We start from the raw sequence: 221385 nt of genomic DNA, 5'->3' as shown, positions 1-221385 counted from the left end.
CAAAGGCAACGCTCGTTATCTGAGTACGTCGAGCAAGGAAAGCATGCATCTGCGCGAAGGTAAGTCCAATCGAATGACCGGCTGCTACTTCAGCTGCAACGTGCACTGTGAGGCCAAAACCTGCGCCCACATTAACCGCCGTTTTGAATTCCGCAAAGTATTCTTCAAGGTCCATTATGTGTCCGGTTCTGGCCGCATCCTGCCAGACAGGCGGTGCCGGCGGCACCCTTTAAGCCATGTCAGCAGCCATCCGCATGGCGCTGAATGCAATGTACTCGTTCGTGTACGTTGGCCCGTCTGCCTCAGGGCCAGCGAGCCACTCGTCTAATGCGTCGTCGTGCTCGACAATCGCACGGCGGAGCCGAGATACCTCGTCCGGCGAAGCAAGCTTCAAAGCCCGAAGACGCTCCCCGTCGTCGGTCACCCCAAACTGCATCACCAAGTCTGACAAGGGGAGCAGGCGATGGTGCAAGTGGCTAGGAATGTTTTGGGGATTCAGCATCGCAAGTCTGGTTTGCTTCGATTGTTACCGGTGCCAAGGCGGTGTTCACGCGCTTTCCTGAGCTGAGGCCAGGGGACCGCTTTTAGCCGTATCCAGCAGTGATGTCACCTACTTCAGCCCAGAGCGATCAGCTTTGACTTCATCGCTAAGAGATTTCAGGTCCCTAGGCAAATGATCACACTGATCGCCTTCGCCAACACCAATGAGACGAATCTGCACGACACGATTCTTACCCTTGTAACGAATGCAATCCACATCTTGAACGGTGAGTGCGCCAATCATCTGCCACATCTCTTTGGCCGACGAAGGCTGCCGTTTCACGTAGCAATGCCCGTCGGGGGCATACGCAAAAAGTTCAGGCGCCTCCGTCATTGGCATTCCACATGACAAACAGCAGCCGTCCTCCACGTAAAAATCGCCCGGCACGTTCTCCGGGAAGGGAGTTTTTTCGGACATCCGGTATTCCTCGAATTAAGTTTGAACGCAGAAAAGCCGACGCTAGCGTTTGACTGCTTCTGGCCGAATTTTTCCCCACGGCGCGACTGACCGGTCGTGGCCGAAGTGAGCCTTACACGATCCGAGGAGCGCCGGACGTGCAATCGTCGTGGCATTGCCCCCAAAGGATAAAACCAAGCGTTGTTCGCACTGCATTTGCCATAGCTACGGTAGCAACTTCGTCTTTCGCATAGGGCGTCTCGTTTTCGAAGATGCCGGCCGCCATGTGGAGCTGCTTAAGGACGCTTCGGGGCAGTTGTTCTCGCCCTTTCAAGAGCCTCGCCATTTCACGCATGTGTACTTCTGCCTTCGCAAAGGCATCGGTTCGGAGTTCCTTCAGCTCTTGAATCTGGTTAACTGCGTCGAATAGATGCCGACTCATCTCGTTTGCGGTGTGCTCGAACTCAGGGCTTTCGCCGTCCATATTCAGGTCCTTGTTGTCTGCGCCATGGCCCCTTGGCAGCACTCGGTGCTAGCCGAATTCTGACGTTGGTGCCAACGTCCGGTTGTGGCCGTTACCAGGCGACCGGGGTTTTGCCAACTCGTCCTCGATGCTTGGATTAGCGCCAGCGCCGACTAGGACAGGCGCGACTTCTCTAGAAGCCGCATAGTGAAGCGGGGTGTAGCCCATGTCACCGATGGCGTTGACGTTCGCGCCCGCCTTGAGAAGCAACTGCACCGCACGAGCGTCGCCTCGATGTGCCGCCATATGCAAGCATGTATCGTTGTCGGGTGAACGGTATGCAAGCGGGTTGATGGGAGCATTCACATCGCCCGCCTCGTAGTTCAGCACATCCGCGAATGCCCGCGCCAAATAGGCTGTCTCATCAGCACAAAGGCATTCACCATTCAAAGTCGTTCTCCAATGACCGCATCTGGCCGACTGCAGCCAGTCACGATACCGTAACGAACGGTCCCTGCCTCCCCCCGAGCAGCCACTGCGTCACTTCAGGCTTCGGGTGGCAGATCCAACAGCCAGGCTCATCGGCTGCACCATGAGGCCGGAGCTTTCCCGCAGCGGCTCCATTTCCCCTGCGGGGCGAAACCCACATGCCAGATACAGGCGCATCGCGGGCGTTTCTGCTGCGGTGACACCCAGATTAATTTGACGCGCGCCGACGCGCTCGGCCCAATCGATGGCCCCTTCTAGCAGGGCACGTCCCGCTCCCATTCCGCGAGATGCTGCATCGACCCACGTCTGAAAAACATTCGTAGCCCTCGGCTCGGCGGTCGACAACTTGCACCACACGAGACCACAAACGCTCTCGCCAGCGCGTGCGAAAAGGATGCGGTCCCGACCGGAGGAGGTCGCAGCAGCGATCCTGGCCGCCCAATTGGCGTCCGTTCTATCGGCCTCTTCTTCATAGGTGCTGCCAAAGGCATTCGGCGAATCAAGCAGCGCCTGAAGGCGTACATCCCGATAAGCTCGCCATTCGTTCGGTTCTGCGGGTCGAATAGAAATCACAACATCAATTTCTCTGTTGAAAGCACCCCAAGCCTACTTTGAGGCCTGCTTGAGTGACCACTAGACAAGTCTGCTTGTGGCCGAGGGCTGTCGACCTATCGATGCTCGGTAAAGCAAAGACTCAGCCTCGTCATAGCGCAAAGGCTGACCCTTCGATTCGGCAAATTGCTGTACTCGCCAAGGATCAATTACCTCCGGATCGCTGACTACCGTGTGCATGTCGACGACGAGGTGGGGCACTGGTGCTTGTCGGGTGAAGACCACGCCAGACCCGTGTTTCTGGGCCGCCCAATGCTCGCCGTGAACTTCGAGATCTTCAGCTATCTGAACGCCAAGAAGCCATTTGCTCCCTTGCACCTCGGGATAACGCTGCAGCAGCGCCGCACTGAGCCTTCGCTGACACTCGAGCAGTTCTTGTATCAGGTCATCATTCATAGGTTGGTGGGGCGATGGGTTGAGCGTCTGGTTCTGGCCGATGGCCATCGTCCTAACGAAGACGCCAACTGCCCGAGGGAGAGGATATTTCAATCCTCGTCCTGGGGCGGTGCTGGTTCGACAACCCATTGCTCTTGAGGCCCCGCGCGAGTGGCCTGAAATCCGGGCACAAGGTCTGCGAGCTCAACTATTCCAGGGTCGATTTCCAGAACATGGCCTAGACCAGCAAGCGCAAGGTCTTCCAGGTCCTCGCTGACCCCGTCCAGGAACTGCCATCCGTGATCATCCTCGTCATGTGAAACAAGCAGGATCGGTCTGCTGCGATTCAAGACGCTTTTCGAGAAGACGGTTGCGCAGTTTCGGGGCTGGTCGAATGGCCATTTCATGGTGTCGCTGGTATGTCCTGGTAGGGCTGACGTAGCTCCAAATGACCGCTTCTGGCCGGATGCGATCTTTTTCTACTGCCGGTTTTTCTCGAGGCTGTCGGCTTGGACGCGCGCGATATCCCCAAAGGCTTTCCAAGGGCATGAGCTGGCAAAAGATCGCAATGCCGAGATCGCGGCCTGCAAGTTTCCTTCGGACCGTTGGTCGTCCGCATGTATTAGCGCTTCACCGAGGGCTCGATTCCACCCACGTTGGTTGGCCCTGAGCTCGAGGACCGTCGTCGCAAACTCGGCGGGTGGTTGGTTATCCGGTGGCACGTGGCCCGGCAGGCTCGCAGTCACAAACTTCTTGAACCTCGTGCGGTTGACGTCAGTCGCTTGCTGGACAAGCTCCTCGACAGGCAGCTTTGCCAAATCATGGAACCATTCCACCTCGTTGTGTGGCGCTGCTTCTTGGCTCATCGTGCGGCTTCTCTAATCGGAGTGACTGGTTCTGGCCGTTATGAACCGGCGGCCACAAGGCCTGCGAAGTCGTCGGCGACGCGGATCAACTCGCACGTCTCATGACGCCAGATAAAGACCTCCGGACCAAGCCCTTGTCCATCCGCGAGAAAGACTAGCTGGTCACCTTCGCCGTTGCCGCCCAGTGGTACGGCGGCGGAGGGAAATCCACGCCAAGCTCTTGCACGCTTTGTCTCGGGCACGACGCCATTGAGGGTGCGGGCGAGCCGCTTACTCTCGGAATCGTCCGTGATGGGATACAGGTCCCAGTCGTCGCTCTCGGTTGCGACCGCGCCTCCGTTGCTTCTCATCATGGCTAGGCGGTACGACGTCGGCAAGCTGACGCCCAACGCCTGCTCCGCGGCCTGCACGTAGCGCTCATCCAAATCGAACGGCATCAAATCCCTTTCATTGAGAACTTGGGCTGAAGGTCGGCTTTTGGCCGACTGTAGCCGCACGAGCTGTTGAGGCAAAGGGTCCGAACCGGCCCTTCAATGCGCCCGAAAGCGGGCGCTCGACCGGTCGATTCGAGAACAAGCTATTGCCTGTATGACGGTGGTGCGCGGAAAACCCCATCAATCACAGTCTTGAATCGCTCACTCGTCGGTGGCTGATAGAGGATAGGACTCTCGAAATCCGCGAGCGCGCCAACAAGCCCAGCTGCGATGCCCGCTCCCACGCCAACTTGCAGAGGAGGCATCGCCGGTGGGGTACTTTGGAGGGCGATTGCTGTCGCTGTATCGGTACCGTCTTCGCGAACCGAACTACCCTTTGTCGCCAGCTCTCTCCTCTGCGAAAGAGCATCAGCCAGAGTTTTTGCTCTGATCTCTTGATAGCCGTAGTAGAAATAGATCCGAGGCGATTTCGATGAATCCCTGGGCATCCACACACCGCCTCTCAAGAGTGCCAGGTCCGAGCCGAGCATCCACCATACCGAGTGCGAATCTCCGAGATAGAACTGACCGGCCGCGTTTTCCTTCTCGAGGCGATATGTTCCCGACAAGAGATGGACTTCGGCCTCCTTTCCAAAGGCCCCAGGGAACTTGTACGAGGCATCGGTTTCAAGGCTGACGATGCGTGGCGACGTCGTCTTCTGAAGGCTGGAAATTTCAGGTGGAGATGCGCAACCGAGAACCAAGGAACAGACGCTGCTGGCCAGCAAGATTCTCAGAATTCCTATCATCAAAAATCCTTCTTTGTCTTCGTGTATGTCGCGAAGCGAGGCAAGTGAACCCGGCTCATCGCCGGCTTCAATCGCAGGGCTGAAAGCGCTTGCACTCCGCGACGGTGTGGATCGACATGACAGTGTTCTCACCGTCGATGTGCCTGGAGGTGAACCTGACCAACGAGCCCTCGGGAATGTCGGCGACCAGCGCGCGGTCGGGCAGCCTGAATGTCTGCGTTGCGAAGGGAAGCTTGGACCTGGGCAGCAGCTTCAGGCGCACGTAGAGCTTTCCGCCGGGCTCTTCGAACGAGGACGTGAGACGCGCGCGGGTGAATACGGGCGGCGGCTCGTTGGTTTGCGCAGCGGCTGCGCTCATGACGACGATGCTCGTCGTCGCCACCACCCTCACGGTTCTGCACCAAGCGTTCGACATCGTTTCTCCTCCGGGTATTCGCGGCCCGATCGGTCGCATTCTGCATGGCCTCTCAACGTCAGGACTGGCCGGCAAGCGACTTTCGTGGACTGTCTGCAGCCGGCCGACTTCAACGCGACGAAGAACGTGCGGATGATGGCCACGGCGCGCTGCTTCTTCGACCCCTGAGCGCATGGCCGGTGCGTGATGGGGAACCGTGGTGACGCGGCCAGCGCGGCGGGCCTGCGAGCCGGTGAACATAGGCCGTTCGGTCGACTTCGTCCGCCAAAAGAACACGATAAGAATCCACACTTTCGGTTTAACCGGAGTGCCGTGATGTCCGTGACCTTCCACGCCTTGTGGGTCGTTGACCTGCAAGGCTCGGCGCTGGTGTTTTCGTGGCGGCGTCCAGACGCGTTCAGTCTCGCCCGGTCGCGCCCAGCCGCAGCGAAGGTCTTCTAGTAGAGGTACGCCGCCCCCCGGTTAACGCTGCTGTTGTCGGCTTGGTCGCCACCGATGCCACTCGCAGCGCTGGCTTCTCCCATCGCCCCCACCGCGATCGTCCGGCCGTCCGCCGTGATGTCGACCACGTCGCCGAACGAATCGCCGCTTCCGGTGTTGGGGGCCTTCAGGTATCTCGTGTGGGCGAACTGCGCACCTGCCAATCGGTACAGGTGAACGGCGCCGGCCGCCAGGGCCGCGCCCTGCGTCGCGTCGGCGTCGACCCCTGTTCCACTGCTCGAGTCGCCGCGCGCGGCGATCGCCATGACGGTGCCGTCCGGCGTGAGCGCCAGGCCGAAGCCGCCGAAAGTGCCATTCAGCGTGGGCTGGGGCGCCGAAATCGTCTGGGCGAGCGCGTAGGTGCCCGCATTGCGCCGGAACACATAGGCGACGCCGGCGCGGCTCACGCCGGCGACCGACGCGTTGCGCGCGCCGATGACCACCGTGTCGCCATCGCCCGAGATGGCGGTGGAGGCCCCGAACAGATCGCCGACCCCGGGCACCGGTGCCTTGAGGTAGGCACGCTTGGTCCACGTGCCCGCGCCCGTGTCGTAGCCATAGACGAATGCGGCGCCGGCATTGGCCATGCTCGTGTCGGTTTCGTCGGTGAGCGAGCCGCTGCCTTCGTACTGCGCGCCCACCACGATCGTGCTGGCATCGGCCGAGATCTTGGCCTGCACGCCGAACAGCCCATTCGGCTGCGAGTGCTCGGGTTCGATGGTGGCCTCTCTCGCCCAGGTGGCGCCTGTCTTGCGGTACACGTGAAAGCTCCCGCCGTTGGGGCTCGTGTACTCGCCGACCACGGCCACCGTGCCGTCCCGCGAGATACCCAGGAACGCGCCGAAGTTGCCGAGGTAGCGAGGCACGGGCGGGTTCCACTCGTCGGCCAGTGTCCAGCCCGATGGGGTCCTGGAGAACACCTGCACCAGGCCCTGGTCGGAAAACGCGGCATCCTGGCCGAACATGCCCACCAGCAAGGTGCCGTCGTCCGAGACGACGGGCCTGGGATAGCTGGCGACCTGGAAGCTCAGCGTTTGCGCCCACTGCCATTGGCCCGCGCTGCGCGTGAACAGTTCCACGGTGGCCGAAGCGCCGACGGCCATGACGCTGCCGTCCGGGGACAGGGCAATGCCCTGACCGAAGTTGCGGATGCCGGTGGCGGCCTCCGGCTTGAAATAGCCGATGGCCCGGTTGCCGTCCGCCGTGACCGGCAGCGACCAGGGGCTGCAGCCATTCGCATTGCAGGCCTGCAGCGCATAGCGCCAGGCGGCCGGCGGCTGCGTCAGTGCCAGCTCCTGCAGCGCATAGGTGGTGCTGCCGAGGTTGTCGGCCAGCACGGTGAAGTTGCCCGTGGCGCCCGGGTCTTCGCCCAGTCGGTAGTAGCTGGCGTTGGCGATGGCCGGCCAGCTGAACAGGAACGACTTGGGCGCGTAGCCCACGGCGGGCGGCGCGGGAATCGGCGGCACTGCCGTCGACGGGTCGGCGGTGCAGAGGGCCACGACCGAGGTGACGGCCGCGTCGACCTGGCCGCTGCCACCGGAGAGCGTGCAAAGCTGCCCGGCCGGTTGCGTGTGCACGGTCACGTCGTACATCGCGCCTTCGGGCAGCGCCTGGGCGAACGCGAAGTTGCCATCGGCCGCGAGGCTCAATGCGTCCGTGCCGTTGTTGCGCAGCACGAGCGTTCCGCCGGCCAGGCCCGAGAGCGTGCCGCCCACCGTGTGGGTGACGGCCGCGCACGCCACGCGCACGTCCGTGACGTTGGCCGTGGCCGTGCCCTGGCCCGCGCTCACCGCACAGGTCTGGCCCTCGGGCTGCCGGGCGATGCTCACTGCGTAGGGGTTGCCGGCCGTCACCGGGTCGGCGAAGCCGAAGGCGCCATCGGCCTGGAGCGTGAGATCGCCCTTGCCGTTGTTGCGCAGCACCAGCGTGCCGCTCAGGCCCGAGACACTGCCGCCGATGGTGAAGCTCGTGGCCGGCGCGATGGGCAGCAAGCCGATGCCGCCGCTGCCGCCTCCTCCGCCTCCGCCTCCGCCTCCGCCGCCGCATGCTGCCAGCACCAGTGCGGACAGCCACACCGCATTCCATGCAGCAAGGCGCTGCAGACTTCTCAGTTGAATCACAAACCCACCCGTCTCGTTAGTTGCGAGATGCTATGCAGCCGGGCAGGCACTGCCAATCCCAAGAAACTGGTAGCCGCAGGAGTGCAGCACCCATTCGCGCGAGCCCCTTCGAGCTGGAAACCGTGGGCGGATGGGTGCGGCGCAAGGTCGTGCCACGGGGAGTCAATCCAGGGCTGGCTATGATGCAGCGCCCCCTGCAGGCCCTGCCAACTTGCCAATGGGAGGCATCTCGCTCCCTGTGCTTGCACCATTGCGACCCCCATCATCCAGGACCTGAACGCATGACCAAAGCGCACGCCGTTCCCATGCCCAGCAACAGCGTGCTTGCGCCGCTTTACGCAGGCGCGGACCTCCTGGACGCCTTTGCAATTCGATTGCCCGCACACGCCAGCGATGACCTGGAGGTGCTGGCACGCGCCGCGCTGGAGCGACAGGCCTGGTGGATTCGTGCGCTCACACGGGCCCGCGACGTGGTGATGGCGCCCGTCGGCGTCAAGTCGTCGCGCGCGGTCGGCCTTGCCGCCGCGGCGCGGGGGCCGGTCATCGGTTTCTTCCCGGTGCTGTCGAAGAGCGCGACGGAGCTGGTCGTGGGCGAGGATGACCGGCATCTGGACTTCCGCGTCACCCTGCAAGTTCGCACCGATGCAGCCAATGGGCGCGAGCTGGTCGCGGGGACGGTGGTGCATTGCCACAACCGCCTCGGGCGCATCTATCTTGCGACGATTTCGCCGTTTCATCGCCTGATCGTGCAGGCGAGCCTGGAACGGGCGGTGAGAACAATGAAGATTTAAGCAGGCAGACCTGGCACCACCAACCCCAGTTGCATGGCCAGGCCCAGGCGATCCACCATCGGCCAGTACGCGGCAATCTTTCCATCTTTCAGCTGGTAGATCACGATGGCGGTCTGCTGAACGGGCTTGTGGGTCGGGGCCGCCCCAGCCCAGAACCCGGAGTGCGTGCCGCGCATGGTCCAGCGGACGACCACTCGATCGCCTCGCGCGATGATGTCTTCGATCTCGAAGACCATGGGATCGAATGCCGCATGGAGCGGGCGAATGATGGCCAGGAACCCTTCCACTCCCCGTCCGCCGGGAGCTTCGAGCGAAGGGGCGATGAGGGCCTCGGCGACCGAAAAATTCTTCTGGTTCAGGCACTCCTCATAGAGTTTCATGACCACGGCTGCGTTGGCATCCGCCCTGTCGAACATCTCTTCGGATCCGTTCATCGTTGCGCTCCTTGCTGTCGATCGAGGCGACTATAGAGACCATGGCGCTACAGTGCGCGCATGACCGACACGAACAGGCTCCCTCCTGAACTTCAAGCCGCCATGCGTGCACGAGACGAAGCCTTCTATGCCGTCGATCCGGCGCAGTGGGGCAAGTACACCGCAAGCGACTTCACGACGGTCCAGCAGAACGGCCAGTTCATGTCCCGGGCCGAACGCATCGGCAACCTCCAAACTCAGAGGCAGCGGCCCTGTGTCCCGCGCGAACGTGAGCAGCACGAGCAGCAAGGCGACCTTGTGGTCACCCGCTTTTTCAGCGGCGGATTGTGGGTGGTGGAAGTCTGGAAGCGCATCGACGGTGCATGGGCCACCGTCATGACGCAAGCCACCACGGCGACGTCCACCGCGCCCTGAACCACCGTTTCATGGCACGTCCGCTCCTGGCTGACCGTACCCATCCGCACGCGCCCTCTTCGAACGCCGGCAATCACCGCGAAGCCGACCTTCGGCATCGAAGCTCGAACCCAGTCACGGTGCTCATGGCTGCTCGTTCAGTGGCCGGCAAACCTCCAGCACCACCCCGCGCAGCCACCGATGCGCAGGGTCCCGGTCCAGGCGCGGATGCCACATCTGCGAGACGGTGATCTGCGCCGTGGGCATCGGCAGCGGGAACGCGCACAGCGTGCCTCGCGCCCTCAGGTGTTCGAAGTACGAGGACGGTATCAATGCCACCAGATCGGTCGCGGCCGCAATCGACAAGGCGGTGCTGAAGCTGGGCACCACGACCGCGGTGTTGCGCACCAGGCCCATCGCGCCCAGCGCATCGTCCACCGGCCCCACGGTCCGGCCGTGGCGTGAAGTGACCACGTGGTCGCAGGCTGCGTAGCGCTCGGCCGTGATCCCGGGGCCGGCGAGCAGCGGATGGCCCTGTCGCACCACCGCGATGAAGTGGTCGCGATACAGCGCCTGCACGCGCACCTCGGGGCCCGCCTGGCCGAGAACGCCGACATCCAGATCGATCAGCCCCTCGCGCAGCGGTCGAACGTCCTTGTCGGGCTTGGGCGCGAAGCGCAGGCGAACGCCGGGCGCCTCGTGCGCGGCGCGCGCCACCAGGTGGTGCGCGAAGGCCTCGATGAAGCCGTCGTTGGCCCGTATGGTGAACGTGTGCTGGAGCGTGCGGGGGTCCATGCTCGCGCCGGCGGACTGAAGCACCGCGCGTGACTCCTGCACCAACTCCCTCACGCGGTCGCGCAGTGCCAGCGCATGCGGCGTGAGCACCATGGCGCGACCCGCGCGCACGAGCAGCTCGTCGCCGGTCGATTCCCGCAACCGCGCGAGCGCGCGGCTCATGGCCGACTCGCTCAGGCCCAGGCGCTCGGCGGCTTTCGCGACGCTGCCCTCGGAGAGAAGTGCGTTCAGCGCAAACAAGAGGTTCAGGTCGGCATCCGTTGGCATGCCCGAACCTAGCACGGCCGCGCCGATTTCGACAGGCGCCGCATGCAGGGACACGTTGCGCGCCACGCGCTGTGCAAGCCGTGTGCGCAGTCCTAAGCTGACCTGGCGCGATACAGCGTGCCTCCTCCAGTCGTCCAATCATGTTGTCATCCACGCTTCGAACGAACCCTTCTTCCCCCATTGCCCGCGCTGTCGAAACCCAAGAGGTGAACGACGCGAACGCGGTGCACGACACCGACGGCCTGCCCCTGCCGCAGCGCTACGCGGCCGTCGCCGCGATCCTGGGCGCGGGCGTGCTGGTGGTGCTCGATGGCGCCATCGCCAACATCGCGCTGCCGGGCATCGCGCAGCAATTGCAGGCGACACCCGCCGATGCCGTCTGGATCATCACCGCCTACCAGCTGGCCGTGGTCATGTTCCTGTTGCCGGCTTCTGCTGTCGGGGAGCGGTTCGGCTACCGGCGCGTGTTCGCCAGCGGCGTTGCCCTGTTCACCGCGGCATCGGTGTTGTGCGCGCTGGCCCCGTCGCTGCCATGGCTCGTGGCCGCGCGGTGCCTTCAGGGCCTGGGCAGCGCGGCCGTGATGCCCTTGGGGCTGGCGTTGTTGCGCTTCACCTATCCGCGTCGATTGCTGGCGCGCTCGATCGGCTGGAATGCGCTCGCCGTCGCGGCCGCTTCGGCGTCGGGCCCCACCCTTGGTGCCTTCATACTTTCTGCGGCGAGTTGGCCGTGGCTCTTTGCGGTGAACCTGCCGATCGGGCTGCTCGTGCTCGCCGCCTGCGCGGGGTTGCCTGGCCCGGCGCACTCGCCGCGTTCGGTGCGCCGCGTCGACGTGTGGAGCATCGCGCTGAACGCGGTCATGTTCGCCTCCTTCGTGCTGGGAGGCGACCGGCTGATGACGCATCCGTTGCACGGCGGCGCGTTGCTCGTGTTGTCGGCCGTCTGCATGGTGCTGCTGGTGCGGCGCGAGATGCCGAAGGCGGCACCGCTGATCCCGCTCGACCTGCTGCGCGTGCATTCCTTCCGGGTCTCGGTCATTGCCTCCGTGTGCTGCTTCACCGGCCAGATGGCGAGCCTTGTGGCGCTGCCGTTCTACATCCAGCACGAACTCGGCCAGAGCGCGGTGGCCGCCGGGCTCCTGATGACGCCCTGGCCGCTGGCGGTGATGCTGGCCGCACCGCTGTCGGCGCGGCTGGCCCAGCGCGTGCCGAGTGCATGGCTGTGCGCGGCCGGAAGCGCGTGCTTCGCGAGCGGGCTGGCCCTGTGTGCGCTGTGGCCGCTGCACGGCAACCCGGCCTTGCCGATCGCGGTGTTCACGAGCCTCGCGGGACTGGGCTTCGGTTTCTTTCAGACGCCGAACAACCAGAACATGCTGCTCTCGGCGCCGAAGGAACGCAGTGGCGCGGCGGGTGGTGCGCAGGGCACCGCCCGGCTCACGGGGTTGACGTTTGGAAGCCTGTTGATGAGCTTGATGTTCGGGCTGCTGCCGTCGCACAGTGCGGTGCACTGGGGGCTGGCGGTGGGGGCTTTGGCAGCGTTGGGCGGGGGTGTGGTGAGCTTGCTCAGAAGTCCGGCGAGGGCTCGCGTTGCGTGATTGGCATCGGGGCGAGAGCGTTCTCTTCGACCTCTGCATTGCTGATGCGACTGGCCGCTTTGGAGGGGGGCAGATGTCTTCAGTGGGCCCGTCGTGCCCTCGGGCTTTTGCGTGACGACGTGTGCTTCACGGTGATTGGGGACACCTTGATCGCTCTCATCGCGACACCCTGTATTTTTGGTCTGCTACGATGCCGCACATCGGGAAAACAGCCTCCCGGTCTGCAAAGCAAGACGGTGTCCCGTCCAAGCGCTGGTGACCTCACAACGGAGCCTTCCGTGGACACCGCTTTGCCCGACACCCCTTCCGCATCCCCCGCGCCTTCAGCGCCCCTCCAGCCCGTTTCCTTCACTGAAGCCCTGCGCTTCTGGCTCAAGCTCGGCTTCATCAGCTTTGGCGGGCCCGCCGGGCAGATCGCGATCATGCATACCGAGCTGGTCGAGCGGCGGCGCTGGATCAGCGAAAAGCGTTTTCTTCACGCGCTGAACTTCTGCATGCTGCTGCCCGGCCCCGAAGCCCAACAGCTTGCCACCTACATCGGCTGGCTGATGCACCGCACGCGCGGCGGCATCGTTGCCGGCGCGTTGTTTGTGCTGCCTTCGCTGTTCATCCTCGTCGCGCTGTCGTGGATCTACCTGCGCTTCGGAAATGTGCCGGCGGTTGCCGGCATCTTCTACGGCATCAAGCCTGCCGTCACCGTACTGGTGTTGCACGCGGCGCATCGCATCGGCAGCCGCGCACTGAAGAACCGGTGGATGTGGGGCATCGCCGCCGCCGCGTTCATTGCGATCTTCGCGTTCGACACGCCCTTTCCGGCGATCGTCCTGGCAGCCGGCCTGATCGGTCATTTCGGGGCACGCTGGGCACCCGGTGTCTTCGCACCCGGTGGCGGGCATGGCAATGCCGGGCAAAGCTACGGTCCGGCGCTGATCGACGACGACACGCCCACGCCGCCGCACGCGCGCTTCTCGCGCCGGCACCTCGTCAAGATCCTCGCGGCCGGCCTGGGCCTTTGGCTGCTGGCCATGGGCGTGCTGATCGCCACGCAGGGACTGCAGGGCACGCTCACGCAGATGGGCTGGTTCTTCACCAAGGCGGCATTGCTGACCTTCGGCGGCGCCTATGCCGTGCTGCCCTACGTCTACCAAGGCGCCGTCGAACAGCACCAGTGGCTGTCGGGCGCACAGATGATCGATGGCCTTGCCTTGGGCGAGACGACACCGGGTCCGCTCATCATGGTCGTGGCTTTCGTCGGCTTCGTCGGCGGATGGCTCAAAGAGGTGCTGGGGCCGGATTCGTTGTTCCTGGCGGGCGCGCTGGCCGCAACCGCAGTGACCTTCTTCACCTTCTTGCCGTCGTTCATCTTCATCCTCGCCGGCGGACCCGCCATCGAGGCCACGCATGGCAAGCTGGGCTTCACGGCGCCGCTGTCGGCGATCACCGCTGCAGTGGTGGGCGTGATCCTCAACCTGGCGCTCTTCTTCGCGTACCACGTGCTCTGGCCTCGGGGCTTCGGTGGCCACTTCGACGCCATCTCGGCGCTGATCGCCGTCGCGGCGGCCGTTGCCTTGTTCCGTTTCAAGCTCGGCGTGATGCCGCTGCTCGGTGCCTGCGCGGCCATCGGGTTGACGGTGACCTTGTTGCTGCCCGTGCTGCGCTGAGGTGGCCGCCATGAGCACCACCACGGTCCCTCGCTCGCGCACGGGTCTCGCGCGCCTGCTGCCTTCCGGCGTCGACCCCGAGGCCTTGCCTTTGCTCGTCGCGCGCGGACTTCGCGCTTTCGCAGACGGGTACATGGCGGTGCTGCTGCCGGCCTACCTGCTGTCCATCGGCCTCGGAACACTGGAGGTCGGTGTCGTCAGCACAGCGACCATGCTGGGTTCGGCGCTCGCGACGCTCGCGGTCGGCGCATGGGGATACCGTTTCGCAGGGAGCCGGCTGCTGCGCGGCGCGGCGCTGCTGATGGCCGCCACGGGCCTTGGCTTTGCGGGCCTGTCCTCGTTCTGGCCATTGCTGATCGTCGCACTGGTCGGCACGCTCAATCCCAGTTCGGGCGATGTCAGCGTATTTCTTCCGCTGGAGCACGCCCGCCTGGCCACGGCTGCCCGAGGCCACGCCCGCACGGCACTGTTTGCGCGCTACAGCCTCCTCGGTGCCTTGTGTGCGGCGCTGGGCGCGCTGGCCGCTGCCGTGCCGGACTGGCTCGTTCGGCACAGTGGGTTCGCCCGGCTCGACGCGTTGCGCGGGATGTTCGTCGTCTACGCGGTGATCGGGCTGATCGTCTTCTGGATCTATCGAAACCTTCCGGCCCAGGCCGGTGCGGACAACGCGGAAAGCCTGCCTGTGGCGCCCGCCCCGCTGGGCCCCTCGCGCCCGGTCGTGATGCGATTGGCTGCACTCTTCAGCCTCGACGCGTTTGCCGGCGGGCTGATGGTCAACGCGCTGATGTCGTTGTGGCTGCTGGAGCGATTCGGCTTCTCTCTCACCCAGGCCGGCGTGTTCTTCTTCTGGACCGGGTTGCTGAGCGCGGCGTCGCAACTGGCGGCGCCTGTGGTCGCACAGCGCATCGGGTTGCTCAACACCATGGTCTTCACGCACCTGCCGGCCAACGTCTGCCTGGTGCTGGCGGCACTGTCGCCCAACTTGCCGATCGCATTGGGCTTGTTGACGATCCGCAGCGCGCTGTCGTCCATGGACGTTCCCACACGAACGGCTTACGTGATGGCCGTGGTGACACCGCCCGAGCGTGCGGCAGCGGCAAGCTTCACGGCAGTGCCCCGGAGCCTGGCGGCTGCCATCAGCCCGACCATCAGCGGCGCGCTCTTCGCAGCCGGATGGATTTCGCTACCGCTCATCGCATGCGGGCTGCTGAAGATCACCTACGACCTGGCGCTCTGGCGCGCCATGCGACGGGATCGACTCGATGGGGAGTGAGGCGCGGATCGCGGAATGGCTGCTATTGGGTCCGGGCAAAAGAGCCCTTGGCCGCAACCGGCCGGCTGTAGACGATGGCGATGAAATCCTCAGCGACTCAAGGCAGCGCACTCGCCCTCGGCCAAGGCGCGGACGACGCCTGGCAAGGGCAATTTGTACTCCGCTCCCAATCCCACATCCACTGTCCAGGGCTTGAACTCGCCATGCAGGCAGTCGCCCCTGCGCGCAGTGGCGATGCCTGTGCCCAGGCGGGTATCCGACGACGGTCCAGGCGTGTTGCCGAGTGCGCTGTTGGACTGTTCCGCGAAAGAGCGTGGGCGGTTCCGGTCCATGTCGCGCAAGGCGCGGCGCGTGGCTTCGGAGTGCAGATCGAGCGGTCGCGCCTGCGGCGTTGCTGGTGGAGCCGATGTCGCCGATGTAGCCGATGTAGCCGCGGCGGCAGTTTCGGTCGATGCGATGCCCGAGGCATCGCGCCGGGCGGCAGGCGCGATGTCGGCTCGCGTGCCAGAGCGTGCGGCCGGCACGCGGGCTCTCGACACCTCCTGTGATGGCTTCGGCGCCAATGCCGGCGTGGCGGGCGAAAGCGCGGGCTCGAGGGCGATCAAATGCACGGCGATGCGCTGTGCGTCGACGGCAGCCGGAATACGCGGTTTGCTCGCGATGCTGAGGAAGCCGATCAGCAGGCCGTGCATGGCAGCGACGACCAGGACCACGGCCACTTTGGCGGCATATCGCTTCATGGCATGCGGGGATGAAGATCCGCATTGCATCGGTTCATCATGCTGTTTGAAGCAATCCAGATCGCATGATCACCGGTTTCAAGTTGCTGGCCACGCTCCCTGACGTGCGTGCCAAGCTACTTCTTCGCGAGGAAGGCCGCAACCAAGGCGTTCGCATGCCCGTGTCCGACCTGGTGCTGGACTTTGAGGAGGTTGACGAGTTCCATGTGCTTCAGCGGGCCCGCACTCTGGAGAATTTCCATCCAATGCGCTATTGGTTTGGCGTAAGTCTTTTCGATGGAAGGGAAATATGAGGCAGGTCCTTTTGCCTTGGTCGTTTCGGCCATGGAGGCATCCTTCGAAGGTGAGAGTGGCATTCATGCAAAGCCGAAGGGCAATGCTTTGGCGCGGCTTCCAGACCGAGCTGGATGCCTTGGCCGAGGCGACTGGTTTTGGTCGACTGTAGCCGGTCGAGGAGACCGTCGATCCAAGGTGTTCGCAAACCAGGCGTTCATGACGAAGGTCTGCAGTTGGCCGAGAGGCGGCTTAGTCGTATGTGACCGTAGCTGCGGACGATGGATACATCGCTTGCGCTTGGGTGAGGCTCTGCCTAAGTATTTCGGCATCCCTCGGCAGTAATCGCACCAGTTCGGGCCAACCTTTAAGTCGCAAGTGAAGTGGCATTTCTATCAAGCCAGTGATGGCGTCCCAGAACGCGTCCCAGTTCTGCCCGTAGAAGTCGGGAAAGCGAAGAGCGGTCATCAGATGCTTGTGAAGCTCGCGAGAACTGCGAACGCCGGTCAGCTCGATGGTCAGTTCTGCTTCTCGCGTTTCCATTCCAGAGTCCTTGCAACGTTGGAGGTGAGCCTCGGATGTCCGCTTGTGGCCGGGCTTCTGTCTCTCCGGCGGCGTCATTGTTGAAGGGCGACTGGATGACGAGCCAAGAAATAATGCGTGTCGTTGGCATTCTCTTCGACGAATCCATGACGGCCGTAAAGCGCTCCGACCGGATTCCACTTCAGATGTTCCAACCGGACCACTTCGCTATCTTGATCTGCATGTCCCAGCACCTGACGAAGTACGGCTGAACCAATGCCGCACCGCTGAAAGGCTGGCAGAACGTAGAACTCGCCGATGCGAAGGTGACCGTCGACCTTCCACGTGGCAATCGTGCCTACTGGCATTGAACTCTTAAGGATGATCGACCACGGGCGCTCCCTCCACCGGCTTCGATGCAAATTCCGTTGGAAGTTGTCGTCCCAACCCCAACGCGCCGCAACGTAGGGGCCCAGCGCCTGGCGCTTCGCATCGAGGGCGAACTCGAAATCTGAATCGACGGCGGCGCGTATTTCTAGGTCCATGGCAGGTCGCTTGCGAAGGTCCGGTCTTGGCCGAGTTCGGTCAACTAGCAGAGGCGGCGGCTTCAACCCAAACAATCTCGTCGGGGTGATGCTGGCCGATGGTATCGAGCGCGTCCTCTAGGACCAGGTGTTCTCGTGCTCCAAGTGCATACGCGAAGCGCGTTAGGCCTTTCCCCTTCAGCACGGTGAAGTCCTGCTCGGAGACCGCATCGGCGCCACACCAAATCGCAGTGCCCGAACTTGCGGCCTCGCGCAGTGCATCTTTCAGGCCGCTGGGGGTAATTGCAAGGAAGACCACGTTCGCTCCTGTTGTGATGTTTGCGGGATGACTGAGTGACAGGTTCTGGCCGCATTCTGCCTTTGCCTACCGCGCAATCACGAGACACTGCGCGTGCTCGCAGTCCCACGCGCCTTCACGATCCAAGCTCCTGTCTATGAACCCGACCCCTCAGGCCAGCGGCAAACCTCGATGGGCACGGGTGCGTTCGTCGTGCAGTTCCTGCACCGCCAGCGCGTTCAGATGCACGTTCAGCGTGTTGCCCACGCTCGCCAGGTACTGGCACGCGGCATAACCCTCGGCGGCCTCTTCGTAGCGCGCCACCCAGGCGTCGCGCGCGGGTAGCTTGTCGGGCGGCACCGGCCAGACGTTCGGGCGCGGCAGGTGCTCGCGGATGTCCATGCGCCATGGCTTCGCGCTCAGGCGCGCGCGAAAGCAGTTCTGGTTGCGGCACATGCGCGCGTAGACCTGGTCGGCGCCCAGCGCCTGGAAAGCGTCGGCCACGGCGGCATCGGACGGCGCGAAGACGTCGTGCATGGCCAGTACGCGCACGCCTGCGGGTGTGCGGTACAGCCGCAGGTGCCAGTCAGGATGCTGGTAGATGAAGCGCTCCACGCGCGCATGCACGCCCGCAAGGGGATCGCTCTTGTCCTGGGTGAAGCGCAGCCCCTCGGCGCGTACGCGCCAGATGCCGACGGCCGCTATCAGCACAAACGCGGCAACGCACGCTATCGCCGAGCGCGTCGCGTAGCCCGCGACCAGCGCTGCGATGAACGCCACGCCGATCACCGTCAGCCCGCGCGCGCTACCGCGCGTGTCTTCGAAATCGACGTCGACGAACATCACATCGGGCGTGTTGAGGCAACGCGCGCCGTAGCCGTTGCGGGTGACGACGCTGTCACCTTGGCGTTCGACGATCTCCTCGCGGATCGGCATGCCCTCGGCGCCGTTGTAGGCCAGCTTGCGCTCGCGACGCTTCAGCATTTCGCCGCTGACGATGCGGTCGAAGGCTTCGCGAGTGCGCTGGTCGGCATGCGCCTGCGCAGCCAGGGGGCTGTCATCGGACCAGCCGTAGCGGCGCACGGTGAACTGCTTGCCGGCCACCTGCTCCTGGATGCGGCCCTCGGCCCAGAACTGGGGGACGATCATGGTTTCAGGCGCCCTTGTCGAGATACGCCCACGCCAGCGCAGCGAGCAGCAGCACGGGGTTGCGCCTGCTGATCGACAGCATCGGGGTGAAGCTGGTCGCAGCTGCTGTCCATCAGACTTCCGCTCGAAACGTCAGCCGGGCGATCAGGTGCGAGGCGCAGAAGATTGGTATTTGGGTTCTCCATGCGGCGAGGATCAAGGCGAATCAAGACTGGCGGCATATTCCAAGCTCAAATGTTTTTGGATGATCGGTTTGTGGCAACTCTGCCCCGCATGCGTACTTCCGCTATTGGCCGGATTCTGCCGGAGCGTCCGCCCCAGCGGGGCCAGTGCTAGCCCTCTGAGTGAAAGAGCTTCGGCAAGAGTCGGTGCACGTATTCATGCATGTATGAGTTGCCGCCGCAGAACTCCAAGGTTTGCTCGCTGGTAAGAAACGTCAGCAGCGGCGAGACGCTTTCACCATCCGTCTGGAAACCTGCCGCGTCGTCGATGAGGCTCGCCACCGCGAAACCAATGCTGCCCGTGAGCTGCTCGACCAAATCTTCGGGCGCCTCGACCTTCTCCAGCTCAGCCTTGATTGTTCGCAGAAGCTCGGCCGTGAGAGCTTGCTGAAGGCGGTCGAAGGCGCCAGTGGAGACCAAGTTCATGCTGTTCCCGTGATTTGCCGAGTCAAGGTTGGGCGTCTGCTTCTGGGCCCGTCACAGGCGCTCGCAAACGTCATGCGAGAACTGCCGCGAATGCCCCAACGCAGAAAGAACCCGCATAGAGGACCGTGGTCCAGAACAGAGCCAACGCACGCCTGTCAGCCACTTCTGCTGCAGGCCGTTCCGTGCCGAGCACCAGCCAAGAGAGCGCCCCGAGCCCCGGGCCCAGTTCGCCGCCTCTGGCGCTGTTTGCGGAGAGCACGCCCCAGACGAGTCCAAGAACGATGCAAGTCACAAGGATGTAGCTCAACCAGGCCTGGGGTACCAGCCACGGCGTCGCGAACCCGGTGATTGCGATAGCTAACAGAGTGAAGAGGAAGCGCTTGTTTCTCATGGACGCCCGTTGGTTTGGATCACTCGCCGCTGGCACCTGAATCATGAATTGATCCACAACGGACCAGAGCGACCAACCGCTCCCGGCCGGCTGCCGTAGTCGGCCAGACGGCTGACATTCTGCCTGGGCAGACCACCACCATGCGCTGCTTGTACAGCAGAATGCGGCATCAAATGGACCTCTCAGGGAGACCGGCGAATGGCTGACAAGAAGCGAGACTTGGTTGTTCACTATGACGAACTGCTTGGCAAGGTCATCTTCTATTCAACCGACGTGGAAAACACTGCGGCAATTCGAGCGAAGGAGTTCGACGGGGTGGCCCCTGAGGTTGCATTCTTTCGCGAGCAATCTGCCGATGACGCTGAGAAGTCGCTCGGCCACCTCGTCTTCTCTCTCATAGATCTGAACAGCCAGACGAAAATTTGTATCAGGGACTACGAATCTGAAGCCCACGCAGCGCATGCGGAGATGGTGACCGAATGGCAAGAGCAAATCGAATCCGGCGACCCCGAGGCACAGTTCCATTTTTCGGGGGAACTGTACGTCCAAGCAATGAAGAGCGGCTCACTGTCGGACCTCATGCGCGCTGACGTCTTGCTGCGTGCGTCAGCAGCACAAGGGCACGCCGCGGCCATTTCAAAGCTTGAGATCTGGTCAGACTTGAAGTCAATTGCCGAGCGACGCATAGCCAGAGATTCAAAACACCCCACGCCCTGATCGGCAGGGCTGTCGAATGTCCGGTGCTGGCCAAAGTTGCCCGACGGGACGACCGACCGCTTCTGGCCGACTTTCGCCGATCGTGCTGCCGGCGCGAAAGACGCTGAGCGAACTTTGACGATACGTCAGTGACGCTTGATGAACTCACCTTCGGCAGGTGAACTGGGGCATCCAGCTCTGCGTTCATTTGCGCCTGAATCTTCTGCAACGCATCCGCGGAATCTTGCCCGTACCCGCCATGCAGGGCGTTCGCGATGTGTCGCGCGGCATCGGCAGGATGGTGCCCCAAGCCTTCACCTCATCCATCGACGTTGATTCGGCGTACACGCCCACTTTGATTGAGCAATGAAGGCGCTTCTCAGTGCAGTCGACGGCAGCATCAGCCCTGAGGTTCAGAGGCCGAAGTCGCGTTCGGGTCCATCCAGAACGCCCCCCACAGGTGGTCATCGGGGTCGGCGAGATCTCGGCCGTACATGAACCCCAAGTCCTGTACCGGATTGACATCTGCCTTCCCGCCATTGGCTGCTGCGTTACGGTTCATCGCGTCCACGGCGTCCCGGCTCTCCAAGGCCAGGGACAGCATCACCCCGGCGGTTCCGGGCGCCGGCAGCGGTCGCTCCGTGAAGGTGCGCCACTTGTCATGCGTCAGCAACATCGTGTGGATTGCATCGCTCCACACCATGCATGCCGAAGAGTCGTCGCTGAACTTCGGGTTTTGCCGGAAGCCCAGCGCCTCGTAGAAGGCGATCGAGGTTCGGAGGTCAGCAACGGGAAGGCTGACGAAGATCATCTTTGCCATGGATTTCCTTGGTCGAAGAGGTACGCACTGGTGAACGTACACGAGCCTAGCTTAAAGCTGCATACCCTAGCCGCTTCGGGCCCGAAGCGGCTGTACGCGTTGACCCAAAGCCGACGTTCAACGCTTCGCTGCGACTGCGGCCCCGCTGTTCAAACTGTGCAGTCCTTCAGCACAGGCAAGGCACCAAGAAACTTCGCGCCTCGCAAATCGCATCGCTCGAACACACAGCCGTCAAACTTGCAGTTGTCAAACTCGCATGCTCGAAACTCGACTCGCTTGAATAAGGCGTCCGTCAAATCGCAGTTCGTGAATTTCGCCCGTCGTGCGCCCCACTCTTGGAGAGAGCCGGTGCCCAGGAATCTGGCGCTCGACATGTCACATGTATTGAACACGGCGTCATCTGCCTGAAAAGTGAGCTTGGAACCGGCGAAGCTGCACGCCTCGAAGACGGCCTTCTTGGCCAGAACACGGTCAAGCGTTGCGTTGTCAAAGCGAACCCGCAGAAATTTCGCACTCGACATGGACGTCGCCAGCAGTGCGCCCGAAAGGTCAACATCTGACATCTTGACCTCAAAGAGGTTGGCGGAAGTCAGTTCGTCAATTGCACCGTCCGCAGCCATGACCATTCCTCGCAGGTCGGCATGTCCATGTAGCTCGCGAGCCTCAAGGAGTTGTCGAACCAATGGAATCACGTACGAATGGAAAGTCGGCTCGCTCCATCGCTGCCGAAGGCCGCGCGGTCTCGCGTCGTTGGACTTTTCAAGTTTCATGGCAAAGGGGCATGAATTTCCGCTTGTGGCCGAATTCAGCCCTAGAGGCGAACGTCTGGTTTTGGCCGACTGTAGCCTGTCTCGGCCTGGGAGCAAGGGGGCCCCGAAACCTGCTTTCCGCCTGCTCCAATGTGGGACATTGGGCGTGATGCGAGTCGGTGCTACGACAACATCAACAGGAGGGCGGTAGCTGCGAGCAGGATGCACACAAGTCCCATCCCTGCCCACCAGATGCGAGCGTCGCGTCTCGCGCACCTCTTGCACGCCCGGGCGGATGTTGCCACCTCCGGGCCACCGGCTACGCGAATGTGAACGGACTGCATTGGCCCCAATTCCACTCCGCATCGAAAGCAATTCCAAGAGGAACCTATCCGTTGTGCCTTGTGGTGGTTGTATCGGTCCCAAACGAACACGCCAAAAAACACGGCAACAAGGAGGCCGAGAAGGAGTTGGCTTGCATTCATGGAGGCGGAAGTCAATGGCGAAGGGCTGGTTGTGGCCGACTGTAGCCGGTCGTGGTCTCGCGGCCTTTGCCTCATACCGAGAGCCTTTTGGAAGCCTGCAGACTCAACGGCAGACGCTCAAGATTTACCTACTTTGGCCGTCAATGCGCCCGGAATGGCGGTGCCTGAAGCCTCGAGGCTTCAGGCGAGCAAGGAAGAATCCCACGAGCGACAACAGCAGGAAGAATCCAGCTATGAGCGCGGGCTTTGCCTTGAAGTCGTCGAGGGCCGCCTGCTGCTGCCCCTCAGAAAGTAGGGTTTGACTTCCTGACTCGACCATCACCACCCAAGGTTCCTCGCCGAGTGTCGAAGGAACAAACCAAACTGTAAGGTGTTTGATTGACGCGCTCTTGAGGCGTGTACAAAGAGGGCCGACCCTCCCGCACGAGACCTGCTTGAAGGTACCGTCATGGCGCACAAATCTCGCTTGCGGCCAGCGAGACTTTATGTACTCTGCGTCCACAATTTCCATCTGTGACGCGGCCTTTGTCAGGCCGCTGGGGAGCCTGAGCCATTGCGCGCCGAAGAAGAGCGCGCCAAGCAAACCTGCTATGGCGATGACCTGCAAATATGCGCGTGTCTGAAACATCGAGACCTGTCGGATTTATCTGGTGCGCCTACGTCGCGCAACAAACGTCTGAAATTCGACTACTGGCGGATGCATACGACCCCTTGCTCCCCGCGGAATATAACTGGGCCGGTGCACCTGTTGGGGCAAACGCGCGAGTAGTCGATCTTCACGAAGGTCGGTTCCTAGCCGGATGTTGGCTCAGATCGACACCATCTTGGCGCGCACATTGCCGAGTTTTCAGCCTCCCGAATTCAGAACAACATATCCGCGTGTCCGGCGAAACCACAGGATCTTAGGGGCAATCAAACCAACCCCACGCGTACTCGTGGCCCAACTGTAGCTCTCGCAGGGTTCGGCCCGGTCACTCGACGCCACAGATCTAACGCCAGCCCTCTGTTGGCAGAAACCGAGGTTCCGTTGTCCTTGCCGCGCAAATCCACAACTCCTAGACTCGCCGCTCCATCTGCAATCTGAACAAGCCGGAACCCCTTCTTGTTTCATGACTGCCTTGCACCAAGGAGTGAACCGCATGTCAAAGCTTCGACTCAGGATCTCGATGTCGCTGGATGGTTTCGTCGCCGGTCCGAACCAGAGTCTGCAGGAACCGCTGGGCGCTGGCGGCGAGCAGTTGCACGAGTGGGTCTTCCCGCTGGAGGCCTGGCGGCGCCCGCATGGCCTGGAAGGCGGCGTGGCGAACGAGAGCACGCCGGTGATGGAGGAAGAACTCGCCAACATCGGCGCGACCATCATGGGCCGCAACATGTTCGGTGGCGGCCCGGGCCCGTGGAACACGACCGATCCCTGGAACGGCTGGTGGGGCGGCAATCCGCCGTTTCGCCACCCGGTGTTCGTGCTGACGCATCACGCGCGCGACCCGCTGGTCAGGGAGGGCGGCACGACCTTCACTTTCGTCACCGACGGCATCGAGAGCGCGCTGGACCAGGCGCGGCGCGCGGCCGCCGGAAAGGACGTGGCATTGGCGGGCGGCGCCCGCGCGGCGCAGCAGTACCTGAAGGCCGGCCTGGTCGACGAAATGCAGCTTCATCTGGTGCCGACGTTGCTCGGCGGTGGCGAGCGCTTGTTCGACGACGCCAACGCCCTGCGCACTCTTGCCATGGTGAAGACGGTCGCGACGCCGAACGTGGTCCACCTGAAGTTCGCGAAGAAGTAGAAGCACAAGCGGGTGGAGGCCGGGTCCGAGAAGAGCCGGGCCGCCCCCTCCGGACATCGACGACGCCGGACGCGCCTCTGGCCGAAGATGCCTCTTCTCAGTCCAGCCTGATGCCGGTGCGCTTGGCCAGCGCCGCGTACTTGTCGATCTGCTGGCGCAGGAATTCGGCGAAGACCTCCGGCGGCTCAACCGAGACGACGACGCCATCGCCCGCCAGCCGGTCGCGGATGTGCGGGGTCTGCAGCGTTCTTGCGATCTCGGTGCTCAGCGTGTCGACGAAGCGCGACGGCGTGCGGGCCGGCGCGACGAAGCCATAGAAGCCGACCAGTTCGAAGCCGGGCACCGACTCCGCAATGGCGGGCAGTTGCGGATACGCCGCAACCCGCCGCGCGCTCGTGATGCCCAGTGCCCGGATGCGCCGCGCCCGCAGGTGCGGCAGTGCGGACTCCAGCGTCACGAATGCGAGCGGCAAGTCGCCACCCATCAGCGCGCGGTAGACCTGCGAGCTGCCGTTGTAGGGCACATGCGCGAGCGGCACGTCGGCCTCGATGGCGAGCAGCTCGCCGGCCAGGTGCGACACCGAGCCGATGCCCAGCGAGGCGTACTGCAGCGGCGGATCGGCGCGTTGCGCCAGCTCGATCACCTCGGCCACGCTGCGGGCGGCGAAGTCCGCCTGCGCGACCAGCACGACGATCGAATGGCCGCCGAGCAGGACGGGCTTGAAATCGGTCAGCGCGTTGTACGGCATGTGCCGGCGCATCGCCTGGTTCACGGCGTGCGGCGAGAACACGATGCCGAAGGTGTTGCCATCGGGCGCGGCCGTTGCCACCGCCTGCGTGCCGATGATCATGCCGCCGCCCGGCCGGTTGTCGATGAACACCGGCCGCTCCAGCGTGCCCGCGAGGTCCTTGGCGACAAGGCGCGCCATGAAGTCGGCGGCACCGCCGGGCGCCTGCGGCACGATCATGCGCAATGCCCGGCTCGTGCCGTTGCTGGCCAACGCATCGCGACCGTACAGGCCGGCCGCCGCCATGGCGGCGAGCATCGCGCGCCGCGTGACCGACGTGCCGCGGTTCACCGCCGCAGCCTGCGCGACGCGCGCCGGAACTCGGCCGCGAGCGCCGCGGCGGGTGCGGTCAGCGGCCGCATCGTCGGGGTCATCAGGTACTGCACGGCCGGCGGCAGGTCCAGCGCGATGGGCAGCACCTTCAGCAGCCCCTCTGCCCGCAGCGGCTCCAGCGCGGCCAGGCTGTTGAGCGTGACGTAGTCGCTCTGCAGCAGCATGGAGATCAACGCGCTCGACGAATCGCAGTGCGCCACCAGCGTCGGATCGGGCAGGCCGTGTTTGCGCATGAGCGAGACGATCGCCGGCCCGCCGGTCTGCTGCACGCTGTAGAGCCAGCCGTAGGGCACCAGGCTCGCGAGGTCGCGCGCATCGGCCGCCGGGTGGCCCGCGCGCACGACGACGCCCAGGTCGGAACTGCACAGCTGCTCGGTGTGCAGGTCGGAGACGCTCTGGTCGGTGGGCAGGGGGCCGACCGCGAAATCGATCTTCGCTTCACGCAGCGCCGCGATCGTCGACGACGAGCGGCCGCCGAGCACGCTGACCAGCGCGTTGGGCGTGTGCTCGCGAAAACGTGCCACGGCCACCGGCAGCAGCATGGCCTCGGCGGTGGCCGAGAGGCCCACCGTGATCAGCTTGTGCGTGTCGCCGCTGAGGCTGTCGATCTCTTCCTGCATGTGGCGCAGCTCCGCATCGACGATGCGGGCGCGGCGCAGCACGATGCGGCCGAATTCGGTGGGCTCGACGCCCCGCGCGGAGCGCACCAGCAGCGGCACGCCCAACGATTTTTCGAGCGCGGTGAGGTTCTTGCTGACGGCGGCCTGCGCAAGGCCGAGCTTGCGCGCGGCGGATCGAACACTGCCTGTTTCGATGACTGCTATCAAATCTCTTAAATGGGCCTCGCGCACAGTGTCTCGTATGTAATTTTCGTTGTGATCTAAACGATTATCCGGCAAGGGCCCCTTCGGCGCAGTGCAATCGCAAGCGCGCGCAGGGGGTGCAGCGCAACACCGCCACGCTGTGCGAATTCTCGAAGTGCGTGACTGCGACAGCCCGTCTGCCCACCTGCGGTGAACGAGTTAACCGCTGGTGTTCGCATGGCGCGCGAAGGCCGCGGCCCGTCGTGGAACGAGCGGCGTCAGGGCGCCGCGACCCGCGGTGGCTGGGCCCAGGCCTTGTCGCTCGACCAGTGGAAGTGGACGATGCGAAAGCTCTCGCCGGCGCGGCGCACGATCGCCGTCTCCTGCATCACCTGGTCGATCGGCTTGCCATCGGGCAGCTTGCCGGTGACGCGGTAGGTGCTGAGCACCCAGCGCTCGTTGCCGCTGCCGCCCACGCGGCGGGCCTGCAAGGTCCAGTCGGAGACGGCGGCCATGTCGATGTCGCCCGGCAGATGGCTCAACGCATAGGCCTCGACCGTCGGGTCCGTGACGCCGAACTCGAACACCAGCAGCGAACGGTCCAGGTAGGAGAGCGCACCGCCCGTGTCCTTGCGCTTGAGCGCTGCGTGAAAGCCGTCTACCGCATCGGCCGGCAGCTTCACGGTCTGCGCCCACGCCGTGCCGGCCAGGGCCAGGCTTGCGGCGGCGAGCAGCAGGCGCGCACCGCGGTGCATCCTCATCTCCGCGCGCGGTGACTTACGCATTGGCATCGACCACCTTGGGGTCGATCAACTCGATGACGACGATGTCGCCCTCGGTCACGCCTTCCATCGAAGGATCGGTGTTGCGCACCGTCAGCTCGTCGGGCGTATTGCTCTTGAGCCACAAGGTCTTGCCGAACATCTTTCCCCGGATGAAGGTCAGCCGCCAGCCGCGCAATTCATTGCGCTTGGGCGCCACCATGCCCGGGCCTATCGGCTCGAAGCGCAGCGTGGAGATGCGGCCCGCCTTGCTGGCCTGGCCCACGCGGGTCACCTTGGCGGTGAAGCGCCGCACCGCGGGGTCGACCGCGTCGTGACCGGCGATCTGTATTCCATCGAGCCGCGCCGGATCGGCCGCGGCATGCAACGTGAGCAACGAGGCCGCGGCCATCACAGCGGTCATCACCGAGGCCCGCGCGCCGGCCAGCATCCATGTCGTCAGCAGCATCGCTGTCCCTTGCCTCATTGATTTGAAAGTCGGCGATGTTACCGACGCCGCGCGCGCGTGCAAGGGCACGGCAACGCATCGCGCGCAGCGTTCAAGCGCAAGGAAAGCGCCCCGCTTTCGCGCCGCAACGCCAGTGTCCGCGCGGCTTTGCGCGGAGCGCGTCACGTCGATTCATGCGCTCACCTGCGATGAACGAGTCAACCGTTGGTCATCTTCTGAAGCAGGGGATTCGCAACTAATCTCTCCGGCCACTCCACACCACATTCACCCGACATGCCGGCTTCCGTGACGCATCGCACCCGCTGGCTCTTGTGGCTCGGGACAGTGCTCGTCGTCGCGCTGGCAGCACCGTGGTGGTGGCCATCGTCCGATGACGCAGTGGTGCCCGTGCCGACTGCACCGACTCCACCGATCGCATCCGCGCCAGCTCCGGCGATCGCTCCGATGCCGATGCCGCAGGCCGCCAAGCCGCTCGACGCCGCACGCTCCACGTCGGCGCTCAAGCTCGTCGGCACGGTCGTGGCGGCCGATGGCGTCGACAGCTTTGCGCTCATGCGTCGCACGGCCGACGCGCAGTTGGTGCAGCTGCGCGTCGGCGCCCACGTCGAAGGCCTGACCGTCAGCGCGATCGGCGCCGACAGCGTCGTGCTGGCTGGCGCGGGGCAGGCCATCGTGATCGAAGCCGACCGGACCGTCGCAGTGCCGGCGCCCTCACCCGCTCCCCCTCATGCCCCGGACGTGGAACCGGCATGGGCGGGAGACCCCGCCCCTTTCGGACATTGAGGCGAAGACGCTCCCCCGCTCCCTGCTCCCCGTGTTTTTTTGACAGAGAAAGAAGAACCATGAAAAGAAGACAACCCTCCAAAGCCAACTTGTTGTTGGTGGCTGCGCTCTCCAGCGCGCTGCTGCTCGCCGCGTGCGGCGGCAGCAACGACGGCGGCGGCGCGCCGCCCATCATCATTCCGCCTGCGCAGCCACCGGCCGGCGTCGAGCAGCCACCGGCCGACACCACGCCCGTGGCCCAGGACTACGTGACACCGCCCAGGATCTGCGAGGCCGGGCTTGGCGACCAGGCAGAGCCGGGCGTCAATGGCCACATCCCCAAGTCGGCGATGTACGACGCAACCGCCAACCCCGATGGCTTCCAGGGCTACTGGTGCGGCGCAAGAAAGGTCGCCCAGCACACGCTGTTCGGCCGCGGCGCCTTCGGCGATTTGCAGATCAAGGCGAAGGGCACCACGCGCTGCGCCTATGCCTCCAATCGCGACGGCGCAGCGGGCGGCGATGCGGCGCTCACCACCGGCATCATCGTGTTCGACATGAAGACGCCCTCGAAAATGCAGGTCGTGTCCGCGAGCGGCGATACCACGGTCGTCGGCACCGCGCCGTCGGCCAGCGTCGCGGCAACGAGCACCAACAAGTTCGGCGAAGAGACCAGCGCCACCACCCCCGTCAACCCGAACGGGAAGATCTTGCGCACCCCCGCGGCGCTGGAGGCCTACTCGGGCCTGGAGCTCTCGGGCGACCTCCTGGTGGCCGGCTACAAGGACAACAAGATGGTGGACGTCTATGACGTCAGCGACTGCCTGCACCCCGTGCCGCTGAACGCGAGCTACCAGTCCTCCGGCGGCCACCACGACGGCTGGCTCTCGCCGGACGGCAAGACCTGGTATGGCGTGCCGTTCGGCACCACGGCCAAGGACGGCGGCACGACGCTCATCACGGGCGGCACCTCCCCCACGGACGAGAACTTCGCCAACTACACCATCGACAACAAGCGCGTCGACGTGCACATCACCAGCCTGGACGATCCGAAGAACCCGAAGCTGCTCCTGAGCTGGAACCGTTCGATGCTGCCCGACGAGGTGAAGAGCAACAAGAACTGGCGGATCATGGCGGCGACCAACGTGCATGACGTGAGCACCAACCCGGACGGCACGCGCATCTATCTGGCGGTGTACGGCGGTGGCGGCCAGGTGGCCGGCAACCTGCCGACCGCGAGCACGACGTTCTGGCGCGACCAGACCTGCGCCAACGGCCTGCTGGTCATGGACTCGAGCGACATCGTCAAGCGGGTGGCCGATCCGAAGCTGAAGTACGTGAGCTTCCTCTCGTGGTGCGACCAGCAGCCCAACCCCGAGTTCGAGCAAGGCGGCTATGCCCGGATGAGCTCGACCTCGGCGACGCACGCGACCGAGTGGGTGCGGCACGTCAACGGCAAGGAGTACATCGTCTCGACCGACGAGTCGTATGCCTTGACGACCAGCGACACCAACGGCCTGCCCAACCAGTGCAAGCAGCAGAGCTTCGGCCGCATGATCGACATCTCGGACGAGAAGAACCCCAAGATCGTCGGCACCTTCGAGCAGGATGCCAACAAGGCCAGCGTGTGCCCGACGCTGGTGGCGCAGGGCGGCAACGTGCCGATGGTTCACTACCTGAACTTCGACGACCGCAACAACATGCGCGTGGCGGTGTACGCGGCGGCCTCGGGCGGCATTCGCTTCGCCGACTGGACCGATCCGACGAGCCCGAAGGAAATCGGCTACTACGTCGCCCGGCGCAACACGCCCAGCAAGATGGACTTCTCGCGCCCCGACCCGCGCTACGACGCCGACAACTGCCTGTACTACACGGGCTGGAACCAGGGCGGACTGGTGTCGATCGAGCTGACCAACCCGCAGTACAACGCGTGCATGAGCCGCAGCGCGAGCGTCAAGGGGAAAGTGTCCACCGCGCAGGGTGACGTGACGGTCTCGCTGGAGGCCAGCCGCGGCAAGGACGGCCCCACCGCCAGCCTGAGCATCGATGGCGCAGGCAACAAGGTGCAGCTGACCTCGGTGACGCGCCTGGGCTCGGCCATCGATGCGGATGGCGCGCAGGTCACGGCGACGAAGAACTCGGTGCAGATCGACGGTGCCGGCACCTTCAACGACCAGCCGGCGAAGTTCCGCCTTCAGGTGACCGACAACGGCGCGAACAAGGGCTTCTTCTCGTTGACCTGCACCGAGGGCTGCTCCTTCACGACCAATGGCTATCTCCAGGCCGGCGGGAAGCTGGCGGTGGCGAATGTGAAGAGCTGATCCACACCTCGCTCGGGTCGTCTTGACGACCCGACCCCCAAGCCCCCGGCTCCTGGCGAGTCGGGGGCTTTTCTTTTGGCTCCAGCCGGTTCGCAGACCTTGTCGCGAGCCTTGTCGACAACCGAGGCTCGCTGCTCACGCTTCATGCCGCGGCCGCCCCTTCCCCGCTCGATGGCATGCGGCTCGCCGACCACGAACCGCTCGTGCAGTCGATGGCTTGCATGCGGCGCCCAAGGGCGAGGACATGGCCGGTGCGCTATCCCATCAAGACCATGCACTGGTGGTGTTCGAGTTCGGCAACGCGAGCCCGAAGCTCCAGGCCCGTGCGATGAGCCATTTGCCGGGCGATATCGACATGGCCGCCATCGACGATTGGAGTTCGAAGACCCGGCAACGCGCGCGGGTGCCGAGCAGCTGCCGCGTCAGCGGCAAGCCGCCCCAGCTGCAGCGCGATCGATCAGTTGATGCCGGAGACGGCGATCAGCCCACGATGGGCTGCGCCATGATCCAAAGGCTCAGGCTCGTATAAGCCACCATCAGCGCGAGCATCGGCACTTGGCTCAGCAACGCCGCACGGTGGCTCGCGAAGCGGCGCGTCGCCTCGATGTGCGCGACGATGACTGCCAGCACATGGCCGACGACGATCAGCGTGACGGCCGTGTACCAGTACCCGGCCGGGCTCACGATGCCCAGGTTGACGGCCTGCCCGCGCGTGCCGAACAGGTTCCAGCCCCAGCCGAACGGGTCCGACGCGAGCGGGACGATGAACTGCCCCGTGGTCAGTAGCAGCGATGCGTAGTGCGCGAGGTGGTAAGCCACGGCGATCGGCACCAGGCTCCAGACCATCGCGTTCAGGTCCGCATGCGCCGAGCTGCCGGCCAGGCGCAGCATGCACGCGCTCACGACGCGAAAGATCAGCATGAAGGCCAGCGGAAACAGCAGCAGCACCACGGTGTTGAGCCACTGCGTCTCGTCCATGCCGGTCGCGGATGAAAGCGCGAACAGCGCCTCGGCCACCGGGCGCGCGGTCTGCGCGGCGGTGCCGATGCTGTCCATCAGCGGCGTTTCGTGCAAGCCGTCGAAGGTGACCGTGGCGAGCATCAAGAGCACGAACGCGGCGACCGAATTGGGCACCGCTCCCTCTGTCAGCAAACCGGCCGCGTAAGGACGCAGGCGCAAGCGCGCGGGCTCGGTGGGCGTCGCGCTGCGCAGCTCGAGCGGCGCGAAGCGGCCGAGCACGCGGAACACCATCGCGAAAGCATCGGCCTTGCTGCGCCACACCTCCACGCCGAACAGCAGCATGCCGCACCAGCTCAACGCCGCGTAGGCCAGCAAGGCGGAGGCGAGCGCGCGGGGCACGTCCTTGTCCTGCCAGACCAGCTCGGCCCATGCGAAGGCGAAGAACAGAATGACCGCGGGCCATGCGCCCAGCCACGATGGCCACGGCAAGCCGAGCGATTCGCGCCGGCCGATCAGGCGGGCGGCCGCGCGGTACACCGTGGGCAGCGGATCGACGACTTCCCACAGGTCGCCGACGAGCGCGCAGAAGAACGCCATGCCGACCCACCACAGCACCCAGACCATCGTGACGATCAGGTTCGCATACGCATCGTCGTTGCCGAGGAAGCCGGTGGCCAGCGTCAGCGCGAACACCGCGCAGCTGAAGACGCGCAGCACGACCGCGAGCGGATGCGCGATGCGGCGCAGCGCCGCGAACTGCAGCAGGTCGACGCTGCGCAGGAATGCCGCGCCGAAGTCGCGCCGCCGCGCGAACAACGCGAGCGCCACGAAGGTCAGCACGAGCGTCGCGCCCGCCCCCGTGAGCCAGAGCCACAGCGGAAGCGGCAGGTCGAAGCGCTGGCCGAAGCCATGCGCGTTGGCGCGTCCGGTCACGCACGCCGCGGCAAAGCCGAAGGCGGATCGAAAGGAGTTCAGAGCGCGCCTATGGGTGGACTTCGATGAACATCACCGCGCGGTGATTGCCTGCCCCGCTGCGATGCTCGTGCACCGGAAAGCGCCCCGCCAGGTCGGCCTTGAAGGCCATCAGCGCGGGCGCGGGCGGCACCACCTTCGTCTCGATGTCGTAGCCGTGCAGGTGCAGCACCAGGGGCTGGTCGCTCACCACGCTCACCTGCACCTGGTCGCCCTGCTTCACTTTCAGCGTGTCGTCGCCCTTGATGCGGCCGCCCACGAGTTCGATCGAGAACTTCGGCGAGGCGGCCAAGGCGGCGCCCGCGAACGGCGCCAGCACAGCCAGCGCTAGAAGCTGCACCCGGAGGCGATTCGGATTCGTCATGACGTTTTTCATGCGCATCACTCCGCGGTCTGCCCGGCCGCCTTGATGACCGCGCCCCACTTCTGGATCTCGGCCTCGACGAACTTCTTGTGCTCCGGCCCGTTGACCCGCGCGTCGCTGATGATGACCGCGCCCAGGCCCTCCTGGCTCTTGACGAAGGCCGGGTCTTTCAGCGCCACCTTCAGCGCCGCGTTGAGCTTGTCGGTGATCGCCTTGGGCGTGCCCTTGGGTGCGAAGAGGCCGTGCCAGATGCTCACGTTGAAGCCCTTCAGCCCGCTCTCGTCCAGCGTCGGCAGCGCGGCCAGCGCGGGCGTCTTCAGGCGCTTTTGCGTCGTTACCGCATAGGCGCGCACCATGTCGCCTTCGATCTGCGCGGTGGTGTTGGTGGTCTGGTCGCACATCACGTCGACCTGGCCGCCGATGAGGTCGGTCATCGCCGGTGCGGTGCCCTTGTAGGGGATGGTCTGCACCTCGAGCTTCAAGGCGTTCTGCAGCATCAGCCCGCACAGGTGCGAGGCCGAGCCGATGCCGGCGTTGGCCAGGTTGGTCTTGCTGGCATTGGCTTCGAGCCACTTGCGCAGCTCGGCGAAGTTGGTGGCGGGCAGCGTCTTCTTGCTGATGACCGTCATCGGCACCTCGTTGATGAGGCCCAGGTACTCGAAGCCGTTGAGCGTGTCGTAGGGGAGCTTGCGGTACAGCGCGGGCGAGGTCGCCATGCTCACGTGGTGCAGCAGCAGCGTGTAGCCGTCATTGGCCGCGCGCGCCGCCTTGGCCGCGCCGAGCGTGCCGCCCGCGCCGCCGCTGTTGTCCACGGCGATGGCGACGTTGCCCAGCTGTTTGCGCATCGCCTCGGCGAAGTCGCGCGCCACCTTGTCGGTCGGCCCGCCGGCGGCGAACGGCACCACGAGCGTGATCGGCTTGTCGGGATACTCGGCGAAGGCAGGGAATGCGGCGATGGCCGAGATCGCGATCGCAAGGAGGCGCTTCTTCATTGAATTCTTTGTCTCGAAGGATAGGAAGCCGAAAATCCTATCGATCGCCTGCGCCAGGTAGAAGATGCCTGGTTGTTAAGGCAGTCACTTTAGGTGAACGCTGCGGGCCGATGCGAGTTGCTTGCGCAGTGACGGGGCGGCAGATGTGCTCTCATGTGGGTCGTGTCGAAGGTCTGCTGACGACCGACTGCATGTGCTCGCCAGCAAGCGTCGACAACGTCGATCTCGCGAAGCGCTCGACCTCCGAAGCGATCTGCATTGGTGAGCTGTCGCTTCGAAAACGGGTGCATTGGAGTGCCATGAAAAGCGGGAACCGCTCCCGTATGCGTTGCTCCTCTCGCGCGCTGTTGCCCGCCAGATAAGGCCGTGCGAGCTGCCTCTTGACGATCGTTTCAACGCAGGGCTCCAGCTCGAATGAAGGCAGGAGCAGCGCGGTGAGCGGGTTCGCTTCTATGTCGCGCCGCACTGTCGCGTACCCCGGATCGATGTCCGCCGCGTAGGCCATGAAGCCCGAAGACAGTGCCAGGACGGTCGGCACATTCGCTGCCTGCCTGAGTGCGAGGTAGACCGACAGATTGCGCCGCGCGTAGCCTTCATGGCCGTGGGTGCCAATGCACTGCGCAATGTCTCCCTCGCTGCGCATGAACTCCGCGTCGAGGTCGAGAAACCGCCAGTTCAGCAGAGCCCCCAGCAAGGGCCCCACCGAGGTCTTGCCCGAGCCACCCGGGCCAACGAGATGAAGGATGGTGGGCATGGCGTGCAAAGTAAAAGGCCAACGTGCAGCTGCAGAACGCGTGCTCAGGGCGAGATCGAAGTCGCCATGGTGGCTTGAGTCATGGCAGTGGCCCATGCACCGTCGATGCGCTTGCAGCCGCCACCGTGATGCAGCCCCGCCCGCAGCGCACGGCGCACACCAGCAAGGTGGCGCCGCGGTTGATCGGGCGCGCATTGCGCAGTGCTCAAGTCGTCGACTTCTTACCGATAGGCGTCGCACAACGCCAGATACTCGTCACCCGAAATCTCCAGCGCCGTGGCGCGGCGCAGCACGCGCGCCTGCGGCTTGGGCAGGTCGGTCTTGATCTGGATCTGCTTGCCGATGGGGATGCCCATGTAGTTCTGGTTGACCCAGATGTTCTCCACGATGTTGGGCCACGGCAGCAGCATGCCGTTCTCCAGGGTCAGGCCCTGGTGGCCGATCACGAACGCGGGCTTTTCGATGTTGCGCAGCGTGCTCAGGCACTTGAACGTGAGCCAGGCCGTGAGCAATGCAAAGCCCGCGGCGATGAGGATGCCGCTGTTCTTGTCCTGCGCGCGGATGCACAGCACCGCCAGCACCACGGTCACTGCCGCCCACAGCACCGTGCCCGCAATGAGCCGCGAACGGGAATAGAAAACGGGGCGGTCCTGGCGGGTCTTTTCTTGTTGGGCGGCGGAGCTGTAGATTTCCATTTGACTGATGCGCTGTGAGCGTGTGTTGGCGTGGTTGAAAAAAGCGGAAAGAAAAAGAGGAAGAAAAAGAGGAGGAAGAAGAAGAAAAAAATCAGTGCGTGGGCAGGCGCTGCATCAGGCAGGCCATCAGCACGGGCTCGTTGTCGATCTTGGAGCGGTCGATCTTTCGGGACTTGCCCTGGGCGACGATGACCAGGTGCTCGTCCACCTCCATGCCGTCCTCGTCGGACTGCGTGCGGATGGTGTCGATGCTCGACCACGCAATCAGCTGCCCCTTGTGCACCAGGCCTTCGGCTTGCAGGCCGAGCGCACCGAACTTCACGGTTTCGCCGGCGTGCAGGCGACGCTCGACGTCGCGCGCCATCGTGGCGCCGACGGCCTCTTCGATGGCGGCGAGCAGCGCATCCGGCGCGTCCCACAGGTTCAGGCGCAGGCGCAGCGTCTTGCCGTCGCGGGTATCGAGCAGCACGTGGTTGCGGTTGTGGCGGTGGCGAAAGCGCGTGACGTCTGCGAAGGCAAGCGTGCGATCGCCCAGCCGCAGGCCTTGCGCGCCCACCGTCATTTGCGCCGGCGTGCGCAGCCATGCGAAGAAGTCGCTGCCCTGCCAGAAGATCAGATAGATCGCCGAGGGAACGGCCAGAAAGAGAACGACGATCGCGCCCTTGTGGTGAATGAACGCTGGTGTGATGAGGTACGGAAGGATGTAGACCTTGATCGGCACCAGCATCATCGCCAGGAAGACATAGAGGGCGGCAAGACCGCCGAGCACGCAATAGAAGGAGTAGCGAGGAAAGATTCTGGCGTGGCTCATGGACATGGGTCGGGCCCGACGCAAAGACAACTGGCGATGCAAGCAGTGCGGGCAAGGAGAAAATGCAACCGCGCACCATACCAGCGCAATGTGGCTTCACGAGGCTTGGCGTCTCAATCTATGCCCCATTCTTCGAATGAAAAAAGAACCTCGCACAAAAGGTTGAGCCAAAAGATTTAAGTTTCTTGCTGGCCGGCCCGCGGCACCTCGCAGTGCTGCCGGTGCTGCTCGGAAAAGGCGAGGCGCTGTTGGCGGGGCTGGACCTGCCGGCGCTGGGCTACAGCTGCGAACGGCAGGTAGCGGGCGAGCGCGCTACGCACATGTTCCTGCGCCGCAACGCGGCTTGATGTGGGGAGAGGCGGCGCCAAAGTCGCTCGCCTGAAAACGCAAGCGCGGTGTTCGAGGACTGCGGCGCTGCGAACGCATCTGCACACTTGCGCCGAGCCACTCGCGCAGTCACCGATGCGCCGCCTCGCGATGCCGCAGCTCGTGCCCCAAAGTGATGAAGTGAAACCTGCGCGATTCGAGACTTACTAGCGCATTCAGTTTCCCTGCCCGCGCTGACTCTCTCTAAAGTGGATGGCCCCGTCACTCAACGACCCACTCTGTGGGCAAGGAAGGCATCACACGCAACAGCACCTGGTTGGATGAACCGCACCGCTTCGCGGCGGGCTTCTGTGCGATGCGCATGGAGGCGAACGCGAAGCAGAAAGGCGACGGTCGGGGGAGGTTCAGACCCCCGACCGTCTGACCACATGACGTGCCAATACTTTGGAAAGCGAGCACACCACATGGCTAGACGAACTATAGCCCGGCCTCCCACGCCGGTACTTCCCGACGCCCCGGCCCTCACGGACGGGCCCAGCGCATCGGATCTTCTCGAAAACAAACTGGCGCAGTTGAAGTCGCTGCTGTGGTGCTGCCACGGCGAAGGCATCGATTGGTCTGGAGGGCCCGCGCCGGGGCATCTGGAGAATGTGATCTGGATTGCGGCTGAGATGGTGGATGCGGCGGTGGAGCTGCATCAGCAGTGCGCCAGCGCGTATCTCTTGCGAACCTGATGCGGGTTGGCTGAACCTCGGAATGAGGTTCGGCGCGTGCGCGGCAATGGGGTGCCGTGCCAATCGATCACCGACGATTGAAGCAGCGATGCGAGCGCGTATCTCGGCATCGCTGCTTGTTCTGAATGTGAGTCAGAGGGCTTGGCTCCGTCGAAGGCGATAGGCGGCCGAGTGTTGACGTAAAGGCTCGATTCAAGAAGTCGGCTGTGCAGCGATCGCGGTCTGTCGTGCGTCTGCAATTGACGTCCGCTTCTTGCCAGTGAACTGCCCTTCAACGCGGCTGCTCCGACTACCAGCGGAAAGAAAAGCTGGCCACAAACGCCGAGGCGATTCAGTTCGCCCTGTGCTGTTAGCCTTACATGGTCGGCAGAACCTCTGCCACGCCAACTCCGGCCATCGCGCCCAATTTTAAAAGTGAACTCACTATGACCAGCCCGCTGTACAACGCCTCCGTTCCCGTCCTGCAGCAGATGCTGCACGCCCTGTCCGACGTGCTCAAGAAGGCCGAAGACCACGCGACGCAAAAAAATATCGATCCCAATGCGCTGCTGCAGGCGCGGCTGTTCCCTGACATGTTTCCGCTGGTACGTCAGGTACAGATCGCCGCAGACTTCTCCAAGGGCATTGCCTCCCGCCTGGCTGGTGCCGAGGTGCCGTCCTGGCCCGACACCGAGGTCAGCTTCGCCGACCTGCAAGCGTTGATCGCCAAGGCTCTGGCCCATATCGGCTCCTTCAAGTCTGAGCAATTTGATTCAAGCGAGAGCCGCGAGATCGTATTGCGCCCCGGCACCCCCAAGGAAAAGAAGCTGACCGCAGGCGCATACCTTCTGCACTATGGGCTGCCGCAGTTTTTCTTCCACGTGACCACCACCTATGCCATCTTGCGCCACAACGGTATCGAGATCGGCAAGCGCGACTACATGGGTGCCTACTGACCCAAGACAGACAGGAGTCCAGCCACTCTGGGCACCCCGCCGCTCGATAGCAATGCAGCGGTTGCTGCCGGTGATATCGGCCTCCTGAGTTCACGGTCTTGGCCACGCAGCGGTCATTCATGCGCCAGTGTTATCTCGACCAGTGGCCGGTTTAAGTACTGCTGACCTTGCTAGCCAGTCGGTACGTTCACGACGCCTGCACATCTGCTGACCTCGGCCAATTCGGCGTGAACTTGCTTGCGGCTCAAAGAACCCGCAGCACCTCAAACTGCTGTCGGGTTAGAGCCACCTGTAGTGACACCTCATCACCCTCGCATTTGCCCAGCATGGCCCTGCCCAAAGGTGCTTCGCTGCTGATGACCTGAACAAGCTGAGCGCCGCTGGCCAGCTTCATGCTGCCGCCATCCGGGCCGAGAAAGAGCTGTTGCTGCTTGTCGTCGGAATCGACCAGGCAGACCAGCGAGCCGAGCTGTATGCCTTTGATGGCGTCGTAGGGACGCGGGCGGAATCGGCGCCAGTTGGCCATCGCCTGGCGTATGGCTTCGGCGCGCCGAGCTTGGCCAGTGGCCAGGTAGGCGGCTTCGAGTCCCAATGTGTCGTATTTGTTTTCGGCGATGTTTTCTTCGTGAGTCGCCGTTTCATGGGCCGCCCGCACTGCCTGCTCGGCTTGCAGCAGGTCTTCGGCGAGCCGTTCCAGCACCTGCTGTTGCAGCAAGAATTTATCCATGACGAAAGGTCGGCATCTCGAACAAGCGGGGGGTAGGTTTTGATTATGAAGGGCTCCAGAAGCCTTCGACGCTTCTGTTGGCTGCAGGTTAACTTCAGCTATGGGGCCGTTGCAGCCGGTCGTCTTCTACAAAGCGGACCGTCGGCAGAGTGCGCTATTCCGTGGAGTAGCGAAACACGCCCAAGAATATTGGGTCAACGGCGATGGGCCTTATCACCCTTTTTGGTGCATAGGCAAAATCGAACTGAACAGTTATCCAGCGCGCCTCTGAAAGCTTCCGGTTCTCTGCCGCTCTCACGGCCGCGGCTGCGAAACTGGCAGCGCACGAAATCTCCTCAAGCAGGCGCTCCACCTTTGTCAGCTCGAACGAAAAGCAGTTCGCTTCTTGCTCGTCCAGGCTGTAGTAGCCGACTCCGCAAAGATCTTGCAGGACATCGATCGATTGATCGACATCTTGTGAGTATCCAAGCCAGATTGACACTTCGCCTGGACTTCTGAAGTCCTGCGTATAGAAGTCTTCGTCTTCGGAATAGTCGCGGCGTGGCATGAGGATGTGAGGAGCTGGAGAAATACGGGTGAATGTCCGAAATTGGCCGACTGTAGCCGAAGCACTAGCGATCAATTCCAGGCCTGCAACGGTCTTCACCGTCGCTGTCAAACTAGCGTCAAGCTGGGCTCAGACTCAACAAACCAGCGCTCGATGAATTTTGAGAACGTGCCATCGTCATCTGGCTCGAAGCGCCCGCTCAAGCTGTCGACGCTGCCGAAAATTGTGCCCTCGTTCCGGAACTGAAAAGCCTCTTGTCCGCCGGCAAAGTCATCGCCGATCAGAACGACATCTCGCAAACCGCCTGCGGTGACTTGATCAAAGACGAACGAGGGGTCCACTGGCCCTCCATAGACCGAATATCGAGCGTCTCCGATCGCGCCGAAACCAACCTCGCAGAGGAACTGAACGTAGTCACTGGGCAGCTTCGGATATTCAGCAAGGAGGGCCGCTTTTCGCTCGTCCGTGATCATCTGAAGCGTCGATTCAGGGTAGTGATCTACGAGGTACTTGCGCAATTCGTTGTGTGTCATGAATGACTCGATTGAGGGCGAGGACCGCTTTTGCCCAGACTCTGCTTGCCCCGCGGACGTCCGGTTGTGGCCGATAGTACCCGTTCGCGAGAGCTCACCGAACGTCAACACTCAGTCTAAAGCTGACGCCAAAACATCAGGCAGGCGTGTGCTCGTGGTTCACCGCGATCGGATGCATATCACTCGAGGATCTACGCCCGCGCCAAATCGCACTCACCTCGCCCCTGCACAACTCCCCGCAATCCACTCCCTAACCCACCGATGCCCCGCATCCCGATGCCGCCGCTCATGCCACAGCATCGCCATCTCATACCCCGGCACCTCCAGCGGCGCCTCCACCACCCGTAGTCCCGCCGCGCCACGCGCCAGCCGCTCAGGCAGCATCGCCACCATATCGGTCTGCGCCAGCACCGACATCATGAAAAGAAAGTGCGGCACCGACAGCGCCACGCGCCGCGTCAAGCCCATCTGCGCCAGCGCATCGTCCGTCGGCCCAGCGAACCCGCCACCGGCCAGCGACACCACCACATGCTCCAGCGCGCAGAACTGCGCGAGCGTCGGCCGGCGCTTCAACCGCGGATGCCCCGCCCTCCCCGCCAGCACATAGCGCTCGTTGAACAGCACCCGCCGATGCAGCCCCGGCGGTGCCCCCACGCTCGTGTGAAAGAACAGGTCGATCTCCCCATGCTCCAGCTGCCGCGCCATGCGCGAGGGCACCGCCTCCACCACGGCCAGCCGCGTGTTGGGCGCTGCCTTGCGCAGGCCCGCGAGCGCGGGCAGCAGGATCGCCGACTCCGCATAGTCGGCCGCGGCCACGCGCCAGGTGGTGGTCGCCTCGGCGGGGTCGAAGGGCTTGGTGGGCGCCACCGCGCGGCCCAGTGATTCCAGCGCTTCGCGCAGCGGCCCCCGCAATTCGTCGGCGCGCGCCGTGGGCCGCATGCCGCGCTGCGCGGGCACCAGCAGCGGATCGGCAAAAGCCTCGCGCAGCTTGGCGAGCTGCACGCTCACCGAGGGCTGCGAGAGGTTCAGGCGCTCGGCGGCGCGGGTGACGTTGCGCTCGGCGAGCAGCACGTCGAGCGTGATCAACAGGTTGAGGTCGAGGCGGCTGAAATTGTTCATGGCAATGGCTGGAATTCGAACTATTCATTTCCAATATATCGCCTCGGCTCCTAACCTGCGTGCATGTTCCTCATTCCACAGGTAATTGCATCGTGAAAGTTCTCCTCGTCCACGCCCACCCCGAAGCCCGTTCGCTCAACGGCTCGCTGAAAAACTTCATGGTCGAGCGCCTCACACAAGCCGGGCACGAGGTGCGCGTGTCCGATCTCTACGCGATGCAATGGAAAGCGCCGCTCGATGCGGCGGACTTCGCGCATGTCGAGCCCGGGGCGCACTTCGATCCGGTGCTCGATTCGCAGCGCGCGTTCGAGGGCGGCACGCAGCCGGGCGACATCGCCGGCGAGCAGGCCAGGCTGCTGTGGGCCGATGCGGTGATCTTCCAGTTTCCGCTCTGGTGGTACTCGATGCCCGCGATCCTCAAGGGCTGGGTCGAGCGGGTGTACGCCTATGGCTTTGCCTACGGCGTGGGCGAGCACTCCGACACGCACTGGGGCGACCGCTTCGGCCAGGGCGTGATGGCGGGCAAGCGCGCGATGCTGGTGGTCACCACCGGCGGCTGGGCGCCGCACTACGGCCCGCGCGGCATCAACGGGCCGATGGACGAGCTGCTGTTTCCCATCCACCACGGCATCCTCTACTACCCGGGCTTCGATGTGCTGCCGCCCTTCGTGGTGCACCGCACGGGCAAGGTCGATGACGCGGCCTATGCGCGGATCACCGAAGACCTCGGCGACCGGCTCGATGCGCTGTGGACGACGGCGCCCATCGCGTTCCGGCCGCAGAACGCGGGCGACTACGAGATCCCCGCCCTCACCCTGCGGCCCGACATTGCGCCGGGCCGCACGGGGTTCGCGGCGCACGTAGCGAACGCGGCGGAATGACTAGGGCAGCACGGGGTTGGCGGCCGCGTTCGCGATCGCCGCATCGGCATCCACGCGCAGCATGAAGCGCCTGGCCACGAGGTCGTTGGCCGCGCTGGTCACGGCTGCGACGTAGCCCGCCTGGTCGGTGTAGCGCTCTTGCAGCGAGAGCCGCGTGTCCGTCGTGCCCGCGCGCTGCGCGGCCGTCTTCACGAATGGAAAGTACGCGCCGAAGAGGCCCGCCTGGTCGATGGTGCCGGGCTTGTTGGTGTAGTTCCAGCCGGTGTTGGTGCCCACGGGCACGGCCACGTCGAGGCTGCGGATGCCGGCGATGTCGTTGCCGTCCGCATCCACCTGCGGCACGAGGATCGCGTAGTCGCGGCCCAGGTACGCGGGCGGCACCTGGGTGGCGATGCCGGTCTCGTCCTGCGGGCGGTAGGTGGGACCCCAGTCGAGCAGCGAGAAGGTGTTGACCAGGCCCGTGTAGTTGGCGCCCGGAATGGCCGGGAACTTGACCTGCGCGGGGCGCACGAGCGTGGCGTCCGCGAGCTTGGGCACCTGGTTGTCGGGCGGCGCGGTGCCGCTCACGACCCATTCCTCGAGGTTCTGGTAGAGGGCGCGCACGACGGGTATGACGGCCGCGTTCGCGTTGGTTGTATAGAGCGCGCCGGCGCTCGCGCCCGGCAGCGATGCAAGGCCCAGCAGGTGGTGCGTGCTCGCGTAGTAGTAGATGCGGGCGTTGGCCGGCTGCACGAGGTCGGTGGTGCCCCACGCATCGGTCAGCAGCGGCGAGCCCTGCAGCACGTAGAACTCGGTGCCGCTGAAACCGATGAAGAGCTTGGGGCAGGTGCCGCTCGCCTCGCAGCGCGAGAGGATGCCGCCGCGCCGCTGGGCCACGTCGTCCACGTAGTCCTTCGAGAGGCCGCGCGTGCCGGCCTGGCCGAAGGCCGTGTGGTCGCTGCGCACGCCGCCGCCGCCACCGGGGATCGAGAAGCGCATGTTGATGTTGGTCTGCCGCGCCGCGATCTGCGCGAACACGCCGTCGAACACCTTCTGCCCCGCGCGGTCCTCGTTGAAGCCCAGGTGCACGAAGGTCTTCATGAAGTTGCCGCACTGCGAGACGCCCGATGCGATGGTGTTCTTGATCGCCGCAGCCACGGGATTGGCGGTGCCCGCCGCATCGCTCGCATCGCGATGGAAGAAGGTGATCATGTCGCGCAGCGCCGCAAGGCCCAGGCCCATCACCTTCGGGTCCTTCGCGATGTAGACCAGCTCGTACATGTAGGCCGGGTCCCATTTGTCCTTCAGGCACACGTTGGTCTCGTCGGGCGTGCCGGGGAACGGTGCGCCCGCGCCGCACTTGGCGAACTTCCAGTCGCTCGCGGGAATGAGCTGGCGCGCATCGCCCTCGTTGATGCGGCGGGTGAGCACGTAGCCGGACCGGGTGTTGTCCAGGCTCGCGGTCGCGTAGGCCTGCATCGCCGCGTTGAACGGGCCACCGGGCAGCGGCAGCGAATCGTTCGTCGCCACCGTGGGCAGCAACTCGGCGCGGTAGGTGCCGGTGATGCTGCTGCCATCGGCGTTCTTCGCGACCGGCACGTTGAGCGTGAGCTTGCCGGCGGCTGCGGGCACGTCGCCTTGCCATGCAGCGGTGAGGAACACGTAGCCGCGCGAAGCGAAGTACGGATCGAGGGCCACGATGTTGCCGCGGTTGGGCGCGTCGTAGCGCAGCACGCCGCTGGCCTTGCCCATGTCCTTGGGCTTGAAGAGCACGAAGTCCGACGTGTACTCGACCTTGCCGTTGGCGTTGAGCGGCGCGAGCTGCAGGTCTTGGATGATCGCGTTGCGCGCGTCCTTCGGGTCGACCTCGCCGGTGAAGGTGCCGCTGATCTTCTCGTAGGCGCCCACCGCGCCGAAGGTGCCGGGCACGTCTTCGGTCTTGGCGATGGCGAGCTTGAATTTCGGCGCGGTGGCGGCCGGGGGTTGTGTGACGGGTGGCGGCGTGCCGGTGACGGGCGGCAGCACGAAGCCCCCGCCTCCACCGCCGCTTCCGCCGCAGGCACTCAGAAAAAGGGCGGCCGAAGCCACCGTGGCAGCCGCAAGGCTCCATCGTTTCATGGTTTGTCTCCTGTTGTGGTGTTCTGTATTCCGCGGCGCCGATCCCCGCTACGGCGCGCAGTTCACTCGGCTTCGATGCCGGCGGCCTTCACGATGCGGCCCCACTTCTGCGATTCGCCGGCCTGGAACCTGGCCAGTTCCTCGGGCGAGGTGGTGAACACCTCGGTGCCGGTCGGTTCGTAGAAGCCGGTCTTCGCCGACTCGCTCTTCGCGGCCTTCACGAGCAGTTCGTTCAGGCGCTTGACCACGGCGGGCGGTGTCTTGGCGGGCGCGTAGGCCGCGAACCAGTAGCCCATCTCGTAGCCCTTCACGCCGGCCTCGGAAATGGTGGGCACGTCGGGCGCGAGCGGCGAGCGGCTGGCGCTGGACATGCCCAGCGCGCGCAGCTTGCCGCCCTTGACTTGCGGCAGGCCCGTGGCGGTGTCGGTGATCATCATGTGGATCTGCCCGCCGAGCAGGTCGGTCACGGCCAGCGTGTTGCTCTTGTAGGGCACGTGCAGGAGCTTGATGTCGGCCATCTGCTGCAGCAACTCGCCCGCCATGCGGCTGGATGAACTGCCGCTGCCGAAGCTGTACTTGCCCGGCTCCTTCTTCGCGAGCGCGACGAACTCGGCCACGGTCTTGGCGGGGAACGAGGGGTTCACCACCATGATCTGCCCGCCCTTGCCGAGCGCGGCGATGGGGGCGAAGTCTTTCACCGGGTCGTAGGGGAGCTTCTTGAACAGGTGCTCGTTGGCCGCGTGCGTGGTGTTGGTGGTGATGAGCACGGTGTAGCCATCGGCCGGCGCCTTGGCCACGTTCTGTGAGGCGATGAAGCCGCTCGCGCCCGCCTTGTTGTCGATGATGACGGGCTGCTTGGTCTCGGCCGTGATGGCGTTGCCGAGCGCACGCGCGATCTGGTCGGTGGCGGTGCCGGCCGCGAAGGGCACGACGAAGGTGATGGACTTCTCGGGGAAGGCCTGCGCGTGGCCCAACAACGGGGCCAGCGCGAGTGCCGTGGTCAGTACGGCGAGGGGGAATCGTTTCATTGTTTTGTCTCCGGATGGATGAGTAGGAAAAATGGAGCGGCGCCGCTACGGCCCTGCAAGCAACGGTTCAAGCGCGCGCGGTATCTGGATCGGCATGTCGAGCAGCAGGAACGAGAGTGCCTTGCCATGCGCATCGAGGTTCAGCGCATCGTTCACGCCGCCGTCGAGCACCGCATCGAGCACGAAGTTCATCGCGTGCAGCCTGGGCAGCACGAAGCGCTGCACGTGCGATGGCGCGCGGTGGCGGAACTGCGCGGCCACGCGCTCGGGCGTGAGCTGGTCGAGCAGCAGCGGGTAGAACTCGGCGCGCCATGCGATCACGCTGATGTTGGAGCGGTCGCCCTTGTCGCCGGTGCGGCCGTGCGCGGCGCGGTAGAGCGGGACTTCGATCATGTCGTTTGTCGTGTTCATGCCAGCGCCTTCGCATCGAGCAGTTCGAATCGCACCGGCACCGAGTCGCGCGGCAAGAGGCACGAGAGCGTGTTGAGCCGCGGCGTGAGCGCGGTGCGCACGCCGCCGCCGCCCGCGGGGCCGCAGGTGTAGAGCGCCATCACCTCGCGCGCCAGGCGCTCGGCCTGTGCACGGTCGGCGTGCGTGGCGGCGACGCGCAGGCGCACGTCGCGCAGGCCCGTGTCAGGTGTGTCTGCGAGCGCGCGACCGGCGTCGTCGCCGAGGATGCTCAGCGCGCCGATCAGGTCCACGCGCAGCGCGAGGCCGTCGAGCCGCTTGCGCAGCACGTCCGCCGCGAGCCGGGCGCGGGCTTCGGCGCGCGGGCCGGCATAGGAGATTTCGCCCTCGGCGAGCCAGCCACCTTCGTGGCAGACGTTGACCTTGTAGTGGCTCGGCCGCGCATGGCCGCGCGCGCCCGAAAGTTCGACGCGGTCCTTGCCGGGCAGCGCACGCACTTCGGCATCGGCGATGTCGGCGACCACGTCGGGCGTGAGGTAGGCGCTCGGGTCGTGCACCTCGTAGAGCAGTTGTTCCTTCACCGTGGCCTCGCTCACGAGGCCGCCGGTGTGGTCGGCCTTGCCGATGGTGCAGTGGCCGTCGGCGTCGATCTCGGCGATCGGAAAGCCCACGGTTTCCAGGCCCGGCACGTCCTTGTAGCCGGGGTCGGCGAAGTAGCCGCCGCAGACCTGCGCGCCGCATTCGAGCAAGTGGCCCGCCATGGTCGCGCGGCCTAGGCGGTGCCAGTCGTCGGCGCGCCAGCCGAAGTGCGACAGGGCCGGGCCGACGGTGAGCGAGGGGTCGGCCACGCGGCCGCACACGACGATCTGCGCGCCCGCATCGAGCGCGGCGGCAATCGGCTCGGCGCCGATGTACGCATTGGCGCTGACGATGCGCAAGCCCTCGACCTGCGCGCCCAGCACCTCTTTGAGCAACGCACGGTGTTCTTCGCCAGACAGGTCATCGCCCTCCACCACCGCGATGCGCGGCGAAGCGGCACCCAGCTCGCGCGCCATGCGGGCGATGTGCCGCGCCGCAGCACGCGGATTGGCCGCGCCGAAGTTGCTCACGATGCGAATGCCGTGCGCAAGGCAACGTGCCAGCACCGGCCGCAGCATCGCATCGAGCAGCGGTTCGTAGCCGGCCTCGGGGTTGTCGCGGCGGCGCAGTTGCGCGAGGGCCAGCGTGCGTTCGGCCAGCGTCTCGAAGATCAGGAAGGCGCGCTGCCCGGCGGGGCCATTGGCGAGCCGGGCGATCAGCGTCTCGACCACCGGCCCGGCCGCATCGGTGCGGTCGCCGGAGAAGCCAGCCGCGCAGCCGATCAGCAAAGGGGGCAGTGATTGGGTATTCATCGAGGTGCAATGTAGGCAAATGGATGTGATCCGTAAAATCGAAAATCCGGATCGATTGATCTGTATTTCAAATAACAAGGCCCAGAGACATGAGAAAGACGCCCGACCTCTCCACGCGGCAGCTGCGCGCCTTTCTCGCGCTGGCCGAGCACCGCAGCTTCACGCGCGCGGCGCAGGCCAGCCACCTGTCGCAGCCGGCGTTCAGCGCGCTGATCCGCACGCTCGAAGACGCCATCGGCACGCGCCTCTTCGACCGCGACACGCGCAGCGTGCAGCTCACGCCCGAAGGCCGGCTGTTCGAGAGTTCGGCGCGCCGCCTGCTCGACGACATGGGCAGTGCCATGGGCGACCTGGCCGACCATGTGGAGCGCCGCAAGGGGCGCGTGCGCATCGCTGCCCTGCCCTCGCTGGCCGCGGGCTGGCTGCCGGCGGTGTTCGCGGAATTCATGCAGACGTGGCCCGGCATCCGCATCGACCTGGACGATGCGCTGTCGGACGCCTGCGTGGCGCTGGTGCGCAGCGGCCAGGCCGACTTCGCGCTCGCGGCCTCGGGCGCGGCGGCCGACAGCGACCTGCGCGCGCGCAAGCTCTGCACCGATCGCTTTCACCTCGTGTGCCGCGCCGACCATCCGCTCGCGCACGAGGCGCGCCTCACGGTCAAGAAGATCGCGCCGTACCCCTTCATCCAGATGGCGCGCAACAGCAGCGTGCGGCAGGCGCTCGATGCGGCGCTGCACCCGCTGCGGCTGAACGCGGTGTTCGAGGTGGAGCACCTGGCCACGGTGATGGGCCTCGTGGAGGCCGGGCTCGGCATCAGCGTGGTGCCGGCGCTCACGCTCTTTCACTTTCGGCGCGAGACGCTGGTGACGCGGCCACTGCCCTTGCCGGCGCTCACGCGCACGCTGTATCTCGTGCAGCGGCGCGAGGGCAGCCTGTCGGTGGCGGCGCAGACGCTGCATGACCTTGTCGTTGCGCGGCTCGGGTCGCTGCGGCTGGACTGAGTCTGCAAACCGGCGCCATGCCGGATCGCTATATCTCCCAGTGCGCACACGATATTGCCCCGCGGCCGGCGAGCGGGAATAGTGCGGCATCGCGGCGCGAGACCGCACGGACTGCCCTACACACCTTCCCAGGAGACCCATGAGACATTCCCGCCGCAGCTTCGTCAGCCTGATGCTGACCCTGGCTGCCAGCCCCGCCGCCTTCGCAGCGCCCCGGCCGCTTTCCTCCCGCCCCATCCGCCTGGTCGTGCCCTTCGGCGCGGGCGGCGTGGCCGACCTGGTTGCGCGCAGCGTCGCGCAGAAGATGTCCGAATCGATGGGCCAGAGCATCGTCGTGGACAACAAGCCCGGCGCCGGCGGCGTGGTGGCATCGGACACCGTGGCCAAGGCGCCGGCCGATGGGCACACGCTGCTCCTCATGTCCAACGCCAACGCGGTGAGCGTGGGCCTTTTCAAGTCGCTGCCCTACGACACGGTGAAGGACTTCGCGCCGGTCTCGATGCTCGGCTACTTCGACATGGCGATCCTCGCGCCGGGCAACGGCAAGTTCAAGACGCTGGCCGAGCTGGTGGCCTACGCCAAGGCCAACCCCGGCAAGCTCAACATCGGCACCATCAACGTCGGGAGCACGCAGCACCTGGCGGGCGAACTGCTCAAGACGTCGCTGGGCATCGATGCGCAGGTGGTGCCCTTCAACGGCACGCCGGCCGTGGTGACCGCGCTGCGCGGCAACCAGGTCGATGTGGCGGTGGAGATTCTTCCGCCGGTGCTCTCGCAGATCGAAGGCAAGGCGCTGCGTGCGCTGGCCGTGATGGGCGAGAAGCGCGCGAGCGGCCTGCCCGATGTGCCGACCGTCGCGGAAAGCGGCACGCCCGGTTTCCAGGTCGCCTCTTGGAACGCGCTGGCCGCGCCCGCCGGCACGCCGCCCGAAGTGATCGCGCGGCTGAACCAGGAAGCGCTCGCCGCACTCGCTTCACCCGAGGTGAAGAAGCGGCTGCAGAACCTGGGCGTGGAGCCGCGCGGCAGCACGCCGCAGGAACAGGCGCGGCTGCTGGAGAGCGAAATCAAGCGCTGGTCGGGCGTGATCCAGCGCGCCGGCATTCCCAAGCAATGAGCCCCGCCATGAAGACCATCGCCCCTCCCCACCCTCACCCGAGCGCGCCCGCGTTGCGCCTGCCCGCGGGCGCCTGCGACGCGCATTGCCACGTGTTCGGCCCCGGCGACGTGTTTCCGTATTCGGAGAACCGCCGCTACACGCCGCCCGATGCGCCCGCCGCCAGGCTGCGCGCGCTGCATGAACTGCTGGGCATCGAGCGCGTCGTGCTGGTGCAGGCCAGCGTGCACGGCCACGACAACCGCGCGATGCTCGACGCCATCGCACAATCGCCCGACAGCTACCGCGGCGTCGCGATGGTCGGCGCGGGCGTGAGCGATGCCGAGCTCGGCGCGCTGCACAAGGCCGGCGTGCGCTCGGTGCGCTTCAATTTCGTGCAGCACCTGGGCGGCGCGCCCGACCTGCCGACGGTGCTGCGCATGGCCGAGCGCATCAAGCCGCTGGGCTGGCACCTGGTGCTGCACCTGGATGCGGAAGACCTGGTCACCTACCGCGCGTTTCTGGACACGCTGCCCGTGCCCTTCGTGATCGACCACATGGGCCGCACGATGGTCGAGCACGGCCTCGGCCAGCAGGCCTGCGCGATGATGCTCGACCTCATGCGCGACGAGCGTGCGTGGGTCAAGGTGAGCGGTGCGGAGCGCATTTCGCAAGCGCTCTCCACGCAAGGCCAACCGTATGCGGACGCCGTGCCGTTCGCGCGGCAACTGATCGCCGCCGCGCCCGACCGCGTGCTCTGGGGCACCGACTGGCCGCACCCCAACGTGCGCGAGATGCCCGACGACGGCAAGCTGGTAGACCTGCTGCCGCGCTTCTGCGACGACGCGGCGCAATTGCACAAGCTCCTGGTCGACAACCCGACGCGCCTCTACTGGTACGACTGAGCGCCCCGCACCGCGGCGCGCACTCCCACCGACACCAACCTCACGCCGTGGCGCTGCCATGGCGTGCGGAGCGTTGCGCGCCTTTGGCCTTTGCTTTTCAAAAAAAACCAACGAGGAGACAAACCATGAAACGACTGCTACCGGCCATCGCGCTGTGCAGCGCGGCCCACGCCGCATGGGCGCAGGCCGATGCGTCCGCGGCCAGCGCGCAGATCTACGGGCTGCTCGACGCCTTCGCTGGCTCGATGCGGCGCAGCGACGAGCCCGGCCGCACCAAGGTGCTCAACAGCGGCGGCATGACGACATCGTTCTGGGGCATCCGCGGCGCCGAGAGCCTGGGCGACGGGCTACAGGCGCAGTTCGCGCTGGAGAGCTTCTTCCAGGTGGACAGCGGCACCCTGGGGCGCAACGCCACCGATCCGTACTTCTCGCGCAATGCCTGGGTGGGCCTGGCGGGCGGCTTCGGCCAGGTAGCGCTGGGCCGGCAGACCAACCCGATGTTCGTGGCGAGCGGTGCGTTCAACCCCTTCGGCACCTCGCTGCAGTTCTCGCCCGTCATGCTGCACACCTGGCAGCCGACGTACAACCGCGCGGTGCTCGGCGACAGCGTGTGGAGCAATGCGCTGCAGTACACATCGCCCACCCTCGCCGGGCTGCGCGCGAGCGTGCTCTACAGCCTGGGCGAAGTGACGAACCGCAGCGGCGTGCACAACCTGAACCTCACGCTCAACTATGCGGCCGGCCCCTTCGCCGCCGTGGTGTCGGCGCAGCAGGCGCAGGTGGGGCCGGGCTTTACCACGGCGATCCTGCGGCAGGACGCGGCGCTGGTCGGCGCCTCCTACGATTTCAAGGCGGTGCAGCTCTACGGCCAGTACCAGCGCACGCGCACGCCCGACATCCGCACCACGGCCACGACCGCACAACTGGGCGCGGCAGTTCCGGTGGGCGCGGGGCGCTTCCTGGCCTCGGTCGCGCGCACGCAGCGCAAGGTCGAGCCGGTCACCGAAACGCATCGCACGACGTGGGCGGTCGGCTACGACCATTTCCTGTCGAAGCGCACCGACCTCTACGCTGTCTTCATGCGCGACCGGCTCACGGGCTTCGACGGCCGCGGGAGCTTCGGCGTCGGCATGCGTCACCGCTTCTGAACTTCGGCGCGGCCGCCCAGGTGCTGCTGCACGAGCTCGCGCAGCAGCTCGCCCATGGCGCGCTGCGTGCGCGTGACCGGCCGCTGCGAACTCGCGGCCAACGCGAGCCGCGTGCGCAGGCTCGGCTCGACGATGGGCCGGATGGCATAGCGCTGCGGCTGCCCCGCATTGGCGACCGCGTTGCGCGAGAGCACGGCATGGCCCGCGCCATCGGCCACGAGTGCGAGGATGGCGGGCACGCCGTCGATCTCCAGCGCGATCTGCGGGCGCAATCCGATGGCGGCGAGCTCGGCCTCCACGCGCATGCGGATCGCGTTGGGCCGCGTCGGAATCACCAGCGGCTGGCCCGCCAGCTGGCGCAACGGCAACGGGGTGCCGCGCCGCATCGGGCCCGTGCCCTTGGTGGCGCTGACCAGGAACAGGTCTTCCTCCAGCACCGTTTCGCTGTCCACGTCGGTCGAAGGCTGCGGGTTGTAGAGCAGCGCGACATCGAGCCGGCCGGTGACCAGCGATTCCTGCATCGCCGTGGAGAGGTTCTCGGTGATGGAGAGCGCCGCCTCGGGCAGGCGCTCGCGCGCGGCGCGCACCAGCGGCACGGCGAGAACGCGGGCCACGCTGGGCGGCAGCCCGACGGCGACGCGGCCGGCCAGCGCCTCGCGCGAGCGGTTCATGTCTTCGCGCGCCCGCTCCACCTGGTGCAGGATGCCGCGGCCGTGCTCCAGCAGCCGCTTGCCCGCATCGGTGACCACCACGCCGCGGCCGTTGCGCACCAGCAGGTTCTGCCGCAGTTCGACCTCCAGGTTGCGCACCTGGCGGCTCAAGGCGGGTTGCGCGATGTCGATCGCGATCGACGCGCGGGTGAAGCTGCCGAGCTCGGCCACGCGTATGAAGTACTCCAGTTGCTTCAGGTCCATGGCTGGAGGTTATCGGCATGGAGGGCTCGCAGGTATGCGTGTTTGTTCTATCCGCCAGCGGCAGTTCGACCAGTTGATGCAAGCCGCAGCGCGATCCGTTCGACACAATGGGCTCGCCCACCCCTGCACGGAGACAACCGCACATGCAGCAAGAAGAACAGATCGCACTGATCCGCCGCGCCCTCGCGCTGATCGAAACCGGCGGCAGCGAGCGCGGCGAACCGGCCGTGAGCCCGGTGTCGCGCTATCTCGACCCGGCACGCCATGACCGCGAGGTGGAGCGCATCTTCCGCCGCTATCCGCTGGCGCTCTGCCCTTCGGCCTCGCTCGCCAACGTGGGCGATTCGTTCGCCCTCGACGTGGCCGGTCTGCCGCTCTTGCTCGTGCGCGCGCAGGACGGCCAGCTCAACGGGTTCATCAACGCCTGCCGGCACCGCGGCGCGCGGCTCAAGCCAGCAGGCCTTTCGAACCAGCGCGCGCTCATCTGCCCGTACCACAGCTGGACCTACGGGCTCGACGGCGCATTGCGCGGCCGCCCCTCGGGCGAAGACTTTCCGCACGCGCCCGCTTCGGATTGCAGCCTCGCGCGCGTGCCGGTGGCTGAGGCGCTGGGCTTCGTGTGGGTCATCCCTCGCGCGCTGGCCGAGGGCGAGAGCGCCGTGCTCGACATCGATGCATGGCTCGGCCGCTTCGGCAAAGACCTGCGCTCTTGGGGCTACGACAGTTGGGTGCCATTTCATCAGCACGCCTTCGACAACGCGGCCAACTGGAAGATCCCGTTCGAGGCGAACCTGGAGACCTATCACTTCCAGTACGCGCACCGCGACAGCATTGCGGCGCTGTTCTACGACAACCTGCTGATGGCCGACCACGACCGGCAGCACCAGCGCCTGTTCCTGCCCAAGCGCAGCATCGAAGCGCTGCGCGAGCAGCCCTCGCACACATGGCAGGTGGGGCCGCACTCGAACATCATCTACTTCTTTTTTCCGGCCACCTTCATCCTGCACGAGGGCGACCATGCCAACGCCTTCACCGTGCTGCCCGAGGCGCCCGGCCGCTCGCGCGTGATCGCGAGCACGCTGATTCCCGAGCTGCCGACCACCGAGAAGTCCGAGAACTACTGGCGCAGGAACGTCGCGTCGTTCTGGGGCGCCCTGGACGAAGACTTCGCGCTCGGCGTGTCGGCGCAGTCAACGCTGGCAAGCGGCGCGCAGTCATCGCTCTACTTCGGCGCCACCGAGTGGTGCTCGGCGAAGTTTCACGCGGACGTGGAGGCGGCGACCAGCTGAGCCAGCGCGGCGCGCGCGGTCGGGTTGGGCGTGGGCTCGCCGATCTTGTGCAGCGTGTTGCGGTCGGTGTGGCGAAAGGGCTCGGGCTTGCCCAGCACATCGAGCAGCGTGACCTGCTCGTACGACCAGCTGGCGTTGTCGTGGATCGTGACGGCGATGTCGTAGCGCAGCGTCTTGAACGCATGCTCCAGGAACGGGTTCGAGAGGATGCCGTTGGTCGCCGCGCCGCGCACCGCCTCGAGCTTGAACGACTTCGCATCGGGCGCGGCGTGCCCCATGGCCATGACGGCCTGCCCGCGCGGGATCGTCAGCGTCTGGATCACCGTGCCGGTGGCGGCCTCCCAGAGCCAGTAGCCGACCTGGTCGTGAAAGCTCTCCACCTCGTTCGGCTTGACGATGCGCACGTGGTAGCGCAGCCCGTAGAAGATCTGCGGCCCGTTGGTCTGCGCGTCGATGGGCTGGAACTCGGCATGCTCGATGAAGGCCTCGGCTTCGGGGCCGTCTTCTTTCGGTGCCACGTCGTGGCCCGTGGCGCTGGTCCAGATGCCGGCCAGGCCCGTGAGCGGGCCCAGGTTGGAGAGCGTGTGCGGATCGGGTTCGGGTTCCGTGTAGATGTCGCGGGGGTAGTCGGCCATGTTGTTCCTGATATCTGGGTGTGACGGGCCGAAGTATCGCCAAAAGCCAGCGCCGCCGGCCGGCTGAATCTTCTTGCTCCCTCCCCTTTGCGGGTGGGTCGGGGTGGGGCGCGCGGCCTGCCCATCGCGCGCTCTGCCCGCTCCCATCCCGGCCTCCCCAGAGGGAGAAGGGGCAAGACCCCCCCCCTCGAAATCCCTCCCGGGTTTCCCCCCACATCAAAATGAGGTACGCACCTCAGAATCCGCCCCATGCCCTCCACCCCGCAGCGAAACGCTGGACAGATCGGCCGCGCCACGCTCAGCGACGTGGCGCGCGAAGCCGACGTGAGCCTGGCCACCGTGGACCGGGTGCTGAACAAGCGCCCCGGCGTGCATGCGCGCTCGATCGCGCAGGTGCACGGGGCCGTCGAGCGGCTGAACTACCGGCCCGATCCGGCCGCCGCCCGCCTCGCACGGCCGCATCCGCACCGCGTGAGCTTTCTGCTGCCCTCGGGCACCAACACCTTCGTGGAGATGCTGCGCGAGCAGATCGCGGGCAGCGATGGCTGGATGGAAGACCACCGCGTGAGCGCGCAGACGCACGCGGTCGATGTGTTCGAGCCGCAGCGCCTTGCGCGACGCATCCTCTCGCTGCGCGGCCAGTGCGACACGGCCGTGGTGATGGCGCTGGACCACCCGCTGGTGCAGGCGGCGATCGACGAACTGGTGGCGCAGGGCATCGGCGTGATCACGCTGGTGTCGGACGTGCCGAGGTCGCGGCGCCAGCATTTCGTGGGCATCGACAACATGGCGGCCGGCCGCACCGCGGGCACGCTGGTCGGACGGTTCTCCGGAGGTGTGAAGGGCGAGGTCGGCGTGATCGTCGGGAGCCTCTCGCTGCGCGACCATGCGGAGCGCAGCCTGGGCTTCAGCCAGGTGATGGCCGCGGAGTACCAGGGCCTGAAGGTGCTGCCGCCGATGGAGGGCAAGGACGATCCGAAGCTCACGCAGCAGCTCTCGGCGCGCCTGCTGGCCGCGCACCCGAAGCTGGTGGCGCTGTACAGCGTGGGCGCGGGCAACCGCGGCATCTCGGCCACGCTCAAGGCGAGCGGGCGAGCGGGAAAGATCGTCTTCGTCGGCCACGAACTCACACCGGCCGCGCGCGCGGACCTGCTCGACGGCACGATGGCGGCGGTCATCAACCAGGACGCGGGGCACGAGATCCGCTCGGCCCTGCGGCTGGCCATCGCGCGCCTCACGCGCGAACCGGTGCATGCGGACCAGGAGCGCATCCGCATCGATATCTACCTGAAGGACAACCTGCCGTGAATGCGGCGGTGCAGTCCTTCTTTCACTGAACTTTCTTGCAGGAGCGTTTGCACATGGCAACCAACATCAAGGGCCCGGGCATCTACCTCGCGCAGTTCGCGAGCGACACGGCACCGTTCGATTCATGGAACTCGATCACGCGCTGGGCCGGCGGGCTCGGCTTCAAGGGCGTGCAGATTCCCTCGTGGGACGCGCGCATCTTCGACCTGAAGAAGGCCGCCGAATCCAGGACCTACTGCGACGAAGTGGCAGGCGTGGCGCGCGAGAACGGCGTGGAGATCACCGAGCTGGGCACGCACCTGCAGGGCCAGCTGGTGGCGGTGCACCCGGCCTATGACGAAGCCTTCGACGGCTTCGCGCCCGAGGCCTACAGGCGCAACCCGGTGGCGCGGCAGGCGTGGGCGGTGGAGCAGATGCTGTTCGCCGCGAAGGCCTCGCGCAACCTGGGCTTGAAGAGCACCGTGAGTTTTCCGGGAGCGCTCGCGTGGCCGTATCTCTATCCGTGGCCGCCGCGGCCGGCTGGGTTGATCGAGGCCGCGTTCGACGAACTCGCCAAGCGCTGGCACCCGATCTTCGATGCGTTCGAAGACGCCGACTGCAACGTCTGCTTCGAGCTGCATCCGGGCGAGGACCTGTTCGACGGCGTGACCTTCGAGATGCTTCTGGAACGCGTGAAGAACCATCCGCGCTGCTGCATCAACTACGACCCGTCGCACTTTTTGCTGCAGCAGCTGGACTACCTGGAGTTCATCGACATCTACCACTCGCGCATCAAGGCGCTGCACATCAAGGATGCGGAGTTCCGCCCCACGGGCCGCCAGGGCGTGTACTCGGGCTTCCAGCCGTGGGTGAACCGCGCGGGGCGCTTCCGTTCGCTCGGTGACGGGCAGATCGACTTCGGCGCCATCTTCTCCAAGATGGCGCAATACAACTACGACAGCTGGGCCGTGCTGGAGTGGGAGTGTTGCCTCAAGCACCCCGAGGACGGCGCGGCCGAGGGGGCGGAATTCATTCGCCGCCACATCATCCGAACGACCGAGAAGGCCTTCGACGACTTCGCGGGCGCCCAGACCGATACCCAGCAGCTTCGCCGGATGCTGGGCCTGGAGACGAGCACGGCGAAGAAGTAGTCAGTAACCCAACGAGCTAGCTTTATCTATCTACAACGAAGGAGACAGAAACCATGACAAGCAGAAGAATCTTTTCCGGCATCGCACTGGCCGTGTGTGCGCTTGCGAGCATGCCCGCGCTGGCACAGAACAAGGCCACGGTGATGGGCGTCTCGGTGCCCGCCGCCACGCACGGCTGGACCGGCGGCGTCGTGTACTGGGCCAACCGCACCAAGGCCGAACTGGAAAAGCAATACCCCGGCATGAAGGTCTTCGTGAAGACCGCCGGCTCGGCCACCGAGCAGGCCAACCAGGTGCAGGACCTGCAGACGGTCAACAAGATCGACACGCTGGTGATCCTGCCCTTCGAATCGGCGCCGCTCACCAAGCCGGTGGCGCAGGTCAAGTCCAAGGGCGTGTTCGTCACGGTGGTCGACCGGGGCCTGACCGACCCGAACGCGCAGAGCGCCTACGTGGCCGGCGACAACCCGGGCTTCGGCAAGGTGGCGGGCGAGTACATGGCCAAGACCATGGGCGGCAAGGGCAACGTGGTGATCCTGCGCGGCATTCCCACGGTGATCGACAACCAGCGCGTGGATGCCTTCAACGAAGTGATGAAGGCCAACCCCGGCATCAAGGTGCTCGATGCCAAGCACGGCAACTGGAACCGCGACGACGCGTTCAAGGTCATGCAGGACTACCTCACGCGCTTCAAGCAGATCGATGCGGTGTGGGCCTCGGACGACGACATGGCCGTGGGCGTGCAGAAGGCCATCGAGCAGGCCAAGCGCGACGACGTGAAGCTGGTGGTGGGCGGCGCCGGCGCCAAGGGCTACATCAAGAAGGTGATGGACGGCGACAAGATCGTCTCGGCCGACGTGACCTACGCGCCGAGCATGATCGCCGACGCGATGAACCTTACGGCGAAGGCGCGCGTGGAAGGCGGTGCGATGCCGGCCACGACGATCATTCCCTCGGTGCTGGTGACCAAGGAAAACGCGGCGAAGTACTACTTCCCCGACTCGCCGTTCTGAGCGTTCCGGGCGTTCCGGGCGACGGCGCCGGCGTTGCCGATGCCCGGCATCGGTGGCCCGGCGCAGGTCGCGCGTTCGGGCCGCGCATCACCGGTCACCGGTCGACTGCGAGCGGAAGCCTTTTCCCGCATGATCCGGCGATGAACCTCCCTGCCCTTCCTTCTTCGCTGCGGCGTTTTGCCGCCGCCCTCGCGCTGCTGCCGCTCGTGTTCGCGGCCGGCGTTGCGCAGGCGCAAACCGCAGATGCGCTGCCGCCCAAGGCCACCGCCGCCCTCGCCGCAGCCGTCGACGGCGCACAGCGCAGCCCCGCCTATCGCGCACGCGACGGGGCGCGGCATCCGCTCGAAACGCTCGCCTTCTTCGGCATCAGGCCGGACGCGACGGTCATCGAGATCGCACCCGGCGGCGGCTGGTACACCGAGATCCTCGCGCCCTACCTGCACGACCATGGCCGCCTCTACGCCGCGCACGAACCCGCCGACGGTTCGCCCGGCCAGCAGCGCGCCCGCAATGCGTTTCGCGACAAGCTCGCGCGCGATCCCAAGGTGTACGGCCGCGTGGTGCTCGGCACGATGCCCGCAGCGGCCTTCACCGACATCCGCCCGCCCGGCGGCGCCGATGCGGTGCTGACCTTCCGCAACATCCACAACTGGATCGAGGACGGCCACTTCGACGAGAGCCTGCGCGCCTTCTACGACGTGCTCAAGCCCGGTGGCGTGCTCGGCGTGGAGGAGCATCGCGCACCGGCCGGCACCGGCCTCGCGCGCGTCATCGAGAGCGGCTACGTGCCGCAAGACTTCGTGATCGAACGCGCCAAGGCGGCGGGCTTCGTGTTCGCGGGCAGCAGCGAGGTCAACGCCAACCCGCGCGACACCAAGGACCATGCGAACGGCGTGTGGTCGCTGCCGCCCACGCTGCGCGGCGGCGAGGTCGATCGCGCGAAGTACCAGGCGATCGGCGAGTCGGACCGGATGACGCTGAAGTTCGTCAAGCCGCGGCTGCTGTCGCGTTAGCGCGGCGTGGGCGCCGCACCTGGAACCGTGCGCGCCTCTTGCTGCGCCCCTGTCGATCTCCGCCGCTCGGCCCTGCGGCCTACGCGATCTGGACCGGCATCGGCTCGGTCGGCGTGGTGGATTTGGAACTTCGGTATTCGTTATCGCCAGCAGGGCAAAGGCCTTTAACCACTCCGGGACTGGGCCGATTTTCAGGGGGCTTCAAACCGTCACGACATGGGAGCAAGATGCCCGTCCGCCGATTTCTTGCCATCACCCCGATCCGATCGAAGGAGCTGCCATGTTCGCCACGCCAGAACGCACCATCAAGATCCCGGGCCCCGACCATGCGATCACCATCGCACGCAATCCGCTTCGCGTGGTGGTGTCGGTCGATGGCTGCGTCGTCGCCGACACGCGCGAAGCACTGACGCTGCGCGAATCGCACTTCGGAACGGTGCACTACATCCCTCGCAAGGACGTGAAGATGTCGCTGCTCGAACGCACGCGGCACGCCACCTACTGCCCGTACAAGGGAGAAGCCAACTACTACAGCATTCCGGCCGGCGGCGAGCGCTCGGTGAATGCCGTGTGGACCTACGAAGCGCCCTACGACTCGGTCTCGCAGATCAAGGATCACGTGGCCTTTTATCCGGACCGCGTGGGGCCGATCGAAGAGCGCGCCGCCTAGCCAGGTTTCCGGGTTTCGATCCCGCAAAAAAAGCCGGGCCCCGCTTTCGCAGGGCCCGGCTTTTCTACGTCCGCTCGCCGGTGAGGGCAAGCGCCAGGCGGTTTACAGCGGCAGTGCGTCGCCGCGAGCGGCAGCGCGGGCTGCGGCACGCACCGTGGCGCGGTCCACACCGCTGGCCAGGACCGGAGCGACACGCGAGGTGGCGCCTTCGGCATACGGGTTCTCACTGCGTGCAGCGACAGCGGCTTCGGCACGGACGGCAGCGCGGCTGGTCGAGGAGACGAACACTTGTGCAGGGCCTGCATTGGCGCCAGTGGCGTACGGGTTCGCGGTGCGTGCGGCAACCACGGCCTGGCCGGCGACATCGGCGCGGCTCACGGTGGAGTTCACTTGCTGCACGCCTTCGTAGGTTTCAGCGTGGGCGGCACCGGCAACAGCCATCAGAGCAACAGCAACGGCGGAGAGGATCTTCGAGGCGGTCATTTGGATTTCCTTCAGTTCAGTTCAAGTTCTTGCTTGGATGATTTCGAACCGGTCTTGGGTGGGTCACCGTCCCTCCGGGGGCGGCCACCTCGCTCGGGGCCCTGTTCACCTGGATCAACTGTTCGTGTTGTTCGGCTGGTCCATGGGATGAATTGTGCGCCGCAGACTAGGTAAAAACCCTCAGCAAAAGGAACCGCGGTGTTCACCGCCAGGAAACAATCGTGGCCTGCGCGGCCACCATCCCCGGTCATCCCCAGGTCAGCGGATCCAGGCGCAGATAGAAGCCGAGCCGCCCGTCGTCCGGGTCGGCGATGGACGGCCATGCCTTCAGCAAGTCGGACGCGGAGAGATCGCTGGCCGGCACACCGGCTACCGTGCGCGTGACCACGCGCCCTCGCTCCACACACGCCAATCCAGCACGGCGGCCGACCCGAGGCTCCATGTCTTTCCGATGAGCAGTGCAGGCAACAAGCCGGAGGCGCGCATCAATGCCCCACCGACTTCGAAAACACATTGACCACCACGACGCCCGCGATGATCAGCCCCAGCCCCGCGATCGCCGGCCCATCCAGCGACTGGCCGAACCACAGCCAGCTCACCACCGAGATGAGCACGATGCCCACGCCCGACCAGATCGCGTACGCGATGCCGGTGGGCAGCACGCGCAGTGCCAGCGAGAGGAAGTAGAACGACACCGCATAGCCCACCACCGTGGCCACGCTCGGCCACAGCCTGGTGAAACTGTCGGAGGCTTTCAGGAAGCTGGTCGCCAGCACTTCGACGACGATGGCGATCGCGAGATAGATGTAGGTAAGAGCCATCGAAGGACTCTAATCGCCGCGGCGCGAACTCAGCGCAGAAACCCCAGCACCACCTGCATGAACTCCACCGGGTACTCGATGTTCGACAGGTGCACCGCGGGCAGCACGACCAGCTTGGCGCCAGGCACGGTCGCTGCGATCTGTTCGCCGTGGCTCGCGGCCGTCACGGTGTCGTGCCGTCCGGCGATCACCAGCGTCGGCCGGTCGATCAGCGCGATGGTGCGGCGCAGGTCGGTGTCGCGAACCACGGCATAGGAGCCCGCGAGGCCCTGTCGGTCCGTGGCCAGCAGCATGGCGCGGAACGCTTCGACGACAGGCTCCTTCGCCGCCAGCATGTGCGCGGGAAACCAGTTGGCCAGGAAGATTTCGGCGGTGCCCGACATGTCCGGCGCCTGCAGCACGGCGGCGATGCGTTCGTCCCATTGCGCGGCCGGCCCGAGGTAGGGCGAGGTGTTGCTCAGGATCAGCCGGTCGATCCGCTCGGGCGCATGCACGCCGAGCCACTGCCCGACGAAGCCGCCCAGCGAGAGTCCGAGGAAGTGCGCACGCGCGATGCCCAGTGCGTCGAGCAGCTCGATCACGTCGCGGCCGAGCCGGTCGAGCGAATAGGCGCCGGCGGGCACGCCCGAATCCCCGTGCCCGCGCATGTCGTAGCGCAGCACGCGGAAATGCCTGGACAGTTCCTCGGTCTGCGTGTCCCACATCCGCAGCGTGGTGCCGATGGAGTTGGACAGCACCAGCACGGGCTTGCCGGCTTCGCCGTCGATGCGATAGGCGATGCGCGTGCCGTCGCCGGCGACGACGAAATTCAGGTCGGTCATGGTGGGGTTCGCTTTCTCTTCGATGAGTGGATGAGGCAAATCGTAGTTGCGGCCCGCACGCAAAGATATTACAAAGATCGGTCGATCTCTGTAGTCAAAGCTGACATGAATGAATTCACCTTGCACGACCTGCAATGCTTCGATGCGGTGGTCCGCGCAGGCGGCTTCCAGCCCGCCGCGACGGCGCTGCATCGCTCGCACCCCGCGGTGTTTGCCGCCGTTGCCAAGCTGGAACGGCAGCTCGACCTGGTCCTGCTGGACCGCAGCGGCTACCGCGTGCGCGCCACAGAGGCCGGGCTCTCGTTTCATCGCCGGGCGCAATCGCTGCTGCAAGAGCTGGAAGGCCTGCGCACGCACGCCGCGCAACTGGCGATGGGCGAGGAAAGCGAGTTGCACGTGGTGATCGGCGACCTGTGCCCGCGCCCGCAGGTGCTGGGCATGCTCGGCCGCTTCTTCGCGCAGTGCCCGGGCACGCGCCTGCACCTGCATTTCGAGGCGGTCGCCGGCCCGTGGGAGCGGCTCTTCGATGGCGAGGCCGATGTGATCCTGCACCGCGTCGACAAGAGCGATGCGCGCGTCGAATGGATCGACCTGTGCAAGGTGCCGTTCATTCCCGTGGTGGCGCCCGGCCTGCTGCCGGCGCCGGGCCCGCGCGCCATCACACCCGAGCGGATGCGCGGGTTCACGCAATGCGTCATGCGCGACACCGCGCGCCATTCACCGCCGCAGGACTACTTCGTGGTCGAGGGCGCGCCGCAATGCACGGTGGCCGACCAGTCGATGAAGAAGGAGATCATCCTGCAGGGCCTCGGATGGGGCCACATGCCGCGCTTCCTGATCGAAGACGAGTTGCGCAGTGGCCAGCTGCGGTCCATCGCCGGGCGCCATCTGCCCGGCCGCACCGAGGAGCTGGTGGCCGCGCGGCGGCGCGACCGGCCGCAGGGGCCTGTCGCGAACCGCCTGTGGGATCACATCCAGCAGGAGGCGCCGGCACTGCGCCGCGCGCTCGCACCTCGGAAGGCAGCCCCGCGCGCCAAGCCACGGGCGCGCGCGGGCACCCGGTAGCTCCGCTCAGTTCGCATCGGGCCGCTTCTCCAAGGTGCTGTATCCGGGCCTGGCGCTGGGCTATCTGGTGGTGCCCGAGTCGCTGCGCGACGCCTTCGGCGAGGCCGCGCGGACCCGGTCCAACGGGTGCCCGCAGATCACGCAGGCCACCGTGGCCGACTTCCTGCGCGAAGGCCACTTCCCGCGCCATCTGAAGAAAATGCGGCTGCTCTATGCGCGCCGCCGCGCCATGCTCGTGACGGCGCTGTCGAAGGCCTTTGACGACGATGTGCGCATCGACCTCACGAGCGGCGGCATGCACCTCATCGCGCGCTTCGACGGGCAGCCCGAGAGCGACACGGCACTGGCCCTTCGCGCGCAGCGCGCGGGCCTGAATTGCCAGCCGCTTTCGCAGCGCGGCACGGCCGGCTTTCGCGATGAAGGGCTGCTGATGGGCTTCACCAACATCGGCTCCGGCGCGCAGGCGCAGCGGCTTGCGGCGAAGCTGCGCGCGGCGCCGGGCCTTCGCTGAAAACGATGGTGAATTCGGCGCTCGATGATTGCCCCATTGGCCCTGAGCAAGCCGTCATCAACGCCCCCCGACGGCGACTCAACCATGCTTTTTCGAGACGCGAGCGATCAATTCATCGATCCTTGATAGAAAGAGCTTCAACGTCGCGGATGTGTTTGCCTTGTGGTGGGCGACCATCAGAGGGATCGTCGGAACATCGCCACTCTTGATCCGCCGAGCGACGACCGACCAAGGCAGAAAGTTCTCGGCATAGATGGGCAACAAGGCAAACCCACGCGTCGACGCGACCAACGAGATTGCCATCGCCAGATTGTCAGCTTCATGCGCCAGCCTGACGTCCAGCCCCGTGCGATCGACGTAGTCGTCAATGACGACTCGCAAGGCCGGCGCGGTACTGGAGACGTTGATGAACGGCTCGCCGGCGAGCGCGGCCGGGTTGATCGCCTTGTGCGAGGCCAGGCGGTGATCGCTCGGGAGCACGACGACCAGCGGCTCGTCGACCACGACGCGGAACACAAGATCGCTGGCGCCTTGCTCGGGCCGCATGAACGCGGCATCCAGCGTTCCATTCAACAGGCCTTTCGCCAGATCGGGCGAGAACTGGCTCGACACGGTGACGTCGAGCTTGGGCAACTCGTCGCGCAGCACATGCATCGCCTCGGGCAGCCAGTCCATCTCCTGGCCGGTGAGGAAGCCCAGCGCGAACGTGGCCTTCGCAGGCTGCGCTGCGCGGCGAGCTGCCAGGCCTGCTGCTTCGACCTGAGACAACGCCAGTCGCGCGTGATCGAGGAAGGCGCGGCCGGCCGCGGTGAGTTCGATGCCGCGGGCACTGCGCGTCATCAACGGCGTGCCGACCTCGTATTCCAGGTCGCGCAACTGCCGGCTCAAAGACGGCTGCGCCGTGTGCAGTTTCTGCGTTGCGGCGACGGTCATGCTGCCCGCTTCCGCCACGGCGACGAAGTAGCGGAGGTGACGAAGTTCCAATGGCTCTCCCATGCTTTTGAGGTATGGCACCCAGCTTACAAAGTCTTTGTGCAACCCGCAAGGCGGCCATAGATTCCTCTCACCCGCAGCGATGCTGCATCAACCAGGAATCGATCATGACCTACCTCACAGGCAAGACTGCTCTCGTCACGGGTGCGTCCCGCGGCATGGGCAGGGCCGCGGCGCTGGCGCTCGCCAAGGCCGGCGCCCAGGTGCTCGTCCATTACGGCCGCGGCGCGGAAGAAGCGAATGCAGTTGTCGCTGAAATCCGCCAGGCCGGCGGCAGGGCCGACGCGATCGCCGCCGACATGAGTGCGGCCGACGGTGCGCACCAGCTCGCGCGCCACGTGCGCGAAGTGGTCGGTGGCCGACTCGACATCTTGGTCGCGAACGCCGGCATCTCCGTCGGTGCGACGATCGAGGAAACGACCGTTGAAGACTTCGACCGCATGTTCGCCGTCAACGTGCGCGCGCCGTACTTCCTTGTCCAGCAACTGCTGCCCATTCTTGGCAAGGGCAGCAGCGTGGTGCTGCTGTCATCGTTGGCCGCTCACGCCTCGGTCGGCGCGTTGTCGGCCTATGCCGCGACCAAGGGCGCGATCGACACGCTGGTCAAGCACTTCGCGTCGGCACTCGGCGAGCGCGGCATCCGCGTCAATGCGGTTGCACCGGGCGTGGTCGACACCGACATGTCGAAGTTCGCGCGCACCGATGCCGGCCGCGATTTCACGTTGGGGATGCAGGCGCTCAAGCGCGTCGCGCAACCCGACGATGTCGGTGATGTCGTCGCCTTCCTGGCCTCCGACGGGGCACGCTGGATCACCGGCGACACCTTGCACGTCGATGGCGGCTCCAAACTCTGAACTCGGCCACTCACATCACAAGGATCCATCATGCAGACGCCGACGCTCTATCAATCAGCCTCCTCGCCCAACTCACGGCGCGTTCGCATCTTCCTGGCCGAGAAAGGCATCGACATCCCACTCGTCGCAGTCGACCTCGGCAAGGGCGAGCAACACACCGAGGCCTATCGGGCCATCAACTCGCGGCGCGTGGTACCGACGCTCGTGCTCGAAGACGGCACGTCGATCGGTGAGGTGCCGGCCATCTGGCGCTACCTCGAGGAGACCCACCCTGCGGTGCCGCTCCTCGGCACGACGCCCAAGGAGCAGGCGCTGATCGCGATGTGGGAGCGGCGCGTCGAACAGGAGGGCTTCGCCTCCGTGATGGAGGCCGTGCGCAACCAGGTGCCCGGTTTGAAGGAGCGCGCGATCGCCGGGGCGCACGACTATGCGCAGATCCCCGCGATGGTCGATCGCGGCAAGCTGCGGTTGCTGAACTTCTACGCCGACCTGGACGCGAGACTGCAGGAGTCGGCCTTCGTCGCCGGCCACGCGTTCTCCGTCGCGGACATCACCGCACTCGTGACGATCGACTTCGCCGCCAAGGCACTCGGCCTTCCGTTCTCGGATACGCAATTGGCGATCAAGCGCTGGTATGCCGAGGTTTCTCTCCGGCCTGGGACGGGCGCTTAGCGGCCCGCCCCGGAAGATGCAGACGCGACTGCCGTCGCCACGGCGGGCAGCCATGGAGCGACGCGTGCGCATCGCCTCGTCAGCGCCGGCGGCAGCGCCCCTTCAGCCCCCCGGCAAGGGCGCAGCGTTGATCGCCAGTTGCGCAGCGAACGCCCGCTGATAGGCCGGTCGCGCTTCGCCGCGAGCGACATAGGCGGCCAGGCTGGGAAACTCGTTCAGCAGGCCGGACGGCCTCAGCCGCAGCAGCACCGACACCATCAGCAAATCGCCCGCGCTGAAGCCGCCGTCCAGCCAGTCGGTATCGCCCAGGCGGGTGGCAAGCTGGGTCAGCCGGGCGCGTATCCGGTCCAGGACGAGGGGCAGGCGCTCGTCTTTCCAAGGCTTGTCGCCTTCCACGAACTTGACAATGACGAGTTCCAGAATGGGCGGCTCGACCGTATTGAGCGCCGCGAACATCCACGTGATGGCGCGCGCCCTCGCGTTGGCGTCGGCAGGGAACAGGCCCGGGCGGCACTCGGCGATGTGCATCACGATAGAGCCGGTCTCGAACAACGTGAGGCCGTCTTCCTCGTAGGTGGGAATCTGGCCGAAAGGATGCAGCGCCAGATGCGCGGCCTCCTTCATCGCGTGGAAAGACACCAGGCGCACCTCGTAGGGGAGGCCGGCTTCCTCCAGCGCCCAGCGCACGCGCGTGTCGCGCGCCAGCCCCTTGCCGCCATCGGGCGACCGTTCAAAGGCAGTGATGGTGATGGTGGTCATCGTGCGTGTCCTTTCGACGTGCGGTAGCGCCGGATAGCGTCGCTCATGCCATCGAGCATCTGCGAAATTCTTCCGCCGGATTCGGTTGCAGTCCACTGCCGGCAAAAGCCCGGGCCGAGTCCTGGAGCTGCGGCGGTCAACCGCCCCCTGAGCGTGGTGACTGTCGTGCGCGCGAGCAAGCCGTCCGCCCTCAGCCGAGTTGCTCGGCAAGCGCGACGATGATGCCCTCGGGCCCGCGAATATAGGCAAGCCGGTACGACTCCCCGTACTGCATCCGGCCCATGAGTTCTGCGCCATGGGCCTGCATCCGCGCGACGACGGCATCGATGCCATCGACGGCAAACATGACGCGACGAAGACCCAGGGTGTTCATCGGCGCATCCACGGGCCCGAACCTCACGGCATCCGGCGTGTGGAACTTGTCCAGCTCAATGCCCTGCCCATCGGGCGTGCGCAGCATCGCCAGGGTGGCTCGAACGTCTCCAAGCCCTATGAGGCTCCCGATGGCAGGCCCTTCAACGGTGGTCTGGCCCTCGAGCTCGAGGCCCAGTTCGACAAAGAAAGCCTTCACCGCTTCGAGATCGTCGACAACGATCAGGATGTTGTCCATTCGCTTGATTGCCATGTTCTTCGGTCCTCTTTCAACGGTGTCACGCATTGGGGGAGTCGGCGTCCAGGTCAGGACATGCGGATGTTTTATCCAAGGAAACAGCCTACTCGAGGACCGGCCGCGCGAGCGGCGCATTGCCGCCCGGTGGAACGGCTCAGGGGTTCAGGCGGCCTCGTCGTCCATCGCCGCGCTGCTGTCCTTGATGCGCGTGACCTGCGACAGCACCGCGTCTTCAGCCGTCATGTCCGGCCGCTGCCCCTTGTAGACCGGCTGCGCGAACTTGCCGCCCGCATGGCGGTAGAGATAGCGCACCTCGACCCGCGTGCCGGCGGCCGGCAGCGCTTCGTTGGGCGGCACCGTCACGTTGCCCATGTCGACCATCGCGCCCGTCTCGTCGCGCAGCCCCACGGCCACCGAGCGCTGCGCGTTGACGCGGATCACTTCGCAGGTCGCGCTCTGGTTGAACTTGAACTTCAGGCTCGCGGTGCTGCGCCCCGCCGCAAACGGCGCGGCGAGCGCCTTGAGCACATAGCCTTCGCCATGCGCGGCCAGCAGTTCCGCGGCGCGGCGGCGCTTGCCCTCGGCGGTGGTTTCCAGATCGAGCACCACCATCCACGGCACGAGCCCGGCGATTTTCTGCAGGTGCCCGAAGCGCTCGATGAAAGGCGCGCCGCGCAGGTCCTGCCCATCCAACTCCAGCAGATCGAAGGCCTTGAAGGCATCGCCGACATGCTCGCCCGCGATCACGGTACGACCCGCAGCCGCACCTGCCCCGCCGACCCAGGCCTGCGGAATGTCGACGAAGAGCCCGCGGCGATTGGTGCCGCGCACCGCCTCGCCTTCGATCAGCAGGATGCGGTTCTCGCCATCGGCCTTTTCCTGCAGGCCCCAGCCTGCGTCGTCGAAGTAGCGCGCCACCTGCTCCTCCAGGATCAGCGTGGGCAGTTGCGGCAGCTCGCCGCTGATGCGGCCGGCCAGGTCGCTCGAGGTGTAGAGCGCGCCGGACTGGTCGGGCGTGTAGCCCTTGAAGGTCTTCTCCTTCACGACCTTGTCGTAGATCTTCAGTGCCACTTCGAACGCGACGGGGCTGCTGGTCTTGGTGCCGGTGGCGAGCGTGCCGCCGCGGCGCCCATTGCCGTAGTCGACCACCCAGCCGTCGTCCTTGGGGCGCAGGTGGACCTGGTAGACCTTGTCGGAGCCCTGGCCCGTGAAATAGAGAAAGCTCGATTGCGATGCCTGTTCGCCAGTCGCCTGTTCGACGGGGGTCGCTGAAGACGTCGACTCGCTCGCTGGCGCCGCCTGCGGGCTCGCCTGCCGCAGATCGACCTCCGGCCGCATCGACGCGGCCCCGTTCCATCGCACCTCGAAGCCCGCCTTGCGGAAGTGTTCGACGACGAGTTCTCCGACGCGCAGCATGTCGGCATCGGCGCCCTGCGGCGCGCCCCAGTACGCGAGCGACAGCTGGCTCGCGCTCTTCGCGCGGTTCAGGTCCTGCCGGGTGTAGAAGCAGAAGCCATGCACGCCGGCCGCCTCGCCGCCGCGCTCGTGGAATTCTTCGACACAGTCGGAGAAACCATCGGACTGCGTAGACCCCGCGTCCTGCAGCGTGACGAGCCCGGCCTTCGTCAACGCCTCGAAAACGCCGTCGATCCTCGCCTTGGCGGCGCGCCATTGCGCGGTCGTCATCTTCACCGGGTCGGGCTCGGGCGGCGGTGGTTCGGGAATGGGCTTGCCGGTGACGCGCGCGAGAAGCGCGACCACCTCTTCCATCATCGCGTTCACCGTGATGTGGTTGCCATGCCCATCGCTGATGTCGGCCTTCGCGCCGGCATCCAGGAGCAGTTGCACGGCATCCGTCGCGGGCGCGAACTCGGCGGCGAGGTAGAGCGCGGTGCGGCCATCGGTGCCGATGTATTCGAGCGGGCTTCCCGCTTCGAGCAAGAGCCGCAACACGGCGAGATTTGGTTCGACCGCGGTCTGGTTCGAACCCATCGCGGCGCACTGCAGCGCGGTGAAGCCCTGCTTGTTCACTGCGGCCATGTCGGCCCCGGCCGCGATGCACGCGCGCACCGTTTCGACATCGGCTTGGCGCGCCGCCTCGAAAATCTTCTTCGGATCCATGGCACTCCCCGTCTGTTGGTTTTTGGATTCTGCCGCAGGCACATGGCACGTCATGAGACTTCACAGGCCGCGCAAAACTCGCTACATTCGGCCCCTCGATCCACAACACAGACCGGAGGTGCGCGATGGAAGACACTGCTATTCATTCCCCCTCCCCCGTACGGTTTGTTGTCGGGTCGTTCAAGAACTGCTGCTGACGCGTCCACTGCGCAGCGCCTGCCCCTGAGGGCATGGCCAGTTCGATCATCGCGGCCTCCTGCCGCGACACAACCGCCCGATTCAAACGCCGCCGCTGGCACGCATGTGCCGCGCGCGATCCGTTCCCTTTTCGAATCAAGGCCCACCATGCTTGAAACCCGTGCCGCCGATGCGCGGCCGTTTGCGATTTCTCATTTCGATCCCCAGCGGGCGTCCGCCGAAACCTGGGCGCATTGCCTTGCCTACTGGCGTCTTCGCAACGAAGAAGATTTTCCGGGCGAGCCCCTGCCCAGCGATGCCCACATCGAGCAGAACGTCCGGCAATACACGCCGCTGCACGTCACGCGCCGCATCCTTGCGCACGACGCACAGGGCCGGGTCGTGGGCAACATCCACATGGGCGTGCGCCGCGAAGGCACGCCCGACTACGAAGCCCATGCGCCCTTCGTCAATGTCTCGGGCGGCGTGCGGCAATCCCACAGAAGGAAAGGCGTCGGCAGCCTTCTGCTGCGAGAGTTGCTGGCGTCGATGGACACGCATGGCAAGACCACGGCCACCTTCAGCGTTCATCTCCCCGAGAGCCACGCGTTCCTTGCGGCCATCGGCGCCACCGAAAAGCACCGCAGCATGGAGAACCGCATGGCCTTCGCCAGTCTCGACGACGATGCGCTCGCCCGCTGGCGCGCCGAAGCCCTCGCGCCCGGCCACGGGCTGCGCCTGGAAATCCACGCAGGCCGCGTGCCCTTGGAGCGCCTCGCCACGCTGATGGCGCCGCTCTCGGCGCTGCTCGAAGACGCGCCCACCACGGGCCTCGCCCGCCCGCCCATGCGTTACGAGCTGGAGGACTTCCGCGCCTGGTACGCCGAGATCGACCGGCGCGGCGGCGAGCACTTCCTCGTGCTCCTGCTCGATGGCGCCGGGGTGGCAGCGGTGTGCGATGCCAGCTGGAACCAGCTCTACCCCGACCGCATGTTCCAGCGGCTCACCGGCGTGGCCCGCCACTGGCGCGGCAAGGGCCTGGCCAAGGGCGTGAAGGCGGTGATGCTGCAGCTGGTGCGGGAGCGCCACCCCGGGGTGGTGATGGCCGTCACGCAGAACGCGGAGGTCAACGCGCCCATGCTGGCCATCAACCGCCGGCTCGGCTTTGCCGTGCACAGGCATGATGGGGCCTACCAGATCGGCACGGAAAGCCTGAGGGCCTTCCTCTCGACCCGACCCCTGGCTTCGCCGGAGGCACGCGCATGAAGACACCCCAGAGACTGCAATCCCTCGTGGACGAAGGCCTGATCGACACCGTCGTGCGCCAGCTGATGAGCGGCAAGGAAGCCATGGTGTACGTCGTGCGCTGCGGCGAGGAAACGCGCTGCGCCAAGATCTACAAGGAGGCCGACAAGCGCAGCTTTCGCCAGGCGGTCGACTACACCGAGAACCGCCGCGTGAAGAACACCCGCGAGGCGCGCGCCATGGCCAAGGGCACGCGCTTCGGCCGCAAGGTGACCGAGGCCATCTGGCAGAGCGCCGAGGTCGATGCGCTCTACCGCCTGGCCGCGGCCGGCGTGCGGGTGCCGACGCCGCACAACTTCCTGGAAGGCGTGCTGCTGATGGACCTGGTGACCGACGCCAACGGCGACGCCGCCCCGCGCCTGAACGACGTGGCCTTTTCGCCCGAAGACGCGCTGCTGCACCACGCGAGCCTCCTGAAGGAAGTGATGCGCATGCTGTGCGCCGGCATCGTGCACGGCGACCTCTCCGAGTTCAACGTGCTGTTGGCCGAAGACGGCCCGGTGATCATCGACCTGCCCCAGGCGGTGGATGCCGCGGGCAACAACCACGCCAGGCGCATGCTGCTGCGCGACGTGGAGAACCTGCGCAACTTCTTCGGGCAGTTCGAACCCGCACTGCTCAAGACGCACTACGGCGACGAGATCTGGCAGCTCTACGAGCGCGGCCTGCTGCGGCCCGAGACGGAGCTTACGGGCACCTTCGTGCGCGAGACCGGCCCGGTCGACCTGGGCAATGTGCTGCGCGAGGTGGAAGACGCGCGCATGGAAGAAGCGGCGCGGCTGCTGCGCATGCAGACGCCACGACAATAGCGGGCCGACCACGCCCGCCCCGATGACTTCCAACGCCCTGCCCCAACGCCAACGCCAGCCCTTTTCAACCGCCGCCACCGCGGTCCGCCACGTCGCCAGGGCCGCGGCCTTCGTGGCGCTGGGCGTCGGCTCGGCGGCCCATGCCGCAGGCATCCGCCTGGAAGACGACCGCGGCACCACCCTTGAACTGCAGGCGCCCGCCAGGCGCATCGTCTCGCTGATGCCCTCGCTCACCGAGACCGTCTGCGCGCTGGACGCCTGCGACCGGCTGGTGGGCATCGACCGCCACGCCAACTGGCCGGCCTCGGTGAAGGGCCTGCCGCAGGTCGGCGGCATGGACGACGCGAACATCGAGCGCATCGTCGCGCTCAAGCCCGACCTGGTGCTGCTGCGCCCGCGCAGCCGCGTCGCCGAGCCGCTGGAGCGCCTGGGCATCAAGGTGCTGGCCCTGGACGCCAAGACCCATGCCGACATGCGGCGGGTGATGGAGACGGTGGCCCGCGCCACCGGCAAGCCCGGCGCGGGCGAGGCCTTCTGGCGCCGGCTCGATGCCGGGCTGGACGCGGCCCGCGCCCGCGTGCCGGCGGGCTGGCAGGGGCGGCGGGTCTATTTCGAGGTGCACGGCGGCGTCGCGGCGGCCAGCGAAAGCTCCTTCATCGGCGAGACGCTCGCGCGCCTGGGCCTGGCCAACGCGGTGCCGGGCACGCTCGGGCCCTTCCCCAAAATGAGCCCCGAATTCGTGGTGCGCGCCGATCCCGACGTGCTGATGGTCTCGGCGCTCGGCGAAATCTCGGCCATGGCCGCGCGGCCCGGCTGGTCGGCCATGTCCGCCATCCGGCGCGGCCGCGTCTGCAGCTTCGCCTCGGCGCGCTTCGACCTGATGATGCGTCCGGGCCCCCGGCTGGACGAAGCGGCCGATGCCATCGTGGGGTGCCTTGCCTCGCTGGGCGATCCGCGCTCCTGAGCTTGACCATGCCGCTGGGCGCCACGCAGGCGCTGACGTACCATCCCGGTACCTTGACCCCCGCCCTAAACCCCGCAGCGCCCGCAGCGCCCGCTGCCCTCGTCGACACCGAAGAAGCCATTGCGCGGGACGTGGCGGCCGTCGGCCGCATCAGCGCGGTGCCCTCGCTGCTCAAGATCATCTGCCAGAACACGGGCATGGGCTTCGCCGCCGTGGCCCGCGTGACCGATGGCACCTGGACCGCCTGCGCGGTCGAGGACACGATCCAGTTCGGCCTGCTGCCCGGCGGCCAGCTCAAGGTGGAAACCACGCTCTGCATGGAATCGCGCGCGGCCCGGTTGCCGGTGGTCATCGACCACGCCAGCACCGACCCCGCCTACCGCGACCACCACACGCCTCGGCTCTACAACATCCAGAGCTACATCTCGGTGCCGATCGTCTATACCAACGGCGAGTATTTCGGCAACCTGTGCGCCATCGACCCGCGGCCGGCGAACGTCTCCGACCCGCGCACCGTGGCGATGTTCACCGCCTTCGCCGACCTGATCGCGCGCCAGCTGGAAAACGAAGACCGCCAGGAGCGCGCGGAAGTCGCGCTGCAGTCCGAGCGCGCCACGGCCGAGCTGCGCGAGCAGTTCATCGCCGTGCTGGGCCATGACCTGCGCAACCCCCTGTCCGCCGTGGGTGCCGCGGCCGAACTGCTGATCCGCCGCCACGACGCGCCGGACCTGGTGAAGCTGGGCACGCGGCTGAAGTCGAGCACGCGCCGGATGTCCGGCCTGATCGACGACGTGCTCGATTTCGCGCGCGTGCGGCTGGGTTCGGGCATGGGTCTGGCGATCCGCGAAACCGACTTCCTGGCCTCGGGGCTGAAGGACGTGGTCGACGAAGCGCGGGCATCCAACCCCCACCTGGACATCCGCGAGGACCTGTCGATCAGCGGCGTGGTTCGCTGCGACCCGCCGCGCATCCAGCAGGTGCTCTCGAACCTGATCGGCAACGCGGTGACGCACGGCGGGCCGGACGACCCCATCGTCGTTCGCGCCGTGCTCGAAGACGACCGGCTGGTGCTGTCGGTGAGCAACGGCGGCCAGCCCATTCCGCCGGACGATCTCCCCAAGATCTTCCAGCCCTACTGGCGCCCCGCCAACAGCAAGCCGGGCGGCGGGCTGGGCCTGGGTCTCTACATCTGTGCGGAAATCGTCGGGGCCCATGGCGGCACGCTCGAAGTCACCTCGTCCGCGGCGGAGGGCACGCGTTTCGTGGCGATCCTTCCCAACGGCTGATCCCCGTCTTCTTCAATGCAGGCAATGCACAGGCTCGGCACGGCGGTCGTCCCCGCCACAGGCTTCACGCGCAGCGAACTCACGGCGCTCTGGAACCGGGCCTACGAGGGCTACTTCGTGCCGGTCCGGTTCGACGAACAGCTTTTCGGGCGGCATCTGCGGCGCGCGATGGTCGACCTGGCGTTGTCCAGGGTCATCACGGTCGATGGCGCCGCCTGCGGCATCTCGCTGGCCGGACGGCGCGGGCAGCGCGGCTACCTCGCCGGCTTCGGCATCGCGGACACGCACCGTCGCCAGGGGCTGGCGCGGCAGCTCATCGAGGGACAGGCCCAGGCGTGGTCGCAAGCGGGGCTGCATCGGGTCTTTCTCGAAGTCATCGCGCAGAACCCGGCCCGCTCGCTCTACAGCCAGGCCGGCTTCGCGGAGCTTCGGACGCTCGACGTGCTGGAAGGAAGTTTCCAGGCACGCGGCACCGTCGCCGCGACGAAGCTCGACCACACCGATCTCGCGGCAGTGCACACGGCTTGCGCGGCCATCTCCCGTCCCACGTGGCGCCGCGAACTGCCGACCGTGCTGGACGCCCTGGACAACGAAGACGCCATCGCGCTCGGCGTTGCAAGGGGCACGGCGGTTGTCGCCTATGCCATCGTCCCGCCTGTCGGCAACGTGCTGCCCGACGCAGCCGCCATCGACGAGTCCGCCGCCCACGACCTGCTCGACGCTCTCGCGGCCGCACGCCCCGGCATCCGCTGGCGCCTGGTCGACGAACCCACCGGCAGCCCGCTCTTCAACGCAGCCACCGCGCGCGGCGCGGCGACCGTCATCCGCCAGATCGACATGGCGTTGAACTTGCATCCACCGGTCGACGTCCGGCCCGCCCCATGAAATCCCGCCACAAGCAGCCCTCTTCTTCCACATCCTCGACCCCGTTCATCCGGGTCGGCCCGAGCGGCGTGCACGGCCTGGGGGCCTTCGCGACGCGCGACCTGCCCGCGGAGGCCTTCCTCGGCCTCTACGAAGGACGCCGCTACTCGAAGCACGAAATCGCCACCAAGGTCTGGGACGACCAACTCACCTACCTGTTCACGCTGTCGAACCACGAGACCATCGACGGTGCCAAGGGCGGCAACGGCACGCGGCACCTGAACCACGCCTGCGAGCCCAACTGCGAAGCCGTCGAGGAATACGACGAAGGCGGCGAGCTGGTGCTGAAATTCCAGACGCTGGTGGCCGTGGACGCGGGCGACGAACTGTTCATCGACTATTCGCTGACGGCCGACGACGGCTCGCCGCCCTCGAAGTACCCCTGCTACTGCGGCTCGCCGAACTGCCGCGGGACGATGCTGGCGCCGGTGGACAGCCTGGTGGAGAAAGTCGTTCAGCCCGCTCCGCCGTCGCCCTTCGGCGACCTGCCGTGGTGAGCTGAAGAGCCCTCAGGGCGATTCGCTCTTCAGGCTGCGCAACTGCTCCTCGGCCCGTTCGAGTTCCGAGCGAAGCGTACGGATTTCCTGCTCCAGCTTCTCGATGCGCGCCTCGCGGCCCTGCGCGGGAGCGATCGATTTGCAGCGGGCAAGCAGCGCATCCAGTTGCTCGCCGAGTTGCCCTCGGCGCAGCATCTGCCCTCGGGAACGGGCCAGCGCCATGTCGCGTTCGAGCACCGCTTCCTGGGCCTTGCAGTCGGCGGCGTTCACCGGCTGCGGCTCCGACGTCTGTGAGAAGACGGGCATGGCCAGGGCCCATGCGAGCGTGAGAAAAAAGCGATGGAAGCGCATGCCGCGAAGTTACCCGAACTTCCAGCCGGAAAGTTGCTTGGCCCCATGCCGCTGCGGCGATGCGCAAGGCCTGGACCACCGATTCACCCGATTCACCTGGTTTGCACGGATCGCTCGGCCGCGACGTAGCGCGCCTGCCAGCTTTCGGCCAGTTGCCGCGCCCGATGCAGCGGCACGCGCGCGGCTTCGAAATCGACCACGCAGGCGATGTCGGCGGCTCCGGGCCGCGCGGGGCTCTCGCTGCTGCGGCCATCGGTCAGCAGCCACAGCCAGCGCTGGCGTGGGGCGCTTCGGGCGAGCAACTGGTCGGCGCGCCGCACGCCGAGCGAAAGTGGCGTGCCGCCACCGGCGGCGATGGGCGCGACCCAGTCGTCGTTCCACGCGCTGGCGCGGCGCGGGGCGAGGCGCAGTTCGACCACATCACCGGCAAAGCACAGCAGCGCCACGTGGTCGCGCCGCTGGTAGGCCTCTTGCATCAGCGACAGCAGCATGCCTTTGGCGCGCGCGAGATTGCCGTCGTTGCGCATCGAGGCGGAGCAGTCCAGCAGGAAGCAATGCAGCGCGCCGCTGCGCGCCTCGAGCGGCCGGCGGCGCAGGTGCTCCGCGCGCAGCGTGTCGGCGCCACGGGCCGCGAAGGTGCGCGGCCAGTCGAGCGCGGCGCCCGGCGATGCCGAGCCGTGCCATGCGTCCCTTTGTCGGCCCTGCCTCCAGTCGCCCTGGCGTGCGCCAGCGGGTGCGGCGTCCCGGAGGCTCAGGCTTTTTTTGGGGCGGCCTGCCGGGCGGATTGCGAAGGGATCAGCGGGCGCAGCGGCTTCACGCGCTCGATGCCGACGGGCTCGGGCGGCAGCGCGCCCCAGTCCTGGTCGCCGGCATTGCCCTGGCTTGCGCCATTCGCATCCGTCGGGCGCTGAAGGGCCTGGGCTGCAGGCGCAGCGCCTTCGAGTTCCGGTTTGCGCCGATGCAGCAGCACGGCATCCGCCACGCGCTGCACGTGGCCGGGGGTGATGGCCGCCGCGCCGTCCCAGGCCGCGAGCGCGCGCGCGGAGCGCAGCATCACGAGATCGGCGCGCAGCCCGTCGACCTGCGCCGCGATGCACAGCGTGCCCGCCGCTTCATGCACTTCATCGCCATAGGGCAACGCAGTCGCGTCCGCCACGACGGCACGGGCCTTGACGAGCGCCGCCGCAAGCACGGCATCGGCCTGTGCGTGCTTCGCGCGAAAGCCCTGCGGATCGGCGTCGAAAGCCAGCCGCGCACGCACGATGGCCTGCCGCTCGGCCGCATCCTCGATGTTGCGCAGCTGCACGCACAGGCCGAAGCGGTCGAGCAGTTGCGGGCGCAGCGTGCCCTCCTCCGGGTTCATCGTGCCGACCAGCACGAAGCGCGCCGCATGCCGGTGCGAGATGCCATCGCGCTCCACCACGTTGACGCCGCTCGCCGCCGCATCGAGCAGCGAATCGATCAGCGCATCGGGCAGCAGGTTGATCTCGTCCACGTAGAGCACGCCGCCGTGCGCACGTGCCAGCAGGCCGGGCGCGAACTTCAGCGCATGGCCCGCGAGCGCCTGCCCGAGATCGAGCGTGCCCACGAGGCTCTCGAGGCTCGCGCCCAACGGCAGCGTGACGAAAGGCGCGCCCGGCAGCAGTTCGGCCAACGCACGCGCCGCCGTGGTCTTGGCCGTGCCGCGCGGGCCTTCGATCAGCACGCCGCCCAGGCCCGGATCGACCGCGGCCAGCAGCAGCGCCTGGCGCAGCTGCGGCTGGCCCGCGATCGCGGCAAAGGGAAAAGGCACCGGCATCGGGGCGGCAGTGGTCATCGGGGAGATCCTTCCATCTGCTGCTCGTGGTCGAGCAGCAGGTTTTCGAGTTGGGCCTGGTAGACGCCGGGCGATTGCCACAGCCCGCGCTGCATGGCTTCGAGCAGGCGGCTGAGCATGTCGTGCAGCGCGCGCGGATTGTGCGCGTTGACGAAGTCGCGGGTGCCGGCGTCCAGCACGTAGGCGTCGGCCACCATCGCGTACTGGTGGTCGCCGACCACGCGCGCGGTGGCGTCGAAGCCGAAGAGGTAGTCCACCGTCGCGGCCATCTCGAAGGCGCCCTTGTAGCCGTGGCGCTTCACGCCGTCGATCCACTTGGGGTTGACCACGCGCGCGCGGATCACGCGGCTGATCTCTTCCTTGAGCGTGCGCACGCGCGGCGCCTGCGGGTTGCCGTGGTCGCCGTGGTACATCGCGGGCTGCTGGCCGCTCAGGTGGCGCACGGCGGCGGCCATGCCGCCCTGGAACTGGTAGTAGTCGTTGGAGTCGAGCAGGTCGTGCTCGCGGCTGTCCTGGTTCTGCAGGACGACGTTCATTGCGGCGAGCCGCCGCACCAGCGCGCCGGCCGCCGGCACGCCGTCGCTGCCCTGGCCGTAGGCATGCGCGCTGCCGCCGACGTAGGCGCTGGAGAGGTCGTCGTCGGTCTGCCAATTGCCGTGGTCGAACAGTGACTGCAGGCCGGCGCCGTAGCTGCCCGGCGCGGAGCCGAACACGCGCCAGCCGGCTTGCGTGCGAGCGGCCCCGGGGCTCAGGCCTTCGCCCTCGAGCGCGGCCGCCTCGCGAAGAATTCGCGCACGGATCGGGTTGCGCTCGGCGTCTTCGTCCTCCTGCGACGCGACGGCCTGCACCGCGGCATCGAACATCTGCACGGCATTGGGGAAGGCATCGCGAAAGAAGCCCGAGATGCGCAGCGTCACGTCGATGCGCGGACGCCCGAGCCCCACCGTGGGCAGCACCTCGAAATCGACCACGCGCTGGCTGCCCGGCGCCCATTTGGGGCGCACGCCGATGAGCGCGAAGGCCTGCGCGAGATCGTCGCCGCCGGTGCGCATCGTGGCCGTGCCCCAGACCGACAGGCCCATCGCCACGGGGTAGTCGCCGTGTTCCTGCATGTGCCGCTCCACCAGCTGCGCGGCCGACTTGAGGCCCAGCATCCAGGCGGTGGGCGTGGGGATGGCGCGCGTATCGACCGCGTAGAAATTGCGGCCGGTCGGCAGCACGTCGGGCCGGCCGCGCGAGGGCGAACCGCTCGGGCCCGGAGGCACGAAGCGCCCCTGCAGCGCACGTGAAAGCTGATGCAGCTCCTGCGCGCCACACGCGTCCAGTGCGGGGGCGAGGTCTCGCTCGATGCGGCCCATCACGGCGGCGGTGTGCGGCATGTCGGGCGGGCAGGCGCTCGCTTCCAGCAACTGCTGCGCCAGCAACTCCAGCCGCTCGCGCGTGTCGCCATGATGCCGCCACGCATCGGCGCTCACCGATTGCAGCAGCGCGGGCCGCGCGCCCTGCCACGCCCTGGCCGCGTCGATGTCCAGCGGGTCGAAGGCTTCGCCGGGCAGCAGGTCCTGCGCCAGTGCGCCCAGCAGTCCGGCGTTCGCACCCGTGCCGTCCGCGGACGGGTACCGCGCGAGCGCGAGCAGCGTGTCGCGCCGCAGCCGCGCCTGCGGCGACGCGCCGAACACATGCAGCCCGTCGCGGATCTGCGTTTCCTTGAGCTCGCACAGGTACGCATCGACGCGCGCGAGCACCGCATCGTCTTGCGCGCCCGGCATGTCCAGTTCCTCGACCAGGTGCTGCGCGCGCACCGCCGCGAGGATCTGCGCGCGCAGCACCTTCGCGCGCCGCGCATCGACCAGCAGCGCGTCGTAGTACTCGTCGACCTGGCGCTCCAGGTCCTGCAGCGGCCCGTGGTTCTCGGCGCGCGTGAGCGGCGGCATCAGGTGATCGACGATCACCGCCTGCGTGCGCCGCTTGGCCTGCGCGCCCTCGCCCGGGTCGTTGACGATGAAGGGGTAGACGTTCGGCAGCGGCCCGAGGATCGCGTCGGGCCAGCAGGTCTGCGAGAGCGCGATGCTCTTGCCCGGCAACCATTCGAGGTTGCCGTGCTTGCCGACATGCACGACCGCATCGATCGCGAACACGTCGCGCAGCCAGAAATAGAACGCGAGGTAGCTGTGCGGCGGCACGAGCTCGGCGTCGTGGTAGCTCGCATAGTCGGCCGCGCCGAGCGTGCCGAGTGCGCGCGCGGGCTGGATGCCGACGAACAAGCGCCCCAATCGCAGGCCGGCGATCATGAAGCGGTCCTGTCGCAGCATCGGATCCTGCTCGGGCGTGCCCCAGCGCGCGTCGATGGCTTCGGCCATGCCTTCGGGCAGGGCCGCGAGCCGCGCGCGGTAGTCGGCGAGCGCGTAGCTCTGCCATGCGGGCCGCGCGGACCATTGCGCGGGATCGTTCGCGATGCCCTCCTGCAACGTCCGCATCAGCGCATCGCCATCGGCCGGGATCGCATCGCCGAGCACGTAGCCCTCGGCCTGCATCGCACGAAGGATCGCAATCACCGAAGCCGGCGTGTCGAGCCCCACCCCGCTGCCGATGCGCCCTTCGCTGCCAGGGTAGTTCGCCAGGATCAGCGCGATGCGCTTGTCCGCCGCCTCCAGGCTGCGGAGGCGGCACCAGCGCCGCGCCAGTTCGGCCACGAAGGCGATGCGGTCCGGCTCGGGCTGGTAGCTCACCACCTCGGTCTGCGTCAGTTCGCAGCGGTGCGACAGGCCCTTGAAGCTCACGGCGCGCGTGATGATGCGGCCGTCCATCTCGGGCAAGGCGATCTGCATCGCGATGTCGCGCGGACGCAGGCCCTGGCTGTCGGCCAGCCAGTCTTCGCGGTTGCCGCCGCTCACGATCACTTGCAGCACGGGTGCGTCGCCGGCCAGCGCGAGAGCCTCGCCCGCGTGATCCTGCGCGCCCTGCCCCAGCGCGGCGAAAGCGGTGGTGTTGAGCACCAACTGCACGTCATGTTCGCTGCACAGGCCGCGGAATGCGGACATGCAGAGCGGGTCTTTCAGCGAATCGAGCGCGACCGGCAGCGGGTTCAGTCCTTCGGCATGCAGCGCGGCCGCGAGCGCATCGAAAGCCGCCGTGTTGCCCGACAGCAGGTGCGAGCGGTAGAACAGCAGCGCCACCACCGGTGCATCCGCATGCCAACCGGCGCGCAGGTCGTCGATGCCGGCGACGGTATGTGCCGCATCGATGCCGCGCGGCACATGCAGCGCGACCTGCGGCAGGCTGCGCGGCGGCAGCGGCGCCTCGCCGTGCCCGAGGCCATGGAAAGCCACCGCGCGCAGGAACTGCATCGCATTGCCCGCGCCGCCCGCGCGCATGTACTGCCAGAGCTGGCGGCTCACGGCGCGCGGTGCGGTGCTGCGCGCGAGCAGGTCTTCGTCTTCCTGCAGGTCGCCTGAGAACATCGCGAGTTGCTGGCCCTTGCGCTTCGCCAGTTTCTCCAGCTGCTGCAGTCCATAGGCCCAGGCCGATTCGGCACCCAGGTGATCGACCACCACGACGCGCGCATGCTGCAGCACCTCGTCCACATACAGGTCGAGCGAGGCCGGCTGGCGCAGGTGCATGAGGTTGGCCAGCCGCAGCGACGGGTAGCCGGGGTCGGTGGCCGCGAGCGCCGTGCGCGCTGCGGCGAGCAGCGCGAGCGTGGTGTCGGACGAACTGAGCACCACGATGTCGCCCGGCGTCTGGTCGAGCCGGGTGACGACGCTGTCGTCTTCGACGAAGCGTCCGGGCTGGGTGCTCAGCAGGTGCATGCGTTGTTCAGGCGGGCACGGCGGCCACGCCTTCGAGCGCCTTGCGCAGCGCCGCTTCGTCCAGGTCTTCGCCGATGAACACGAGGCGCGTGCGCTGCGCTTCGTCGTCGCGCCAGCGGCGGTCGAAGTGATGGTCGAAGCGGCGGCCCACGCCCTGCACCAGCAAACGCATCGGCTTGCCCGGGATCGCGACGAAGCCCTTCACGCGGTAGATGGTGTGCTGCTCGACCAGCGCGGCGAGCGCGGCCAGGAGGCCCTCGCGGTCCACCGGCGGCAGATCGATCACGAGCGAGTCGAACTCGTCGTGGTCGTGGTCTTCCTCGTGGTCGTGGTGGCTCTCGCGCAGGTGGATCGTGGTCTCGGCCGCGCGACCCTGGCCCAGCAGCAGCGCGAGCGGCAGCCGGCCTTCGGTGGCGGCGACGATCTTCACTTCGGGCGGCAGCTCCTCGCGCACCAGCGCCTCGACCTGCACGCGCGTGCCCTCGTCCATCAGGTCGGTCTTGTTGAGCACCACGAGGTCGGCGGCCGAGAGCTGGTCTTCGAAGAGTTCGTGCAGCGGCGATTCGTGGTCCAGGTTGGGGTCGGCGCGGCGCGCCTGGTCGACGGCTTCGGGGTTCTCGGCGAACTGGCCCGAGGCGGCGGCCGGGCCATCGACCACGGTCACCACCGAATCGACGGTGAAGATGTTCGCGATGCCCGGCCACTGGAAGGCCTGCACCAGCGGCTTGGGGAGCGCGAGGCCCGAGGTCTCGATGATCACCGCGTCGATGTCGCCGCGGCGCTCGGCCAGCTGCAGCATCACGGGCAGGAACTCTTCCTGCACGGTGCAGCAGACGCAGCCATTGGCCAATTCGTAGAGCGCGCCTTCGCGCTCGTTGCCTTCTTCGTCGCAACCGATGCCGCAGCCGCGGAGGATTTCGCCGTCGATGCCGAGCTCGCCGAACTCGTTGACGATCACCGCGATGCGGCGGCCCTCGGCGTTGCCCAGGATGTGGCGCAGCAGCGTGGTCTTGCCGCTGCCCAGGAAGCCGGTGACGATGGTGACGGGGATCTTGGCGTTGCTGGGGGTCATGGAGAAATACTTTCAGGCGCGATGGCGCGGGAATGGGATGCTGAAAAGACAGGCACGCGGCAGCGCCCCGAGGCCCGCTCGAGGGCGCCGCGACAAGCCGGGATCAGACGCCGCCGTACAAGCGGCGCTCGACGAACACCGTGCCTTGCAGACGGCGCCAGCCCTTGGCGGCGGCCAGCACGCCCAGGTCAACCAGTGGCTCGACCAGCACGATGGTCATGTAGGCCGCGCCGAAGCTGGCGATCTGGCCCAGGTTCTCCAGGCCCGTGCCGCGCCCGTAGAGCGCCCAGAAACCGACCCAGACCACGATGCCGCCCTGGTAGGCCACCGACAGCTTGAAGGCCTGCTGGTAGCTCAGGTCCACGTAGGCCACGTTCTCGGGAATGATCCGCCGCGCGAGCGCCGCCGTCGCGAACAGGGGCACCAGCAAGGTGGTGACGTTCATGCCGAACTGCGGCAGGTCCTGCGGCTCGAAGAACAGGCTCTGGATGAGCAGCCCGCCCGCCAGGCCGAAGGCTGCGGGCGCGAGCCCGAACACCAGCAGGAGCGTCGTGCCCAGGATCAGGTGCACCTCCGAGACGCCCACGGGGTGGTGCGGCAGCACCTCGAAGAAGCAGAACACCAGCGCCACGGCAATGGCCGAGCGCAGGGCCAGGGCGGCAAGGCCGTCTTTCACGGCGGTATCGAAGGCCACCTTGCCTGTGTAGGCCAGCGCGGCGGTGGCCGTCGCGTAGCTGAGGAATATCTTGGATCCGTCGACTAGACCTGGTTCGATGTGCATCGAGCACCTCCTGTAGTGCACCGCAGTGCGAAAGTTGATTGTTGGTGGATGGGATGGATCACGCAAGCGCCGTCATGAACGCTGGAGCGCGCGCGGCGTTCCCGCCACGGCCGACGCCCTGGGTTTGCGCCGCAGCCGGCGCCAGCCGATCACCACGCCGCTGGCCGAGGCGACCGTGCCGACGATCGACAGCAGCCACACCACGATGTCCCAGGCGGGGCGGTACTGGATGAGCCACGGAAAGTCCAGGCTGTGCGCGGCGTTGAAGAGCCAGCGGCGCAGGCGCGAATTGCTGTCGTTGCTGCCGGCGACCTGCCCGCTGGACGGGTCGATGTAGATCCAGCTGCGAACAGCGTCGTCGAATTCGAGGCGCCAGATGGGCACGGTGCGTTCGCGATGGTGGCCGTACCAGTGGAAGTCTTCGCGCGCCTGCAGCGTGGCCTGCGTCACGCCGGCGCCGGGGCGCAGGCGCGCGGCGGCGCGCACGATGTCTTCGCGGCCGATCGAGGCGGGTGCGCCGGTGGCGGCATCGACCACGCGCACGCGCGCCTCTGCATCGCGCAATTGCAGCAGCGGCCTGCCGTCGAACCACATCGGCAGCGCCTCGCGCGGCGCGGCAGCGCCCTCGCCGGCCGGCAGGCGAGCCGGCGGCCACGGGAACGGCGTTGCACCGGCACCGGTGTAGCTCGCCATCGCGGCCGCGTCGCCCCGGTTGCGCTCGAACCACTTGTTCGGGTTCATCGAGAGCCAGCCGCTCACGATCCAGGTCAGCACGAAGAAGCCGCCGACGAGGCCGGCGATGTGGTGCCAGGCCATCCACCCGGTGTAGGGCGTGACCGCGCCGTTGCGAAAGCGCCGGCGCAGCCGGATGCGCAGGATGCCGATGACGATGCCCGTCACGGCCGAGACGATGCAGGCCGCCGAGAGCCACACCACCACGTCGTGCCACAGCGGCGGGTCGGCGCGCAGCGGCGTGAAGTAGATCCAGTGCGGTACGGAGCCCAGCCAGTTCCACAAGCGCTCGGCGCGGTGGGTGTCGCGCACCACCTCGCCGGTGCGGGACGACACGTAGAGCTCTGTGCCCGCCGCGTCGCCGATCTCGATGCGGTGCAGCGGGCGCAGCGGGTCCAGGCCTTGCGGCACGGTCCACTGGTCGCGCTCCAGCGTCTGGGCCCAGCGCGCGCCGGGCTGGCCCGAGAAGTCGCGCGCGATGGCTTCGGCCTGCGCCGCATCGACCGGCCCGAGCACATGGCCGTCGCGCGCGGACACGGCATGCCGGCCGCCGCGCGAATCGACGATGCGCCACACGGGCAGCGGGTCGGTGCCGCCCTGCGTCTCCAGCGCCATGCGCCGCGGCGGCTTCGCACGCAGCGCCTCGGGCAACGCATCGAACGCCGCCGATGGCGCGACCAGCGCCTGCTCGAAACGCACCGGGCGAAGGCCCGCCAGCCGCTCTTCGTCCGTGAGGTTGGGATACCCCACGTACATCATCACCACGCCCGAGGCGAACCACATGACGAACAGGAGGCAGCCGCCGATGCCCAGCCACCGGTGTGTCCAGTAGAGCCAGTGGCGGATGCGGGGCCAGGCGCGGCGCCATGCGGTGGTCATGCAACGGTGCCGGTCAGAAGTTCACCAGCGCCGACAGCTCGAAGGAGCGCGGCCGGCCCAGCAGCCACTGGTTGCCGCTGTTGGAGAACGACACCGGGTAGGTGCGGTTGGCCAGGTTGTAGGCCCTGAACGCGAGCTTGAGCGACGGGTTGGCCTGCCAGCTCACGCCCGCGTCGGCCACGGTGTAGGAGCCGATCTTGCGCGAGTTGGCCGCATCGACCTGGCGCGGGCCGACATGGCGCACGCCGAACTCGGCCTCCCACTGCGGCAGGAAGCGCCAGTTGAGCCAGAGGTTGGCCGCCTCTTCGGGCACGCCGAACGGCGTGTTGCCGGTGCGAGAGACCAGGCGGCCGCCGACGACCTCGTTGAAATCGTCGTAGCGCGCGCGCAGCTTGGCGACATTGGCTTCGAGCCTGAGCGTGGAGGTCAGCGCCAGGTCCAGCGTGGCCTCGATGCCTTCGGACGACTGCTTGCCGATCTGCTGCGTGACGGTCGGGTCGTTGGCGTCGCGCGAGAGCAGCTTGTTCTTCTCGATGCGGTAGGCCGCGACGGTCCATGCGCCGCGGCCGTCGGCCAGCTGGCGCTTGTAGCCGATCTCGACCTGCTTGCCGGTACTGAGGTCGAAGCTCGCCTGCGAGGCCGAGGTGGTGACCAGCGAGCCCAGCGGATCGGCCGCCCGCGCCACCTGCGCATAGAACGACTGCGCGGCATCGGGCGCGTACACCACGCCCAGGCGGCCCGTGCCGTAGACGAAGGTCTTCTGGAAGTTGTTGGCCGCGTTCTGCAGGTCGGTGCGCGCGATCTTCGCGTGGTCCCAGCGCAGGCTGCCGACCACGGACCACTGCTCGTTGAAGGCCAGCTTGTCTTCGGCGAAGAAGGCATAGGTGCTGGTCTTGGTCTTGTAGCGCGGCGTATAGGCCACGGGCGAGGTGTAGACGCCGGGGTTGAAGACGAAGGGGTCGACCACGGAACGGCCGCCGTAGGGCGAGTCGTTGGTGTGCAGGAAGTCGATGCGGTTCGCATCGAAGCCCACGAGCACCTGGTTTTTCATGCCGAACAGCGAGTGCCTGAAGGTGGCGTCGGTGCGGTTGCCGATCTGCTCCTGGTCGTGGCCGATTTCCAGGTAGTCGCCGCGCGTCACGCGGCGCGTGGTGGCGTTGTAGGTGTAGGTCTCGCTGTTGCGCCAGTGGCGCTTGCTGTCCAGGCGGTAGAGCTGGTTGCGCACGGTGACGGCATCGTTGGGCGTCCACTGCGCGTCGAAGCGGGTCCAGCGGTCGCGGTACTTGATCTCGGCGTCGTCGGGGTTGTAGTTCTGCTCGCGGGTGAGGCTGCTCACGCGGCCGTTGATGAGCGGCACGCCGTAGTAGCGCTGCGGCGACTGGCGGCCTTCGTCGTGCGAGAGCGTGAACTGCAGCTGCGGCGACACATCGAGCCGCACCGCGCCGCCGACCGCCAGGCTCTCGGCATCGCCGCGCACCATGAAGCCGTCGGTCTTGCGATGGCTGATGTCGAAGCGGTAGGAGAGCATGTCGTTGATCGCGCCGCCGCTGCCGAAGGCGACCTGGCGCGTGGCGTCGGAGCCGGCGGTGACGAGCGCCTCGTTCTGGATCGGGCCGCGCACGGGCTTCTTGGGCACCACGTTGACCGCGCCGCCGATGGCGCCTTCGCCGAACATCACCGATGCGGCGCCGCGCAGCACCTCGATGCGGTCGACCGACCAGGTGTCGAACGGAAAGGTGACGGTGCCCGCACCCGCATAGAGGCGCGTGCCGTCGAACAGCTGCATCACCGAGCCGTGGCCGGTGAAGCCGCGCGCCGCCAGCGCGGTGCCGCCATTGCCCGGGCCGGGCGAGCCGGTGATGCCGGTGGCGCGGGTCACGGCGTCGATCACCGAGACATCGCCGCGCGCGCGGATGGTGTCGCCCGTCAGCACCTCGATGCTCGCGGGGGTCTCCAGCGGCGTGAGGCCCAGGCGGCTGCCGGTGTGCGAGGGCTCGTCGATGGCCAGCGGCGTGCGGCGGCCGGCATCGACCTGCACCGGCGCGAGACCGCTGTTGCTGCGGCTGTCGCCCGCTGTTTCACCCGATTGCGCCAAGGCGCCGCCTGGCGCGAAAGCCAGGCTCAACCCCAATGAAAGACCCGAAAGGCGTGCCCATTGCAATTGCAGCAGCGACGCGCCCGTGCGATCGCGCGCCGGCGATGCTTGACCCATGTGACTTCCCCTCGCGACCTGCGTCCCCGCAGGCTCCTGACCGAATGAGGACATCGAGGGAGGCGGCAAGCGGGCGGGCCGGTCGCGCGGGGGCGAAGCGGCATGCCCGGACCCGCACTCCCGCAGCGTCCGAAGGCGGTTGCGAAGGCCGGTATCCGGGCTTGCGGAGCGCTTCGATGGGCACTGTGCGTGCGCATCGGAGCCGAAATCCTCGCCTTCCCACGCCGAAGCGCAGTGGCTGCCAATGCCCAGGAGAGGGCATTGGCGCGAGGTTTTCCAGATCCGCTGACCGTTGCGGGGGCAGCGCAGGAATGGATGCGTCCGTGAAGACGCAGCGCACCTGCTTCCCGTTTAACCCCCAGGCCACTGAATGGCATGCGGGGCACCTTCGAACCGTGTGGGTGGTGTTGCTAAGAAAAGCTTACAGAACCCGACGGCCGGAATTATAGGGAGCGGCCCGTGGACAGGGCGCTGCGGCGCGCATCGTGCACGGGCTTGCCGTCCGTGCCGAACAGCCGCCGCATCACCGCGACACCCGCCACCAGCGCGTTCGAATAGCTGGCATACGGCTCGTGGGCCGCTTCCAGCGGCTCGTAGACGTGACGCTCGTTGCCGGGTTGGTCACCGTCCGCCGCTTCTTCCATCAGCACCCAATAGAACTCCCCCACCTCCAGTTCGTGGACGGTGAGCGCGATGTTTCTGGACAAAGGCATGGGATGAGTGAAATGTGCGGGAGACAGGCGATTTCCTTTGAATGAATTGGCGGCTCGGGCGGTTGACAGCTTCCGGGCTTCTCCTACAGAGCGTTTGTGAAGCGAGAACTAATGTTGTTGTAAGAAACCTTCAAACCCCTCACTTCAACTAGAACCCCGGAGGCCCCATGAAGCACTTCACCCTGGAATCGAACATGCGCGCGAATATCGGTGGCGCGTTCTATCCGACCGGTTACTCGATGGTGATGTTCCCGAACGCCGAGGACGCCGACCGCATCGGGCACCGGCTGATCGAAAGCGGCATGAGCGGCGACGAGGTCTACCTGCTTCCCGCCGCGACGGTGCTGGCGGAGATCACGCCCACGGCGGGGAATGCCGACAATCCCCTGCCCTCCGCCGGCACCGAAGGCGCCACGGTACGCGCCTACACCAAGCTCGCGCGCGAAGGCCACACGGCCCTGCTGGTCAAGACGAAGAACGAAGAGGCCGCAAATCGCCTGATGGAAGTGGTGCGTACCGTGCCGTATTCCATTGCGCAGCGCTATCGCACGCTGGTGATCGAAGACCTTTGAAGCGACGCCGGCGCTCAAGCCGGCACGGCCATCGACACCGCGCGCTGCACCACGTCGCGCGCCATGGCCTGGGCCAGTTCGTGCTCGCCGAGGAACACGGTGACCGAGGCCTCCTGCGTGAGCAGCCTGGCTTCCTGCTCGTTGTGGCTGCGGATCACGGTCTGGATCGACGGATTGAGCGTGCGGGCGGTCTCGATCATCTGGCGCACGTTCAGGGTGTCGGGCGTGGCCACCACCAGCACGCGGGCGCGCGCCACGTGTGCCTGGATCAGCACCGCGGGGTCCGCCGCGTCGCCCCACACGGCCGCGACGCCGGCCTCGCGCAGCTTCTCGACCAGTTCGCGGTTCTGCTCGGCCACCACGTAGGGAATGTCGTTCGCCTCCAGCTCGGCGGCGATGCGGCGCCCCACGCGCCCGTAACCGACCAGCACCACCTGCCTGGAGAGGTACTTCGCCTCGGTGGTCATCGGCAATTCGGCCAGCGGGTCGTCGCGCGATTCCAGTCCGCGAGCGAAGGACGAATGGGCATGCAGCCACTTCTGCATCGGCGCGATGAGACTGAACCACAGCGGATTGGTGGCAATGGAAATCAGCGCGCCCGCGAGCACGAGGCTCTGCCCCTCGACCGGCAGCAGCCCGAGCGACACGCCCAGCCCCGCCAGGATGAACGAGAACTCGCCGATCTGCGCCAGGCTCGCGCTCACGGTGAGCGCCGTGCCCAGCGGGTAGCGGAACACCAGCACCAGCGCGCAGGCCGCGAGCGACTTGCCCAGCACGATCACCCCCACCACGGCGAGCACCTGCAGGGGGCGATCGATGAGCACCGAGGGATCGAACAGCATGCCCACCGACACGAAGAACAACACCGCGAACGCATCGCGCAGCGGCAGCGATTCCTGCGCCGCGCGGTGGCTGAACTGCGACTCGCGCATGACCATGCCCGCGAAGAAAGCACCGAGCGCGAACGACACACCGAAGAGCGCCGCCGAGGCGAAGGCGATGCTCACGGCGGCGGCCACCACGCACAGCGTGAAGAGTTCGCGGGAACCGGTGCGCGTGACCTGCCAGAGGATCCAGGGGAACACGCGCCGGCCCACCACCAGCATCAGCGCGACGAAGCCGCCGACCTGCAGCAGCGTGAGACCGAGGGTCTGCCAGAGCGGATCGGCGGGGCCGCCGCCGTTGTCGGGGGTGCCGCCGAGCGCGCCGGCCAGCGGCGGCATCAGCACCAGCACGAGCACCATGGCCAGGTCTTCGACGACGAGCCAGCCGATGGCGATGCGGCCGGTGAACGAGTCGAGGATGCCCAGGCTCTCGAGCGCGCGCAGCAGCACGACCGTGCTGGCCACCGAGAGCGCCAGCCCGAACACCAGCGCGGCGCCGGGGCTCCAGCCCCACCACATCGCCAGGCCGCCGCCGAGCAGCGTGGCCACGGCGATCTGCGCCAGTGCGCCGGGCAGTGCGATCTTGCGCACGGCCAGGAGGTCGTCGAGGGAAAAGTGAAGGCCGACGCCGAACATCAGCAACATGACGCCGATTTCGGCGAGCTGCGCGGCAATGCTTGCATCGGCCACGAAGCCGGGGGTGAAGGGGCCGATGATCACGCCCGCCAGGAGGTACCCCACGAGCGCCGGCAACCGCAGCTTGGCCGCCAGGAAACCGAACACCAGCGCCAGGCCCAGGCCGGCGGCAATGGTGTTGATGAGGGAAACGCTGTGCGGCATCGCTGCATTTTGCAGGAACGATGCGTGCCCTTTTATTTCACACGGCCTTCTGGAGGGGCGTTCGGAAGGGGGCCTTCAGGGCGGGTGCACAGGACATCGGGTGCTCCCCTCCGCGAATGTCCCCCGGGCTTCGCCCTCCTCCTTTATTTCGCTGCGGGGAGCACCCGATGCCCTGCGCACTCGGGCACGCCGTGGGGTGTGCCCGGGTGGTCAACCGACCATCTTGCTGTCGCGGGCGCCTTCCAGCGCTTCAGGCTCCTGCGCCTCCACCCAGGTCTCGTTGTTGAGGCCCGCCTGCAGCCGCTCGGTGTCGAGCTCGTTGGTCCACTTGGCCACCACGATGGTCGCCACGCCGTTGCCGATCAGGTTGGTCAGCGCGCGCGCCTCCGACATGAAGCGGTCGATGCCCAGGATGAGCGCGAGGCCCGCCACGGGCACATGGCCCACCGCCGAGAGCGTGGCCGCCAGCACGATGAAGCCGCTGCCCGTGACGCCCGCCGCGCCCTTGGAGGTGAGCAGCAGTACCGCGAGCAAGGTGATCTCCTGCACCAGCGTCATCGGCGTGTTGGTGGCCTGCGCGATGAACACCGCCGCCATCGTGAGGTAGATCGAGGTGCCGTCCAGGTTGAACGAGTAGCCGGTGGGAATCACCAGGCCCACGCAGGTCTTGTTCGCGCCCAGGTTCTCCATCTTTTCCATCATGCGCGGGAGCACCGATTCGCTGGAAGACGTGCCCAGCACGATCAAGAGCTCTTCCTTGATGTACTTGATGAACTTCCAGATGCTGAACCCGTGGAAGCGCGCAATGAGCCCGAGCACCACGAAGATGAACAGGAGGCAGGTCAGGTAGAACGTGCCCATCAGCTTGCCCAGCGAGAACAGGCTGCCCACGCCGTACTTGCCGATGGTGAAGGCCATCGCGCCGAAGGCGCCGATGGGCGCGAGCTTCATGATGTAGTTGACGATGCCGAAGAGCACGTGCGAGCCCTTCTCGATCACGTCGAACACCAGCGTGCCGCGGCCGCCGAACTTGTGCAGCGCAAAGCCGAACAGCACCGCGATCAGCAGCACCTGCAGGATCTCGCCCTTGGCGAAGGCGTCGACCAGGGTGTTGGGAATGATGTTGAGGATGAAGTCGACCGTGCCGGTCATCTTGCCCGGGCCGGTGTACGAGGCGATCGCCTTGGTGTCCAGCGTGGTCGGGTCGATGTTCATGCCCGCGCCGGGCTTGAGCACGTTGACCAGCACGAGGCCCACCACCAGCGCGATGGAGCTCACGACCTCGAAGTACAAAAGCGCCAAGCCGCCGGTCTTGCCGACCTTCTTCATGTCTTCCATGCCCGCGATGCCGACCACCACCGTGCAGAAGATGATCGGCGCGATGATCATCTTGATGAGCTTGATGAAGCCGTCGCCCAGCGGTTTCATCGCCTCCCCGGTCGAGGGATAGAAATAGCCCAGCAGCACGCCGATGATCACCGCGGTGATCACCTGCACGTAGAGGGAGCGGTACAGCGGTAGCTTCTTGGCGGGTGTGTTTGTTGTGTGTTCCATGACTTGCCTCCGGAAGGGTTGGGAACTGTAGGCCGGGATCAGGTGTTTTCCATTCGTAGAAGCCACATTTTTCCAATGAAAAAACCCGCCGAAGCGGGTTTTTCGATCAGGTCGCAGTCAGCATGCTCAGTGCATGTGCAGACCGCCGTTGACCGAGAAGTCGGCCCCCGTCGAGTAGCCGCCTTCGTCGGTAGCCAGCCACGAGATGATCGAGGCGATCTCGCTCGGCTCGCCCAGGCGCTTGACCGGGATGGTGGCCACGATCTTGTCGAGCACTTCCTGGCGGATGGCCTTGACCATGTCGGTGCCGATGTAGCCCGGGCTCACGGTGTTGACCGTCACGCCCTTGTTGGCCAGCTCCTGCGCCAGCGCCATCGTGAAGCCGTGCATGCCGGCCTTGGCCGCCGAGTAGTTGGTCTGCCCCGCCTGGCCCTTGGCGCCGTTGACCGAGCTGATGTTGATGATGCGGCCCCAGCCCTTTTCCACCATGTCGCCCACCACCTGCTTGGTGACGTTGAACATGCTGTTCAGGTTGGTCTCGATGACCGCGCTCCAGTCCTCGGGCGTCATCTTCAGGAACATGCGGTCGCGCGTGATGCCGGCGTTGTTGACCAGCACGTCGATGGCGCCATGCGCTGCCTTGGCGGCGGAGAAGGCCTCGACGGTGGATTGCCAGTCGCCGACGTTGCCGACGGAGGCGTGGAACTCGAAGCCTTCGGCTTTCTGTTCGGCCAGCCACTTGGCATGGTCGCGCGTAGGGCCGCAACCGGCGACCACGGTGAATCCGTCTCGGTGCAGACGTTGGCAGATGGCTGTTCCGATGCCACCCATGCCCCCGGTGACATATGCAACTTTCTTGCTCATGAAATTTCCTTGATGTGTGCTTAGCAAAAGCCTGAACGGCCGCCTTCACTCTAGCCATTTTCACGCCATCGACCTCTGAGGAAAACACTGAGCCAGGCTTGCAACCAGCTGTCACGGAGAGCGCGCGGGTGCAACCTATATGCTCAGGTCTGTACGCTCTTGCTCACGCATTGCCCTCAAGGAGTTCGAAAGTATGAATTTCGGAATCATCGTATTCCCCGACGTCGAGGAACTCGATTTCGTCGGGCCCTGGGAAATGCTCACCATGTGGAGCAAGCTCGCCGCGGGGCCGCAGCACTGCCTGATCGTCGCCGAGAAGCCCGAACCCGTGGTCTGCGCCAAGGGCCTTTCGGTCAATCCGCACGTGTCCTTTGCCGACTGCCCGCCGCTGGACTACCTGCTCGTGCCCGGCGGCATGGGCACGCGGCGCGAGGTCGACAACCCCGCGATGGTGCAGTTCCTGGCCGCGCAGGCGCCGGGGTGCAAGGCGCTGCTGTCGGTGTGCACGGGTGCCTTCGTGCTGCATGCGGCGGGGCTTCTCTCCGGCAAGACCGCGACCACGCACTGGGGTTCGCTCGATCGCCTGCGCGCGCTCGGCGACGTGAAGGTGGTCGAGCAGCGCTTCGTGCAGGACGGGGATGTGTGGACATCGGCGGGCGTCTCGGCCGGTACCGACCTGATGCTCGCCTTCATCGCCCACACGGCCGGCGAGGAAGCCGCCGCCAAGGTGCAGCTGCAGGCCGAGTACTACCCGGCGGACACGGTCTACGGCAGCACGGCGAGCCACGAGCGCGCGCCGGCGTATGTGCGGCAGCCGGGTGGCACGCTGCGAAAGACGCCATGAGCGCCGCACCTTCGCCCGAACTGGAGCCGCTCGCCGTGCTCGCCGCCCGCGTCGGCGCCACGCTGCGCGAACGGCGGCAGACGGTGGCGGTCGCCGAGTCTTCCGCGGGTGGCCTCGTATCGGCCGCCCTCCTCGCCATTCCCGGCGCATCGGCCTTCTTCCTCGGCGGCGCGGTCATCTATTCGCGTCGCGCCGGAAAGGCACTGCTCGGGCTCACGCGCGAAGACATCGGCGACATGCGCGGGGAAACCGAGCCCTACGCCCGGTTCATCGCAGCCCGCATCCGCGAGAGCCATCGCGCGACATGGGGCATCTGCGAGAGCGGCGCGGCCGGGCCTTCGGGCAGTCCGTACGGCGATGCGCCGGGGCATGTGTGCGTGGCCGTCATGGGCGCGGTCACGGTGAGCCGCACCATCGAGAACGGCAACACCGACCGCCCCCGGAACATGGTCACATTCGCGCGCCAACTGCTTTCGCTGTTCGACGAGACACTGGCGGCCGAGGCACCGCCCTTGTGATTCGGCGCGGACAGGGCCCGCCGCTCATCCGTTCAACCGCAGTCCTTCGCCGGCCCAGGCTTCGACGCGACGCTGGCAGGCGGCGATCCATGCGGTGCGCTCCTTGCCCTTGCGTTCTGGCACGTTCTGCACAAGGCCGTCGGGGTGACGCAATCCCGCCGCATAGCGCCTTTGCGCATCTTCACTGGCCGGCACGAAGGCGAAATGCGTGCGGGAGAATTCGTCGAACTGCGCATCCCACGCATGGAAGACGAGGTTGTACTGCGGGTCGTCGGCGTCCTCGTCGTAGCGCTCGAGGTCCTGCTTGAGCGGCTTGCGCCCGCCAAACCCCGGCACCGGAGAGCGCAGCGCGGTCCATGCCATGCGGCCATCGGACGAAAAGCGCACGACAAGAAGGCCGGGGTCCCACTCCACGCACCAGAGCAGGTCCTCGTCGTCCAGCACGTAGCTGAATCGCGCGCCGGTGTGCAGGATCATGGCCGGGCCCTGCAGGTAGGTCTCATCGTCCAGGGGCTGCAATGTGGGCAGCACGCGCTCACGAAGAAAGCGCACCTCATCCTCGGACACGGGCGCCGTGTGCATCACCTCGTGCCCTCGCTTGTTCCGTACGAAGATCGCGTATTGCATCAGGCTGTTCTGCACTGTCCCCTCCTCCCCAAAAAAGGCGCCAGTGTAGTGGCCGGCTTTCCGCCGGCCCCGAAGATCAATCCGCCTGCACGCCCGCGGCGCGGATCACCTTGCCCCACTTCTCCACCTCCGCCGCGAGGTGCGTGCGCAGGCTCTCCGGCGTCTGCTTGTCCAGCGGCACGATCTCCGAGCTGAGTTCGGCCAGGCGGTGCTTGACCATGTCGTCCTGCAGCGCGGCGCGCAAGGCCACGTTCAGCTTCTCGACCACCGCCGGCGGCGTGCCCTTGGGCGCATACACGCCGTGCCACACGCGCACGTCGAAGCCCTTCAGGCCCTGCTCGTCGAGCGTCGGGATGTTGGGCATGCTGGACAGGCGCTTGGGCGTGGTCACGCCGAACACCTTCACGCGGTTGCCGTCCTTGATGACCGGCGCGGTCTGCGTGGTCTGGTCGCACAGGAGGTCGACCTGCCCGCCCATCAGGTCGTTGAGCGCCGGGCCCGCGCCCTTGTACGGCACGGTCGTCAGTTGCACGCCGATCTGGTTCATGAACAGCAGCCCGCACAGCTGCGACACCGCGCCCACGCCCGCATTCGCCAGCGTGACCTTGTCCTTGTTGGCCTTCACGTAGGCCAGCAGTTCGGGATAGGTGCTGGCGGGAAAGTCCTTGCGCGAGAGCAGCGTCATCGGCACATCGAGCACCTGGCCGATGTACTCGAAGTCCTTCAGCGGGTCGTAGTTGAGCTTCTTGTAGAGCGCGGGCGCGGTGGCCATGCCCATGTGGTGGATGAGGATGGTGTAGCCGTTGGGCGCCGCCTTGGCCACGCGCGTGGGCGCGATGGTGCCGCCCGCGCCCACGGTGTTCTCCACGATCACCGTCTGGCCGAGCGACTTGCCCATGGGAATGGCCAGCATGCGCGCCACCACGTCGGTGGGGCCGCCGGCCGAATACGGCACGACCATGGTGATGGGCTTGTCGGGCCAGTGCGCCTGCGCGACGGCCGGCGATTGCGCGGCCACGAGGCATGCGCCCAGCGATGCGGCGATCAGGGTGCGTGTTTTCCAGTTCTTCTTCAGGTTCACTTTTTGTCTCCTAGGTTGTTGGATCTGTCTTCTGCGTTCGGAATCAGGAAGGCGGCTGCGCATCGAGCGCGAGCAGGCGTTCGGCCAGGCGCACCACCGGCGCATCGACCATGCGCCCGTCCAGGCTGACCACGCCGCCGCCCGCGGACCGGATCGCGTCGATCACGCGGCGCGCCCATGCGAGCTCGTCGGCGCTCGGGCCGAGTGCGGCATGCACCGGGGCGACCTGGTCCGGATGAATGCACAGCTTGGCGCCGAAGCCGCCGCGACGCGCACGGGCCGTGTCGACGGCGAGGCGTTGTGCGTCGCGCCAGTCGGCGGTCACACCATCGATGGGCGCTGGCAGTCCGGCGCGTCGCGTGGCCAGCAGCAGTGCGAGACGGACGGGCACCAGTTCGGCTTCGTCCGCATCGCAGGCCAGGCCGACGTCTGCCTGGAAATCGAGATTGCCGAAGGCGAGGCGAAGCACCTGTGGGGCCGCTGCGATTTCCTCCAACGCAGCGAGACCCGCGGCAGATTCGATGAGCGGCACGAGCAGGCCTTTCGCGCCGACGGCTTCGACCAACTGCCGCAGGTCGCCGGCGCGCTCGGCCTTGGGCAGCACCACGCCCGCGATCAGGCCTTGCGCGACCAGCGCGGCCACGGTCTTGCGGTCGTCGTCGTGCCACGGCGTGCCGCTGGCGTTGATGCGCACCAGCAGGCGTTGGCGATCCGCTTCGGGCAACGCGGCGAACGACGCTGCGAGGCCTTCGCGCGCCGACGCCTTGCGCTCGGGCGCGACCGCATCTTCCAGATCGACGATCACGCCACCCGTGCCCGCATCCAGCGCGCGCGCATGACGCTCGGGCCGGTCGGCCGGTACGAAGAGAAAGGTGCGCGCCAGCGCGAGCGGCGAGTTCAAACCGCCCTCGCCTCGCGCAACGCCGCGATGTCGGCTTCGCCGCGGCCCAGGCTGCGCAGGATCGCCTCGGTGTGCTGCCCAACCGCCGGGATCGCATCCATGCGGTAGTCGAACGCGCTCTGGCGCCCGGCCGGCAGCAGCGCCGGAATATCGCCGGCCGGCGAACCCACCTGCCGCCAGCGATCGCGCGCCTGCAACTGCGGATGCGCCCAGAGCCCGGCCATGTCGTTCATGCGCGCGTTGGCGATCTGCGCGGCATCCAGACGCTCCAGCACCTGCGCCGTGCTGAGCGCGCCGAAGGTCTCCCCGATGATCGCGCGCAGGGCCTCGCGGTGTTCGTTGCGCCGTGCGTTGCTGTCGAAGCGCGCATCGGTCGCCAGCCCCGCCTGCAGCAGCACCTTCTCGCAGAAGGTGCGCCACTCGCGCTCGTTCTGCAGGCCCAGCATCACCGTGCCGCCATCGCCCGCGGGGAACGGGCCGTAGGGGTAGATGGTCGCGTGCGAAGCGGCGCTGCGCGGCGGCGGCGGCGCGCCTTCGTAGGCGTAGTACATCGGGTAGCCCATCCACTCGGCGAGCGATTCGAGCATCGACACGTCGATGTGCGAGCCCTTGCCGGTCTTGCCGCGCTGCAGCAGCGCCGCGAGGATGCCCGTGTACGCGTACATGCCCGCCGCGATGTCGGCGATGGAGTTGCCCGACTTGCACGGGTCCCCGGGCGTGCCGGTGACCGAGAGGAAACCCGCTTCGCTCTGGATCAGCAGGTCGTAGGCCTTCTTGTCGCGGTACGGGCCGTCTTCGCCGTAGCCCGAGATGTCGCAGACGATGAGCCGCGGGTGCCTGGCCTGCAGCACTTCGGCGCCCAGCCCCATGCGCGCGGCCGCGCCGGGTGCGAGGTTCTGCACCAGCACGTCGGCATCGGCCACCAGTTCCCGCAGCACCGCGAGCGCGGCGGGTTGCTTCAGGTCCAGCGTGAGGCTTTCCTTCGAGCGGTTCACCCACACGAAGTGCGAGGCCTCCCCGCCCACGCGCCCGTCGTAGGCGCGCGCGAAGTCGCCCACTTCGGGGCGCTCCACCTTGATGACGCGGGCGCCGAGGTCCGCCAGCTGGCGGGTGCAGAACGGCGCAGCGATGGCGTGTTCGAGCGAGATGACGGTGATGCCGTCCAGGGGTCTTGTCATGTGTGTGTTCCTGAATGCCTCAAGCCAGCACGGCCGTGGCCTGCATCGTGAGCCAGCCGTCGGCGTCTTCGCCCCAGAGGCTGAAGGTCTTGCCATCGCTGCTGCCTTCCGCGGGCTTGCCGTGCAGGCGGAACGGCGCGATGTCGAAGGTCGGCCGCACGGCACGGAACTCGAAGCGCGCGAGTTGCGCGCCCGGCACGTGGCGCCGCAGCAGGTCGACCAGCAGCGTCGCGATCAGCGGGCCGTGCACGATCAGGCCCGGATAGCCCTCGACCTCGGTCACGTAGCGCCGGTCGTAGTGGATGCGGTGGCCGTTGAAGGTGAGCGCCGAGTAGCGAAAGAGCAGCACGTCGTCGGGCACGATCTCGCGGCTGAAGGCGGCGTCTTTCGGGGCGGGCGTGGGGGGCGGCGCCTTCTCGCCGGGCGCGGCGGCGGCGCGGTAGACGATGTCGTGCTCTTCGGTCAACGCGAGGCCGCGTTCGTTGCGCACCTCGTGGCGCACGAGCACGAAGACCAACTCGCCGGTGCGGCCGGCCTTGTGGGTGACCGAGGCGATGGTCGAGGTGCGCTCGATCTTGTCGCCGACCTGCAGCAGGTTGCCCGCTTCCCAGTTCAGGCGCCCGCCCGCCCACATGCGACGCGGCAGCGGCACGGGCGGGAGGAACCCGCCGCGCTTGGCATGGCCGTCTTCGCCGATCTCCGATTGACGGTGGTGCGGCAGGAAGTAGAGCCAGTGCCAGAGCGCGGGCAGGCGCGTGCCGGCGGCGGGCGGCGCGTCGTCGCGGTCGAGCGTGGCGGAGAGCGCGCGCACGGGCGCGGCGGTGATGTCGTCGGCCAGCGTCTCGCTGCGGCCTTGCCAGGCCTGCAGTTTCGCGAGCGCGTCGGCATCGATCGATGGGGTGGGGTTTTCAGGGTTCATGGTTTCGTCAATCGACCGCAGCGCCGGAGGCCTTGACGATGCGCGCCCACTTGGCGAGGTCGTCCTGCAGCAGCTTTGTGAATTGCTCGGGGGTTGTGGGCGCCGCGATCTCGACGCCTTGCTGGTCGAGCTTGTCGCGCAGGTCCTTGGCGGCGAGCGCCTTGCGCGTCGCGTCCTGCAGGGTGGCGAGCACGTCGGCCGGCACGCCCGCGGGCGCGAAGAGGCCGATCCACAGCGTGCCGTTGTAGCCCGGCACCGCCTCGGCGATGGTGGGCACGTCGGGCAGCACCGGCGAGCGCCTGTCGCCGCTCACGGCCAATGCGCGCAGCTTGCCGGCCTTGATGTGCGAGAGCGCCGAAGGCAGGCTCGCGAACACGATCGGCAGTTGCCCGCCCAGCACGTCGTTGAGCGCGGGCGCCACGCCCTTGTAGGGCACATGCTGCAGCGAGATGCCGGCCATGCTGTTGAGCATTTCGCCCAGCAGGTGGTTGAGCGTGCCGTTGCCGGCCGAGGCGTATTGGTAGCTGGCGCCCTTGTCCCGCGCGAGCTTCAGGAATTCGCCGAGGTTCTTCGCGGGGAACGTGGGGTTCACCAACAGCACGTTGGGCACCGCGCCGACGAGGCCGACGGGCTTGAAGTCCTTCACCGGGTCGAAGCCCGGGTTCTTGTAGAGCGCCGGGTTGATCGCCTGGCTGCTGCTGATGGTCATGAGCAGCGTATAGCCGTCCTTCGGGCCCTTGGCGACCAGCTGCGTGCCGATGTTGCCGCCCGCGCCGGGCCGGTTGTCGACGACCACGCTGGCGTGGTTCATCACCTCGCCGAGCTTCTGGCCGACGAGGCGGCCGACGATGTCGTTGGTGCCGCCCGCGGCCTGCGGCACGACCAGCGTGATGGGGCGCGAGGGATAGGGCTGTGCGGTTGCAGGGCTCGCGGCGATCAGCGTGGCTGCGGCGAGCGAAAGAAGCGCGAGGGCGCGGAATGTCATCGTCTTTGTCTCCATGGCCGCATGGTCGTGCGCCACGGCAGCGCGCGCAATCTGCGATTTCGGAACCCAGGCTTCTGGAATTCCGAAGGCTCGGGCTACGATGCGCCATGCTTTTCGACCTGACCGACCTGCGTCTTTTCGTTGCCACCGCCGAGCTCGGCAACCTCACGCGGGCCGCTGAGCGGCAGCACCTGTCGCTGGCCGCGGCCAGTGCGCGCATCAAGGCGCTGGAGACGCAGGCAGGGCTGCAGCTGCTGCAGCGCGAAGCGCGCGGCGTGCGTCTCCTGCCGCCGGGAGAAGCCTTTCTTCACCACGCACGCCTCGTGCTCAACCAGACCGAGCAGCTGCGCGACGACCTGCTCGAATACGGTGGAGGCCTGCGGGGCCATCTGCGCGTGTTCGCCAACACCACCGCAGTGACCGATTTCCTGCCCGAGATCCTGCCCGCCTTCCTCGCGCGCAACCCGCGCATCAACGTCGACCTTCAGGAAAAACCGAATGCTCAGATCCCGCGCGGCGTGCTCGACGGCCGGGCCGACATCGGCATCGTCGCGGGCCGCGTCGACACGCTGGGCCTGGAGGCGATCCACTTCAGCACCGACCGGCTGGTGCTGGTCACCTCGCGCAAGCACCGCTTTGCCAAGCGCCGCAGGATTTCATTCGCCGAGACGCTCGATGAAGACGCCATCGGCATGCAGCAAGGCAGCACGCTGCAGACCTTCCTCGCGCAGATCACCGACAACCTGGGCAAGCGCCAGAAGCTGCGCATCCAGCTGGGCAGCTTCGATGCGATGTGCCGGATGATCGGCAGCGGCGTGGGCATCGGCGTGGTGCCCGAATCGGCGGCGCGGCGCAACCAGGAGAGCATGCAGCTCGCGCTGATCGACCTCGGCGATGCGTGGTGCGTGCGGGAGCGGTACCTGCTGGTGCGCAGCCGGGCGGCGCTGCCGATTTACGCACAGGCGCTGGTGGACACGCTGTGCCAGCACTATGCGGTGCAGGCAGCATCGACCTGAAACGGGCCCTCGAGGAGCGCCATGTCCCCCCGCGTTGCGGGTGGTTGCATCGGCAACAAGCCGGTCGCCCTAGCATGCGGGCGCATGGAACATCTGCTCCCGCTGGCCATCCTCCTGGCCGTCTGCATTGCCTTTCCGATCGGCCTCGCATGGCGGATCGCTAAACTGGACGAGGCATCGCGCGGCGCCTGGGCCCTGAAGGCCGCGGACAGCCTCCTGTTCTTCGGCCTGATCCTGCTCGTGGGACGCTGGGATATTGCAGGGCTCTGGACGCGGGCCGTGCTCGTCGTGCTGGTGCTGCTCGCGTTCGCCGCCTCGTGGTGGCGGCACGCGCGCCGGCCGTGGGCGCTGGTGCGGCCGCTGTGGCGCGCGCACGGGGTGACGCTGGTCTCGCTGGTTTTCTACGCGACAGCCTTCGGTTATCTCGCCGTCGGCCTCGCACCTGCAGGATCGCCGACCTCGCTCGCGTTCCCGCTCGAAGGCGGCCGCTTCATGGTCGCGCAAGGCGGGAACCGCACGCTGTTGAACCATCACCATGCGCACCGCCGCCAACGGCATGCGAGCGACATCGTTGCCGTCGGCCCTGCGGGATTTCGCGCGATCGGCGCCGCGCCCGCCGACCTGTCGCGGTACGTCGTGCATGGCGCGAAGGTGGTGAGCCCCTGCACAGGCACGGTGGCGAGCGTGCGGGACGGGCTGCCCGATCTGGCCCCGCCCCGGCGCGACAAGGCCAACGCTTCGGGCAACCACATCGTGATCCGCTGCGACGCGCTGCAGGTCGAACTCGCTCACCTTCGGCAAGGCAGCGTCGTGCATAAGGCGGGCGATGCGGTGACCGTGGGCCAGCGCGTGGGGGCGGTGGGCAACTCGGGCAACACCACCGAGCCCCATCTGCACATCCATGCGGTCGATGCAGTCACGGGGGAGGCGGCGGAGATCGCATTCGACGGCGAGGTGCCGGTGCGCAATCGGATCTTCGAGCGCTGACATTGAGCGTTGCCGGTGGCGCCCGAGGCCTTTTCTCGTGGTATTGCGCCAACTTGCAGGCCGGACCTCAGGCCCGCGATCTCATCCCCATTTTCTGTGCACAACTTTGGGGACAACTCACGTGGAGCCTTGTAAAACGGATTTAACTCGTTGTTCTACAAAGGGATTCCACACTTTGCTCAAAAATCAGGCGGTGAACAAGTCGGGCCGCGGTGTTCAGTCCGGCGCTGTGAGCTTGTCCTGCGTCCGGGTGTCGAAATCGCCGGCGTCGTGGCGCTCGTGCAGCTGGCTCTCGGGCTGGCCCCAGGCGCGGTTGACCATGCGGCCGCGCTGCGCCGCGGGGCGCTGCGCGATCTCGTCGTTCCAGCGCAGCACGTTCTTGTACTCGCTCACCTGCAGGAATTCGCCCGATTCGTAGAGCTGCCCCTTGGCGAGCGCGCCGTACCAGGGCCAGACGGCGATGTCGGCAATCGAGTAGTCGTCGCCGGCCAGGTAACGGCTTTCGGCCAACCGGAGGTCGAGCACGTCGAGCTGGCGTTTCACTTCCATCGCGAAACGGTCGATCGCGTATTCGATCTTCGTCGGGGCGTAGGCATAGAAGTGGCCAAAGCCGCCGCCCAGGTACGGCGCGCTGCCCATCTGCCAGAACAGCCACGACAGGCATTCGGCGCGGGCCGCGCGTTCGGTCGGGAAAAACGCGCTGCCGAACTTCTCGGCCAGGTACTGCAGGATCGCGCCGGACTCGAACACCCGGATGGGGGTCGCGCCGCTGCGGTCCATCAGCGCGGGGATCTTGGAATTGGGGTTCACCGCCACGAAGCCGCTGCCGAACTGGTCGCCCTCGCTGATGCGGATCAGCCAGGCGTCGTACTCGGCGCCTGCATGGCCCAGCGCCAGCAGTTCTTCGAGCATCACGGTCACTTTCACGCCATTGGGCGTCGCCAGCGAATAGAGTTGCAGTGGGTGCCGGCCCACCGGCAGGTCCTTCTCATGGGTGGCGCCTGCGATGGGGCGGTTGATGTTCGCGAAGCGGCCGCCGCTTTCCTTGTTCCAGGACCAGACGGTGGGCGGCGTATAGGCGGTCGTGCCATTCATGCAATGAATTCCGGGAGTTGGACAGACGATGATCATTCTCTATGACTGCGCCACCGCGCCGAGCCCGCGCCGCGCGCGCATCCTGCTTGCAGAGAAGGGCATTGCCCACGAGACGGTGCAGGTCGATCTGGTTCGTGGTGAGCAACTGGGCGAGGCCTACCGCGCGATCAATCCGCAATGCACGGTGCCGGCACTGCGCACCGAAGAAGACGGCCTGCTGACCGACAACGCCGCCATCGCGGCCTGGCTGGAAGCGCAGTACCCCGAGCCGCCACTGCTGGGCCGCACGCCCGCAGAAAAGGCGGAGATCGCCAGCTGGAACTGGCGCGTCGAGTTCGAGGGTTTGTTGCCGATCGCCGAGGCGCTGCGCAATGGCTCGCCTGCCATGGCCGACCGGGCGCTGCCCGGCCCGGTGAACTACGCGCAGATTCCGGAGCTGGCACAACGCGGGCTGGCCCGGGTGCAGCATTTCTTCCAGACGCTGAACGACCGGCTGGCCGGCCGCGAGTTCATCGCCACCGACCGGTTCAGCCTGGCCGACATCACCGCCGTGGTGGCGGTGGATTTCGCGCGCGTGGTGCGCATCAAGCCCGGGGAACAGCACCCCGAGCTCGTGCGCTGGCGCGCTGCGATGGCCGAGCGGCCGTCGATGTCGCGCTGAGCGGCAACGACGGCGCGCCTGGCGCCGTGGCGATCAGCGCTCGATGGTCAGCGCCACGCCCATGCCGCCGCCGATGCACAGCGAGGCGATGCCCTTCTTGGCGTTCTGGCGCTGCATCTCGTGCAGCAGCGTCACCAGGATGCGGCAGCCCGACGCGCCGATCGGGTGGCCGATGGCGATGGCGCCGCCGTTCACGTTGACCTTGTTCACATCCCAGCCCATTTCGCGGTTCACCGCGCAGGCCTGTGCGGCGAAGGCTTCGTTGATTTCCAGCACGTCGAGGTCGGCGGCCTTCCAGCCGGCGCGCTGCAGCGCCTTGGTCGATGCGGGCACCGGGCCCATGCCCATGATGGCCGGATCGAGCCCGGCGGTGGCGTAGCTGGCGATGCGGCCGAGCGGCTTCAGGCCGAGCGCGGCGGCCTTCTTGGCCGTCATCACCATCACGGCGGCGGCGCCGTCGTTCAGGCCCGAGGCATTGCCCGCGGTCACGCCGCCGGCCTTGTCGAAGGCGGGGCGCAGGCCCGCCAGGCCTTCGGCGTTGGTCTTGCGGTTGATGAACTCGTCCTGGCTGAAGACGATCGGGTCGCCCTTCTTCTGCGGAATGCTCACGCCGACGATCTCGTCCTTGAACTTGCCGGCGTCCTGCGCGGCGGCGGCCTTGGTCTGGCTGGCGAGTGCCAGTTCGTCCTGCGAGGCGCGGTCGATGCCGTACTTCTTGGCGACGTTCTCGGCGGTGATGCCCATGTGGTACTGGTTGTAGACGTCCCACAGGCCGTCCACGATCATGGTGTCGACCAGCTTCCAGTCGCCCATGCGCTGGCCGTTGCGCGAGTTGGGCAGCACGTGCGGCGCGGCGCTCATGTTCTCCTGGCCGCCGGCGATGACGATCTCGCTGTCGCCCGTGGCCACGGCCTGCGCCGCAAGCATCACGGCCTTCAGGCCCGAGCCGCAGACGGCGTTGATGGTGAGCGCCGGGGTTTCCTTGGCGCCGCCGCTCTTGAGCCATGCCTGGCGCGCGGGGTTCTGGCCGGCGCCGGCCGCCAGCACCTGGCCCATGATGGCCTCGCCGACCTGCTCGGCCGTGAGGTTGGCGCGCGCAATCACTTCCTTGATGACCAGGGCCCCCAGCTCGGTGGCCGCGATGCCGGCGAGCGAGCCGCCGAACTTGCCGACCGGCGTGCGTGCGGCCGAAACGATGACGATGTCTTCCATGTGGTTCTCCGTTGAAGTGATGTTGAAGTCGGTTGTTGCGAGGTCGGCTCAGGCCCTGGCCTTGACGTAGCGTCCCGGTGCCGGCTCGATGGCCTTGTAGACCTTGCCGTTGCCGTAGCCCTTGGGCGCGGCCACCTGCTTGCCCGCGTGGCCCTTGAGCCATTGTGCCCAGTCGGTCCACCAGCTGCCGGGGTGCTCGGCGGCACCGGTCAGCCACTCGGCCTGCGTCTTGGGGAACTTGCCGTCGTCGCGGATCCAGTGGCTGCGCTTTTTCTTGGCGGGCGGATTGATCACGCCGGCGATGTGGCCCGAGGCGCCCATGACGAAGCGCTTCTTGCCCGGCAGCAACTGCGTGGAGGCATACGCGCCGCCGATGGGCACGATGTGGTCTTCGCGCGAGCCGTAGATGTAGGCCGGGACGTCGATCTTTCCGAGGTCGATCTTCTGGCCGCACACCGTGAGCGCATTGGGCTTGGCGAGCTTGTTCTCGTGATAAGTGTTGCGCAGGTACCAGGCGTAGAACGGGCCCGGCAGGTTGGTGGCATCGCTGTTCCAGTAGAGCAGGTCGAACGGCGGCGGCGTTTCGCCCTTCAGGTAGTTGCCGACCACGTAGTTCCACACGAGGTCGTTGGGCCTGAGGAAACTGAAGGTGGAAGCCAGGTCGCCCCCGGGCAGCAGGCCGCCCTTGCCCAGCTGCATTTCGCGGTACGCAACCATCGTCTCGTCCACGAAGATGTCCAGGATGCCGGTGTCGCTGAAGTCGAGGAACGTGGTGAGCAGCGTGACCGACGAAGCGGGCTTTTCGCCGCGGCCCGCGAGCACGGCCAGTGCGGTGCTGAGGATGGTGCCGCCCACGCAGAAGCCCAACGCGTTGATCTGCTTGCTGCCGCTGATGTCCTGCACCGTGTGGATCGCCTGGATCGCGGCGTTCTCGATGTAGTCGTCCCAGGTGGCCTTGGCGAGCGACTCGTCGGGGTTGCGCCAGCTCACCACGAACACGCGATGGCCCTGCTCGTTCGCATAGCGGATCAGCGAGTTCTCGGGCTGCAGATCGAGGATGTAGAACTTGTTGATGCACGGCGGCACCAGCAGGAAGGGCCGCTCGTACACCTTGGCGGTGAGCGGCTTGTATTCGAGCAGCTGGAAGAACTCGTTCTCGAACACCACCGCGCCCTCGGTGGTGGCCACGTTGCGCCCCACTTCGAAGGCGCTCTCGTCGGTCATGCTCAGGTGTCCCTGCTTCACGTCGTTGAGCAGGTTCTGGATGCCCTTGGCGATGCTCTCGCCCTGCGAGTCGATGGCCTTCTTTTGAGCCTCGGCGTTGAAGGCGAGCGAGTTGCTGGGGGAAGAAGCGGCCATCCATTGCTCGACCGCGAAGCGCAGCCGCGCCTTGGTCTTTTCGTCGGCATCGATGGCCTCGGCCATGCTGAGCATCGTGCGGCCGTTGAGCAGGTACACGGCCGCCGAGAAGGCCGCGAGCGGATTGCTGCCCCATGCATCGGATGCGAAGCGCTTGTCGCCTTCGGGCTTGGCCTGGAAACCCTGGCCCCAGAGCGCCGTGGCCTCGGCGACGTACTGCTGCTGGATGGATTGGAGCTTCTGGGGATCGATGGCGATCTTCGGCAGATCGGGCATCTGTGCGCCCTGCGGCATCTGCCACAGCGGGCTGCCGCCGACATCGAAGGCCGAGGCCCCCTTCGCGGCGGACTGCTGGAACGATGCCAGCGCCTGGGTCCATCCCTCGGAAAGTGCCTGCTGGAAGGGCGCGAATGCATCCGCCCCCGTCGCTTGTTGCTTCATCATGTCTCCTGGTCCTCGCCTGAATCGAATCCGGATGGGTGCGTGTTTTGAGTATCCTGCATTCGCACGGCACCGACAACGCCGCTCTTTCCTCTTACCGACTGAAACTTCTCGTGTTCATACATCTGGTCGTGATCGGCTGGCTCTACGTCGTCGTGATGATGGCGGTGGCCGAAGCCACCAACACCACGGGCACCGTGCTGGGCGCCATCTTCACATTTCTTTTGTACGGATTGGCGCCGGTGGCACTGGTGGTTTACCTGATGGGGACGCCGGGGCGGCGCCGCGCGATCAAGCAGCGCGAGGCCGACGCGCAGGAAGCGGCACGCCGCGCCGCCGCGGAGGCCACGAAGGCCACGGAGGCAACAGCCGCCAAGGAACCCGAAGACTCAGGCCTTCCAGACCAGCGCGGCGAAGCGCCCGCTGACGCCGTCCCGCCGGTGCGAAAAGAAACGTGACGGGTTGGCGACGGTGCACCACGCATCGCCGCCGTCGTTGCCGTACACCGCATCGACACCGGCCGCGCGCAGCCGCTGGCGCGCGAGCGCGGGCAGGTCCGCCAGCCATTTGCCGGCCGCGCCCGCGGGCTTGAAACAGTTGGCAGCTTCCGGCGCATGCGCCGCGAAAGCCGCCTTCACCTCCGCACCGACCTCGAAGGCCTTCGGGCCGATGCACGGGCCGAGCCACGCGATGACCCTGCCGTCGCCGCGCGCCGGTCCGGCCTGAGGCTCGGACGCAAAGCAGCGGGCCGTTTCCTCGAGCACGCCGCCCGCAAGGCCGCGCCAGCCCGCATGCGCGGCCGCCACCCTTTGGCCCGACTCGTCGGTGAAGAGCACCGGCAGGCAGTCCGCCACCATGATCGTGCAGGCCAGCCCGACCGCCGTGGCCGTGCAGGCATCGGCCACCGTGGCGTCGCGCACGAGGTCCGATTCGGCATCGAGCGTCACGACGCCCGTGCCGTGCACCTGCTGCAGGAACACCGGCCGCGCGGCGATGGCCTGCCCGAGGCGCTGGCGGTTCTCGGCCACGTCGGCGGCCAGGTCGCCCACGTGATCGCCCAGGTTCAGGCTTTCGTAGCGGCCGTGCGAAACGCCGCCCTCGCGCGTGGTGCACACCGCCCGCACGTTCGCCGGTGCGGGCCAGTCCGGCACCAGCCAGCGCGGATCGATGACGGCGGCGTTCAATCAGGCTTCCGCGTCGGGGGATTGCGAGGGCTGCGCGCGCTGGAAGGCCTCCAGCTGCATGCACGCGTCGAAGGCGGCCATGCTGCGCGGCAGGCCGCTGAAGTCGCAGTCGAAGCGGCGGCCGTTGAAGATCTGCGGCACCAGGCAGCAATCGGCCAGCGTGGGCGTGTCGCCATAGCAGAAGGTGCTGCCGGGATGCAGCGCGAGTTGGCGCTCGAAGGCCTCCATGCCATCACGCACCCAATGGCGGTACCAGGCGTTCTTGGCTTCGTCGTCCAGCTTCAGGTCCTTCACGAGGTACTTGAGCACGCGCAGGTTGTTGAGTGGATGGATCTCGCAGGCAATGGACTGCGCCAGCGCGCGCACATGGGCGCGGCCCACCGGGTCGCTCGGCAGCAGCGGCGGCTCGGGGTGCGTCTCGTCCAGGTATTCGATGATGGCCATCGACTGCGAGAAACGCTCGCCTTCGTCTTCGAGCAGCGGCACGAGCTTGTCGGCCGAGAGGGTGGCGTAGGGGCCGGTGCGGTGTTCGCCGCGCGCGATGTGCACGGGAACGTACTCGTAGTCCAGGCCCTTCAGGCTGAGGGCGATGCGCACGCGGAACGAGGAGGAGGAGCGGAAATAGTTATGCAGCTTCATGATTTTCCAAGGATAGCGCTCGCCAGCACGCTAGGAACGCGGGGTGGCCTGCAGCACGCAACCGAAATCGCGAAGCCCGGCCTTCGGTGTGAGTTGGCGCCATTCGTCCAGGATGCGGCGCGCATGCGCCTCCTCGCGTGCGGCGATGCCGATGTGCCATGGCCCGAAGGCCTCGGGCGGCTCGCCGGGCGCATGGTTGTGCTCGCCGTCGGGCCGGCCTTCCGAGCAGGCCTTGCAGAGCACCTGGATGCTGGTGGTCCAGTTCTCGGCGGCAGCGCCGGCGGCTTCGAAACGCTGGATGAGCGCGCCGATGTCTTCTTCTGCCGCGTCGTCGATCGAGACTTCGTAGGTCGAATAGTCCGAGGGTGCGATGAGTTCCAGCGCATCGAACACCGGAATCTCCCGGTCGCCGCGCTTGCGATAGCCGTTGGCCGCGCCGTCGTGCAGCACCAGGTCGCCGAAGCGGTGCCCGCAGGCGGGCGACGGCACGTTGCGCAGGATGGCGCGGGCCGGGTCGATGCGGTCCGACCAGACGACCTCGCTGGCCTCGTCGCCATGCACGCGGATCGGCGTGAGCCCGATGAAGAAGTCGACCGGCCCGTCGCCCTCGGGCACCTGGATGCCGTACTGCTGCCAGGCCCGCCGCGCCGTCGTCCAGTCGCCGAGGGCGGTGGCGGCGATGCCCAGGTTCCACAGCGCGCCCTCGTTGCCCGGCTCGCATTGCACGGCCCGCGCGTTGGCCTGCAGCGACGCGGCCCATTCGCCGCGGTACTTGTGGATGAGGCCGGTGTTGTACCAGGGCACCGACCAGCCGGGATGGATGGCGCTCGCCTGGGCGTAGGCCTCCAGGGCGGCGTCCTGGTCGCCCTCTTCGTCGCGCTGGCGGCCGAGTTCGTTGAGGGCGGTGGCTTTGCTGGCTTTGCCGATTCGAAGGGGCATGGTGTGGCGGGGAATTCGAGGAAATAGTTCGAAGGACACGCAGGACGCCTATTGTGAAGCGCCCGGAAATCCCGTTTCCAGCGCTCCGGCAACCCCGCCCCGCCTCTGGCACACTGCCGGTCTCCCCTCCCGTTTCGCTGAAAAAGGACACGTCGCAATGGCTTCCGAGTTTGTTTTCGCCCCGCCCGCCACCGTTTCGGTTCCGGTGGCCGGACATGCCGCCCGCTTTCCGGTGCACCGCATCTACTGCGTGGGCCGCAACTACGAAGATCACGCCAAGGAAATGGGTTTCACCGGCCGCGAGCCGCCCTTCTTCTTCATGAAGCCCACCGACGCGCTGGTGGTGGTCGACGAAGGCCAGACCGGCACCATGGCCTACCCCTCGCTCACCAAGAACCTGCACCACGAGATCGAACTCGTGGTCGCCATCGGCACAGGCGGCAAAAACATCTTGGCCGCCGACGCGCACAAGCACATCTACGGCTACGCCGTGGGCCTGGACATGACGCGCCGCGACCTGCAGGGCGAGATGAAGAAGCAGGGCCGCCCCTGGGACATCGGCAAGGGCTTCGAGCAGAGCGCGCCCATCGGCCCGATCGTGCCGGTAGCCCAGGCCGGCGATGCCGAGAACGCCGAAATCTCGCTGCAGGTGAACGGCACCGACCGCCAGCGCAGCACCGTGAGCAAGCTGATCTGGAACGTGGCCGAGACCATCGAGCACCTGTCGGCCGCCTGGGAGCTGCAACCGGGCGACCTGATCTACAGCGGCACGCCCGAAGGCGTGGCCGCCGTGGTCTCGGGCGACACGCTGGTCGGCGCCGTCGCCGGCCTGCCGACGCTCACGGTCAAGATCGCCTGAAGACGGCAGCACCGCCCATGCTCCTGCGCGTCCCCATCAAGCACTGCAAGAACTGCGGCACCGCGGTGGTCTACCGCATCCCGGACGACGGCGACACCAAGCCGCGCGCCGTCTGCCCGGCCTGCCACACGATCCACTACGAGAACCCGCTGAACGTGGTGGGCACCATCCCGGTCCTGGGCGACAAGGTGCTGCTGTGCAAGCGCAACATCGAGCCGCGCTGGGGCAAGTGGACGCTGCCGGCCGGCTTCATGGAGCTGGAGGAATCGGCCGCCCAGGGCGCTGCCCGGGAGACCGACGAAGAGGCCGGCGCGAACTTCGAGATGCAGGGCCTGTTCGCGGTGATCAGCGTGGTGCGCGTGGGCCAGGTCCACCTGTTCTACCGCGCGCGGCTCCTGGACGACACGTTCGATCCGGGCCACGAGACCATCGAGGCGAAGCTCTTCACCGAGGAAGAGATTCCCTGGGACGAGATCGCCTTTCGCACCGTGCGAGAGGCGCTGGAACATTTCTTCGAAGACCGGCGCCGCGGCAGTTTCGACCGCGTGCACGAGCTCAGCATCGTTTGACGAACCTCATGAACAAGACACTCCGCGCCACCCTCTTGTGCGGCGCCAGCCTCGGCTTTGCGCTGGCCGCCTCGGCGGCCAGGGCCGAAACGGTGGGCGAAGTCGACACCGCCTTCAAGCTCATCGGCCCCGACCACAAGATCGTGATCGAGGCCTACGACGACCCCAAGGTCAACGGCGTGACCTGCTATGTCTCGCGCGCCAAGACGGGCGGCATTGCCGGTGCGTTCGGCGTGGCCGAGGACAAGGCCGAGGCCTCCATCGCCTGCCGCCAGGTCGGGCCAGTCAATGTCACCCAGCCATTGCCCAAGCGCGAGGAGGTGTACAGCGAACGGCTCTCGGTGCTCTTCAAGCGCCTGCGCGTGGTGCGCATGGTCGATGCCAAGCGCAACACGCTGGTTTACCTCACCTACTCGGACCTCCTGATCGACGGTTCGCCCAAGAACAGCGTGACCGCGGTGCCCATCGATCGCGGCACGCCGATTCCGCTGAAATAGCCGCGATAGCCCTTCGCGCATTCCGCTCTTCCAGAGGGTACGCACGAGTTTGCTAGCATTCCCCGCGTGGCGCGCCCGGCGCGCCAGACCGCAGGAACCCTCCGCAACGAACCCGTTCCAACAGCGCCATGCACATCCAGACTTTTCTTTTCCGCACCGGCGCCGCAGCGCTGGTTGCCGCCGCCCTCGCCGCCTGCACCACCACGCCCCTGCCGCCGGCCCGGCCCGGCCAGACGGCCACGCCCCCCGTGCAGAAACAGGCGCTCTTCATCCGCCCCGCGAGCGGCACCACCATCGGCCGCTTCGACGGCGTGCGCAACAAGGGGCTGGACATCGCGGGCAACCTGGGCGACCCGATCGTGGCGTCGGCCGACGGCCGCGTGGTGTATGTGGGCGGCGAACTGCGCTCCTACGGCAACATGGTCATCGTCAAGCACAACGACACCTTCCTCACGGCCTACGCCCACGCGCAGACCATCCTCGTGAAGGAAAACGCGGTCGTGCGCCAGGGCGAGAAGATCGCCGAGATGGGCCGCAGCGATGCCGATCGCGTGAAGCTGCATTTCGAGATCCGAAAGAACGGCACCGCCGTCGATCCCGAGCCTTATCTGAACGGACGCCTGCAGGATTGAGCAGTCGGCGGCAGCCAGCCGCATTTCATCTTTCCTTCAGGCTATTTCCGCCATACGCACTAAGCTGCGTGCGACCGGGGCGGGGCACATCTTGCAGCCCTCCCCTTCGAAACGGAGAACGAACTTGCGTCTGATTCTTTGGGGCAGCCTTCTGGCGCTGAGCCTTGCGGGTTGCGAAACGACCCGCCAGGGCCGGGACCGCGATTACGACTACTACGGCCGCCCGCCGCCGCGGCCCTACTACGAGCCCGAGCGGGAAGCCCCGCGCGAGGGCCCGCGCCTGAGCGACATGCAGCAGCGTGCGCTGGACAACTGCATCGTGCTGCCCACCCGCCAGGACCGTGCGCGCTGCCGCGCGACGGTCATGTCGACGGTCCGCTAGGCACATCCGCCGACGAGCGGGCACCGGGCAACGAGCGCCGCGCCATCGATCAAGGCCTTTTGCCATCCGATCGATCACCGGCTGGATCACCAGGGGATCAGCGGGCAGATCAGCAGCAACAGGCCGACCAGAACCTAGAGCAGGCTCTCGGGCACCAGCGGCGCCAGCAGCTCCAGCTTCCAGCGCGCCCAGAAATGCGTTTCGGGCTCCGTGTGCAGGATGGTGTCGGCCGCATCGCCCGACGCCGGGCTCACCCATTCGATGCCGCCCCCGGAGCCCAGCTGCAACTGGTAGGCGCCGTCCAGGCGGATGAAGCCGATCAGGCTGGTGAGCTGCTGCGCGATCTGCGGGCTGAAGATGAAGATGCCGATCTCGGTGTTGTGCAGCTCCGAGCGCGGATCGAAATTCATCGAGCCGATGAACACCGTCTTGCGGTCGATCACCGCCGACTTGCCGTGCAGCCGCCCGCTGGCCGAGCCGTACATGCCGAAGCGCTTGGTCTCCTCCACCCGCTTGGGGCTGAGCTCGTAGAGCTCCACGCCCAGCCGCAGCATCTGGGCGCGGTAGCGCCGGTAGCCGATGTGCACCAGCGACTCGTCGGTGGCGGCCAGCGAATTGGTCACGATGCTGTAGCTCACGCCGTTGCCGCGGATGATGCGGATCGACTCCATGCCGCCGCGCCCGGGAATCAGGTAGGGCGTGGTCTGCATGATCTCGCTCTGCGCGCCGCGCAGATACCGCCGCACGTTGTAGAGCACGCTGTCGCTCGCCTCGTCGGCCGGCAGGCCGCGCGCCTCGGGCGTGGGCGCGAGGGCCTTGGCCGGCGGGTCGGCATAGGCCTCGGCGCGCGCCCAGACCAGCTTCAGCGTGCCCGCGTCCAGGTCCTTGGCCAGCGGGTTGTTGCCCAGCAGGTCGGTGGAGCCCGGCTCCTCGGGATGCAGCGTCTCCGGCCCGCTGGTCAGGCGATCGAAGCGCTCGCGCAGCTCCCTCGCCGATTCGCTGCCCTTGGCCACCAGCGATTCGATCGGGTACACGTAGGGGCTGTTCCAGTACATGTCGAACAGCGACGACAGCCGGGGCACCACGGCGCCGGCCACCAGCGTGTCGATGTCGATGAAGTTCGATCCCCCGTCGCGCAGGAAATACTCGTTGGCGATGTTGCGCCCGCCCATGACCGCCATCGTGTTGTCCACCACGTACAGCTTGTTGTGCATGCGGCGGTGCACGCGGTCGAAGTCGAACAGCGACGCGGCCCAGCGCGTGCCGAAGCGGTCGCGCCCCGCCGGGAACGGGTTGAACAGGCGCACTTCGACGTTCGGGTGCGAGGCAAAGCTGGTGAACAGCGGATCGGCGCCCGCCGTGTAGAGGTCGTCCACCAGGAGGCGCACGCGCACGCCGCGGTCGGCCGCGTCGCGCAGGGCGCGCAGCAGGTAGCGGCCGGTCTCGTCGTTCTGCACGAGGTAGTACTGCACGTCGATGGAGCGCTGCGCGCGGCGCGCGAGTTCGATGCGCGCATGCAGCGAGAACTGCGGCATCGGCAGCAGGCGGAATCCGCTCAGCGGTTCGCCGGGCGGCGCGGCCGCTTTCACGAGGCGGCCAAGCAGGGTGTCCGCGCCGTCGGCGATGGCCATCGAGGGCTTGCGCTGCACGTCGGTGGGCAGGCCCGCGCAACCGGCCATGCAGAGTGCGGCGATGCCGGCGATCAGCCACGCCAGCCACCGGGCGCACGGTTTTTCAACCCGATCAGGGAGGTGGAACATGGAAGCGAGAGAGGTGGGGCAAGCGCACGAAGCGCAATGGGAGGACATCCGCGGCTCGCGGTTTCTACCATGAGCGCGCGCCGTCGCCGAAGCTCCCTTGCGGCACCGCTCGGCGTGCAGCGCTCAGGCGTCGCCGGGAATCGTGGGGCCCGAGACATCGCTCCCGGGGCCGCGCTGCGGCATCCATTGCCGCACGAAGTGGTCCGCCCGCACCGTCGCGCGCTCCACGGCCGACTCCCACGACAGTTGCTGGGTGATCACCAGCGCGCAGCGCGCAACGCCCTGGTGGCTCAGCTCCGCGAGCCCCGCATAGGTGCCGTGGGGGGTGCGGGCGAGCTCGATCCAGCACACCCAACCTTCGGGCACGTGGATGTCTAGGCGCACGGTGTCCATGGTCGCTCGACCATAGACTTTTGGCTGTCCGTTTCAATAAGTGAATCCCTTAGCACTACTTCACGTGTTCATGGGATGCGGCCAGATGCGGGTCGTGCATGGGTCCGACAAGCGCCGTTCATGGCCGGCCGCGTCGACCGGCCGCGGTTCCCGGGCGTTGAGCAGGCATCCGTGCGAACGCCGGCAGCCTCGACCCTACGTTCGTGCAGGACGACCGGCTACATTCGGCCCACGGCAGACCTTTCACACTGCACAGACATCCGGCAATCACAGAACAGGCCACGCATCATGAAAAAACTCGCTCTCTTCGCATTCCTCGGCCTCATGAGCGCCATCCCCGCCATGGCCCAGGGCGACTACGTCTACGAAAACGACCGCCGCTACTGCGCCAGCGGACGCTCGGGCATGGACTTCAACTCATGCATGTGGCGGCTTCGTAACGACCGCGAGCGGGAGGACCGCCGCGAGTACGAGCGGCGTGAATACGACCAGCGCCGCGAATACGAACGCCGCCAGCGCTGGCAGGAGCCCGCGCCGGTCTATGTGCCCGAATACCAGCGGCAGCCGCAGTATCAGCAGGAACGCCCCAAGCTGAGCGACATGCAGGAGCGCGCCCTCAACAACTGCAACCTGCTCGCCCCCCGCGACCAGCCGCGGTGCCGGGCCACCGTGATGTCGACGGTCCGCTAAGGCCTGCACTGGTATCCGCGCCGGCCCGCGAAGGCCGGCCCGCCGCATGACGCTCGACCTTTTCGACGACCCTCCCCGCAGCGCCCGCGAAGCGATCGGGCCCGGCGCCTTCGTGCTGCCCGGCTTCGCCCTGCCCTTCGTCGACGAGTTGCTCCCCGCGATCCACGCCCTGGAAGAACGCGCACCCTTCCGCCACCTGGTCACGCCCGGCGGCTTCACGATGTCGGTCGCGCTCACCAATTGCGGCGCCTTGGGCTGGACCAGCGACCGCCGCGGCTACCGCTACAGCGCCATCGATCCCGACACCGGACGACCGTGGCCCGCCATGCCCGGATCGTTCGCGCGCCTGGCCCGCGAGGCCGCATCGGCGGCCGGCTTCGAGGACTTCGCGCCCGATGCCTGCCTGGTCAACCGCTACGAACCCGGCGCGCGGCTCTCGCTGCACCAGGACAAGGACGAGCATGACTACGGCGCGCCCATCGTCTCGGTCTCGCTCGGCATGCCGGCCGTGTTCCTGTTCGGCGGCCACGCGCGCGGCGACAAGGCCGCGCGCATTGCGCTCGCGCACGGCGATGTCGTGGTCTGGGGCGGCGAGGACCGGCTGCGTTACCACGGCGTGCTGCCGCTGAAGGACCAGCCGCACCCGGCGCTGGGCAGCCTGCGCATCAACCTCACGTTCCGGAAGGCCGGCTGACCACGCATGCAGAAGAAGACGACGACCGAGACGAACGACCCCGCCAACGCGATCCGCGCGCTCTATGCGGCGCTCTGGCACTTCGCGGCCGGCGCGCGCGGGCAACTGCTGGGCGCCACCGCGCTGCTCGCGTCCTCGCAGCTGATCCGCCTCACGCTCCCCTACCTCGCGGGCCAGGCCATCAACGCGCTGCAGCGCAGCGACTTCGGCGGCGCCGGCCGCTGGATCGGCACGCTGGCCGCGGTGTACGTGGGTGCCTGGGCACTGCACGGGCCGGGCCGCATCCTGGAGCGCAACGTCGGCCTGAAGGTGCGCGAGCGGCTGGCCGACGAACTCTATGCGCGCATCGCCGCCGCGCCGCTGGCCTGGCACGACGGCCACCATTCGGGCGAGTTGCAGCACCGCGTGCACCAGGCCAGCCGCGCGCTGGCGGACTTCGCGCAGAACCAGTTCATCTGGCTCACCAACGCGGTCAACTTCGTCGGGCCGCTGGTGGCGCTGGCGCTGCTGTCGCGCACCAGCGGCGCGACGGCGCTTGCGGGCTATGTGCTGATCGGGCTGGTGATCGTGCGCATCGACCGCGCGCTGATGAAGCTCGCGCGCGCCGAGAACGATGCCGACCGGCGCTATGTGTCCGCGCTGCTCGACTTCCTGGGCAACGCCTCGACGGTGATCGGCCTGCGGCTGCAGGGTGCCTCGCGCCTCCTGCTGCGCCGTCGCATGGCGGCGATTTCGCTGCCGCTCAAGCGCACCGTGGTGCTCAACGAGGGCAAGTGGTTCGCGGTCGACCTGATGGGGCTGGCGCTGACCTGGGGGCTGGTCGTCATCTACGTGTGGCAGGCGCGCACGCCGGGCCAGGCGGTGATGCTGGGCGCGGTGTTCATGATCTACCAGTACGCGCAGCAGGCGGCTGGCGTGGTGACTTCGGTGGCCGCCAACTTCAGCTTCTTCGCGCGCATGCACACCGACTACACGAGCGCCGAGCCGATCTGGCAGGCGCCCTCGGGCGACGTGCTCTCCACCGCGCCCGAGGAGGTGCCCGAGCGCGAGCGCATCGACGCCGGCGCGGCGTGGACGCACCTGGGCATCGATGCGCTGCAGTGGAACTACGCGCCGCGCGGCGAACCCATCGCTGAGGCGGCCGAGCCGCCGCGCAGCGGCCTGCACGACGTGGCCCTCGCCCTGCGCCGCGGCCAGCGCGTGGCGCTCGTCGGCCCGAGCGGCGGCGGCAAGAGCACGCTGCTGCGCGTGCTCGCCGGCCTCTACGCGCCGCACGCCGGCACGCTCACGCTCGACGGCCAACCGGTCGACTGGCCGCAGCTGCGCCGCCTCGCCACGCTGATCCCGCAGGAGACCGAACTCTTCGAGGCCAGCGTGCGCGAGAACCTCGCCTTCGGCCAGCCGGCGGACGACGCGCGGCTGCTCGCGGCGCTGCACACCAGCACCTTCGACGAGGTGCTGAAGGCGAACCGCGGCGACCTCGATACGGCCGTGTCGGAGCGCGGCTTCAACATGTCGGGCGGACAGCGCCAGCGACTGTGCCTGGCGCGCGGCGTGCTCGCGGCGGAAGGCAGTTCGCTGCTGCTGCTCGACGAGCCGACCAGCGCGCTCGACGCCAACACCGAAGCGCGGGTGCTCGAACGCATCGCCAATGCATTCCCCAACGCCTGCGTGATCGCGTCGATCCACCGGCTGAGCCTGCTCGAGCGCTTTGACACTGTGGTGTTGATGGAGGCCGGCCGCGTGCTGGACCACGGCCCACGCGACGAGGTGCTCGCGCGGCAACCACTGCTGCAGCGCATGACGGCGCCGGCCTAGCAGAGACCCCTCGGGGCTACACCGCGGCGGGCGGTCCGAACCAGGCGGCCAGGGCCTCGGCCAACCCCTGCGGCGTCGAGCCGCCCACCCACGCCACATGGCCGTCGGGCCGGATCAACACGGCAGCGGGTGCCGCGACCGCGCCGATGGCCGGAAGCTCCCACACGCCCTCGACCCTTGCATCGACCTGCCGGACCCGTTCCGCCCACGGCGCGATGTCGAAGCCGCCAGGCTCGCCGAGATTGAGCAGCACCGGCCGTGCCGCGTGCAGCAACGCGAAGACCCGCAGCGGTCCCTCGGCGGTGACGAGTTCGAGATCGGGCATGCGCCGCCCGAGCAGCGGGTGCCCCTCGCCCAGATCGTAGTGAACGCCCAGGCCCGAGATGTCCGCGACCAGCCGCTTGCGCGGTTCGTCCATCGCGAGCAGTTCGGAGAGGGTTTCGTCCAGCGCCTTGGTGCGGTCGTCGGTGCGGCGAAGCGCGACATGCGCCATCGTGTGGCGCAGCACGCGCGCCGCCACCGGGTGGCGCTCGGCGTGGTACGTATCGAGCAGGCTTTCGGGCGAGGTGCGTCGGACCACCTGGGCCAGCTTCCACCCCAGGTTCACCGCATCCTGCACGCCAAGGTTCAGGCCCTGCCCGCCGATCGGCGGATGCACGTGCGCCGCGTCGCCGGCCAGCAGGACGCGCCGGTCTCGATAAGCATCCGCCTGGCGCGTCATGTCGGTGAAGCGCGAGATCCAGGTGGGAGCGTGCGCGCCGAAGTCGGTGCCGTAGACGGCGACCAGCGCCTCGCGCACGTCGTACAGCGTGGGGTTGGCGTCGCGCTGCAATTGCCGGTCGGTCAGCACGACGCGCGCCAGGGCCTTCCCGGTGTTCTCGGCCTTGCCGATCGCATGGATGCCGAACGCGTTCTCGTGAAAGCCCCACTTCGGCGCCTCGGTCATCGCCACCTCCGCCATCAGCCAGCTCGTGGTCGGCTCCCACCCGGGAAAGCCGATGCCGGCCGACTTGCGAATCAGGCTGCGGCCGCCGTCGCATCCGACGAGGTAGGCGGCCCGCAGCGAACGGCCGTCGGAGAGCGCGACGTCGACGCCTGTGTCGTCCTGCGCGAACCCCGTCACTTCGCAGCCACGGTGGACCGCAACGCCCAGCTCGCCGACCCATTCGGCCAGCAGGCGTTCGGTGTGGCGCTGCCAGAGCGCGAGGCTGCAGTTGTGGCGCGAAGGAAAGTCGCCGATGTCCATCGCCTTGCGGAAATGCACGGCCCGGTGCACCTGCCCCAACGCAAGAAAGCGCTCGACGATGCCGCGCTGGTCGAGCACCTCCAGCGTGCGCGCATGCAGGCCGCCCGCGCGCGAGCCGTCGACCTCCTGATTGACGCGCCGTTCGACGATGGCCACGTCGACGCCCGCCAACGCCAGTTCACCCGCCAGCATGAGCCCGGTCGGGCCGCCGCCGGCAATCACCACCGCGTGCGCGCTCATCGCCGCGCTCCGATCCGCAACGATCCCACAGGCAAAAACAAATGCATTTCGTGACTCCAAATTCCGCCGACTCCGGCAAGGGCCGGCGATTTTGAAGTACACCCCCGGGGCTTCTGCAAGGCCCCTCGTGAGTTATATTCTGGAAGTGCCAGGAGACGGATACGGCCCTCGCGGCCCGCGACGCTTCCACCAGGCTCCCCCCAATCCAGCGCCCCTTCGAAGATCCGCCCTAAGGCAGGTTCTCGCGAAAGATCACCTGGCTGCGCGTGGTCTCCACGCCGCTCAGCGCCTCGCGCTTGTCGCGCAGGTTGGTGAAGATGCGCACGCAGCTCATGAGCGTGGTGTGCGGGCTCTGCGTGATCACCGCGTCCATGCTGCCGTCGATGAGAAGCGCGCGCGTGTCGGGCGTGAGGCCGTGGCCGATGAACACCACCTTCTGCTCGCGCCCCGCTTCCTTCAAGGCACGCGCCACGCCGTCCGATGCGCCGCCGATGTTGTAGATGCCGCCCATGTCGGGGTACTGCTCCAGGAGCGCGCGCGTCTGGCGGTAGTTCTTGCCCGCGTCGTCCTGGCCTTCGCGCAGGCCCACAACCTCCAGCCGCGGGAACATCTCGTCGATGACGTGCAGGAAGCCCGCCTCGCGCTCCTCGTGCGCCTTGTAGCTCAAGCTGCCCGCGATGAGCGCGACCTTCGCCGTGCGCGCGCCGATGAAGCGGCCGATGAGGTAGCCCGCCGTGCGCCCGGCCGCGCGGTTGTCCAGGCCCACAAACGCTGCGCGCTCGGAGTTCGACAGGTCAGAGATCAGCGTGACCACCGGCAGCCCGCGCGCCGCGAGCGCGGCCACCGCCTCGCGCACCGCGGGATGCTCCAGCGCCATCATCGCGATGCCGTCGCAGCGCTGGCCGTGCTTGCGCAGCGCGTTGGCCAGTTCGTGCGGATTGAAACTCTCGATGAACACCGTGCGGCACTGCACGTTGAACGGCGCCCAGTGCTCCTGCGCGTAACCCACCATGTCGCCCAGCATGCGGATGAAGCGGTTGGTGCCCGCGGGCAGCAGGAACACCAGCCTGAGCGGCGGCGGCGTCAGCGCCGCGTAGAGCTCGGGCCCCGGCAGGTAGTCGAGCTCGCCCGCGGCCTTGAGCACGCGCTGCACCGTGGCGTCGCGCACGCCGGGGCGCCGGTTGAGCACGCGGTCGACGGTGGCGGTGGACACCTGCGCCGCGCGGGCGATGTCCACCACGCGCGCGCGCCGTGCATCGGCGGGCACGGGAGACGCCGGGGACGCCGGGGGCGAAAGAGGCGAAGGGTTATCCCGCATACATCAAAAACCATCAGGTCCGAGTTTGACCCGGATGATGCATCCTTTTATCTTCGCTGTGGCCCGAATCCAATGGTGCATCAGATTGCATCAACCGCATTCCGAAGATCCTGGAGACAAAAGACATGACATCGCTGACCCGCCGCAGTGCCTTGCGCACGCTTTCCGCCCTCCCTGCCGCCGGCATCGTGTCGGCCGTGCCGCGCATCGCGCGCGCCGCGGAGTTCTCGTACAAGTACGGCAACAACCTGCCGCTGAGCCATCCGCTGAACGTCCGCGCGCAGGAAGCCGCGGACCGCATCGCCAAGGAAACCAAGGGCCGGGTCGAGATCAAGATCTTTCCCAACAACCAACTGGGCGGCGACACCGACATGCTCGCGCAAGTGCGCTCGGGCGGCATCGAGTTCTTCACGCCTTCGGCGCTCGTCATCGCCACGCTGGTGCCGGTGGCGGCCATCAACGCGGTGGGCTTCGCCTTCAGCGACTACAACCAGGTGTGGGCCGCCATGGACGGCAAGCTGGGCGCGCACGTGCGCGGCGCCATCGCCAAGTCGCGCCTCTACGCCTTCGAGAAGATGTGGGATAACGGCTTTCGCCAGACCACCAGCAGCAAGGCGGCCGTCGCGAATGCGAAGGACATGGACGGCCTGAAGATCCGCGTGCCGGTGAGCCCGCTGTCGATCTCGATGTTCAAGGGCCTGGGCGCCGCGCCCGCGAGCCTGCAGTTCAGCGAGGTGTACTCCGCGCTGCAGACGAAGATCGTCGATGCGCAGGAGAACCCGCTGCCCATCATCCAGGTGGCCAAGCTCTTCGAGGTGCAGAAGTTCTGCTCGCTCACCAACCACATCTGGGACGGCTACTGGTTCATTGCCAACGGCCGCGCCTGGGATGCATTGCCCGACGACCTGAAGACCATCGTAGCCCGCGCCATCAACGACGCCGGCATGCAGCAGCGCGAAGACATCAGGAAGCTCAACGAATCGGTGGTCGGCGACCTGCAGGCCAAGGGCCTTGCCATCAACCGCCCGACCGCCGACACCTTTCGCGCGAAGCTGCGCGAATCGGGCTTCTACGGCGAATGGAAGGGCCGCTTCGGCCCCGAGGCGTGGGCGCTGCTCGAAGGCACCGTCGGCAAGCTGGCCTGAGCGGCCATGGTGCATGAATCCACTTTCGAGGCGGCGCCGTTCGTGGGCGCCGGGCCGTCGGCCAACGCGCTGAGCGGCATCGCCGCGCGCGCCGACCGCGTGATCGGCGGCGCCGTCGAAGCCGTGGCCGCGCTGCTGGTGCTGGCCGAGATCTGCGTGCTGTTCGCAGGCGTGGTGTCGCGCTATGTGTTCCATGCGCCGCTGGTGTGGTCGGACGAGCTCGCCTCCATCCTCTTCCTCTGGCTCTCGATGCTCGGTGCGGTCGTGGCGCTGCGGCGCGGCGAGCACATGCGCATGACCGCGCTGCTGCAGAAGGTCACGCCCTCCACGCGCGCCATGCTCGATGCCTTCGCCATCGCCGCGTCCATCGCGTTCCTGGTGCTCATCGTCTGGCCCTCGATCGACTATGCGCACGAAGAGTCGTTCATCGTCACGCCTGCGCTGGAGATCAGCAATGCCTGGCGCGCCGCGGCCATTCCGGCCGGCATCGGGATCATGCTGGCGATGGCGCTGCTGCGCCTGTTGCGCGTGTGCACCGGCCGGCAGATCGCCGTCGCCGTGCTCGGCATGGCCGCGCTGGTAGCCGCCTTCTGGCTGGCCGCGCCGCTGTTCGCGACGCTCGGCAAGTTCAACCTGGTGATCTTCTTCGTGCTGGTGATTGCGGCCACCGTGCTCTCGGGCGTGCCCATCGCGTTCTCGTTCGCGCTGGCCACTTTCGGCTACCTCGCACTCACCACCCGCACGCCGCTCCTGGTCATGGTGGGGCGGCTGGACGAAGGCATGTCGCACCTCATCCTGCTCGCGGTGCCGCTCTTCATCTTCCTGGGCGCGCTGATCGAGATGACGGGCATGGCGCGCGCCATGATCCAGTTCCTCGCAAGCCTGCTGGGCCACGTGCGCGGCGGCCTCTCGTATGTGCTGATCGGCGCGATGTACCTGGTGTCGGGCATCTCGGGCTCCAAGATCGCCGACATGGCGGCCATCGCGCCGGTGCTGTTCCCCGAGATGGTCAAGCGCGGCGCCAAGCCCGGCGACCTGGTGGCGCTGCTCTCGGCCACGGGCGCGCAGACCGAGACGATTCCGCCCTCGATCGTGCTCATCACCATCGGCTCGGTCACGGGCATCTCGATCGCCGCGCTGTTCACGGGCGGGCTGCTGCCGGCCGTGGTGCTGGGCGCGGCGCTGTGCGCGGTGGTGTGGTGGCGCTACCGCCGCGAAGACCTGAGCGGCGTGCAGCGCTACAGCAAGCGCGAGATCGGCAAGCTGCTGATGGTCGCGCTGCCCGCGGTGCTGCTGCCTTTCGTGATCCGCGCGGCCGTGGTCGAGGGCGTGGCGACGGCCACCGAGGTCTCGACCATCGGCATCGTGTATTCGGCGCTGGTCGGGCTCTTCGTGTACCGGCAGTTCGACTGGAAGCGCCTGAAGCCGATGCTCATCGACACGGCCTCGCTCTCGGGCGCGATCATCTTCATCGTCGGCTGCGCCACGGCCATGGCCTGGGGCCTCACGCAGTCGGGCTTCTCGCAGGACCTGGCGCGCGTCATGGGCACGCTGCCGGGCGGTGCCTACGGTTTCCTGGCCGTATCGATCGTTGCCTTCATCGTGCTGGGCAGCGTGCTCGAAGGCATTCCGGCCATCGTGCTGTTCGGCCCGCTCCTCTTCCCCATCGCCAAGGCGGCGGGCGTGCACGAGGTGCACTACGCGATGGTCGTGATCTTCTCGATGGGCATCGGCCTCTTCGCACCGCCCTTCGGCGTCGGCTACTACGGCGCCTGCGCCGTGAGCAAGGTCAACCCCGACGAAGGCATCAAGCACATCTGGGGATACATCGCCGCGATGCTGGTGGGCCTGGTCATCGTGGCCGCCTTCCCGTGGTTCTCGACCGGCTTCCTGAAATTCTGATCACAACAACACACTCACATCAACGGAGCCAACCGCAATGAGTCGATTCCTCGGCGAGATCCGCCAGCTGGGCTATGTCGTGCACGACATCGAAGCCGCCATGGACTACTGGAGCACCAGGCTGGGCGTGGGCCCGTGGTTCTACAACCCCAAGGTGCCCATCAAGAACTACCGCTACAACGGCGAAGCGCACGAGCCGCACAACTCGGTGGCGCTGGCCAACTCGGGCTATGTGCAGGTCGAGTTGATCCAGACGCGCAACGACGTGCCTTCGATGTACCGCGACTTCCTGCAGGCCGGCCGCACAGGTCTCCAGCACGTCGCCTACTGGACGGCCGACTACGACGCCGACCTCGCGCGCCTCACCGCGCAGGGCTTCAAGCCCGTGATGAGCGGCGAAGTGGGCGAGCGCGGCCGCTTCATCTACTTCGACACCGAGTACCACCCGGGCACCGTCATCGAGTTGTCCGAAGTGGCGGGGCCGAAGGGCAAGATGTTCGACCTGATCCGCAGCGCTTCCGAAGGCTGGGACGGCAGCGAGCCCGTGCGGCCCTTCCCCGACCTGAGCAAGCTGTGACGATGGCGACTGAACGCATCCGCGCGCGCTACCTCATCGAGACACCGGCGGACCCGGCCGCCGTCGCCGAGGTGATGGCCGGCGAGCAATCGTGCGGCACTTTCACGCGGGTCGAGGGTGAGACCGATGCGCTGCGCGAACGTGCGCGTGCGACGGTCGAGGCGATCACCGAACTGGAACCGGCCCCATCGCCGAGCCTGCCGAACGCACTGCTAGAACGCAAGGACACGCGCGGCCCGTGGCGGCGCGCGCATGTCGATATTTCATTCCCCGTGGCGAACATCGGCGCCAACCTGCCGACGCTTGCGGCCACCGTCTCGGGCAACCTGTATGACCTGGGCGAAGTGACGGGCCTGCGGCTCGAATCGCTGCAGGTGCCGGCCGCGTACCGTGCGCAGTTCGAGATGCCGCGCGTCGGCATCGCAGGCACGCGGCGCGCCACTGGCGTGGCGAGCGGTGCGCTGGTCGGCACGATCATCAAGCCCAACGTGGGGCTCTCCGCCGCCGAGACCGCCGCGCTGGTCGCCAGGCTCTGCGCCGCGGGCGTGGATTTCATCAAGGACGACGAGGTCTGCGCCGCCCCCGCGCATGCCCCGCTCGCAGAACGTGTGCCCGCCGTGATGGCGGTCGTGCGTGCGCACCAGGAGCGCACCGGCAAGCACGTGATGGTGGCCTTCAACATCACCGACGAAACCGATGCGATGAAGCGCCATGCCGACCTCGTCGCGCGCGAAGGCGGCTCCTGCGTGATGGCCAGCCTCAACTGGTGCGGCCACTCGGGCATCCAGACGCTGCGCCGCCACACGGGCCTTGCGCTGCACGGCCACCGCAATGGGTACGGCGCGCTGTCGCGGCATCCGCTGCTGGGCATCTCGTTCCAGGCCTACCAGACGATGTGGCGGCTCGCGGGCGTGGACCACATGCACGTGCACGGCCTGCAGGGCAAGTTCTCGCAGCCCGACAGCGAAGTCATCGAATCGGCTCAGGATTGCTTCACACCGCTGACCGACTCGGCAGACGACCGCGTGATGCCCGCCTTCTCGTCCGGCCAGTGGGCTGGCACGGTGCCCGCCACCTGGGCGGCCGTCGGCAGCGACGACCTGCTCTTCATGGCCGGCGGCGGCATCCTCGCGCACCCGGACGGCGCGGAAGCGGGTGTGACCAGCATCCGCCAGGCCTGGTCTGCGGCGCGCGCTGGCACGACGTTGCAAGACGCCGCGACACACGCACCCGAACTGGCGCGCGCCCTCGCCTTCTTCGGCAAGCCGTGACGCCCGCGATTCCAGCCCCGGCCGTCGTCTACTACGGCGACGATTTCACCGGCGCGACCGACACGCTGGGCACCGCGGCACGTGCCGGCCTGCGTGCCCTGCTGTTCCTGGAGACGCCCGACGCCGCGCGGCTCGAACGCGCCGGGCCGCTCGACGTGCTGGGCATCGCGGGCGCGGCGCGCGCCATGTCGCCCGAAGCGATGCAGGCAGAACTCGCCCCCGTCGCCGCGCTGTTCCGCTCGCTCGGCGCGCGCGTACTGCACTACAAGACCTGCTCGACCTTCGACAGCGCGCCGCACATCGGCTCCATCGGCGCGGCCGTGCGCGCGTTGCGCGGCGCGGTCGAACAGCCGTGGACGGCCATCGTCGGCGGCCAGCCGAACCTGGGCCGGCATTGCCTCTTCGGCAACCTGTTCGCGGCAGCCGGTGCCGGCGGCGAGGTGTTCCGCATCGACCGCCACCCGACGATGAGCCGGCATCCGGTGACGCCGATGCACGAGGCGGACCTGCGGCTGCACCTGGCCGGGCAAGGCTTGGCCGACGTGCGCTCGATTCCTTTCACGGTCACGTCGAAGGGTGCCGATGCGCTCGACAACGCGTTGCAACGCACGCTGCATACCTCCTCGCCCACGACACCGCCCGAGGCCGTGCTGTTCGATGTGGCCGACGCAGCACAACTCGCGGCCATCGGCAAGGTGCTGTGGGCGCAGGCCCTGCGCGACACCTTGCTGGCGGTGGGGCCGAGCAGCGTGGTCGATGCGCTGGCCACGGCGCTCGGGAGCCGCGCCGATGCGGCGTCGGTGCCGCCTGTCGTGACGCCTGCGACCGGCCCCGTGCTCGTTCTTGCCGGAAGCCTCTCGCCGGTCACCGCGCGGCAAGTGGCGGCAGCGCGTTCATTCGAGGTCGTTTGGCTCGATGCGCCGCGACTCGCCCAGCGCGATGCGCCCACCTTGACGCGCCATGCCCTGGACATCACGCAGGCGCTCGCGCGCGACCGCAACGTCCTCGCCTGCACACGCCCACCCGAGCAGGCATCGCCGTCGCCGGACGTCGATGCGCAAGCCCTCGCGCGCGCAGGCGGTGACTTGCTGGTTCGCGTGCTGGCGCAAACGCCGCTGCGCCGCGTGGGGGTCGCCGGTGGCGACACCTCCAGCCATGGCGTGCAGGCGCTCGATGCCTGGGGCCTCTCCTACGTGGCCGACATGGGCGCGGGCGCCTCGCTGTGCCGCGTGCACAGCGACGACGCGCGGCTCGACGGCACGGAGATCATGCTCAAGGGCGGCCAGATGGGCACCGACGACGTGTTCGAACGCCTGGTGCACGGCGCGGGCTGAAACCCGCCGGACCTACATCTGCCCCTGGCCGTCGCTGGTGCGGTCGTGCACCCAGCGCACGGCCTGCTGCTCGGCATGGCGCAAAGCTTCCACCTCGGTGCCATAGGCGATTTCGTCCGTGTCGTTGGGCAGCTCGATGTCTTCGGGGCTGTCCGAACGGCCCTGGCAGCGCACGACGGGCCGGTAGGTCAGGTTGTCGCTGCGCTCGGCGCGGCAAAGGAAAAACCAGCCTCGGTAGGTGAAGGTGACGATGCGCTCGTCGAGCGGCGGTGATGTGGCATCCATGGGAACCTGTCTTTCCTGGTGATCGATCCCCAATCTGCGGCGCGGCTGCGCCGGCGCGTGTGAGAACCGGCCCACGTCGCGCGTCGGCAGAAGCACCTGATCGGCGGCGGCTGGCTGCGCTACGGTCCACGAACATCCACATACAAACACGCCCACCATGGAAATCCTCTCCCTCGTCCAATGGCCCGCCTTCGCCGCCTCGGTCGCCGCCGCCTGGCTGGTGGCCTCGAATGCCAAAGGCCGCCGCAACGTCGGCTTCTGGGTGTTCCTCGCGAGCAATGTGCTGTGGGTGGTGTGGGGCGTGCACACGCAGGCGTGGGCGCTGATTGCGCTGCAGGTGTGCCTGGCGGCGCTGAACGTACGGGGGCTCTTCAAGACCGAAGAAGGCTGAGCGCAGGGCGGTGCTGCGCGCCTTGCACGCGCACGCGAAGAATTCCTACGCAGCCGCTGCACGGCGCTGCGCATCTTTGCTTTCCCCACCACCCCACCAGGAGCCCACGATGCCCACCACCAAGCGCGCACAACCCGATGCCTGCAGCCTGCTCGACACCGACCACAAGAACGTCAAGAAGATGTTCGCAGCCTACGAAGAACTCATGGCGTCCAAGGCCGCCAGCGCCACCGACAGGAAGCGCGAGCTGGCCAACCAGATCTGCATGGAACTGACCGTGCACACGCAGATCGAGGAAGAGATCTTCTACCCCGCCGTGCGCGAGGCGATCAAGGAAACCGACCTGCTCGACGAAGCCGAGGTGGAGCACGCCAGCGCCAAGGACCTCATCGCGCAGATCGAGGAAGCCACCGAAGTCGACGAGATGTTCGACGCGAAGGTGAAGGTGCTCGGCGAATACATCGACCACCACGTCAAGGAAGAGCGCAACGAGATGTTCCCCAAGGCACGCGCCTCCCAGCTGGACCTGGTCGCGATGCGCGAATTGCTCGCGGCACGCAAGGAAGAGCTGATGGCCGAACTGATGGGCGAACCGGCCTGAGCCACGACCTCGTCCGGCGCCCGGATGTCGGCGCCGGACGACATGGGTGCGCGCCGTGTGTCCTCACGCGCGCTCCGCAAGAGCCTCTACGGTGGTTCCTGAAGTCACCAACCCACGGAGAACCGCCATGACCGCCACCACCGGAACCCCCAGCAAGCTCTGGGAACTCATCAAGGACACCCGCTTCGGCATGCTCACGCACCGCCATGCCGATGGCCAGTTGCACAGCCACCCGCTGACCACGCAGAACAAGGACGTCGACGACAACGCGACGCTCTACTTCTTCGTGCCCAAGGACGGAGAGATCGCACGGCACGTGGCGACCGACCCGACCGTGAACGTCTCCTACGCCAACACCGACGACGACAGCTACGTCTCCGTCTCGGGTCACGCGGCGCTGCTCGAAGACCCCGCCAAGAAGGAAGCCCTCTTCACCAAGATGGCCAAGGCCTGGTTCCCCGACGGACCGATCGACCCCAACCTGGGCCTCCTGGCCGTGAGCGTGCTGCGCGCCGAATACTGGGACGTGGACGACAGCAAGATGGTGCAGTTGTTCAAGATGGCCCGCGCGGCCGTCACCGGCAGGACGCCGGATCTGGGCGAACACAAGAAGGTCGCCGTTTCCTGATGCGGGCAGTGCCGCCAACGACGACCGCGCCGGCACCGCACCGCTGGCAATTCATCCGGGTCGGGGGCGCCGACCAGGTCATCTTCCGCACGGGCCAGGACATCGTCCGCCTGCGGGAGCTGGACCAGAAGCTGTGGGTCGCCCTCGCCTGCCCGACGCGCGGCATCGACTTCGATGCGCGAACGCTGGACCTCATCGATGCCGACGGCGACGGCCGGGTGCGCCCGCCCGAGGTGGTCGCGGCCTGCGAATGGGTGTGCGCGCGCCTGCGCAATCCCGACGTGCTGCTGCAGTGCAGCGACGTGCTGGCGCTGGAGGACCTGGATGCCGGCAACGCCGATGGCGCGCGCCTGATCGAGGAGGCACGCCGCCTGCTGCAGATCCAGGGCAAGCCCGATTCGGCCACCCTCACGCTGGCCGACATTGCGGACCGCGGCGAGTTGCTGTCCGCGATGCGCTTCAACGGCGACGGCGTGATCACGCCCGAGACGACGCAAGACGATGCCGTGCGCGCGACGGTCGCCGAGATCATGCGCACCCACGGCAGCGTGCCGGACCGGCACAAGGAGACGCCGGGCGTGGATCGCGCCCGCATCGAAGCCTTCTTCGCCGAGGTGCAGGCCGCGCGCGACTGGCACGCCAAGGCGGACGCGAGCGACAAGACGTTGATGCCGCTCGGCGAGCCCACGCTGGCCGCCGCCGACGCCACGCGCAAGGTGCAGGCCAAGCTGGACGACTACTTCGCGCGCTGCCGCGTCGCCGCCTTCGACGTCCAGGCCGTGACGGCGCTGAACCCCTCGCCCGAAGCCTATGACGCACTGGGCGCGAACCGGCTCGACCTGAGCGCCGACCCGATTGCCGAGCTGCCGCTCGCGCCCGTGACGCCGCGCTGCGTGCTGCCACTGCACGGCAACCGCATCAACCCCGCGTGGACCGAAGACATCGCCACGCTCGCCGAACGCGCCGTCACGCCGTTGCTGGGCGCGCGCGACGAACTCGCGGAAACGGAGTGGCTGGCCATCAAGCAGCAGCTTGCACCGCTGCAATCGCTGATGGCCGGGCGGCCCGACAACACCGCGGCCTCGCTGCCGCTCGCGCAGCTCGATGCGTTCCTGCGGACCCGGGAAGCCCTGCTCGCGCTCCTTCACGACGACGAGGCCGCCGAGACGCACAACCACCTGCTCGTCGACCTGGAAAAACTGATCCGGCTGCAGCGCGACCTGGTGGTGCTGCTCAACAACTTCGTCTCGTTCAAGGCCTTCTACCGGCGCGAGGGCGCGATCTTCCAGGCCGGCACGCTGTACCTGGATGGCCGCAGCTGCGAGCTCACGGTGCAGGTGCAGGACACGGCCAGGCACGCGGTGCTGGCGGGTCTTGCGAAGACCTGCCTCGCGTACTGCGACTGCACGCGCCAGGGGCAGAAGATGAGCATCGTCGCCGCGTTCACGGCGGGAGACATCGACTTCCTTTTCGTCGGGCGCAACGGCGTCTTCTACGACCGCCAGGGCCGCGACTGGGACGCCACCATCACCAAGCTGATCGAGAACCCGACCAGCGTGGCGCAGGCCTTCTTCGCGCCCTACAAGAAGTTCGTGCGGGTGATCGAGGAGCAGGTGGCCAAGCGCGCGGCCGCCAGCGAGGCGGCGGGCCAGGGCACGCTGACGGGCCTTGCGACCCAGCTCACGACCGCCGACCAGGCTGCAGCCGGCGCGGCCAAGGCGCCCGCGGCGGCGGCTCGCACGGCCGGCCGCGTGGACGTCGGCACCGTGGCCGCCATCGGCGTCGCGCTCGGCAGCATCAGCGCGGTGCTGGTCGCCATCTTCGGCAAGTTCATCGACCTGGGGCAGTGGATACCGGTGGCGCTCGTCGGCATCGTGGCGGCGATCTCCGGGCCGAGCATGCTGATCGCCTGGCTCAAGCTGCGCCAGCGCAGCCTGGGGCCGATCCTGGACGCGAGCGGCTGGGCCATCAACGGGCGCATGAAGGTCAATGTGCGGCTGGGCGGCATGCTGTCGCAGACCGCGCATGTGCCGCCGGGCGCGCGGCGGGTGGCGCCCGACCCGTACCGCGAGCGGCACGGCACCACGGGCGTCGCCGCGGCGGTGGTGCTGGTGCTGGCACTCGTCGTGCTGGCCTGGCGCATGGACTGGCTGGACCACCGGCTGCCCGCGGCGCTGCAGCATTCGCCGAGCGCCGCGGCGTCGCAGGCGGCGCCGCCCGCGCCGTCGTCGTAGCCGTCGTCGTAGCCATCCTCTAGGGAAGGGCGGGTTGAAAACACACAGGGGCGCCGCCATTTCATTCGGACCTGCCGACTGAAAGAGGCGCTCCCATGGGCTCACGCGACGAATTCCTTCTCGACTCCTACTCGGCCACCGTCACCCAGGTGGCCCACACCGCCAGCGCGGCCGTCGCGCACATCAAGGTCCGAAAACCGCCGCAGCGCGGCAATGCCGGCAGCCAGGGCAGCGGCTCCGGTTTTCTCTTCACGCCCGATGGCTTCGCGCTCACGAATGCGCATGTGGTCGAGGGCGCGAGCGAGTTGCGCGCGGCCTTCGTCGACGGCACCGAAAGCGCCGCCCGGCTCGTCGGCATGGACGCATCGACCGACATCGCGGTGCTGCGCTTCGAGTCGCACCCGAGCGCCTTCCTGCCGCTGGGGAGTTCGGCGGGCCTGCAGCCGGGCCAGGTGGCCGTGGCGGTCGGCAATCCGCTGGGCTTCGACTTCACCGTCACCGCCGGCATCGTGAGCGCGCTGGGCCGCAGCCTCCCCTCGCGCGGCGGCCGCATGATCGAGGACGTGATCCAGACCGACGTGGCGCTGAACCCCGGCAATTCGGGCGGCCCCTTGCTGGACAGCGCCGCCCAGGTCATCGGCGTGAACACGGCGGTGATCCCGTCGGCGCAGGGCCTGAGCTTCGCGGTGGCGATCGACACCGCGCGCTGGGTGGCCGGCGAGCTGATGCGCCATGGCGCGGTGCGCCGCGGGAAGCTGGGCGTGCAGTGCGCGGCCGTCAGCCTGCCGCGGCGCTGGGTGCGCGAGAACGAATGGCCGGTCGCGACCGGCGTGCGGGTGGTCGAGGTGGTCGCCGGCTCGGCCGCGGCGCGCGATGGCCTCCGTAACGGCGATATCTTGGTCGGCTGCGACGGCACGCCGCTCGCGCAGCTGTCCGACCTGCTCAAGCGGCTGGCGGGCGAAGGCTACGGACGCCCGCTGCTGCTCAAGCTCCTGCGGCCGGTGGCGGGGACGCTCACGCCGTTCTACCTGACGGTGGCGCCGGGCGGCTGATCCTCGCCGCTTTCGCCGCTCTCGCCGCTCAGAACCGGTCCACGTCGATCACCGCCTGCGCGAAGGCCTCGGGCGCCTCCTGCGGCAGGTTGTGGCCGATGCCGCCCTGCAGCGTGCGGTGTGCGTACTTGCCGGTGAACTTGTTGCGGTACTTCGAAGGATCGAGGAACGGCGCACCGTTGGCATCGCCTTCGAGCGTGATCGTGGGCACGCCGATCGCCGGGGCCGTGGCGAGCCGCTTCTCCAGCTCGTCGTACCGCGCCTCGCCCGGGGCAAGGCTCAGGCGCCAGCGGTAGTTGTGCATCACGATGGCGACGTGGTCGGGGTTGTCGAACGATGCGGCGCTGCGCTCGAAGGTGGCGGCGTCGAACTTCCATTTCGGCGATGCCGTCTCCCAGATGAGCTTGGCGAACTCGCGCCGGTACTGGGCGTAGCCCGCCTGGCCGCGTTCGGTCGTGAAGTAGTACTGGTACCACCAGTCGAACTCGGCCTTGGGCGGCAACGGCTTCTTGCCGGCTTCCAGGTTGGTCATGAGGTAGCCGCTCACCGAGACCAGCGACTTGCAGCGCTCCGGCCAGAGCACCGCCAGGATGCAGGCGGTGCGCGCGCCCCAGTCGAAGCCGGCGATGCTGGCCTTCTGGATCTTGAGCGCGTCCATCAGGGCGATGATGTCCAGCGCCACGGCCGACTGCTGGGCATTGCGGACGGTGCTGTCCGAGAGAAAGCGCGTGGAGCCATGGCCGCGCAGGTGCGGAACGATCACCCGGTACCCCGCCGCTGCCAGGATCGGCGCGACATCGACGAAGCTGTGGATGTCGTAGGGCCAGCCGTGCAGAAGAATGGCGACCGGGCCGTCGGCGGGGCCGGTCTCGGCGTAGCCGATGTTGAGGAGTCCGGCATCGATCTGCCTGATCGAGGCGAACGACGTGCTGCCCCCCGTCTTGCCCAAGGTGCGCGTTGGCTGCGAACTGGCAGCCTGTGCATTCGCGCTCCCCACGATGCCGAACTGGGCGGCGGTGATCGTTGCGGCGGCCGCGCCGAAAAAGATGCGGCGGTGGCGGTTGATTTCTTCGGACATCGGTTTCTCCATTGCGTTTGCGATGGAGTCAGTGGACCCGCGCGGTGTATCTGCGATGTGTCCTCCAACAGGGGGATTTGAATGCCCGTGTACGGATCGGGCGCGCAGATACAGTGGGCTACAAAACTTCCGGGCCGCGTTGCGCTGGCCCGGGGAGATCGACGTCAGGCCCTCGGCCTGAGACCCCATTCCCGGACGAAATGGCCGGCCCTGAGCTTGACGCGCTCCATGGCGGCGTCCCAGGTGAGTTGCGGGGTGATCACGAGCACGCACCGGGGAACGCCGCCGAGAGACAGCCTGGCCATGCCGACATAGGTGCCGGTGGGGGTCTGTGTGAGCCTGAAGGAGCCGGTCCAGTGCTCCGGCAGGTCGATGGCGAGGGGCGTTGCGTCCATGAAGGGGTCGAGCGTAGTTGCTCGCCCCTGTCGCCCAAAGGAACTAATACCAGTGCGACGATAAATTCCGTGCGGCCTGTTTATTTGTCCACGGTGATGTTCGCCGTCTTGATGATGCGGGCCCATTTCTCGCGCTCGGCATGCATGAAGTCGCCGAAGCGCTGCGGGCTGCCGCCGCCGTCTTGCGCGCCGAACTGGTCAAGCCGCGCGATCACGTCCGGCATCGCAAGCACCGTGTTCACGTCCTTGTTCATGCGATTGACAAGCGCCGGATCCATGCGGGCCGGCCCGACCAGCCCGAACCAGATGCTCGCCTCGTAGCCCTCGAAGCCCGACTCGGCCAGCGTGGGCACGGCGGGAAAGCTCTTCGAGCGCGTGGCGCGCGTCTGCGCAATGGCCGTCATCTTTCCGCCGGCCAGGTACTGCGTGGCCGTGGTCATGCCCTCGAAGCTGTACTGCACATGGCCACCCAGCATGTCGGTGACCAGCGGCGCGGAGCCCTTGTACGGCACGTGCAGCACATCGATGTTCGCGCGCGCCTTGAAGAGCTCCAGCGCCAGGTGCTGGGCCGACCCGTTGCCCGCCGAGCCGAAGATGATTTCTCCCGGCCGGCTGCGGCACAGCTCGACCAGCCCCTTGAGCGTCCTTACAGGCTGGTTGCTCGCGCAGATGAGCATCTGCGGTGTGGCACCGATCAAGGCGATCGGAGTGAAATCGCGTTCCGCCGAATAGCTCAGCGACTGCAGCCCGGGTGCGATGCCGTGGCTGTTGATGTGCGCCATCAACAAGGTACCGCCATCGGGCTGCGACTTGGCCACATCGCCCGCCGCGATGATCCCGGCCGCGCCCGCCTTGTTCTCGACGACCACCGGCACGCCCCACATCACGCCCAGCTTCTGCGCGAGCAGTCTGGCAAGCACATCGGTGCCGCCGCCGGGCGGAAAGCCGACGACGATGCGCGTCACGCCCTTGGGCAGGGTCTGGGCGAACGCGCCCGCGACCGCCAGGGGGGCCAGCGCGGCCGCCACGGCGCCGCCTGTGAAGAGTCTTCGTTTCATTGGTCTTGTCTCCAGTTTTCTTTTTCGATCAGGCGGCGAGTGCCGACGCATGCGGCATGCGGAACCCGCAGGCGTCCAGGTCGGCCGCGAGCATCGCGCGTTGCGCCGCCTCGATCTCCACGAGCGGCGGACGCACCCTCGCCCAGCCGGCATCGCCGGTCTGCCGTGCGATGGTGGCTTTCATCGCCGCGATCATCGGCAGCTTCTGGAAGGCTGCGCGCGTTGCGTCGAGGGCCGCCTGCCTGTCGTCCGCGTCGGCCTCGGTCCAGTGCGCGTACAGGTCGACGATGGCTGCGGGGTTCACATTGCCGGTCGCAGTGATGCAGCCCGCGCCGCCGCCACGCAGCGTGGGCAGCAGCACGGTCTCGGTGCCGGCGAACACGTCGAAGCCCTGCGGCTGGAACTCGCGCAGCAAGGCGGCGGTGTGGTTCCAGTCGCCCGAGCTGTCCTTGATGCCGGCCACCGTGCGGGGATACGCCTTCAGCAGCCGCTCGATCAACGCAAGGCTGAGGCCGACCTGCGACACCGGCGGGATGTGATACAGGTAGATGCGCAGCCGCTCGTCGGCCACCGCATCGATCACCCGCGCGAAGCTGCGAAAAAGGCCTTCGTCGGACACGCCCTTGTAGAAGAACGGCGGCAGCATGAGCACCCCGGCGCAACCGGCCGCCACGGCGTGCCGCGTGAGTTCGATGGTGTCGCCGGGCGCGCAGGTGCCGGTGCCGGGCATCAGGCGATCGGGCGAGACGCCCGCTTCCAGCAGCGCATCGAGCAGGCCCCGCTTCTCCTGGACCGTCAGCGAGTTGGCCTCGGAGTTCGTGCCGAAGACCGACAGGCCCACGCCCTGGTCGAGCAGCCACCGGCAGTGCCCGACGAAGCGCGGCACCGACGGGGAGAGGTCCGCGTCGAACGGCGTGAGCACCGGCGACAACACGCCGCGCAGCCTGGGTGCGCTCATTGCACCGAGCTCCACTTGCCGTACTTCTGCACCGCCTTCTCGTCGAAGCCGAAACCCAGGCCCGGCGTCTGGTGCAGCACCACGCGGCCGTTCTTGTGGTCGAGCTGGCGATCGACCAGGCGCCGGAAGTTCAGCACCTGGTCGTCCCAGAAGAACTCCACGTAGCGCGCATTGGGCGTGGCCGCCACGAGCGGCGCGTGCACGTCGTGGAACCAGTGCGGGCACATCACCACGCCGTGGCTCGATGCCGTCGCGGCGATGCGCCGCCACTCGGTGATGCCGCCGCACACGAGCGCATCGGTCTGCAGGACGGATGCGGCGCCCTTGTCCAGCAGCTCCTTGTGGTACCAGCGGCCATAGCCGATCTCGGCGGTCGCCACCGGGATGCGGGTGAGCCGGGCGAGCTTCGCGTGACTGTCGATGTCGTCGGGACCGAAGGGCTCTTCGATGAAGTACGGGTCGTAGGCCTCGAAGCGGCGGATGTACTGCATCGCCTGCGTGGTGTCGACCCAGCCGTTGTTGCAGTCCATCATCAGTTCGACGTCGGGGCCGACGGCATCGCGCGCGGCCTTCAGGCGCTCTTCTTCCTCCTTGGGCGAGAGGCGCCCGGTCTTCATCTTCACGGCCTTGAAGCCCTTGTCGACGTAGCTGGCCATTTCCTGGCCCAGCATCGCAGGCGTCTTGCCCTCCAGGTAGTAGCCGCCGCTCGCATAGGCCGGCACCGACTCGAGTTCGACAGCGCCCAGGTACTTGTGCAGCGGCAGCGCGTGCGTTCTCGCGTTCAGGTCCCACAGCGCCGTGTCGAGCGCGCTGATGGCGCGCATCACGGTGCCCGAGCGGCCCTGCAGCAGCGACTCCTGGTACATGGCGGACCACAGCCCTTCGACGGCATACGAATCCTTGCCGATCAGCACCGGCGCGAGCAACTGCTCGACCGCGGCGGCGAAGAGCGCGCCGCCCGCGCTGCCCACGTAGCAAAAGCCGATGCCCTCGACGCCCTCGTCGGAGCGGACCTTGACGAGCCCGTAGTGGCGGACGCTCACGGTGCGGTTGGAGAACGAGGTCACGCGGTCGAGCGGAACGGCCGCGGCGCAGAAATGGATCGATTGAATCTTTGGCAAGGAGGTCTCCAGGATGGTTGTGCGATCGGCGCTGGGCACGGATCGGAACGAATTCTGGAATTCTTCAAAGCAAAGAAAAATGGTTGTTCCATATCTTCTGAAGCAGTAAATTGTTTCTTCTACTTCGGGCCTTTCTCCATGGATTCACGCTTCCTGCAAAGCTTCGTCTCGGTCGTCGAACTCGGCTCCATCGCCGAGGCCGCGCGCCACCTGGACATGACACCCGCCACGATCGCACAGCGCGTGCGGGCGCTGGAGGCGGACATCGGCAGCCAGCTGATCGTGCGCTCGGGGCGCACCGTGCGGCCGACGGTCTCCGGCGCGCGCATCCTGGCGCGGGCGCGCAATGTGCTGCGTGAACTGCGCGACCTGCAGTCCGAGGCCTCGGACACCGAGCTTCCCGCCGGGCCGCTGCGGCTCGGCGCGATTCCCACGGGGCTCATGGGCATCGTGCCGCTGCTCTTGAAAGACTGGGTGCGGCGGCATCCGCACATCCGCATCTACATCGAGCTGGGCACGAGCACGGCGCTCTATGGCCGCGTGATGGCGGGCGAACTCGATGCGGCCATCCTCGTGCATCCCGTGTTCGAGCTGCCCAAGACGAACAACTGGCACACCCTGCGCGAGGAGCCGCTGGTGCTGCTGGCGCCCGCACGCATGAAGGTCGCGGATGCGCTGGCCACGATCGCGCGCGAACCGTTCATCCGCTACGACCGCCAGGTCGTCGGCGGCAAGATGGCCGACGACTACCTGCGCCAGCGCGGCATTCGCCCCCACGTGCGCGTGGAGCTCGACGGCATCGAGTACATCGCGAAGCTGGTGGCCGAAGGGCTGGGCGTGTCGGTGCTGCCCGACTGGGCCGTCGTCGGTGCGCTCAACCGGGAGGTGAAGAAATGGCCGCTTCCATCGCCCTGCCCCACCAGGACCGTGGGTGTGCTCTGGCAACGGTCGACCGTGCGGGCGCCGCTGGTCGATGCGCTGCTGGACATCGCACGCGGACACTTCCCCCGGTAGGAGCCCTCCCGCATCACAAAGCGCCATTGGCCCCGCCGCATCCGTCACGGACAGCACCCACAATGGCACGCCTCACTGCACGAGCCCTCGCCCGCATGACCCTCAACGATCTGTCGCCCCGCCCCGAACGAAGTCCCTGCGCGATCGGCGCGATCGGCACGATCTGCCTTTGTGCACTGCTCGCGCTCTCGGCCTGCTCGGGCACCACCGAGGCCAAGCGCCAGGCGGACAACAGCACGCCCCCGCCCACCGACTGCACCGCCTGGGTCGGCACCGACCGCAACGCGATGCTGCCCGGCTATCTGCTGCGCCAGGGCAAGGAGGGCGTGGGCAGCACCGTCTGCGTGCCGCTGCTGCTCACGGCCAACCCCACGCCTGCCAGCTACGCGGGCGGCGACTATCACATCAGCGAATTCACCGACGACAAGCTCAAGGCCCGCTGGCGCGCCTGCAAGGAAGATGCGGCCTGCTTCAAGCGCATCGACGCGCAGATGCAGCGCTGGCTGCCGCCGAACAAGGAGCGCGCCACGCGCTCCACCGGCACGGTCGATCCGTCGGGAAAGATCGATCCCGACGGGCAGGTCGACCTGAAGCAGATCCGCCGGCCCGCCTTCTTCGCGAAAGCGCCCTACCGGGAAGGCATCGCCGAAGCGGAGGGCCGCACCTACACGGTCGAGTTCACCGTGCCGCCCGATGCCTTCGAGCGCATCGACCTGAAGAAGACCGCCGACATCAAGCTGCGCGGCTGGTACATCGAAGGCGCCGGCGTGGACGACGGCAAGGGCCGCAAGGTGCGCGCGCTCGCGATCATGGCGCCCGGCGGCGGGGGGCAGCTCACGGCGATCCAGCATCCGGAGGAGGTGTCGTACCGCACCGACGAGAAGACGGGCAAGACCACGCCCGTGCAGTTCCCCAACGCGACCACCGAGACCATGGGCCAGCGCTGGTGGCGCGAAAACCTCCACGCGCTGAACCAGGCGGGCTTCGACGTGCTGGCCTACGACCGGCGCGGCGAAGGCATCTCGGGCGGCTTCAGCGACACCAACACGCTGGAGCAAGGCGAGGATGTGTTCCGCACGCTCGGCCAGCTGGAAGACGGCCGTGGCCTGCGCATGCTCACGCCCTCGGGCGAAGTGCTGGCAGGCACCGCCGCGCGCGGCCGCCTGCTGGCGGGCATGAAGGCCAACGAGATTCCGCTCGTGCTGGGCGGCTACTCGCGCGGCTCGATGTCCACCGCCTGGGCGATGACCACCAACTACGTCGCCTCCTGCAGCTTCGACCTGCCGGAAGTCAGCTGCGCCAAGCCGCGGGGCCTGAAGAACATCCGCGGCGCGATCTTGCTGTCGTCGTTCGCGAGCGGTGCGGGCTACGTGGGCGACGCGCCCGATCTGGCGGACCGCAACCTGTTCCTGGGCGGCATGGCGGCGGACCACCACATCCTTTTCTATCCGAACTCGGCCCCGCTCGCGGGCATGGACCGGTGGCCCTCGGCCTTCTTCGGCAAGGGCCTGTGGGACCGCGCCGAAACGCTGGAGGGCACCGTCGCGGCCTACAACCGCATCCGCGGCGTGAAGGAGATCGTGCTGGCGCGCGGGCCGCACTCGATCGAGACCTGGCACGAATCGGACCGGCGCTACCTGCGCGAGCGCATGGTGGCGTATGCGAAGGTGGCGGTGATCGGCGGGCGCACCGTGCCGGGCGCACGGTCGTGGAAGAACTTCAAGGGGCTGGTGGCGACCACGCCGGATTCGTGGGAGCCGTCGTCCCGGCCGAAGGCCACGACATCTACACTGCCCCGATGACCAAGTACCTGCTGCTCCCGCTCTGTGCGCTCGTCTTCACGGCCTGCGCCCAGACCAGGCCCGATCCGGAACCGCAGCCGCCACGGGTCGGCATGGCGAACCCGGCATCGGTCTACTGCCAGAAGCTGGGCGGCAAGACCCTCATGAAGTCCAACGACAAGGGGCAGTACGGCATCTGCCAGTTGCCCGATGGCAAAGAGATCGAGGAGTGGGCGCTGTACCGGCGGGATCACCCCGCGAAGTAAGCCACGCTTCGCTAGCTCAAGCCCGCCACCGGGTAGCGCCGCCACCCGGGTTCCGCATGGCGCTGGCCGTGCGCAAAGATGTAGCCGAGGACTCCGCGCGGATCGGAGAGCTTGTTGGGGTTGCTTTTCTTCCATGCGTCGAAGCCGGCTTTCAGCGCCGGCTCTTCTTCCAGCATCCGGCGCGCCGTGTCTTCGAACACGTACGCTGAAAACGCCTCCTTCTTTTCGAGCACGCTGTCGAAGAAACCCCAGCGCAAGAAGCTGTCGTGGGCCTCGGGTTCGAGCGTCTCGACGATGTAGCGGGCCTTCGGCTGGGCCAGGGAAATCCACACGTCGCCGGCGCGCGCATGAACGGTCTCGGCGTTCGCAACGAGCGTCACCTCGTCGTGGAACATGTGCCCTTCGTAGGGGCCGGGGCGCGAGGCCACGCGTTCGATGCGGTACACCCGCGCGTCACGAAAGACCTGGTCTTCCTCCAGCCTTCGCATCGCCACGCCGTTCCATTCCAGACGCTCGATCACTTCGCGCCAGGCCTGCGGGACGAGATAGGCCTTGGGTGCGGCGATGGCCGCGTCTTCCACGAAGCGATCGAAGTACGGAATGTCTTTTTCCCAAGGCTGGCTGCGGTCGTAGGCCAGCCGCTGGTAGTTGCCCAGGCTGCTCGGCGTGTAGACCGCCTCGTACCCCTTGAAGCGGAAGCTGTTCGGCCGGTTCTGGTCGGAACGCCACGTCAGCGGCCATTGCGCCTGCTTCGCCGCGGCCGCCTTGGCCTCGCGACGAAGTTCTTGAATCTGCGCCGCATGCGCGATGGTGAAGTCCAGCACCACCTCGACCAGCGTCCGCATCGCCGCGACGCGGTCGGCGTAGGGCTTGAGCATGTGCGTCTCGGGCATGAAGCCGATGGTGTGGTGCAACGCCGCGTAGCCGGTGGAAAAGCGCGGCATGTCGAGGAAGTCGGCGATGCCGTCGTCGGGTGTCTCGGCCACGCAGTTCACGTAGGGGCAGGTGGGCCATCCGCGCGCGTCCATGTCGCCGTAGATCGCCGGCAGCATGCGGCTGCGCAGGAACTGGCCGAGGCCACCGCCGAGCTTGTCGGGCTGGGTCGGGATCAGCGTCATCGTGTAGGCGTAATCGGCGCCGTTGGAGGTGTGGGTGTCGACCATCACGTCCGGGTCCCACGCGGTGAAGAAGCGGTTGAACACCTGCGCGGCGAGGCTGTCGCACTTGATGAAGTCGCGGTTCAGGTCCAGGTGCCGCGCGTTGCCGCGAAAGCCGAACGCCTGCGGCCCCAGCTGGTTCGCGCGGGAGGTGCTTTGCCGGTCGAGACAACCGTCGACGTTGTAGACCGGGATGAACAGGAAGACCGTGTCGCCCAGCGCGGCGAGCCTTGCGGGCTCGGTGCAGAAATCGCGCACCAGCGCCATGCACACGTCGATGCCCTCGGGCTCGCCGGGGTGGATGCCGTTGTTGTTGAAGAAGACCGGGCGGCCTTGCCGCTGCAGGGTCTCGCGGTCGAACTGCGCCTCGGCGGTGACGATGCCCGCGTGCATCGGGATGCCGTTGTCCGAAGTGCCGATCTGCTGCCACCGCAGCACCGAGGGAAAGTCCTTCGCGAGCCGCTCGTAGAAGGCGATGCACTCGGCCCAGGTGGTGGTCTGGTTGCGGTTGCCGGTTTCGTAGGGCGTGCGGTACGGGGGGTCTTGTTCGACAGGCATCGGGGAAGGCTCCGTTGATCGAAACCGATTCTGCATCGACGATCGCGTGTCTTCCACGGGCATCTCGCAAGGAACATCCATGGCTTCCTCCTTTCTCTTCCGCGCGGCGTTGCTGGCCTGCGGCGCAGCCTTCGCCCTCTCGGCCCAGGCGGCCGACTACACCGGCCCGATCTTCGACGCCCACCTGCACTACAACGAGGAGGCATGGAACGGCAGCAGCGGTCCGTTTCCGCCGGCCGATGCACTCGCGCGCATGCAGCGCAACGGCGTGCGCGCCATCGTCGGCAACTCGCGGCCCAACGAAGGCACGCGCACGCTCGCGGCCCTGCGCGAGACGCGCGATGCCGGCGTCACCGTCGTGCCCTTCGTGCGCCTGTACCGCAACCGCGCCGACTACACCAACTGGTTCCGCGACGACACCATCTACGAGATGGTGCAGGCCGAGCTCACGCGCGGCACCGCGAGCGGCCCGTACCGCGGCATCGGCGAATTCCACCTGTACGAGAGCGCCAATGCCAACGGCCCGGTGGCCAGGAAGCTGATGGTGCTGGCCGAGCAACGGCAGCTCGCCGTGCTCGCGCACGTGGACGACGAGGCGGTCGACCTGCTGATGGCGCACTCGCCCACCCAGGGCCGCGAGCTGCGGCTCGTCTGGGCGCACACGGGCATCGGCGGCGCGCCCATCGCGCGGGTGCGTCAGATGCTGGAGCGCTATCCGAAGCTGATGGGCGAGCTGTCGTACCGCCCCGGGCTCACCTGCGAGGGCGGCAAGCTGTGCGCGCCATGGCGCGAGCTGATCCTGGCGTTTCCCGACCGCTTTCTCGTGGGTTCGGACACCTGGATCAACCAGCGCTGGAGCTCCTACGACGAGATCATGCAGGGCTACCGCGGCTGGCTCGGCGACCTGCCGCCGGCCGTGGCGCAGCGCGTGGCGTGGGGGAATGCGGCAGGCCTGTTCGGGGTGCGATAGCCCGACGGAACCAAGGGTTTACCCGAACCCACGGTTACACTGCGCATCACCTTCTTACATGAGCAGCGGGGGTCCTGTCAGGTTCTGCAGAGGCTTTCGACTGCTCGAGACCCGTCCAATGTCCTCCCTGAAAACCTCCCTTCGCCGCAGAGACGCGATCAAGTGCCTTGCCGCCGCCGGCGCCGCGATCGCACTTCCCGCCCTTGCCCAACCCGCACGCATCGTGCTCGGACAATCCGCCGCATTCAGCGGCCCCGCGGAGCAACTGGGCCTGCAGATGAACCAGGGCGCGCGCATCTACTTCGACGCGCTCAATGCCACCGGCGGCGTCAACGGCCGCACCATCGAGTTGCGCACGCTGGACGACGGCTACGAGCCCGAGCGCTGCAAGGCCAACACCGACAAGCTCATCAAGGACGATGTCTTCGCCCTCTTCGGCTATGTCGGCACGCCCACCTGCATGGCGGCGATGCCGCTGGTCGATGCCGCGAAGATTCCCTTCTTCGGCCCGTTCACCGGCGCGGAAGCATTGCGCGATCCGTTCCGCAAGACCGTGTTCCACGTCCGCGCCTCCTACGACGACGAGACCGCACTGATCGTGAAGCAACTGACCTCGCTCGGCATCCAGAAGATCGCCGTGTTCCACCAGAACGACGCGTACGGGCAGGCCGGACTCTCGGGTGTCCTCAACGCGCTCAAGCCCATCGGCCTTGCGCCGGTCGCCATCGGCACCGTCGAGCGCAACTCGGTCAACGTGGGCAAGGCGGTGAAGGACATCATGGCCGCCCAGCCCGCGGCCGTGATCCAGGTGGGCGCCTACAAGGCGTGCGCAGCATTCATCCGCGAAGCGCGCAAGGCCGGCTACGGCGGCACCTTCTTCAACGTGTCCTTCGTAGGCACGCAGGCGCTGGCCGACGAACTCGGCAAGGAAGCCCGCGGCGTGGTGATCAGCCAGGTCATGCCCTCCCCGTTCTCCACGAGCACCGCGATCTCGCGCGAGTACGTGGAGGCCGTGCGCAAGGCCGGCGGCGACGCCAAGCCCAACTACTCGAGCATGGAAGGCTACGTGGCGGCCAAGGTGTTTGCCGAAGGCCTGAAGCGCGCCGGCAAGCCGGCCACACGCGATTCGCTGATCACCGGGCTCGAGTCGATGCAGAACACCGACTTCGGCGGCTTCCACGTCGACTTCAGCGCGCGCGACCACAAGGCGTCGAACTACGTGGAGCTCTCGATGCTCACGGAAGACGGCAAGGTCCGCCGCTGACATCGACGCAAGGGCCCGCTAGCGCATCTCGCCGGCGGGCTCCCGCGTGTCCACCGCGCGGGTGATCTTCTGGCCCAGGGCCAGCAGCGGCGCGCTCAGTTCCGCCGCCACGTCGTTCGATGACTCCGTGGACGACACGCTCACGTTCAGCACGCAGCCCCACGCGGATTCCAGCTTCAGCGGCGCCGCCAGCGCCACCACTTCCGGCTGCCACGACGCGACGCACCAGCCCCGCTGCGCGACGCTCTCGATGGACTTGTCGATGTCCTTGCGCAGCCGGGGCCAGTCGGCTCGCCGCGCCGCGAATTCCGCGTACAGCGCCTCGCGCGCGTCGGCCGGCGCGACGGCCAGCCAGGCGCGTCCCAGCGAGGTCAGCTCGATCGGCACGCGCTGCCCGCTCACCACGTTGCGCAGCGAGGCCCGGCGGTTGTAGCGGATCGATTCCAGATAGACCATCTCCGAGCGGTCGGCCACCGCCAGGCCGACGTTGATGCGCAGCTTCTCGGCCAGCGCCCGCATCAGCGGCGCGGCGGCCTGCAGCACGACCGAGCCGGTGCGCATGGCGTGCGCCAGGCTCAGCACCGGCGCGGCCAATCGATAGGCGCGCGCGCTGCGGTTATGCGCCAGCATGCCGGCCACCACCAGCGTCTGCGTGAGGCGGCTCACGGTCGCGGGCGAGAGCCCCGTGCGCTCGGCGATCTCGCTGTTGCCCAACAGGGTGGAGCCGGGCCGGAAGGCGCGAAGGATTTCCATGCCCCGTTCGAGCGAACGATTGAGCGTGCTTGCCATGTTGTCTCCTTGATTCCCAGAGGCGCGGGCCTTCCGTCATTTCCATTGAGTGGAATTGGGCCGGTGCGCGGCGGGAGTATGCGACCTAAGCTGAAGGCTCGCTTCCAACCCTATAAAGAGAGACACAGGCATGCCGACATCCACATCGTTTCGCGCGCTCGCGCTGTCGCTGATCGTGCTCGCGCCGCTCACGACATGGGCCGCCTTTCCCGACAAGCCGCTGCGCATCGTGGTGCCGTTCGCGCCCGGCGGCGGCACCGATGCCATCACGCGCACGCTCGGCATCGGCATGTCGGAGGCGCTGGGCCAGCCCGTCATCGTCGACAACAAGCCCGGTGCCGGCACGATCATCGGCAGCGAGTTCGTCGCCAAGAGCGCGCCCGACGGCTACACGCTCGTCATGGCGACGTTCGCGCATGCGGTGAACCCGGGGCTGCAACCGAAGCTGCCCTACGACACCGACAAGGCCTTCGCGCCCGTGGCGCTGATCGGCGTCTCGCCCAACGTGCTGGTGGTGCGCGCCGACAGCCCCTACAAGACCGTCGCCGACCTCATGGCCGCGGCCAAGGCGAAGCCGGGCAAGCTGACCTTCGCGTCGCAGGGCAACGGCACCTCGGCGCACCTGGCGGGCGAGCTCTTCAAGAACCTCGCCAAGGTCGAGCTCACCCACATTCCCTATCGCGGCGCGGGCCCGGCCATGACCGACCTCCTGGGCGGCCAGGTGGACATGATGTTCGCCACCGCATCGGCCGTGCGCCCCTTCGTGGACAGCGGCAAGATGCGCGCGCTCGGCGTGACCACCGCGCGCCGCTCCCCCGCCTATGCCAGCGTGCCGACGCTCGCGGAGGCCGGCGTGCCGGGCTACGCGGCCGAGAGCTGGTACGGCCTCTACGTCGCGGCCAGGACGCCCAAGGACGTGATCGACCAGCTCAACGCCGCGGTCAGGAAGGCCGTCAAGGCACCCGCCTTCATCAAGCAGACCGAATCGGAAGGCCTGGCCGTCGACGTCGGCGCGCCCGGGCAACTGGACACCTACGTGCGCGCCGAGGAAGTGCGCTGGCGCAAGGTCGTCAAGGACAACCACATCACCACAGACTGAGGAGAACCACCCATGAGCACCACACCGGACACGGCACCGTCGCTGATCGAACTGGAGATCCGCGCCGGCATCGCAACGCTGACGCTGAACCGCCCCGAGAAGCGCAACGCCATCACCGACGGCATGCGCAGCGACTTCGTCGTTGCGCTGGAGAAAGTCGCCGCCGACAACACCGTGCGCGCGCTGGTGCTGACCGGCGCCGGCAAGGGCTTTTGCGCCGGCGGCGACGTGGCCGGCATGCAGCGGCGCATGGACGCGCCGGCCGGCGAGGTCGGCTTCAACGGATGGAGCCGCCAGCAAGGCGTGCACCACTCGGTGTCGCTGCTGCACACGATGCCCAAGCCGGTGGTCGCGGCCGTCAACGGCGGCGCCAACGGGCTGGGCGCCGACATGGCGATGGCCTGTGACTTCGTGCTGGCCTCCGATGCGGCCAGCTTCGCGTGGAGCTACATCAAGCGCGGGCTGATTCCGGACGGCGGCGGCATGTACTTCCTGCCGCGGCGGGTGGGGCTTTCGCGCGCCAAGGAACTGATCTTCACCGGCCGCAAGGTCGAGCCGGCCGAAGCGTTGCAGCTGGGCATTGCCGACCGCGTGACCAGCGCGCAGAACCTGCTGGCCGACGCGCACGCGTGGGCAACCGAGTTGTCGCAAGGCTCGGCGGCCGCGATCGCGCTGGGCAAGTCGATCCTGAACCAGAGCTTCGAATCGCCGGCCGAGCAGGTGTTCGCCAAGGGCAGCCAGGCGCAGGGCATCTGCTACACCACGCAGCAGCATCGCGACGCGGTGCTGGCGTTCCTGAATGCGGGCAAGGAGAAGGCGGCATGAGCACGCCCCTTCCCGACAACGCGATCGCCCGGCTCATGAAGCCGCGCAGCGTGGCCGTGATCGGCGCCTCCGCCGACCCGACGAAAACCGCGGGCCGCCCGGTCGCGTACCTCACGAAGCACGGCTTCGGCGGCGCGATCTATCCGGTGAATCCGCGCGCCGACGTGATCGGCGGGCTCAAGAGCTATCCCGACGTGCAGTCGCTGCCCGAGGCGCCCGATGTCGGCATCGTGCTGCTGGGCGCCGAGCGCGCGCACGAGGCGGTGCGCGACCTCGCCGCGCGCGGCACCGCGGCCGCCATCGTGCTGGCCAGCGGCTACACCGAAGTGGGTGCGGAAGGCGCGCGGCGCCAGCAACAGCTGCTGGAGGCCGCGGGCCGCATGCGCATCCTGGGGCCCAACACGATCGGCCTGGTCAACCTCACGGACCGCATCACGCTCTCGGCCACGGGCGCGCTGGAGCTGGAAGACTTCACGGCCGGCAGCATCGGCGTCGTGTCGCAGAGCGGCGGCATCCTGGGCGCGCTGCTGTCGCGCGCGGCGGCGCGCGGCATCGGGCTGTCGAAGCTGATTTCCACGAGCAACGAGGCCGACCTGGACATGGCCGACTTCATCGACCACCTGGCCGACGACGAGGCGACCTCGGTGATCGCGCTCTACATGGAGGGCGTGCGCAACCCCGCGAGGTTCAAGGCCGCGGCGCTCAAGGCCGCGCGCAAGGGCAAGCCGGTCGTCGTGTTCAAGGTCGGGCGTTCCGAATCGGGCGCGGCGGCGGCCGTGTCGCACACCGGCGCGCTCGCGGGTGCGGACCGCATGTACGACGCGCTGTTCCGCGAAGTCGGCATCATCCGCGCTGAGACCTTTTCCGACCTGCTCGACCTGCCCGCCGCGCTGGTCACCCGCCGGCGCCTTGCGGGCCGCCGCGTCGCGGTGCTCACATCGACCGGTGGCGCGGGAACGCTGGTGGCCGACAGCCTCGGCACGGCGGGCTTCGAGACCCCCGCGCCCGACGAAGCGACGGCCGCGGCGCTGCGCGCGCTGCAGTCCGGCGACCACGCGGTGCTGGACCGCAACCCCATCGATGTCACGCTGGCGGGCCTGCAGCCGGCACTGCTGCGCGGCGCGATCACCTCGCTGCTGGCGAGCCCGAGCTACGACGCGGTGGTGGTGATCGTCGGCTCCTCGGGCCTGGCGATGCCTGATCTCATGGCCAGCGCCATCCACGACAGCCTGCCCGGCAGCGACAAGCCGCTGGTGGTGTTCGTGAGCCCGCATGCACCGGGCATCGCGAGCCTGTTGAACCGGCGCGGTGTGCCCGCCTTCATGGCGCCCGAGAGCTGCACGAGCGCGCTCGCGGCGATGCTTGAAACAGCGCAGTGGAAAGAGCCCGCGGCACGAGACGACGATGCGACGGTCGCCGTCCGCATCGACGACCTGCCCGATGGCGCGTTGAACGAAACCGAAGCGAAGAACCTGTTCGCGCGCTTCGGCGTGCCGTGCGTGCGCGAGCACATCGTCGGCAATGCCGAAGAGGCGGTGGCGGCAGCTCGCGAACTGGGCGAAGGCAAGGTCGTGCTCAAGATCCTCTCGTCCGAGATCACGCACAAGAGCGATGTCGGCGGCGTGGCGGTCGGCATCGCCGCGGACCGCGTCGGCGAACGGCTCGAGCGGATGGCCGACGAGGTGAGCCAACGCGCCGGCGTGCGGCCACAGCAGTTCCTGGTGCAGGAGATGGTCCAGGGCGGCGTGGAGCTGATCCTCGGCTGCCATCGCGATCCGCTCGGCTCGGCCGTGTTGCTGGGCATGGGCGGCGTCACGGCCGAACTGCTCAAGGACACCGCGCTGCGCATGGTGCCACCCGGCGGACTGAGCCGCGACGAAGCGCTGTCGCTCGTGCGCGAGCTGCGCACATGGCCGCTGCTCGACGGCTTCCGGGGGCGCAAGCTGGCCGATGTCGATGCGCTGGTATCGGCGATCGTCGCGTTCTCCCGGATGATCGACGCGCTGGGCGAGCGGCTCGTCGAGGCGGAGATCAACCCGGTGTTCGTGCTGCCGAAGGGAGAAGGCGTGCGTGCGGCGGACGGCGTGGCCGTGCTCGCACGCGGTTGAGCCGGGCGCGCCGCCGGATCAGCTCCTGCGGCGCGCGGCTTCCAGCGCTTCAGGGTTCACGACATCGGTGAGACGCCCTTCGGCGAACGCGTTGATGTTGTCGAAGGCGATGCCGAAGTAGCGCTCGTAGTTGTCCTTCTCGACATAGCCGATGTGCGGCGTGCACAGCACGTTGGGCAGTGCGAGCAGCGGATGGTCGCGCGCCATGACGGGCTCCTGCTCGTAGACATCGACGGCGGCGAACCCGGGGTGGCCCGCGCGCAGCGCCTGCTCGAGCGCGCCCTCGGCGACCAGTTCGGCGCGGCTGGTGTTCACCAGCAGCGCCGTGCGCTTCATGCGCGCGAGGTCTTCGGCCGTGACCAACCCATGGGTGTCGGCCGTAAGCCGCACGTGCAGGCTCACCACATCGCTCTCGGCAAAGAAGGCTTCGCGCGACGGCGCCACCTCGAACCCGTCGGCGCGCGCCGCGGCAGTCGATGCCTCGCGGCCCCAGACCCAGACCTTCATGCCGAACACGCGGCCGTAGGCGGCCACCTGCCGGCCGATGCGGCCGTAGCTCCAGACACCGAGACGCTGCCCGCCGAGTTGCTGGCCGAGGTGTCCTTGCCAGAGTCCCTGGCGCATGCGGTTGGCCTCATCGACCAGGTGCCGGCGGCTCGCGAGCGCGAGCGCCCAACTCAGTTCCGCGGTGGCGGACCCCGCCCCGCTGCCTTCGGCCACGAGCACGCCGCGCGCCGTGCAGGCCGCCAGGTCGACGTGGCCCGCGAGCTTGCCGGTCTGACTGATCAGCCGGAGCTTGGGCAGGCGATCGAGCAGCGCGGCATCGATGCGCGTGCGCTCGCGCGTCAGCACAAGGGCCTCCGCATCCGCGAAGCGCTCGGCCAGCGCGTCGGTGCCCTTGACCGTGTCGTTGTAGATGCGCGTCTCGTGGGCGTCGAGCCTGGAGAAGCAGTCCAGGCCGCGAACGCAGTCCTGGTAGTCGTCGGGGATGGCGATGCGCATGCGCAGGTGCTCCTTCTTCATTGCAGCGTGATGTGAAGTTGTTCGACCGTGCGCTTCCACATCGCCAGGTCGTTGCGCACGAGCGTCGTGAACTGCTCGGGCGGCATGCCACCGGGGGCGATGCCCTGGGCCTTGAAGAGATCACGCACTTCCTTCGTGTCCAGGGCGCGCTTGACTTCGGCGTAGAGGCGCTGCGTCACGGCCGCCGGCGTGCCGGCCTTGAGCAGCAGGCCGTACCAGCCGTGCACCTCGAAGCCCGGATAGCCCTGCTCGGCCACGGTCCGCACGGCGGGGAGCCCCTCGAAGCGCGTGGCCGTCGCGACGGCCAGCGCGCGCAGCTTGCCGGCCTGGATGAACGGCAGGGCGCTGCTCATGTCCAGGAACATGAACTGGATCTGCCCGCCCAGGAGGTCCTGCACCGCGGGGCCGGCGCCCCGGTAGGGCACGTGCGTCGCGCGCATGCCGGCACGCTGCGCGAACAGCGCCGCGCCCAGATGGGCCGAGGTGCCGTTGCCGGACGAGCCGTACGACAGGCCCTCCGGTTTGGCCTTTGCGCTCGCGACCAGTGCCTGCAGATCGGGCGCGGGGAAATCGGTGCGCACCACCACGGCGTGGGGCACGAAACCCACCACGGTCAAAGGCGAGAAATCGCGCAGGGTGTCGAACGGGTAGCCGGGCATCAACGCCGGGTTGGTGACCGCCAGGATCGACGGGAAGACCAGCGTGTAGCCGTCGGCCGGCTGGTGCTTGACCTCGCTCATGCCGATGACGCCGCCGCCGCCCGGCTTGTTGTCGATGATCACGGGCTGGCCCAGGTTCGTCGACATGATCTTGCCGATCGCGCGCGCCATGAGGTCGGTGGGACCGCCGGGCGAGAACGGCACGACGATGCGGATCTGCTTGGAGGGAAACGTGTCGGCCCGGGCGCGCGGGGCGAAAGCCATGAGCGCGAGTGCGCCTCCCATGGCGTTGAAATGGCGCCGGGAGGGGGCGGGTGTTGGGGGCATCGGGGTCTCCGTGGGGATGTATCGCTGCATGCGGACATCTTTTTTGGCTCAGCGGGCCAGCTTAGGCCGGGGGCGACTTGGCTGCATCCCGCCTCTTCCACTGCATGGAATTGAAGGGCGCACTTTCGGTATTGGCTCGACCGCGGCTCGCCGCAGGGAGAGTTAATACGTTAGACTTCACTTCGGTAGCCCCTTGTTTTCTCCCTCCTCCCTTCTCAGGGCTACCCTTGCCCGCCTCGTGCGGGCTTTTTCTTGCCTGATCGGCGCTGTCCTTCCCGCGGTGCCTCGACCGTCCTACGTTGCGCGCCGCCGGGCTCCCTACAGCGAAATTCCCGCGCCGCCGCGACCATATCGACTCCATTTCTACGGGTAAGGGTATGAGCTTCAAGGACATCAAGGACCGATTCGGGGCCTCGTTTCAGCGCGGTGACCGTGTCACTTGCGAAGGCCGATCCGGCACCGTTGCGAGCGCCAATTACTCGCACATCCGGGTGAGGTTCGACGGCAGGTCGATTTCCGCGCCCTGCGATCCGCGCGATCTGCAGTTGGTGGGCGCCCTCGTCCCCCGGTTTTCAGTGCAGGAAATCACGGCGATCCAGTAGTTCGCGGGTTTTGGCGTGTCGGCTGGGAAGCGAGTCGGGCGTTACTCGAAGTGCGTCGTCCACGCGACGCATCCTTTGATGCCATTGCTTAGAAAGAAACACATGAAGATCAAGCAGCTCGTTCTCTCCAGCCTCGTTGCCTTCGCCACCCTGGCGGCGTTCGCACCGACCATCGCTTCGGCGGCCCCCCACAAGGCGCACAAGGTGTGCAAGTGGGATGCGCGTCATCACCACCGCGCCTGCCACTGGGTGCGCTGAACCCCACGCTCTCAAGGCGTGCAACAAGAGCCCTCCTCGCGAGGGCTTTTTCACGCCTGGGGCGTGATGAATGGCGGCGAGTACGGTATCTGCCCTGTTCATAGGTGACCGAGCGGACGCGCCGGAACGCGGCCGGATAGTTTTCCAGCACCGGATGCGGATGCGGCACGGGTCTGGACGTCTTCCGGCGAGAGTGCCTTGAGATCGCCCGCACCGTCCCGACCTGTGAGGTCAATGGCTCCCGCATTGCGCCGCCGCAATCCCTGCCGTAGCCTGCACTCCCCGTGGCCCTGCACTCGTTCCATCCCGCCGTCGCCCAGTGGTTCCTTCGGACCTTTCCCGGCCCCACCTCGGCCCAGGCCGAGGCATGGCCGGCGATCCGTGCCGGGCGCGACACGCTCGTGGCCGCGCCCACCGGTTCGGGCAAGACACTCACCGCCTTTCTGGCCGCCCTGGACGACCTGGTCCATCGAGGCCTCGCGCCTGCCGGCTTGCCCGATGAAACCGCCGTGGTCTACGTCTCGCCGCTGAAGGCGCTCTCCAACGACATCCGCCTGAACCTGGAGGCACCGCTCGCGGGCATTCGCAGCGAGCTGGCGGCGCTCGGGCTGCCCGACGTCGACATCCGCACCGCCGTGCGCACCGGCGACACGCCGCAGCGCGAGCGCCAGCAGAGCCTGCGCCGGCCGCCGCACATCCTGGTGACCACGCCGGAGTCGCTGTACGTGCTGCTCGGCTCGGCGTCGGGCCGCCGGATGCTGTCCACCGTGCGCAGCGTGATCGTCGACGAGATCCATGCGATTGCCGCGAGCAAGCGCGGCAGCCACCTGGCACTGTCGCTGGAGCGGCTGCAGGACCTGTGCATGGCGCAAGGCGGCGCGCGGCCGGTGCGCATCGGCCTGTCGGCCACGCAGAAGCCCATCGACGAGGTCGCGCGCTTCCTGGTCGGCGCGGGTGCGCTGCGCACCGACGGCACGGCCGACTGCGCCATCGTCGACATCGGCTATGCCAAGCAGCGCGACCTCGCGCTCGAGCTGCCGCCGACGCCGCTCGAGGCAGTGATGTCGAACGACCAATGGACGCAGGTGTACGCCCGCGTGGCCGAGCTGGTGTGGCTGCACAAGACCACGCTGGTGTTCGTCAACACGCGCCGCATGGCCGAGCGCGCGGCGCGGCACCTGGGCGACATCCTCGGCAAGGAGGCCGTGGCCGCGCACCACGGCAGTCTTTCGAAGGAGACGCGCCTGGACGCCGAACAGCGCCTCAAGCGCGGCGACCTGAAGGTGCTGGTGGCCACGGCATCGCTCGAACTGGGCCTGGACATCGGCGACGTCGACCTGGTGTGCCAGCTCGGCTCGCCGCGCGCCATCGCCACCTTCCTGCAGCGCGCGGGGCGCTCGGGCCACGCCGTGGGCGGGGTGCCGAAGGCGCGGCTTTTTCCCCAGTCGCGCGACGAGCTGGTGGAGTGCGCCGCCCTGCTGGACTGCATTCGCCGCGGCGAGCTCGACGCGCTGCGCGTGCTGCCCGCGCCGCTGGACGTGCTGGCGCAGCAGATCGTGGCCGAGACCGCATGCCGCGAGTGGAACGAGGACGATCTGTTCGCGCTGGTGCGCCGCGCCTGGCCCTATGCGCAGCTCTCGCACGCGCGCTACATGGAAGTGGTGCGCATGGTGTCCGAAGGCTTCACCACGCGGCAGGGCCAGCGCGCCGGCTATGTGCACCGCGACGCCGTGAACCACCTGCTGCGCGAACGCAAGGGCGCGCGCATGACGGCGCTGACCTCTGGCGGCACCATCCCCGAGACCGGCGACTACACGGTCGTGCTGGAACCGCAGGCCGACAAGATCGGCACGGTCAATGAAGACTTCGCGGTCGAGAGCCTGGCGGGCGACGTGTTCCAGCTGGGCAACACCAGCTACCGCATCCTGAAGATCGAGCCGGGCCGCGTGCGCGTGGAAGACGCGCACGGCGCCGCGCCCAACATCCCGTTCTGGCTCGGCGAGGCGCCGGGGCGCAGCGACGAGCTGTCGTTCGGCGTGTCGCGGTTGCGCGGCGAAGTGGCACTGGCGCTGGAAGCGGGCGGCCGCGATGCCGCGATGAAGCTGCTGGTGCAGGCGCTCGGCCTGGACGACGAGGCGGCGCGCCAGATCGTCGAGCATCTCGCGCATGCGCTCGCGGTGCTCGGTGCGCTGCCGACGCAACGCACGCTGGTGATGGAGCGCTTCTTCGACGCCTCCGGCGGCATGCAGCTGGTGATTCACTCGCCGTTCGGCAGCCGGCTCAATCGCGCATGGGGCCTGGCGCTGCGCAAGCGCTTTTGCCGCACCTTCAACTTCGAACTGCAGGCCGCGGCGACAGAGGATGCGATCGTCCTTTCGCTGTCGACCAGCCACAGTTTTCCGCTCGAGGAGGTCGCGCGCTACCTGCACTCGGCCTCGGCGCTGCACGTGCTGGTGCAGGCGCTGCTGGACGCGCCGCTCTTTGGCGTGCGCTGGCGCTGGAACGCGACCACCGCGCTGGCGCTGCCGCGCTTCAGCGGCGGCCGCAAGGTGGCGCCGCAGCTGCAGCGCATGCGCTCCGAAGACCTGCTCGCGGCCGTGTTTCCCGACCAGGTCGCGTGCGCCGAAAACATCGTCGGGGAGCGCGAGATCCCCGAGCACCCGCTGGTCGCGCAGACGCTGGACGACTGCCTGCACGAGGCGATGGATGCCGACGGGTGGCTCGCGCTCCTGCGCCGCATGGAGTCGGGCGAGGTTCGGATGCTGGCGCGCGACCTGCCGGCCCCCTCGCCGCTCGCGATGGAAGCGTTGAATGCGCGTCCCTATGCATTCCTGGACGATGCGCCGCTGGAAGAGCGCCGCACGCAGGCCGTGCAGAACCGCCGCTACACCGATCCCGAAAGCGCCGACGACGTCGGCCAGCTCGATGCGGACGCCATCGCCAGCGTGCGCGAAGAAGCCTGGCCGCAGCCGCGCAGCGCCGACGAGATGCACGAGGCGCTGGGCATGCTCGGTGCCTTGAGCGACGACGAGGTGGCACAAGAGGCTGACTGGAAGAAGTGGCTGGCCGCGCTCGCCAAGGCCGGCCGCGTGACGCGGCTGCTGCTCCAAGGCAAGGGCCGCACCGCGCGCGGCCTGTGGGTGACGGCCGAGCGCCTGCACCTGCTGCAGGCCGTGGCGCCCGATGCGCCGATGCAGCCGGCCATCGAAGCCCCCGCCGATGCCGAGCGGCCGGCCGACCGCGACACCGCGCTGCGCGAGCTGCTGCGCTCGCGCCTCGGCGGGCTCGGCCCGGTCACCGTCGCGCAACTTGCCACGGCGCTTTTGCTTTCGGCCGCGGATGTCGAAAGCGCCCTGGTCGCACTGCAGGCCGAAGGCAGCGTGCTGCAGGGCCGCTTCACGCCCGGCGCAGCAGAGCCCGAATGGTGCGAGCGCCATCTGCTGGCACGCATCCACCGCTACACGCTCAAGCGCCTGCGCCGCGAGATCGAACCCGTGGAGCCACGCGACTTCGTGCGCTTTCTCTTCGAGTGGCAGCACATCGGCGCGGGCTCGCGTGTGAGCGGGCCGGAGGCGCTGTCGGGCATCCTGTCGCAGCTGGAAGGCTACGAGGCGCCCGCGCCGCTCTGGGAAGCCGAGCTGCTGCCGGCGCGCGTGACCGACTACGCCGGCGCCTGGCTCGACGACCTGTGCACCGCGGGGCGCGTGCTGTGGACGCGGTTGCGCCCGGCCGCCACCGAGGGCCGCAAGGGTGCGGGCAACCTCTCGCTGCGCGCCACGCCGGTGGTGCTGCTGCCGCGCCGCAGCGCGGCGCTGTGGACCACACTGGCGCCCGCGCCGGTCGACGACGACAACCTCGGCTCGCGGGCCGCGCGCGTGGCCGCGCATCTGGCGCAACACGGTGCCTGCTTCTTCGACGAAATCGCGTCGGGCACACGCCTGCTGCCGGTGGAGATCGAAGAGGCGCTGACCGAGCTGGTCGCCAAGGGCCGCGCGCGCTGCGACAGCTACGCGGGCCTGCGCGCCCTGCTGGTGCCGGCGTCCAAGCGCGCCTCGGCCGACACGCGGCGCCGGCGGCGCACGCCGCTCTTCGGCATCGAGGACGCGGGGCGCTGGACGCTGGTGCGGCCACCCGCCGCCGCCGAAGCAATGGCCGCCAGTTCCGCCGAAGCGATCGAACAGGTCGTGCACGTGCTGCTGCGCCGCTACGGCGTGGTCTGCTGGCGCCTGCTCGAGCGCGAGGCCGCATGGCTGCCGCCATGGCGCGACCTGGTTCGCGTGTGCCGGCGGCTGGAAGCGCGCGGCGAGATCCGCGGCGGACGCTTCATCGCCGGGGTGTCGGGCGAGCAGTTCGCGCTGCCCGAGGCGGTCGCGTCGATGCGGCAGGTGCGCCGGCAGCCGGGCGACGGCGCGTTGATCGTGCTGGCAGCCAGCGATCCGGCCAACCTGCTGGGGACTCTCGTGAACGGACCCAAGGTGCCGCGCGTCGGGGGCTCGCGCGTGCTGTACCGCGACGGCCTGCCGATTGCCACCAGCGTGGCGGGGAAAGTCGCGCTGCTGGTCACGCTCGATGCGGCGCAAGCGCAGGCCGCCAGGCGTGCGCTTGCGCTGGAGCCGTCGCTGCGCGTGTTCGAGCTTGCCGCGCAGCCGTCCGCGTGAGTCCAGCCCACAGCAGCGTCAGTTGGCCTCGGCGCCGTGGCCGCCACCTCGTGCCACGACCTCGACCGACTGCACGCCCTCTAGCTTTTCCAGCCGCTCGACGAAGCTTCCGATGTCGGCCGAGGACACGCGCACCAGCTGCACCGTGATGTCGTCGAGCTGCCCGCCCGGCCGCACCGCCACCAGGAAGCGCCGCAGCCGCGCGGGCGGGAGCTTCAGGCCGTGCTCCAGCGTCTCCGGGCTCACCGCGCCATGTTCGGCGACCACGCGCAGGCGGCAGCTCTGGCTGCGCGCGCGGTACGCCTCCTCCAGCGGCTTGATGCCCGCGAGGATCACCAGGATGATCACGGTCGAGGCGGCCGCCGGAAAGTAGAGCCCGCCGCCGACCGCGAGCCCGATCGCGGCCACGGTCCAGATGCTCGCGGCCGTGGTGAGCCCGCGCACGATCTCCCCGCGCGCGAGGATCGCGCCCGCACCGAGGAAACCGATGCCCGACACCACCTGCGCGGCCGCGCGCGAGGGGTCGAGCACCACATGCTCGCCGCGCAGGCTGTCAGAAAAACCGTAGGCCGACACCAGCATGAAAAGGCAAGCCCCGACGCTCACCAGCATGTGCGTGCGAATACCCGCCGCCCACAGCAATCGCTCGCGCTCCAGGCCGACGAGACTGCCGAGCGCGGCGGCGACAAAGAGCCGAAGCAGCGTTTCGCCGTGAGAGAGAAGGACCGTGTTCTGCATCGGGGAGAAGGACAAGGCCGGCGTCATTCGGTGAAGTTGTCCTTGATCAGGTCCACCACGTCCGACGAGCGCCCGCCGAGCGCCGCCTTGGCCGAATACAGCATCGTTCCTGCGACCTGGCCGAACTCCACCTTCGGCGGCATCACCAGCTCCGTGCGGTTGACTTTCACGTCCAGCAGCGCCGGGCCCGGGTGCGCGAGGAAGGCGCGCACTGCGTCGGGCAATTGCTCGGCGCGCTCCACCTTCTGGCCATAGAAGCCGATCACCTCGGCCAGCCGCGCGAAGTCGGGGTTCAGCAGGTCGGTGTAGTTGTCCAGCAGCCCTTCGACCTTCTGCTCGAGCTCCACGAAGTTCAGGCTCGCGTTGTTGTAGACCACGACCTTGATCGGCAGCTTCTCCTGCACCGCGGTCATCAGGTCGCCCAGCAGCATCGCGAGGCCGCCGTCGCCCGAGAGCGAAATCACCTGCCGCCCGGGATACGCCTTCTGCGCGCCAAGCGCCTGCGGCATTGCATTGGCCATGGTGCCGTGGAGCAGGCTCACCAGCGTGCGGCGCCGGCCGTTCATCGTCAGGTGACGCAGCGACCACACCATCGGGCTGCCGCCATCGGCAGTGAAGATGGCGTCGTCGGCCGCCAGTTCGTCGATGACGCGCGTGAGGTGCTGCGGATGAATCAACCCCTCCTTGCCGGGCCGCTCGTCGCGCCGCAGCGTCTGGACCGCCTCCTTGCGATGGCGCAGGCACTCGTCCAGAAAGCTGCGGTCGCTGCGTTCTTCGAGCAGCGGGATCAGCGCCTGCACGGTGTGCGCAATGTCGCCCACCAGCCCCAGCGCCACCGGATGGCGTCGCCCGAGGTGGCTGCCGTCGGTATCGATCTGCAGGATGGTCGCCTTGGCCGGATAGAACTGGCTCCACGCGAAGTCGGCGCCCAGCAGCAGCAGCGTGTCGCACGCCTGCAGCGCGCGGTAGCCCGACTCCACGCCGAAGATGCCGGTCATGCCCATGTTGAAAGGGTTGTCGTACTCCACGAAGTCCTTGGCGCGCGAGGTGTGGGCGATCGGCGCCTTCAGGCACTGGCCGAGCGCCAGCAGCATCTCGTGCGCGCCTTCGCAGCCGTGGCCGGCGTAGATCGCGATCTTCTTTCCCTTGGCGAGCAAGGCCGCCAGTTGCGCGAGTTCGCCGTCGTTGGGCCGGATCACCGGGGCGGCGCGGTGCACGGTGAAGCTCAGGCCCTCCTTCACCTCGGTCTGCGCGATGTCGCTCGGCAAGATGACCACGGCCACGCCGCGCCGCGAAAGCGCAGCCTGCGCCGCAAGGGCCATGACGCGCTGCGCCTGCCCGGCCGACTGCACCTGTTCGCAGAAGACGCTGCAGCCCGCGTAGAGCGACTTGAAATCGACTTCCTGCGGAAACTCCATGCCCAGTTCCGTCGTCACGACCTGGCTTGCGATCAGCACCATCGGCGTGCGGTTGCGGTTCGCCTCGAAGACGCCGTTGATGAAATGCAGCCCGCCCGGTCCGCACGAACCGGCGCAAGCGGTGAGCTCGCCCGTGAGGTACGACTCCGCGCCCGCGGCGAAAGCCGCCGCCTCTTCGTGCCGCACATGCACCCATTCGATCTCGCTGCGGCGGATCGCGTCGGTGACGTGGTTCAACGTGTCCCCGACGATGCCGTAGCAGCGTTTGACGCCGGCCTTCTGCAGGGTTTCGATGACGAGGTCGGCGACTTTGCGGTGGGCCATGCGTGCTTCCTTTGCGGCAAAACACAGACGCTACGCAGCCAGAGGCCCAAGCCCGTGGGCGGGCTTCGGAAGCCTCGGTAGGATTTCGCCGCACGAAGCGCGGCATTCAGGTGGTTGCGGCAATGGCATGCGATTCGGATGGTCGGACCAGGACCAGAACGGCTGCGCCGCGAGGACGTGAAGGTGACAAGGCGCGTGTGCCGCCGCAACGTGCCGACCGGAAAACTCTGGCCGTCGGAAATTGGGAGGCTCGTGAAGCGGCCGGCTTTTTCAGGAATCGACGGGTTTGTCAGAACCAAAGAAAAACGGGTCAGAGCTTGTGGCTCTGACCCGTTGATCTGACTAACGTTTTTGGTCGGTGTGAAAGGATTCGAACCTTCGACCCCTTGCACCCCATGCAAGTGCGCTACCAGGCTGCGCCACACACCGAAGCCCGCAATTATAGCCGGCTGAAATCAGCGTCCGACGGTCAGGAGCTCACGAATTTCAAAAAGCTCGCGCCGAAGGTGCAACAACTGCGACAGATCGACCGTGCGCGGCGCGGTCGGATCGGGGCTGTCCTGCACGGCGGCGTCGAATTCTTCCTGGTCGATTTCGATCGCTTCCATGCCTTCGAGCGGCACTTCGCCGGCCTTGCGGCGATCGCGCTCGCCCTGCACCAGTTCCTGCAGCTTGTTGCGCGCGCCGCTGATCGTGAAGCCCTGGTCGTACAGCAGGTCGCGGATGCGGCGAATCATGAGCACCTCGTGGTGCTGGTAGTAACGACGGTTGCCGCGTCGCTTCATGGGCCGCAGCTGCGTGAACTCTTGTTCCCAGTAGCGCAGCACGTGCGGCTTGACGCCGCAGAGTTCGCCGACCTCACCGATGGTGAAGTAGCGTTTGACAGGAATCGGCGGGAGCGCTTTCTCCATTATTTCCATTGAAATCAAGACGGTGCGCGGGAAACCTGAGAGATTACTCTACGCAACCGCCGAGCACCAAGCACTATTCGGTGCCCAGGCTCCACTCGACTTCGGATGAGCCACTCTGCTCGATGCTTCCGTGAATCTGTTCCTTGAGCTTGGCGCTCGCATGGAACGTGGCGACGCGACGCTCGCCGATCGGAATGGCTTCGCCGGTGCGCGGATTGCGGCCGGGCCGCGGCGCCTTCACGCGGATCTGGAAATTGCCGAAGCCCGAGATCTTCACGTCCGTGCCTTCGATCAGGCTGCTGGCCACGAGCTCGAAGAACGCCTCCACCATGTCCTTGGACTCACGCTTGTTGAGGCCGATCTGCTCGAACAGCAGGTCGGCCAGATGCGCCTTGGTGAGCGCCGGCGTTTCTAAAGCTTCGAGCGTGAATTCGGCAGCGTTCATCTTCATCCTCTCAAGCGGCCGCCCAGCGTGGCGCCCAGTTGTTCGACGATTGCACGGACCGCGGGCTCGACCTGCTCGTCCATGAGGGTGGCGCTGTCGCCCTGGAAACTCAGGCGGACGGCCATGCTCTTCTCGCCCTGCGCCAGCGCGCCGGGCGCTGCAACGGCACCGCCCTGCAGCGGCTGTGGACGGTAGATGTCGAACAGCGTCGCGTCGCGCAGCAGTCCTTGTGCAGCCGCGGTCGCGCGGATCGTTTGCATCAACGCGTCGTGGGTGACGGCCTCGGCGACCACGACGGCAATGTCGCGTTCGACCGCCTGGTGCTTGGGCACCGGCTGCGCCACGGGCACGGGGCGCGCGGTGATCGCATCCAGGTCGAGCTCGAACAGCACGGGGGCCTGCGCGAAGTCCCACTTCTGGCGCCAGCGCGGATGCAGCTCGCCGACAAAGCCGATGGCCTTGCCGTCTATCGAGACGCGGGCCGAGCGGCCGGGGTGCAGCGCGGGATGCTCGGCCGGCTCGAAACTCGGCACCAGCGGCGCGAGCAGTGCTTCGACATCGCCCTTGACGTCGTAGAAGTCGACGCGGTGGGCCTTGCCTTCCCAGCGCGCTTCATCGGCATCGCCCCAGGCGAGACCTGCCACGCGCATCGGCTGGTCGACGCCACGCACGGTGCTGTCGGTGGTGACGACACTGTCGTCGCGCATGAACACGCGGCCCAGCTCGAACACGCGCACGCGCGGCGCCTTGCGGTCGAGGTTGAACTTCAGCACCTGCAGCAGCGAGCCGATCAGCGACGAGCGCATCACGCTCATCTGGCTGGCGATGGGATTCAGCAGCTTGACGGGGTTGGCATTGCCGGCAAGGTCCTGCTCCCAGTGCGCTTCGACAAAACTGAAGTTGATGGTTTCCTGGTAGCCCAGCGCTGCGATGCTGCGGCGCACTGCGAAACGGCTGCGCTGTGCTTCAGGCCGCACGCGGGCGGTGATGGGCGCGAGCGGCGCGGTGGTCGGCAGGTTGTTGAAGCCGATCAGGCGCGCGACTTCTTCGATCAGGTCTTCTTCGATCAGCAGGTCGAAGCGGTGCGGCGGCGGGGTCACGGTCAGCGTGCCTTCGCCTTCGGTGATGGCCAAGCCCAGGCGGTGGAGCGCATCGGCGCACTGCGCCTGCGTCAGCGGCATGCCGATCACGCGCGCGGCACGCGCCACGCGCAGCGTGACGGGCACGGCTGCCGGCACGTTCAGCGTCTGGTCGTCCATCCTGCCGGCTTCGCCGCCGCAGATCTCGATGATCAGTTGCGTGATGCGTTCGATGATCTCGACGCTGCGGCTCGGATCCACACCGCGCTCGTAGCGGTGGCCCGCATCGGTCGAGAAGTTGAAGCGGCGCGACCGGCCCTGCACGGCTTCGGGCCACCAGAACGCGGCCTCGACGTAGATGTTGCGGGTGTCGTCGGACACCGAGGTCGCATCGCCGCCCATGATGCCGGCCAGCGATTCGACTTCGCGGTCGTCGGCGATCACGCCGACCTTGTCGTCGACGGTGATCGTGGTGCCGTTCAGCAGCTTGAGCTGTTCGCCCGCCTTGCCCCAGCGCACCGTGAGGCCGCCGTGGATCTTGTCGAGGTCGAAGATGTGGCTGGGCTGGCCGTACTCGAACATCACGTAGTTGGAGATGTCGACCAGCGGCGTCACGCTGCGCTGGCCGCAGCGCGCGAGGCGCTCGACCATCCAGGCCGGCGTGGCGACGGTGGTGTTCACGCCGCGCACGATGCGGCCGGAGAAGCGGCCGCAGAGCTCGGGCGCCTCGACCTTGACCGGCAGCACGTCGTTGAACGAAGTGGCCACGGGCGCGATCGCCGGCGTCTTGAGCGGCGCACCGGTGAGCGCGGCGAGTTCGCGAGCGACGCCGTAGACGCTCAGGCCATGCGCGAGGTTGGGCGTGAGCTTGAGGGTCAGCAGGGCGTCGTCCAGCTTGAGCACGTCGCGCACGTCGGCGCCGATGGGTGCGTCTGCGTCGAGCTCAAGGAGGCCGCCGTGGTCTTCGCTCAAGTGCAGTTCGCGCGCCGAGCACAGCATGCCCTGGCTCTCGACGCCGCGCAGCTTGCCCAGCTTGATGAGGAAAGGCTTGCCGTCTTCACCCGGCGGCAGCTCTGCGCCGACGAGCGCACACGGCACCTTGATGCCGACGCGCGCGTTGGGTGCGCCGCACACGATGTTGAGCAAGGCGCCCTGCCCCGCGGCATCGACCTGGCCAACATCGACTTGGCAGATGCGCAGGCGATCGGCGTTCGGGTGCTGCGCCGCTTCCTTGATTTCGCCGACCACGATGCGCGTGAAGGGCGGCGCCACCGGTCGGCGCTCTTCGACCTCGAAGCCGCCCATGGTGAGCGTTTCGGCCAATGTTGCGCTGTCGAGGGGCGGGTTGCAGAACTCGCGCAGCCAGGATTCCGGGAATTGCATCTCTTCGATCTCGATCTGTTTTTCTGTGTGGAAAGGGCGTGTCAGTGGATCACTGGAACTGCGAGAGAAAACGCAGGTCGCCGTCGAAGAAAAGGCGCAGGTCGTTCACGCCATAGCGCAGCATCGTGAGCCGGTCGGGCCCCATGCCGAAAGCGAAGCCGATGTAGCGCTCCGGATCCAGGCCCATGTTGCGCACCACGTTCGGATGCACCTGGCCCGAGCCCGACACCTCGAGCCAGCGGCCGGCCAGCGGGCCGCTCGCGAACTGGATGTCGATTTCGGCGCTGGGCTCGGTGAACGGGAAGAAGCTCGGGCGGAAGCGCAGCACGAGGTCGTCGCGTTCGAAGAAGGTGCGGCAGAAGTCGGTGAAGACGACCTTCAGGTCCTTGAAGCTCACGTTCTCGCCGAGCCAGAGGCCTTCGCACTGGTGGAACATGGGCGAGTGGGTGGCGTCGCTGTCGACGCGGTAGGTGCGGCCGGGGGCGATCACGCGGATCTCGGGGGCCTTGACGGTGCCGGTAGGGTCGGCTGCAGCAGCGGCGAACTCGGCCGCGTACTTCTTGATGTGCTGATGCGCATAGCGCACCTGCATCGGGCTGGTGTGCGGACGCAGGTTGTAGGGGATGCCGTCGTCGCCGTTCAGGTCGACATAGAAGGTGTCCTGCATCGAGCGCGCAGGATGGTTCGGCGGGTTGTTGAGCGAGGTGAAGCTGTGCCAGTCGCTCTCGATCTCGGGGCCGTCGGCCACGTCGAAGCCCATGCTCGAGAAGATCTCCTCGATGCGCTCCAGGGTGCGGCTCACGGGGTGCAGGCCGCCCGACACATGACGTCGGCCGGGCAAGCTCACGTCGAGCGCTTCGGCGCGCAGCTGCAGGGAGAGCTCTTCGTCGGCCAGTTGCTGGCGGCGATCGGTCAGCGCGGACTCGATGGCTTGTTTGGCTACGTTGATCGCGGCGCCGCGGGACTTCTTCTCTTCGACACTCAGCGCGGCCATGCCCTTCATCAGCTCGGTGATGCGGCCCGACTTGCCGAGGAACTGGGCCTTGGCGTTTTCGAGTTCGGCGGGCGTTTTCGCTTCGGCGAAGGCGGCGCGTGCGGTGTCGACCAGGGAGTCCAACTCGTTCATAGCAACAAAAATCTTCGAGGGGGAAATAAAAAAGAGCTGGAGCCTTTTCAAGCGCCAGCCCTTGAGCCGTGGGCGCAGGAAGCTGCCCGGAGGCAACACCCTGCTGTGCAGAATCAAGCAGCCAGCTTGGCCTTGACCTGCTCCACGATGCCGGCAAAAGCGGCCTTGTCGTGCACGGCGATGTCCGCAAGCATCTTGCGGTCGATCTCGATACCGGCCTTGCGGATGCCGTTGGCGAACTGGCTGTAGGTCAGGCCCAGTTCACGCGAGGCGGCGTTGATACGCGCGATCCACAACTGACGGAACACGCGCTTCTTGGTACGGCGGTCACGGTAGGCGTATTGGCCTGCCTTCATCACCGCCTGTTTGGCGACGCGGAAGACATTGCCGCGGCGACCGCGGAAACCCTTGGCGAGTGCGAGAACTTTCTTGTGGCGGGCGCGAGCCGTTACACCACGTTTGACGCGAGGCATGTGTGTACTCCTTGTTCGTCTGAGTTAAATGCCACGGCCGGGCAGCATGGCGGCGACAGAAACCATGTTGGTCTCATGCACTGCGACTGCACCACGAAGGTGACGCTTGTTCTTGGTGGTCTTCTTCGTCAAGATGTGACGCTTGAAAGCTTGACCGCGCTTGACGGTGCCACCGGGACGAACGCGGAAACGTTTTTTCGCGCTGCTCTTGGTCTTCATTTTGGGCATGTGAATGCTCCTTTAGTTTGTGCTCGTGAGGCGCCATGGAAACTCCATGGGCTTGTTGGCCCCGAGACACTTCTTTATCTCGCCCCTGCCTGTGCTTCTTTCAAAGCACCGGCAACGACGAAATCCCTTCAAAACCTCGTCTGCTGCAAACGCCTCAAGCGGTTGCCGCGGGCGCCGTTGCCGGCGCAGCGTCTGCTGCCGGCTTGGGAGCACCGCCACCGGCCTTCTTGCGGCCCGGCGCGATCATCATGATCATCTGCCGGCCTTCCAGCTTCGGGAACTGCTCGACCATGATCAGGTCGCCCAACTCATCGCGAATGCGCTGCAAGAGTGCCAGACCGAGCTCCTGGTGCGTGATCTCGCGGCCGCGGAAGCGCAGCGTGATCTTGCATTTGTCGCCCTCTTCAAGAAAGCGCTTGATGTTGCGCATCTTGATGTTGTAGTCGCCGTCGTCGGTACCGGGCCGGAACTTGATTTCCTTGACCTCGATGACCTTCTGCTTGGACTTCGCCTCGGCCGCTTTTTTCTGCTCGTGGTACTTGAACTTGCCGTACTCGATCAGGCGACATACCGGCGGATTGGCCGCCGCGACGACCTCCACCAGATCCACATCGGCCTCGCCGGCGAGGCGCAAGGCCTCCGAGAGACTCATAACACCCAATGGCTCGTTTTCCGGGCCTACAAGGCGGACTTCCGGGGCCATGATTTCCCGGTTCAGGCGGTGTTGGCGTTCCTCGCGGTGGCGGCGGTCGCGAAATGCAGTAGCGATGGTCAGAATCCTTCAAAATTTGCTACAAAATCTGTAGCGAACGCCGGTCAGTCCTCGCGGACAAGCGGCACGATTTGGCAAGGAAACATATGGGGTGTTTCAGAGACAAATCAACGCTTGTCGGCAACATCCTGGACGAGCCGTTGCACGAACGATTCGAGGGACATTGCTCCGAGGTCTTGATTGCCCCGGGCGCGCACTGCGACGGCACCTGCTTCCTTTTCCTTGTCGCCCACGACGAGGATGTAAGGGAGCTTTTGCAACGAATGCTTCCGTATTTTATACGTAATCTTTTCGTTGTGCAGGTCCAACTGAACCCTAAGCCCTTGATTTTGCAGCGCTTTCGCCACGTCTCGAGCGTAATCGGCCTGCCCTTCGCTGATATTGAGCACCGCCACCTGCACCGGAGCGAGCCATGCGGGCATCGCGCCGGAGTGGTGTTCGATCAGCATGCCGATGAAGCGCTCCAGGCTGCCGACGATCGCGCGATGCAGCATCACGGGGTGCGCACGGCCGCTCGATTCCGTCACGTACTCGCCGCCCAGGCGCTCGGCCGTGTTGAAGTCGACCTGCATCGTGCCGCATTGCCACTGGCGCCCGATGGCGTCGCGCAACGTGTATTCGATCTTCGGACCGTAGAAGGCGCCGTCGCCCGGCGAGATGACGAAGTCGACGCCCGAGCGGCGCAGCGACTCCATCACCGCATGCTCGGCCTTGTCCCACAGTTCGTCGGAGCCGACGCGGTTCTCCGGCCGCGTCGCGACCTTGTAGAGGATGTCCGTGAAGCCGAAGTCGGCGTAGACCTTCTGCAGCTGTTCCGTGTAGGCGATGCATTCGTCGAGGATCTGGTCTTCCGTGCAGAAGATGTGCCCGTCGTCCTGCGTGAAGCCGCGCACGCGCATGATCCCGTGCAGCGCGCCGCTCGGTTCGTTGCGGTGGCACTGGCCGAACTCGCCGTAGCGCAGCGGCAGATCACGGTAGCTGCGCAGATCGCTCTTGAAGATCAGCACGTGACCCGGGCAGTTCATCGGCTTCAACGCGTACTCGCGTTTCTCCGACTCCGTCGTGAACATGTTGTCGCGATAGTTCTGCCAGTGGCCCGTTTTCTCCCACAGGCTCTTGTCCAGAATCTGCGGGCCCTTCACTTCCCAGTAGCCCGTGTCACGGTAGATGCCGCGCATGTACTGCTCGACCTGCTGCCAGATCGCCCAGCCCTTGGGATGCCAGAACACCACGCCCGGCGCCACTTCGTCGATGTGGAACAGGTCGAGCTCCTTGCCCAGCTTGCGGTGGTCCCGCTTCTCGGCTTCCTCGATGCGCTGGATGTACTGGTCCAGCTGCTTCTTGTCGGCCCAGGCCGTGCCGTAGATGCGCTGCAGCTGCTCGTTCTTGGCGTCGCCGCGCCAGTACGCACCGGCCAGCTTCGTGAGCTTGAAGACCTTCAGGAAACGCGTGTTCGGCACGTGCGGGCCGCGGCACATGTCGACGTATTCCTGGTGGTAGTAAAGGCCCATCGCCTGTTCGTCGGGCATGTCCTCGACCAGGCGCAACTTGTAGTCCTCGCCGCGCGACTTGAAGACCTCGATCACCTCGGCGCGTGGCGTCATCTTCTTGACGACGTCGTAGTCCTGCGCAATCAGCTCGCGCATGCGCGCTTCGATCGCGGCCATGTCCTCGGGCGTGAAGGGGCGCTCGTAGGAGATGTCGTAGTAGAAGCCCTCGTCGATCACCGGACCGATCACCATCTTGGCCGTCGGGTAGAGCTGCTTGACCGCATGGCCGACCAGGTGGGCCGTGGAGTGGCGGATGATCTCCAGGCCCTCGTCGTCCCTGGGCGTGATGATCTGCAGCTTGGCGTCATGGTCGATGACGTCGCTGGCATCGACGAGCCGGCCGTCGACCTTGCCGGCCACCGTCATCTTGGCGAGGCCAGGGCCGATGGACTGGGCCACTTCGGCCACCGAAACCGGGCCTGGGAACTCGCGGCGCGAGTTGTCGGGGAGCGTGATCTGGATCATGTGAAAACCTCGGGAGAAAAACAAAAAAGCGCGGTGGATGCCGCGCTTTGCTTGGTTGGGAGCTGGAAGAAACCAGCGAGCGCGGGCTACCGGCCCTTTCCTTCGATCGCTTCGAAGAAGAAAAAGCCGCTCGATCCTTGCGGAGTAGTTCGCGGTGTCATAACCAAGGTGCCTTTCTCGCTCTTGTTGAGTACAGAAGAGCGGCAATTCTAACTTCTGCCGCCCAGGCCGTGGCGCCGGCGTTCTCCAGCCCCCGCGCCGCGCCCGGGCTGCCCGCAAAAAAGCCCGGCGCATGGCCGGGCTTGAAAGTGACAGCGAAAGATCCGTGTCGGCAGATCAGTGGAACTGTTCTTCTTCGGTCGAGCCGGTCAGCGCGGTGACGCTGGACTTGCCGCCCTGGATCACGGTGGTCACTTCGTCGAAGTAACCCGTGCCCACTTCCTGCTGGTGCGACACGAAGGTGTAGCCACGGTCGCGCGCTGCGAATTCGGGCTCCTGCACCTTCTCGACATAGGCCGACATGCCGCGTGCCACGTAGTCCTGAGCCAGGTCGAACATGTTGAACCACATCGAGTGGATGCCGGCCAGCGTGATGAACTGGTACTTGTAGCCCATGGCGCCCAGTTCCTTCTGGAATTTGGCAATGGTCGCGTCGTCGAGGTTCTTCTTCCAGTTGAACGACGGCGAGCAGTTGTAGGCCAGCATCTTGCCCGGGTGCACCTTGTGCACGGCTTCGGCGAACTTGCGGGCGAACTCGAGGTCGGGCGTGCCGGTTTCGCACCACACCAGGTCGGCGTAGTAGGCGTAGGCGACGGCGCGGCTGATGGCCTGGTCCATGCCCTTGTTCGTGCGATAGAAGCCTTCGGCGGTGCGCTCACCGGTGATGAAGGGCTTGTCGTTCTCGTCGTAGTCGCTGGTGATCAGGTCGGCCGCTTCCGCATCGGTGCGGGCGATCACGAGTGTCGGGGTGCCGCAGACGTCGGCAGCCATGCGGGCCGCGATGAGCTTTTGCACAGCCTCGGTGGTGGGCACGAGCACCTTGCCGCCCATGTGGCCGCACTTCTTGACCGAAGCGAGCTGGTCCTCGAAGTGCACGCCGCCGGCACCGGCCTTGATCATGGCCTTCATCAGTTCGAAGCCGTTCAGCACGCCGCCGAAACCGGCTTCGGCGTCGGCCACGATGGGCGCGAAGTAGTCGGTGTAGCCCTTGTCGCCGGGGTTCACGTTCTTGGACCACTGAATCTCGTCGGCGCGGCGGAAGGTGTTGTTGATTCGCTCGACCACCGTCGGCACCGAGTCCACCGGGTACAGCGACTGGTCGGGGTACATCGAGGCGTAGCTGTTGTTGTCGGCGGCGACTTGCCAGCCCGACAGGTAGATGGCCTTCACGCCAGCCTTGACCTGCTGCATCGCCTGGCCGCCGGTGAGTGCGCCGAGGCAGTTGACGTAGGGCTCGTTGTTCACCAGGTCCCAGAGCTTCTCTGCGCCGCGGCGGGCCAGCGTGTGCTCGATGGGGAAGGAGCCGCGAAGGCGCACGACGTCGGCTGCGCTGTAGCCGCGCTTGATGCCCTTCCAGCGCGGATTGGTGGCCCAGTCTTTTTCGAGGGCGGCAATCTGCTGTTCGCGGCTCAGTTGTTCTGTGAGGGTCTGGGGCATGGTCACTCCGTGAGGTTGATTGAAGGGTTGAAAGCGGTTGGGCGCTGCGGCCTTGGGATCAACTGTAATTCGATCCGAGACTCTTATGTCTTATAGAAGACATATTTTTCACTCAACAAAATCAATGGCTTACGGGCATATCCCTCAATGCGAAATTATTTTTCTCATATTGAGAAAAAATATTGCGCCGCAGCAGCCATGCCTTCCACGATGTGCAATCAACCTTTCGGTGGTGAAAACGCCGGCGATTTCTGCGCGGCATGCGCGATCCAGTCGCCGCCGCCGATCACCGGACGGCCCGCAATCCGCGAAGGATGGATCTCGTAGACCAGGCAATCGAGCCACTGCGCACCGAGCGCCACGCGAACCTCGCGCCTGATGTACTCGCCCGAATCGTCCTCGGCCACTTCCTCCAGCAGATCGAGCGCTGCCTCGACCGCGAGTTCGACGCGATAGATCTCGCCCTTCACGCGCCCCACGCCGCCAAGCACGATGCCTGGGTAGGCGCCAAGGTCGTACAGCGTCCCGGCAATGCTTGCCTCTCCGACGAACACGGGCGCCGGCCGATAGCGCGCGATGTCGTTGCGCCCGTGCCGGCGCAGCGTGCCGTAGACAAAAACGTGGGGCATCATCGAATCCGCTTTCCGCAACAACAAAACTTCAGTCTATTGAACTCCGCCGCCCCCGCTTCCGGCCGCCTCATGGCCTATGGCTGCCTGGCCCTGAGCATGTCGCTCGTCGGCGCCTACGTCGCCCTCTCCAAACCCCTTGTCGCTGCCTTCCCGGTGCTGCTGCTCGCGTGGCTGCGCTTCGGCATCGCCGCGCTGGCCATGCCCCACTGGCTCAAGCGCGGTGCCGACGAACCGCCGATGACGGCGCACACGCGCTGGCTCGTCTTTCTCGAATCGTTTCTTGGCAATTTCCTGTTCTCGATCTGCATGCTGTACGGCGTGAGCATGACGAGCGCGGTGTCGGCGGGCGTGATCATGGCGTCGATCCCCGCGGTGGTCGCGGTGGCGAGTTGGCTGTTCCTGCGCGAACGCATCACGGTGCGCATCGGCCTGGCCATCGCATGCGCCGCGCTCGGCATCGGCCTCTTGGCCCTCAGTCCCGCGCATGCGCCGGCTTCGACGGATGCGGCGAAGTCGTCGATGCCGTGGCTCGGCAACCTGCTGGTGTTCTGTGCCGTGCTGTGCGAGACCGCCTATGCGGTGATCGGCAAGTCGCTCACGGGGCGCCTGGGGCCCAAGCGCATCGCATCGCTCATCAACCTCTGGGGCTTCGTACTCTCCATGCCCTTCGGCATCTGGTTTGCGCTGTCGTTCGACTTCGGTGCGGTGCACGGCGGCATCTGGGCCCTGCTCGCGGTCTACGCACTCGCAGCGAGCATCTGGACGGTGTGGCTATGGATGACCGGTTTGCGCCATGTTCCCGCTGCGCAGGCCGGTGTTTTCGCGGTGATGCTGCCCGTCAGTGCGGCCTTCGTGGGCGTGCTCGTGCTCGGTGAAAACCTCTCCGCGCCACAGCTGATTGCATTCGCGCTTGCACTCGCGGGCGTGGTGCTTGCGACCTGGCCTGGGCGCCGAACGTGAAAAACGAGGCTTCTCCCCTCTGAAAAAACAACAACTCCCAATGAAAAAACCGCTTTTTCCCTTGGAAACGCGTTTTTTCTCCTTTAGCATCCGCATTGCCACTGGAGACGCAAGTTTTTCATTGGTGAATGTTCAACCAAAAAAGGAAATCAACCATGGCAACTGCAAAGAAGGCTCCGGCCAAGAAAGCTCCGGCAAAGAAGGCCGCTCCCGCAAAGAAGGCTGCGGCTCCTGCGAAGAAGGCTGCACCGGCGAAGAAGGCAGCTCCCGCAAAGAAGGCTGCTCCTGCAAAGAAGGCCGCACCGGCGAAGAAAGCAACTCCTGCAAAGAAGGCAGCTCCCGCCAAGAAGCGCACCCCCAACGCTGCGTTCATGAAGGCCCTGACCCCCAGCCCGGCACTCGCTGCCGTGGTCGGCTCGACGCCTCTGCCGCGCACCGCTGTCGTGAGCAAGCTGTGGGACTACATCAAGAAGAACAACCTTCAAGACAAGGCCAACAAGCGCAACATCAACGCCGACGCAAAGCTGAAGGAAATCTTCGGCAAGGCGCAAGTGTCGATGTTCGAACTGGCCGCGCTGATTGGCAAGCACGTCAAGTAAGCACCAGGGGCCTTGCGCTCCTGAATCAAAAAGCCGGCTCACGCCGGCTTTTTTTTCGCCTGCGGCAAGGCCATCCCCTCCTCGAAAAAGCGCGCCGGCGTGCAGCCGAAGTTCTTGCGAAAGGTTTCGATGAACGCGCTCACCGAGCTGTAGCCCACACTCAACGCCACGGCCGTGACGGAGTCGCCAAGGCTCAACAGCTCGACGGCCTTCAGCAGGCGCGACTGTTGCCGCCATTGCGCGAAGCTCAACCCCGTCTCGGCGGTGAAGCGGCGTGTGAGCGTCCTGCGCGCCATGCCGATGCGATCGGCCCACTGGTCGATGGTGTCGGGCATCGCGGGATCGTTCGCCAACGCAGCGGCCATCGCGGCCAGGCGCTTGTCCTGCGGCATCGGCAGATGGAGCGACGGCCTCGCGCTCGCTGCGAGCTCATCGAGCAACACGCCCACAAGACGGGCGCGACGTGCCTCGAAGTCAACCGACGACGCTTCAAGCGATGTCAGCCGGTCGACCAGCGCCCGCATCAGCGGCGTCGTCGCAAACACATGCGGCCCGTCGGGCAAGCCGGCCGCCATCGCCGGCTCGATGTGCAGGCTCCAACCCGCGGTAGCACCGAAGCTCTGAGCCGCATGCGCGCAGCGCGGCGCGATCCAGCCGATCCACCCCGGCGGCTGCACCCAGCGCCCGGCAGGCGTCTCGATGACCTGCAGCCCCTCGCGCAAGGCGAACAACTGCCCGGTCTCGTGCGCGTGGTAGCCCGTGACGCGCGGCGTCTCGTAGGCGTTGATCCAGAGCCCGACCGGCGCTTCAGCCGCCATGCCTGGCCCGCCGGAGGTATCGATTGGCCCCGCGCCGCAAGCCGCGAAGCGCCCTGCTGCCTAGCATCGAGTCCATCTTCACAACGCCTTCAAAGGAACACCCATGCAAGCCCAGGACGTATTGCCCGACGGACAGGATTTCGTCGTCAGGAACGGACTCCCGTTGCGCAAGGGCTCTGTCGGCGCCTTCCTCGTCAACGCGCAGTTGCTGCAGGACCCGAACGCCAGCGCAGATGCGAAGCAAGCGGCCGAGCGCGACCTGATCGACCTGCTGCCCGCCCTCGAAGCGCTGGGTCTTTTCGACGTGTTCGAGTTGCGCTCGCCCACGTTGCGCGACGAGGTGGCCCGTCATCGCGCGGCGCTCAACTCCGCGCCTGCTTCGCCGACCGCGTGATCGACGCCAGCGTGCCGCGCGTGGTGATCACCTCGGGGTCCAGCGGGATCTCGATCAGCGTCCCGGTCTCGGCGGCCAGCGCGCGCAGCAGCGCGGCTTCGAACTGCTCCGTCTCCGTCACGCGTTCGGCCGCATAGCCGTAGGCGCGGGCGAGACCGCAGAAGTCTGGGTTGCGCAGCGCGGTGCCGCTGGTTCGCTCCGGATACTCGCGCTCCTGGTGCATGCGGATCGTGCCGAACATGCCGTTGTTGAGCAGCACGACGATGCTCTTGCCGCCGTGCTGCGCGGCCGTCGCCAGCTCCTGCCCGGTCATGAGGAAATCGCCGTCGCCCGCGATCGTGAAGGCCACGCGCCCCGTCGTGAGGTTCGCCGCGATGCCGGCTGGCACGCCATAGCCCATCGCGCCGCTGGTCGGCGCCAGTTGCGTCTTGTGCCCCTTGGCGAGCCCGTGATAGCGGAAGTAGCGATGCACCCAGCTCGCGAAGTTGCCGGCGCCGTTGGTGATGGCCGCATCCGGCGGCAGGTGCTTCTGCAGCAGCGCGACGACTGCGGCCATGTCGACCGGGCCGCGCGGCGTCTCGGCCGGCATGCCGGCCAGCGCTTGCGGAACGAGGCTGGCCTCGTAGTCCGCATGCGCCTGTTCGGCCCACTCCTCCCAAGGCAAGGTGGGCGGCGCGCTCAGCACCTCGAGGCTGCGCGCCGCGGCGCTCATGCCGGCATTGATCGCGAGGTCGGCTTGATAGACGCGGTTGAGCTCCTCGGCGCTTGCATGGATGTGCACCAGCGTCTGCCTCGCCTTCGGCGCTTCGAGCAGCGTGTAGCCACCGGTGGTCATCTCACCCAGGCGCGGCCCGATCGCGAGGATCAGGTCCGCATCTTTCACGCGCTGCGCGAGCTTCGGATTGATCGCGATGCCGACATCGCCCGCATACAGCGGATGGTGGTTGTCGAAGGTGTCCTGGTAGCGGAAGGCGTTGGCCACGGGTAGGCGCCAGTTCTCGGCAAACCGTTGCAGCGCCTGCGCGGCCTGTGTCGTCCAGCCGCCACCGCCGGCGATCACCAACGGCCGCTCGGACTTGAGCAGCAGCTCGCGCAAGGTACGCAGCGCACCCGGATCGCTCCAGGGCTGCACCGCCTCCACGCGCGGCAACGGCCGCGCTGAAGTTTCCGTGCGCAGCATGTCCTCCGGCAGCACCAGCACGACCGGCCCCGGCCGACCGTTCATCGCCGTGGCGAAGGCGCGCGCCACGTATTCGGGAATGCGGTCCGCATCGTCGATGCGCTCCACGCGCTTGGCGAATCCCTTCGTGCTCGGCCCGAAGAAGCTGCCGTAGTCCACCTCCTGGAAAGCCTCGCGGTCGCGGAAGTCGCTGCCGACGTCGCCCACGAACAGCACCATCGGCGTCGAATCCTGGAACGCGTTGTGCACGCCGATCGATGCATTGGTGGCCCCCGGCCCGCGGGTGACGAAGCACACGCCCGGCCGCCCCGTGAGCTTGCCGTGCGCCTCGGCCATGAAGGCCGCGCCGCCCTCCTGCCGGTTCACGATGAAGCGTGCGCGATCGCCGTAGGCATGAAAGCCGTCGAGCACCGCGAGGAAGCTTTCCCCCGGCACGCCGAATGCGATCTCCGTGCCTTGCGCGACCAGGCACTCGACGATCAGGTGGCCTGCGGGTTGTGATGTACTCATGAGAAGTCGAACCTCAGCTGCAATGTCTCCGGCAATTATGTGCGTCTGCTCCTCATGCCTTGCGTTAATTCCCCAAATGGTTAAATTCGCGCCATGAAGGCACCGAAGGACTCCCCGCCCGAGACGCTCGAACCGCGCTCGCGCGATGCCGACCGCTCGCAGCTCGCCATCCTCGCCGCGGCGCGCGAGGAGTTCTCGCAACTGGGCCTGGCCGGCGCGCGCATGGACAGCATCGCCACGCGCGCGGGCCTGAACAAGCGCCTCATCTACTACTACTTCGGCAGCAAGGACGACCTGTTCCTCGCGGTGCTCGAACGCACCTACGCCGACATCCGCGAAGCCGAACAGCGGCTGCACCTGGACGAGATCGAACCGGTCGAGGCGATCCGCCAGCTCGTCTCGTTCACCTGGCACTACTACCTCGAACACCCCGAGTTCATCACCCTGCTCAACAGCGAGAACCTGCACCGCGCCGCGCACCTGAAGCGCTCCGAGCGCATCCAGGAGATGAACTCGCCGCTGGTGCAACTGCTGGACACCGTGCTGGAGCGCGGCCGCCGCGAGAACCTGTTCCACGCGGGCGTGGACCCGGTGCAGCTGTATATCTCCATCGCGTCCCTCTGCTACTTCTATCTCTCGAACAACCACACGCTCTCGGCCATCTTCGGGCGTGACCTGCGTGCGCCCAAGGCGATGGCGCAACGCCTCTCGCACATGACCGACCTGGTCCTGGGCTACGTCCTGCGCTGAGCGCGCGGGCGTTTACAAAACGCCTTCGGGTATTCACTAGGCGGCGTCGGTTGACGCTGCGGCGCAGCCGTTTCTACAATCGTTAATTCACTTATTGGTGAATTGATCGACTCAAGACAGCGGCCCGACCGCGCGGAGACAAACAACCATGAAGCGACTCGCACGCACCACCGCCATCACCGCATTCGCTGCGCTCACCGGCCTGGCCGCGCTGATGCCGGGCCTGGCATGGGCGCAGAACGGCTACCCCACCAAGCCGATCCGCGTGATCGTTCCCTTCGCAGCGGGCAGCACCACCGACATCATTGCGCGCGCCATCGCCGACAAGATGAGCCAGAGCATGGGCCAGACGCTGGTCATCGACAACCGCGGCGGCGCGAGCGGCACCATCGGCCAGCAGGCGGTGGCCACGGCGGCGCCCGACGGCTACACGGTCATGATCCACTCGTCGTCGCACACGGTGAGCCCCTCGACCTTCGCCAAGCTGCCGTTCGACACGGTGGGCGACTTCGCCGGCGTCACGCCGATCTCGTCGCTGCCCAACGCGCTGGTCATCTCGCCCACGAAGAACATCAAGACGCTGCCGCAACTCCTGGCCGCTGCACGCGCCAAGCCCGGCAGCATGAACTTCGCCTCGGCCGGCCAGGGCAGCGCCACGCACCTGAACGCCGAGAAATTCAAGATGGCCGCGAAGATCGATGCGACCAACATCCCGTTCAAGGGATCGGGCGAAGCCGTGACCGAAGTGCTCTCGGGCCGCGTCGACTATTACTTCTCGCCCATCGCCCCGGTGATCGGCCAGATCAAGGAAGGCCAGCTGCTCGCGCTCGCCGTCGGTTCGCCCAAACGCGCGGCGGCCCTGCCCGACGTGCCGACCACCACCGAAGCCGGCGTGCCCGGCTCCGAGTTCAATTTCTGGATCGGGATGATGGCGCCCGCCAAGACGCCGCGCGACATCGTCAACCGCCTGCACGACGAAGTGGCGAAGGCGCTGGCCACGCCCGAGGTGAAGGAGCGCTTCCTCAAGCTCGGCGCCGATGCCTGGACGCTCAAGCCCGAGCAGTTCGACACCTACATCAAGGAAGAGATCGCGAGCAACGCCCAGCTCGTGAAGGCTGCGGGCCTGCAGGTCCAGCAGTAGGCCACCCTCCACAAGGCACCTGTCGTCGTCATGCTCCGCAAGCTCCTGCTCTCCCCGGCCCTGCGCCCGTTCCTCTTGATCCTGTTGCTGCTGGTGCTGTGGGACCTCGTGATCCGGCTTTTCAAGATCCCGGCCTACCTGATCCCGCCGCCGTGGGAGGTCGTGAAGCAGCTCGTCGCCGAATGGCCGCGCCTGCTCGGCGAAGCCTGGAAGACCACGCTCGCCACGCTCGGCGGCTTCGGCCTCACGATCCTCATCGGCATCCCGATCGCGATGGTCATCGCCTACTCGCGGCTGGTCGAGTCGTATGTGTACCCGCTGCTGGTGTTCTCGCAGAGCATTCCCAAGGTGGCGATCGCGCCGCTCTTCGTGGTGTGGTTCGGCTTCGGCATCCTGCCCAAGGTGATCAGCGCCTTCCTGCTGGGCTTCTTCCCGGTGGTGGTGTCCACGGTGATGGGCTTCAAGTCGGTCGAGCCCGACATGCTCGACCTGGCCCGCTCGATGGGCGCGAGCCGCCTGCAGACCTTCTTCAAGATCAGCCTGCCGCAGGCGCTGCCCGCGATCTTCAGCGGCCTGAAGGTATCGGTCACGCTGGCCGTCGTAGGTGCCGTGGTCGGCGAATTCGTCGGCTCCAACTCGGGCATCGGCTACGTGCTGCAGGTGGCCAACGGCAACTTCGACCTGCCGCTGATGTTCGCCGCGCTGGTGGTGCTGTCCAGCATCGGCGTGATCCTCTTCGTCGCCGTCGACATGGTCGAGCGCGTGATGATTCCGTGGCACGCCTCGCAGCGCCCCGCGCACTGAGTTCCCTCGTCATACCTACAAAACTCCCGGAGACAACCGCCATGAAGAAACTGCTTCCCTCGATGCTTGCCGTCGCCGTCACGGCCCTCGCGACCTTCGCCATCGCACCGGCCCATGCCCAGGCTGAGAAGCCCAAGGACAAGGTCACGCTGATGCTCAACTGGTACCTCTACAGCGAGCACGCGCCCTTCTTCCTCGGCAAGGAAAAGGGCTTCTACGCCGAGGAAGGCATCGACCTGGACATCCAGGAAGGCCGCGGCTCCGCCGTCACTGCGCAGGCGGTGGCCGCCAAGTCGGCGACCTTCGGCTACATCGACGTCACCACCATGATCAAGGCGGCCGCCAAAGGCGCACCGCTGAAGTCGACCGGCGTGCTGTTCCAGGTGAGCCCGATGTCGGTCATGGGCTTCACCGAGAAGAACATCAAGACGCCCAAGGACATCATCGGCAAGACCGTGGCCGTCACGCCCGGCGATTCGATGTCGCAGATGTGGCCGCTGTTCCTCAAGGTCAACAACATCACGGCCGACCAGGTGAAGATCGTCTCGGGCGACGGCCAGACCAAGCTCAATGCGGTGACCAACGGCCAGGCCGACCTCCTGCTGGGCTATGTGATGGACCAGGCCATCAAGCTGCAGGACGCCACCGGCAAGCCCGTGACGCCGATCCGCTTTGCCGACTCGGGCGTGAACCAGATCAGCTCCGGGATCATCACCAACAAGAACCTCTTGACCGAGAACCCCGACCTGGTGAAGCGCTTCATGCGCGCCTCCACCAAGGCCGCCGAAGCTGCCGAGAAGAGCCCCGAGGCGGCCGTGGACGCGATGCTCAAGGCCAACCCGAAGGCCGGCGTGCGCGACACGCTGATCGTCGGCATGAAGCAGAGCGTGGCGCTCTATCACACGAAGGAAACAGCCAACCAGAGGCCGTTCCGCGTGGCGATGAAGAACGTGAACGACTCGCTGGACCTCCTGGTGCAGTACGGCGGCATGGACGCATCGACGCGCGGCAAGCCGGAAGACTACGTGACCCTCGATTTCCTGCCGCAATAGGTTCGCCCCCAGGCTGCGCGCACTTCGTGTCGCTTCGCCTTCCCCCTTCCGGGGGCGACACCAGCGGCCCGGCAAAGCCGGTTCCGCGGTGTCTCCCGAAAAAGCCAAACGCCACTTCGTTCACTCGCTCGCTTCCGCTCCCTCTTCAAGCTCCATGTCCACCAATGCCCTGATCGAAGCGCGCGGCGTCTCGAAGACCTACCCAAGCAAGGACGGCCCGGTCGAGTCGCTCAAGCCCCTGGACTTCGCCATCCGGGAAGGCGAATTCGTCTCCGTCGTCGGCCCTTCGGGCTGCGGCAAGAGCACGCTGCTCAAGATGGTCGCGGGCTTGCTGCCCATCAGCGGCGGCGAGCTCACGCTGGCCGGCAAGCCGATCAAGGGTCCGCAGAAGGACGTGGGCATCGTGTTCCAGAGCGCGGTGCTGCTGCCCTGGCGCAGCGTGGAAGACAACATCCTGCTGCAGGCCGAGATGCGCCACCTGCCCAAGGCCGCCTCGCAGGCCCGGGCGCGCGAGCTGATGGAGATGGCTGGCCTCAAGGGCTTCGAGCGCAAGTACCCCTGGCAACTCTCGGGCGGCATGCAGCAACGCGCCTCGATCTGCCGCGCGCTGCTGCACGACCCCTCGGTGCTCTTGATGGACGAGCCCTTCGGCGCACTCGATGCGATGACGCGCGAGAAGATGAACCTGGAGCTGCAGCGCATCTGGATGGCGTCAAAAAAGACCGTGATGCTGATCACCCACAGCATTCCCGAAGCGATCTTTCTCTCGGACCGCGTGATCGTGATGAGCGAGCGCCCCGGCTCGATCGCCGCCGTGTACGACATCGACCTGCCGCGCCCGCGCACGCTCGACATGATGGCCTCGCCCGAGTTCGGCGCCTACACGAAGCTGGTGCGCGCGCATTTCTTCTCGCAGGGCATTCTGGACCACTGAACGCCTGCCATGGACGCGCCCCGCTTTCACATCCAAGAGATCCGTTTTTCCGAGCGCGACGTGGCGCTGCGGCTGCCGTTCCGCTTCGGCGCCGCCACCGTCACCGCTTGCCCGCAGGTGTACGTGCGGGCCCGCATCCGCTTCGAGAACGGCGGCACGGCCGAAGGCTGCGCGGCCGAGATGATGGTGCCCAAGTGGTTCGACAAGAACCCCGCCCTCAACAACGAGCAGAACTTCGAGCAGCTGCGCTTTGCGCTGCGCGACGCGCGCGATGCGTATGCGGCCGAAGACGACGCGCAGACCGCGTGGACGCACTTCGCCTCGAACTACGCTGCGCTGCAAGCCCGCGCGAAGGCCAAGGGCCTGCAGGCGCTGGTGGCCAGCTACGGCCCCGCGCTGATCGACCGCGCCGTGATGGACGCGCTGTGCCTGCACACCGGCACGAGCTTCGCGGCGGCCATGAGCGCCAACCTCTGCGGCATCGACATCGCAGGCAGTGGCCTCGCCGACGACCTTGCGGGCTTCGACGTGCCCGCCTTCCTGGCCGGCCAGTCGCCGCGCGCAAGCATCGCAGCGCGCCACACCGTTGGCCTGGCCGATGCCATCGATGACAGCGACGCGCTGCCCGACGCGCCGGCAGACGGTCTGCCCACCACGCTCGCAGCAGCAGTGAAACGCTACGGCCTTACCCACTTCAAGCTCAAGCTCTGCGGCAACACCGCGCAGGACATCGACCGGCTCCAGCGCATCGCCCGCGTGATCGACGGCCACGCGCAACTCGTGACGCTCGATGGCAACGAGCAGTACGCCGACGCCGATGACTTCGCCGTCTTTCTCGATCGCATGCTCTCCACGCCCGTGCTGTGGAAGCTCGCGCAGAAGACCGTCTTCGTCGAACAACCGATCCGCCGCGACGCCGCCCTGGAGCGCAGCGTGTCGGCGCTGGGCAAGCGCATCCCGCTGCTGATCGACGAATCCGACGCCACGCTCGACGCCTTCGTGCAGGCCCGCGCGCTCGGCTACACCGGCGTGTCGAGCAAGAGCTGCAAAGGCTTCTACAAGTCCGTCGTCAACGCGGCGCGTTGCGCGCACTGGAATGCGGCAGAAGACAAGTCGCGCTATTTCCTTTCCGGTGAAGACCTCACCATGCAGGCCGGCGTCGGCGTACAGCAGGACCTCGCGCTCGTCGGCTGGCTCGGCCTCTCGCACGTCGAGCGCAACGGACACCACTACGTCAACGGCCTCGCAGCCGTGCCCGAGGGCGAGCAGCAAGCCCTGCTGAAGCTGCACCCCGGCCTCTACGAACCCAGCGACGGCGCCGTGCGCCTCGCCATCCGCGGCGGACAGCTTGCCTTGTCGCCGCTTGCCACCGCGCCCGGCTTTGCCACCGGCATTCCCGGCGCCGGCATCTCGTGGGACGCCATGCGTTCCGTCTACTGAAGCACCCCTCTCGCATCCCAAGGAAGAAAACGATGGCCACCCAACGTCTAGGAATCATCATGCACGGCGTCACCGGCCGCATGGGCATGAACCAGCACCTGATCCGCTCGATCTGCGCCATCCGCGCGCAAGGCGGCGTCACGCTGTCGAACGGCGACAAGGTGATGCCCGACCCGATCCTCATCGGCCGCAATGCCGAGAAGATGGAAGCGCTCGCCAAGGCCCACCACATCGCGCGCTGGGGCACCGACCTGGACAAGGCGCTGGAGAACAAGGACGACACCATCTTCTTCGACGCCGGCACCACGCAGATGCGCCCCACGCTGCTGGCCAAGGCCATCCGCGCCGGCAAGCACGTGTACTGCGAGAAGCCGATCGCCACCAACCTGAACGAAGCCGTCGAAGTCGCACGCCTGGCCGAAGGCTCGGGCCTGAAGCACGGCGCGGTGCAGGACAAGCTCTTCCTTCCCGGTCTGCGCAAGCTGGACATGCTGCGCCGCGCCGGCTTCTTCGGCCGCATGCTCAGCGTGCGCCTGGAGTTCGGCTACTGGGTGTTCGAAGGCGACCTGCAGCCCATCCAGCGCCCGAGCTGGAACTACCGCAAGGAAGACGGCGGCGGCATGATCCTGGACATGATGTGCCACTGGCGCTACGTGCTGGACAACCTGTTCGGCGAGGTGAAGTCTGTGTCGTGCATCGGCGCCACGCACATCCCCAAGCGCTGGGACGAAGCCGGCAAACCATACGAAGCCACGGCCGACGACGCGGCCTACGCCACCTGCGAGCTCACGGGCCACAACGGCGAGCCGGTGATCGCGCAGATCAACATGAGCTGGGTCACGCGCGTGCGCCGCGACGACCTCGTGACCTTCCATGTGGACGGCACCGATGGCTCGGCCGTCGCGGGTCTTTCGAGCTGCCGCGCCCAGTCGCGCGTGGCCACGCCGCGCCCGGTGTGGAACCCCGACGAGAAGCAGATGATGAATTTCTTCGACCAGTGGCAGGAGATTCCGGATTCGCAGGTCTACGACAACGGCTTCAAGATCCAGTGGGAGCACTTCATTCGCCACGTGGTGGAGAACGAGCCCTACAAGTGGACGCTGCCCGAAGGCGCCAAGGGCGTGCAATTGGTCGAGGCCGCGCTCGAATCGTGGAAAGACCGCCGCTGGGTCGACGTGCCCGCGCTCAAGGTCTGAAGAGCCTGAAGAAGAACAAGCCATGGCACTGTCGCTGACCCTTCCCACCGCGAGCGGCGCGCTCGCGCCCTACGCGCTGCGCGGCACCGCGCCCGTCAAGCCCGATGCGGGCGTGAAGTTCAACCGCATCGCCTATTCGGCCGCGCACGTGGTGGCCGACCCGCTCGCCGCCATCGACCCGTGGCTGCAGGCGGCAGTCGATTGGGACACCACCATCGCCTACCGCCGCCATCTGTTCTCGCTGGGCCTGGGCGTCGCCGAGGCGATGGACACCGCGCAGCGCGGCATGGGCCTGGACTGGCCCACGTCGCTCGAACTGATCCGCCGCTCGCTCGATGCGGCGAAGGACGTGCCGGGCGCGCTGGTGGCCTCGGGCTGCGGCACGGACCACCTGGACATCGACGACGTGAAGAGCGTGGACGATGTGATCCGCGGCTACGAGGATCAGATGGCCGCCATCGAGGCGCTCGGCGGCAAGCTGATCGTGATGGCCAGCCGCGCGCTCGCCCGCGTGGCGAAGAGCCCCGCGGACTACGAGCGCGTGTACGACCGCATCCTGAGCCAGGCCAGGCAGCCCGTGGTGCTGCACTGGCTGGGCGACATGTTCGACCCGGCGCTCGCCGGCTACTGGGGCACGAAGGACGTCGATGCGGCGATGGACACGGCCGTCGGCATCATCGCGGCGCATCCGGACAAGGTCGACGGCATCAAGATCTCACTGCTCGACAAGGACAAGGAAATCGCGATGCGCCGCCGCCTTCCCAAGGGTGTGCGCATGTACACGGGCGATGACTTCAACTACGCCGAGCTGATCGCCGGCGACGGCTTCGGCGATGAGCCCACGCACGGCAAGAGCGATGCGCTGCTCGGCATCTTCGACGCCATCGCGCCCGCGGCGAGCGCCGCACTGGGCGCACTGGCGCAAGGCAACACCGAGAAGTTCCACGCCATCCTCGGCCCGACGGTGCCGCTGTCGCGCCACATCTTTGCGGCGCCCACGCGCTTCTACAAGACGGGCGTGGTGTTCATGGCCTGGCTCAACGGCCACCAGAAGCACTTCACGATGGTGGGCGGCCAGCAGAGCACGCGCTCGCTGCAGCACTTTGCAGAACTGTTCCGCCTGGCCGATGCGGCGAACTTGCTCGAGCAGCCGGAGCTGGCGGTCCGCCGCATGAAGACACTGCTCGCGCTGCACGGCGTGGAAGGCTGAGCGAGCCCATGCGCGATTTCTCGCAGAACCACGACTGGCTCTCGATCAACACCGCGACCGTGCGCAAGCAGTCGGGCGCCGAGGTGCCGCTGGACCGCATCATCGACCAGTGCGCCGAGCGCGGCATCCGCGCGATCAGTCCGTGGCGCGACCAGGTGGCCGCAGTCGGACTCGACAAGGTTGCGAAGCAGTTGAAGGCGCACGGCATCGGCCTCTCGGGCTACTGCCGCGGCGGTTTCTTCCCTGCGCCCGATGCAGCGGGCCTGAAGGCCGCGCTCGACGACAACCGCCGCGCCATCGACGAAGCGAAGACGCTCGACGCGCCCTGCCTCGTGCTGGTGGTCGGCGCCCTGCCCGGTGCGCTCGAAGGCAAGGCCGCGTACAAGGACCTCGCCCGTGCGCGCAACGAGGTGCGCGACGGCATCGCCGCATCGCTCGCGTACGCCCGCGAGGTCGGCATGCCGCTCGCCATCGAGCCCCTGCACCCGATGCAGGCGGCCGACCGCGCGTGCATCAACACGCTTGAACACGCACTCGACCTCTGCGACGAACTCGACGCAGGCAAGAGCGGCATGCTCGGCGTGGCGCTGGACATCTATCACGTCTGGTGGGACCCGAAGCTGCAGCAGCAGATCGCCCGCGCAGGCCGCGAGCGCCTGCTGGCGTACCACGTCTGCGACTGGCTCACGCCCACGCGCGACCTGCTCTCCGACCGCGGGATGATGGGCGACGGCGTGGTCGAACTGAAGAAGATCCGCGGCTGGGTTGAAGACGCAGGTTTCGCGGGCTTCAGCGAGGTCGAGATCTTTTCGAACCTCGACTGGTGGCAGCGGCCAGGGGCCGAGACGCTGGATGTTTGCATCGAGCGACACCGCAGCGCAGTCTGACGCGTTGCGCCGAAGCGAACTGCAGCCGCTTGTGCTGCAATTCGCTGCATGGCTGACCCGACCCTCGACGACCTGCGCCGCTATGCGGTGGCCCGCACCCTCTTCAAGCCGACCACCTTGCCCGGCGCGATCCGCCAGCTCGGCTTCGTGCAGGCCGACCCGATCCGCGCCCCGGCGCGCGCGCAGGACCTGACGCTGCGCCATCGCGTGAAGGACTACCGCGCGGGCGATCTCGAAAGCCGCTATACCCGCCTGGCCATCGAGGAAGACTGCCTCGTCAACTATGGGTTCCTCCCGCGCGAGCACCTCGCATTGATGCACCCGCGCGAGGCCAGGCAAGCCTGGAACGCCGACACCCGGCGCAAGGCCGCCGACGTGCTGGCCTATGTGCGCGAGCACGGCCCGGTGCATCCGCGCCAGGTCGAGCAGCACTTCGCGCACGGCCGCATCCAGAACTACTGGGGCGGCTCGAGCAACGCGACCACGCACCTGCTCGACGGCATGCACTACCGCGGCATGCTGCGCGTGGTGCGGCGCGACAGCGGCACGCGGGTCTATGAAGCGGTGACGCACATGCCCGCCGACGAGAGCCCCGCCGGCCGTGCGCAGCGCGCCGCAGCGCTCATCGAACTGATCGTGCGCAAGTACGCGCCGCTGCCCGCCGCCAGCCTCACCTACCTCGCGCGCCTGCTCGGCTACGGCGCGCCGCATCTCGCGGCGCAGACGCAGGCGGCGCTGCGCCTGGCGCGCGAAGCGCTTGCGAGTTGCCGCATCGACGGCACCACCTGGTACTGGCCCGCGGACGAGAACCCGGCCTCCAGGCGCCATGCGCCCGATGACGCGGTGCGCCTGCTCGCGCCCTTCGATCCGGTCGTGTGGGACCGTCGCCGCTTCGAGCTGCTGTGGGGCTGGGCGTACAAGTTCGAGGCCTACACGCCCGCGCCGAAGCGCCAGTTCGGCTACTACGCGCTGCCGATGCTGTGGCACGACCGCGTGATCGGCTGGGCCAACGTGACGGCACCCGAAGGCCGGCTGCAACCCAGCTTCGGCTACGCCGACAAGAGGCCGCGCGATACGGCGTTTCGCGCGGCGCTCGACGACGAGCTTCATCGCATGACGCAGTTCCTCGCGGGGCGCTGACCTGCTCCCCTCATTTCGTTCATCGACCCTCCCGACGCAGCGCCGTACCGTGACTGCGAGTGCGACGTATCGCTTCTGAAGAAAATCCCCGCGCGGCCCAAGGTCTGGCGCGCGGGCGACAACCCCGTGCCGCGGAGGGCTTCTAGAATCGCGCCGTTGTCCGGCTCGCCGGACGGCAAGCGTTCTCAGGGCGGGGTGCAATTCCCCACCGGCGGTGATGGCGATCGAAAGGTTGCACAAGCCCGCGAGCGCCCGAGGCCTGCGCAAGCAGGCAACGGGGTCAGCAGATTTCGGTGCGATTCCGAAGCCGACGGTCACAGTCCGGATGAAAGAGAGCGCGAAATGCGGGCACGCCCGCGCGCTCTGCCATGAGCGCGCGGTGTGCCTTGCGGTTTCGTGCGCCCTGATTCAGGAAACCTGCTTTCAGAGGCACACCATGAGTCAGATCAACGACCTTCCCCTCTCCGCCATCACCGCGTCGAATTCGTCGCGCGGCGAGCGCATCGCTTTCGTCGAGGCGCAATGGCATTCCGACATCGTCCACCAGGCACGCGACGCTTTTCTCGAAGAGATGGCGCGCCTGGGCGTGGCGCGCGAGCTCATCGACATCTTCGATGTGCCCGGCGCCTTCGAGATTCCGCTGCACGCCAAGCGCCTGGCCAACTCGGGCAAGTACGCGGCCATCATCGGCTGCGCACTGGTGGTCGACGGCGGCATCTACCGCCACGAGTTCGTCGCGAACACCGTGGTGAGCACGCTGATGTCGCTTCAACTGGAGACCGACGTGCCGATCTTCTCGGCCGTGCTCACGCCGCACCACTTCCACGAGCACGTGGAGCACCGCAAGTACTTCCATCGCCATTTCGCGATCAAGGGCACCGAAGTGGCCGAGGCCTGCTTCAAGACGCTCGAGGCGCTGAAGCAGGTGGACGCGGCACTGGCCGCGTGACAACGGGCACCCGTCCGCAGTAATCTGCGCGGATGGCCTCTCCATCCGCCTCCAGAGATCGCTACACCCTCTACGGCGCGCCCGGTTCGGGCGCCACGCCGGTCCACGCGGCGCTGACGCTGATCGGCGCACAAGTCGAGACCGTCGACATCGCCACCTGGGAGAGCGACGCCGAACGCGAGCGCGTGTCGAACGTCAACCCGATGCGGCAGGTGCCCGCGCTCGTGCTGCCTTCGGGCGAGGTGATGACCGAGAGCGCGGCGATCCTGATCTGGCTGGGCGACCGTTACCCCGAAGCCGGGCTCTGCCCTGCGCCGGGCGACCCGCTGCGCGCGCGCTACCTGCGCTGGATGGTCTACCTGCCGGCCTCGATCTATTCGCTCTTCTGGGTGCGCGACGATCCCACGCGCCTCACGCCCGACCCCGCGGCGCAGGCCGTGATGCTCGAACGCACGGCCGAGCGCATCGCGCATTGCTGGCACCTGATGGACACGCAGATCGACGAACCCGCGCCCTACCTGCTCGGCGAGAAGATCGGCATGCTCGACCTGTACGTGACGGTGATGTCGCGCTGGACGCCGCAGCGCCGGCGCTTCTACCGCGTGGCGCCGCGCATGGCGCGGGTGGTGCGGCGCGTGGACGCCGATCCGCGCCTGGCCGATTTCTGGGCTGCGCGATTTCCGTTCTCGATGGACGAGGAAGCCAGGAAGGACTGAGGCCCGCTCTTCCGATAATCGACGCCATGACCGCACGCACCCCCACCACCGATTACCCGATGACGATCTACCACAAGCCCAACTGCAGCACGTCGCGCAACGTGCTGGGCTTGATCCGCGAAAGCGGCGTGGAGCCGACGATCGTGCTGTACCTGGAGACGCCGCCTTCGAAGAAGAAGCTGCGCGAACTGGCCAAGGCCATGGGCATGACGGCGCGTGACCTGCTGCGCACGAAGGAAGCGCCCTATGAAGAACTGAAGCTGGCCGACCCGAAGTGGACCGACGACCAGTTGTTCGATGCGATCGTGGAGAACCCGATCCTGCTGCAGCGCCCCATCGTCGTCTCGCCGCGCGGCACGCTGATGTGCCGGCCGTGGGAGCGCGTGCGGGAAATCCTCTCCGCCTAAGGCCGTGGCGAAGGCCGTGGGTCCACGGCCTGCTGGGCCAGGCCCCATGCAACGTGTTCGCGCACAAGTTCGCTCGGATGCCCGGCGCGCGTCGCGAGCGCCTCCCTCGCACCGCTCTCGCCCGATCGCACCGCGTTGCCCAACGCCACCGCGATGTTGCGCAGCCACCGCTCGTGCCCGATGCGGCGTATCGGGCTGCCCTCGGTGCGGCGAAGAAAATCGTCTTCGGTCCACGCGAAGAGTTCGGCCAGCGTGCGGCCCGTGAGCCCTTCGCGCGCGTCGAAGTCGGGCAGCGCGCTCTTTTTGGCGAACTTGTTCCAGGGGCAGATCAGCTGGCAGTCGTCGCAGCCGTAGATGCGGTTGGCCATCAAGGGCCGCAGCGCTTCCGGGATCGGCCCGCCGTGTTCGATGGTGAGGTACGAGATGCAGCGCCGCGCGTCCAGCCGCCCCGGCGCGACGATGGCCTGCGTCGGGCACACATCGATGCAGGCGCTGCAGCTGCCGCAATGCGCGGTGACGGGTTCGCTCTCGGGCAGCGCCATGTCGATGTAGATCTCGCCGAGGAAAAACATCGAGCCCGCATCCCGGTCCAGCACCAGCGTGTGCTTGCCGCGCCAGCCCTGGCCGCTGCGCGAGGCGAGCTCGGCCTCGAGCACCGGTGCCGAATCGGTGAACGCGCGGTGGCCGAAGGGGCCGACCTCCTCGGCGATGCGCTCGGCCAGTTTCGCAAGCCGGTTGCGCAAGACCTTGTGATAGTCGCGGCCCCGCGCATAGACCGACACGATGGCCTCGCCGGGCCGCGCGAGGCGGTCGAACTCGACGGCCTGCCAGTCGGGCGGCGTATCGCGCGGCAGGTAGTCCATGCGCGCGGTGATCACGCTCACCGTGCCCGGCACCAGTTCCGCCGGACGCGCGCGGCGCGTGCCGTGCGTTGCCATGTATTGCATCTCGCCATGGAACCCATGGGCCAGCCATTGCATCAGACCGTCCTCGGCGCTCGATAAATCGACGCCCGCGATTCCGATTTGGGAGAATCCGAGTTCCCGGGCCAAAGCCTGAATACGAACAACGAGTGGATGGCTGACGATCACTTGCCGATTGTAGAAACGCCCAAGGGCATCCCCCGCACCCGCATCCTGCGCTGGGGCAGCGAAGCCGACACCGACGCCTTCGCGCGATCGCTCGCCGCCTCGCCCGCGTTGCGCGATGCCTTCATCGCCCTCGAAGGCGACCTGGGTGCCGGCAAGACCACCTTCGTTCGCCACCTGTTGCGCGCGCTCGGCATCCAGGGCCGCATCAAGAGCCCCACCTACGCAGTGGTCGAGCCGCATGAGGCACCCGACGGCCTCGCGATCTTCCATTTCGACTTCTATCGCTTCGCCGACCCGCGCGAATGGGACGACGCCGGCTTCCGCGACATCTTCGCGGGCCCGGGCCTCAAGCTGGCCGAGTGGCCGCAGAACGCCGCGGGCCGCACTCCACCTGCCGACCTAGCTATTAAAATAGAAGCAATGACAGACGACACACGCAGCGTGACCCTCCTGGCGAACACCCCTCGCGGCAGCGATCTGCTGGCGCGCATCGCCGCATGAAGGCGGGCGGCCTGAAACGGCGCGTGCTGCTGCAGGGCGGCAGCATCGCGCTGATGCTCGGCGTGCACCAGATCGCACGCGGCGCCACCATCCTCGCCGTGCGCGTCTGGCCCGCGGCCGACTACACCCGCGTGACCATCGAGTCCGACGCGCGGCTCACCTCGCAGCAACTGGTGGTGGGCAGCCCGCCGCGGCTGGCCGTCGACATCGAGGGCATCGAACTGAACAGCGAACTGCGCGAACTGGTCGGCAAGATCAAGCCGGGCGATCCGTACATCAACGGCCTGCGCGTCGGGCAGAACGCACCGACGGTGGTGCGCATCGTGTTCGACCTGAAGCAGACGGTGCGCCCGCAGGTGTTCTCGCTGGCGCCCGTGGCCGCCTACAAGCACCGGCTGGTGCTCGACCTGTATCCCGAGCAGGCCATCGATCCGATGGAGGCGCTGATCGCCGAGCGGCTGCGCGATGCGCCCAAGCCGGGCACCGGCACCGGCACCGGCAGCAGCAACAACGGCTCGGCGGTGGCGGGCATTGCGCCGTCACCCGCACCCGTGCCGGGCGCCGCTCCCGCGCCGGTGCGCCCCGCGATGCCTGCGGGCGATCCGCTGGGCGATCTCATGGCGCAGCAGTCGATGCGCCCGGGCCCCGCGGCACCTGCGCCGCCCGTCGTGGCAGGTGTCGACCGCCCCTTCGCACCGCCCGTGCTCGTGGCGCCGGCGCCGTTGCCGCCCGTGGTGGGCACCGCGCCGGTGAGGCCCGTGTCGCCCCCCGTCGCGGCCGCCCGCGGTGGCGCAACGGCCAGCCGCACCGACCGCATCATCATCGTGGCGCTGGACCCCGGCCACGGCGGCGAAGACCCCGGTGCCACCGGCCCCAGCGGCACGCGCGAGAAAGACATCGTGCTGCAGGTCGCGTTCCGCCTTCGCGACCGCATCAACGCGGGCAGCGTCAACGGCAACCCGATGCGCGCCTTTTTGACGCGCGATGCCGACTTCTTCGTGCCGCTGGGCGTGCGCGTGCAGAAGGCCCGGCGCGTGCAGGCCGACCTGTTCGTGAGCATTCATGCCGACGCGTTCACCACGCCCGCCGCGCGCGGCGCCAGCGTGTTCGCGCTGAGCCAGAGCGGCGCATCGAGCAGCGCGGCGCGCTGGCTGGCCAACAAGGAGAACGATGCCGACAAGGTCGGCGGCGTGAACGTCGGCAACCACGAGGCGCAGGTGCAGCGCGCGCTGCTCGACATGAGCACGACCGCGCAGATCAACGACAGCCTGAAGCTCGGCGGCGCGATGCTCGGCGAGATCAAGGGCATCGGTGCGCGACTGCACAAGGGCGAGGTCGAGCAGGCGGGCTTCGCGGTGCTGAAGGCGCCGGACATTCCGAGCGTGCTGGTGGAGACGGCCTTCATCAGCAATCCCGAGGAAGAAGCCAACCTGCGCCGCGTCGACTACCAGGAGAACCTGGCCGACGCGCTCATGCGCGGCATCCAGCGTTACTTCGCGCAGAACCCGCCGTTGGCACGCAGTCGCCAGCTTTAGGCTCGCTCCCAGGCTTCGCGCACTTCGTGTCGCTTCTCCTGCCCCCTACCGGGGGCGACACCAGCGGCCCGGCCAAGCCGGTTCTGCGGTGTCCCGCGAGAGCGCATGGGCGGCGCTTTGCGCCTTGTAAAGCCAAAGCTCGCTTTTTGTCCCACGCGGGGCGGCCCGTGACACCGCACAGGCAGGCGCGGCAGGCTCCTACACAGGGTGCACGGGCCTTTTGCCGATGATGAATCCATCATTAATCGAAAGGTGGACATCATGAAGACACGTCTCTGGATCGCTGCGGCGGCTGCCACTTCGGTCATGGCCATTGCAGGTTGTGCGAGCGGCCCCAACCAGAACCTCGGTACTGGCGTGGGCGCGGTCGGCGGTGCGCTGGTGGGCAATGCCATCGGCGGCAACACCGGCAGCACGGTAGGCGGTGCGGCCATCGGCGGCCTCATCGGCAACCAGGTCGGCCGCAACGCCGACGAGCGGAACTACAACCGCCAGCGCTATCCGCAAGGCAGCGGCTATTACCCCGGCAACGGCCCGAACTACTGATCGACCGTTCGCATGAGAAAAGCGCGTCATCGACGCGCTTTTTCTTTGGCTGAAAGGAACGGCTCAGGCCTGCGCGGCGGCCCGCGCCTTCTCCGCCTTCGAGGCGCGCCATGCGCCGAAGATCGCCAGCAGCCCCGGCACGAAGATCAGCGCCCAGATGATCTTGTCCAGGTGCTGCCGCACGAACGGCAGGTTGCCGAAGAAATAGCCCGCGGTCGCGATGCCCAGCACCCAGATCAGCGCGCCCACCACGTTGAACATGGTGAACTTTGCGCGGCTCATTTCCGCCACGCCCGCCACGAACGGCGCGAAGGTGCGGATGAAGGGCATGAAGCGCGCAAGGATGATGGTGATGCCGCCATAGCGCTCGTAGAACCCATGGGCCTGGTCGAAAGCCTTGCGGTTGAAGAAGCGCGAGTTCTCCCACTGGAAGACCTTCGGCCCGAAGTAGCGGCCGATCGAATAGTTGCACTGGTCCCCGAGAATGGCTGCTGCGATCAGGATGCCGCAGGCCAGCGGAAAGTTCATGAGCCCCGCACCGCACAGCGCCCCCACGATGAAGAGCAGCGAATCGCCTGGCAGGAACGGCATCACCACGGCGCCGGTCTCCACGAAGACGATCAGGAAGAGCAGCGCATAGACCCAGGGGCCGTAGGCGATGACGAAGGCCTCGAGATGCTTGTCGACGTGAAGGATGAAGTCGATGAGATAGCTGATGATTTCCATGGCCGCGGATTATCCTTGTTGACGTCTTGAGCCCCTTTCGAATCACCCCATGATCCATATACGCGAAGCCCTCGATGCGGACTGGCCCGCCCTCTGGGCCGTCCTCGAACCGACGTTCCGCCGCGGCGACACGTACACCTACCCGCCCGATGTGGGCGAAGATACGGCCCGCCATTCGTGGACGAAAGTGCCCACCCTGACCTTCGTGGCCTGCAACGAAGAAGGCACGGTGCTAGGCACCTATGTCATCCGCCCCAACCAGCCCGGCCAGGGCGCGCATGTGAGCAACTGCGGCTATGTGGTGTCCGAGGCCGCGCGCGGCCTAGGCGTGGCCTCGGCGCTGTGCGAACACTCGCAGCAGCAGGCCCTGCGCATGGGCTTTCTGGCGATGCAGTTCAACTTCGTCGTGTCCACCAACGAGCGCGCGGTGCGGCTCTGGCAACGGATGGGCTTTGCCATCGTCGGCACGCTGCCGGGCGCTTTCCGGCATCCGCAGCAGGGCTTCGTGGATGCCTTCGTCATGTACAAGCAGTTGCAAAATTCCGTGGATACCGGGGGCACAGGCGCGGCATGAAGAAGATCGATCCACGGCTCCTGCAGGCCTTCGTGGCGGTCGCGCGCGAGGGCTCGGTGTCGCGCGGCGCGCAGCGCCTCTTCCTCACGCAACCGGCGGTGAGCCTGCAGCTGAAGGAGCTCGGCGCACTGGTCGAGCTGGAGCTGTTCCAGCGCACGCCCACGGGCCTCCTGCTCACGCGCGACGGCGCGGCGCTGCTGAACCACGCCGAGCACGCGCTCGAAGGGCTGAACGATTTCGCGGTGGCCGCGGACCGGCTCAAAGGCGGCGTGCGTGGGTCGCTGCGCATCGGCACCATCCTCGACCCGGCGTTCACGCGGCTCAGCCCGCTCCTGAAAGAGCTGGTCGCGCTCGCGCCCGAACTGGAGACCGAGCTGCACCACGGCACCAGCGGCGAAGTGCTCGCCAAGCTCCTCGGCAAGGAGCTGGACATCGGCTTCTACCTGGGCGACCCCGATGCAAGCGACTTGCCGCAGGCCAGTTCGGCCGCACGGCGCAGCGACGGCAAGACCTTCCACTCGGAGGTGCTGACGCGCTTCGCCTACCAGGTGATCGGCCCGAGCGGCTGGGCGCCGCAGGTGCTGGGGCGCGAATGGCCCGACCTGGCCTGCCTGCCATGGGTGCTCGCGCCACCGACCTCCTCGCATTCGCGCCTGCTGGCACCCGTGTTGCAGGCGCACCGGCTCGTGCTGAAGAAGGCAGCGCAGGCCGACCAGGAGACATCGATGCTCGCGCTGGTGCGCGCAGGCGTGGGCATTTCGCTGGCGCGCGATGCCGTGGCATTGCGCGCCAGCCAGCGCGACGGGCTGGTGATCGCCGACCGGGTGAGCATCGACTGCGACCTGCGCTTCGTCTGCCTTGCCGGGGCGCTCAAGCGCCCGGAGGTGGCCTGCGCCCGGCAGGCCCTGTCGCGTGCATGGCGGCGCGCGCTCTGAACTGCGCGGGCCTCAGACCCGGCGCTGCGCCATCGCATTGAGCGCGGCGTCGGGCCGCGCCGCACCGCGCACCGGCGCGGCCGCGACACGGCGCCATCCCTTGGGCATGCAGGCCAGCATCAGCGCTGCGAGCAGTGCCGCGCTTCCCAGCGTGTACAGCCCGGCCGCCGAGCCGCCGTGGTGCTGCTCCACATAGGTCCTGAGGCTAGGCGCCACAAAGCCGCCGAGGTTGCCGATGGAGTTCACCAGCGCGATGCCCGTGGCAATGCCCAGCCCCGAGAGCCGCTCCGACAGGAAGGCATAGAAGATCGGCGTGCCCGAGAGGTAGGTCGAGGCGCCGATCGACAGCACCGCGATCGCGAAGACGGGCGAGCCATGCGCCGACAGGCACACGCAGACGCCGAAGATCGTGTACAGCGTTGCCACCGTGACGCGCCGCCGGTCGTGGTGGCGGTCCGACCAGCGCGTGACGAAGTACACGACGAACAGCGCCAGCACCCACGGAATGCTGGTGACGAGGCCCACCATGAGCCCGATCTTCTGGCCCAGGATCTGCGCCACCTGGCTCGGCAGGTAGAAGATCAGCCCGTAGGCGGCGATCTGCACGATGAAGAAGTTCACCGCGAAGAACATCACCTTCGGGTTGCGCAGCGTCTGCATCACCGTGTGCGGGCTGTCGACCGATTTCTCGGCCGCCTCCTGGTCGAGCACGGCCTGCAGCGCGTCCTGCTGGGGCCGCGTGAGCCACGGGGCGGCATGCGGCCGGTCCACGATCACGAAGAACGCGACGATGCCCACCACCACCGCCATCGCGCCCTCGATCAGGAACATCCACTCCCATCCCTTCAGGCCGCCGATGCCGTGCATGTCGAGCAGAGCGCCGGAAACCGGCCCGCCGATGACCAGCGCGCCCGCAAAGCCGAACAGGAGGATGCCGTTGGCCTGCGCCCGCACCTTCGCGGGGAACCAGTAGGTCAGCGTGAGCAGCACGCCCGGGTAGAAGCCGGCCTCCGCGATGCCCAGGAGGAAGCGCAGCACGTAGAACGACACCTCGCTGGTGGCGAACATCATGGCCGAGGCCACGAGCCCCCAGGTCACCATGATCCGGCACAGCCAGATGCGCGGGCCGACGCGCGAGAGGATCACGTTGCTCGGCACCTCGAAGATCGCGTAGCTCACGAAGAAGATGCCGGCGCCCAGCGCGAAGGCGCTGTCGCTGATGCCGGTGTCGATCTGCAGCGCGTTCTTGGCGAAGCCGACGTTGACCCGGTCCAGGATCGACATGATGTACATGACGATCAGCATCGGAAGAAGGCGCCAGCGCGCCTTGCGGATCGCGCCGCTCACCAGGCCGCTGTAGGGGCTCGTTGTCATTGTTGTTGTCTCCGGGGGGTTGTTGTGTCCGTGCGGGTGGGCCGGGCCGTCAGCCGCGGGCGACGGCGCCATGGACGGGGTTCGTGACCGCGCCCAGGCCATCGATCTCCACCGTCACCACGTCGCCGCGCTTCAGGAAGCGCGGCGGCTTGAGCCCGAGCCCCACGCCCGCGGGCGTGCCGGTGAGGATCAGGTCGCCGGGCTCCAGCGTCATGGCGCGCGAGAGGTAGGCGATGAGGTACGCAACCGAAAAGATCATCTCGCGCGTGTTCGACGACTGCACCGCCTCGCCGTTGACGCGGCAGTAGATGCCCAGCGACTGCACGTCGGCGATCTCGTCGCGCGTCACCAGCGTGGGCGCCAGCGGGCAGAAGCCGTCGAGCGACTTGCCACGCACCCACTGCGCCTCGCCCAGCTGCACGTCGCGCGCGCTCACGTCGTTGGCCGCCACGTACCCGAACACGTGCGAGAGCGCATCGGCTTCGCGCACGCCGCAAGCGCGGCGGCCGATGACGACACCGAGCTCGGCCTCCCAGTCGACCTTCTCGGTGAAGCCTTCGGGCCAGGCGATCGGGTCGCCGTGCGCGGCCAGCGTGTTGCCGAACTTCGCAAAGATGACCGGCTTCTCGGGGATGGCCAGGCCCGTCTCGATGCAGTGGTCGCGGTAGTTCGCGCCCACGCAGACGATGTTGCGCGGAACGAGCGGGGCCACCGGCTCCACGCTCGCGAGCGGCACGGCCGCACCGTCATCGCGCCAGTCCGCGCCTTCCACGATCGCCTGCAGGTTCGGCGCATCGACCGGTTGCAACGCGCCCTCCTTCACATAGCCCACGCGCAGGCCGTCCTGCGTTCGAACAGTCATCCACTTCATTACTCGACTCCGATGGTTGAAAAAATCTGGCTTCGCTGCGCCGGTGGTGGCGTCAGTGGTTGCGGCGCGGGATGCCCGCCGTCTGCGCAACGCGCTGGTACTTGGTGGCGGGCTTGAGCACCATCCCTTCCGAGAGGGTGTCCACCATGGCGCGCTGGATCTCCTGCCAGGGCGTCTGGCTCTCGGGGATCGGGTAGCCGCCGCTCGCTTCGAGCGCACGCGCACGCGCCTGCAGCACGTCGTCGCTCACCAGCATGTTCACGGTGCGGTGCTTGAGATCGACGCGCACCTCGTCGCCGGTCTGCAGCAGCGCAAGGCCCGCGCCGGCGGCCGCCTCGGGCGAGGCGTTCAGGATCGAAGGCGAGCCCGAGGTGCCCGACTGCCGCCCATCGCCGATACACGGCAGCGCCGACACGCCGCTCTTGAGCAGGTGCGCCGGCGCGCGCATGTTGACCACCTCGGACGAGCCCGGATGCCCGATGGGGCCGACGCCGCGCATGAACAGGATGCAGCGCGCGTCGATGTCGAGCGACGGGTCTTCGATGCGGCGCTCGAAATCTTCCGGCCCGTCGAACACGATGGCGCGGCCGACGAAGGCGTCGGTATCGCCCGGCGTGCTGAGGTAGCGCGCCCTGAACTCGTCCGAGATCACGCTGGTCTTCATGATCGCGCTGTCGAACAGGTTGCCCGACATGACCAGGAAACCGGCGTTCTCCTTCAGCGCATTGCCGAAGGAGCGGATCACGTCGGCATCCTTCACCGGCGCATCGGCGCAATTGACGGCCAGAGTCTTGCCGTTGACGGTGAGCGCGTCCTCGCGGATGAGGCCGTGGCGATGCAGTTCCGCCACCACGGCCGGCACGCCGCCCGCGCGGTAGAACTCTTCGCCCAGGTACTTGCCGGCCGGCTGCATGTCCAGGATGAGCGGCACCTCCAGCCCGACGGTCTCCCAGTCCTGCACGGTCAGGTCCACACCCGCGTGCTTGGCCACGGCGACCAGGTGGATCGGCGCATTGGTCGAGCCGCCGATGGCCGAGTTGACGACGATCGCGTTCTCGAAGGCCGAGCGGGTGAGGATGTCCGAGGGCTTCAGGTCCTCGCGCACCATCTCCACGATGCGGCGCCCCGTCTCGTAGGCCATCTGTCCGCGCTCGCGATAGGGCGCCGGAATGGCGGCGCAGCCGGGCAGGCTCATGCCCAGGGCCTCGGCCAGCGCGTTCATCGTGCTGGCCGTGCCCATCACGTTGCAATGGCCGGCGGAGGGCACCGTGGAGGCGACCAGGTCGATGTAGCCGGGAAAGTCGATGCTGCCCTTGGCAAACAGCTCGCGCGCCTTGAACAGCGTGGTGCCGGTGCCCGTGCGCTGTCCCTCGTGCCAGCCGTTGAGCATCGGCCCGCCCGACAGGATGATCGCGGGGATGTTGGCGGTGGCCGCGGCCATGAGCGCGGCGGGCGTGGTCTTGTCGCAGCCGGTGGTGAGCACCACGCCGTCGATCGGGTAGCCCGTGAGGATTTCCACCAGGCCCAGGTACGCGAGGTTGCGGTCCAGCGCGGCGGTGGGCCGGCGCCCGTTCTCCTGGATCGGGTGCATCGGAAACTCCATCGCGATGCCGCCCATCTCGCGGATGCCGTCGCGCACGCGCTGCGCCAGCTCGCGGTGGTGGCGGTTGCAGGGCGTGAGGTCGGAGCCGCTCTGCGCGATGCCGATGATGGGTTTGCCGGACTGCAGTTCTTCGCGCGTGAGGCCGTAGTTCAGGTACCAGGCCAGGTGCAGGACCGAGAGTTCGCTGTGCTCGGGGTTGTTGAACCACGCGGCGGAGCGGAGGGGGCGGGTTGTTGTCATGGCGTCTCTGTTCAGTGGGGTGAGCGGAAAGAGCGCGCGAGACGGCCCCTCGCGAGATGGCTTTTCCATCGCGATTCGGTCGGGTGTCTCCGGTGCGTTCTTGTGGTGCGGGCGCAAGCTTAGGCAAAGGCCTTCGCGGGCGCCAATGAGATCGGTTGAGGAGCCGTATAAGCGCGCCAAATACACCGAAATCCCGTGTGACACCTTGAATCCCCCCGGCTTTTAGAATGCCCCGGTGAGCGCACTACCCTCCTCCATCCCCCCCTCCCCACGCCGCCCGATCCGCGAATTGCCCGACGAGCTGATCAGCCAGATCGCCGCCGGCGAGGTCGTCGAGCGGCCGGCCTCGGTGGTGCGCGAGCTGCTCGACAACGCGCTGGACGCCGGCGCGAGCCAGGTCACCGTGCGCCTGGCCTCGGGTGGCGTGCGGCTGATTTCGGTGGAAGACGACGGCCTGGGCATTCCGCGCGAAGAACTCACGGTCGCCCTGCGCCGCCATGCGACCAGCAAGATCGCGAGCCTGGACGACCTGGAGACCGTCGGCACCATGGGCTTTCGCGGCGAGGCGCTCGCTGCCATCAATGCGATTGCCGAGCTCAGCATCCTCTCCCGCTTCACCGGCGCCGACAGCGCCTTCGCGCTCGATGGCCGCACCGGCGAACTGCGCCCCGTGGCGCGCTCGGTCGGCACGACCGTCGAGGTGCGCGAACTCTTCTTCGCGACGCCCGCGCGCCGCAAATTCCTCAAGACCGATGCCACCGAGCTGGCCCATTGCATCGAGGCCGTGCGCCGCCATGCGCTGGCACGGCCCGAGGTTGGCTTCTCGGTCTGGCACGACGGCAAGCTGGTCGAGCAATGGCGCGCCGCCGACGCACGCGAGCAGCGGCTGGCCGATGCGCTCAGCGACGACTTCGTGGCCAACAGCGTGGCCGTCGAGCGCCTGGGCGGCGTGGTGCGCGTGGTCGGCCGCGCCGGCATTCCCGATGCGGCGCGCTCGCGCGGCGACCAGCAGTTCTTCTATGTCAACGGCCGCTTCGTGCGCGACAAGGTGCTCTCGCACGCGGTGCGCAGCGCCTACGAGGACGTGCTGCACGGCCAGCGCCAGCCGATCTACGCGCTGTACCTGGAGATCGATCCGTCGCGCGTCGACGTGAACGTGCACCCCACCAAGATCGAGGTGCGCTTTCGCGATGGCCGCGAAGTGCACCAGGCGGTGCGCCACGCCATCGAGGACGCGCTGGCCGCGCCGCGCGCCGGGGACGCCGCGGCGCCGTCCGGTGCGCCGCAGCCCTTCTTCAAGGAAACCGCGCTGCCCGAGAGCGCGAGCTGGTCGCAGCCGGCCATGAATTTCGTGGCACGGGAGCGCGGCGCCGGCGATTTCGAGGCCATGTGGCCGCGCCGCACCGACGAGCTCGGGCACGCGCCCGATTCCACGCCCTCGCACTGGCCCCTGACGGGCGCGGCGCCGATGACCTTCCGGGCCCCCGTGGGACTGGAAGAGCCCGCCGCAGCCTCCGCCTCTACCGACGAGGAAGCCTGGCCCCTGGGCCGTGCGCTCGCCCAGCTGCAGGGCATCTACATCCTGGCCGAGAACACCCAGGGCCTGGTGGTGGTGGACATGCATGCGGCCCACGAGCGCATCGTCTACGAGCGGCTCAAGACGCAGCTCGATGGCGCCGCCATCACCAGCCAGCCGCTGCTCATTCCGGCCACCTTCGCGGCCACGCCGCAGGAAGTGGCCACGGCCGAGGCCTGCGCGGAGGTGCTGCCCACGCTGGGGCTGGAAATCACCGCGTTCTCGGCACGCACGCTCGCGGTGCGCGCCGTGCCCGGCACGTTGGCCGACGGCGACCCGGTCGAGCTGGCGCGCAGCGTCCTGGCCGAACTGGGCCAGCACGACGCCAGCACCGTGGTGCAGCGCGCCCAGAACGAACTGCTGTCCACCATGGCCTGCCACGGCGCCGTGCGGGCCAACCGCAAGCTCACCATCGACGAGATGAACGCACTGTTACGCCAGATGGAGGCGACCGAGCGTTCGGACCAGTGCAACCACGGCCGGCCCACCTGGCGCCAGCTGTCGATCCGCGAGCTCGACACGCTGTTCATGCGCGGCCGCTAAGCAATAACCCCAGGAACGCCGAGGAACCGGCTTTGCCGGGCCTCTGGCGTTGCCCCCGGTAGGGGGGTAGGCGAAGCGACACGAAGTGCGCGCAGCCTGGGGGCGAGCCCATTTCTTAGGGTTTTGGCGGGTCATCCGAGGACCGGGCACGCACGTTGCATGGTCTCAGCAAAGCGCCGATGAGCGCTGTTTCGGGGGGTTACCAGGGCGCAACACCGGCGCGTCGTGGTGAAAGTGGATGAAACTTTCGGCCGGCATCGCTGTCCCTCAACCCCATGATGAAACGCTGGACCCTCCTCGCGTCTGTCCTCTCGCTTTGCGCCCTGCTCGCCGCCGGGTGCTCCACGCTCGACGAGCAACAGCGCGAATGGATCTTCCAACCCAGCGACCGCAGCTGGGGCAACACCGCCACCATGACCGAAGGGATGCAGGACGTCTGGATCGATTTCCAGTCCTCCATCAGCGGCGAACCCGCGCGCCTGCACGGCCTGTGGCTGGGCGGCGCCCCCGAAACCACCGACACCCCCGTGCTGCTGTACCTGCACGGCGCCCGCTACAACGTGGCCGGCTCGGCGCCGCGCATCCAGCGCATGCACGAGCTGGGCTTCTCGGTGCTGGCCATCGACTACCGCGGCTTCGGCAAGAGCTCCAAGGGCCTGCCTTCGGAGGAATCGGCCCGCGAAGACGCCCGCGCCGCCTGGACCTGGCTGGCCGCACGCCACCCCAAGCAGCACCGCTACATCTTCGGCCACTCGCTGGGCGGCGCCATCGGCATCGACCTGGCAGCGCATGTGAACGACGAGAGCGGCACGATCGTGGAGAGCACCTTCAGCTCCATCGCCGACGTGGTCAGCAGCTTCAAGTGGGGCTGGCTGCCGCTGGGACCCTTCATCACGCAGCGCTTCGAGGCCATCAACACCGTCAAGGACATCGGCGCGCCGCTGCTGGTGGTGCATGGCACGGCCGACAGCCTGATCAACCCCACGCTGGGCCGCAAGCTCTATGACGCGGCCACGGTGCCCAAGCTCTTCGTGCTGGTCGAAGGCGGCTCGCACCACAACACCAATTCGGTGGGCGAGGCGCAGTACCGCGCGGCGCTGACGCAGCTGTTCCGCATGAAGCCCGACAGCATGATGGCGCGCAGCCAGCCGAAGCTGTCGCCGCCCTCGCTGGCGCTGCCGCCGGCGGTGTCGCCGCAGGACGTGCGCGGCGAGGCGCGCGCGAGCAGCGTGCCCGCGGCGATCTGAAGCCCGATCCGTTTGCCGTTGGCCCGATCCGTTCACGCTGAGCCTGTCGAAGCGCTGCGCGACGCTTCGACAAGCTCAGCCCGAACGGCTCTGGCTCTGGTCCTTGCAGACCACCTGACCCAATACCGCATCAAGCCAGGTTGAACGGCAACTGCCGCAACGGCTTGCCCGTGATCTGCGCCACGGCATTGGCGAACGCGGGCGCCAGCGGCGGCAGCCCCGGCTCCCCCATCCCCTTGGGCGCATCGGCGCTGGGCACGATGTGGATGTCGAACTCCGGCACCTGCGTGATGCGGGCCACGGTGAAGTCGCCGAAGTTGCCCTGCTGCACGACGCCGTCCTTCAGCGTGATCGCGCTGCCGGCCAGGCACGTCGACAGCCCCATCACCGCCGCGCCCTGCACCTGCGCTTCCACGCTGCGCGGATTGACGACCAGGTTGCAGTGCACGCCGCTGGTCACGCGGTGCAGCACCGGCTGGCCGTCCTTGACCGAGGCCTCCACCACATAGGCCACCACCGACTCGAAGGACTCGTGCACCGCCACGCCCCAGGCGCGGCCGTCCGCCAGCTTCTTCTTGCCGTAGCCGCTCTTGTCCACGGCCAGCTGCAGCGCGGCGCGATGGCGCGGGTGCTTGTCGCCGAAGAGCTGCATGCGGTAGGCCACCGGGTCCTGCTTCGTGCTGCGAGCGATCTCGTCGATCAGCGTCTCCATCACGAAGGCGGTGTGGGTGGAGCCCACGCTGCGCCACCACAGCACCGGCACGTTGACCTCGGGGTGATGCACCGTCAGGCGCATCGGCACCGGGTACGGATCGCGCATGCCCTCCACCGCCGTGGCGTCGATGCCGTCCTTCACCATCATGCCGGCGAACACCGTGCCCGAGGTGATGGACTGGCCCACGATGACGTGGTCCCACGCGAGGATCTTGCCGCGCTCGTCGAAGCCGATGCGCGCGCGATGCAGGTGCATCGGGCGGTAGTAGCCGCCCTTGATGTCGTCCTCGCGGCTCCACAGCAGGCGCACGGGCGCGTCCAGGCCCGCAGTACGCGCGGCCTTGGCGATCTGGCAGGCCTCGACCACGAAGTCGCTCGAGCCCACGAAGCGCCGGCCGAAGCCGCCGCCCGCCATCTGCACGTTCACCTTGACCTGCTCGGGCTTGAGGTTCAGCGTGCGCGCCGCGGCCTGGCCGTCCAGATCTGCGGACTGGGTGCCGACCCACAGCTCGGCGCGGCCGTCCGACAGCTTCACGGTGCAGTTCAGCGGCTCCATCGGCGCGTGCGCGAGGTACGGAAACACGAACTCGGCCTCCAGCTTGCGCGGCGCATTGGCCAGCGGCGCCATGTCGGCGTCGAACTTGCGGTGGCCGGGGCGGCCGGCCAGCTCGCGGTACTGGGCCAGTTGCTTGTCGGAATCCACCTTTTCCGCGGCGGCCGTGTCCCACTGCAGCTTCAGCGCATCGCGGCCCAGCTTGGCCGGCCAGTAGCCGTCGGCCACCACGGCCACGCCTTCGGCGCCGCGGTCCAGCGGAATGCGCACCACCGCCTTCACGCCCTTGACGGCGCGTGCGGCGCTGTCGTCCACCGACGTCAGGCGGGCGCCGAACACGGGCGGATGGGCCACCACCGCCGTGAGCTGGCCGGGCTGCCGCACGTCGATGCCGAAGTCCTGCCGTCCGCTGCTCTTGGCGCGCTGATCGAGGCGCGTGGTCGCGCGGCCGATGATGCGGAAATCCTTCGGGTCCTTGAGCACCACCTTCTCGGGCACCGGCAGTGCCATGGCTGCTTCGGCCAGTTCGCCGTAGCCCAGCTTGCGGCCACCCGGGCCGATCACCGTGCCGGCTTGCGTCCGCAGCGTGGCCACGTCGACCTTCCAGCGAGCCGCCGCGGCCGACAGCAGCATGGCGCGGGCGCGCGCGCCCAGTTCGCGGTACTGCGTGAAGCTGTTCTTGATCGTGTTGGAGCCGCCGGTCAGGTGAATGCCGAAGAGCGGGTCGGCGTAGGCAGCATCGTTGGTGCCGCTGCGGCTGCGCACCAAGGCCCAGTCGGCGTCCAGTTCCTCGGCCAGGATCATCGGCAGGCCGGTCTGCACGCCCTGGCCGAATTCGAGCCGGTTGATGGTCACCGTGACTTCGCCGTTGGGTGCGATCTGCACGAAGGCCGAGGGCTGCTGCGTAGGCTTCAAGCCACCGGCCGCCGGCTTCGCGCCGTCGGCCTGCGCCATGGCCAGATGGGGAAAGGCGCCGAGCACGAGGCCCCCGGCGCCGGCCATCTTCAGGAAGCTGCGGCGCGGCAGCGCGGCGGCCTCATCGGTCGGGGGCTGGGCCATCAGGCGCTGCAGCGCGCGCGGGAGTTCGTCGTAGTTGATGTTGGGCAACATGGTGGCGGCTCCTTAGGCGAGGTTGCGGGCCGCATCGGCCACGGCGGCGCGAATGCGCACATAGGTGCCACATCGGCAGATGTTGCCGGCCATGGCCGAATCGATCTCGTCCACGCTGGGCTGCTTGCCCTTGGGCAGCGACTTCAGGAACGCGGTCGCGCTCATGATCTGGCCGCTCTGGCAGTAGCCGCACTGCGCCACGTCGTGCTTGACCCACGCGGCATGCACGGAGGCGCCAACGGGGTCGCTGCCATCGGTGGTGGCTTCGATGGTGGTGATCTTCTTGCCCTCCGCGGCGGAGATCGGCGTGATGCACGAACGGATCGCCTGGCCGTCCATGTGCACGGTGCAGGCGCCGCACAGCGCGGCGCCGCAGCCGAACTTGGTGCCGGTCATGCCCAGCGTGTCGCGCAGGGCCCAGAGGATGGGGGTGCCGGGATCGGCATCGACCGTGTGGTCACGGCCATTGACGTGGAGCGTACTCATGTTCTTTTTCTCCGTAGGTGGGTCGTTGAAATGATCTGGTTCACTTGGCGCCGTCGAGCAGCCACTGCGCGAGCGCCTGCAGGTCCGCATCCGGAACCTGGGCCTGCGGCGGCATCGGCATCGCGCCCCACTTGCCCGAGCTGCCGGCCTTGATGCTGGCGGCCAGCTGCGCGGCCGTGCCCTTGCCGTCGCCGTACTTCGCGCCGATGTCCTTCCACGACGGGCCCACCACCTTGGTGGCGGGCTGGTGGCAAGCGACGCACGAATACTTCTGCGCCAGCGCCAGGCTCGCGGCGGCGTGCTGCGGCCACACGGCACCTGCGCCGAGGCACAGGACCATCGCGAGGGACGCGGTGATGGAGGCGGTCTTTTCTGTTTTCATCGTGGGATCGTGGAAAAAAGGGAGTTGTCGGAATCGACGGATGGCCCTCGGTGCATGACACCGCACGCACGCCGGCACATCGCGGGCCAGTGTCGGGCGAAGACCCTCCGGCCGTTTGCCCAATCCGCGCGTGTTCTTGCCTGAAACAACGAGACTGCACCGTAAACGCGCGGCGCACGAAATGCGCCAGCTAGACTTTTTCGTTGACGTCATTCGAAAGGATTCAGATGGAAGCGGCACAGCAAGAGGCATCGGGCGTCCTGGGCGACCTGACCCGGGCGGTCGCGCGCATTGCGCAGGGCGATGGCGACTACCTCACCGCCATTCCCGAGCTCTCCGTGCACCGCCGCAGCGCGACGACGGAGCCCATGCACTGCCTGTACGGCTTCGGCGTCGGCATCACCGTGAGCGGGCAGAAGCGGGTGGCGCTCGGCGAGGAGGTGTTCGACTATTCGGCGGGCCAGTCGCTGCTGACGACGGCCGACCTGCCCGTCGTGACGCACATCACGCACGCGAGCGCCGCACAGCCTTTCATGGGCCTCATGCTCCGGCTCGACCCGCGCGCCATCGTGCAGGCGGCGGCCGAGATGGCGTTGCCCCAGCCGGGCAAGGATTTCAGCTACCGCGCCATGTCGCTCGGCGATCTCGATGCAACGCTGCTGGGCGCAGTGACGCGGCTCATCGAACTGCTCCACGAGCCCCGGCTGCTCCCGCAACTCGCGCCGCTGCTGCAGCAGGAGATCCTGGTGCGGCTGCTCGCCGGGCGCCACGGCCCGCAACTGCAGCGCCTCGTGGCGGTCGGCTCGCCGAGCCAGCAGGTGGTGCAGAGCATGGCCTGGCTCAAGATGAATTTCACGCAGCCCGTGCTCGCAGATGATCTGGCCGCCTCGGTGCACATGAGCCCCTCGACCTTCCGGCAGCATTTCCGTGCCGTGGCGGGCATGAGCCCGATGCAGTACCTGAAGCAATTGCGCCTGCAGGAGGCGCGGCAGCTGATGCTGAACCAGGGCATCGACGCCGGCACCGCGGGCGTGCGCGTGGGCTACGAGAGCGCCTCGCAGTTCAGCCGCGAGTACGCGCGCCTGTTCGGCGCGCCGCCGCTGCGCGATATCCGGCGGATGCGCGAAACGACCTGAGCTGCCGAGGCCATCCGCGCCCCGCCCGCCGACCGGCGCGCGCCATTTGCTACCCTCGGCGCATCATGTTTCCCAGCTCCGCACCGGCCGCCGAGGCCGCTCCTACGGCATCGACCGCCGCTGCGCCCCCCGGCTTGCCGCGCTACGTGGCGCTCGCCGGTCCCACCGCATCGGGCAAGACGGCTGCCGCATTGGCCCTTGCGCGACTGCAGCCGGTGGAAATCGTCTCGGTCGATTCCGCATTGGTCTACCGCGGCATGGATATCGGCACGGCCAAGCCCACGGCCGCCGAGCAAGCGGCCGTACCGCATCACCTGATCGACATCCTCGACGCGCGCGAAAGCTACAGCGCCGCCGCCTTCGTGGCCGATGCGACGCGGCTCATCGGCGAGATCCGCGCACGCGGCGCGCTGCCGCTGCTGGTGGGCGGCACGATGCTGTATTTCAAGGCGCTGTTCGACGGCATCGACGCGATGCCCGCGGCCGATGCGGCCGTGCGCGCGCGCATCGACGCAGAAGCCGCCGAACGTGGCTGGCCCGCGCTGCACGCACGGCTCGCCGAGGTCGACCCCGTGACGGCCGCGCGCCTCGCGCCGCAAGACAGCCAGCGCATCCAGCGCGCGCTCGAGGTGTGGGAAAGCAGCGGCCAGCCGCTCTCCAGCTTTCATGCGAGCGACAACAAGACCGCCAAGGCCGTGAACGGCGGCGTGCTCTTCTCGCTCGAACCCACCGATCGCGCCTGGCTGCATGCGCGCATCGCCGATCGCTTCGACGCGATGCTCGCCGCGGGCTTTCTGGACGAAGTGAAGGCGCTGCGCGCGCGCGGCGATCTCTCGACCGACCTGCCTTCGATGCGCTGCGTCGGCTACCGGCAGGCGTGGGAAATGCTCGATGCATGCGGCACCTCCGTGCCCGACGCCAGGGCCATGGATGACCTGCGCGAGCGCGGCATCGCCGCCACGCGCCAACTCGCCAAGCGGCAGATCACCTGGCTGCGCAGCATGCCGCAGCGCACCGTGATCGCCTGCGACGCGCCCAACGCGGTGCAGACCGCCGTCCAACTGATCTCAAAGACCACCTCCCCCGGATGACGCTGCGCATTTCCAACCTCGGCAAGCACTATGGCGAAGTGCCGGTCTTCGAGAACGTGACGCTGGAAGTCCAGCCCGGCGAGTTCGTCGCCATCGTGGGCGAGTCGGGCGTCGGCAAGTCGACGCTGCTCAACTGCATGGCGGGCCTGGACAGCTGGGACCAGGGCACGGTGACGCACGACGGCACCGACATCGGCGCGCTCGACGGCGAAGCCTGCGCGCTCTGGCGCCGCAAGCACGTCGGCTTCGTGTTCCAGGCTTTCCATGTACTGCCGCACCTGGACGTGGCGCAGAACGTGTCGCTGCCGCTCATGCTGCTGGGCCAGAAAAAAGACGACGGCCGCGTCGCGCACATGCTCGACGCGGTCGGCCTGCCCGGCATGGGCGCGCGGCTGCCGCAGACGCTCTCGGGCGGCCAGCTGCAGCGCGTGGCGATCGCGCGCGCGCTCGTGCACCGGCCCGCACTGCTGCTCGCCGACGAGCCCACGGGCAACCTCGACCCGACCACGGCAGCGAAGGTGATGGAACTCTTGATCGGCCAGACGCGCGAGCACGGCGCCTCGCTGGTGCTGGTGACGCACTCCGAGAGCGCCGCCGCCCGTGCGGACCGCCTGCTGCACCTGACGGCAGCAGGCATCCGCGCCTGAAACGGCTTACGCGAGCAGCGACGCGTAGCGCGACAGGTCGACGTTGCCGCCGCTGATCACGATGCCCACGCGCTTTCCAGCGATGGCCTGGCCCGCAGCGATCGCGCCCGCGAACGCGAGGCACCCCGTCGGTTCCACCACCATCTTCATGCGCTCGGCGAAGAAGCGCATCGCCTCGACGAGCTGATCGTCGGTCACGGTGAAGATGTCGTCCACGTCGCGCTGGATGATGCCGAAGGTGTACTGGCCCAGGTGCTGCGTCTGCGCGCCATCGGCAATGGTCTTGGGCGTTTCGATGTGCACGATCTTCCCCGTGCGAAACGACTGCTGCCCGTCGTTGCCCGCCTCGGGCTCCACGCCGTAGACCTTGCAATCGGGCGAGAGCGCCCGCGCCGACAGCGCCGAGCCCGACAGCAGCCCGCCGCCGCCCAGGCACACGAACAGGTGATCGAGCGGCCCCGTCTCCTCGATGAGTTCCTTCACCGCCGTGCCCTGCCCCGAGAGCACGTCGGGATGGTCGTAGGGCGGAATCATCGTCATGCCGCGCTCTTGCGCGAGCCGCTTCGTGAGCGCCTCGCGGTCTTCGGTGAAGCGGTCGTACATCACCACTTCGGCGCCGTAGCCCTTGGTGGCCGCGACCTTGGCGGCCGGCGCATCCTTGGGCATGACGATCACGGCCGGCATCGACAGGAGGCGCGCCGACAGCGCGATGGCCTGCGCATGATTGCCCGAGGAGAACGCGATGACGCCGCCCTTGCGCTGCGCGGCATCGAATTTGGAGAGCGCGTTGAACGCACCGCGGAACTTGAACGCGCCCATGCGCTGGAAGTTCTCGCACTTGAAGAAGAACTGCGCGCCCCAGCGTTCGTTGGCGGTGGTCGATTGCAGCACCGGCGTGCGGTGGGCGTGGCCTTCGAGCCGCGCGGCCGCGGCGGTGACGTCGTCGTAGGTAGGTAGTTGCATGGGTCGAGCTTAGCGAAGGCTTACGTTTTTTTGCAGCCCTCGTCGGTAAAAACCCGGGATACGCGACGGTCCGGATCTTCGTACTCTGTATACAGAGTTCAAAGAAAGCCGCCCATGCCCGCCCAGCTCGTCAGCATCGAAGTCGCCCCCGACCTCGTCGACCAGGTCTATCGCGCCCTGCTCGGCGCCATCAGCAGCGGCTCGCTGGCGCCGGGCGAGCGCATCACGCAGGAAGACATCGCGCAGCGCCTCTCGGTGTCGCGCCAGCCCGTGCTGCAGGCGCTGCGCCTCCTGAAGAAAGACGGCTTCGTGCACGACGCGCCCGGCCGCGGCGTGCTGGTCGCGCCGCTCGATGCCGAGGGCATGCGCCACATCTACCAGGTGCGCGGCGTGCTCGACGTGCTGGCCGCGCGCCTTGCGGCGCAGCAGCGCTTTCGCATCGACCCCAGGCTCATCGAGCGCGGCCGGCGTGCCGCGCGCGGGCGCAATGTCGAAGCCATGATCGATGCCGACGTGGCCTTTCACCGCGCCATCTACGACGCCTCGGGCAACCCGCTGATCGGCCAGAGCGCCGACCCGCACTGGCGCCACTTGCGCCGCGCCATGGGCGCGGTGCTGCAGGCCGAGCCCCAACGCGAGTCGCTCTGGGACGAGCACGAAGCCATCGCCACCGCCATCGCCGCAGGCAACGCGGACCGCGCCGCGCGCCTGAGCGAAGAGCACGTCGCGCAGGCCAGTGAGGCACTGGCCCGGCGCCTGACCGAGCAGCAGGCCCGCAACGCACCCGACACCCCCACCCACAAAGCCCACAAAGGAGACAAGGCATGAAGCTGACCCCCGAGCAACGCGCGCAGTTCGAGCGCGACGGCTACCTGTTCTTCCCCGGCCATTTCTCGCCCGAAGAGACCAAGGCGCTGACCGATGCCGTGCCCGACCTCTACAGCAAGCGCGAGGCCTTCAACGTGCGCGAGAAAGGCTCCGACGCCGTGCGCACGAACTTCGCGGCGCACCTGATCAGCGAGCCCTTCGCCCGGCTCGCGCGCCATCCGCGCATGGTCGGCCCGGTGATGTATCTCTTCGAGGAAGAGGTCTACATGCACCAGTTCAAGATCAACGGAAAGATGGCCTTCGAGGGCCAGGTGTGGCAGTGGCACCAGGACTACGGCACCTGGCTCAACGACGACCTCATGCCCACCGAACGCGCGATGAACGTCGCGATCTTCCTGGACGACGTGAGCGAGCACAACGGCCCGCTGATGTTCATTCCGGGCAGCCACTGCAAGGGCGTGGTCGATGCCAGGCACGACCTCACGACCACGAGCTACCCGCTCTGGACGGTGGACAACGAGCTGATCGCGCAACTGGTGGACCGCGCTGGCGGCCGCAACGGCGGCATCGTCTCGCCCAAGGGCCCGGCCGGCTCGATGATCCTGTTCCACAGCTGCCTCGTGCATGCCTCGGGCAGCAACCTCTCGCCCTTCAACCGCGTGGCGGTGTACCTGAGCCTGTGCGCCGTGAGCAACCACATCCGCCGCCACAAGCGGCCCGAGTACATCGCGCACCGCGACTTCACGCCCATCGAGATGCTGCCGGACGACTGCCTCCTGAAGCCCTACCCCGTCGACGTGCCGTGGAAGCACGGCCTGCCCGAGAGCGCGCTGCAGACTTCGCTCGAAGTGCGCGACACCGCGGAGGCCTGACCCCATGAGCCTCTACACCCGCCTGCAGCAGCGCGCCGCCGAAGGCCGTCCCATCCGCATCGGCCTCGTCGGCGCCGGCAAGTTCGGCTCGATGTACCTCGCGCAGATTCCGCGCACGCCCGGCGTGCAGCTCGTCGCGATTGCCGACCTGTCGCCCGATGCGGCGCGCGTGAATCTCGAACGCGTGGGCTGGAAGCCCGAGCGTGCGGCCGCGCGCTCGGTGCAGGAAGCCCTGAAGACCGGCACCACCTGGATCACCGACGACTGGCAGGCCGTGACGCGTGAGCCGTCGATCGACATCGTGGTCGAGTGCACCGGCAACCCGGTCGCCGCCGTCGACCACTGCCTGGACGCTTTCGCGCACGGCAAGCACGTGGTCAACGTGACGGTCGAAGCCGATGCCTTCTGCGGCCCGCTGCTCGCGCACAGGGCGCAGCAGGCCGGCGTGATCTATTCGCTGGCCTTCGGCGACCAGCCCGCGCTGATCTGCGACCTGGTGGACTGGGCGCGCACCTGCGGCTTTCCGGTCGTGGCGGCCGGGCGCGGCCACAAGTGGCTGCCGCACTTCACCGAATCGACGCCCGAGACCGTGTGGGGCAACTACGGCCTCACGCCCGAGCAGGCGCTGCGCGGCGGGCTCAACCCGAAGATGTTCAACAGCTTTCTCGACGGCTCCAAGCCGTCGATAGAAAGCTCGGCGGTGGCCAACGCCACCGGGCTCACCGTGCCGTCGGACGGCCTCCTCTACCCGCCCGCGAGCGTGGAAGACATTCCCTTCGTCACCCGCCCGCAGAGCGAAGGCGGCGTGCTGGAACGCAAGGGCATGGTCGAGGTGATCTCCTCGCTCGAAGCCGACGGCCGCAAGATTCCGTACGACATCCGCATGGGCGTGTGGGTCACGGTCGAGGCCGAGACCGACTACATCAAGAACTGCTTCGAGGAATACAACGCCCACACCGACCCGAGCGGGCGCTATTTCACGCTCTACAAGCGCTGGCACCTCATCGGCCTGGAAGTCGGCATGTCGGTCGCGAGCGTGGCGCTGCGCGGCGAGGCGACCGGCGTGGCCACCTGCTGGAACGCCGACGTGGTCGCCACCGCCAAGCGCGACCTCGCGGCGGGCGAGATGCTCGACGGCGAAGGCGGCTACACCGTGTGGGGCAAGCTGCTGCCGGCCGAGCGGTCGCTGCGCCTGGGCGGCCTGCCGCTCGGCCTTGCGCACAACGTCAAGCTCGTGCGGCCGGTGAAGAAGGGCCAGAGCCTCGGCTGGGCCGACGTGGCGATCGACACCTCGACCGCCGCCTATCGCCTGCGCAACGAGATGGAAAGCATGTTCTCCGCGTCCGTCAACGAGAAGGCGGCCTAAAGGCGTACCAGCCGAAAGACGTAGGTAGCGCAACCGTTGCGCCAAACGGCAATCGCGTAAAAAATAATCTGCACGGCACGGACCTTCCGTGTCGAAATGACCGGCTGCGGGCCGTCATTGTGGTGAGCGATCTTGCTCAGTCATCTTTTCCATGACGGAGAGACACCATGCAGTACATGTTGATGTTCTATCAGCCCGCGGCCGAATTCGAACACCGCGACGACGCGTCCTCAAAGGCATACCGGTCCAGCTGGATCGCGTATGCCGATGCGGTGCGCCAGTCGGGCGTCGCGCTCGGCGGCCACGGCCTCTTCCCGCCCATGACCGGCACCACGCTGCGCGTGCGCGGCGACAAGCGCCAGGTGCAGGACGGCCCCTTCGCCGACACCAAGGAGCAGCTCGGCGGCTACTTCGTGGTGGACGTGCCGGACCTGGACGCCGCACTCGAATGGGCGGCGCGCGCACCCTGCGCATCGAGCGGGGGCGTGGAAGTGCGGCCCGTCTTCACGGCCACGGCAGCCACATCGTGAACGACCCGGCGGCTCATCAGGCCGCCGACAAGGCGGCGCGCGAGTCGTACGGCCGGCTGCTGGCGATCCTGTCGGCGCGCACGCACGACATCGCCGCCTCCGAAGACGCGCTCGCCGACGCCTTTGCGCGCGCGCTCGAACGCTGGCCGGCCGACGGCATTCCCGCGCAACCCGATGCGTGGCTCCTGAGCGTGGCGCGGCACCGCAAGCTGGACGCCTGGCGCCACACCCGTGTGCAGGACCAAGCCACCCAGACCCTGCTGCTGCTGGCCGGCGAGATGGACGAAGCCAGCGCCGAAGGCACCGCCGTACCCGACGAGCGGCTGCGCCTGCTCTTCGTGTGCGCGCACCCCGCCATCGATGCGGCGGCCCGCGCGCCGCTGATGCTGCAGACCGTGCTGGGCCTGGACGCGGCGCGCATGGCCAGCGCCTTTCTCACCGCGCCTTCCACGCTCGGCCAGCGGCTGGTGCGGGCCAAGGCGCGCATCCGCGCAGCGGGCATTCCCTTCGAATATCCGCAGGCGCGCGACCTGCCGCAGCGGCTGCAGGACGTGCTCGACGGCATCTACGCCGCCTACGGCACCGGCTGGGACGACGTGGACGGCGCCGATGCGCTGCCGCGCGGCCTCACGGCCGAAGCCATCGACCTGGGCCGCATCCTCTGCCACCTCATGCCCGACGAGCCCGAGCCGCTGGGCCTGCGCGCGCTGATGCTCTTCTGCGAAAGCCGCGCCGCCGCCCGGCGCAGCGAGACCGGTGCCTACGTGCCGCTCGACCAGCAGGACACCCTGCGCTGGGACCCCGACCTGCTCGCGGAGGCCGAGCGGTGCCTGCGGCTGGCATCGGAGATGAAATCCCTCGGTGCGTACCAGCTGGAAGCCGCCATCCAGTCGGCCCATTGCGAACGCCGCGTGGGTGCACCGGTGGCGCCCGAGGTGCTGGTGTCGCTGTACGAGGGCCTCTTGGCGCTGCGGCCCAGCATCGGCGCGCAGGTAAGCCGCGCCTGTGCGCTCGCGAATGCGCGCGGGCCCGAAGTCGGACTGCGCGCACTCGAAGCGATTCCCTCGGACGAGGTGGCGAGCTACCAGCCCTTCTGGGCCGCACGCGCGCACCTGCTGGCGGCCGGCGGGGCGCGTGCCGCGGCGCGGCAGGCTTATGACCGCGCGATCGGGCTGAGTGCGAATGCGGCGGTGCGGGCGTATCTCAATGGGATGTCGCAGCGGCTCTGAGCAGCGGTTCTTTTATTCCTGCGGCACGGCGACCGCCTCGCCCACGCGCCGCCCTTCGAGCTGGCTCCCGCCCTGCGCCAGCGTCACGCCCACCACCGCATTGCCCTCCCCGCGCTGGAACACGATCTGCGCACCGATGGTGGCCACCGCGAAGCGGTCGGTGCCCGTCGGCGTGAGCGCGTTGTAGCCGCGCCCCGTCTCGCGCACCAGCAGGCGCCCGTTGCGCACCGTGAAGCCCAGGGCCTTGGTCTTGCTGATGCGGTACTCGCCCTTGTAGTCCTCCAGCCGCTTCGGATCGACCGGCACCTCCGTGGTCGACACCGGGTAGCGGTTCTTGCCGATCGCCAGCATCACCGGCTGCAGCGGCGCGCGCGCGTTGCTGCTGAGCACGATCAGCGCCTCGCCCGTGTCGGGCGCGATCAGCCACAGCGTGCGGTAGCCCTCGGTGAGCCCCGCGTGCCAGTAGGTGCGGCGCCCGCCCTCGGGGCCGCGCACCATCACCGCATAGCCGATCTCGGCGCCCTCGTAGCGCGCGAGCGGCGTGAGCATGCGCGCAGCGGCCGGGCCCAGCGGGCCGCTCGCGCCGGCGAGGACCGCGCGGCTGAAGGTCATCATGTCGGCGGCCGTGGAGCGCAGCGCGCTGGCCGGCGCGTAGGCCATCATGTCCAGGAGCGGCCGGCGCCGGTCGCCGGCGAAGGCCGGGGCCATGCGCGAGGCCTTGTCGCCGAGCGGGATCACGGTGTCGTTCATGCCCAGCGGTTCGGTGATGCGCGCGCGCACCAGTTCGCCCCACGAGGTGTTGTAGCGCTCGGCCAGCAATTGCCCGAGCAGCGCCATGCCGAAGTTGCTGTACGCGGCTTCGCACGGCGCCGCCAATGCGGTGAGCTTGATGCGCGAGAGGGCTGCCCAGAACATGGCCTTGTCGAAGGTGCGCAGCTGCTCGGCCAGCGGCGCACCGCCCGTCACGCCGTCGGCCATCACGGGCATGCAGCCCGTGTGCGTGGCCAGTTGCTTCAGCGTGACCGCGGCCACCGCGGGCGGCACCCCCTGGACCTTGCCGGCAAGCACCTTGCCCACGGTGTCGTCCAGCTTCAGGTCGCCGCGCTCCACCGCCTGTGCGAGCAGGAGGCCGGTGAAGACCTTGGTGACCGAGCCGATCTCGAACATCGGCTGCTCGGCGCTGTTGGGCTCGATGGGGCGCGGGGGCGAGAGCGGCTCGGGGTTGTAGGCCGCGCCATACGAGGCCTTGCCGTTGCGCAAGAGGCCGATGACGAGCGTTCCGCGCTCGGCCCCCAGCGCCGCCTTGGCCAGCACGGCCGGGTCGCTCGCGAGGGACAGCGGTTGCTGCTGCTGTTGTGGTTGCTGCGGCGGCTGGAGCTGTGCGGCGGCATTGCCGGCCAGCAGCGGGGCAAGAAGCCAGGCCGCGAAGCAGCGGCGGCGCATCACCGGGAACATGCGTGTGGACAAGGCTGGGGGCAGGAGCCGCATCGTCGAATTCCTCGGGGCATCGTCATCGAAAGAGGCGCCATCGTGCCACGCGGATGTAACACGCGGCCAGAGCCACAATCGGCGCATGCGTGCATTGCTCACCACCTTCTCCTGGCAGGAACTGCGCCACCACCCCTGGCGCAACGCGGCGGCCGTGCTGGCCGTGATGCTGGGCGTGGCGCTCGCGTTCTCGGTGCAGCTCATCAACGCCTCGGCGCTGGACGAGTTCTCCAGTGCGGTGCGCTCGGTCAACGGGCAGCCCGACCTGGAGGTGCGCGCCGTGCAGGGCGGCTTCGACGAGGCCGTGTTCGCGCAACTGGCCCGCCATCCGCAGGTGACGCTCGCCAGCCCGGTGCTCGAGTTCCAGGGCCTGGCCCTGGTTCTGCCCAGCGGCGAGCGCCAGGTGCCGATGCGCGTGATCGGCGTCGATGCGCTGGTGCTCCCCACCATCGCGCCCGCGCTGATGCCGCAACCCGCCGCGGGCGCCGACCGCTTCGCGCTCTTCGCGCCGGGGCATGTGTTCCTCAATGCCGCCGCGCGCGGCGTGCTCGGCCTGCCGGCGCAAGCCAGCGGCGATGCCACCGAGACGGTGCAGTTGCGCAGCGGCGCCACGTGGCACCGGCTCGACGTGGCGGGCCACGTCGCCGCCAGCGGCACGGCGCTCGCGGTGATGGACATCGCGGCTGCGCAGGAGCTGTTCGACCAGGTCGGCCGGTTGAGCCGCATCGACCTGCGCCTGGCGCCCGGCACCGACCGCGCAGCCTTCACCGATGCGCTGCAGAAATCCCCCGGCTGGCCCGCGGGCGTGCAGTTCGCGGAACCGGGCGATGCGGCCGAGCGCGTGAGCAACCTCTCGCGCGCCTACCGCGTCAACCTCACGGTGCTGGCGCTGGTGGCGCTGTTCACGGGCGCGTTCCTGGTGTTCTCGGTGCTGGCGTTGAGCGTGGCCAAGCGTGCGCAGCAGTTCGCGCTGCTCGGCGTGCTCGGCCTCACGCCGCGCGAGCGGCTGCGGCTGGTGCTGGCCGAATCGCTGGTGCTCGGCGTGATCGGCAGCGCCGCCGGTCTTGCGCTGGGCACCGCGCTCGCGGCCTTCGCGCTGCGGGTGCTGGGCGGCGACCTGGGCGGGGGGTACTTCGAAGGCGTCGCGCCCAAGCTGCACTGGAGCGGCGGCGCGGCGCTGCTGTACGGTGGCCTCGGCGTGGCGGCAGCACTGGTGGGTGGCTGGTGGCCTGCGCGCGCGGCGCAGGCGCTGCCCGAGGCGCAGACGCTCAAGGGCCTGGGCGCCGCGCCCACGCAGAGCCGCAGCCACTGGCTCGCGCTCGGGCTGATCGCGCTCAGTGCGGCGCTGGCGAACATTCCGGCCATCGGCGGCATTCCGGTGGCGGCGTATGTGTCGGTGGCGTGCCTGCTGGTGGGCGGCATCACCGCCCTGCCTTGGCTCATCGCGCTGCTGTACGACCGCATCGCGCCCGCGTTCGCCGAGCGCGTGCTGCCGATGCTGGCCATCGAGCGTGCGCGGCGCATGCGCGGCACCGCCGCCGTGGCGGTCAGCGGCGTGGTCGCGAGCCTGAGCCTCGCGGTGGCGCTCACGGTGATGGTCGCGAGCTTTCGAGATTCGGTGACGCACTGGCTGGACGTGGTGCTGCCGGCCGACCTGTACGTGCGCGCCACCTCGGGCGGCCGCGGCGGCAACAGCGGCGGCACGAGCAGCACCGACACCGCGACCTTCCCGCCCGCCTTCGTGCAGGCGCTGGCGCAACTGCCCGGCGTGGCGCGCACGGGCACGCTGCGCACGCAGTCGTTGCAGCTGGATGCCTCGCAGCCGGCCGTGACGCTGATCGCGCGCAGCCTGGAAGGCAGCGCGTCCCAATCGCTGCCGCTGGTGGGCGCGGCATTGCCCGTGCCCTCGGGGCAGATCGGCATCTACGTGAGCGAGCCGATGGTGGAACTCTACGGCGCGAAGCCGGGCACCGCCTTCGCGCCGCTGGCCGCCGCGCTGTCGGCCACTGCGCTCCCCACGAAAGTCGCGAACACCTTCTTCGTCGCGGGCGTGTGGCGCGACTATGCGCGGCAGTTCGGCGCGGTCACGATGGATGCGCGCGACTACGCGCGCATCACCGGCCAGCGCGACGTGAGCGACATCTCGCTGTGGCTCGCGCCGGGCGCCTCCGAAGGCGCCGTGCAGGCGGCCGTGCGCGCGCTCGCCGCGCGCCAGGGCGGCGGGTCGCCCGACTCGGTCGAGATCGCCTCGGTCGGGCAGATCCGCGCGACGTCGCTGCGCATCTTCGACCGCAGCTTCGCAGTCACCTACTGGCTGCAGGCCGTGGCCATCGCCATCGGTCTCTTCGGCATCGCGGCGAGCTTCAGCGCGCAGGTGCTCGCGCGGCGCAAGGAATTCGGGCTGCTCGCGCACCTGGGGTTCACGCGGCGGCAGGTGCTGGCCGTGGTGGCGGGCGAAGGCGCGGCGTGGACGGCCATCGGCGCCGTGGCCGGGCTGGTGCTCGGGCTGGCGGTGTCGGTGGTGCTCGTGAAGGTGGTGAACCCGCAGAGCTTTCACTGGACGATGGACCTGCTCGTGCCGTGGACGCGCCTTATCGCGCTGTGCGGCGCGGTGGTGGTGGCGGGCACGGTCACCGCGTGGCTGGCGGGACGGGCGGCCGCGGGCAAGGATGTGGTGCTGGCGGTGAAAGAGGACTGGTAGCGCCCTCCTCTTTCAGTGCTCAGAGGTCGGACGTTCCGTTCCAGTCGATCAGGCCCGTGCCGCTCCAGTGGCCGAAGGAAGTGAGGTCCATCTTGGGCCGGCCGATGCGGCGCCAGATGTCGATCATGTTCACGACGCGGATGTCGTCGAACATGACGATCACATCGCGCGACAGGTTCAACGTGCCCAGGTTGGCGAGGATGTTCGCCTCCGTGATGCCGTCCTTGGGCCCATCGACAAAGACCAGGTCGGCCGACTCGAACAGCGCGCGATGCGGCTCGATGCCGCCCGGCGTGGAGATGTCGTGCAGCACCTGCCGCACGCGGCCTCCGGCGAAGTCGGAAGGCGCGAGCCAGGTGTCGGCAAAGCCGTTCCACGCCAGCAGGTCGAAGGTGGCCAGGGTTCCCGAAGGCTGCAGGTCCTGTGCGAGCGCCAGCGTGCCCATGCCGGTGAAGGTGCCGATCTCGATCACCGTCTTCGGGTTCAGCGTGCGCACCAGCGCGGCCAGCAGCCGGTAGTGTTCGCCGGGCCAGGTGTCGAACCAGTGCGGCTCCTTCGACGCGCGGCCCTCGTAGACGGGCAATGCCACGTCCATCGCCATCGCACATGCCTTGAGGGCGACCTCCATCAGTCGCCGGCTGGGCCGGGCAGGCTCGTCATCCATGCTCGCGATGATCGAGACCTCCTTGTGGCGTGCGGGGACTTCAGCGAATTTGCGGTTGAGCTCGTCGAGGGTCATGGCGCCTATTTTGCGGGGGTCAGCTGGATCCGCTCCACGGTTTCCTTTTCCACCGCCCCGCGGCTGTAGACCAGCGGCACGTACTTGCCTTCGAGCCACAGCGGCGCAAGGTCGCGGTAGTTGGGGCTGTCCGGGTTGCCCGACTGGCCCGGCGTGTTGATGACGCGCGAGGCGTCCCAGTTGCCCACGTCGAGCACCATGCGGAACGACGCGCCCGCGGTCAACCGGTAGTCGCTCGCCCGGTAGGTCGCCGCCATCGGCGTGAAGCTGGAGCCGGACATCGGCCAGTCGCCCACGTCCAGCTTCTTGCGCGTGGCGGCATCGACCACCTCGGCGAGCGGATGGCGGAACTCCGCGCGATGCAGGGTGCCCCACTTCCAGGCCTTCATGTCGGGACCGAGCTTGGCGGTGAGCTCCTGCATCGCGGGCGGCAGCGTCTGCAGCAGCAGGGCATCGCGCTGCGCGTCGGTGACCCAGCCGAACGGGTTCTCCAGCAGCAGCACCATGCGCGTGTTGTCGCCTGGCGCCGCCAGCGGCGCGCCCACATCGCCCGCACCCGCCTTGAGCACCGCCGCGCGCAGCGGCTTGCTGCTCCACACCTCGTAGAGCGCGGCCGCGGCGCTGTCGCGGTCCATCGCGCCGTCCCAGCCCTGCAGCAGGCGCAGGCCGGCTGCCGTTTGCGCGTCGTCGCTGCGCAGGCCCGCCAGCAGCTTCAGGAGCCGCTGCGCCGGCGTCGCGACGATGTCGTTCTGCATGCGCTCGGAGTCCTCGATGGTGAAGCGCGAACCCGCCGCCACCTTCGTGGCGAACAGCTCTTTCAAACGACGCGCGCGAGCCGCATCGCTCCACTCGTAGCCGATGCCCTTCTTCGCGGCCGGATGGTCGGGCGGAATGTTGTTCTCGTTGGCGGTCACCACGTAGCCGCGCGCGGGGTTGAACTCCGAAGGCAGCTCGTCGCCATTGCGAAAGCCCGACCACTCGTAGCGGCCATCGCCCGGCACGGGCATGAGACCATCCCAGTTGGGCCGGATCGGCGTGAGCCCGCCCGGAATCCAGCCGACGTTGCCGCTGCTGTCGGCATACACCTGGTTCTCGCCCGGTGCGCCCCAGCGGTTCATCGCGGCGCGGAACTGGTCCCAGTTGCGCGCGCGCATGTAGTCCATCGAACCGAAATACGGCGCCATGCCGGGCTCCAGCCAGGCGGCGCGCAATGCATACGCGCGCCGCTTGCCGGGCTCCGCGAGCAGCACGGGGCCATGCCGCGTGAAGGTGTTGACCACCTCGCGCGGCGTGCTCTCGCCGCGTACCGCGATGCGCTCGGTGACGCGCGTCATCGGCTCCCAGCGGCCCTGGTAGCGGTACTCGTTGGGGTTCTTCGGGTTGAGCTGGTACACGTACAGGTCTTCCTGGTCCATGTAGAAGCGCGTGAGACCGAAGGCGATGGTGCCGTTGTGGCCGATCGACAGGCCCGGCAGGAAGGGCTCGCCCGCGCCGATGGCGTCCATGCCGGGGGCGCTCAGGTGCGTCATGTAGCGCAGGCTGGGCGCGCCATGCGAGCGGTGCGGGTCGTTGGCCAGGATGGGCCGGCCGGTGGAGGTGAGCTTCGGCGAGATGACCCAGTTGTTGCTGCCGTAGGCGCCCGTGGGGTCGCCTTGCAGCGCCTGTTGCTGCGCCTCGTCCTGCTCGGCTTTCGCTGCGATCGATTCGGCGCTGCCGGGCAGCAAGGCCACCGGCGTGGAAGGCGTGCCCGCATTCATGCCGACCCGCGTGTTGTCCTTGGTGAAGCGCGGCGAGTCCGTCGCCCGCAGGTACGCGGCGCGCAGTTCCGCTGCAGGAATGGTGCAGGGGTCGAACCCCACCGGCACCTTGGGCGTGACCGGCGGATCGAGCTCACGGCGCAGCCAGTCGGCCTTGATGCCCGGGCCGCCCGCGCAGAAGGCGCGTGCGCGGTCGACCTCGGAGGTGAAGTTGAGCGTGAGCCCGTGGTGCCGGATGCGCACCACGTCCTCGGGCGACCACGTGGCCGGCTGGTAGCCCAGCAATGCGAACTCGGTCGGCAGCAGCGCAGGCTGCGCGCGAACCTGCGCGACGTAGGCATTGACGCCAGCGGTGAAGGCCTCGGCCACGCGCTTGGCGTCCGACCCGTAGGCCAGCCACTCGCGGTACATGTCGCCGCGGTAGAGCACGGCGCGCGCGGCGCGGTCGCTCTCGACCCATGCAGGGCCGAAGTCCTTGGCCATTTCGCCCAGGCCGCGCTTGCGCCACAGGTCCATCTGCCAAAGCCGGTCGCGCGCGGCGATGAAGCCCTGCGCCACGAAGGCGTCGTAGAGCGTGCCGGCGTACAGGTGCGGCACGCCCCAGCGGTCGACCAGCACCTCGGCGGGCTTCTCGAGGCCGGGGACGGTGAAGGATGAAGAGGGGCGCGTGGGCGTGTCGCTGCCCGGAGGGCTGGACGCACACCCGGCGAGGGCGATGGCGGCCAATGCGCCGATGGAAAGCCGATGGCTCGGCATGCGTCGCGCTGCCAGGCGCGGGCTCGTTCTTTTCATGTGTCTCGTCTCCTGCCTTGTTTACGGCAGCGCACAGTATCCCGATTTCCACCGGCCACCGGGTTACAAGGCATGACTTGTAGACTGGCGCGCTATGCAGCCCACACCCTCCTTCCTCCCTGGCGCCTCCTGCAGCGGCTGGCTCGGCGGCGCCATCCGCCGCATCGAAGCCGACTACCAGCGCAGCGCCGACACGCACCTGATCCCGCTCCCCCTGCCCGCGCTCGCGGCAGCCGGCATCGACCTGTACCTGAAAGACGAATCCACCCACCCGACCGGCAGCCTCAAGCACCGGCTCGCGCGCTCGCTCTTTCTCTACGCACTGTGCAACGGCTGGGTGCGCGAGGGCACGACCATCGTGGAGGCTTCGAGCGGATCGACGGCGGTGAGCGAGGCCTACTTCGCGCGGCTCCTGGGCCTGCCCTTCATCGCGGTGATGCCGCGCAGCACCTCGCCCGAGAAGATCGCGCAGATCGCCTTCTACGGCGCGAGCTGCCACTTCGTGGACCACGCCGCACAGGTGTACGAGGAAGCCCGCGCGCTGGCCGAGCGCACGGGCGGCCACTACATGGACCAGTTCACGTATGCCGAGCGCGCGACCGACTGGCGCGGCAACAACAACATCGCCGAGAGCATGTTCCAGCAGATGGCGCGGGAGCGCCATCCGATCCCCGAATGGATCGTGGTGGGTGCGGGCACCGGCGGCACCAGCGCGACCATCGGCCGGTACCTGCGCTACCGCTGCCACGACACGCAGGTGTGCGTGCCCGACCCCGAGGGCTCGGTGTTCTCGGCCTATCACCGCACGGGCGACGCGACGCTCACGGCCGTGGGCTCGCGCATCGAAGGCATCGGGCAGCCGCGCGTGGAGCCGAGCTTCATCCGCACGCTGGTCGATCGCATGATCGAGGTGCCCAATCTCGATTCGGTGGCGGCGATGCATGCGCTCTCGGCGCTGCTGGGGCGCAAGGTCGGGCCTTCGACGGGCACCAACTTCATCGGCATGCTGGCGGTGGCACAGGAGCTGCGCGCGGCCGGGCGGCAGGGGTCGATCCTGTCGCTGCTGTGCGATTCGGGCGAGCGCTACCTGCCCAGCTACCACGATGCTGCATGGGTGCAGAACGCGTTCGGCGACATCGGGCCGGCGCAGCAGCGCGTCGATGCGCTGGTGGCGGGGTGATGTCTTCCGGTTCCTTCGGCCTCTCGCGGCGCAGCTTGCTGCTCGCCGCACTGGCCGCCGCGCCCGCGAGCTGGGCACTGCCCGCGCGCACGCTGCAGTTCCCGCGCGACTTCGGCAGCCACCCCGGCCTGCACACCGAGTGGTGGTACATCACCGGCCACGCGAAGAGCGCGGCGGGGCGCGAGTTCGGCTTCCAGGTGACGTTCTTCCGCTCGCGCATCGATGCGACGCAGAACATGCGCTCGGCCTTCGCCGCGAAGAACCTCGTGTTCGCGCACGCCGCCGTCACCGACCTCGAAGGCCGCGTGCTGCTGCACGACCAGCGCATCGCGCGCGCCGGCTTCGGCGTTGCATCGGCCAGCGAAACCGACACCGAGGTGCAGTTGCGCGACTGGTCGCTGGTGCGCAAGGACGGCAGCTATGCGGCGCGCATTCCGGCCGGCGAATTCGCGCTCGACCTGCGCTTCACGCCGACGCAGCCGGTGCTCTTGCAAGGCAACGCCGGCCTCTCGCGCAAGGGGCCCGATGAAGCGCAGGCGAGCTACTACTACAGCGAGCCCCAGTTGAAGACGCAGGGCAAGCTCACGCTCAAGGGCCAGGCCTTCGAGGTCGATGGCACCGCGTGGCTCGACCACGAATGGAGCGAAGCGCTGATGCACCCCGAGGCGGTGGGCTGGGACTGGATCGGCATGAACCTGGACGACGGCAGCGCGCTCACCGCCTTTCATTTGCGCCGCAAGGATGGCAGCGCTCTGTGGGGCGGCGGATCGTTTCGCACGCGCGATGGGGCGCTGCGTGTCTTCAGGAACGACGAGGTGCGTTTCGAGAGCGTCAACGCCTGGAGCAGTCCGCGCACGCGGGCGTTGTACCCGACGCAATGGCGCGTGCAGACGCCGTCCGGCAACTTCGAGGTGCGCGCGTTGCTCGATGACCAGGAACTGGACAGCCGAGGTTCGACTGGGGGGGTGTACTGGGAAGGCCTCAGCGATCTTCTCGATGCGCAGGGAAAGCGCGTGGGGCGTGGCTATCTGGAGATGACCGGCTACGCTGCGCCGCTGCGGCTGTAGTTGCATTCAGGGCGGGTGCACAGGCCGCCGGGTACTCCCCTCCGCGAATGTCCCCCGGGCTTCGCCCTCCTCCTTGATTTCGCTGCGGGGAGCACCCGACGGCCTGCGCACGGGAAGCGTGGCTGGTGTGCGTGCTGGCGAACCAGGCGCAGCGCACTTGTGGAAACATCGGCTGGGCGTGCATCCGTTTTGCGGGCGGTGTCGTAAGTCTCCCCATGAACATCCATCACCCCCTGAAACCGCTGGCCATCGCCGGTGTCCTGCTGTCGATCAGCGTCTCCTTCGCTTTCGCGGCGCCGCCGGACGTCGCGCTCAAGCCGCTGGAGACCACCGACTCCGTCATCAGCGACGTCAGCGCGAGCGACCGCACGCGGCCCTTCCTGCCCGGGGAGAAACTGCTGTACTTCACGAACATCAAGAACGGCGACCAGGTGAGATCGCCGTTTCGCGTCGCGTTCGTGGCTTCGGGGATGGGGGTCGCGCCCGTGGCTGCCGGTGAGATCAAGAACACCGGGCATCACCACATCCTGATCGACATGCCGCTGCCGGTCGACATCAAGGCGCCGATTCCGTTCGACAAGCCCGATGAGTATTTGCACCAGCACTACAAGCACTACGGCAACGGCGAGACCGAAGCGGTGCTCGACCTGCCGCCCGGCAAGCACAAGCTGCGGCTGCTGTTCGCCAACCACCAGCACGTGCCGTACTACGTGACCAGCCGGGAGATCGAGATCACCGTGCTGCCGAAGGCCAACTAGCGGATGACGCACTGATCGTCACTGCCTGACTGTCGCAGGACAAGGAAGAAGTTCCCGCCCACGTGCGGTGGGCGGGTGTGAGCACCGATCTGCGATGCACTCAATGCCAGTTGGCGGCAATGATCGGCATCAGGCTGGCTTGGTAGTTGGCTGGCAACGCGGTCTGGCCCGCAGCCGGCGGCGCAAAGCTTGCCATGGCCTGAACAAGATTCTGCACCTGACTGTCCATCAGCGTCTTGCCGCTGATGGACTTGAACTGCTCGACGTGGTGCTGGCTACCCAAGTACCAGTCGTTGACAACCAACTTGTCTCCGGTTCCTATCAGGCTGACTTCCAGGTCATTTTCTATTTGACGAAACCATAGCTGATCGACACTGGCGTCAAACACGGCTACGTCCGCATTCCCGGTTGTCGCGTCATCCTCGTCGACCCGATCAACGCCATACCCTCGCCCCATCACATAGGTGTCGTTACCAGCACCGCCCGACAGCAAATCATCTCCCTCTTTGCCGTCCAGGGTATCGCTGCCGGCGTAGCCCTTGAGCGTGTTCATCGCTGCGCTCCCGGTCAAGACGCGAGTGCCATCGTCGTTGATGACGTTGCGCCAGTCTTCGCGATCCTTGGCATCGAAGCG

General features: G+C 67.4%; 225 protein-coding genes, 1 tRNA gene and 2 riboswitches (1 of these 228 running past the window's edge). Of the genes, 107 read left to right on the top strand and 119 right to left on the bottom strand.

Annotated elements, in window-relative coordinates; all coding sequences use genetic code 11:
* The 12 genes from BM133_RS34475 to BM133_RS03275 all read right to left on the bottom strand — a co-directional run.
* On the bottom strand, positions 1–175 hold the 5' portion of the coding sequence (locus BM133_RS34475) for a hypothetical protein (RefSeq protein ID WP_143100070.1). Its footprint begins 149 nt before the window's first position; the window shows 175 of its 324 coding nt (coding positions 1–175); it begins with the start codon at positions 173–175; the stop codon falls past the left edge of the window.
* A gap of 435 nt (positions 176–610) precedes the next feature.
* Positions 611–958 (bottom strand): 4Fe-4S domain-containing protein, encoded by a 348-nt coding sequence (locus BM133_RS34470; RefSeq protein ID WP_143100069.1) that lies wholly within the window; start codon positions 956–958, stop codon positions 611–613.
* Between the two features lie 112 nt (positions 959–1070).
* Complete coding sequence (locus BM133_RS03305; RefSeq protein ID WP_143100068.1) at positions 1071–1421, bottom strand: hypothetical protein; 351 nt, start codon at positions 1419–1421, stop codon at positions 1071–1073.
* A gap of 48 nt (positions 1422–1469) precedes the next feature.
* Positions 1470–1766, bottom strand: coding sequence for an ankyrin repeat domain-containing protein (locus BM133_RS35720; RefSeq protein ID WP_371286327.1), 297 nt, complete (start codon positions 1764–1766; stop codon positions 1470–1472).
* A 174-nt stretch (positions 1767–1940) separates the two neighbouring features.
* A complete protein-coding gene (locus tag BM133_RS03295) occupies positions 1941–2462 on the bottom strand; it encodes a GNAT family N-acetyltransferase (RefSeq protein ID WP_093431618.1) in 522 nt (173 codons plus the stop codon).
* A 60-nt stretch (positions 2463–2522) separates the two neighbouring features.
* Positions 2523–2897, bottom strand: a complete 375-nt coding sequence (locus BM133_RS34465) for a DUF6896 domain-containing protein (protein WP_143100066.1) — start codon at positions 2895–2897, stop codon at positions 2523–2525.
* Between the two features lie 89 nt (positions 2898–2986).
* A complete protein-coding gene (locus BM133_RS34460) occupies positions 2987–3283 on the bottom strand; it encodes a hypothetical protein (protein WP_143100065.1) in 297 nt (98 codons plus the stop codon).
* Between the two features lie 72 nt (positions 3284–3355).
* Positions 3356–3742 carry a hypothetical protein gene (locus tag BM133_RS34455; protein WP_143100064.1) on the bottom strand — a complete coding sequence of 129 codons (387 nt, stop codon included), beginning with the start codon at positions 3740–3742 and terminating at the stop codon, positions 3356–3358.
* A gap of 38 nt (positions 3743–3780) precedes the next feature.
* The gene (locus tag BM133_RS03285) at positions 3781–4179 is read right to left on the bottom strand and encodes an SMI1/KNR4 family protein (protein ID WP_093431615.1); all 399 of its coding nucleotides are present in this window, start codon (positions 4177–4179) and stop codon (positions 3781–3783) included.
* 140 nt (positions 4180–4319) lie between these two features.
* Positions 4320–4943, bottom strand: a complete 624-nt coding sequence (locus BM133_RS34450) for a hypothetical protein (protein ID WP_143100063.1) — start codon at positions 4941–4943, stop codon at positions 4320–4322.
* A gap of 88 nt (positions 4944–5031) precedes the next feature.
* The gene (locus BM133_RS03280) at positions 5032–5379 is read right to left on the bottom strand and encodes a hypothetical protein (protein ID WP_093431614.1); all 348 of its coding nucleotides are present in this window, start codon (positions 5377–5379) and stop codon (positions 5032–5034) included.
* Between the two features lie 437 nt (positions 5380–5816).
* Positions 5817–7979, bottom strand: a complete 2163-nt coding sequence (locus tag BM133_RS03275) for an FG-GAP repeat protein (protein WP_143100062.1) — start codon at positions 7977–7979, stop codon at positions 5817–5819.
* Positions 7980–8260: 281 nt separating this feature from the next.
* Between BM133_RS03275 and BM133_RS03270 the strand changes: the two genes are divergently transcribed.
* Positions 8261–8770, top strand: coding sequence for a DUF2867 domain-containing protein (locus BM133_RS03270; RefSeq protein WP_093431611.1), 510 nt, complete (start codon positions 8261–8263; stop codon positions 8768–8770).
* On the opposite strand, the gene BM133_RS03265 is transcribed toward BM133_RS03270, so the two are convergent.
* Entirely contained in the window at positions 8767–9204 is a 438-nt protein-coding gene (locus tag BM133_RS03265; RefSeq protein ID WP_093431609.1) for an ester cyclase, read from the bottom strand. The two genes, BM133_RS03270 and BM133_RS03265, sit on opposite strands and share 4 nt — an antisense overlap.
* Positions 9205–9264: 60 nt before the next feature.
* Between BM133_RS03265 and BM133_RS03260 the strand changes: the two genes are divergently transcribed.
* Entirely contained in the window at positions 9265–9618 is a 354-nt protein-coding gene (locus tag BM133_RS03260) for a nuclear transport factor 2 family protein (protein ID WP_093431608.1), read from the top strand.
* Positions 9619–9741: 123 nt separating this feature from the next.
* On the opposite strand, the gene BM133_RS03255 is transcribed toward BM133_RS03260, so the two are convergent.
* On the bottom strand, positions 9742–10659 hold the full coding sequence (locus BM133_RS03255; protein WP_093435005.1) for a LysR family transcriptional regulator: 918 nt from the start codon (positions 10657–10659) through the stop codon (positions 9742–9744).
* A 206-nt stretch (positions 10660–10865) separates the two neighbouring features.
* On the opposite strand from BM133_RS03255, the gene BM133_RS03250 reads away from it, so the two are divergent.
* The 3 genes from BM133_RS03250 (at position 10866) to BM133_RS03240 (ending at position 15185) form a co-directional block, all read left to right on the top strand.
* Complete coding sequence (locus tag BM133_RS03250) at positions 10866–12251, top strand: MFS transporter (protein WP_256219040.1); 1386 nt, start codon at positions 10866–10868, stop codon at positions 12249–12251.
* A 278-nt stretch (positions 12252–12529) separates the two neighbouring features.
* On the top strand, positions 12530–13912 hold the full coding sequence (chrA, locus tag BM133_RS03245; protein WP_093431605.1) for a chromate efflux transporter: 1383 nt from the start codon (positions 12530–12532) through the stop codon (positions 13910–13912).
* Between the two features lie 10 nt (positions 13913–13922).
* Positions 13923–15185, top strand: coding sequence for an MFS transporter (locus BM133_RS03240; RefSeq protein WP_093435004.1), 1263 nt, complete (start codon positions 13923–13925; stop codon positions 15183–15185).
* An 89-nt stretch (positions 15186–15274) separates the two neighbouring features.
* Here the strand turns inward: BM133_RS03240 and BM133_RS03235 are convergent, their stop codons facing one another.
* The 6 genes from BM133_RS03235 to BM133_RS03210 all read right to left on the bottom strand — a co-directional run bounded on the left by BM133_RS03235 (position 15275) and on the right by BM133_RS03210 (position 18691).
* Positions 15275–15925 carry a hypothetical protein gene (locus BM133_RS03235; protein WP_093431603.1) on the bottom strand — a complete coding sequence of 217 codons (651 nt, stop codon included), beginning with the start codon at positions 15923–15925 and terminating at the stop codon, positions 15275–15277.
* 116 nt (positions 15926–16041) lie between these two features.
* A complete protein-coding gene (locus BM133_RS03230) occupies positions 16042–16251 on the bottom strand; it encodes a DUF4287 domain-containing protein (RefSeq protein WP_093431602.1) in 210 nt (69 codons plus the stop codon).
* A gap of 199 nt (positions 16252–16450) precedes the next feature.
* On the bottom strand, positions 16451–16741 hold the full coding sequence (locus tag BM133_RS03225; RefSeq protein WP_093435003.1) for a barstar family protein: 291 nt from the start codon (positions 16739–16741) through the stop codon (positions 16451–16453).
* Between the two features lie 74 nt (positions 16742–16815).
* Positions 16816–17265 carry a GNAT family N-acetyltransferase gene (locus BM133_RS03220; RefSeq protein ID WP_093431600.1) on the bottom strand — a complete coding sequence of 150 codons (450 nt, stop codon included), beginning with the start codon at positions 17263–17265 and terminating at the stop codon, positions 16816–16818.
* Between the two features lie 40 nt (positions 17266–17305).
* Entirely contained in the window at positions 17306–17563 is a 258-nt protein-coding gene (locus tag BM133_RS03215) for a hypothetical protein (RefSeq protein WP_093431599.1), read from the bottom strand.
* A gap of 150 nt (positions 17564–17713) precedes the next feature.
* A complete protein-coding gene (locus tag BM133_RS03210) occupies positions 17714–18691 on the bottom strand; it encodes a hypothetical protein (protein ID WP_093431598.1) in 978 nt (325 codons plus the stop codon).
* A gap of 59 nt (positions 18692–18750) precedes the next feature.
* Between BM133_RS03210 and BM133_RS34445 the strand changes: the two genes are divergently transcribed.
* The gene (locus tag BM133_RS34445; protein ID WP_143100061.1) at positions 18751–18939 is read left to right on the top strand and encodes a hypothetical protein; all 189 of its coding nucleotides are present in this window, start codon (positions 18751–18753) and stop codon (positions 18937–18939) included.
* Between the two features lie 84 nt (positions 18940–19023).
* On the opposite strand, the gene BM133_RS03205 is transcribed toward BM133_RS34445, so the two are convergent.
* Both BM133_RS03205 and BM133_RS03200 read right to left on the bottom strand, forming a co-directional pair.
* Positions 19024–19338, bottom strand: a complete 315-nt coding sequence (locus BM133_RS03205; protein ID WP_093431596.1) for a hypothetical protein — start codon at positions 19336–19338, stop codon at positions 19024–19026.
* A 70-nt stretch (positions 19339–19408) separates the two neighbouring features.
* Entirely contained in the window at positions 19409–19729 is a 321-nt protein-coding gene (locus BM133_RS03200; RefSeq protein ID WP_143100060.1) for a hypothetical protein, read from the bottom strand.
* A gap of 198 nt (positions 19730–19927) precedes the next feature.
* On the opposite strand from BM133_RS03200, the gene BM133_RS03195 reads away from it, so the two are divergent.
* Positions 19928–20446, top strand: coding sequence for a hypothetical protein (locus tag BM133_RS03195; protein WP_093431593.1), 519 nt, complete (start codon positions 19928–19930; stop codon positions 20444–20446).
* Between the two features lie 157 nt (positions 20447–20603).
* A complete protein-coding gene (locus BM133_RS03190) occupies positions 20604–20795 on the top strand; it encodes a hypothetical protein (protein WP_093431592.1) in 192 nt (63 codons plus the stop codon).
* A 30-nt stretch (positions 20796–20825) separates the two neighbouring features.
* Here BM133_RS03190 and BM133_RS03185 read toward each other — a convergent pair whose 3' ends face one another.
* The 3 genes from BM133_RS03185 to BM133_RS03175 form a co-directional block, all read right to left on the bottom strand.
* The gene (locus BM133_RS03185; RefSeq protein WP_093431590.1) at positions 20826–21245 is read right to left on the bottom strand and encodes a VOC family protein; all 420 of its coding nucleotides are present in this window, start codon (positions 21243–21245) and stop codon (positions 20826–20828) included.
* 149 nt (positions 21246–21394) lie between these two features.
* Positions 21395–22015, bottom strand: a complete 621-nt coding sequence (locus BM133_RS35095) for a pentapeptide repeat-containing protein (RefSeq protein ID WP_177224704.1) — start codon at positions 22013–22015, stop codon at positions 21395–21397.
* Between the two features lie 588 nt (positions 22016–22603).
* Complete coding sequence (locus BM133_RS03175; RefSeq protein ID WP_093431587.1) at positions 22604–23107, bottom strand: hypothetical protein; 504 nt, start codon at positions 23105–23107, stop codon at positions 22604–22606.
* 511 nt (positions 23108–23618) lie between these two features.
* Here BM133_RS03175 and BM133_RS03170 point away from each other — a divergent pair.
* Positions 23619–24260 (top strand): dihydrofolate reductase family protein, encoded by a 642-nt coding sequence (locus BM133_RS03170; protein WP_093431586.1) that lies wholly within the window; start codon positions 23619–23621, stop codon positions 24258–24260.
* Between the two features lie 97 nt (positions 24261–24357).
* Here the strand turns inward: BM133_RS03170 and BM133_RS03165 are convergent, their stop codons facing one another.
* The 4 genes from BM133_RS03165 to BM133_RS03150 all read right to left on the bottom strand — a co-directional run bounded on the left by BM133_RS03165 (position 24358) and on the right by BM133_RS03150 (position 27413).
* Positions 24358–25338: a tripartite tricarboxylate transporter substrate-binding protein gene (locus BM133_RS03165; RefSeq protein ID WP_093431584.1), complete on the bottom strand. Its 981-nt coding sequence runs from the start codon at positions 25336–25338 to the stop codon at positions 24358–24360.
* Positions 25335–26207 carry a LysR family transcriptional regulator gene (locus tag BM133_RS03160; RefSeq protein ID WP_143100058.1) on the bottom strand — a complete coding sequence of 291 codons (873 nt, stop codon included), beginning with the start codon at positions 26205–26207 and terminating at the stop codon, positions 25335–25337. Before BM133_RS03160 ends, BM133_RS03165 begins: the two co-directional genes overlap by 4 nt.
* 254 nt (positions 26208–26461) lie before the next feature.
* Positions 26462–26944 (bottom strand): Cif family virulence factor, encoded by a 483-nt coding sequence (locus BM133_RS03155; RefSeq protein WP_143100057.1) that lies wholly within the window; start codon positions 26942–26944, stop codon positions 26462–26464.
* A 16-nt stretch (positions 26945–26960) separates the two neighbouring features.
* Positions 26961–27413 carry a hypothetical protein gene (locus BM133_RS03150; protein ID WP_093431580.1) on the bottom strand — a complete coding sequence of 151 codons (453 nt, stop codon included), beginning with the start codon at positions 27411–27413 and terminating at the stop codon, positions 26961–26963.
* Between the two features lie 273 nt (positions 27414–27686).
* Here BM133_RS03150 and BM133_RS03145 point away from each other — a divergent pair, with 273 nt between their 5' ends.
* The 3 genes from BM133_RS03145 to BM133_RS34440 all read left to right on the top strand — a co-directional run bounded on the left by BM133_RS03145 (position 27687) and on the right by BM133_RS34440 (position 31025).
* Complete coding sequence (locus BM133_RS03145) at positions 27687–28196, top strand: hypothetical protein (protein ID WP_143100056.1); 510 nt, start codon at positions 27687–27689, stop codon at positions 28194–28196.
* Positions 28197–28255: 59 nt separating this feature from the next.
* Positions 28256–30496, top strand: a complete 2241-nt coding sequence (locus BM133_RS03140) for an LVIVD repeat-containing protein (protein ID WP_143100055.1) — start codon at positions 28256–28258, stop codon at positions 30494–30496.
* A gap of 217 nt (positions 30497–30713) precedes the next feature.
* Positions 30714–31025, top strand: coding sequence for a hypothetical protein (locus BM133_RS34440; protein ID WP_143100054.1), 312 nt, complete (start codon positions 30714–30716; stop codon positions 31023–31025).
* Here the strand turns inward: BM133_RS34440 and BM133_RS03135 are convergent.
* The 6 genes from BM133_RS03135 to BM133_RS03110 form a co-directional block, all read right to left on the bottom strand.
* Positions 30977–32389 carry a hypothetical protein gene (locus tag BM133_RS03135; RefSeq protein ID WP_093431575.1) on the bottom strand — a complete coding sequence of 471 codons (1413 nt, stop codon included), beginning with the start codon at positions 32387–32389 and terminating at the stop codon, positions 30977–30979. The two genes, BM133_RS34440 and BM133_RS03135, sit on opposite strands and share 49 nt — an antisense overlap.
* A gap of 49 nt (positions 32390–32438) precedes the next feature.
* Entirely contained in the window at positions 32439–32792 is a 354-nt protein-coding gene (locus BM133_RS03130; protein WP_143100053.1) for a hypothetical protein, read from the bottom strand.
* Positions 32793–32809: 17 nt separating this feature from the next.
* Positions 32810–33784, bottom strand: coding sequence for a tripartite tricarboxylate transporter substrate-binding protein (locus BM133_RS03125; RefSeq protein WP_093431572.1), 975 nt, complete (start codon positions 33782–33784; stop codon positions 32810–32812).
* A 151-nt stretch (positions 33785–33935) separates the two neighbouring features.
* Entirely contained in the window at positions 33936–34538 is a 603-nt protein-coding gene (locus BM133_RS03120; RefSeq protein WP_093431570.1) for a shikimate kinase, read from the bottom strand.
* A 221-nt stretch (positions 34539–34759) separates the two neighbouring features.
* On the bottom strand, positions 34760–35233 hold the full coding sequence (locus BM133_RS03115) for a hypothetical protein (protein ID WP_093431569.1): 474 nt from the start codon (positions 35231–35233) through the stop codon (positions 34760–34762).
* A gap of 91 nt (positions 35234–35324) precedes the next feature.
* Positions 35325–36044 carry a hypothetical protein gene (locus tag BM133_RS03110; RefSeq protein WP_093435002.1) on the bottom strand — a complete coding sequence of 240 codons (720 nt, stop codon included), beginning with the start codon at positions 36042–36044 and terminating at the stop codon, positions 35325–35327.
* Positions 36045–36229: 185 nt separating this feature from the next.
* On the opposite strand from BM133_RS03110, the gene BM133_RS03105 reads away from it, so the two are divergent.
* The 3 genes from BM133_RS03105 to BM133_RS03095 all read left to right on the top strand — a co-directional run bounded on the left by BM133_RS03105 (position 36230) and on the right by BM133_RS03095 (position 38040).
* Positions 36230–36391 carry a hypothetical protein gene (locus BM133_RS03105; protein ID WP_371286304.1) on the top strand — a complete coding sequence of 54 codons (162 nt, stop codon included), beginning with the start codon at positions 36230–36232 and terminating at the stop codon, positions 36389–36391.
* 444 nt (positions 36392–36835) lie between these two features.
* A complete protein-coding gene (locus BM133_RS03100) occupies positions 36836–37105 on the top strand; it encodes a hypothetical protein (protein ID WP_093431567.1) in 270 nt (89 codons plus the stop codon).
* A 425-nt stretch (positions 37106–37530) separates the two neighbouring features.
* A complete protein-coding gene (locus BM133_RS03095) occupies positions 37531–38040 on the top strand; it encodes a DUF1993 domain-containing protein (RefSeq protein ID WP_093431566.1) in 510 nt (169 codons plus the stop codon).
* 244 nt (positions 38041–38284) lie between these two features.
* Here the strand turns inward: BM133_RS03095 and BM133_RS03090 are convergent, their stop codons facing one another.
* The 4 genes from BM133_RS03090 to BM133_RS03075 all read right to left on the bottom strand — a co-directional run bounded on the left by BM133_RS03090 (position 38285) and on the right by BM133_RS03075 (position 40966).
* Positions 38285–38767, bottom strand: coding sequence for a GreA/GreB family elongation factor (locus tag BM133_RS03090; RefSeq protein WP_093431565.1), 483 nt, complete (start codon positions 38765–38767; stop codon positions 38285–38287).
* A gap of 154 nt (positions 38768–38921) precedes the next feature.
* Positions 38922–39413 (bottom strand): hypothetical protein, encoded by a 492-nt coding sequence (locus BM133_RS03085; RefSeq protein ID WP_256219039.1) that lies wholly within the window; start codon positions 39411–39413, stop codon positions 38922–38924.
* Positions 39414–39421: 8 nt separating this feature from the next.
* Positions 39422–39847 (bottom strand): hypothetical protein, encoded by a 426-nt coding sequence (locus BM133_RS03080; protein WP_093431563.1) that lies wholly within the window; start codon positions 39845–39847, stop codon positions 39422–39424.
* Positions 39848–40060: 213 nt separating this feature from the next.
* Positions 40061–40966: a LysR family transcriptional regulator gene (locus tag BM133_RS03075; RefSeq protein ID WP_093431562.1), complete on the bottom strand. Its 906-nt coding sequence runs from the start codon at positions 40964–40966 to the stop codon at positions 40061–40063.
* Between the two features lie 92 nt (positions 40967–41058).
* Here BM133_RS03075 and BM133_RS03070 point away from each other — a divergent pair, with 92 nt between their 5' ends.
* On the top strand, positions 41059–41847 hold the full coding sequence (locus tag BM133_RS03070) for an NAD(P)H-dependent oxidoreductase (RefSeq protein ID WP_093431560.1): 789 nt from the start codon (positions 41059–41061) through the stop codon (positions 41845–41847).
* On the opposite strand, the gene BM133_RS03065 is transcribed toward BM133_RS03070, so the two are convergent.
* From BM133_RS03065 to BM133_RS03050, 4 genes are all read right to left on the bottom strand, one after another.
* Complete coding sequence (locus tag BM133_RS03065; RefSeq protein WP_093431559.1) at positions 41848–43944, bottom strand: alpha/beta hydrolase domain-containing protein; 2097 nt, start codon at positions 43942–43944, stop codon at positions 41848–41850.
* Positions 43945–44006: 62 nt separating this feature from the next.
* Positions 44007–44972, bottom strand: coding sequence for a Bug family tripartite tricarboxylate transporter substrate binding protein (locus BM133_RS03060; RefSeq protein ID WP_093431557.1), 966 nt, complete (start codon positions 44970–44972; stop codon positions 44007–44009).
* 45 nt (positions 44973–45017) lie between these two features.
* Positions 45018–45383 carry an AtuA-related protein gene (locus BM133_RS03055; protein WP_093431556.1) on the bottom strand — a complete coding sequence of 122 codons (366 nt, stop codon included), beginning with the start codon at positions 45381–45383 and terminating at the stop codon, positions 45018–45020.
* On the bottom strand, positions 45380–46771 hold the full coding sequence (locus BM133_RS03050) for an acyclic terpene utilization AtuA family protein (RefSeq protein WP_093431554.1): 1392 nt from the start codon (positions 46769–46771) through the stop codon (positions 45380–45382). The genes BM133_RS03055 and BM133_RS03050 overlap by 4 nt, the downstream gene beginning before the upstream one ends.
* Positions 46772–46860: 89 nt before the next feature.
* On the opposite strand from BM133_RS03050, the gene BM133_RS03045 reads away from it, so the two are divergent.
* The 4 genes from BM133_RS03045 (at position 46861) to BM133_RS03030 (ending at position 50918) form a co-directional block, all read left to right on the top strand.
* Positions 46861–47772, top strand: a complete 912-nt coding sequence (locus BM133_RS03045) for a LysR family transcriptional regulator (protein ID WP_093431553.1) — start codon at positions 46861–46863, stop codon at positions 47770–47772.
* Positions 47773–47911: 139 nt separating this feature from the next.
* Complete coding sequence (locus BM133_RS03040; protein ID WP_093431551.1) at positions 47912–48886, top strand: Bug family tripartite tricarboxylate transporter substrate binding protein; 975 nt, start codon at positions 47912–47914, stop codon at positions 48884–48886.
* An 8-nt stretch (positions 48887–48894) separates the two neighbouring features.
* Complete coding sequence (locus BM133_RS03035) at positions 48895–49770, top strand: amidohydrolase family protein (RefSeq protein WP_093431550.1); 876 nt, start codon at positions 48895–48897, stop codon at positions 49768–49770.
* Between the two features lie 125 nt (positions 49771–49895).
* A complete protein-coding gene (locus BM133_RS03030) occupies positions 49896–50918 on the top strand; it encodes a porin (protein WP_093431548.1) in 1023 nt (340 codons plus the stop codon).
* Here the strand turns inward: BM133_RS03030 and BM133_RS03025 are convergent.
* Positions 50906–51832 carry a LysR substrate-binding domain-containing protein gene (locus BM133_RS03025; RefSeq protein ID WP_093431547.1) on the bottom strand — a complete coding sequence of 309 codons (927 nt, stop codon included), beginning with the start codon at positions 51830–51832 and terminating at the stop codon, positions 50906–50908. The genes BM133_RS03030 and BM133_RS03025 overlap by 13 nt on opposite strands.
* Before the next feature lie 143 nt (positions 51833–51975).
* Here BM133_RS03025 and BM133_RS03020 point away from each other — a divergent pair, with 143 nt between their 5' ends.
* Positions 51976–53121 carry an aromatic ring-hydroxylating oxygenase subunit alpha gene (locus BM133_RS03020; protein WP_177224702.1) on the top strand — a complete coding sequence of 382 codons (1146 nt, stop codon included), beginning with the start codon at positions 51976–51978 and terminating at the stop codon, positions 53119–53121.
* On the opposite strand, the gene BM133_RS03015 is transcribed toward BM133_RS03020, so the two are convergent.
* Positions 53091–53756 (bottom strand): FABP family protein, encoded by a 666-nt coding sequence (locus BM133_RS03015; RefSeq protein WP_093431543.1) that lies wholly within the window; start codon positions 53754–53756, stop codon positions 53091–53093. The two genes, BM133_RS03020 and BM133_RS03015, sit on opposite strands and share 31 nt — an antisense overlap.
* A 249-nt stretch (positions 53757–54005) precedes the next feature.
* Here BM133_RS03015 and BM133_RS03010 point away from each other — a divergent pair, with 249 nt between their 5' ends.
* The 5 genes from BM133_RS03010 to BM133_RS02990 all read left to right on the top strand — a co-directional run bounded on the left by BM133_RS03010 (position 54006) and on the right by BM133_RS02990 (position 58890).
* Complete coding sequence (locus tag BM133_RS03010; protein ID WP_093431542.1) at positions 54006–55064, top strand: LacI family DNA-binding transcriptional regulator; 1059 nt, start codon at positions 54006–54008, stop codon at positions 55062–55064.
* Between the two features lie 53 nt (positions 55065–55117).
* Entirely contained in the window at positions 55118–56194 is a 1077-nt protein-coding gene (locus tag BM133_RS03005; protein WP_093431540.1) for a sugar phosphate isomerase/epimerase family protein, read from the top strand.
* A 53-nt stretch (positions 56195–56247) separates the two neighbouring features.
* A complete protein-coding gene (locus tag BM133_RS03000; protein ID WP_093431539.1) occupies positions 56248–57207 on the top strand; it encodes an ABC transporter substrate-binding protein in 960 nt (319 codons plus the stop codon).
* 140 nt (positions 57208–57347) lie between these two features.
* Positions 57348–58220 carry a class I SAM-dependent methyltransferase gene (locus BM133_RS02995; RefSeq protein WP_093431537.1) on the top strand — a complete coding sequence of 291 codons (873 nt, stop codon included), beginning with the start codon at positions 57348–57350 and terminating at the stop codon, positions 58218–58220.
* A gap of 280 nt (positions 58221–58500) precedes the next feature.
* Positions 58501–58890: a DUF427 domain-containing protein gene (locus BM133_RS02990; RefSeq protein ID WP_093431535.1), complete on the top strand. Its 390-nt coding sequence runs from the start codon at positions 58501–58503 to the stop codon at positions 58888–58890.
* 102 nt (positions 58891–58992) lie between these two features.
* Here BM133_RS02990 and BM133_RS02985 read toward each other — a convergent pair whose 3' ends face one another.
* From BM133_RS02985 to pcaD, 4 genes are all read right to left on the bottom strand, one after another.
* Complete coding sequence (locus BM133_RS02985) at positions 58993–59373, bottom strand: helicase SNF2 (protein WP_093431534.1); 381 nt, start codon at positions 59371–59373, stop codon at positions 58993–58995.
* A 247-nt stretch (positions 59374–59620) separates the two neighbouring features.
* The gene (locus BM133_RS35090) at positions 59621–59761 is read right to left on the bottom strand and encodes a hypothetical protein (RefSeq protein ID WP_177224701.1); all 141 of its coding nucleotides are present in this window, start codon (positions 59759–59761) and stop codon (positions 59621–59623) included.
* Positions 59762–59858: 97 nt separating this feature from the next.
* On the bottom strand, positions 59859–60194 hold the full coding sequence (locus tag BM133_RS02980; RefSeq protein ID WP_093431532.1) for an SMR family transporter: 336 nt from the start codon (positions 60192–60194) through the stop codon (positions 59859–59861).
* Positions 60195–60223: 29 nt separating this feature from the next.
* The gene (pcaD, locus tag BM133_RS02975; protein WP_093434999.1) at positions 60224–61015 is read right to left on the bottom strand and encodes a 3-oxoadipate enol-lactonase; all 792 of its coding nucleotides are present in this window, start codon (positions 61013–61015) and stop codon (positions 60224–60226) included.
* Between the two features lie 105 nt (positions 61016–61120).
* Here pcaD and BM133_RS02970 point away from each other — a divergent pair, with 105 nt between their 5' ends.
* Both BM133_RS02970 and BM133_RS02965 read left to right on the top strand, forming a co-directional pair.
* Complete coding sequence (locus tag BM133_RS02970) at positions 61121–62080, top strand: LysR family transcriptional regulator (protein ID WP_093431530.1); 960 nt, start codon at positions 61121–61123, stop codon at positions 62078–62080.
* Between the two features lie 34 nt (positions 62081–62114).
* Positions 62115–62591 (top strand): aminotransferase class I/II-fold pyridoxal phosphate-dependent enzyme, encoded by a 477-nt coding sequence (locus BM133_RS02965; protein ID WP_256219038.1) that lies wholly within the window; start codon positions 62115–62117, stop codon positions 62589–62591.
* A 78-nt stretch (positions 62592–62669) separates the two neighbouring features.
* Here the strand turns inward: BM133_RS02965 and BM133_RS02960 are convergent, their stop codons facing one another.
* A complete protein-coding gene (locus BM133_RS02960) occupies positions 62670–63575 on the bottom strand; it encodes a LysR family transcriptional regulator (RefSeq protein WP_093434997.1) in 906 nt (301 codons plus the stop codon).
* Positions 63576–63691: 116 nt separating this feature from the next.
* On the opposite strand from BM133_RS02960, the gene BM133_RS02955 reads away from it, so the two are divergent.
* Together BM133_RS02955 and BM133_RS02950 are read left to right on the top strand one after the other, a co-directional pair.
* A complete protein-coding gene (locus tag BM133_RS02955; RefSeq protein WP_093431528.1) occupies positions 63692–64438 on the top strand; it encodes an SDR family NAD(P)-dependent oxidoreductase in 747 nt (248 codons plus the stop codon).
* A gap of 30 nt (positions 64439–64468) precedes the next feature.
* Entirely contained in the window at positions 64469–65110 is a 642-nt protein-coding gene (locus tag BM133_RS02950; RefSeq protein WP_093431527.1) for a glutathione S-transferase family protein, read from the top strand.
* 102 nt (positions 65111–65212) lie between these two features.
* Here BM133_RS02950 and BM133_RS02945 read toward each other — a convergent pair whose 3' ends face one another.
* From BM133_RS02945 to BM133_RS35360, 3 genes are all read right to left on the bottom strand, one after another.
* On the bottom strand, positions 65213–65869 hold the full coding sequence (locus BM133_RS02945) for a glutathione S-transferase family protein (RefSeq protein WP_093431525.1): 657 nt from the start codon (positions 65867–65869) through the stop codon (positions 65213–65215).
* Between the two features lie 190 nt (positions 65870–66059).
* Positions 66060–66494: a VOC family protein gene (locus tag BM133_RS02940; protein ID WP_093434996.1), complete on the bottom strand. Its 435-nt coding sequence runs from the start codon at positions 66492–66494 to the stop codon at positions 66060–66062.
* Between the two features lie 147 nt (positions 66495–66641).
* A complete protein-coding gene (locus tag BM133_RS35360; protein WP_093431524.1) occupies positions 66642–68600 on the bottom strand; it encodes a DUF6891 domain-containing protein in 1959 nt (652 codons plus the stop codon).
* Positions 68601–68945: 345 nt separating this feature from the next.
* Here BM133_RS35360 and BM133_RS02930 point away from each other — a divergent pair, with 345 nt between their 5' ends.
* Genes BM133_RS02930 through BM133_RS02905 form a run of 6 tightly spaced genes read left to right on the top strand, consistent with a single transcriptional unit; the run spans position 68946 to position 74562 of the window.
* Positions 68946–70043, top strand: coding sequence for a GNAT family N-acetyltransferase (locus BM133_RS02930; RefSeq protein ID WP_093431522.1), 1098 nt, complete (start codon positions 68946–68948; stop codon positions 70041–70043).
* Positions 70040–70891, top strand: a complete 852-nt coding sequence (locus tag BM133_RS02925; protein WP_093431521.1) for a PA4780 family RIO1-like protein kinase — start codon at positions 70040–70042, stop codon at positions 70889–70891. The genes BM133_RS02930 and BM133_RS02925 overlap by 4 nt, the downstream gene beginning before the upstream one ends.
* A 22-nt stretch (positions 70892–70913) precedes the next feature.
* Positions 70914–71855, top strand: a complete 942-nt coding sequence (locus tag BM133_RS02920) for an ABC transporter substrate-binding protein (RefSeq protein WP_093431519.1) — start codon at positions 70914–70916, stop codon at positions 71853–71855.
* An 8-nt stretch (positions 71856–71863) separates the two neighbouring features.
* On the top strand, positions 71864–73141 hold the full coding sequence (locus tag BM133_RS02915; RefSeq protein WP_093434994.1) for a GAF domain-containing sensor histidine kinase: 1278 nt from the start codon (positions 71864–71866) through the stop codon (positions 73139–73141).
* Between the two features lie 24 nt (positions 73142–73165).
* Entirely contained in the window at positions 73166–74026 is an 861-nt protein-coding gene (locus BM133_RS02910; RefSeq protein WP_177224700.1) for a GNAT family N-acetyltransferase, read from the top strand.
* A complete protein-coding gene (locus BM133_RS02905; RefSeq protein WP_093431516.1) occupies positions 74023–74562 on the top strand; it encodes an SET domain-containing protein in 540 nt (179 codons plus the stop codon). The genes BM133_RS02910 and BM133_RS02905 overlap by 4 nt, the downstream gene beginning before the upstream one ends.
* 12 nt (positions 74563–74574) lie before the next feature.
* Here the strand turns inward: BM133_RS02905 and BM133_RS02900 are convergent, their stop codons facing one another.
* The 9 genes from BM133_RS02900 to BM133_RS02860 form a co-directional block, all read right to left on the bottom strand.
* Positions 74575–74913, bottom strand: coding sequence for a DUF1090 family protein (locus BM133_RS02900; RefSeq protein WP_256219037.1), 339 nt, complete (start codon positions 74911–74913; stop codon positions 74575–74577).
* A 92-nt stretch (positions 74914–75005) separates the two neighbouring features.
* Positions 75006–75458, bottom strand: coding sequence for a vWA domain-containing protein (locus tag BM133_RS02895; protein WP_256219189.1), 453 nt, complete (start codon positions 75456–75458; stop codon positions 75006–75008).
* 206 nt (positions 75459–75664) lie between these two features.
* On the bottom strand, positions 75665–76729 hold the full coding sequence (locus BM133_RS02890; protein WP_093431514.1) for a magnesium chelatase ATPase subunit I: 1065 nt from the start codon (positions 76727–76729) through the stop codon (positions 75665–75667).
* Positions 76726–80538 carry a cobaltochelatase subunit CobN gene (cobN, locus tag BM133_RS02885; RefSeq protein ID WP_093431513.1) on the bottom strand — a complete coding sequence of 1271 codons (3813 nt, stop codon included), beginning with the start codon at positions 80536–80538 and terminating at the stop codon, positions 76726–76728. Before cobN ends, BM133_RS02890 begins: the two co-directional genes overlap by 4 nt.
* A 7-nt stretch (positions 80539–80545) precedes the next feature.
* Entirely contained in the window at positions 80546–81610 is a 1065-nt protein-coding gene (cobW, locus tag BM133_RS02880) for a cobalamin biosynthesis protein CobW (protein ID WP_093431511.1), read from the bottom strand.
* A gap of 103 nt (positions 81611–81713) precedes the next feature.
* Positions 81714–82391, bottom strand: coding sequence for an energy-coupling factor ABC transporter permease (locus BM133_RS02875; protein WP_093431510.1), 678 nt, complete (start codon positions 82389–82391; stop codon positions 81714–81716).
* Positions 82392–82463: 72 nt separating this feature from the next.
* Positions 82464–84002: a PepSY domain-containing protein gene (locus BM133_RS02870; RefSeq protein ID WP_093431508.1), complete on the bottom strand. Its 1539-nt coding sequence runs from the start codon at positions 84000–84002 to the stop codon at positions 82464–82466.
* A gap of 13 nt (positions 84003–84015) precedes the next feature.
* Positions 84016–86214, bottom strand: coding sequence for a TonB-dependent receptor (locus BM133_RS02865; RefSeq protein ID WP_093431507.1), 2199 nt, complete (start codon positions 86212–86214; stop codon positions 84016–84018).
* 128 nt (positions 86215–86342) lie between these two features.
* Positions 86343–86619, bottom strand: a riboswitch (cobalamin riboswitch).
* A 38-nt stretch (positions 86620–86657) separates the two neighbouring features.
* Positions 86658–86927 (bottom strand): hypothetical protein, encoded by a 270-nt coding sequence (locus BM133_RS02860; RefSeq protein WP_093431505.1) that lies wholly within the window; start codon positions 86925–86927, stop codon positions 86658–86660.
* A gap of 167 nt (positions 86928–87094) precedes the next feature.
* Between BM133_RS02860 and BM133_RS02855 the strand changes: the two genes are divergently transcribed.
* Positions 87095–87499: a hypothetical protein gene (locus BM133_RS02855; protein ID WP_093431504.1), complete on the top strand. Its 405-nt coding sequence runs from the start codon at positions 87095–87097 to the stop codon at positions 87497–87499.
* A 14-nt stretch (positions 87500–87513) separates the two neighbouring features.
* On the opposite strand, the gene ybaL is transcribed toward BM133_RS02855, so the two are convergent.
* From ybaL to phbB, 3 genes are all read right to left on the bottom strand, one after another.
* Entirely contained in the window at positions 87514–89223 is a 1710-nt protein-coding gene (ybaL, locus tag BM133_RS02850; protein WP_093431502.1) for a cation:proton antiporter domain-containing protein, read from the bottom strand.
* Positions 89224–89433: 210 nt separating this feature from the next.
* Entirely contained in the window at positions 89434–90777 is a 1344-nt protein-coding gene (locus BM133_RS02845; protein WP_093431500.1) for a dicarboxylate/amino acid:cation symporter, read from the bottom strand.
* A gap of 126 nt (positions 90778–90903) precedes the next feature.
* Complete coding sequence (phbB, locus tag BM133_RS02840) at positions 90904–91641, bottom strand: acetoacetyl-CoA reductase (RefSeq protein WP_093431499.1); 738 nt, start codon at positions 91639–91641, stop codon at positions 90904–90906.
* 193 nt (positions 91642–91834) lie between these two features.
* On the opposite strand from phbB, the gene BM133_RS02835 reads away from it, so the two are divergent.
* Together BM133_RS02835 and BM133_RS02830 are read left to right on the top strand one after the other, a co-directional pair.
* On the top strand, positions 91835–92485 hold the full coding sequence (locus tag BM133_RS02835; RefSeq protein WP_093431497.1) for a DJ-1/PfpI family protein: 651 nt from the start codon (positions 91835–91837) through the stop codon (positions 92483–92485).
* On the top strand, positions 92482–93003 hold the full coding sequence (locus tag BM133_RS02830; RefSeq protein WP_093431496.1) for a CinA family protein: 522 nt from the start codon (positions 92482–92484) through the stop codon (positions 93001–93003). Before BM133_RS02835 ends, BM133_RS02830 begins: the two co-directional genes overlap by 4 nt.
* Before the next feature lie 24 nt (positions 93004–93027).
* Here the strand turns inward: BM133_RS02830 and BM133_RS02825 are convergent, their stop codons facing one another.
* The 6 genes from BM133_RS02825 to BM133_RS02800 all read right to left on the bottom strand — a co-directional run bounded on the left by BM133_RS02825 (position 93028) and on the right by BM133_RS02800 (position 98694).
* On the bottom strand, positions 93028–93645 hold the full coding sequence (locus BM133_RS02825) for a hypothetical protein (RefSeq protein ID WP_093431494.1): 618 nt from the start codon (positions 93643–93645) through the stop codon (positions 93028–93030).
* A gap of 61 nt (positions 93646–93706) precedes the next feature.
* Positions 93707–94711 carry a tripartite tricarboxylate transporter substrate-binding protein gene (locus BM133_RS02820; RefSeq protein WP_093431493.1) on the bottom strand — a complete coding sequence of 335 codons (1005 nt, stop codon included), beginning with the start codon at positions 94709–94711 and terminating at the stop codon, positions 93707–93709.
* A gap of 43 nt (positions 94712–94754) precedes the next feature.
* Positions 94755–95612 (bottom strand): HpcH/HpaI aldolase/citrate lyase family protein, encoded by an 858-nt coding sequence (locus BM133_RS02815; RefSeq protein WP_093431491.1) that lies wholly within the window; start codon positions 95610–95612, stop codon positions 94755–94757.
* Positions 95609–96790, bottom strand: coding sequence for a CaiB/BaiF CoA transferase family protein (locus BM133_RS02810; RefSeq protein WP_093431490.1), 1182 nt, complete (start codon positions 96788–96790; stop codon positions 95609–95611). Before BM133_RS02810 ends, BM133_RS02815 begins: the two co-directional genes overlap by 4 nt.
* A 19-nt stretch (positions 96791–96809) precedes the next feature.
* Positions 96810–97709: an HTD2 family dehydratase gene (locus BM133_RS02805; protein ID WP_093431488.1), complete on the bottom strand. Its 900-nt coding sequence runs from the start codon at positions 97707–97709 to the stop codon at positions 96810–96812.
* 7 nt (positions 97710–97716) lie between these two features.
* Positions 97717–98694: a tripartite tricarboxylate transporter substrate binding protein gene (locus BM133_RS02800; protein ID WP_093434989.1), complete on the bottom strand. Its 978-nt coding sequence runs from the start codon at positions 98692–98694 to the stop codon at positions 97717–97719.
* Between the two features lie 107 nt (positions 98695–98801).
* Here BM133_RS02800 and BM133_RS02795 point away from each other — a divergent pair, with 107 nt between their 5' ends.
* Positions 98802–99710, top strand: a complete 909-nt coding sequence (locus BM133_RS02795) for a LysR family transcriptional regulator (protein ID WP_093431487.1) — start codon at positions 98802–98804, stop codon at positions 99708–99710.
* Positions 99711–99794: 84 nt separating this feature from the next.
* A complete protein-coding gene (locus BM133_RS02790; protein ID WP_177224699.1) occupies positions 99795–100697 on the top strand; it encodes a M23 family metallopeptidase in 903 nt (300 codons plus the stop codon).
* A 216-nt stretch (positions 100698–100913) separates the two neighbouring features.
* Here BM133_RS02790 and yghU read toward each other — a convergent pair whose 3' ends face one another.
* Positions 100914–101792: a glutathione-dependent disulfide-bond oxidoreductase gene (gene yghU / locus BM133_RS02785; protein ID WP_093431484.1), complete on the bottom strand. Its 879-nt coding sequence runs from the start codon at positions 101790–101792 to the stop codon at positions 100914–100916.
* 28 nt (positions 101793–101820) lie between these two features.
* On the opposite strand from yghU, the gene BM133_RS02780 reads away from it, so the two are divergent.
* The gene (locus tag BM133_RS02780; protein ID WP_093431482.1) at positions 101821–102453 is read left to right on the top strand and encodes a glutathione S-transferase family protein; all 633 of its coding nucleotides are present in this window, start codon (positions 101821–101823) and stop codon (positions 102451–102453) included.
* A 33-nt stretch (positions 102454–102486) separates the two neighbouring features.
* Here the strand turns inward: BM133_RS02780 and BM133_RS02775 are convergent, their stop codons facing one another.
* Both BM133_RS02775 and BM133_RS02770 read right to left on the bottom strand, forming a co-directional pair.
* Positions 102487–103665: an acetyl-CoA C-acetyltransferase gene (locus BM133_RS02775; protein ID WP_093431481.1), complete on the bottom strand. Its 1179-nt coding sequence runs from the start codon at positions 103663–103665 to the stop codon at positions 102487–102489.
* A gap of 48 nt (positions 103666–103713) precedes the next feature.
* Positions 103714–105465: a PHA/PHB synthase family protein gene (locus tag BM133_RS02770; protein WP_093434987.1), complete on the bottom strand. Its 1752-nt coding sequence runs from the start codon at positions 105463–105465 to the stop codon at positions 103714–103716.
* A gap of 113 nt (positions 105466–105578) precedes the next feature.
* Between BM133_RS02770 and BM133_RS02765 the strand changes: the two genes are divergently transcribed.
* Positions 105579–105923 (top strand): hypothetical protein, encoded by a 345-nt coding sequence (locus BM133_RS02765; protein ID WP_093431479.1) that lies wholly within the window; start codon positions 105579–105581, stop codon positions 105921–105923.
* On the opposite strand, the gene pgeF is transcribed toward BM133_RS02765, so the two are convergent.
* Genes pgeF through BM133_RS02750 form a run of 3 tightly spaced genes read right to left on the bottom strand, consistent with a single transcriptional unit; the run spans position 105855 to position 108227 of the window.
* Complete coding sequence (gene pgeF / locus BM133_RS02760) at positions 105855–106649, bottom strand: peptidoglycan editing factor PgeF (protein ID WP_093431478.1); 795 nt, start codon at positions 106647–106649, stop codon at positions 105855–105857. The genes BM133_RS02765 and pgeF overlap by 69 nt on opposite strands.
* Positions 106650–107288 (bottom strand): maleylacetoacetate isomerase, encoded by a 639-nt coding sequence (maiA, locus tag BM133_RS02755; RefSeq protein WP_093431476.1) that lies wholly within the window; start codon positions 107286–107288, stop codon positions 106650–106652.
* Positions 107289–107318: 30 nt separating this feature from the next.
* Positions 107319–108227, bottom strand: a complete 909-nt coding sequence (locus tag BM133_RS02750) for a tetratricopeptide repeat protein (RefSeq protein WP_093431475.1) — start codon at positions 108225–108227, stop codon at positions 107319–107321.
* A gap of 157 nt (positions 108228–108384) precedes the next feature.
* Between BM133_RS02750 and BM133_RS02745 the strand changes: the two genes are divergently transcribed.
* From BM133_RS02745 to BM133_RS02725, 5 genes are all read left to right on the top strand, one after another.
* Entirely contained in the window at positions 108385–109086 is a 702-nt protein-coding gene (locus tag BM133_RS02745; protein WP_093431473.1) for a fumarylacetoacetate hydrolase family protein, read from the top strand.
* Between the two features lie 17 nt (positions 109087–109103).
* Positions 109104–109655 carry an NUDIX hydrolase gene (locus BM133_RS02740; RefSeq protein ID WP_093431472.1) on the top strand — a complete coding sequence of 184 codons (552 nt, stop codon included), beginning with the start codon at positions 109104–109106 and terminating at the stop codon, positions 109653–109655.
* A gap of 8 nt (positions 109656–109663) precedes the next feature.
* Positions 109664–110152 carry a CreA family protein gene (locus BM133_RS02735; RefSeq protein WP_093434985.1) on the top strand — a complete coding sequence of 163 codons (489 nt, stop codon included), beginning with the start codon at positions 109664–109666 and terminating at the stop codon, positions 110150–110152.
* A gap of 128 nt (positions 110153–110280) precedes the next feature.
* Positions 110281–110784, top strand: coding sequence for a murein hydrolase activator EnvC family protein (locus tag BM133_RS02730; RefSeq protein ID WP_093431470.1), 504 nt, complete (start codon positions 110281–110283; stop codon positions 110782–110784).
* Positions 110785–110908: 124 nt separating this feature from the next.
* Positions 110909–111166 (top strand): hypothetical protein, encoded by a 258-nt coding sequence (locus BM133_RS02725; RefSeq protein WP_093431469.1) that lies wholly within the window; start codon positions 110909–110911, stop codon positions 111164–111166.
* Positions 111167–111300: 134 nt separating this feature from the next.
* Here the strand turns inward: BM133_RS02725 and BM133_RS02720 are convergent, their stop codons facing one another.
* Together BM133_RS02720 and BM133_RS02715 are read right to left on the bottom strand one after the other, a co-directional pair.
* A complete protein-coding gene (locus tag BM133_RS02720) occupies positions 111301–112926 on the bottom strand; it encodes a phospholipase D family protein (RefSeq protein ID WP_093431467.1) in 1626 nt (541 codons plus the stop codon).
* A 123-nt stretch (positions 112927–113049) separates the two neighbouring features.
* The gene (locus BM133_RS02715; protein WP_093431466.1) at positions 113050–113319 is read right to left on the bottom strand and encodes a hypothetical protein; all 270 of its coding nucleotides are present in this window, start codon (positions 113317–113319) and stop codon (positions 113050–113052) included.
* Positions 113320–113607: 288 nt separating this feature from the next.
* On the opposite strand from BM133_RS02715, the gene BM133_RS02710 reads away from it, so the two are divergent.
* The 3 genes from BM133_RS02710 to BM133_RS02700 are packed head-to-tail and all read left to right on the top strand — an operon-like array spanning position 113608 to position 116521.
* Complete coding sequence (locus BM133_RS02710; protein ID WP_093431464.1) at positions 113608–114009, top strand: hypothetical protein; 402 nt, start codon at positions 113608–113610, stop codon at positions 114007–114009.
* A gap of 46 nt (positions 114010–114055) precedes the next feature.
* On the top strand, positions 114056–114703 hold the full coding sequence (gene alkB / locus BM133_RS02705) for a DNA oxidative demethylase AlkB (RefSeq protein WP_093431463.1): 648 nt from the start codon (positions 114056–114058) through the stop codon (positions 114701–114703).
* A 6-nt stretch (positions 114704–114709) separates the two neighbouring features.
* Positions 114710–116521 (top strand): ABC transporter ATP-binding protein, encoded by a 1812-nt coding sequence (locus BM133_RS02700; RefSeq protein WP_093431461.1) that lies wholly within the window; start codon positions 114710–114712, stop codon positions 116519–116521.
* Positions 116522–116537: 16 nt separating this feature from the next.
* On the opposite strand, the gene BM133_RS02695 is transcribed toward BM133_RS02700, so the two are convergent.
* On the bottom strand, positions 116538–118007 hold the full coding sequence (locus tag BM133_RS02695; RefSeq protein WP_093431460.1) for an FAD-dependent monooxygenase: 1470 nt from the start codon (positions 118005–118007) through the stop codon (positions 116538–116540).
* A gap of 229 nt (positions 118008–118236) precedes the next feature.
* Positions 118237–119325: a LacI family DNA-binding transcriptional regulator gene (locus BM133_RS02690; protein WP_177224698.1), complete on the bottom strand. Its 1089-nt coding sequence runs from the start codon at positions 119323–119325 to the stop codon at positions 118237–118239.
* Between the two features lie 125 nt (positions 119326–119450).
* Between BM133_RS02690 and BM133_RS02685 the strand changes: the two genes are divergently transcribed.
* The 5 genes from BM133_RS02685 to BM133_RS02665 are packed head-to-tail and all read left to right on the top strand — an operon-like array spanning position 119451 to position 125554.
* The gene (locus BM133_RS02685; RefSeq protein WP_093431457.1) at positions 119451–120470 is read left to right on the top strand and encodes a TRAP transporter substrate-binding protein; all 1020 of its coding nucleotides are present in this window, start codon (positions 119451–119453) and stop codon (positions 120468–120470) included.
* Between the two features lie 6 nt (positions 120471–120476).
* On the top strand, positions 120477–122372 hold the full coding sequence (locus BM133_RS02680; RefSeq protein WP_093431455.1) for a TRAP transporter large permease: 1896 nt from the start codon (positions 120477–120479) through the stop codon (positions 122370–122372).
* Positions 122373–122409: 37 nt separating this feature from the next.
* Entirely contained in the window at positions 122410–122949 is a 540-nt protein-coding gene (locus BM133_RS02675; RefSeq protein ID WP_093431454.1) for a VOC family protein, read from the top strand.
* A gap of 2 nt (positions 122950–122951) precedes the next feature.
* Positions 122952–124220, top strand: a complete 1269-nt coding sequence (locus BM133_RS02670) for a ribulose-bisphosphate carboxylase large subunit family protein (protein WP_177224697.1) — start codon at positions 122952–122954, stop codon at positions 124218–124220.
* On the top strand, positions 124217–125554 hold the full coding sequence (locus tag BM133_RS02665; RefSeq protein ID WP_177224696.1) for a four-carbon acid sugar kinase family protein: 1338 nt from the start codon (positions 124217–124219) through the stop codon (positions 125552–125554). The genes BM133_RS02670 and BM133_RS02665 overlap by 4 nt, the downstream gene beginning before the upstream one ends.
* A 12-nt stretch (positions 125555–125566) precedes the next feature.
* On the opposite strand, the gene BM133_RS02660 is transcribed toward BM133_RS02665, so the two are convergent.
* Positions 125567–125839, bottom strand: a complete 273-nt coding sequence (locus tag BM133_RS02660; protein ID WP_093431451.1) for a hypothetical protein — start codon at positions 125837–125839, stop codon at positions 125567–125569.
* A gap of 157 nt (positions 125840–125996) precedes the next feature.
* Between BM133_RS02660 and BM133_RS02655 the strand changes: the two genes are divergently transcribed.
* From BM133_RS02655 to BM133_RS02635, 5 genes are all read left to right on the top strand, one after another.
* On the top strand, positions 125997–126230 hold the full coding sequence (locus BM133_RS02655) for a hypothetical protein (protein ID WP_093431449.1): 234 nt from the start codon (positions 125997–125999) through the stop codon (positions 126228–126230).
* A gap of 109 nt (positions 126231–126339) precedes the next feature.
* Positions 126340–126831: a hemerythrin domain-containing protein gene (locus tag BM133_RS02650; RefSeq protein WP_093431447.1), complete on the top strand. Its 492-nt coding sequence runs from the start codon at positions 126340–126342 to the stop codon at positions 126829–126831.
* Positions 126832–126958: 127 nt separating this feature from the next.
* A complete protein-coding gene (locus tag BM133_RS02645) occupies positions 126959–127459 on the top strand; it encodes a pyridoxamine 5'-phosphate oxidase family protein (protein ID WP_093431446.1) in 501 nt (166 codons plus the stop codon).
* Positions 127459–129693, top strand: a complete 2235-nt coding sequence (locus BM133_RS02640) for a hypothetical protein (protein WP_093431444.1) — start codon at positions 127459–127461, stop codon at positions 129691–129693. The genes BM133_RS02645 and BM133_RS02640 overlap by 1 nt, the downstream gene beginning before the upstream one ends.
* A gap of 95 nt (positions 129694–129788) precedes the next feature.
* Positions 129789–130745, top strand: a complete 957-nt coding sequence (locus BM133_RS02635; RefSeq protein WP_093431443.1) for a S1C family serine protease — start codon at positions 129789–129791, stop codon at positions 130743–130745.
* A gap of 28 nt (positions 130746–130773) precedes the next feature.
* On the opposite strand, the gene BM133_RS02630 is transcribed toward BM133_RS02635, so the two are convergent.
* The 5 genes from BM133_RS02630 to BM133_RS02610 all read right to left on the bottom strand — a co-directional run bounded on the left by BM133_RS02630 (position 130774) and on the right by BM133_RS02610 (position 135355).
* Positions 130774–131823 carry an alpha/beta fold hydrolase gene (locus tag BM133_RS02630; RefSeq protein WP_093434981.1) on the bottom strand — a complete coding sequence of 350 codons (1050 nt, stop codon included), beginning with the start codon at positions 131821–131823 and terminating at the stop codon, positions 130774–130776.
* Positions 131824–131987: 164 nt separating this feature from the next.
* Entirely contained in the window at positions 131988–132218 is a 231-nt protein-coding gene (locus BM133_RS02625; RefSeq protein WP_093431441.1) for a hypothetical protein, read from the bottom strand.
* Positions 132219–132298: 80 nt separating this feature from the next.
* On the bottom strand, positions 132299–133276 hold the full coding sequence (locus BM133_RS02620; protein ID WP_093431440.1) for a Bug family tripartite tricarboxylate transporter substrate binding protein: 978 nt from the start codon (positions 133274–133276) through the stop codon (positions 132299–132301).
* A 28-nt stretch (positions 133277–133304) separates the two neighbouring features.
* Entirely contained in the window at positions 133305–134234 is a 930-nt protein-coding gene (locus BM133_RS02615; RefSeq protein ID WP_093434979.1) for a dihydrodipicolinate synthase family protein, read from the bottom strand.
* Positions 134231–135355 (bottom strand): mandelate racemase/muconate lactonizing enzyme family protein, encoded by a 1125-nt coding sequence (locus BM133_RS02610; protein WP_093434978.1) that lies wholly within the window; start codon positions 135353–135355, stop codon positions 134231–134233. Before BM133_RS02610 ends, BM133_RS02615 begins: the two co-directional genes overlap by 4 nt.
* A gap of 138 nt (positions 135356–135493) precedes the next feature.
* Here BM133_RS02610 and BM133_RS02605 point away from each other — a divergent pair, with 138 nt between their 5' ends.
* The 3 genes from BM133_RS02605 to BM133_RS02595 all read left to right on the top strand — a co-directional run bounded on the left by BM133_RS02605 (position 135494) and on the right by BM133_RS02595 (position 138416).
* Positions 135494–136369 (top strand): LysR family transcriptional regulator, encoded by an 876-nt coding sequence (locus BM133_RS02605; protein ID WP_093431438.1) that lies wholly within the window; start codon positions 135494–135496, stop codon positions 136367–136369.
* Between the two features lie 95 nt (positions 136370–136464).
* A complete protein-coding gene (locus BM133_RS02600) occupies positions 136465–138171 on the top strand; it encodes a hypothetical protein (protein ID WP_093431437.1) in 1707 nt (568 codons plus the stop codon).
* Positions 138168–138416 (top strand): putative hemolysin, encoded by a 249-nt coding sequence (locus tag BM133_RS02595; RefSeq protein WP_093431435.1) that lies wholly within the window; start codon positions 138168–138170, stop codon positions 138414–138416. Before BM133_RS02600 ends, BM133_RS02595 begins: the two co-directional genes overlap by 4 nt.
* Before the next feature lie 11 nt (positions 138417–138427).
* Here the strand turns inward: BM133_RS02595 and BM133_RS02590 are convergent, their stop codons facing one another.
* Positions 138428–140131, bottom strand: coding sequence for a M14 family zinc carboxypeptidase (locus BM133_RS02590; RefSeq protein WP_093431434.1), 1704 nt, complete (start codon positions 140129–140131; stop codon positions 138428–138430).
* Positions 140132–140210: 79 nt separating this feature from the next.
* Between BM133_RS02590 and BM133_RS02585 the strand changes: the two genes are divergently transcribed.
* Together BM133_RS02585 and BM133_RS02580 are read left to right on the top strand one after the other, a co-directional pair.
* Positions 140211–141101: an amidohydrolase family protein gene (locus BM133_RS02585; protein WP_093431432.1), complete on the top strand. Its 891-nt coding sequence runs from the start codon at positions 140211–140213 to the stop codon at positions 141099–141101.
* 118 nt (positions 141102–141219) lie between these two features.
* Entirely contained in the window at positions 141220–142365 is a 1146-nt protein-coding gene (locus BM133_RS02580; RefSeq protein ID WP_093431431.1) for an ABC transporter substrate-binding protein, read from the top strand.
* 18 nt (positions 142366–142383) lie between these two features.
* Here BM133_RS02580 and BM133_RS02575 read toward each other — a convergent pair whose 3' ends face one another.
* The gene (locus BM133_RS02575) at positions 142384–143154 is read right to left on the bottom strand and encodes an IclR family transcriptional regulator (RefSeq protein WP_093431429.1); all 771 of its coding nucleotides are present in this window, start codon (positions 143152–143154) and stop codon (positions 142384–142386) included.
* 130 nt (positions 143155–143284) lie between these two features.
* Between BM133_RS02575 and BM133_RS02570 the strand changes: the two genes are divergently transcribed.
* Genes BM133_RS02570 through BM133_RS02560 form a run of 3 tightly spaced genes read left to right on the top strand, consistent with a single transcriptional unit; the run spans position 143285 to position 147186 of the window.
* The gene (locus BM133_RS02570; RefSeq protein WP_093431428.1) at positions 143285–144253 is read left to right on the top strand and encodes a tripartite tricarboxylate transporter substrate binding protein; all 969 of its coding nucleotides are present in this window, start codon (positions 143285–143287) and stop codon (positions 144251–144253) included.
* Positions 144254–144265: 12 nt separating this feature from the next.
* Positions 144266–145078, top strand: a complete 813-nt coding sequence (locus BM133_RS02565; protein ID WP_093431426.1) for an enoyl-CoA hydratase/isomerase family protein — start codon at positions 144266–144268, stop codon at positions 145076–145078.
* A complete protein-coding gene (locus BM133_RS02560) occupies positions 145075–147186 on the top strand; it encodes an acetate--CoA ligase family protein (RefSeq protein WP_093431425.1) in 2112 nt (703 codons plus the stop codon). The genes BM133_RS02565 and BM133_RS02560 overlap by 4 nt, the downstream gene beginning before the upstream one ends.
* 18 nt (positions 147187–147204) lie before the next feature.
* On the opposite strand, the gene BM133_RS02555 is transcribed toward BM133_RS02560, so the two are convergent.
* Both BM133_RS02555 and BM133_RS02550 read right to left on the bottom strand, forming a co-directional pair.
* Positions 147205–148188, bottom strand: coding sequence for a D-2-hydroxyacid dehydrogenase family protein (locus BM133_RS02555; RefSeq protein ID WP_093434977.1), 984 nt, complete (start codon positions 148186–148188; stop codon positions 147205–147207).
* Between the two features lie 17 nt (positions 148189–148205).
* Positions 148206–149195: a Bug family tripartite tricarboxylate transporter substrate binding protein gene (locus BM133_RS02550; RefSeq protein ID WP_093431423.1), complete on the bottom strand. Its 990-nt coding sequence runs from the start codon at positions 149193–149195 to the stop codon at positions 148206–148208.
* Between the two features lie 377 nt (positions 149196–149572).
* On the opposite strand from BM133_RS02550, the gene BM133_RS02545 reads away from it, so the two are divergent.
* The 3 genes from BM133_RS02545 to BM133_RS02540 all read left to right on the top strand — a co-directional run bounded on the left by BM133_RS02545 (position 149573) and on the right by BM133_RS02540 (position 154713).
* Positions 149573–149797 carry a hypothetical protein gene (locus BM133_RS02545; RefSeq protein WP_093431422.1) on the top strand — a complete coding sequence of 75 codons (225 nt, stop codon included), beginning with the start codon at positions 149573–149575 and terminating at the stop codon, positions 149795–149797.
* A 102-nt stretch (positions 149798–149899) separates the two neighbouring features.
* Positions 149900–150055: an HHHH-motif protein gene (locus BM133_RS35085; protein WP_177224695.1), complete on the top strand. Its 156-nt coding sequence runs from the start codon at positions 149900–149902 to the stop codon at positions 150053–150055.
* Between the two features lie 284 nt (positions 150056–150339).
* Entirely contained in the window at positions 150340–154713 is a 4374-nt protein-coding gene (locus BM133_RS02540) for a DEAD/DEAH box helicase (RefSeq protein ID WP_093431420.1), read from the top strand.
* Positions 154714–154731: 18 nt separating this feature from the next.
* On the opposite strand, the gene BM133_RS02535 is transcribed toward BM133_RS02540, so the two are convergent.
* The 13 genes from BM133_RS02535 to BM133_RS02475 form a co-directional block, all read right to left on the bottom strand.
* Positions 154732–155451, bottom strand: coding sequence for an MgtC/SapB family protein (locus BM133_RS02535; protein ID WP_093431419.1), 720 nt, complete (start codon positions 155449–155451; stop codon positions 154732–154734).
* A gap of 23 nt (positions 155452–155474) precedes the next feature.
* The gene (locus BM133_RS02530) at positions 155475–157193 is read right to left on the bottom strand and encodes a thiamine pyrophosphate-dependent enzyme (RefSeq protein ID WP_093431417.1); all 1719 of its coding nucleotides are present in this window, start codon (positions 157191–157193) and stop codon (positions 155475–155477) included.
* A 352-nt stretch (positions 157194–157545) separates the two neighbouring features.
* Positions 157546–157622 (bottom strand) — tRNA-Pro (locus BM133_RS02525).
* A 26-nt stretch (positions 157623–157648) separates the two neighbouring features.
* Positions 157649–158104 (bottom strand): MerR family transcriptional regulator, encoded by a 456-nt coding sequence (locus BM133_RS02520; protein WP_042582087.1) that lies wholly within the window; start codon positions 158102–158104, stop codon positions 157649–157651.
* Positions 158105–158177: 73 nt separating this feature from the next.
* A complete protein-coding gene (locus tag BM133_RS02515) occupies positions 158178–158549 on the bottom strand; it encodes an integration host factor subunit alpha (protein ID WP_013542333.1) in 372 nt (123 codons plus the stop codon).
* Between the two features lie 2 nt (positions 158550–158551).
* Complete coding sequence (gene pheT / locus BM133_RS02510; protein ID WP_093431416.1) at positions 158552–161011, bottom strand: phenylalanine--tRNA ligase subunit beta; 2460 nt, start codon at positions 161009–161011, stop codon at positions 158552–158554.
* A 49-nt stretch (positions 161012–161060) separates the two neighbouring features.
* Positions 161061–162137, bottom strand: a complete 1077-nt coding sequence (gene pheS / locus BM133_RS02505) for a phenylalanine--tRNA ligase subunit alpha (RefSeq protein WP_093431414.1) — start codon at positions 162135–162137, stop codon at positions 161061–161063.
* 113 nt (positions 162138–162250) lie between these two features.
* Positions 162251–162610, bottom strand: coding sequence for a 50S ribosomal protein L20 (gene rplT / locus BM133_RS02500; protein WP_007832499.1), 360 nt, complete (start codon positions 162608–162610; stop codon positions 162251–162253).
* A 24-nt stretch (positions 162611–162634) separates the two neighbouring features.
* A complete protein-coding gene (gene rpmI / locus BM133_RS02495) occupies positions 162635–162838 on the bottom strand; it encodes a 50S ribosomal protein L35 (protein WP_007832497.1) in 204 nt (67 codons plus the stop codon).
* A gap of 154 nt (positions 162839–162992) precedes the next feature.
* Positions 162993–163616, bottom strand: coding sequence for a translation initiation factor IF-3 (gene infC / locus BM133_RS02490; RefSeq protein WP_080898454.1), 624 nt, complete (start codon positions 163614–163616; stop codon positions 162993–162995).
* A gap of 101 nt (positions 163617–163717) precedes the next feature.
* Positions 163718–165625, bottom strand: a complete 1908-nt coding sequence (thrS, locus tag BM133_RS02485; protein WP_093431413.1) for a threonine--tRNA ligase — start codon at positions 165623–165625, stop codon at positions 163718–163720.
* Between the two features lie 336 nt (positions 165626–165961).
* Positions 165962–167281 carry an isocitrate lyase gene (gene aceA, locus BM133_RS02480; protein ID WP_093434976.1) on the bottom strand — a complete coding sequence of 440 codons (1320 nt, stop codon included), beginning with the start codon at positions 167279–167281 and terminating at the stop codon, positions 165962–165964.
* Between the two features lie 218 nt (positions 167282–167499).
* Positions 167500–167913 carry a gamma-glutamylcyclotransferase family protein gene (locus BM133_RS02475; RefSeq protein ID WP_177224694.1) on the bottom strand — a complete coding sequence of 138 codons (414 nt, stop codon included), beginning with the start codon at positions 167911–167913 and terminating at the stop codon, positions 167500–167502.
* 36 nt (positions 167914–167949) lie between these two features.
* Between BM133_RS02475 and BM133_RS02470 the strand changes: the two genes are divergently transcribed.
* Positions 167950–168873, top strand: coding sequence for a DMT family transporter (locus BM133_RS02470; protein WP_093431411.1), 924 nt, complete (start codon positions 167950–167952; stop codon positions 168871–168873).
* 155 nt (positions 168874–169028) lie between these two features.
* Positions 169029–169472, top strand: coding sequence for an SWIB/MDM2 domain-containing protein (locus tag BM133_RS02465; protein ID WP_093431410.1), 444 nt, complete (start codon positions 169029–169031; stop codon positions 169470–169472).
* A 38-nt stretch (positions 169473–169510) separates the two neighbouring features.
* Here BM133_RS02465 and BM133_RS02460 read toward each other — a convergent pair whose 3' ends face one another.
* A complete protein-coding gene (locus tag BM133_RS02460; RefSeq protein WP_093431409.1) occupies positions 169511–170290 on the bottom strand; it encodes an AraC family transcriptional regulator in 780 nt (259 codons plus the stop codon).
* A gap of 103 nt (positions 170291–170393) precedes the next feature.
* Here BM133_RS02460 and BM133_RS02455 point away from each other — a divergent pair, with 103 nt between their 5' ends.
* The gene (locus BM133_RS02455; RefSeq protein WP_093431407.1) at positions 170394–170684 is read left to right on the top strand and encodes a hypothetical protein; all 291 of its coding nucleotides are present in this window, start codon (positions 170394–170396) and stop codon (positions 170682–170684) included.
* Here BM133_RS02455 and BM133_RS02450 read toward each other — a convergent pair.
* On the bottom strand, positions 170653–172374 hold the full coding sequence (locus BM133_RS02450; RefSeq protein ID WP_093431405.1) for a thiamine pyrophosphate-binding protein: 1722 nt from the start codon (positions 172372–172374) through the stop codon (positions 170653–170655). The two genes, BM133_RS02455 and BM133_RS02450, sit on opposite strands and share 32 nt — an antisense overlap.
* 93 nt (positions 172375–172467) lie before the next feature.
* Between BM133_RS02450 and BM133_RS02445 the strand changes: the two genes are divergently transcribed.
* The 13 genes from BM133_RS02445 to arsC all read left to right on the top strand — a co-directional run bounded on the left by BM133_RS02445 (position 172468) and on the right by arsC (position 185000).
* Positions 172468–173124: a TetR/AcrR family transcriptional regulator gene (locus tag BM133_RS02445; protein WP_093431404.1), complete on the top strand. Its 657-nt coding sequence runs from the start codon at positions 172468–172470 to the stop codon at positions 173122–173124.
* Positions 173125–173272: 148 nt separating this feature from the next.
* Positions 173273–174265, top strand: coding sequence for a tripartite tricarboxylate transporter substrate binding protein (locus tag BM133_RS02440; protein WP_093431402.1), 993 nt, complete (start codon positions 173273–173275; stop codon positions 174263–174265).
* Between the two features lie 30 nt (positions 174266–174295).
* A complete protein-coding gene (locus BM133_RS02435) occupies positions 174296–175069 on the top strand; it encodes an ABC transporter permease (protein WP_093431401.1) in 774 nt (257 codons plus the stop codon).
* Between the two features lie 41 nt (positions 175070–175110).
* Positions 175111–176121, top strand: coding sequence for an ABC transporter substrate-binding protein (locus BM133_RS02430; RefSeq protein WP_093431399.1), 1011 nt, complete (start codon positions 175111–175113; stop codon positions 176119–176121).
* 154 nt (positions 176122–176275) lie between these two features.
* A complete protein-coding gene (locus BM133_RS02425) occupies positions 176276–177055 on the top strand; it encodes an ABC transporter ATP-binding protein (RefSeq protein ID WP_093431398.1) in 780 nt (259 codons plus the stop codon).
* A gap of 9 nt (positions 177056–177064) precedes the next feature.
* A complete protein-coding gene (locus BM133_RS02420) occupies positions 177065–178495 on the top strand; it encodes an enolase C-terminal domain-like protein (RefSeq protein ID WP_093431396.1) in 1431 nt (476 codons plus the stop codon).
* Between the two features lie 32 nt (positions 178496–178527).
* On the top strand, positions 178528–179691 hold the full coding sequence (locus BM133_RS02415) for a Gfo/Idh/MocA family protein (RefSeq protein WP_093431394.1): 1164 nt from the start codon (positions 178528–178530) through the stop codon (positions 179689–179691).
* A 22-nt stretch (positions 179692–179713) separates the two neighbouring features.
* Positions 179714–180901: a dihydrodipicolinate synthase family protein gene (locus BM133_RS02410; RefSeq protein WP_093431393.1), complete on the top strand. Its 1188-nt coding sequence runs from the start codon at positions 179714–179716 to the stop codon at positions 180899–180901.
* Between the two features lie 8 nt (positions 180902–180909).
* On the top strand, positions 180910–181788 hold the full coding sequence (locus BM133_RS02405) for a sugar phosphate isomerase/epimerase family protein (RefSeq protein ID WP_093431391.1): 879 nt from the start codon (positions 180910–180912) through the stop codon (positions 181786–181788).
* A gap of 48 nt (positions 181789–181836) precedes the next feature.
* Positions 181837–182928, top strand: coding sequence for a DNA glycosylase AlkZ-like family protein (locus BM133_RS02400; protein WP_093431389.1), 1092 nt, complete (start codon positions 181837–181839; stop codon positions 182926–182928).
* Positions 182929–183105: 177 nt separating this feature from the next.
* A riboswitch (FMN riboswitch) is annotated at positions 183106–183269 on the top strand.
* Between the two features lie 95 nt (positions 183270–183364).
* Entirely contained in the window at positions 183365–183877 is a 513-nt protein-coding gene (locus BM133_RS02395; protein ID WP_093431388.1) for a 6,7-dimethyl-8-ribityllumazine synthase, read from the top strand.
* 32 nt (positions 183878–183909) lie between these two features.
* Positions 183910–184593, top strand: coding sequence for a glutathione S-transferase family protein (locus BM133_RS02390; RefSeq protein ID WP_093431386.1), 684 nt, complete (start codon positions 183910–183912; stop codon positions 184591–184593).
* Between the two features lie 26 nt (positions 184594–184619).
* Positions 184620–185000 (top strand): arsenate reductase (glutaredoxin), encoded by a 381-nt coding sequence (arsC, locus tag BM133_RS02385; RefSeq protein WP_093431384.1) that lies wholly within the window; start codon positions 184620–184622, stop codon positions 184998–185000.
* Here arsC and queG read toward each other — a convergent pair.
* Complete coding sequence (gene queG / locus BM133_RS02380) at positions 184997–186091, bottom strand: tRNA epoxyqueuosine(34) reductase QueG (RefSeq protein ID WP_177224693.1); 1095 nt, start codon at positions 186089–186091, stop codon at positions 184997–184999. The two genes, arsC and queG, sit on opposite strands and share 4 nt — an antisense overlap.
* Here queG and tsaE point away from each other — a divergent pair.
* The 3 genes from tsaE (at position 186077) to BM133_RS02365 (ending at position 188673) form a co-directional block, all read left to right on the top strand.
* Positions 186077–186592 carry a tRNA (adenosine(37)-N6)-threonylcarbamoyltransferase complex ATPase subunit type 1 TsaE gene (gene tsaE / locus BM133_RS02375; RefSeq protein ID WP_093431383.1) on the top strand — a complete coding sequence of 172 codons (516 nt, stop codon included), beginning with the start codon at positions 186077–186079 and terminating at the stop codon, positions 186590–186592. The genes queG and tsaE overlap by 15 nt on opposite strands.
* Positions 186589–188127 (top strand): N-acetylmuramoyl-L-alanine amidase, encoded by a 1539-nt coding sequence (locus BM133_RS02370; RefSeq protein WP_093431381.1) that lies wholly within the window; start codon positions 186589–186591, stop codon positions 188125–188127. The genes tsaE and BM133_RS02370 overlap by 4 nt, the downstream gene beginning before the upstream one ends.
* Before the next feature lie 261 nt (positions 188128–188388).
* Entirely contained in the window at positions 188389–188673 is a 285-nt protein-coding gene (locus BM133_RS02365; RefSeq protein ID WP_093434973.1) for a glycine zipper domain-containing protein, read from the top strand.
* A gap of 63 nt (positions 188674–188736) precedes the next feature.
* Here BM133_RS02365 and BM133_RS02360 read toward each other — a convergent pair whose 3' ends face one another.
* Positions 188737–189399 carry a DedA family protein gene (locus BM133_RS02360; RefSeq protein WP_093431380.1) on the bottom strand — a complete coding sequence of 221 codons (663 nt, stop codon included), beginning with the start codon at positions 189397–189399 and terminating at the stop codon, positions 188737–188739.
* A 49-nt stretch (positions 189400–189448) separates the two neighbouring features.
* On the opposite strand from BM133_RS02360, the gene BM133_RS02355 reads away from it, so the two are divergent.
* Positions 189449–189973 carry a GNAT family N-acetyltransferase gene (locus tag BM133_RS02355; protein ID WP_093431378.1) on the top strand — a complete coding sequence of 175 codons (525 nt, stop codon included), beginning with the start codon at positions 189449–189451 and terminating at the stop codon, positions 189971–189973.
* Positions 189970–190908: a LysR family transcriptional regulator gene (locus BM133_RS02350; RefSeq protein WP_093431376.1), complete on the top strand. Its 939-nt coding sequence runs from the start codon at positions 189970–189972 to the stop codon at positions 190906–190908. Before BM133_RS02355 ends, BM133_RS02350 begins: the two co-directional genes overlap by 4 nt.
* Before the next feature lie 12 nt (positions 190909–190920).
* Here the strand turns inward: BM133_RS02350 and BM133_RS02345 are convergent, their stop codons facing one another.
* The 3 genes from BM133_RS02345 to BM133_RS02335 are packed head-to-tail and all read right to left on the bottom strand — an operon-like array spanning position 190921 to position 194996.
* Positions 190921–192282: an MFS transporter gene (locus tag BM133_RS02345; protein ID WP_093431375.1), complete on the bottom strand. Its 1362-nt coding sequence runs from the start codon at positions 192280–192282 to the stop codon at positions 190921–190923.
* 49 nt (positions 192283–192331) lie between these two features.
* The gene (locus tag BM133_RS02340; protein WP_093431373.1) at positions 192332–193153 is read right to left on the bottom strand and encodes a fumarylacetoacetate hydrolase family protein; all 822 of its coding nucleotides are present in this window, start codon (positions 193151–193153) and stop codon (positions 192332–192334) included.
* Positions 193154–193205: 52 nt separating this feature from the next.
* Positions 193206–194996, bottom strand: a complete 1791-nt coding sequence (locus BM133_RS02335) for an IlvD/Edd family dehydratase (protein ID WP_093431372.1) — start codon at positions 194994–194996, stop codon at positions 193206–193208.
* 235 nt (positions 194997–195231) lie between these two features.
* Here BM133_RS02335 and mutL point away from each other — a divergent pair, with 235 nt between their 5' ends.
* Together mutL and BM133_RS02325 are read left to right on the top strand one after the other, a co-directional pair.
* A complete protein-coding gene (mutL, locus tag BM133_RS02330) occupies positions 195232–197115 on the top strand; it encodes a DNA mismatch repair endonuclease MutL (RefSeq protein ID WP_093431370.1) in 1884 nt (627 codons plus the stop codon).
* A 278-nt stretch (positions 197116–197393) separates the two neighbouring features.
* Entirely contained in the window at positions 197394–198362 is a 969-nt protein-coding gene (locus BM133_RS02325) for an alpha/beta hydrolase (protein WP_256219036.1), read from the top strand.
* Between the two features lie 130 nt (positions 198363–198492).
* Here the strand turns inward: BM133_RS02325 and BM133_RS02320 are convergent, their stop codons facing one another.
* From BM133_RS02320 to BM133_RS02310, 3 genes are read right to left on the bottom strand one after another with little or no spacing between them, the layout of a single operon-like run.
* Positions 198493–200739 carry a xanthine dehydrogenase family protein molybdopterin-binding subunit gene (locus BM133_RS02320; protein ID WP_093431367.1) on the bottom strand — a complete coding sequence of 749 codons (2247 nt, stop codon included), beginning with the start codon at positions 200737–200739 and terminating at the stop codon, positions 198493–198495.
* A 12-nt stretch (positions 200740–200751) separates the two neighbouring features.
* A complete protein-coding gene (locus tag BM133_RS02315) occupies positions 200752–201225 on the bottom strand; it encodes a (2Fe-2S)-binding protein (protein WP_093431366.1) in 474 nt (157 codons plus the stop codon).
* Positions 201226–201265: 40 nt separating this feature from the next.
* On the bottom strand, positions 201266–201607 hold the full coding sequence (locus tag BM133_RS02310) for a c-type cytochrome (RefSeq protein ID WP_256219035.1): 342 nt from the start codon (positions 201605–201607) through the stop codon (positions 201266–201268).
* Between the two features lie 227 nt (positions 201608–201834).
* On the opposite strand from BM133_RS02310, the gene BM133_RS02305 reads away from it, so the two are divergent.
* The 3 genes from BM133_RS02305 to BM133_RS02295 all read left to right on the top strand — a co-directional run bounded on the left by BM133_RS02305 (position 201835) and on the right by BM133_RS02295 (position 204481).
* Positions 201835–202743: an AraC family transcriptional regulator gene (locus BM133_RS02305; RefSeq protein WP_093431364.1), complete on the top strand. Its 909-nt coding sequence runs from the start codon at positions 201835–201837 to the stop codon at positions 202741–202743.
* Between the two features lie 65 nt (positions 202744–202808).
* Positions 202809–203834 carry a tRNA (adenosine(37)-N6)-dimethylallyltransferase MiaA gene (miaA, locus tag BM133_RS02300; protein ID WP_177224692.1) on the top strand — a complete coding sequence of 342 codons (1026 nt, stop codon included), beginning with the start codon at positions 202809–202811 and terminating at the stop codon, positions 203832–203834.
* Entirely contained in the window at positions 203831–204481 is a 651-nt protein-coding gene (locus tag BM133_RS02295) for an ABC transporter ATP-binding protein (protein ID WP_093431361.1), read from the top strand. The genes miaA and BM133_RS02295 overlap by 4 nt, the downstream gene beginning before the upstream one ends.
* A 6-nt stretch (positions 204482–204487) precedes the next feature.
* On the opposite strand, the gene BM133_RS02290 is transcribed toward BM133_RS02295, so the two are convergent.
* A complete protein-coding gene (locus BM133_RS02290) occupies positions 204488–205444 on the bottom strand; it encodes a threo-3-hydroxy-L-aspartate ammonia-lyase (protein ID WP_093431359.1) in 957 nt (318 codons plus the stop codon).
* A gap of 114 nt (positions 205445–205558) precedes the next feature.
* On the opposite strand from BM133_RS02290, the gene BM133_RS02285 reads away from it, so the two are divergent.
* The 5 genes from BM133_RS02285 to BM133_RS02265 all read left to right on the top strand — a co-directional run bounded on the left by BM133_RS02285 (position 205559) and on the right by BM133_RS02265 (position 210269).
* Complete coding sequence (locus BM133_RS02285; RefSeq protein WP_093431358.1) at positions 205559–206272, top strand: GntR family transcriptional regulator; 714 nt, start codon at positions 205559–205561, stop codon at positions 206270–206272.
* Complete coding sequence (locus BM133_RS02280; protein WP_093431356.1) at positions 206269–207144, top strand: phytanoyl-CoA dioxygenase family protein; 876 nt, start codon at positions 206269–206271, stop codon at positions 207142–207144. Before BM133_RS02285 ends, BM133_RS02280 begins: the two co-directional genes overlap by 4 nt.
* Before the next feature lie 4 nt (positions 207145–207148).
* On the top strand, positions 207149–208510 hold the full coding sequence (locus BM133_RS02275) for an NAD(P)H-dependent oxidoreductase (RefSeq protein ID WP_093431355.1): 1362 nt from the start codon (positions 207149–207151) through the stop codon (positions 208508–208510).
* A 167-nt stretch (positions 208511–208677) separates the two neighbouring features.
* A complete protein-coding gene (locus BM133_RS02270; RefSeq protein WP_093431353.1) occupies positions 208678–209040 on the top strand; it encodes a YciI family protein in 363 nt (120 codons plus the stop codon).
* Positions 209037–210269: an RNA polymerase sigma factor gene (locus tag BM133_RS02265; protein WP_093431352.1), complete on the top strand. Its 1233-nt coding sequence runs from the start codon at positions 209037–209039 to the stop codon at positions 210267–210269. Before BM133_RS02270 ends, BM133_RS02265 begins: the two co-directional genes overlap by 4 nt.
* A 12-nt stretch (positions 210270–210281) precedes the next feature.
* Here BM133_RS02265 and BM133_RS02260 read toward each other — a convergent pair whose 3' ends face one another.
* Entirely contained in the window at positions 210282–211757 is a 1476-nt protein-coding gene (locus tag BM133_RS02260; protein ID WP_093431350.1) for a serine hydrolase domain-containing protein, read from the bottom strand.
* 85 nt (positions 211758–211842) lie between these two features.
* Here BM133_RS02260 and BM133_RS02255 point away from each other — a divergent pair, with 85 nt between their 5' ends.
* Positions 211843–214458 (top strand): FtsX-like permease family protein, encoded by a 2616-nt coding sequence (locus BM133_RS02255; RefSeq protein WP_093431349.1) that lies wholly within the window; start codon positions 211843–211845, stop codon positions 214456–214458.
* Positions 214459–214477: 19 nt separating this feature from the next.
* On the opposite strand, the gene BM133_RS02250 is transcribed toward BM133_RS02255, so the two are convergent.
* Positions 214478–215197: a class I SAM-dependent methyltransferase gene (locus BM133_RS02250; RefSeq protein WP_093431347.1), complete on the bottom strand. Its 720-nt coding sequence runs from the start codon at positions 215195–215197 to the stop codon at positions 214478–214480.
* A 5-nt stretch (positions 215198–215202) separates the two neighbouring features.
* The gene (locus tag BM133_RS02245) at positions 215203–217710 is read right to left on the bottom strand and encodes a penicillin acylase family protein (protein ID WP_177224814.1); all 2508 of its coding nucleotides are present in this window, start codon (positions 217708–217710) and stop codon (positions 215203–215205) included.
* A gap of 130 nt (positions 217711–217840) precedes the next feature.
* Here BM133_RS02245 and BM133_RS02240 point away from each other — a divergent pair, with 130 nt between their 5' ends.
* From BM133_RS02240 to BM133_RS02230, 3 genes are all read left to right on the top strand, one after another.
* A complete protein-coding gene (locus BM133_RS02240; RefSeq protein WP_093431344.1) occupies positions 217841–218926 on the top strand; it encodes a PLP-dependent cysteine synthase family protein in 1086 nt (361 codons plus the stop codon).
* Positions 218926–219993 (top strand): lipocalin-like domain-containing protein, encoded by a 1068-nt coding sequence (locus tag BM133_RS02235; protein ID WP_093431343.1) that lies wholly within the window; start codon positions 218926–218928, stop codon positions 219991–219993. Before BM133_RS02240 ends, BM133_RS02235 begins: the two co-directional genes overlap by 1 nt.
* 215 nt (positions 219994–220208) lie before the next feature.
* Complete coding sequence (locus BM133_RS02230; protein WP_093431341.1) at positions 220209–220751, top strand: DUF4399 domain-containing protein; 543 nt, start codon at positions 220209–220211, stop codon at positions 220749–220751.
* 100 nt (positions 220752–220851) lie between these two features.
* Here BM133_RS02230 and BM133_RS35080 read toward each other — a convergent pair.
* Positions 220852–221385, bottom strand: a 534-nt coding sequence (locus BM133_RS35080; protein ID WP_305728056.1) for a calcium-binding protein, incomplete at its 5' end; no start/stop codon positions are given.

This window comes from Variovorax sp. 770b2, assembly GCF_900115685.1.
Classification (GTDB): Bacteria; Pseudomonadota; Gammaproteobacteria; order Burkholderiales; family Burkholderiaceae_C; genus Variovorax.
This window is presented reverse-complemented; position numbering and strand designations above follow the sequence as displayed.

Excerpts from the sequence above, each read along its gene's own strand:
- miaA (WP_177224692.1), top strand. The coding sequence starts at position 202,809 with ATGTTTCCCAGCTCCGCACCGGCCGCCGAGGCCGCTCCTACGGCATCG.
- pcaD (WP_093434999.1), bottom strand. The coding sequence starts at position 61,015 with ATGACCGACCTGAATTTCGTCGTCGCCGGCGACGGCACGCGCATCGCC.
- BM133_RS03225 (WP_093435003.1), bottom strand. The coding sequence starts at position 16,741 with ATGGAAACGCGAGAAGCAGAACTGACCATCGAGCTGACCGGCGTTCGC.
- BM133_RS02715 (WP_093431466.1), bottom strand. The coding sequence starts at position 113,319 with ATGGACACCGTGCGCCTAGACATCCACGTGCCCGAAGGTTGGGTGTGC.
- BM133_RS02550 (WP_093431423.1), bottom strand. The coding sequence starts at position 149,195 with ATGCCCCCAACACCCGCCCCCTCCCGGCGCCATTTCAACGCCATGGGA.
- BM133_RS02365 (WP_093434973.1), top strand. The coding sequence starts at position 188,389 with ATGAAGACACGTCTCTGGATCGCTGCGGCGGCTGCCACTTCGGTCATG.
- BM133_RS02255 (WP_093431349.1), top strand. The coding sequence starts at position 211,843 with ATGCGTGCATTGCTCACCACCTTCTCCTGGCAGGAACTGCGCCACCAC.
- BM133_RS02625 (WP_093431441.1), bottom strand. The coding sequence starts at position 132,218 with ATGGACGCAACGCCCCTCGCCATCGACCTGCCGGAGCACTGGACCGGC.
- BM133_RS02355 (WP_093431378.1), top strand. The coding sequence starts at position 189,449 with ATGATCCATATACGCGAAGCCCTCGATGCGGACTGGCCCGCCCTCTGG.
- BM133_RS02990 (WP_093431535.1), top strand. The coding sequence starts at position 58,501 with ATGTTCGCCACGCCAGAACGCACCATCAAGATCCCGGGCCCCGACCAT.
- BM133_RS02535 (WP_093431419.1), bottom strand. The coding sequence starts at position 155,451 with ATGCAGAACACGGTCCTTCTCTCTCACGGCGAAACGCTGCTTCGGCTC.
- pheS (WP_093431414.1), bottom strand. The coding sequence starts at position 162,137 with ATGAACGAGTTGGACTCCCTGGTCGACACCGCACGCGCCGCCTTCGCC.
- BM133_RS03020 (WP_177224702.1), top strand. The coding sequence starts at position 51,976 with ATGCAGCAAGAAGAACAGATCGCACTGATCCGCCGCGCCCTCGCGCTG.
- BM133_RS02475 (WP_177224694.1), bottom strand. The coding sequence starts at position 167,913 with ATGATGCCCCACGTTTTTGTCTACGGCACGCTGCGCCGGCACGGGCGC.
- BM133_RS02325 (WP_256219036.1), top strand. The coding sequence starts at position 197,394 with ATGAAACGCTGGACCCTCCTCGCGTCTGTCCTCTCGCTTTGCGCCCTG.
- BM133_RS02700 (WP_093431461.1), top strand. The coding sequence starts at position 114,710 with ATGCAGAAGAAGACGACGACCGAGACGAACGACCCCGCCAACGCGATC.
- BM133_RS02915 (WP_093434994.1), top strand. The coding sequence starts at position 71,864 with ATGCCGCTGGGCGCCACGCAGGCGCTGACGTACCATCCCGGTACCTTG.
- maiA (WP_093431476.1), bottom strand. The coding sequence starts at position 107,288 with ATGAAGCTGCATAACTATTTCCGCTCCTCCTCCTCGTTCCGCGTGCGC.
- BM133_RS02405 (WP_093431391.1), top strand. The coding sequence starts at position 180,910 with ATGCGCGATTTCTCGCAGAACCACGACTGGCTCTCGATCAACACCGCG.
- BM133_RS02970 (WP_093431530.1), top strand. The coding sequence starts at position 61,121 with ATGAATGAATTCACCTTGCACGACCTGCAATGCTTCGATGCGGTGGTC.
- BM133_RS03220 (WP_093431600.1), bottom strand. The coding sequence starts at position 17,265 with ATGGACCTAGAAATACGCGCCGCCGTCGATTCAGATTTCGAGTTCGCC.
- BM133_RS03045 (WP_093431553.1), top strand. The coding sequence starts at position 46,861 with ATGAGAAAGACGCCCGACCTCTCCACGCGGCAGCTGCGCGCCTTTCTC.
- BM133_RS03240 (WP_093435004.1), top strand. The coding sequence starts at position 13,923 with ATGAGCACCACCACGGTCCCTCGCTCGCGCACGGGTCTCGCGCGCCTG.
- BM133_RS02315 (WP_093431366.1), bottom strand. The coding sequence starts at position 201,225 with ATGAGTACGCTCCACGTCAATGGCCGTGACCACACGGTCGATGCCGAT.
- BM133_RS02280 (WP_093431356.1), top strand. The coding sequence starts at position 206,269 with ATGAAGCTGACCCCCGAGCAACGCGCGCAGTTCGAGCGCGACGGCTAC.
- alkB (WP_093431463.1), top strand. The coding sequence starts at position 114,056 with ATGACGCTCGACCTTTTCGACGACCCTCCCCGCAGCGCCCGCGAAGCG.
- BM133_RS02955 (WP_093431528.1), top strand. The coding sequence starts at position 63,692 with ATGACCTACCTCACAGGCAAGACTGCTCTCGTCACGGGTGCGTCCCGC.
- BM133_RS02350 (WP_093431376.1), top strand. The coding sequence starts at position 189,970 with ATGAAGAAGATCGATCCACGGCTCCTGCAGGCCTTCGTGGCGGTCGCG.
- BM133_RS03150 (WP_093431580.1), bottom strand. The coding sequence starts at position 27,413 with ATGCTGCTGACGACATGGATGCTGGCCGGCGCGCGGGCCTCGGTGATG.
- BM133_RS02310 (WP_256219035.1), bottom strand. The coding sequence starts at position 201,607 with ATGAAAACAGAAAAGACCGCCTCCATCACCGCGTCCCTCGCGATGGTC.
- BM133_RS03195 (WP_093431593.1), top strand. The coding sequence starts at position 19,928 with ATGGCTGACAAGAAGCGAGACTTGGTTGTTCACTATGACGAACTGCTT.
- BM133_RS02780 (WP_093431482.1), top strand. The coding sequence starts at position 101,821 with ATGATCATTCTCTATGACTGCGCCACCGCGCCGAGCCCGCGCCGCGCG.
- BM133_RS02655 (WP_093431449.1), top strand. The coding sequence starts at position 125,997 with ATGGAAATCCTCTCCCTCGTCCAATGGCCCGCCTTCGCCGCCTCGGTC.
- yghU (WP_093431484.1), bottom strand. The coding sequence starts at position 101,792 with ATGAATGGCACGACCGCCTATACGCCGCCCACCGTCTGGTCCTGGAAC.
- BM133_RS02340 (WP_093431373.1), bottom strand. The coding sequence starts at position 193,153 with ATGAAGTGGATGACTGTTCGAACGCAGGACGGCCTGCGCGTGGGCTAT.
- BM133_RS02835 (WP_093431497.1), top strand. The coding sequence starts at position 91,835 with ATGAATTTCGGAATCATCGTATTCCCCGACGTCGAGGAACTCGATTTC.
- BM133_RS03210 (WP_093431598.1), bottom strand. The coding sequence starts at position 18,691 with ATGATCGTCCCCCAGTTCTGGGCCGAGGGCCGCATCCAGGAGCAGGTG.
- BM133_RS02925 (WP_093431521.1), top strand. The coding sequence starts at position 70,040 with ATGAAGACACCCCAGAGACTGCAATCCCTCGTGGACGAAGGCCTGATC.
- BM133_RS02450 (WP_093431405.1), bottom strand. The coding sequence starts at position 172,374 with ATGAGTACATCACAACCCGCAGGCCACCTGATCGTCGAGTGCCTGGTC.
- BM133_RS02805 (WP_093431488.1), bottom strand. The coding sequence starts at position 97,709 with ATGAACCCTGAAAACCCCACCCCATCGATCGATGCCGACGCGCTCGCG.
- BM133_RS03100 (WP_093431567.1), top strand. The coding sequence starts at position 36,836 with ATGGCTAGACGAACTATAGCCCGGCCTCCCACGCCGGTACTTCCCGAC.
- BM133_RS02980 (WP_093431532.1), bottom strand. The coding sequence starts at position 60,194 with ATGGCTCTTACCTACATCTATCTCGCGATCGCCATCGTCGTCGAAGTG.
- BM133_RS02870 (WP_093431508.1), bottom strand. The coding sequence starts at position 84,002 with ATGACCACCGCATGGCGCCGCGCCTGGCCCCGCATCCGCCACTGGCTC.
- BM133_RS02570 (WP_093431428.1), top strand. The coding sequence starts at position 143,285 with ATGCCGACATCCACATCGTTTCGCGCGCTCGCGCTGTCGCTGATCGTG.
- BM133_RS02890 (WP_093431514.1), bottom strand. The coding sequence starts at position 76,729 with ATGACCACTGCCGCCCCGATGCCGGTGCCTTTTCCCTTTGCCGCGATC.
- BM133_RS03125 (WP_093431572.1), bottom strand. The coding sequence starts at position 33,784 with ATGAAGAAGCGCCTCCTTGCGATCGCGATCTCGGCCATCGCCGCATTC.
- pheT (WP_093431416.1), bottom strand. The coding sequence starts at position 161,011 with ATGCAATTCCCGGAATCCTGGCTGCGCGAGTTCTGCAACCCGCCCCTC.
- BM133_RS03265 (WP_093431609.1), bottom strand. The coding sequence starts at position 9,204 with ATGAACGGATCCGAAGAGATGTTCGACAGGGCGGATGCCAACGCAGCC.
- BM133_RS02620 (WP_093431440.1), bottom strand. The coding sequence starts at position 133,276 with ATGAAACGAAGACTCTTCACAGGCGGCGCCGTGGCGGCCGCGCTGGCC.
- BM133_RS34455 (WP_143100064.1), bottom strand. The coding sequence starts at position 3,742 with ATGAGCCAAGAAGCAGCGCCACACAACGAGGTGGAATGGTTCCATGAT.
- BM133_RS35085 (WP_177224695.1), top strand. The coding sequence starts at position 149,900 with ATGAAGATCAAGCAGCTCGTTCTCTCCAGCCTCGTTGCCTTCGCCACC.
- BM133_RS02950 (WP_093431527.1), top strand. The coding sequence starts at position 64,469 with ATGCAGACGCCGACGCTCTATCAATCAGCCTCCTCGCCCAACTCACGG.
- BM133_RS03260 (WP_093431608.1), top strand. The coding sequence starts at position 9,265 with ATGACCGACACGAACAGGCTCCCTCCTGAACTTCAAGCCGCCATGCGT.
- BM133_RS02735 (WP_093434985.1), top strand. The coding sequence starts at position 109,664 with ATGAACAAGACACTCCGCGCCACCCTCTTGTGCGGCGCCAGCCTCGGC.
- BM133_RS02645 (WP_093431446.1), top strand. The coding sequence starts at position 126,959 with ATGACCGCCACCACCGGAACCCCCAGCAAGCTCTGGGAACTCATCAAG.
- BM133_RS03050 (WP_093431554.1), bottom strand. The coding sequence starts at position 46,771 with ATGAATACCCAATCACTGCCCCCTTTGCTGATCGGCTGCGCGGCTGGC.
- BM133_RS02545 (WP_093431422.1), top strand. The coding sequence starts at position 149,573 with ATGAGCTTCAAGGACATCAAGGACCGATTCGGGGCCTCGTTTCAGCGC.
- BM133_RS02630 (WP_093434981.1), bottom strand. The coding sequence starts at position 131,823 with ATGTCCGAAGAAATCAACCGCCACCGCCGCATCTTTTTCGGCGCGGCC.
- BM133_RS02430 (WP_093431399.1), top strand. The coding sequence starts at position 175,111 with ATGAAGAAACTGCTTCCCTCGATGCTTGCCGTCGCCGTCACGGCCCTC.
- BM133_RS02830 (WP_093431496.1), top strand. The coding sequence starts at position 92,482 with ATGAGCGCCGCACCTTCGCCCGAACTGGAGCCGCTCGCCGTGCTCGCC.
- BM133_RS02245 (WP_177224814.1), bottom strand. The coding sequence starts at position 217,710 with ATGCCGAGCCATCGGCTTTCCATCGGCGCATTGGCCGCCATCGCCCTC.
- BM133_RS02465 (WP_093431410.1), top strand. The coding sequence starts at position 169,029 with ATGGCAACTGCAAAGAAGGCTCCGGCCAAGAAAGCTCCGGCAAAGAAG.
- BM133_RS02580 (WP_093431431.1), top strand. The coding sequence starts at position 141,220 with ATGTCCTCCCTGAAAACCTCCCTTCGCCGCAGAGACGCGATCAAGTGC.
- BM133_RS02615 (WP_093434979.1), bottom strand. The coding sequence starts at position 134,234 with ATGAGCGCACCCAGGCTGCGCGGCGTGTTGTCGCCGGTGCTCACGCCG.
- BM133_RS03035 (WP_093431550.1), top strand. The coding sequence starts at position 48,895 with ATGAAGACCATCGCCCCTCCCCACCCTCACCCGAGCGCGCCCGCGTTG.
- BM133_RS02865 (WP_093431507.1), bottom strand. The coding sequence starts at position 86,214 with ATGGGTCAAGCATCGCCGGCGCGCGATCGCACGGGCGCGTCGCTGCTG.
- BM133_RS02695 (WP_093431460.1), bottom strand. The coding sequence starts at position 118,007 with ATGAGCGCGCACGCGGTGGTGATTGCCGGCGGCGGCCCGACCGGGCTC.
- BM133_RS02555 (WP_093434977.1), bottom strand. The coding sequence starts at position 148,188 with ATGCGCATCGCCATCCCCGACGACTACCAGGACTGCGTTCGCGGCCTG.
- BM133_RS02800 (WP_093434989.1), bottom strand. The coding sequence starts at position 98,694 with ATGACATTCCGCGCCCTCGCGCTTCTTTCGCTCGCCGCAGCCACGCTG.
- BM133_RS02530 (WP_093431417.1), bottom strand. The coding sequence starts at position 157,193 with ATGGCCCACCGCAAAGTCGCCGACCTCGTCATCGAAACCCTGCAGAAG.
- BM133_RS02285 (WP_093431358.1), top strand. The coding sequence starts at position 205,559 with ATGCCCGCCCAGCTCGTCAGCATCGAAGTCGCCCCCGACCTCGTCGAC.
- BM133_RS02795 (WP_093431487.1), top strand. The coding sequence starts at position 98,802 with ATGCTTTTCGACCTGACCGACCTGCGTCTTTTCGTTGCCACCGCCGAG.
- BM133_RS02410 (WP_093431393.1), top strand. The coding sequence starts at position 179,714 with ATGGCACTGTCGCTGACCCTTCCCACCGCGAGCGGCGCGCTCGCGCCC.
- BM133_RS02455 (WP_093431407.1), top strand. The coding sequence starts at position 170,394 with ATGCAAGCCCAGGACGTATTGCCCGACGGACAGGATTTCGTCGTCAGG.
- BM133_RS02710 (WP_093431464.1), top strand. The coding sequence starts at position 113,608 with ATGAAAAAACTCGCTCTCTTCGCATTCCTCGGCCTCATGAGCGCCATC.
- BM133_RS03205 (WP_093431596.1), bottom strand. The coding sequence starts at position 19,338 with ATGAACTTGGTCTCCACTGGCGCCTTCGACCGCCTTCAGCAAGCTCTC.
- BM133_RS02290 (WP_093431359.1), bottom strand. The coding sequence starts at position 205,444 with ATGCAACTACCTACCTACGACGACGTCACCGCCGCGGCCGCGCGGCTC.
- BM133_RS03110 (WP_093435002.1), bottom strand. The coding sequence starts at position 36,044 with ATGAGCCACGCCAGAATCTTTCCTCGCTACTCCTTCTATTGCGTGCTC.
- BM133_RS02460 (WP_093431409.1), bottom strand. The coding sequence starts at position 170,290 with ATGGCGGCTGAAGCGCCGGTCGGGCTCTGGATCAACGCCTACGAGACG.
- BM133_RS02585 (WP_093431432.1), top strand. The coding sequence starts at position 140,211 with ATGGCTTCCTCCTTTCTCTTCCGCGCGGCGTTGCTGGCCTGCGGCGCA.
- BM133_RS02415 (WP_093431394.1), top strand. The coding sequence starts at position 178,528 with ATGGCCACCCAACGTCTAGGAATCATCATGCACGGCGTCACCGGCCGC.
- BM133_RS02730 (WP_093431470.1), top strand. The coding sequence starts at position 110,281 with ATGCACATCCAGACTTTTCTTTTCCGCACCGGCGCCGCAGCGCTGGTT.
- BM133_RS03080 (WP_093431563.1), bottom strand. The coding sequence starts at position 39,847 with ATGACACACAACGAATTGCGCAAGTACCTCGTAGATCACTACCCTGAA.
- BM133_RS02770 (WP_093434987.1), bottom strand. The coding sequence starts at position 105,465 with ATGAAGCAACAAGCGACGGGGGCGGATGCATTCGCGCCCTTCCAGCAG.
- BM133_RS02995 (WP_093431537.1), top strand. The coding sequence starts at position 57,348 with ATGAACCTCCCTGCCCTTCCTTCTTCGCTGCGGCGTTTTGCCGCCGCC.
- BM133_RS02930 (WP_093431522.1), top strand. The coding sequence starts at position 68,946 with ATGCTTGAAACCCGTGCCGCCGATGCGCGGCCGTTTGCGATTTCTCAT.
- BM133_RS02250 (WP_093431347.1), bottom strand. The coding sequence starts at position 215,197 with ATGACCCTCGACGAGCTCAACCGCAAATTCGCTGAAGTCCCCGCACGC.
- BM133_RS02370 (WP_093431381.1), top strand. The coding sequence starts at position 186,589 with ATGAAGGCGGGCGGCCTGAAACGGCGCGTGCTGCTGCAGGGCGGCAGC.
- BM133_RS02900 (WP_256219037.1), bottom strand. The coding sequence starts at position 74,913 with ATGCGCTTCCATCGCTTTTTTCTCACGCTCGCATGGGCCCTGGCCATG.
- BM133_RS02845 (WP_093431500.1), bottom strand. The coding sequence starts at position 90,777 with ATGGAACACACAACAAACACACCCGCCAAGAAGCTACCGCTGTACCGC.
- BM133_RS35095 (WP_177224704.1), bottom strand. The coding sequence starts at position 22,015 with ATGAAACTTGAAAAGTCCAACGACGCGAGACCGCGCGGCCTTCGGCAG.
- BM133_RS02940 (WP_093434996.1), bottom strand. The coding sequence starts at position 66,494 with ATGGCAATCAAGCGAATGGACAACATCCTGATCGTTGTCGACGATCTC.
- BM133_RS02745 (WP_093431473.1), top strand. The coding sequence starts at position 108,385 with ATGGCTTCCGAGTTTGTTTTCGCCCCGCCCGCCACCGTTTCGGTTCCG.
- BM133_RS02640 (WP_093431444.1), top strand. The coding sequence starts at position 127,459 with ATGCGGGCAGTGCCGCCAACGACGACCGCGCCGGCACCGCACCGCTGG.
- BM133_RS02520 (WP_042582087.1), bottom strand. The coding sequence starts at position 158,104 with ATGGAGAAAGCGCTCCCGCCGATTCCTGTCAAACGCTACTTCACCATC.
- BM133_RS02910 (WP_177224700.1), top strand. The coding sequence starts at position 73,166 with ATGCACAGGCTCGGCACGGCGGTCGTCCCCGCCACAGGCTTCACGCGC.
- BM133_RS02690 (WP_177224698.1), bottom strand. The coding sequence starts at position 119,325 with ATGCGGGATAACCCTTCGCCTCTTTCGCCCCCGGCGTCCCCGGCGTCT.
- arsC (WP_093431384.1), top strand. The coding sequence starts at position 184,620 with ATGACCGCACGCACCCCCACCACCGATTACCCGATGACGATCTACCAC.
- rpmI (WP_007832497.1), bottom strand. The coding sequence starts at position 162,838 with ATGCCCAAAATGAAGACCAAGAGCAGCGCGAAAAAACGTTTCCGCGTT.
- BM133_RS02750 (WP_093431475.1), bottom strand. The coding sequence starts at position 108,227 with ATGCCCCTTCGAATCGGCAAAGCCAGCAAAGCCACCGCCCTCAACGAA.
- BM133_RS34470 (WP_143100069.1), bottom strand. The coding sequence starts at position 958 with ATGTCCGAAAAAACTCCCTTCCCGGAGAACGTGCCGGGCGATTTTTAC.
- BM133_RS03015 (WP_093431543.1), bottom strand. The coding sequence starts at position 53,756 with ATGGCCGACTACCCCCGCGACATCTACACGGAACCCGAACCCGATCCG.
- BM133_RS03140 (WP_143100055.1), top strand. The coding sequence starts at position 28,256 with ATGAAAAGAAGACAACCCTCCAAAGCCAACTTGTTGTTGGTGGCTGCG.
- BM133_RS02575 (WP_093431429.1), bottom strand. The coding sequence starts at position 143,154 with ATGGCAAGCACGCTCAATCGTTCGCTCGAACGGGGCATGGAAATCCTT.
- BM133_RS02685 (WP_093431457.1), top strand. The coding sequence starts at position 119,451 with ATGACATCGCTGACCCGCCGCAGTGCCTTGCGCACGCTTTCCGCCCTC.
- BM133_RS02440 (WP_093431402.1), top strand. The coding sequence starts at position 173,273 with ATGAAGCGACTCGCACGCACCACCGCCATCACCGCATTCGCTGCGCTC.
- BM133_RS03175 (WP_093431587.1), bottom strand. The coding sequence starts at position 23,107 with ATGTTTCAGACACGCGCATATTTGCAGGTCATCGCCATAGCAGGTTTG.
- BM133_RS03270 (WP_093431611.1), top strand. The coding sequence starts at position 8,261 with ATGACCAAAGCGCACGCCGTTCCCATGCCCAGCAACAGCGTGCTTGCG.
- BM133_RS03000 (WP_093431539.1), top strand. The coding sequence starts at position 56,248 with ATGACAAGCAGAAGAATCTTTTCCGGCATCGCACTGGCCGTGTGTGCG.
- BM133_RS02905 (WP_093431516.1), top strand. The coding sequence starts at position 74,023 with ATGAAATCCCGCCACAAGCAGCCCTCTTCTTCCACATCCTCGACCCCG.
- BM133_RS02810 (WP_093431490.1), bottom strand. The coding sequence starts at position 96,790 with ATGACAAGACCCCTGGACGGCATCACCGTCATCTCGCTCGAACACGCC.
- BM133_RS02390 (WP_093431386.1), top strand. The coding sequence starts at position 183,910 with ATGGCCTCTCCATCCGCCTCCAGAGATCGCTACACCCTCTACGGCGCG.
- BM133_RS03075 (WP_093431562.1), bottom strand. The coding sequence starts at position 40,966 with ATGAACAATTTCAGCCGCCTCGACCTCAACCTGTTGATCACGCTCGAC.
- BM133_RS02515 (WP_013542333.1), bottom strand. The coding sequence starts at position 158,549 with ATGAACGCTGCCGAATTCACGCTCGAAGCTTTAGAAACGCCGGCGCTC.
- BM133_RS02860 (WP_093431505.1), bottom strand. The coding sequence starts at position 86,927 with ATGCCTTTGTCCAGAAACATCGCGCTCACCGTCCACGAACTGGAGGTG.
- BM133_RS02720 (WP_093431467.1), bottom strand. The coding sequence starts at position 112,926 with ATGTTCCACCTCCCTGATCGGGTTGAAAAACCGTGCGCCCGGTGGCTG.
- BM133_RS03010 (WP_093431542.1), top strand. The coding sequence starts at position 54,006 with ATGCCCTCCACCCCGCAGCGAAACGCTGGACAGATCGGCCGCGCCACG.
- BM133_RS34465 (WP_143100066.1), bottom strand. The coding sequence starts at position 2,897 with ATGAATGATGACCTGATACAAGAACTGCTCGAGTGTCAGCGAAGGCTC.
- BM133_RS02675 (WP_093431454.1), top strand. The coding sequence starts at position 122,410 with ATGAGTCGATTCCTCGGCGAGATCCGCCAGCTGGGCTATGTCGTGCAC.
- BM133_RS03230 (WP_093431602.1), bottom strand. The coding sequence starts at position 16,251 with ATGGCCGAAACGACCAAGGCAAAAGGACCTGCCTCATATTTCCCTTCC.
- BM133_RS03040 (WP_093431551.1), top strand. The coding sequence starts at position 47,912 with ATGAGACATTCCCGCCGCAGCTTCGTCAGCCTGATGCTGACCCTGGCT.
- BM133_RS02775 (WP_093431481.1), bottom strand. The coding sequence starts at position 103,665 with ATGGAAGACATCGTCATCGTTTCGGCCGCACGCACGCCGGTCGGCAAG.
- BM133_RS02680 (WP_093431455.1), top strand. The coding sequence starts at position 120,477 with ATGGTGCATGAATCCACTTTCGAGGCGGCGCCGTTCGTGGGCGCCGGG.
- BM133_RS02400 (WP_093431389.1), top strand. The coding sequence starts at position 181,837 with ATGGCTGACCCGACCCTCGACGACCTGCGCCGCTATGCGGTGGCCCGC.
- BM133_RS02650 (WP_093431447.1), top strand. The coding sequence starts at position 126,340 with ATGCCCACCACCAAGCGCGCACAACCCGATGCCTGCAGCCTGCTCGAC.
- BM133_RS02320 (WP_093431367.1), bottom strand. The coding sequence starts at position 200,739 with ATGTTGCCCAACATCAACTACGACGAACTCCCGCGCGCGCTGCAGCGC.
- BM133_RS02790 (WP_177224699.1), top strand. The coding sequence starts at position 99,795 with ATGGAACATCTGCTCCCGCTGGCCATCCTCCTGGCCGTCTGCATTGCC.
- thrS (WP_093431413.1), bottom strand. The coding sequence starts at position 165,625 with ATGATCCAGATCACGCTCCCCGACAACTCGCGCCGCGAGTTCCCAGGC.
- cobN (WP_093431513.1), bottom strand. The coding sequence starts at position 80,538 with ATGCACCTGCTGAGCACCCAGCCCGGACGCTTCGTCGAAGACGACAGC.
- BM133_RS03285 (WP_093431615.1), bottom strand. The coding sequence starts at position 4,179 with ATGCCGTTCGATTTGGATGAGCGCTACGTGCAGGCCGCGGAGCAGGCG.
- BM133_RS03005 (WP_093431540.1), top strand. The coding sequence starts at position 55,118 with ATGGCAACCAACATCAAGGGCCCGGGCATCTACCTCGCGCAGTTCGCG.
- BM133_RS02635 (WP_093431443.1), top strand. The coding sequence starts at position 129,789 with ATGGGCTCACGCGACGAATTCCTTCTCGACTCCTACTCGGCCACCGTC.
- BM133_RS02855 (WP_093431504.1), top strand. The coding sequence starts at position 87,095 with ATGAAGCACTTCACCCTGGAATCGAACATGCGCGCGAATATCGGTGGC.
- BM133_RS03025 (WP_093431547.1), bottom strand. The coding sequence starts at position 51,832 with ATGGACCTGAAGCAACTGGAGTACTTCATACGCGTGGCCGAGCTCGGC.
- BM133_RS03095 (WP_093431566.1), top strand. The coding sequence starts at position 37,531 with ATGACCAGCCCGCTGTACAACGCCTCCGTTCCCGTCCTGCAGCAGATG.
- BM133_RS03185 (WP_093431590.1), bottom strand. The coding sequence starts at position 21,245 with ATGGCAAAGATGATCTTCGTCAGCCTTCCCGTTGCTGACCTCCGAACC.
- BM133_RS02235 (WP_093431343.1), top strand. The coding sequence starts at position 218,926 with ATGTCTTCCGGTTCCTTCGGCCTCTCGCGGCGCAGCTTGCTGCTCGCC.
- BM133_RS02230 (WP_093431341.1), top strand. The coding sequence starts at position 220,209 with ATGAACATCCATCACCCCCTGAAACCGCTGGCCATCGCCGGTGTCCTG.
- rplT (WP_007832499.1), bottom strand. The coding sequence starts at position 162,610 with ATGCCTCGCGTCAAACGTGGTGTAACGGCTCGCGCCCGCCACAAGAAA.
- BM133_RS02985 (WP_093431534.1), bottom strand. The coding sequence starts at position 59,373 with ATGACCGCCTCGAAGATCCTCTCCGCCGTTGCTGTTGCTCTGATGGCT.
- BM133_RS03065 (WP_093431559.1), bottom strand. The coding sequence starts at position 43,944 with ATGAAACGATGGAGCCTTGCGGCTGCCACGGTGGCTTCGGCCGCCCTT.
- BM133_RS02560 (WP_093431425.1), top strand. The coding sequence starts at position 145,075 with ATGAGCACGCCCCTTCCCGACAACGCGATCGCCCGGCTCATGAAGCCG.
- phbB (WP_093431499.1), bottom strand. The coding sequence starts at position 91,641 with ATGAGCAAGAAAGTTGCATATGTCACCGGGGGCATGGGTGGCATCGGA.
- BM133_RS02670 (WP_177224697.1), top strand. The coding sequence starts at position 122,952 with ATGGCGACTGAACGCATCCGCGCGCGCTACCTCATCGAGACACCGGCG.
- BM133_RS03055 (WP_093431556.1), bottom strand. The coding sequence starts at position 45,383 with ATGAACACGACAAACGACATGATCGAAGTCCCGCTCTACCGCGCCGCG.
- BM133_RS03200 (WP_143100060.1), bottom strand. The coding sequence starts at position 19,729 with ATGAGAAACAAGCGCTTCCTCTTCACTCTGTTAGCTATCGCAATCACC.
- cobW (WP_093431511.1), bottom strand. The coding sequence starts at position 81,610 with ATGACCCCCAGCAACGCCAAGATCCCCGTCACCATCGTCACCGGCTTC.
- BM133_RS34460 (WP_143100065.1), bottom strand. The coding sequence starts at position 3,283 with ATGAAATGGCCATTCGACCAGCCCCGAAACTGCGCAACCGTCTTCTCG.
- BM133_RS02275 (WP_093431355.1), top strand. The coding sequence starts at position 207,149 with ATGAGCCTCTACACCCGCCTGCAGCAGCGCGCCGCCGAAGGCCGTCCC.
- BM133_RS03130 (WP_143100053.1), bottom strand. The coding sequence starts at position 32,792 with ATGACGAATCCGAATCGCCTCCGGGTGCAGCTTCTAGCGCTGGCTGTG.
- BM133_RS03115 (WP_093431569.1), bottom strand. The coding sequence starts at position 35,233 with ATGGAAATCTACAGCTCCGCCGCCCAACAAGAAAAGACCCGCCAGGAC.
- aceA (WP_093434976.1), bottom strand. The coding sequence starts at position 167,281 with ATGCCCCAGACCCTCACAGAACAACTGAGCCGCGAACAGCAGATTGCC.
- BM133_RS02875 (WP_093431510.1), bottom strand. The coding sequence starts at position 82,391 with ATGCACATCGAACCAGGTCTAGTCGACGGATCCAAGATATTCCTCAGC.
- BM133_RS02425 (WP_093431398.1), top strand. The coding sequence starts at position 176,276 with ATGTCCACCAATGCCCTGATCGAAGCGCGCGGCGTCTCGAAGACCTAC.
- BM133_RS02270 (WP_093431353.1), top strand. The coding sequence starts at position 208,678 with ATGCAGTACATGTTGATGTTCTATCAGCCCGCGGCCGAATTCGAACAC.
- BM133_RS02345 (WP_093431375.1), bottom strand. The coding sequence starts at position 192,282 with ATGACAACGAGCCCCTACAGCGGCCTGGTGAGCGGCGCGATCCGCAAG.
- ybaL (WP_093431502.1), bottom strand. The coding sequence starts at position 89,223 with ATGCCGCACAGCGTTTCCCTCATCAACACCATTGCCGCCGGCCTGGGC.
- BM133_RS03170 (WP_093431586.1), top strand. The coding sequence starts at position 23,619 with ATGTCAAAGCTTCGACTCAGGATCTCGATGTCGCTGGATGGTTTCGTC.
- BM133_RS02565 (WP_093431426.1), top strand. The coding sequence starts at position 144,266 with ATGAGCACCACACCGGACACGGCACCGTCGCTGATCGAACTGGAGATC.
- BM133_RS02435 (WP_093431401.1), top strand. The coding sequence starts at position 174,296 with ATGCTCCGCAAGCTCCTGCTCTCCCCGGCCCTGCGCCCGTTCCTCTTG.
- BM133_RS03235 (WP_093431603.1), bottom strand. The coding sequence starts at position 15,925 with ATGAAGCGATATGCCGCCAAAGTGGCCGTGGTCCTGGTCGTCGCTGCC.
- BM133_RS35360 (WP_093431524.1), bottom strand. The coding sequence starts at position 68,600 with ATGGATCCGAAGAAGATTTTCGAGGCGGCGCGCCAAGCCGATGTCGAA.
- BM133_RS03155 (WP_143100057.1), bottom strand. The coding sequence starts at position 26,944 with ATGAGGATGCACCGCGGTGCGCGCCTGCTGCTCGCCGCCGCAAGCCTG.
- BM133_RS03060 (WP_093431557.1), bottom strand. The coding sequence starts at position 44,972 with ATGAAACGATTCCCCCTCGCCGTACTGACCACGGCACTCGCGCTGGCC.
- BM133_RS02360 (WP_093431380.1), bottom strand. The coding sequence starts at position 189,399 with ATGGAAATCATCAGCTATCTCATCGACTTCATCCTTCACGTCGACAAG.
- BM133_RS02920 (WP_093431519.1), top strand. The coding sequence starts at position 70,914 with ATGACTTCCAACGCCCTGCCCCAACGCCAACGCCAGCCCTTTTCAACC.
- tsaE (WP_093431383.1), top strand. The coding sequence starts at position 186,077 with ATGGCTGACGATCACTTGCCGATTGTAGAAACGCCCAAGGGCATCCCC.
- BM133_RS03255 (WP_093435005.1), bottom strand. The coding sequence starts at position 10,659 with ATGCCAACGGATGCCGACCTGAACCTCTTGTTTGCGCTGAACGCACTT.
- BM133_RS03280 (WP_093431614.1), bottom strand. The coding sequence starts at position 5,379 with ATGTCGAACGCTTGGTGCAGAACCGTGAGGGTGGTGGCGACGACGAGC.
- BM133_RS02335 (WP_093431372.1), bottom strand. The coding sequence starts at position 194,996 with ATGACAACAACCCGCCCCCTCCGCTCCGCCGCGTGGTTCAACAACCCC.
- BM133_RS02240 (WP_093431344.1), top strand. The coding sequence starts at position 217,841 with ATGCAGCCCACACCCTCCTTCCTCCCTGGCGCCTCCTGCAGCGGCTGG.
- BM133_RS03305 (WP_143100068.1), bottom strand. The coding sequence starts at position 1,421 with ATGGACGGCGAAAGCCCTGAGTTCGAGCACACCGCAAACGAGATGAGT.
- BM133_RS02395 (WP_093431388.1), top strand. The coding sequence starts at position 183,365 with ATGAGTCAGATCAACGACCTTCCCCTCTCCGCCATCACCGCGTCGAAT.
- BM133_RS02445 (WP_093431404.1), top strand. The coding sequence starts at position 172,468 with ATGAAGGCACCGAAGGACTCCCCGCCCGAGACGCTCGAACCGCGCTCG.
- BM133_RS02590 (WP_093431434.1), bottom strand. The coding sequence starts at position 140,131 with ATGCCTGTCGAACAAGACCCCCCGTACCGCACGCCCTACGAAACCGGC.
- BM133_RS02600 (WP_093431437.1), top strand. The coding sequence starts at position 136,465 with ATGACCCTCAACGATCTGTCGCCCCGCCCCGAACGAAGTCCCTGCGCG.
- BM133_RS02420 (WP_093431396.1), top strand. The coding sequence starts at position 177,065 with ATGGACGCGCCCCGCTTTCACATCCAAGAGATCCGTTTTTCCGAGCGC.
- BM133_RS02740 (WP_093431472.1), top strand. The coding sequence starts at position 109,104 with ATGCTCCTGCGCGTCCCCATCAAGCACTGCAAGAACTGCGGCACCGCG.
- BM133_RS02605 (WP_093431438.1), top strand. The coding sequence starts at position 135,494 with ATGGATTCACGCTTCCTGCAAAGCTTCGTCTCGGTCGTCGAACTCGGC.
- BM133_RS02945 (WP_093431525.1), bottom strand. The coding sequence starts at position 65,869 with ATGACCACCATCACCATCACTGCCTTTGAACGGTCGCCCGATGGCGGC.
- BM133_RS02295 (WP_093431361.1), top strand. The coding sequence starts at position 203,831 with ATGACGCTGCGCATTTCCAACCTCGGCAAGCACTATGGCGAAGTGCCG.
- BM133_RS03120 (WP_093431570.1), bottom strand. The coding sequence starts at position 34,538 with ATGCCCACCATCCTTCATCTCGTTGGCCCGGGTGGCTCGGGCAAGACC.
- BM133_RS02260 (WP_093431350.1), bottom strand. The coding sequence starts at position 211,757 with ATGCGGCTCCTGCCCCCAGCCTTGTCCACACGCATGTTCCCGGTGATG.
- BM133_RS02305 (WP_093431364.1), top strand. The coding sequence starts at position 201,835 with ATGGAAGCGGCACAGCAAGAGGCATCGGGCGTCCTGGGCGACCTGACC.
- BM133_RS03090 (WP_093431565.1), bottom strand. The coding sequence starts at position 38,767 with ATGGATAAATTCTTGCTGCAACAGCAGGTGCTGGAACGGCTCGCCGAA.
- BM133_RS02595 (WP_093431435.1), top strand. The coding sequence starts at position 138,168 with ATGACCAAGTACCTGCTGCTCCCGCTCTGTGCGCTCGTCTTCACGGCC.
- BM133_RS02660 (WP_093431451.1), bottom strand. The coding sequence starts at position 125,839 with ATGGATGCCACATCACCGCCGCTCGACGAGCGCATCGTCACCTTCACC.
- BM133_RS03030 (WP_093431548.1), top strand. The coding sequence starts at position 49,896 with ATGAAACGACTGCTACCGGCCATCGCGCTGTGCAGCGCGGCCCACGCC.
- BM133_RS03145 (WP_143100056.1), top strand. The coding sequence starts at position 27,687 with ATGCCGGCTTCCGTGACGCATCGCACCCGCTGGCTCTTGTGGCTCGGG.